Origin of the sequence: Klebsiella sp. LTGPAF-6F (genome assembly GCF_001753185.1) — a bacterium.
In the GTDB taxonomy this organism is placed as follows: domain Bacteria; phylum Pseudomonadota; class Gammaproteobacteria; order Enterobacterales; family Enterobacteriaceae; genus Klebsiella; species Klebsiella michiganensis.
Genome location: NZ_CP017450.1, coordinates 5277669 through 5504799, shown reverse-complemented (window position 1 = coordinate 5504799; position 227131 = coordinate 5277669). Strand labels below are relative to the sequence as shown.

Genomic DNA, 227131 nt, shown 5'->3' with positions numbered 1-227131 from the left:
GTTTGCGCTGCGACGATAGCGTACTTCGACAAAGACGGTGACGCTGCCGTCGCGCATGATGAGGTCTATCTCGCCGCCGCGCTCGCGGACGTTGGCGGCGATAAAGCGCAGACCCTGGCTCTCCAGCCAGCGGCGCGCCTGGGTTTCCCAGGCATCGCCGGTCTGTTTACTTAGTTGGCCGCGACGATTTGCCCACCCTGGTATTTGAGCCATGACAGTTTCCTGTTGATCACGCAATCCTGCGTGGCCGTAAGATCGCCGGTATTGCCGTTCAGCTCAAAGCCGGGAACCTGGCGCATCTGCGAGAAATGGTTGGCAAGGGACCAGGCGTCGGCGCCCATGGCGTACAGGCGCGCCAGCGAGTAGTCGTTACGAACGGCGGCCAGCGCCTGCTGCTGCAGGGCAGGGTTACTTCCCGCCAGCATCGGGATCTCGCTATATTGCAGACCTTCCATCTCCAGACGGAAGTCCGGTCCGGAAGTCCCCTGGGCGCTGCGGGAGCTGGCGTAGAGCGTTACGCCGCTCTGGCTGCCGTTACGCAGGGCGATCATCGGTTTGATGTAAGCGATTTGTTCCGGCGTGGCCAGGATATACGCGGCGTCGACGCCGCCGGTGCTGCTGACCGGCACATCGCTCGGGCTACCCAGGGCGCTGTCCTGCGCTGACGGCAGGGTTGAGACCGGCGTACCGCTTAGCGAAATACCGCTGTTGACGCTGCCGCGCAGCTCGGCGGTGGAGCCCAGGCGCTGTTGCAGGACGGTACCGCCCCCCAGCTTCAGCCACTCGTTGGCGAAGGCGGTAACCACCCGATCGCCCAGGGCGCCGCGAGGCACCAGCAGCAGCGGAGTCTGTTTGCCCTGATCGTGAATGTGATGCGCCGCGTCGCGGGCTTCGTCTTCCGGCGAGAGGGCGAAATAGCAGATATTGGCCCGGCTTTCGACTTTTTCCGGCTGATTGAGCGCCAGCACGTTCAGCGAGGTATTGCTCTTGATGACATCTTCGACATTATCTTTCAGCAGCGGGCCGACGACGATGGTCGCGCCATCCTGCTGTACCTGGGCCAGCAGCTGGCTCATTGGCTGAGTGGTGGTGTCGTAGATTTTCAGTTCTGCGGAAGGGTTGGCTGGCGTTGCGGCGACTGCCTGAGCCTGCGCCGCTTCCGCCGGCTGGCTGGTGGCCTCCGGCGTCGGGGCTTGTACTGCCGCCGGCGCGGTGACCGGCGCCGCGGTTTGCGCCTGGTCGGCCGCTGGCGCCTGTACCGGGGTCTGAGCGTTATTGGTGGTCGTCAGATCGGTGACCTCCGCCTGCGATGGGCTGACTACGGCGCTTTCGGCAACGTTCGCCGCCTGGGCGACCTGGGCGGGTACTGCGCTTCCTGCAACGGCAGGCGCGCCGTTCTTCGCCGCTTCAAAGCCCTGCTGGATCGTGCGGCCAAAAATCGCCGCCTGGCCGTTTAACGGCAGCAGCAGGGCGATTTTATTGATCGATGCGGCCTGGTAGTTCTGCATATTCACTAACTGCGTCGGCAGCATTTTCGCCCCCGGGTTTTGCGGGTAGCGAGTCTGCCAGTCTTTCACTCCCGCCTTGAGCATCGTCGGATCGCTGCGGTTATCAAACCACATGCGCTGCAGATCCAGCCAGCCCTGCAGGACGTTCTCATCGGCGTTAATGACCAGCGCGTTGGCCTGATCTTTGGTCATGGCGGTGAGCGCTTTCCAGGTCGCGTCGATGTTTTTCTGCTTTTGCGCAGGCAGGCTTAACAGCGACTGTTGGGCAATCAGGGCCCGCAGCAGGTTCAGCGAGGGTTGACCCTGGCTGGCGTCAATTTGCGCCTGCCAGTAGCGGGGCAGTTGGTTCTCCTCAAGGCTTGCCAGGTCGAGCTTGCTGAGCAGCGTCTGCGCGCCCTGGAAATCGTTCTGCGCCAGCTTCACTTCCACCGCCAGCAGCGACCTTTCGCGGCTTTGCGCACCGTTGAGATTAGACGGTAGCTGGTTGAACAGGTCGATCGCCTGCGGTTTCTTACCTTCCTTCAGCAGTGCACGAATGGCGAGTAATTGCCAGTTGGTCTTGCTATCATTCGTGCTTTGCTGCATCTGTTGCAGATAGTAACTGGAGTCTGCCTGAGCCGTACCCTGCAAATACGCCGTACTTTGATCCGGAGTATGGGTACCGCAGCCGGCAAAGATCAGCGCGGCCAGCAGTACGGGCAGACAACGCACGGGTTTAGAACGAAGAAATGTTGACGGTACCATATGTGTCCAGTGATATTTTTTTGGCTCAATGCTCAATATTAATTCGGCAATACGGACGAGACAATGAAACAACACGAATCAGCAGATAATTCTCAGGGACAGCTCTATATTGTGCCCACTCCGATAGGGAATCTGTCTGATATCACGCAACGCGCGCTGGAAGTGTTGCAAGCCGTTGATTTAGTTGCAGCGGAAGATACCCGCCATACCGGTTTGCTGCTGCAGCATTTTGCGATCAACGCCCGTTTATTCGCGCTTCATGACCACAACGAGCAGCAAAAGGCGGAAACGCTGGTGGCGAAGCTTAAAGCGGGGCAAAACATCGCGCTGGTTTCCGACGCCGGAACGCCGCTGATTAACGATCCCGGCTATCATCTGGTGCGTACCTGCCGTGAAGCTAATATTCGCGTGGTGCCTCTGCCCGGCCCCTGTGCGGCGATTGCGGCGCTGAGCGCGGCGGGTCTGCCTTCGGATCGCTTCTGCTATGAAGGCTTTTTGCCTGCCAAATCCAAAGGGCGTCGCGATACGCTGAAGGCGCTGGAAGAAGAGCCGCGGACGATTATTTTTTATGAGTCTACCCACCGTCTGCTGGAAAGCCTGGAGGATATCTGCGCTGTGCTGGGGGAGTCCCGCTACGTGGTGCTGGCGCGTGAGCTGACCAAAACCTGGGAATCGATTCACGGAGCGCCGATCGGCGAGCTGCTGGCATGGGTGAAAGAGGACGAAAATCGCCGTAAAGGCGAGATGGTGCTGATCGTAGAAGGTTTTAAAGCGCAGGAAGAGGCGCTGCCGGCGGTAGCGCTGCGTACGCTGGCCCTGCTGCAGGCTGAGCTGCCGCTGAAAAAAGCCGCCGCGCTGGCTGCGGAAATCCACGGCGTGAAGAAAAACGCCCTGTATAAGTATGCCCTGGAGCAGCAGGGAGACTAATCTCATGAGTCATTACCAGCCGCCGTTTAGCATTACTCCTGCCATTCTCAATCTGGTTGTTGAGATTGGTGAGCTGTTAGGGCACTGGTCAGCTCAAACGGGACGAGCCTCCCCCCTTCTGCGAAAAGAGAATCGTATTCGTACGATTCAGGCGTCTTTGGCGATAGAGCATAACAGCCTGAGTACCGATCAGGTCACTGCGCTAGTGGAGGGTAAACGTGTTCTTGCGCCAGCAAAAGATATTCAGGAAGTGAGAAACGCTCTTCTGGCATATGAAAAAATGCCTACATGGAAAAGCCACCGGTTAACCGATCTTTTGACCGCCCACCGGACGCTGATGATAGGGCTGGTTGATAACCCCGGCCAGCTGCGTGACGGTGATGTAGGGATCTTCCGGGATACCAGACTGGTTCATATGGCTCCCCCCGCCTCTCAGGTCGAGCGTTTGATAAACGAGTTGCTGCTATGGCTGAAAGTCACTGACATTCATCCGCTTATCGCTGGAGCTGTCTTCCACTACGAATTTGAGTTTATCCATCCATTTGCCGATGGTAATGGCCGAATGGGACGCTTGTGGCAAACCTTAATTCTTAGCCAATGGCGCGCGGAGCTTGCCTGGCTACCAGTTGAAACGTTGATGCATTATCAGCAGGAGCGCTATTACCAGGTTTTAGGGATGTGTGATAGCCAGAGTGACAGCACGCCGTTTATTGAATTATGCTGGAAAATATGGTTATCGCGTTGAAAGATGGCATAGGACAAACAGCATCTCTGTCGGAAGAAGTGTCGGAAGAAGTGTCGGAAGAAAAAGTGGAAATGCTGGCGGCCGTTGAGGAACGGATCCTCAAGCTTTTGTCTAAAGAACCCACGCGCACCGCGAAAGACATGGCTCAGGAAATAGATGTTTCTGCCAGAACCGTTGAACGGTATCTGAAGACGCTGCAGCAAAAGGGAAGATTACAGCGGACCGGCGCAAAAAAAAGGGGAGCCTGGCGCATTCTTTAGCGGGTTATCAGCGTACAAAACGTGATGGTCAATAGGGCAGATGTCACCGCATCTGCCTTATTTTCTATACGATGTGTAACTCAATCCCGGTACTTTTTAATGCCTTCCGATGTTCTTCATTTATTTCGCTGTCGGTAATCACGCAGTTTATTTTCTCCATCGGTAGAACTTGATTGAACCCGCGGCGATTGAATTTGCTGGCGTCCAGCACGGCAATGACCTTATGTGCCGCGGCGGCCATGACGCCGCTGATGGAGTAACCTTCGTTGAAGGTGGTGATGCCGTTGGTGGTATCGATGCCGTCTGCGCCGACGAACATCAGATCGGCGCTGATGCCCTGAAGAGAACGTTCGGCGATGGTGCCGTGCATGGAGTGTGTTTTGTGGCGTACGGTGCCGCCGCAGACCACCAGGGTGATATCTTTGTTTTCGGATAGCGTAAACGCCGCGGGCAGGCTGTTGGTAATCACCGTGATATTGGTCATACGTACCAGCGCCTCGGCAATCAGTAGGGTAGTGCTGCCGCTATCCAGGATCACCGTCATGCCTTCGCTAATCATCGCCGCCGCGGCCTGGGCTATCCGTTTTTTCGGATCGCTGGCCAACTGATAACGATCTTCAAGTACTACTTCCAGATTATCTCCTTCGGTCAAATTGCTGCCGGGCCTTGCGGCACCGCCGTGAAAGCGGGTGAGTAACCCTTTTTCTTCCAGCAAACGGAGATCGGCCCGGATCGTCACTTCGGAGATGCCAAAGAGATTCGAAAGGTCCAGCACCAATACGCTACCCTGCGCATTGACCATTTCGACAATTTTATTCCTTCGCTCGAATGAGTTCATATTAATTTGCCTGATAATTAACTGATCTTAGTGTAATCGAAGGGTAATGAAAGTTGAACGATAATTTTCGAAAGGTTATGTGAGCCAGCTCTGATTGCTGGCTCAGTTGGTCAGGAGAGTTTAAGCAGGATTTTCCCCTGCATCGGCGCACCGTTGAGCGCCTGGACTTCGCGGGCAAAGCTTTCGGCATCGCCGATGTGGGTGATAAGCGGGGCAAGCTGAATGCGTTTTTCCGTCAGCAGGCGAACCGCCGTTTGCCACTCTTTTCCAGGCCACGGGCCCGAGTAGTTCATCCAGCTGCCGACAATAGTCAGCTCTTTTCGAAGAATCTGGCCAAAGGTGGCGAAAGGCAGCGTTAAGTCATGGTGCAAGGTACCCACCAGCGCCAGCTGCGCGCGCGGTCCGGCGACCTCAATGCCCAGCGCCACGGTTTGCGGCGTACCGGCGGTTTCCAGCACCAGCTGGTCGAACTGAATCTCTTCCAGCGCCGTTTGAATCTGTTTGCCGCTCATCTCCTTGCTGTTAAAGACGTGCGTTGCGCCGAGCATTTTTGCCAGCGCCAGCTTCTGCGGGTTGATATCGATTGCCGTAATGCTTTTGGCGCCCAGTTCGCGGGCGCACTGCAACGCCAGCAAACCAATTGTGCCTGCGCCAATAATAATGACGTTTTTCCCTTCGCAGCCCTGAGCCAGATGGAAGGCGTGCAGGCCGACGGTCATCGGTTCAATAAACGCGCCGTCATCAATCGGCATCTGGTCCGGCAGACGGAACAGGTTGGCGCGTTTGACCACCACGTACTGCGCATTTCCGCCTTCGCTGCGCGAACCGACAAACTGGTACTGTTTGCAGAGAGAGAAGTATTCGCGCTGGCACTGGGGGCAGTTAAAACAGGGGAGCAGAGGCACGCAGGCTACCGCGTCGCCCGGCTGCAGGTCGGTCACCGCTGAGCCATAAGATTCAACATAGCCGCTGAACTCATGACCCAGGGTGATGGGATAGTAGTGGGCGCCTTTGGCGAAGATGCGCGGAATATCGGAACCGCACAATCCGGAGCTGACGACTTTGACCAGGACATCGTTTTCCGTTTGTAGAGTCGGTATCGGGCGTTCTTCAACGCGCACTGTCCCCTCAGCATGGATAACCACTGATTGCATAATATTCTCCAGAAATGTCCGGGGGAGCGGATGCTCCCCCTTGAGATTAAGAAACGCCTGGGCTTTGTTGCGCGACGGCGGCTTTCTCTGCGGCGGCGAAGCTGCGCGCCCGACGCCACGTCAACAGCACGCCGGCAACATAGATGACGCCGATAACCACAAAACCCACCACGTTTTGCCAGGTGAAGAGCTGAATGAGCAGCCAGGTAACCGGTGAACCGCCCTGGTCCATAGAGGCCACAAGGCCGCCCGTCTTCAGAGCCCCGGCGTTAGCCGCCAGCTGGGTATGCAGGCCGATGGTCTGCGTGGCAATCCATAGCGTTATCCCCATCAGGATGATCCCGGAAATCAGCGTGCGGAACAGGTTCCCCTGGTGTACCGCCACCGCCATGGCGACAAAGAATCCAATGGTCGCGAGATCGCCGAACGGCAGGACCTGGTTGCCCGGCACCACAACCGCGATCAGAATAGTTAGCGGAATAAAGATCAGGCTGGCCGATACGACCGAGGTATGACCAAGCAGCAGCGCCGGATCGAGACCAATCAGGAAATCCTGGCCGCCAAACTTCGCCTGCAGACGTTTACGCGCCTGTTTGGCAATCGGGTTCAGGCCATCCATGATAGGTTTGATGACGCGCGGCATCAGCAGCATGACGGCCGCGGTTTTCACCGCCAGCTGGAGGATGCCCTTCAGGTCGTAGCCCGCCAGCGCGCCGATGACCAGACCCATTACAAAACCGACGGTGACCGGTTCGCCAAACGGACCGAAGCGTTTCTGGATGTCGTCAGCGCTGAAGTGGATGCGGTTCAGGCCGGGAATTTTTTCGATAATCGTATCGACCAGCACCGCTATCGGTCCTAAATACGCCGAGCTACCGTGCGGAATAGCAATACCATCGAGGCCGAAAAAGTCGCGGGTATCCTTCGCAAACCAGTCGCCGAGCTTGTAGACGAAAGCCGCATGCACCACTACGCCAAGAATCCCAATCCAGTAAGAACCGGTCGCGATATGCAGCATTGCGCCGGTAAAGGTCATATGCCAGATGTTCCAGATGTCGACGTTCACGACGCGAGTCATTCGGGTGACCAGCATGAAGATGATGACCGCGATGGCGATGGGAATCGCCACCAGCGCGATTTGCGAGGCCCAGGTCATCGGCGACGACCCCGGCCAGCCAATATCAATCACGTGCAGGTTAATCTGGAAATGCTCCGCCATCGCTTTCGCCGCCGGGCCGATGGAGTCGAGCATCAGGCCGATAACCAGGCCGATACCGACGAAACCAATCCCGATGTGCAGGCCTGATTTAAAACAGTCCCCGAGCTTCATCCCCAGTATTTTGGAGAAGATGATGATCACGATCGGCAGCATCACCGTTGGACCAAGGTCGAGGATATAACGCATGATTTCGCTAAACATGGGCGTTACTCCGTCAGGATGTTCAGGATTTTTTGCTGCAGTTCTTCAATGCCTACGCCAGAAATGAAAGGCATACCGTGAACCACCGGAATGTCGCCAAAGGTTCTGTCAACCCGGGCGGTGGTGCAGATGAGGTGCGCGCCGTCCATATAGGTTTCGATTTCATTCACCCGACACTGCACCAGGTCCAGCTCGATGCTGTGGTCCGCGCACAGATCTTTGATCTCTTCTGCGGCCATGGTCGAGGTGGCGACAGCGCCGCCACAGGCGACGATTACTTTACGTTTCATAGGGTACCCCTTTTATTATCAGTCTGTTATAAAGCCTGAGCGCTGGGCTCTGACTCAAGGATAGAGTGCCGAAACAGCTCGGGCAGCTGCTCCTGTGAGGCAGCCAGCAATGCTTCAAGCGTGTTCGGGTTCTGTAGCTCACTAAATAACCGGCGCAGCAGCTGTAGCTGTGCAGTCGGATTTTCTACAATCAGCGCGATGATTAACGAAACGTCGATTTCGCCGTCGTCGTCAGCACGCTGAAAAGGGACCGGGTTGTCCGGGCGAATCAGGTAGATAGCCGGAGACTTCGCATGTACCGCCTCGCAGTGGGGAATCGCGACCGCGTGCTGCTCCAGCGCAATGCCGGTGGGGAAAGTTGCTTCTCGTTCGAGCAGCGCCAGTGGATAGCTGTCGTGCACAACGCCGCGCGCCAGCATCTCTTCGCCAATGTGCTCCAGCGCCTGCCGGCTGGAACTAAAATGAATGCCGGTACGAACAAACAATTGACTCATAAATCCTCTTTACTTCAGGCGATTTCGGATGAACAGCCGTAACGGTAGGCACGCAGCACATCCTGAATTTTGTCGAGGATGAGGTCGTGCGGCACGGCGGCGAGTTCGTTTAACGACAGTCGTTCAAACTGCACGGGCATATACTGGCTGATAAGGCCCAGCGGCAGCTTAGTTTCGGTCAGGTTTGCAATTAACTTTTCCACGCTCTGGCGAATACGCGGATGCGGCCAGTAGTAGCGAATGCGATCGGACAGGCTGAAGTGGATATCCACCATTGCCTGGCTCCAGGTCGGGCGGTAGTACTTCTTCCAGTAGCCCGGCTCGTTAAGCATTACTTCATCAATCACTTCCATCACGCGGCTGCGGGATTCCGGAGCGATCAGCTCATTTTCCATTTGCGCGAGGGCAAAAATGGCTTCGCGCAGCGCGAAGGTTAGCGCCGGGCCAACTTTCAGGATGGCGTAATGGTCGCGCACCAGCGCCCGGTAGGCCTGACGAGACTGGTAATCAGTCGAGTGCGCTTCGTAGACCATCGGCGTGCCTTCGATCCACGCGGAGAGCGCTTTGGCGGCCTCTGGCTGGTAATGAATAATTTGCGTATGGTCGAACTCAACGCCGGGCTGTACCACGATAGCGATGACGCGTTCCAGCGCTGCGTTAAGACCCAGCTTGCGGAAGGCGGCTTCATGGGTTTCCAGCGTTGCCGCCGCATCCTGGGCGCGGGTTACGTGGACGCTGCCGATGGTGCTGGCTTCGCCGCCGGGAACCGGAACTTCGGTGCCGATGACGTAGGTCAGATGGCGTTTCTGCGCGTCGGTTGCCGTCTCTTCCGCGGCCTGGCACAGGCGAGCGGCACGTTCGGCGACGACGGCCGGGTCCAGCGGTACCGGATCGTCAGCGCAGGACATTGAGGCATCGAGATGGATTTTGCTGAAGCCCGCGGCGACGTAGGCTTTAATCAGATCGACCGATTTTTCCATCGCTTCGGCGGCGGGTTCGCCCTGCCAGCAGTTCGGCCCGAGATGATCGCCGCCAAGGATGATGCGATCTGACGGGAAACCGACTTCGCGGGCAATTTTATTCACGAAATCACGGAAGTCCGCAGGCTGCATTCCGGTGTAGCCGCCAAACTGGTTAACCTGATTAGAGGTTGCTTCGATAAGAACCTTGTTGTTGGTATGCAGATCGAAACGTAGCGCGGCTTCGATAACCAGTGGATGCGCGGAACAAACTGAGCAGATGCCGATGTGTTCGCCAGCTTTGTGGCGGGAAATAATATCTTTCATTTAAAACCTCCGTTTTCTTTCGAATATATTCGTTATGTTTTGTTTTGCCCGCAAACTCCTTTGTTTTGATTTGTGATCAATCTCGAAAAAAAGAAAGATAAAACGTAATGTTACGAAAGTTAAAGATAAAAAAACGCTCTGGCGATGACGGCAGAGCGTTTTTAATTTATTGAAATTTAACTAAATATTCGTGAAATCCAGCTCCGTTTAGGCTTTTCTGCTGGCTGAACGACCTGCTGCGGTTGAGCGGCAATTTCGCCTAATCCGGCATTAAAGGCCGTACCGATAGCCTCCAGCGCCTGATGGGCATCTTCCCCGCTGGCCATAAAGTGCAGCCGATGTCCCTGTTTTGCGCCGAGAGACACCACCCGCATCAGATTTTTGGCGTCAACAATAGCGGAACGGGTGTCGAGATTTTCCACCCGAATTTGCGATCGCCACTGCTTCACCGCTTTCACCAGTACAGCGCTTGGCCGCGCGTGCAGTCCGTGGGGATTGCGCAGGGTAAAAGTCGCCTCTTCATCGAACGCCGGGGGCGGTTCCATCTCTTCCCCTTCGGCCGGGAAGATATTGCCGGCCAGAATCTCCAGCACCGCCTGCGGACTCTCAGCGCGCGATAGCGCTGCAGGTACGCGTTCGTCACTCAGGGCGTGGGTAAGCTGGCGAAGAATATCAAGGTGTTCGTTGTCCTGCGCGGCGATCCCCACAATCAGATAAGCCGCTTGTTCTTCTCCCCAATCAACCCCCTGCGGGCAGGCCAGTACTTTGACACCGGTTTTCAGTACCGCATCGCGGCTCTGCGGCGTGCCGTGAGGAATGGCAATACCGTTGCCAAGATACGTGCTGATTTGCCCTTCGCGTTCGCGCATGCCGTTCAGATAAGCGGGCGTGGTATGCCCGGCTTCGGTTAATCTGCCAACGACGCGTTGCAGCGCTTCATCTTTCGTTTTGATCGCGCGATCGAAATGGATATCTGCGCAAGTCAGTTGCATAAATAGCTCCTTATTTAATGGCACCGGCAAGCGTCGCTGCTTCCTGGGTCCGTTTTTGCCATAGCCTCCAGCATCCCAGCATGACCGCGCCGCAGGCGGAACCGGCGAGAATACACAGCACCCACATTAGCGGTTTACTTACCAGCGGCAGGATCAGGAAGCCGCCGTGCGGAGCAGGAACCTGGATTTGCAGGCTATAGCTGAGAATCGCAGAGATGGAAGAGGCGATCATCATCATGGGGATGACGCGTAAAGGATCTTTCGCGGCGAATGGAATAGCGCCTTCAGTAATATGGGTGCAGCCGAGGATATAGTTGACCATCCCGGCGGCGCGCTCTTCTTCACTGAAGCCTTTCGGGAAGAAGGTTGTCGCCAGCGCGATAACCAGCGGCGGCGTAATACAGGCGGCGGAAACCCCGGCCATAAAGAAGTAGTTCCCCTGGCCAAGCAGCAGCGTACCGGTGACGTAGGCGGCTTTATTCACCGGACCGCCGAAGTCGAAGGAGCACATCGCGCCTACCACAATGCCCAGCAGAATCGGGTTTGCTTCCTGTAATGAACTCAGCCAGTTCATCATCGCGTTGTTGATGGCGGCGACAGGTTGACCCAGCAGCACCATCATCACGCCTATTACCAGCACGCCAACGAGCGGCATAATGAAGATCGATTTCAGCCCTTCATACTGACGCGGCAGGCCGTTGAGCATATTGCGGATCAGCAACATAAAATAACCGGCGGCGAAACCAGCGATAATCCCGCCGAGAAAGCCTGCGCCGGTCGCGTTGGCCAGTAAGCCGCCGACGAAGCCCGCAACCATACCGGGGCGGCCGGAAATAGACCAGGCGATATAAGCGGTAAAAATCGGCACCATGATTGAGAAGGCCTGCTGGCCTACTTTCATCAGCGTCGCGGCAATAACGTTATACTGCGGCGAGTTCGGATCGGCTGAGTAGATACCCCACAGGAAGGAGATGGCAATTAAAATCCCCCCGGCAACCACAAACGGCAGCATGTTGGACACGCCGCTCATCAGGTGCTTATAAACCTGGCGTCCGAAAGACTCTTGCGCGTATTTCTCCGGTGACTCCGGCGAGGAAGAAATACCCTGACGGCGCGACGCCTGGCCGCCGATCACTTTATTAATTAAATCGACCGGATGATGAATGGCTTCTTTAACCGGAACCTCAATGACCGGCAGACCATTAAATCGCTCGGCGTTAACGTCTTTATCGGCGGCAATAATTACACCATAAATATCTTCTAAATCCGCGGGGGTAATGGCATTTTCAACGCCGGAAGCTCCGTTGGTTTCCACTTTAATGTCGACATTTAATTTCTTCGCTGCGGTTTTTAAGGCTTCTTCAGCCATAAAAGTATGCGCAATACCCGTAGGGCAGCCGGTAACTGCAATAATTTTTTTCATAATCGGACCTTTATAATTGAACGACCTGAATTTGCTGTAATAATTCTTCTGTGCGTTGTAAATTTCCTAATCCGGCGGAACCGGCGACGTCGGCGCCGGTCGCGCTGGCGAGTGCCAGGGCGTGAGCGACATCGTCTTCGTTAAGCCATTTACTGAGAAAGGCGCCCAGCGCGGCGTCGCCGGCGCAGGCGGAGCTGACCAGTTCAATTTTCGGTGCGGAGCAAAACCACACGCTTGCGCCATCGGAAAAGTAGAGGCCCTCCGCACCCATCGTCAGCAGCACGTTGCGAGCGCCCAACTGATGCAGGGTACGCATAGCTTCGCGTACCTGCTGATGGTCGCTGACGTCGAGACCAAATATTTCCCGCAGCTCGTCATCGTTGGGTTTGATCAACAATGGCCGTAATTCCAGCAGCTGGCGCAGAACCGGATGGCTGATATCGAGGATAACCTCGCAGCCTTTCTGCTGACATAATTCAATGATCTCGCTATAGAACCGGCTTTCAATTCCCGGCGGCAGGCTGCCGCTGATCGCTAAATAATCCCCGGAGGTGACGCATTGCAGATGATGAATAACCTGCTGTTTACACTCGTCATCAATTTTTGCACCGGGGTTAACGAGCTTATATTCCTCTGCACCGTCATTTATAAAAATATTAATTCGGGTTGGCTCAGATACCCATGTCGGCGTCACTTTAATTTTTTTCTGACGTAACTCTTCCACGATATAACGGCCAGTGAAACCACCGAAAATACCCATAATGTGAGTGGGTTGCTGATAGTGATTTAATATCAGCGAAACGTTCACTCCTTTGCCATTCGGGCAATATTCGGTGTGCCGGGTTCGGTTCACTGCCGACGGCTTCAGCGGATCGCAAAAGATATTCATATCGATTGCCGTATTGAGTGTCAGGGTATGGATCACGACATTGCTCCTTCGATCCGAAAATTACAGTTGTCCTTCACAGCCACAAACGTGAATGACTTTGCGTACGATATCCTTCATCGCCGCTTTGGCCGGTTTCATGTAATGACGCGGATCGTTAGCGTCCGGATTTTCCTCGAAGTACTGCTTCAGGGCATCGGAGAACGCGATTTTCAGCTCGGTAGCGACGTTGACTTTGCACACGCCCAGAGAGATTGCCCGGCGGATATCGCTATCGGCCAGCCCGGATGCGCCATGAAGAACCAGAGGGACGTCAACGCGATCGCGAATGGCGGCGAGGCGCTCAAAATCGAGTTTGGGTTCTGCGGCGTACAGGCCGTGCGCCGTACCGATAGCCACCGCCAGCGAGTCGATGCCGGTGCGGGTGACAAATTCGCGCGCCTGTTCCGGGTTGGTATACAGCGCATCTTTTGCATCGACCACCAAATCATCCTCCACGCCGCCCAGACGGCCGAGTTCGGCTTCAACGCTGGCATCATAGCGATGGCTCAGTTCAACCACGCTCTTGACTAACGCGACGTTTTCTTCAAAAGGCGAGTGTGAACCGTCGATCATGACCGAGCGGATACCGGCCTGCACTTTATGCATGATATCGGTCAGATCTTCATGGTGATCGAGGTGGACCGCTAAGGGAAGATCCCAGTATTTAGCCAGATCGCGAGCGATCGCCACCACGTTCCCGGTTCCTGCATAGCTATAAGTTCCCGGGGTGCCGGCAAGGATCAGCGGAGAACGCAGTTCGGCGGCGGTTTCTACCACCACCTGCATCGTTTCCAGGTTGTGGATATTAAAGGCGGGAACGGCATAGCCGTGGCGCTGAGCTTTCAACAGCATGTTTTTACTCGAAATAATGTACATTCGTTCTCCTTTACTTTCACGTTGTAAGTACTTTTGTGTTTTGAATCTTCATTTTGAAAGTAATGTAGCGATCGTCTCGACGTATTGTTGTGATCAATCGCACACAACAGTGATGTAATTTTAAAAATGAAAGTTATATAGTCTTGTTTGTTTTCTTTTTTAAAAGTATCTTAAATGACGATGTTTTATGTAACTTACTGAATTAAATGTTTTTAAATCGACGTGAAACAGGTATGGAAGGCCTTGCGTTTGACAATGCAGCGGGGAAATTTAAAAATGAAAGTTATTCTGGGAGAAAATAAGAAGGCACAACACTGTGGCAAAACCGTCTACAAGTCTGCTGAAAAGGCGCCTGGACATCGCGGAGATCGTGCGCAAGAACGGAGAGATCAAAGTCGACGATCTGGCTGAAATGCTGGCTGTATCTGGGGTAACGATCCGTAATGACCTGAACTACCTTGAACAGCAGGGCTACCTTAAGCGCTCGTTTGGCGGCGCAATTTACACTTCCCAGGCCGGCGCTCCGGTCGCCCTGGCTCAGGAAGCCCCGGTTGCCACGGACAAAGCGCTGGAGACCGAAATGGCGCGCCAGATCGCTGCGCAGATCGAAGATAGCGAAACGCTGTTCCTGGGGCAGGGATCAATCTTACGCAAAGTGATCCCTTTCCTTGCCGGTTATGACGAGCTCTGCCTGCTATTAAACGACCTGGCGCATGTGCCGCTGGCGCAGGAGTTCCTGAATGGAGAAACCGTGCTGCTCGGCGGTGTGTTGGGGAGTAGCGGCAAAATAGTCGAAGGCGATCTGGCGCTGAGCGCGCTGGGTCATTATCGTCCCTCGCGAGCGCTGATCGCTGTCGACCACATTGCTGAAGATGGCACCTTAAGCGTCAGACAGGAAGCCAGCGCCCGCCTGCTGAGCGAAGCGGTGGCGCAAAGTGAGAGGGCGATTGCGGTCGTCGCGCATCGTCCGGTCTATGGCGACAAGCGCTACCCGATTGGCGATTTGCAGCAAATTAGCGGCATCGTGACGCCGCAGATTGTCGCCGCGGAGTATCATGCCCGCCTTCTCGCCGCTGGCCTGACTAACAGCTATACCAATAACGAGTGCCTGACATGGCTCAACCCTGCTTTGCAAAAGGCAAAGTAAAGGAGCGATGATGAATGTGACCATTTGCACCATCGGCGAACTACTGGTGGAGTTTCTGGCAAAAGAAGAGAACCAGGGCTTTTCGCGCCCGGGAGAGTTTTGGGGGCCATATCCCAGCGGCGCGCCGGCAATTTTCGCCGATCAGGTGGCAAAGCTGGGGTTAGGGTCGGTGCTTTTTAGCTGCGTTGGCAACGATGCGTTTGGTGAAATGAATATCGCGCGGCTGGAAAGCGACGGCGTGAATATTAATGGCATCGCCATACTGCAAAAGGCGACCACCGGCAGCGCTTTTGTGAGCTACCGCAGCCAGGCGCAGCGCGATTTTATTTTTAATATGCCGAACAGCGCCTGCGGCCTGCTAACCGCTGACCATATTGACGATACTCTGCTTAGCCAGTGCAACCATTTTCACATTATGGGCTCTTCGCTGTTTTCGTTTCGCATGATCGACGCGATGCGTAAAGCGATTGAAAATATCAAAGCGCGCAACGGCACGGTTTCGTTCGATCCGAATATCCGTAAAGAGATGCTTAATATCCCTGAAATGTCGCAGGCCTTTGAGTATATCCTTGATTACACCGATATCTTTTTGCCCAGCGATGGCGAACTGGATTACTTTGGCCTCAACCCGGGGCGCGATGAACAGGTGCTGGTGGATAAGCTTTTAAAGCGCGGCGTTAAGCACGTGGTGATTAAACGCGGTCCGCGCGGAGCGAGCTATTTCAGCGCCCGGGAAACGCATCATGTTGCCGGTTTTCATGTCCCGGTCGTGGACCCAACGGGAGCTGGCGACTGCTTCGGTGCGACCTTTGTCAGCCTGTTCCTGTCCGGCGCATCGCCGCAGGAGGCACTGAGATGGGCCAACGCCAGCGGTTCTCTGGCGATTTCCCGCCGTGGCCCGATGGAGGGAACGTCCACGAAGGCGCAGATAGAGGCCTTTCTTAACGCGCATCAATAGCAGAGGTATCCCGCCCGAAGCATCACGAGCGGGATAAATTGCTGATTCGATCACGTCACCGGCGCCGGGTTAAACACCGCCAGCTGATTGTGCAATCCCCACTGATCCGAGAAGGTCTTCTTGCGGCCGCTGGCGACGTCAAGAATAAATTCAAACAGCTTCAGCCCAACCTCTTCGATGGTTTCTTCTCCGGTGGCGATGGTTCCCGCGTTGATATCCATTAAGTCATACCAGCGGTTTGCCAGCTCGGTACGCGTCGCCATTTTTATGACCGGCACGGCGACCAGGCCGTACGGCGTACCGCGACCGGTAGTAAAGACCTGCACCGTGATCCCGGAAGCCACCTGCTGAGTACCGCAGACAAAGTCGCTCGCCGGCGTCGCGGCGTAAATCAGCCCGCGTTTGGTCGGGCGCTGCCCCGGAGAGAGCACTTCGGCAATCGCGCTCTTCCCGGATTTAGCGATAGAGCCCAGCGCTTTCTCGACGACGTTCGCCAGGCCGCCTTTCTTGTTGCCCGGGGAGGGGTTGGCGCTGCGGTCGGTTTTGCCCATATCGAGATAGTTATCGTACCAGGCCATCTCCTCCAGCAGGCGTTTTCCGACTTCTTCGTTGATGGCGCGCGGCGTCAGCAAGTGGATCGCATCGCGCACTTCGGTGACTTCCGAGAACATAACGGTCGCCCCGCAGCGCACCAGCAGATCGGATGCGTAGCCCACCGCCGGGTTGGCGGTGACGCCAGAAAACGCATCGCTGCCGCCGCACTGCATACCGACAACCAGCTCGGAGGCCGGGCAGGTTTCACGCTGGCGCTGGTTCAGCTTCTCCAGGTGGCGCTCGGCGACCTGCAGAATGTCATCCACCATTGATTTAAAACCAACGTGCTTCTCATCCTGCAGGCTGACGATGCTGGCGCTATCCACGGGGATACTTTTCACATCGTCGGTGCCTTCCAGCAGGCGCTCCGGCTGCAGTTTTTCGCAGCCAAGGCCAATCACCATCACTTCGCCGCCGAAGTTTGGATTGAGCGCCAGGTTATGAATGGTGCGGATCGGGACGATCGCCGCCGGGGCGTTAATCGCCACGCCGCAGCCATACAGGTGGTTCAGACCCACAACGCCATCGACGTTGGGATACTTCGGCAGCAGATCGCGTTCGATAATTTTCACCACATAATCGACGACGCCCGCCACGCAGTGCACGCTGGTGCTAATGCCGAGCAGGTTTTTGGTGCCCACGCTACCGTCGGCGTTGCGATAGCCTTCGAAGGTATAGCCTTCCAGCGGCGGCAGCGGCGCCGGGACTTTGGTCGCCAGCGGTAGGGTATGCAGCGGCGGCGCTTTCGGTAGTTCGACCAGCGATTCGTCAATCCAGCTGCCCTGCGGAATATCGCGTACCGCATAGCCAATCACTTCGCCATAGCGGATGATTTCACCGTGGACGGGAATATCGACCAGCGCGACTTTGTGGCCTTGCGGGATATGTTCAACGAGCGTGACCCCGTCGGGGAAACGCGTTCCGGCCTTTAAACCTCGATCGTTAACAATAATCGCCACGTTATCCGTTTCGTCTACTTTTATATAAAACGCCGTTGGCGATTCTTGTCTAATTTCAATGTCAGCCATTGTCCAGTATTCTCCAGCAAGGTGCGAATAATAAAATAAAACGTTTATATCCGTCATATTTCAAGCTGCATGTGCGCTGGATTTCCTCGCTCACCCCAGTCACTTACTTTAGTAAGCTCATGGGGATTCCCTGCGTTGCCGCCTTCATGCAACTCGAAATATTTAGGGTATATTCAATTTCTGATGTGCAGATTTGTGAAATAGAGAATGTCAGGTGTTTGAATCTGAAAATGTGATCTAAATCACCCATTGCTGCGCGGGCGAATACGTTAAAGAGGGAAATCGCTGGAACTGTGGAACAGCGCCCACTGATTATTGCATTTGCACAACAATAACGATAATTAAACGCCATTTACAGGTTATATGCACAGTGTTTAACGCTCGCAAGCTGATTATACTGAGTCATGCTTGCAATGCGCCGGATAAGTAAATCGATACCTCCTGATATTGATTTCTGAATAATAAAGAATCACACCAAAATAAATAATGGAAGGTGTGTTGTACCTGAGGAATATTAGATGAGTCTGGATGCAACGATAGAACAGAAAAAGGAAGTGCCAACTCGATATTTAATTTTGTTGATCATTTTCATTGTTACCGCCGTTAACTATGCCGACCGGGCGACGCTCTCGATCGCCGGTACAGAGGTGGCGAAAGAGCTGCAGCTGAGCGCAGTCTCGATGGGCTATATTTTCTCTGCTTTCGGCTGGGCCTACCTGCTGATGCAGATCCCCGGCGGCTGGCTGCTCGATAAATTTGGCTCGAAGAAAGTCTACTCTTACAGCCTGTTCTTCTGGTCGCTGTTTACCTTCCTGCAAGGCTTTGTGGATATGTTTCCACTGGCGTGGGCGGGTATCTCAATGTTTTTTATGCGCTTTATGCTGGGTTTCTCTGAAGCGCCATCTTTCCCGGCAAACGCCCGTATCGTCGCGGCGTGGTTTCCGACGAAAGAGCGCGGGACCGCATCGGCGATCTTTAACTCCGCGCAGTATTTCTCCCTGGCGCTGTTCTCGCCGCTGCTGGGCTGGCTGACCTTCGCCTGGGGTTGGGAGCACGTCTTCACCGTCATGGGCGTGATTGGCTTTGTGCTGACCGGTCTGTGGATAAAACTGATCCACAACCCTACCGACCACCCGCGCATGACGCAGGAGGAGCTGAAGTTTATCTCCGAGAACGGCGCCGTCGTTGATATGGACCATAAAAAGCCCGGCAGCACGGCGGCCAGCGGACCTAAACTGCACTATATCAAGCAGCTGTTGACCAACCGCATGATGCTGGGCGTATTCTTCGGCCAATATTTTATCAATACCATCACCTGGTTCTTCCTCACCTGGTTCCCGATTTATCTGGTGCAGGAAAAGGGCATGTCGATTCTGAAAGTGGGTCTGGTCGCATCGATTCCGGCGCTGTGCGGTTTTGCCGGCGGCGTGCTGGGCGGGGTGTTCTCCGACTATCTGATTAAACGCGGTTTTTCCATCACCGTGGCGCGTAAGCTGCCGATCGTCCTCGGAATGCTGCTGGCTTCCACCATCATTCTGTGTAACTACACCGATAACACCGCGCTGGTGGTGACCCTGATGGCGCTGGCTTTCTTCGGTAAAGGGTTCGGCGCGCTGGGCTGGCCGGTGATTTCCGATACCGCGCCGAAAGAGATTGTCGGCCTGTGCGGCGGCGTCTTTAACGTATTTGGTAACGTCGCTTCCATCGTAACCCCGCTGGTTATCGGTTACCTGGTGAGCGAGCTGCACTCATTCAACGCAGCGCTGGTCTTCGTCGGATGCTCAGCCCTGATGGCGATGGTTTGCTATCTGTTTGTGGTTGGCGACATCAAACGCATGGAACTGCAGAAATAATTAACGGTTAAGTGACAAGGTATAAACGATGAACAACGATATCTTCCCGAACAAATTTAAGGCGGCCCTGGCGGCGCATCAGGTTCAGATTGGCTGCTGGTCCGCGCTGGCGAGCCCAATTAGCACCGAAGTTTTAGGTCTGGCAGGTTTCGACTGGCTGGTACTGGACGGCGAACATGCGCCGAACGACATCTCAACCTTTATCCCGCAGCTGATGGCGCTGAAAGGCAGCGCCAGCGCGCCGGTCGTTCGCGTACCGACCAATGAGCCGGTGATTATTAAGCGTCTGCTGGATATCGGTTTTTATAACTTCCTGATTCCGTTTGTCGAAACGGAAGAGCAGGCGGTTAACGCCGTCGCCTCAACCCGCTATCCGCCAGAAGGCATTCGCGGTGTATCCGTCTCGCACCGCGCCAATATGTTTGGCACCGTGCCGGATTACTTCGCGCAGTCGAACAACAACATCACCATCCTCGTGCAAATCGAGAGCCAGCAGGGCGTGGATAACGTTGATGCGATAGCCGCCACGACGGGCGTTGACGGTATTTTTGTTGGCCCAAGCGATCTGGCCGCTGCGCTGGGCCATCTGGGCAATGCTTCCCATCCGGAAGTGCAGAAAGCTATCCAGCACATTTTTGCCAGCGCGAAAAAGCACGGTAAGCCGAGCGGCATTCTGGCGCCGGTTGAAGCCGACGCGCGCCGCTATCTGGAATGGGGCGCAACCTTTGTTGCCGTCGGCAGCGACCTGGGCGTTTTCCGTTCTGCCACGCAGAAGCTGGCTGACTCCTTTAAGAAATAACCACCACCGAAACTAGAGAGATAAAGACATGACAATGAAAGTTGGTTTTATTGGCCTCGGTATCATGGGTAAACCAATGAGTAAAAACCTCCTCAAGGCAGGTTACTCGTTGGTGGTTGCTGACCGTAACCCGGAAGCGATTGCCGAAGTGATTGCCGCAGGCGCAGAAACCGCCGCGTCAGCGAAAGCGATTGCCGAGCAGTGCGATGTGATCATCACCATGCTGCCGAACTCCCCGCACGTGAAAGAGGTGGCGCTGGGTGAAGGCGGCATTATTGAAGGCGCGAAGCCGGGCACCGTGCTGATCGATATGAGCTCCATCGCGCCGCTGGCGAGCCGCGAAATCAGCGAAGCGCTGAAAGCGAAAGGCGTCGATATGCTGGATGCGCCGGTCAGCGGCGGCGAACCGAAGGCCATCGACGGTACGCTGTCGGTGATGGTGGGCGGTGATAAAGCGATTTTCGACAAATATTACGATCTGCTGAAAGCGATGGCGGGTTCGGTGGTGCATACCGGCGAGATCGGCGCGGGCAACGTGACCAAGCTGGCCAACCAGGTGATCGTGGCGCTGAACATTGCGGCGATGTCCGAAGCGCTGACGCTGGCGACCAAAGCGGGCGTGAACCCGGATCTGGTATATCAGGCCATCCGCGGCGGGCTGGCCGGGAGTACCGTACTGGATGCCAAAGCGCCAATGGTGATGGACCGCAACTTCAAGCCGGGTTTCCGTATCGATCTGCATATCAAAGATCTGGCGAATGCGCTGGACACTTCTCACGGCGTGGGCGCCCAGCTGCCGCTGACCGCCGCGGTGATGGAGATGATGCAGGCGCTGCGCGCCGACGGTTTGGGTACCGCCGACCACAGCGCGCTTGCATGCTACTACGAAAAACTGGCGAAAGTGGAAGTCACTCGCTAACAAGAAGGGCGCGGATGCGCGCCCTGTAATTCTTGCCTCGCGCGGCACTGTCAGGCTACATAACTATGAAAATCGTAATCGCCCCAGACTCTTATAAAGAAAGCCTCTCGGCCACCGAGGTTGCTCAGGCTATAGAAAAAGGTTTTCGGGAAATTTTCCCCGATGCGCTCTACGTGAAGGTTCCTCTCGCCGATGGCGGAGAAGGTACCGTTGAGGCGATGATTGCCGCGACGCAGGGAACCGAAATGAGCGCCTGCGTGACGGGGCCGCTGGGTGTTCCGGTTAATGCCTGCTGGGGGCTCTCCGGCGACGGCAAAACCGCGTTTATCGAAATGGCTGCGGCCAGCGGGCTGGGGCTGGTGCCGCCCGCTCAGCGTAACCCGCTATTGACGACGTCGCGCGGTACCGGCGAGCTGATTTTGCAGGCGCTGGATCATGGGGCGAAAAATATCATCATTGGCATTGGCGGCAGCGCCACCAATGACGGCGGCGCGGGGATGGTTCAGGCGCTGGGCGCGCGTCTCTGCGATGCCAATGGCGTGGAGATTGGCAACGGCGGCGGTAGTCTGTGTAGCCTCAATTCGATAGATCTCTCCGGTCTTGATGCGCGACTGCATGATTGCGCTATTCGGGTCGCCTGCGATGTCACCAATCCGCTGACTGGCGATACTGGCGCATCAAGGATATTTGGTCCGCAGAAAGGGGCTACCGAAGCGATGATCCGCGAGCTGGACAGCAACCTGGCGCACTATGCGGACGTTATTAAGGCCGATCTGCATGTCGATGTGAAGCAGGTTGCCGGCGCGGGCGCGGCGGGCGGTATGGGCGCAGCGCTGATGGCGTTCCTGAACGCTGAATTACGCAGCGGGATTGAAATCGTGACCCAGGCGCTGAATCTGGAAGAGCATATCCTCGATTGTTCGCTGGTGGTGACCGGTGAAGGCCGGCTGGATAGCCAGAGTATTAACGGTAAAGTGCCGGTTGGCGTGGCGAACGTGGCGAAAAAGTATCATAAGCCGGTAATTGGCATTGCCGGTAGTCTGACCCGGGACGTCGGCGTGGTTCACCAGTATGGGATTGATGCGGTGTTTAGCGTACTGACCAGCGTAACGACGCTCGAAGAGGCGTTTCGCGGCGCGGCGGACAATATTTATCATGCGTCGCGTAATATTGCGGCGACATTGCAGGTTGGGATGGCGACGGAAGGATGACAACCGTCGGTAAACCCTCTATACTGCGCGCCGAAGCTGACCAGACAGTCGCCGCTTCGTCGTCGTCCTCTTCGGGGGAGACGGGCGGAGGGGAGGAAAGTCCGGGCTCCATAGGGCAGGGTGCCAGGTAACGCCTGGGGGGCGCAAGCCCACGACCAGTGCAACAGAGAGCAAACCGCCGATGGCCCACGCAAGTGGGATCAGGTAAGGGTGAAAGGGTGCGGTAAGAGCGCACCGCGCGTCTGGTAACAGTTCGCGGCACGGTAAACTCCACCCGGAGCAAGGCCAAATAGGGGTTCATAAGGTACGGCCCGTACTGAACCCGGGTAGGCTGCTTGAGCCAGTGAGCGATTGCTGGCCTAGATGAATGACTGTCCACGACAGAACCCGGCTTAACGGTCAGCTTCCTCATTCAAAGAAAACCCTCGTCAGAAATGGCGGGGGTTTTTGTTTTCGGCTAAAGGTTGAAACAGAGGGCAGATGAATGACTGTCCACGACGCTATACCCCAAAAGAAAGCGGCACAATGGGGGAAACAGGTCTGCCATCAACCGCATTATGACTCATACGGTTATGCGTCCTTCTTGCTTAATTAATATATTTAAAATAAATGAATTCAATTATGGCATTCATGTTTATTATGTATCTCCTGATTTAACTACATTTATGCGAACTATTTTTTACATTTCGTCATCGGCTTATGAAAAATAATAGCCAGCCACATCGGTGATAATTAATCAGGATAAAACAAAAAATGAAATTAATGACTCGCATTGCAGTGACAACCGTCCTCGCTACGGGCTTCTCAATGGCGGCACAGGCTGCGGATGTTAACGCTGCGCCAGCCCCGGCGCAGGATCCGATTGTCCAACACTTAAAACTGACCCAGGATCAGGTAACGAAAATTAAAAGCCTGCACCAGCAGCTGGAAAAAAACGTTCAGCAGATCTCCCAGAAAGATATTAAAGACGGCGTATTATTTGATGTGATTGATTCCGGAAAATGGAATGAAAAAGCGGTCAAAGATCAGCTGGCGGCGTTTAGTAAAGTCGAACAGCAGGTCCGCTATTATCGCGTGAAGTACTATTTTGATGTGAATCAGGTCCTGACGCCAGAACAGCGTAAGCAGGTCCAAAAAGATTTAGCTCAGGCGCTGAGTGAGTAAATCTATCGGCCCCGGCCGGGGCCGATATTGACGTCAGGCGACGCTTTCTTCTTCCTGGAGCCGTATCTCCGCTTCTGCGACGATCGCCTCCAGTTCGCTCAACATCTCTTCATAACCAAAGCTAACCGTTGTCATGGTTTCTGGCTGCGGCTGCGACGCTGCCAGCACCGCTTTTTTTGTTTTCTTCTTGCCCACTGACACACTCCCTTACTGCCGTTGTTACACAGGTAAATCTATCAGCAAAGCGCGCAGCGGCGTATCGGCAACGAGGGTAATGTTAGCTTCGTCACGAATAAACGCGCCATCGCCGCAGGTCAAAGCCTGTTTCTCTTCTTCCTGCACTCGCGCATGTACCGTGCCGTGAATCGACTGCAGGTAGGCGCGCGGGCCGTGGAGCTGCACGTTAAGCTGCTCGCCTTTCGCCAGATTGATATGGTGGATCCATACCTGCTGGCGCAGCTGGAGACTGTTCTGGCTGCCGTCCGGCGAAGCCAGCAGCTGCTGCGCTCCCTCGGCGATAGCGATTTTTTGCACCAGCGGGTTTTCATGCTGCGGGCAGGCGTCCAGCCACAGCTGGATTCGCGTCAGCGAGCTCTCTTTGCTCAGGTTGTGCTCGCTGTAGCTCACGCCAGGCTGGGTGGATATCAGCAGCGCTTCGCCAGCTTTAGCCTGGATATGGTTGCCATCGCTGTCGCGGTATTCCGCTTCACCTTCCAGTATCAGGTTCAGAATGTCGACTTTCGGATAGGTACGCGGCTGGAACGACGCGCCGGGCGCCAGGACTTCCTGGTTGAGCACGCGCAGCGACGCGTAACCTAGCAATTTCGGGTCGAAGTAGTGGCCAAAGGAAAAGGTGTAGCGGGCCTGCAGCCAGCCGAAGTCGGCTTGACCGCACTGTTTGGCTGTTCGGGTTGTAATCATCTTCTTGACCTCTCTTTACACTAAATCAATGGTAAAGGTATGGACGCTGTATTGTTAGCCAGATATTCTGCCCGGTATGTTCAAATTTCCTGAATGAGAGAACGATGGCTAAAGAGAGAGCATTAACGCTGGAAGCGTTACGCGTTATGGATGCGATTGACCGGCGCGGAAGCTTTGCGGCGGCGGCTGATGAGCTTGGTCGAGTGCCTTCAGCGCTCAGCTATACCATGCAAAAGCTGGAAGAAGAGCTGGATGTCGTTCTGTTTGACCGTTCAGGTCATCGAACAAAATTCACCAACGTTGGCCGAATGCTGCTCGAGCGCGGGCGCGTTCTGCTTGAAGCGGCGGATAAGCTGACAACCGATGCCGAAGCGCTATCGCGCGGCTGGGAAACGCACCTGACCATCGTCACCGAGGCGCTGGTACCTACCACCGACCTGTTTCCGCTAATTGAAAAGCTCGCGACCAAATCGAACACCCAGCTGTCGATTATTACCGAAGTGCTGGCCGGGGCATGGGAGCGCCTTGAGCAGGGGCGGGCGGATATTGTCGTTGCGCCGGATATGCATTTCCGTTCCTCCTCGGAAATTAACTCCCGTAAGCTCTACTCGGTTATGAGCGTCTACGTTGCCGCCCCCGACCATCCCATTCACCTCGAGCCTGAGCCGCTTTCTGAAGTCACGCGCGTGAAGTATCGCGGCGTGGCGGTGGCGGACACCGCCCGCGAACGTCCGGTGCTGACGGTGCAGCTGCTTGATAAACAGCCGCGATTAACCGTGAGCTCGATCGAAGATAAACGCCAGGCGCTGCTGGCAGGGTTGGGCGTCGCCACGATGCCCTATCCGCTGGTTGAGCGGGATATTGCCGAAGGGCGCCTGCGGGTGGTCAGCCCGGAGTACAGCAACGAGATCGACATTATTATGGCCTGGCGCCGGGACAGCATGGGTGAGGCAAAATCATGGTGTCTGCGGGAAATCCCGAAGCTATTTATGGCAAGATAAAACAAAATGCGCCCCTTTTTGACGAGGGGCGCATGGTCAGTAAGAGGTCGGTTTCGGGTCCGGCCCGAAGCGGTTATTGCCGGGAGTGCCGTTCTGGCAATTGAAGACCAGGATCACCAGCCAGCCGATCACGGGGATCAGCAGCAATAACAGCCACCATGCCGAGCGGTCGGTGTCGTGCAATCGACGAAACTGCACCGCCCACCACGGTAAGAATATCAGCACGCCATAGATGGTCGTCAGAATGCCTTCCCCTCCGGCGCGCTGCCATCCGAGCATTTTATCAATAATGCTGAGTACGCCGGTCAGGATGATGTTGACCAGAATAAACATCCAGTACTCTTTGCGCCGGGCGCGGCCGCCAAATCCAATGTAGTTTTTTAATACTTTAAGATACCAGTCCATTTTTACGCCTCGATTAACCGTCAATCACTTGTTTTTAAAGCGATCGAAATAAGAATAGACGTGAATGAAATGCTGGTAAATATTTGTTTTGTGAATTATTGGGCGCGGTAAATGGCGCCCAACGGATTAGCGGAAGCGAAGATCGCGGCCGTGCGGTTCGTTAAGATCCTGCTGCGGGCCGACGGAGATAATCCCGGTTGGGTTGATCGTCTTATGGCTACGGTAGTAATGGTTGCGAATATGGGCAAAATCCACCGTTTCCGCGATGCCCGGCATCTGGTAGATATCGCGCAGGAAGCCATAAAGATTGAGATAATCGCTGATGCGGCGTTTGTCGCATTTAAAGTGGGTCACATACACCGGGTCGAAACGAACCAGGGTGGTCCACAGACGAATATCGGCCTCCGTCAGCTGGTTACCGGTCAGGAAGCGGTGTTGACCAAGGATTTGTTCCAGACGCTCCAGAGACGTAAATACCCCATCGACCGCTTCGTCATAGGCCTGCTGGCTGGTGGCGAATCCGGCTTTATAGACCCCGTTGTTGACGTTGTCATAGATCCAGCCGTTCAGCTCATCAATTTGCGCGCGCAGCTCAGGCGGGTAGTAATCTCCAGCGCGGGCACCCAGTCCGTCAAATGCGGTATTCAACATGCGGATGATTTCCGCCGACTCATTGCTGACGATGGTTTGCTGCTTTTTGTCCCACAATACGGGCACCGTGACGCGCCCGCTGTAGTGGGGATCGGCATGCAGATAAAGCTGATAAAGAAATTCGTGCTGGTAGAGGGTATCGCCCGTCGCTGCCGGGAAGCTATCGTCGAAAGTCCAGCCGTTCTCGAACATCAGGGGGTTGACCACGGAGACGGAGATAAACGGCTCCAGTCCTTTCAGGCTGCGCAGGATCAGGGTGCGATGCGCCCATGGGCAGGCCAGAGAAACGTACAGATGGTAACGGTCTTTTTCCGCAGCGAACCCGGCTTCGCCGCTTGGGCCCGGCGCGCCGTCGGCGGTTAGCCAGTTGCGAAAGGCGGACACAGAACGCTTAAATCGCCCTCCGGTGGATTTGGTGTCATACCAGGTATCGTGCCAGACGCCGTCAACTAATTGTCCCATTATTTCCTCCTTCAGATAGCAAAAGCGAGGAGAAGTCCCCTCGCTTTTTTATTTACTAGTATAGTGCGCTTACCACTTTTTATTCAGGACGCGGTCAATACTAAAGGCGCCTGGACCGGTGATAGCCAGCAGCAGGAAGCCGCCTGCGATGCTCAGGTTTTTCATGAACATCAGCGAGTTCACGCCCTCAGCAAAGTTGCTGTGGAACAGAAACGCGGTCAGCACGGTGAAGCCTGCGGTGAACAGCGCGGTGGTGCGGGTCAGGAAACCGAACAGAATCGCCAGACCGCCGCCGAATTCAAGCAGGATAACCAGCGGCAGCATAAACCCAGGGACGCCCATGGCTTCCATATATTGTTGAGTACCCGCATAACCGGTGATTTTTCCCCAACCTGCGGTGATAAACAGAATGGGCATCAGAATGCGCGCTACCAGTACACCAACATCTTCTAATTTTTTCATTTCTTACTCCAGAAAACCCAAAGGGCGGCGATTTTGTTTTTTGGTGCAATCCTGCGTAGTTACGCGGGCTTGCTGTCGATGGAGAGGATATTAGCGAGGATGAGATGTGATTGTTAGCAAGGAAAACTGTAGATCTTCTTCAAAGTTTCTGAGTAATTATTGATAAAGGACATGAATGTAAGTGGGGCTGTAGCGGGTCGTACAGGCGGTGCTGCGCAAAATGACGGCAGACGCTGAAAGGCGAAAGCGGTCTGCTGGTGAGCAAGAAGAGGGGCAAACCTGACGGGGACAGTGGGGCGAGAGGGATGCCGGGCGGCGGCTGGCGCCGGACCCGGTCATTACCCTTAGCGCGATGCGGACTGCTGCAACAGCTTGCGGGCCATCCGCCAGGTGCTCCAGATACCGAGGCTGCGCTTTGCCCAGCGCATCAAAAAGCGCGGATGGCGAACGGACCATATTGCTACGATGCCGCTGCCGACCATCGCCCATGAACGCAGATTGAGGAAGGTGTTCCAGCCGCGATCAATGGGCGCGGTCGCTTCAATCCAGTGGCGGTGGCTGGCGCTAAGGTCCAGCCGCTGCTGTTGGATCAGGCGCAGCAAAAGCGCTTTTTGTCGTTCGCGTTCCTGCTGTTCGCGGCTCATGGCTTATCGTCCTCCAGCAATGCGCGGTCGTTAGCCAGCTCCTGACGCGTGAAGCGCAGGAACGTTGAACGTCGGGCTTTGCGTAAGGTCCAGATACCGCCAATGAGCGCTGCCAGCAGCAGGATAGCGGTGGTGGCGATCATCACGTTGAGCCGATACTGCGCATCGACGGCCCAGATGATGAGCACCAGCATGCTCATCAGCCCGAACGCGGCAAACAGCAGCGTCAGCCCGAGCATCAGGAACAGCTGGAAGAGATTGGCTTTCTCCTCTTCCAGCTCCACGACGACCAGGCGCAGGCGCGTTTCCACCATCTCGACCAGCAAAGTGACTATTCGCTGACCGATGCCGAAAACGCTTTGCCCAGGTCCTTGCGTGCTTTTAGAGTTCGCCATAATTAACGACGCGTCAGCAGGACACCCAGTACCAGCCCGACGGCAGCACCAATTCCCACGCCGGTCCAGGGGTTTTCACGGACGTATTCATCTGCACGCGCAGCGGTTTCTCGCGTTTGCTTCAGGAGAGCATCGCTGGTTTCACCCAGTCGAGCACGGCTTTCCTTCAGCGCGCTTTCGGCTTTACTGCGCAGCTTACCAATCTCTTCTTTCGACTTATCCGTGGAGGAGTTCAGCACTTCTTCCAGGGTATCAGCCAGCGTCTTCAGTTCCGCACGCAGGTCTTCTGCAACGTTATCTTTAGCCATGTTTATCTCCTGTTAAAGTGGTCCATATTGGTCTTGCTTAATCGATTAGTACTCGCGAGACTGCAGCTCTTTCAGTTCCTGCTGCGCTTCATCAAGTTTACGTTGACGCTTGCTGATTTTGTCAGCATCGCCTTTCTGTTCGGCTTCGCGCAGGTCGTTCCGACGTTCGGTAATTTCTTCCTGCTGTTTGGCGATTTTTTTCTGGTGATCGGCTTTGAGCTGGCTGTCGCTGCAGTGCGCTTTTACTTCGCTCAGCGCCTTTTTCAGACCGTCAATACGGTGCTGGTTATGATGCTTTTCTGCGTAGCTGATCTCCCGCTGGATATCCTGCTCTTTTTCCTGGCAAGGGGAGATGGCAAAGGCGCTGGCGCTCAGTGATGACAGAACCAGGATCAAAGCGATGCGGTGTTTCATGGATACGACCTTCCATTGTGTGGGGGAATATCTCAGAATATCCCCTATCCAGTTGAGTAACGTGAGTCTGGTGACGCCCGCAAACTTAATGATAGTAAGTAAACCGGGAAATCACCAAACAGGGTGAATATATTCGGAATTTTCGTGGATTACCCGAATCTGTGCGGCGTATCGCGCAGGCGCGAAATCCAGGCGGTAGGCGAATCATCGTCTTCCACTAAAGCGATAATATAACCATGCGGTAGAGCGCGGCCCAAAACTTCTTTTGCCGCAGCGCCCTGAGCGCTGGAGTCAAACTTGATAAGCAAACCGTCATTCTGCGGCGTAATGCTTTTAAAACGGATACCGTTAGCGTCGAGATGGTGCCAGACGGAAAAACCGTCCGGCATGCTGATACCCTGACTAACGGGACGAATAGCCAGCGTGGATTCCTGCTGTTGCACGGTGAGCCAGAGCCAGAACAGGCCGCACAGGAGTAGCGAACCGCCCAGCACCCAGCTTATCTGACGCAGAGAGGAGCGTGTCATCTCCATTGTTAGCCCCGGCTTCTGTATTTTTTCTTCCACAGGACAATCAGCGAACCTATCAGGCCAAACACCAGCAGCGCGACGGGCAGCAGCATCAGGCAGGACATCAGCTGATCTTCATACTTCAGGAATACCGGCGTTTTCCCCAGCAGGTATCCCAGCGAGGTCAGAATCAGAACCCACAGCAGCCCGCTCATCCAGTTAAAAAACTGGAAGCGTGTGCTGCTCAGGCCTGATAGCCCGGCGATGGTCGGCAGCAGCGTACGAACGAAAGCAATAAAGCGGCCAATCAGCAGTGCGGAAAGCCCGTGCTTATGGAACAGGTGATGCGCGCGCTGATGATAGTGCGAAGGGAGGTGCGATAGCCAGTTTTGTACGATTCGCGTATTGCCCAGCCATCGGCCCTGAATATAGCTCAGCCAGCAGCCGAGACTTGCCGCCGCGGTGAGCAGCAGCAGCGTTTCCGGAAAGCCCATCGCGCCTTTAGCTATCAGGACGCCGACCAGCACAAGCAGGCTATCGCCGGGCAAAAATGCGGCGGGCAGCAAACCGTTCTCAAGGAACAAAATCATAAATAAGACAAAGTACAGCATGCCAATCATGGAGGGATTAGCGAGAGTTTCGTAATCCTGAGCCCACAAGGCGTTCAATAATTGGGTTAATAGTTCCATTCACGATTCCTGGTACATCGGTTAACGGCACGTCTGAACGCGGTATATGCACGGCGACATAGCTTTTTATTAGATTATGGTCGCTACTGCGCTCTGAACGGTTCCCTGTTTAAAAGTGAAGTAAGCCAAAGCTTACTCTCAGAACGACAAAATGCATCTAATTGTAACAAACCCGCTGACTTTACGTCATAGAAATTGCAGTTTGTTGCATTCTGATTTTGCTGATTGCGAAGGAGGGTGGCGAGTGTATTTACACAGGCTGACACTATATATGCTTTGCTTACCCTGAGGCTTTGCGGGCAGCGGAGGAATCGCTGCCCTGCAGAAGGAGAACGTCTATTTTACGCCGTTGGCGGCCGTATCGAGATGAACCACGGGATTATCGGCAAACAGGTAGCGATCGGCATTGAATTCAAAGTCGTCGCTGGTTTCGTTGAACAACATCAGCTTGGTATTTTCCAGATGCTGCCACATCGCCAGCTTAGCCGCATGCGGATCTTTGCGAATCAGCGCTTTAAGAATTTGGTCATGATCGTCGCACCAGTTATCGACGGTACGTGAGTCGATATGGTCGTGCAGTTTTTTCCAGTACGGGTTATGCACGCGCTGGGTCCACATTTTTTCGACGATAGCGGCTAACGCCGTATTTTGCGTCGCCAGCGCGACCTGGACATGGAACTGAAGATCCCATTCGGAATCGCGGAAGCACTTCTCTTTACGCGCTTTTTCCTGGATTTCCATCAGCTTCATGATGTCCTGCTTGGTCACCTGAGTCGCCGCGAATTCGGCAATATTGCTTTCTATCAGCTGACGGGCCTGCAACAGCTCAAAAGGACCGTAATTGGCAAATTCCAGCGATTCGTCGGCAATTTGCTGATGTTTTGGATGATTAGAGATGACGTGGATGCCGGAGCCTTTGCGGACCTCAACGTAGCCTTCAACTTCCAGCATAATGATGGCTTCGCGAACCACGGTACGACTTACGCTTTTTTCATCAGCGATAAACCGCTCTGCGGGTAGCTTATCGCCCACAAGGTAGACACCTTGTTCAATGCGCGTTTTAAGCTCAGCAGCAAGCTGCTGATACAGACGACGCGATTCAGTGATTTCCATATTCGCTCCCGGGAGATGGCGACAATATTGGATTTGTTATACCACTTTTACGCGCTTCTCACCATAAGAAGAGACGAAAAAGCCGCCTTAATCAAGGCGGCTTTCGGAGGGGATAACTCGCGTGCCTCTAGCTTTGCGTGGCGGGTTTACTCGTTTGCAGCGGCGTCTTGTCGTCATCCGCCGGTTTATTTTTCAGCACGGTCCAGATAACCACGGCGCCCAGCACATCGAAAACCGCCAGCACGGCGAACAGCGGGCTAAAGCCGATAGTGTCCGCCAGCGCGCCAACCACCAGGGCAAACATCGTGCTCGCCAGCCAGGCGGCCATACCGGTCATGCCGTTCGCCGTCGCCACTTCGTTACGCCCAAACACGTCGGAAGAGAGGGTAATTAACGCACCGGACAGCGCCTGGTGAGCAAAGCCGCCGACGCACAGCAGGGCGATAGCGACAAACGGGCTGGTGAACAGACCGATCATCCCCGGGCCAATCATCAGCACCGCGCCCAGGGTGACGACCATTTTGCGCGAAACGATGAGGTTAACGCCAAACCAGCGCTGGAACAGCGGCGGCAGATAGCCCCCAACGATACAGCCAAGATCGGCAAACAGCATCGGCATCCACGCAAACATCGCGATCTCTTTCAGGTTAAAGCCGTAGACTTTAAACATGAACAGCGGGATCCAGGCGTTGAAGGTCCCCCACGCCGGCTCGGCAAGGAAACGCGGCAGGGCGATACCCCAGAACTGACGGTTGCGCAGAATCTGCCACGGCGACATTTTCTTGCCGTTGTTGGTCTGATGCTGAGATTCCTGGCCGCCGATAATGTAGTCGCGTTCTTCTTCAGTTAATTTTTTCTGATCGCGCGGGTGTTTGTAGAAAATCAGCCACGCCATCGCCCAGGCAAAGCTCAGAACGCCGGAGATAATAAACGCCATCTGCCAGCTGTGCATCACGATGGCCCAAACCACCAGCGGTGGGGCAATCATGGCGCCGATCGAGGAGCCGACGTTGAAGTAGCCGACGGCGATTGAACGCTCTTTTGCCGGGAACCATTCGGAGCTGGCTTTCAGGCCCGCAGGGATCATTGCCGCTTCGGCGGCACCCACCGCGCCGCGCGCCAGCGCCAGACCGCCCCAGCTTCCCGCCAGCGCCGTAGAGCCGCAGAACACCGCCCATGCGATAGCAAAGAAGGCATAGCCGATTTTAGTGCCTAAAACATCCAGCACGTAGCCGGCAACGGGTTGCATAACGGTGTAGGCAGCGGAATAGGCCGCGATGATATAGGAATACTGTTGGGTGGAGATGTGTAACTCTTCCATCAGAGTCGGCGCAGCTGCCGCCACAGTGTTACGCGTTAGGTACCCCAGCACGGTACCTAACGTCACCAGTGCGATCATGTACCAACGTAACCCTTTAATTTTACGCATGTAAACCTCATCGTTTGTTATATATCCGCAGCGGGTGCGGCTATCTTCCAGCCCTGTAACTGAGGCGAAGAAGGTGAAACGGAGGGTTCAGGAGAGGAAACCTCGTATGGCCCGAACCTTGCCATTAACTGTTGTGTCTAATTCGGTGTCCATACCGGTAAATCCGACGTGATAGTTCGTCGGTAATGCATTCCGTCGGTTTATATGTTTCGACGGCAGCAAGATAACTTGTCATACAACTTCAAAAGTTGAGTGACGTCACAAAAGTGGGAAAGTTTGTGTGGGCATTCGTTCATGCGAAAAAGGCCAGAGCTGGCGCGCTCTGGCGGGGCGTTTACTCCTTTGATGGTACTTTTTTTGTCATCGTTTATTGATCTAACTCACGAAAAATACTTCGGCCTGTGGAAATTGGTGTGATAACTTTGTCAGCATTATAGTCAATCATCTGATGGGCTCCCCAGGGGGCGAAGAGGACACGAAAATGACACCGTTTATGACCGAAGATTTTCTGCTTGATACCGAGTTTTCCCGCCGCCTGTACCACGATTACGCGAAAGACCAGCCGATTTTTGACTATCACTGCCACCTGCCGCCGCAGCAGATCGCGGAGAATTATCGTTTCAAAAATCTGTATGACATCTGGCTGAAAGGCGATCACTATAAATGGCGCGCGATGCGTACTAACGGCGTAGCCGAGCGTTTGTGCACCGGCGATGCTTCCGATCGCGAGAAATTTGACGCCTGGGCGGCCACCGTACCGCATACCATCGGTAACCCGTTATACCACTGGACGCATCTTGAGCTGCGCCGTCCTTTTGGTATTACAGGTAAGGTTCTCTCTCCGGCGACGGCGGATGAAATCTGGAATCAGTGCAACGATCTGCTGGCGCAGGATAGCTTTTCCGCTCGCGGCATCATGCAGCAGATGAACGTGAAAATGGTCGGCACCACCGACGATCCGGTCGATTCGCTGGAGCATCACGCCGCCGTCGCTAAAGACAGTTCATTCTCCGTGAAAGTACTGCCGAGCTGGCGCCCGGACAAAGCCTTCAATATCGAACAGGCCACCTTCAACGACTACATGGCGAAGCTGGGCGAAGTGTCTGACACCGACATTCGCCGCTTTGCCGACCTCCAGTCCGCGCTGACCAAACGTCTGGATCACTTCGCCGCTCACGGTTGTAAAGTGTCTGACCACGCGCTCGACGTGGTGCTGTTCGCCGAAGCCAACGAAAGCGAACTGGATAGCATCCTGGCGCGTCGTCTGGCGGGTGAAGCCCTCAGCGAGCATGAAGTCGCGCAGTTCAAAACGGCGGTTCTGGTCTTCCTCGGCGCGGAATACGCCCGTCGCGGCTGGGTGCAGCAGTACCACATCGGCGCGCTGCGCAACAACAACCTGCGCCAGTTCAAACTGTTAGGGCCGGATGTAGGGTTTGACTCCATTAACGACCGCCCGATGGCGGAAGAGCTGTCCAAACTGCTCAGCAAACAGAACGAAGAAAACCTGCTGCCGAAAACGATCCTCTACTGCCTGAACCCGCGCGACAACGAAGTGCTGGGTACCATGATCGGCAACTTCCAGGGTGAAGGCATGCCGGGCAAGATGCAGTTCGGTTCCGGCTGGTGGTTCAACGATCAGAAAGACGGTATGGAACGTCAGATGACCCAGCTGGCGCAGCTTGGCCTGCTGAGCCGCTTTGTCGGGATGCTGACCGATAGCCGCAGCTTCCTCTCCTACACCCGTCATGAATACTTCCGCCGCATCCTGTGCCAGATGATTGGCCGCTGGGTTGAAGCGGGAGAAGCGCCGGCGGATATTCAGCTGCTGGGCGAGATGGTGAAAAACATTTGCTTTAACAATGCGCGTGACTACTTCGCCATTGAACTGAACTAAGACCAGAGGTCGGTTGATATGCAATACATTAAAATCCATTCGCACGATAACGTCGCGGTAGCGTTGGCGGATATGGCGGCAGGCACGGTAGTCACCATTGACGGCGATACGGTCACGTTGGCGCAGGATATTGCGCGCGGGCATAAGTTTACGCTGCGCGGCATTGCGAAGGGAGACAACGTCATTAAGTATGGTCTGCCGATAGGGCATGCGCTGGCGGATATTGCGCCGGGGGAACATATCCACTCCCATAATACGCGTACTAACCTAAGCGATCTCGACGCGTACAGCTATCAACCGGATCTGATCGAACCCGCCGCGCAGCCGGCGGATCGCGACATCCAGATTTATCGTCGCGCCAACGGCGAAGTCGGGGTGCGCAACGAACTGTGGATCCTGCCGACCGTCGGCTGCGTCAACGCCATGGCGCGCCAGATGCAGAACCGTTTTCTCAAGGAAACCAACGACGCGGAAGGTATCGACGGCGTTCATCTCTTCAGCCATACCTACGGCTGCTCACAGCTCGGTGACGATCACATCAACACCCGTACCATGCTGCAAAATATGGTGCGCCACCCGAACGCCGGGGCGGTACTGGTGGTCGGCCTGGGCTGCGAAAACAATCAGGTTGATGCCTTCCGCGAAACGCTGGGCGAGTTCGACCCTGACCGCGTCCACTTTATGATCTGCCAGCACCAGGATGACGAAGTGGAAGCCGGGCTGGAGCATCTGCGCCAGCTATATGAAGTGATGCGCCACGACAAGCGCGAGCCGGGTAAGCTGAGCGAACTGAAGTTTGGTCTTGAGTGCGGCGGCTCTGACGGTTTGTCCGGCATCACCGCAAACCCGATGCTGGGCCGCTTCTCGGATTATCTGATTGCCAACGGCGGCACCACCGTGCTGACCGAAGTGCCGGAAATGTTCGGCGCCGAGCAGCTGCTGATGAGCCACTGTCGCGATGAAGAGACGTTTGGCAAGCTGGTGACGATGGTTAATGATTTTAAACAGTACTTTATCGCTCATGACCAGCCGATTTATGAGAATCCATCGCCGGGCAACAAAGCGGGCGGTATCACGACGCTGGAGGATAAGTCGCTGGGCTGCACGCAGAAAGCGGGCTCCAGCCAGGTGGTCGACGTCCTGCGCTATGGCGAGCGGCTAAAAGTGCACGGCCTGAACCTGCTGAGCGCCCCGGGCAACGATGCGGTTGCGACCAGTGCCCTGGCCGGCGCGGGCTGCCATATGGTGCTCTTCAGCACCGGTCGCGGCACGCCGTACGGCGGTTTTGTGCCAACGGTGAAAATTGCCACCAACAGTGAACTGGCGGCGAAGAAAAAACACTGGATCGACTTCGATGCCGGTCAACTGATTCACGGTAAAGCGATGCCGCAGCTGCTGGAGGAGTTTGTCGATACCATTGTGGCCTTTGCGAACGGTAAGCAGACCTGCAATGAGCGTAATGATTTCCGCGAACTGGCGATATTCAAAAGCGGCGTCACCCTTTAATTACTCGTCATCTTTCGCACCACCGCTGTGTTGGCAGCATTTATCCACCCCGGTCACTTACTTCAGTAAGCTCCCGGGGATGTCTAAACTTGCCGCCTTGCTGTGGCGCGAAATCTTTAGAGTAATAAAAGGGCGGTATTCCGGAAGCGGCGTTTCAGATAATGATGCGCCGTTTTGTTTTATAAGGATTTTCCATGACCGCATACTGGCTTGCCCAGGGCGTCGGCGTTATCGCCTTTCTGATCGGGATTACGACCTTTTTCAACCGCGATGAGCGTCGCTTTAAGCTACAGCTGGCCGTCTATAGCGCCACCATTGGCGTGCATTTCTTTTTGATGGGCGCCTGGCCGGCGGGAATGAGCGCCGAGCTGAATACCGTCCGCACTCTGATCTCCATGCGCACCCGCAGGCTGTGGGTGATGGCCCTGTTTATCGTGCTCACCCTGGTGCTGGGGCTGGCGAAGCTGCAGCACGTCATGGAGCTGCTGCCGATTATTGGCACCCTGGCCAGTACCTGGGCGCTCTTTCGCTGCTCGGGTCTAACCGTCCGCTGCGTCATGTGGTGTTCGACCGCCTGCTGGGTGATCCACAACTTTTGGCTGGGCTCGATCGGCGGCACCCTGATTGAAGGCAGCTTCCTGTTGATGAACGGTCTGAATATCATCCGATTCCGGCGGATGCAAAAGCGCGGTATCGATCCGTTTAAAGCGGAAAAGGCGGGGCAGAAAGAGAACCCCTCCGCGCGTTAGCGGAGGGGAGAGGTGAGATTAACTGCGCAGGGCGTTTTTCGCCAGCTGTTCGTCTTCAGCGATACAGGCGGCGGCGGTGAACAGCGCATCGGTCGAGGAGTTCAGCGCGGTTTCGCAGGAGTCCTGCAGAACGCCGATGATGAAGCCCACGGCGACCACCTGCATGGCGATATCGTTCGGGATACCAAACATATTACAGGCCAGCGGGATCAGCAGCAGCGACCCGCCCGCCACGCCGGAGGCGCCGCAGGCGCACAGCGAGGCGACCACGCTCAGCAGCAGCGCGGTCGGCAGATCGACCGGAACATTAAGCGTGTGTACGGCCGCCAGGGTCAGAACCGTGATGGTAATCGCCGCGCCGGCCATGTTAATGGTCGCGCCCAGCGGAATAGAGACCGAATAGGTATCGCGATCCAGATTCAGCTTTTCGCACAGCGCCATATTCACCGGAATGTTGGCGGCGGAGCTGCGGGTAAAGAAGGCGTATACGCCGCTTTCGCGCAGGCAGGTCATCACTAGCGGATACGGGTTGCGGCGGATTTTCCAGAACACCAGCAGCGGGTTAATCACCAGCGCCACCAGCAGCATACAGCCAACCAGCACCAGCAGCAGCTGGGCATAGCCCCACAGGGTTTCAAAACCGGTCGTCGCCAGCGTGGAAGCGACCAGGCCGAAGATACCCAGCGGCGCAAAGCGAATCACCACTTTAACGATAAAGGTGACCGCGTGGGACATGTCGTTAATCAGATTTTTGGTGGTTTCATTGCCGTGGCGCAGCGCGAATCCTAAACCGACGGCCCAGACCAGAATCCCGATATAGTTGGCGTTCAGCAGCGCGTCAATGGGGTTAGAAACCATGCTCATCAGCAGCCCGCGCAGGACTTCGACGATACCCGACGGTGGGGTGATGCTCTCTGCCGCCGCGTTCAGGTGCAGCGTTGACGGAAAGAGGAAGCTGAACAGCACCGCGGTTAACGCGGCGGCAAAAGTCCCCAGCAGATAGAGGAACAGAATCGGGCGGATGCTGGTTTTCTGCCCCTGCTGATGGTTGGCGATAGAGGCCATGACCAGCATCAGCACCAGCACCGGCGCCACCGCTTTCAGCGCGCCGACGAACAGCGTACCCAGCAGTCCAACCGCCACGGCGGCCGGTTTTGAGACCGTCGCCAGCAGCACGCCGAGTACCAGACCAATTAAAATTTGTTTGACCAGACTGCCCTGAGCCAGTCGCCGTAGCAGGGTCGATCGGGGTGATGGGGTTGCCATAATTCATTCCTTCCAGTGATGTCGCTGTTCGTCCCGGCTACGTGTTATTTGTAACGTTTATGTCCGGATGTAAATAGATGTTTGCCTGGTTGAGTATACGGAAAGAACGCTTCTGGGGAAGGGTAAAATGCTGTTTATCGCGCTGGGATCTTATTTTTTAACTATGTATTAACTATTTTGTGACATGAGTAAGAATAATGCGCGGCAAACGTTGCCGACCGGGTGAAACGGGTCTTCACCTGGCCGTTTACGTCTTACTGCAGCTGTTTTTTCCGATCGTTCTGCTTATTGACCCAGGCGTTGATCAGCAGCGTCAGCACCAGAATACCGCCGACCACGCCCAGCGAAATGCCGATGGGAATATGGTAAAAATCGACAATCAGCATCTTGATGCCGATAAACACCAGAATCACCGACAGGCCGTACTTCAGCATGGAGAAACGCTCCGCGACGCCCGCCAGCAGGAAATACATCGCGCGCAGGCCGAGAATCGCGAACAGGTTTGAGGTCAGCACGATAAACGGATCGGTGGTCACGGCGAAGATGGCCGGAATGCTGTCGACGGCAAAGATAACGTCGCTCAGCTCGACCAGAATCAGCACCAGCAGCAGCGGCGTGGCATAGATAACACCGTTTTTGCGGGTAAAGAAGTGTTCACCTTCGATTTTATCCGTCATGCGCAGATGATTGCGGATCCAGCGCACCAGCGGTTTATCGCCGATCCCGGAATCGTCCTCTTTCGCCAGCGCCATCTTCACGCCGGTAAACAGCAGAAATGCGCCGAAGACGTAGAGCAGCCATTCAAACTGAGAAATCAGCCAGCTGCCGGCGAAGATCATGATCGTACGCAGCACGATCGCGCCCAGTACGCCGTAAACCAGCACTCTGCGCTGTAGCGCAGGCGGAACGGCAAAGTAGCTGAACAGCATCAGCCAGACGAAGACGTTATCCACGGCCAGCGCTTTCTCGATCAGGTAGCCGGTGAGGAACGCCAGCGCTTGCGGGTCGGCCACGGCGCGACCTTCGGTCTGCACCAGATACCACCAGAAAGCGGCGTTAAACAGCAGCGAGAGGGTAACCCAGAGAATGGACCAGCCAGCGGCCTGCTTCATGGTCATGCTATGCGCACCACGCCGTCCCTGCAGCAGCAGATCGATAGCCAGCATGATGGCCACGACCACTGCGAATCCGCCCCATAACAACGGTGTGCCGACAGTATTCATTACTATTTTCCTTACATAAAAACAAAACGGCTGACGTCGGAAGACGGCAGCCGCTGCGCTTTTATGCATAGACCTCGCCTTCCGGCAAGGTCTCACTTACAACAAGAATCTGTTGCCCGGTGACCGGATGCGGTTTTTCACGCATCGTAATGACGATCGGCCGGCAAGGAAGTTACTCCCCTTTGCGCGTAACAAAGTATTACAGGTTATAAATGGCGTCAATGGAGGCCGACGGACCATTTACACAGCTTTACGCCACCGGTTGACTATCCGCCGGGAAGACCACGCCGGTCTGGCGACGAATTTCGCTCAGCAGCTTCGCCGTGATGCGGCTCACTTCCAGACCCGGATGAGCCACCTCGTTGGCTTCGACCAGACGAGCGAACTCCTCCGCTTCATACAGCATCGTATTGATATGCTGCGGCTGGGTGAGATCCTGAGACTTGCCGCCGCGCGGCACGAAGCACACTTTCTGGCATTCGGAGATTTTTTCGATCACCAGCGCGCCGGCTTCGCCCTGAATTTCGCTGGGGATGGCGGAATCGCTGACCTTCGAGTGGTGCAGGGTGACATCGAAATCCCCGTAGCTGAGAACGACCGTGCCCTGGCCATCGACGCCGCTCTCCAGCAGGCTGGCGGTTGCGTGCACCGCGCGAGGCTCGCCCCACAGCGCCACCGCGGAGGCCAGACAGTAAAAGCCGATATCCATGATCGAGCCGTTAGAGAAGGCCGGATTGAAGGTGTTGGGATTTTCGCCGTCGAGATAGCGCTGATAGCGGGAAGAGTACTGGCAGTAGTTAATAAAGGCTTTGCGCAGCTTGCCGATCTTGTCGAACGATTGTTTAAGCAGCAGGAAATTTGGCAGGCTGGCGGTTTTGAACGCTTCGAAGAGCACCACGTTATTTTCCCGCGCCGTTTTGATTGCGGCTTCAACTTCCTGCAGGTTCGAGGCCAGCGGTTTTTCGCAAATCACGTGCTTTTTATGGCGCAGGAACAGGCGGGTTTGCGGGAAGTGCAGCGAGTTTGGGCTGGCGATATAGACCGCGTCAACGTCAGGGCTTTGCGCTAAATCTTCCAGCGAAGTGAACAGATGTTCGACGGGATAGTCGCTGGCGAAGGCCTGGGCTTGCTCAAGGCTGCGGGAGTAGATGGCGGTGAGTTTATATTTGCCGGTTTCATGGGCGGCATCGACAAACTGCTTGGTTATCCAGTTTGTGCCAACAACTGCGAAACGTATCATAAACGTTGACGAACTCCGTAAAAGGGACCTTTCGTCACTGTAGCACGCCATCATGACAAAACCAGTGCGCTATGGCGCAGAACGCTCTAACGAAAGCTGGGTCAGCCACAGGCGGGTATCAAACTCCAGCTGATGGTACTGCGGCTCCATATGGCAGCACAGCTGATAGAACGCTTTGTTGTGCTCTTTTTCCTTCAGGTGCGCCAGCTCGTGCACCACGATCATCCGCAGAAAATCCTCCGGCGCATCGCGAAAGACGGTGGCGACGCGAATTTCGGCTTTGGCCTTTAGCTTGCCGCCCTGAACGCGGGAGATGGCGGTATGCAGGCCGAGCGCGTTGTTGAGCACGTGGATCTTGTTGTCGTACATCACCTTATTGATCGGCACCGCGCCGCGCAGAAAGCGGGACTTCAGATCCTGGGTATACTGGTACAGCGCTTTATCGTTGTTGATATCGTGACCCTGCGGATAGCGCTTTTTCAGCACCTCGCCGAGACGGTTCTGTTCGATTAACGCGGTGACCTGCGCCAGCAGGGATTCAGGGTAGCCCTGGAGATAGGTTAAAGTGCTCATGCAGCCTGTTTGGGTCATTCAGCGACAACAGCCGGGGATTCTAGCACCCCGCGCGGGCAGGATGCCAGAAAGGCGGCGTTACTCGATTATCGCGTCTTCTACCGCCCGGTAGCTAAAGAAGTCAAACAGCGCCTCTTTACGATGCAGCATGCTATCCACGCAGGCCATGCCGACAAACGCGCCGGTAAACTCGCCGTAGCGGCTGTATTCATCGGAAAAACGCGAGGTGTCGTAGACCGCGCCGATGTTTTGGTATTTTGCGCCATCCGCGGACCACGAGCACCGTATCTCCCGGCCGTTAATCGCCATCGCCAGATAGACTTCTCCCTCCGCAAGGCGGATTTTCTGCGGGTCGTCGTGACGCTCGCCGTTATCCATATAAATGATGGCCAGCTGCGCTGCGCCGGAGGCTTCATCCCAGGTTTTATGCAAAAACAGATAGTTCATGTTGTCGTAATAGAGCGTCAGGCCGGCGCTGTGCTGATAAATCTCCGGGCTGAACTCCATCTTCGTGACGATGGTGGCGTATACCGAGGTGAGCTTTTTCGCCAGCAGACTGACTTTATTGAGCGAGCTCAGCGACTCCTGGCCGCGTAAGGCAAGGTAGCCCGCTTTACGTTCAAGGCTGGTAAAGCGCTGAAAGCGGATCCGCGGCGCATAGAAGGCGTTATCCAGCGTCTGCCCATCAAAATCATCCCTGTCTGGTTTAGCCGGAAACGGCTGAGAAGGCAGATTAGACTCTTCCACCTGGTGCTGAGCGAGGTTCCCCCCGGCCGCCATGCGCAGCCAGCCATCGTCGCTCCATACCATCTTTTGTATCGCCGTCTCGCGGCCCAGCGGGCAGCGCAGCGCCTGGCGGAAGGGTCTGCTGCAAAGATGGGTTAACCAGACTTCGCCCGTCGGGGTCTCGACGTAGCTGCCGTGCCCGGCTTTTTGCAGATAGGTTTGCGGATTGAAGTAGTGTGGTTTGAGATGGTCTGCGTCGTGGCGCGCGTTAAAGTTCTCCGGCCAGGAGGTGACGATGGGGTTTTGCGGATCGCCTTCATAGGGGCCGGCGACCTGCGTTGCGCGCGCCATGGTGACCGCATGGCCGTAGCCGGTGCCGCCTTCGGCGACCATCAGGTAGTAATAGTCGCCGCGGCGCGTCAAATGCGGTGCTTCAATACAGCCGCGATCGGTACCGCCGCGCCAGATCCGCTGCGGATAGCCGACAACGCTTCGCGTTTGCGGCGAATACTCCACCAGGCAAATGGCGCCCGGTTTTTCGTAACCTTCGCGGGTTTCCCACTCCAGGGAAACGATCCATTTTTTTCCGTCGGTGTCGTGCAAAATGGAGGCATCGAACCCGGCAGAGTGGAGATAAACCGGCTCACTCCACGGGCCGGTGATTTCACTGGCGGTAATAAGATAGTTATCTACATCGAAATAACGTGAATTCATGGAATTCATCACGCCATAAATAACGTAGAACAGCCTTTCCTCTTCACACCAGGTCAGGCTCGGTGCCCAAATGCCTTTGGCGGAGGGCAGCTTTTTTAAATCCGGATTATTATCATCGGTAAGAACGTGGGTAAGTAGTTGCCAATGTTTTAAATCCCTCGAATGATAAACCGGCAGACCGGGAAACCATTCAAAGGAAGAGACCGCCACATAATAATCATCGCCGCGCCGACAGATACTGGGGTCAGGATTAAAACCTTTAAACACAGGATTCTGAATCATCGTATTTACCCTTAATGCGCAAAATATAGCGATGATTGTAAATAGGCGATGGCGACGGGGATATATAGACTCTGGCTATTTATATAATAAACGTCTACTTATCCGGTGATGCGGCTCACAAAAACGCGTTATTTCTCCGCCCGACGCCCTACGGCATCGGTGCTTCTGACTTTGTGACGGAAGGCCAGCGGGGTGTCGTTCATCATCTCTTTAAACTTGAGGCAGAAGTAGGCGCTGTCGGTGAAGCCGGCGCTTTGCGAGATATCGCTAATCTTCAGGTCGGTGTTGGTCAGTAGATTGATAGCGATATTCAGTTTGCGCAGCAGCATAAATTTTTTGAAGCTGATGCCGAAGGCGGATTTAAAGGTGCGGGAAAACCAGGATTTCGACCACCGGCAGCGGCGGGCGGCTTCTTCGGTTGTCATCTCAAAATTTTCATTTTCATCAATAGATTGCAGAAGTTCGATCAGCTCGCTCAGATAGCGGTGGTTGGTGCGTTCGGTAATGGGGACGGAATCTTTCAGGCTATTAAAGGCGTGCAGCAGTACGCTCTGCATCAGGGAGCGAAACAGCGAATCGGTAAAGTCGCTGAACTCGCCGCACCAGCTCAGCAGCAGCTCCAGGCGCTCGGCTTCCTCGCCGGAAAGGTAAGCGACCGCGCCGCAGTGGGCGGCGGGGAGCGACAGGTCGTATCCCTCGAGCCACTCTTTTTCGAATTGCATAAGATAACGCTTGTGGCTGGCGGCGGCCGGGAGCGTCATTTCATGGATCAGTAAGGCGGGGACGAAAACCAGGGTATTGTTTTTTATGGTAAATTTCTCATCACCAATCGAATAGCTGCCCTCCGACTCTCGGAACCACATCAGTTCGTCCATCATATGAAAATGCGGGACTACGTTTATGCCATTGAAATCGTTTATGTTATCTACCCGCAGGGTAAATAGCTCGCCGGCGCCCACGGGGATCTTTTCGAAAACGGGAGATTCATCACTCATCGGGTACACTCTTCTTATATTTAACAGGATGATTTATACATAATCGGTAAGCCCTAAGCAATAACGTACAGAGGACAAATATTAACGATCTTTCTGGCGGAGGCGCGATGAACACTGCCCGTATCAGTATTAAAGAAAAATTTAGCTATGGGTTAGGGGATACCGGCTGTAATTTAGTCTGGCAGACGGTGATGCTGTTTATGGCCTGGTTTTATACCGACGTATTTGGTTTAAGTCCGGCGCATATGGGGACCATGTTTCTCGCAGTCAGGGTATTAGACGCGGTCACCGATGTATTAATGGGGGCGGTGGCGGATCGTACCCGGACTAAATATGGGCAATTCCGCCCTTATATTTTATGGTTCGCGATTCCTTTTGGCGTACTTTGCTGCTTAACGTTTTATACGCCGGATTTCGGCTATACCGGCAAGCTGATTTACGCCTATGTTTCTTATACCTTATTATCGCTGGTCTATACGGCGATTAACGTTCCGTATTGCGCGATGATCAATAATATCTCTAACGATTCCCGCGAGCGCGTTTCGCTTCAGTCCTGGCGCTTTGCGCTCAGTACGCTCGGCGGTCTGATTGTCTCGCTGACCGCGCTGCCGCTGGTGGCCTGGCTGGGTCAGGGTAATGTGCAAAACGGCTATTTTTACACCATGATTGTGATGGGGTGCCTTAGCATCATTCTGTTCTTTATCTGCTTCGGCCTGACGAAAGAGCGCTACACCACGGATATCGCGGTCAACAATCAAAGCAGCATTCTTGACGATCTGAAAACCCTGCTCGCCAACAAGGACTGGCGCATTCTCTTCGCGCTCAACGTCGTTAACCTGATTGCGGTGCTGTTTAAAGGCGGGACCACGCTCTATTACGTCAACAACATTATGGGGCGGGCGGATCTGGGCAGCCTGCTGCTGACCACCACCCTGGCTTCCGGCGTGCTGGGGGCGATGCTCTCCCCGTTTATCTTTAAAAATATTGATAAAGTGAAAGGGTTTAAAATCTCGATGGCCATCGAGGCGGCGCTGCTGATAGGCATGTACTTCGTCCCGGCGGGGAACGTGGCCGCTATCTTTGCGCTGGTGATTATCATCAATATTATTCAGCTGGCCGCCACGCCGCTGCAGTGGAGCATGCTGTCCGATATTATCGATGCGGAAGAGAAACGCAGCGGTAAAAAACTCAGCGGGATCGTTTTTTCAACAAACCTGTTTGCCATCAAGCTGGGGATCGCCATCGGCGGCGCGCTGGTGGGCTATATGCTGGCATGGGGCGACTACGTTGGCGGCGCAGCGCAGCAAACCGACTCCGCGCTGCAGATGATCGCGCTGCTGTTCACCGTCTTCCCCGGGGTACTGGTGGCGCTGCTGATTGTTATCATGAGCAAGTACAGCCTGGACGATAAACGCCTGTCGCGCCTGGCGCAGGACGACCTCCCGGCGTAACGGACTGTCGCCCGGCAGATGGAGATAATCGGCGCATCTCTATTCTACTGGGCGAAGTTTGCGTATAAACTCGCGGGTTTTAGAGTTCCGGAGGCACAAAGGCGATGAGCCAGGTAGAGTTAAACGGTGAGTTATTCACATTAGAGCGGTTCCCGCCGAATGCTGAAGAGGAAGCGCTTCAGGCGTGGGAAGCGGCGGATGAATATCTGCTGCAACAGGTGAATGACGTCGACGGCCTGACGCTCATTTTCAATGACAGCTTTGGCGCGCTGGGCTGCGCGCTGGCGGAACGCAACCCGGTAAGCATCAACGATTCCTACGTATCTAAGCTGGCGACCCGCTACAACCTGCGGATGAACGGCATTGATGAAGAGAGCGTACGTTTTCAGGATCCCCTGAGCGAACTGCCTGCCGCGCCGGCGCTGGTGCTCATTAAGGTTCCGAAGCAGCTGGCGCTGCTGGAGCAGCAGCTGCGCGCGCTGCGCGAGGTTGTCACGCCGGAAACCCGTATCATCGCCGCCGCGAAAGCGCGGGATGTCCACAATTCCACCCTGGCGCTGTTTGAGAAGATCCTCGGCACCACCACCACATCGCTGGCATGGAAAAAGGCGCGGCTGATTTTCTGTACCTTTACCGCGCCTGAGGTGGCCGATGCGCCGCAAACCTACAGCTGGCCGCTGGACGGTACGCCGTGGACGATTCACAACCACGCCAACGTGTTCGCCCGCAGCGGCCTTGATATTGGCGCGCGCTTCTTCCTGGAGCATCTGCCGGCAAATATTGAAGGCGAGATCGCCGATCTTGGCTGCGGCAACGGCGTGATTGGCCTGAAAGCGCTGGCTTTAAACCCGGACGCCCGGGTGATGTTTACCGATGAGTCCTATATGGCGGTCGCTTCCAGCCGGCTGAACGTCGAAACCAATATGCCGGATGACCTCGAGCGCTGCGAGTTTGTGGTGAATAACGCGCTGTCCGATATTGAGCCGGACCGCTTCGCCGCCATCCTCTGCAACCCGCCGTTTCATCAGCAGCATGCGATCACCGATCATATTGCCTGGCAGATGTTTAACGACGCCCGCCGCAGCCTGAAGTACGGCGGCGAGCTGTATGTCGTCGGCAACCGCCATCTCGATTATTTCCGCAAGCTGAAGCGCGCGTTCGGTAACTGCACGACGATCGCCACCAATAATAAATTTGTGGTGTTGAAAGCGACAAAGGTGCGCAAACAGCGCTGAGCGTTATCGACTTTCCCGGTTTCCCCGGCTTGCGGCTGACGCCTTAGCCGAGCTACCGGCTGACGCCTTAGCCGGGCTACCGGCTGACGCCTTAGTCGGGCTACCGGCTGATACCTTAGTCGGACTACCGGCCGGGTTTTCTTTCCCTAAATCGACAGCGCCAGCCGGGTGCCCTGAGCGATTGCCCGCCGGGCGTCCAGCTCCATCGCCACGTCGCAGCCGCCAATCAAATGCACCGTTTTACCCGCCGTCTGCAGCGGATCGGCCAGCTCGCGGCGGGGATCCTGACCGGCGCAGATAATCACATGATCAACGTTAAGCACCTGAGATTCGCCGCCGATCGTCACATGTAGGCCGGCATCATCGATCCGTTGATAGCTGACGCCGGGGATCATTTGGACGCCGCGGGCCAGCAGGGTAGCGCGATGGATCCAGCCGGTGGTTTTCCCCAGCCCGTCGCCGGGCTTGCTGGTTTTGCGCTGGAGCATCACGATCTGGCGCGGGCTTTTAGCCAGCTGCATCCCCTCCGGGCGTAATCCGCCCGCGCTCTGCAGGCTGGTATCGATCCCCCATTCCGCACAGAACTCGCCAATATTCTGGCTGGTGGCGATGCCGGACTGGCTGAGGTACATGGCGGTATCAAAGCCGATCCCGCCGCAGCCGATAATCGCCACCTTCTTGCCGACCGGCGCTTTATCACGCAGGACATCGAGGTAGCTCAGCACCTTCGGATGATCGATCCCGGCGATATCCGGCATCCGCGGGGCGATCCCGGTGGCGAGGATAATCTCATCAAATGCCCGCAGATCGTCGGCCGTCACCCGGGTTTTAAGCCGCAGCGCGACGCCGGTAAGATCCAGCATCCGGCGGTAATAACGCAGAGTCTCATGGAACTCCTCTTTGCCGGGGATCTGTTTGGCGATAGTAAACTGGCCGCCAATCTCATGGTGCCCGTCAAAGAGCGTCACCTGATGCCCGCGCGAGGCGGCGTTAACGGCAAAGGCCAGGCCGGCAGGACCGGCGCCGACTACCGCCAGCCGCTTCGGTGCGGTCGCGGGCGCTATCGGCATCAGGGTTTCATGGCAGGCGCGCGGGTTGACCAGACACGAGGTGACTTTACCGGCGAAGATCCGATCGAGGCAGGCCTGGTTGCAGCCAATACAGGTATTGATCTCATCCGCCCGCCCGCTCTGTGCTTTAGAGAGAAATTCGCTGTCGGCGAGGAAAGGGCGGGCCATCGATACCATGTCGGCGTCTCCGCGGGCCAGGATCGCCTCCGCCACGGCGGGATCGTTAATCCGGTTGGTGGTGACCAGCGGGATCGACACCGCGCCTTTCAGCTTGCGGGTGACCCAGCTAAACGCGCCGCGCGGTACCGGAGTGGCGATGGTGGGAATGCGCGCCTCGTGCCAGCCGATGCCGGTATTGATAATCGTGGCCCCGGCGGCTTCAATCGCTTTCGCCAGCTCGGTGACCTCCGCCAGGGTGCTGCCGCCGCTGACCAGGTCGAGCATCGACAGGCGGTAGACAATAATAAAATCGCTGCCCGCGCGCTCCCGCACGGCTCTGACCACCTCTACGGCAAAACGCATGCGTCGGGCGTAGTCGCCGCCCCACTGGTCGTCGCGCAGGTTGGTGCGCGCGGCAAGAAATTCGTTAATCAGATAGCCTTCCGAGCCCATCACTTCGACGCCGTCGTACCCTGCTTCCCGCGCCAGCTGGGCGCAGCGGGCAAAATCATCGATCAGCTGTAAGATCTCTTCGTGGCTCAGTTCGTGAGGCGTAAAGGGGTTGATCGGCGCCTGCAGCGCGGAAGGGGCCACCAGCTGCGGCTGGTAGCTGTAGCGCCCGGTATGCAGGATCTGCAGCGCGATTTTGCCGCCCTCCTCGTGTACCGCATCGGTGATATGGCGGTGATGAGCGAGATGGCTGGCGTCGTTAAGCACCGCGCCGCCCGCCATGGTGACGCCGGAAGGCGCCGGGGCAACCCCGCCGGTGACGATCAGCGCCACCCCGTGGCGGGCGCGCTCGGCGTAAAACGCCGCCAGCCGCTGTGCGCCGTCCGGCAGCTCCTCCAGGCCAGTGTGCATCGAGCCCATCAACACGCGGTTTTTGAGCGTTGTGAACCCCAGGTCAAGCGGGGCGAAAAGCGACGGGTAGCGGCTCATAATCTCTTCCAGTGTAAAATTATTGTTATGTGGTCGGATGAGTTACTAATTTAGCCGCCGCGGGCGAAAAGGGAAAAGGGGAGTGCGGCGATTGTGATGGGATTCAAAGAACGGCGGAAGGTTCTCCCTTACCCCGGCCCTCTCCCTCCGGGAGGGGGAGAAGGGCGGAATGGCGCCGGGGCCAGTTATGCCCGGACGGTTTCTTCTCCTGTAGGGGAGAGGCTTAGGGTGAGGGGGCAACAGGGGCACGGCGCGTCAGCCCCGGCGCCTGCCACATCGAGGTCGTTAATCCGCTGTCCACCAGACCGAGCTGCTCGGCGTACACCGACTGCCATTTGATCATCATCTCGTGATACAGCTCGCGATGCGCCGGATTGGGCGTAAATTCCCGGTGCCAGCTCACCAGCTTCTCGCCCGTCGCCGCCATATCGCCGTACAGCCCGGCACCGGTGCCGGCGGCGATCGCGCAGCCCAGCGCCGTCGCCTCGCGGACCTCCGGCACCCGCACCGGGAGGCCGGTGACATCGCTGAGGATCTGGCTCCACAGCGCGCCTTTTGAGCCCCCGCCCGCAAAGACCAGGCTGTCAAACCGCACGCCGGAAAACTGCGAAATTTGCGCCAGATTACAGGCAGAGACAATCGCCGCGTTCTCTTCCAGCGCGCGGAAGAGGGTGGCCTTATTGCATTTTTCCGGGTCGATGGAGAGGTTAATAAACGACGGCGCGGCGTGGTACCACTGCTTAAAGTGCATGGCGTCAGAGAAGATCGGCATCACCCCGTGGGAACCCGCCGGCACGCGGCTGGCCATCTCTTCGAGCAGGCTGTAGGCGTCGACGCCGAGGCGCCCGGCAATCAGCTTCTCCTCCGCGCAGAACGCGTCGCGGAACCAGCGCATGGTCAGGCCGGTGAAGAAGCTGATGGACTCCGCCTGCGCCATGCCGGGAATGACATGCGGGTTAACGCGAATATTCATCTCCGGGTCAGTTCGGACTTCCGGCAGATTAACCACCTGCTGCCAGAAAGTGCCGCCGAGCACCGCCGTCTGCCCGGCGCGCACCACGCCGAGGCCCAGGCAGCCGAGCTGGACGTCGCCGCCGCCCATCACCACCGGCGTGCCCGCGCGCAGCCCGCTTTGCGCCGCCGCCGCGTCGGTCACCGCTCCCAGTACGCTGCCGGTCTCTTTGACCGGCGAGAGAATATCGGCCCGCAGCCCGGCCATATCCAGCAGCGCCGGGCGCCAGTCGCGGCTGAAGAGATCGAGCATGCCGGTCGTTCCGGCGTTAGAAGGGTCAACCGCCAGTTCGCCGGAAAGCTTTGCCGCCAGCCAGTCGCTGATCATGGTGATGGTCGCCGCTTTGCGGTAGATATCCGGGCGATGATGGGCCAGCCACAGCAGGCGCGGCATGGCGCTCAGCGCCAGGGTCTGCCCGGACACGCCGTACACTTCGGATTCAAAACGGTCGTCGTGGATCTCTTTGAGCTCCGCCACCTCGCGGCTGGCGCGGGCGTCAACGTTGGCGCAGGCCCAGATGGCCTCGCCGTTGCGGTCGTAAAGCACGATGCCTTCACGCATCGAGCAGCAGGCCACGGACTGAATATCGGTCGCAGAGAGATGGGCGGCGGCCAGCGCCTGACGGATACACTGGCAGGCCAGCTGCCAGTTGGTGCCAAGGTCGAACTCCATCGAGCCGGGGACATTGTCCACGCTCAGGTGCTTCCATTCGGCCTGGCCGACCGCCATCTGGCGGCCCTGGAGATCGAATACGACCGCCCGAATGCTGCCGGTCCCGGCATCTAACGCTAACAGGTAACTCATGACATGCGCCTCGCTCGTGTTGCGCGGCGCAGGGCCGTTATGAGGCCAGCGTCAGCACCGCGCGTGCTGTTGTCTCTTCCGTTACCAGGCCATTAATCCGCTTGCCGATAAGGGCCGCGTAAATCGCCTGCGCTTTTTCTGTGCCCCCGGCGACGCCCACGATGGTCGGCAGCTGCGCCAGTTCATCAAGGGTGACGCCGAGCAGTTCCCGATGGATCTCCAGCCCTTCAACCGGTTTGCCGTCGGCCTGCAGGAAATAACCTAAAATGTCGCCGACCGCGCCTTTGCGGGCGTACATTAGCTGTTCGCCTTCGCTGATATAGCCGGAGCGCAGGATGGTGGCGTCCCGGCGCTGGTCAATGGCGCCGATACCTACCACCGCCGCATCCGCCGCCGTCGCGGCCAGGATCACGTCGCGGACGCTCGATTCCCGGCGCAGGATCTCTGCCACATCCGCCGATGACACCCGCAGCGGCGCGGGGATCATACTGACGCTACAGGCGGCATCCAGCTGGCCAATGCCGGTCATATACGGGCCCACGCCGCCGGAAAGCGTCACCAGCCGAACCTGCTGGGAGCCGATAAACCCGCTCAGATGCTGCAGGCAGCTCATGGTGGCTTCGCCAAAGCCCACCGCCAGCAGCTGTCCCGGCTCCAGCACGCCCATTAACGATTGCGCCGCGCCAATCCCCAGGCGGGTGTTCATCGGCGGGGTATTCAGCGCCGGCAGCACGCGGGCAATTTTCAGACCGAAGCGCTGCTGAAGTTCGGTTTCCAGCGCCAGGCAGCCCTCATAACGCGAATTAATCTGGACGCGGATCACCCCCGACTGGCGGCCCTTCTCCAGCAGGCGGGAGATCTTTAACCGCGGCAGCCCTAAACGCTCGCCGATGTCGTTCTGCGTCAGGCCGTCGTGGTAGTAACACCACGCCACCCGCGCCACCAGCTCCTCCTCGGCTAACGCCAGCCCGGCGTAGCGGCTCTCTTCCGTAATGCGTTTTTCGCTCATAAAGTGAACTCTTATAAAAATTTAGATCATATGTTCGTTATTGCGCGGTCGGAAAATGTGAGCCGACTGGCAAAACGGATCTTTCGTTGTCCGCTGGTTTTCTTCAAACGATCGAAAGCATAAAACTGTGATCGTTGCACGGTTGTAAATATAGTTCACCGTCTACGATTTTGAACATTATTAATTTAAAAAATCTTTTGTTCAAAATGAGGCGCGATGATGAAGCCACTGCTTGAAGCTCGCCAAATCGGCAAACAGTTCTCCGGCGTCACCGTGCTGAAGCAGATTGATTTCACGCTGCTTTCCGGCCAGGTGCACGCGCTGATGGGCGGTAACGGCGCCGGAAAATCGACGCTGATGAAGATTATCGCCGGGGTAGAGACCCCCGACAGCGGTGAGCTCATCCTCGGCGAACGTACATTTGCGCGCCTTACTCCCGCCCAGGCCCATCAGCAGGGCGTGTATCTGGTGCCGCAGGAACCGATGTTATTCCCCAATCTGACGGTGCGGGAAAATATTCTTTTTCGTCTGCCAAAGCGGGCGGATACCGAGGCCCGCCTGCAGGAAAAGCTTCAGCAGCTTAGCTGCCAGCTTAACCTCGAGGCGGCGGCCAGCACCCTGGAAGTCGCCGACCAACAAATGGTGGAGATCCTGCGCGGGCTGATGCGCGACGCGCAGATCCTGATCCTCGATGAACCCACTGCCTCATTGACGCCGGGGGAAACCGAGCGCCTGTTTCGCCAGATCCGCTCTTTGCAGGCGCTCGGCGTCGGGATCGTGTTTATCTCGCACAAGCTGCCGGAGATCCGCCAGGTCGCCAGCCACGTCTCGGTGATGCGCGACGGCGCGGTGGTGCTGAGCGGGGAAACCGCGCACTACGGCGACAACCAGCTAATCGGCGCAATGACGCCCGTCAGCCGCGATCGTGCGCTGAGCGACACGCAAAAGCTGTGGCTGGCGCTGCCGGGCAATCGCCGCACTCAGGCGCAGGATTTCCCGGTCCTTAGAGTAGAAGATCTGACCGGAGAAGGTTTTATCGATCTCAACCTGGAGATCCGCGCCGGGGAGATCGTCGGCCTCGCCGGGCTGGTCGGATCCGGGCGCACCGAATTTGCCGAAACGCTCTACGGTCTGCGACCGGCGCGCGCCGGGCGGGTATGGCTGGAAAACCGCGATATCAGCCGCGACAGTACGCGCGCCAGGCTTGCCTGCGGGCTGGTCTATCTGCCGGAGGACAGGCAGGTTTCCGGGCTGTTTCTCGATGCGCCGGTGCGCTGGAACACGGTGATGTTTAACCAGCCGTCGCTGTGGCAGCAGAACAGGCGCGAAGCGGCGGTGGTGGAGCGCTATCACCGGGCGCTGGGGATCAAAATGGCCGATGGCGATCGCCCGGTGCGCACGCTCTCCGGCGGTAACCAGCAGAAGGTACTGCTGGCGCGCTGCCTGGAGGCTAACCCGCTGCTGCTGATCGTCGATGAGCCGACCCGCGGCGTGGACGTTTCCGCCCGCGCCGACATCTATCAGCTGTTGAAAAGCGTCGCCGCGCAGAACGTGGCGGTATTGATGATCTCCAGCGATCTCGACGAGTTCGTTGGCCTGGCCGATCGGGTGCTGGTGATGCATCAGGGCAGGCAGAGCGGCGAGCTGGCGCAGCAGGCGGTCAGCGTTGACCGGATGATGACCCTGGCCTTCGGAGGACAGGCATGAAAACGTTATTAAAGAATCGTGAACTGAGCGCCTTTCTCGCCATCGTGGTGCTGTTTGCCGGGCTGGTGGCGCTCAACCCGGCTTATTTCAGTTTACAAACCCTGGCCATGATCTTTGCCAGCGCGCAGATCCTTTGCCTGCTGGCGCTGGGGGCAACGCTGGTGATGCTCACTCGCAATATCGACGTTTCGGTAGGCTCCACCGTCGGCCTGAGCGCTATCGCGACAGGCGTGGCGCTGAATAGCGGGTATGGCCTGATGACCGCCATCGCCTTCGCGCTGGCGATCGGCGCGCTGGCCGGCGCCTTTAACGGCCTGCTGGTGGTGGGGCTGCGCATCCCGGCGATTGTCGCCACCCTCGGCACCCTCGGGCTTTATCGCGGGGTGATGCTGCTGTGGACCGGCGGTAAGTGGATTGAAGGTTTACCGAACAGCCTGAAGGCGCTGTCGGAGCCGGCGTTCATCGGTATTTCGCCGCTGGGCTGGCTGGTGCTGGCGCTGCTGCTGGCGGGCGGCTGGATACTGTCGCGCACCGCCTTTGGCCGTGATTTTTACGCCGTCGGCGATAACCTCGCCGCGGCCCGCCAGCTCGGGGTGGCGGTGAACCGCACGCGGATGCTGGCATTTACCCTTAACGGCATGCTGGCGGCCTGCGCCGGGATTGTGTTCGCCGCGCAGATTGGCTTTGTGCCCAATCAGACCGGCAGCGGCCTGGAGATGAAGGCCATCGCCGCCTGCGTGCTCGGCGGGATCTCGCTGCTTGGCGGTACCGGCACGCTGCTGGGCGCTTTTCTCGGCGCCTTCTTCCTCACCCAAATTGACACCGTGCTGGTGCTGTTCCGTCTCCCGGCGTGGTGGAATGACTTCATCGCCGGCCTGGTGCTGCTCGGCGTACTGGTGCTCGACGGGCGTCTGCGTCAGGCGCTGGCCCGCCATCAGCGGGCGCTGAAGTACAGCCGCTTTCAGCCCGGTAATAAAGGGGGCAAGCGCGTGGCCCCGTTTCCCGAACGCAAAAACAAAGAGGTGGCGTAAATGAAGCTCAACTGGGAAAGCGCGCTGCTGGCGCTACTGGTGCTGGAGATCCTGCTGTTTGGCGCCCTGAATCCGCGCATGCTGGATCTCAATATGCTGCTGTTCAGCACCAGCGACTTTATCTGCATTGGCATCGTGGCGCTGCCGCTGACGCTGGTAATTATCAGCGGCGGGATTGATATTTCGCTCGGTTCCACCATCGGCCTGTGCGCCATCGCGCTGGGGGTGATGATGCAGGCGGGCTGGCCCATGAGCCTCGCAATCCCCCTGACGCTGCTGCTCGGCCTGCTGTGCGGGTTGCTGAACGCGGCGCTGATTCATTACACCGGTATTAGCCCGCTGGTGATTACGCTCGGCACCCTGTACCTCTACGGCGGCGGCGCGCTGCTGCTTTCTGGTATGGCCGGGGCAACCGGCTACGAAGGCATCGGCGGATTCCCGGATAGCTTTACCGCCTTCGCCAACCTGACCCTGTTCGGCCTGCCGATACCGCTGGTGCTGTTCGCCGTTATCACCTTTTTCTTCTGGCTGCTGGCCCACCGCGGGCGCTTTGGGCGGCACCTTTTTCTGCTCGGGCAGAACCCGCGCGCCGCGCGCTACGCCGCGCTTTCCGTTAACGGGATGCCCTACGCGCTGTATGGCCTGGTGGGCGTGGCGTCGGCGGTAGCGGCGCTGGTGATGGTCTCCTATTTCGGCTCGGCGCGCTCGGACTTAGGCCGCGACCTGCTGATGCCGGCGCTGACCGCCGCGGTGCTCGGCGGGGCCAATATCTACGGCGGTTCCGGCTCGATCGTCGGCACGGCGCTGGCCGCGCTGCTGGTGGGCTATTTACAACAAGGTTTGCAAATGGTCGGCATCCCCAACCAGGTGTCGAGCGCGCTGTCAGGGGCGCTGTTGGTTGTGGTGGTGATGGGGCGTTCGCTGAGCCTGCACCGTGAATGGGTGCGGATGAGCTGGCGGCGTCTTTTCTCGCGTAAAACAATCGGAGCATAAAATGAAAACAAAACTGATCGTGCTGGCGATGGCGCTGGGTATGGCATCGGCCCAGGCGGCGGACCGTATCGCCTTTATTCCTAAGCTGGTTGGCGTCGGCTTCTTTACCAGCGGCGGTAACGGCGCGAAAGAGGCGGGTAAAGCGCTCGGCGTGGACGTCACCTACGACGGCCCGACCGAACCGAGCGTCTCCGGGCAGGTGCAGCTGATCAACAACTTCGTCAACCAGGGCTACAACGCGATTATCGTCTCCGCCGTATCGCCGGACGGGCTGTGCCCGGCGCTGAAGCGGGCGATGCAGCGCGGGGTGAAGGTCCTGACCTGGGACTCCGATACCAAACCAGAGTGCCGCAGCATCTATATCAACCAGGGTACGCCGCAGCAGCTCGGCGGCCTGCTGGTGGAGATGGCGGAAAAGCAGGTGACGAAGCCTGCCGCCAAAGTGGCGTTTTTCTACTCCAGCCCGACGGTGACCGACCAGAACCAGTGGGTAAAAGAGGCGAAGGCCAAAATCGAAAAAGCGCATCCGCAGTGGGAAGTGGTGACCACGCAGTTTGGCTATAACGACGCCACCAAATCGCTGCAAACCGCCGAGGGGATCTTAAAAGCGTACCCGGATCTCGACGCCATTATCGCCCCGGACGCCAACGCGCTTCCGGCGGCTGCCCAGGCGGCAGAGAATCTCAAGCGCCAGGGCGTGGCGATTGTCGGCTTTAGTACCCCGAACGTGATGCGTCCCTACGTGGAGCGCGGCACGGTAAAAGCCTTCGGCCTGTGGGACGTGGTGCAGCAGGGCAAGATCGCGGTTAACGTCGCCGATCGTCTGCTGAAAAAGGGCGATCTTAACGTCGGCGACAGCGTTGATGTGAAAGATCTCGGCGCCCTGAAAGTCGAGCCCAACAGCGTGCAGGGCTATCAGTATGAAGCGAAAGGCAACGGCATCGTGCTGCTGCCGGAGCGGGTGGTGTTCACCAAAGAGAATATCAATAACTACGATTTCTGATGGAGGATGAGATGGCTGATTTAGACGATATCAAAGAGGGAAAAAACTTCGGCTTAGACCGTCCGCAGCAGAATACGCTGTATACGCTGAAGGGCTGCGGGTCGCTGGAGTGGGGGATGCAGTCGCGGCTGGCGCGTATCTTCAACCCGCAGAGCAACCGCACGGTGATGCTGGCGTTCGACCACGGCTATTTTCAGGGGCCGACCACCGGGCTGGAGCGTATCGATCTCTCTATTGCGCCGCTGTTCGAAGAGACCGACGTGCTGATGTGCACCCGTGGCGTGCTGCGCAGTCAGGTGCCGGCGGCGACCAACAAACCGGTGGTGCTGCGCGCTTCCGGCGGCAACTCGATCCTCAGCGAACTTTCCAACGAGTGCGTGGCGGTGGCGATGGAGGACGCGCTGCGCCTGAACGTCTGCGCGGTGGCGGCGCAGGTCTATATCGGCAGCGAGCATGAGCATCAGTCGATCAACAACATCATCAAGCTGGTGGACGCCGGCAACCGCTACGGTATGCCGGTGCTGGCGGTAACCGGCGTGGGCAAAGAGATGACCCGCGACGCCCGCTACTTCTCGCTGGCCAGCCGCATTGCCGCCGAAATGGGGGCGCAGTTCGTGAAAACCTACTTTGTTGAGGAAGGCTTTGAGAAAGTCACCGCCAGCTGCCCGGTGCCGATAGTCATCGCCGGGGGCAAAAAGCTGCCGGAGCAGGAGGCGCTGGAGATGTGCTGGCGGGCGATCGACCAGGGGGCTTCCGGCGTGGATATGGGGCGGAATATCTTCCAGTCCAGCGCGCCGCGCGCGATGCTGAAGGCGGTGAAAAAAGTGGTGCATGAGAACCTGAGCGCCCGCGAGGCGTATCAGTTCTGGCAGGAGGAAAAACAGGGAGAGCTGCAATGAACGTAACGCTGGTGGAAATCAATATCAAACCGGAACGGGTCGACGAGTTTCTTGAGGTGTTCCGCGCCAACCACGAAGGGGCGCTGCAGGAGCCGGGCAATCTGCGCTTTGACGTCCTGCAGGACCCGGAGGTGAAGACGCGCTTTTTTATCTATGAAGCCTATAAAGATGATGAAGCGGTGCTGGCGCACAAGAAAACCCCGCACTATCTGGCCTGCGTGGCGAAGCTGGAGGCGCTGATGTCGCAGCCGCGGCAGAAGCGCAGCTTTATCGGCCTGCTGCCGGAGGTGTAAGACGAGCCCTCACCCCAGCGGGGTGAGGGGACATCGTAGCTACTTACGGAAAAACTCGTTATACAGCATGTACAGATGCGCTGCGCTCCAGGAGAAGTTCGGCGCGCCCTGCTGAGCGCCGGTGAGCGGATTGTAGTTCTCCTGAATCGGGCCATCGGAGGTTAACCCCCGGGCGTGCCTGAAGAAGGCGTCCGCCAGCTGCAGCGCCTCTTCGCGGTGGCCGTAGCGCTCCATCCCTTTCAGGCCGAACCAGAACTGGTCCACCCACACGCGGCCGCGCCAGTAAATATCCGCGCCAAACGCCGGATTCGTTAATGCGGCGGTACCCAGCGGTACGAAAGTATTGAACTCTTTGTTGTCCAGCATCACCGAAATGACGTCATCGGCATGCGCCTGAGTGGCCGCGCCGTTGAACAGCGGCGACCAGCCCTCCGGCCCTTTGCCGCGCTCGACGATCGGCTTACCGGCGCAGCCGTTTGCCAGCGGCTGCGCTTCAATGCGAATGTCGTAATAGAATTTGCTCTGCGGGTCGAACATGCAGGTGTTGATATAGTCGGCGAGCTTTTGCGCCAGCGCCCGGTAGCGTTTTGCCTCCTCCGGCTTGCCGAGAAGGGTCGCCATCTCCGCCAGATAGTGGTTGTCGCTGTACATATAGCTGGCCTGATCGACCGACTCCTGCAGCAGCGAATAGCCGAGCAGATTGCCGCTTTTATCCCGGTTTTCAGCAAATTTCACCGTCCAGTCGCTGCGTTTGCCGCCGTCGGCGATGTATTTATCCAGCTGATCTTTATCGATAAAGCCGAAGACCGCCGCGTCGTCGCGCCCCGATTCCCAGGAGGCGGCCACCTGTGCCGGGATCTCCAGGCTGTCGTAATCGCCCTTCGCCGTTACCTGCTCGTAGGTTTTCAGGCCGGAAAGCGTCCGTTCTTTATCGCCCTTTTTCACGGTAAACAGCATCGCGCCATCGGCGGTGTTGTGCGCTTTATCGCGGGTCGCACCGTACTCCGGCACGCCGTTGCCGTTGTGGTCGCGATTGCGCAGCCACCAGTCATGGTAGGCCACCAGCTTCGGGTACATTTCCGCCAGCCAGGCTTTATCTTTCGTGACGTTATAGACTTCCATCACCGACCAGGCCGCCAGGCTCGGTTTGGTATTCCGCTCGTTCCAGTTGCTGCCGTCGCCGCCGCGCTCCGGGCTCAGGTTCCAGGCGATCAGATCCGGAATGAACCCGGCATCCTGCGGTCGCACTTTATCGTCGGCGGCAATCTGCCAGGAGAAGACGGCGCGGATGTTCTCTTTCGCGATCTCCGGGTTGAAGTGGGCCATGGCGTAGGCCTGCTTCCAGGTATCCCACGGCCAGGTCTGGTTGCCGGAGAACCAGCGCCCGGTTACCGACGGCGTGACGGTGTTGTGCTTAACGGCGCCGCCCGGCGCGCGCCAGTTGCCGTTAAGGGTTTCGATCGCTTTCACCGCCACCCGGGTTTGCTGCGCCGTGGCATCAGGATTGGTCAGCCCCTTTTGCAGATAGCCGTTCCAGCGCGCCTCGGAAGCGCGCAGATAGTGCGCCGGTCGCGCCAGAATATCGCGGATTTGCGCTTTCTCAAGGCGCACCTGCTCGGCGTTCAGCAGGTGCGAGTAGGTGGTATAGAGCGTGGTCGAGCCGTTGATTTGCGCGCTGCTGGTGAATCGATGGCCATCGATTTGGGTGACCGTCGGCAGGGAGCGATGGATCTGATACTGCGATTCGCCGGAGGTCATTAAATCCGATGCGGAACGGACTTTACCGAAGCTGACCGTCAGTCCGTCGTGGGTCGCGCTCAGGCGGCGCTGATAGTCCGGGAAGGCCTGGTCGATGGTTTGCGTTGACTGCGGTTTCCCCTCTTTGGCGGAGAGCGTCTCCAGCAGCTCGCCGTCCCAGACCAGCTTAAGCGGACCGCTGCTGGTGATTTTAGTCTCCAGTAAAGAGGTGTGCGCGCTGGCAAAGCGCAGGGTCATCTCGATCTGTACGCCGGGCGCGGAGAGCGTTTGCACCAGCGCCCCGGGCAGGCTCCAGGCCTGCATGGTGAAGGCCACTTTTTTGCCGTTCTGGTACACCGTCAGGCGATCGAAATGGGTCGCCATAAAGTTGATGTACTCCTCGGTGAGCAGCGCGGGCCCCGGAAAGCTGCCCATGGTGGCTGGACCGTCCGGCAGCAGATGCCCATGCCATGCGCCCAAATCGAAAAACGGGTTGAAACGCTGGTGGTCGTCGCCATCGAAATCCTGCATCGCCTGCGGCGCGCCGCTGCGGTTGATAACATTTTTAAAGTCATCCGCGGTCAGCGCGTGGGCGGAAAAGCTTAGCAGCAGGGCGCAGGCCAGCGGCGTCAGAGTGGTGATGATTTTCACGGTATTGATATCCCTTTTTACCAATAGAAATATTGCATCAGGAAAACCTGGTCGCTCGGGTCTCCGGAGGCGTTTTTCATGTAGAAGCGGCTGTCCGCGGCGGTCGCGAACCGTCCGCCGCCATATTCGTACCAGATGCCGAACTGCATAAACGAGGTGGTTTCCTCGGCGGCGCGATCCGGGCGGTGTTTGGCGTAGCTATAGGCGGTAGAGAGATACACGCCCTTGAGCGCTTCATACATGGCGCTGGCCATAAAGCCGGTCTCCGTTCCCGGCACGTTTTGCCCCCTGGCGCGCCCGGTATGGTGCCAGGCGCGGGCGGCGAGGTTGGGGGTGAGAATACCGGTTAACAAGAGCTGACCGGTACCGTCGGTTAGCTCAAGACCGTTCATCCAGGTGACCTTTTCGGCAATATCGTACTGGACGTAGCCGTTGACCATCGCCGGGTAGGTATATTTATCGTCGTAGCGGTCGTATTTGCCGAAATGGAGCCACGCTTTGCTTTCATCGTGGTGCCCGGCGGGCGTGGCGGTCACGCTGTAGCGAAAATCTCCCGCCAGGTTCTGCACCTTGAGCGCGTACATAATATCGCGCGTATTGGGGATCACGTAGCCGAGGTCGGGTGTGAAATCGCCCCACCACTGCAGATCGTCGAGCGATGAATCCTGGCGCAGGCTGAGCATAATCTCGGTGCTGCTATCGGTTTTATATCCGCCGTAGAGGCGGTTTATTCCACCTTCGAATCCGCCCCAGCCGTGATCCGGTACCCAGGCATTCCCCTGACGATCGGCCTGGACCGTCCAGCCTTCGCCATAAATTAAGCCAAACCAGCTGCCGTGCTTTATTTCCAGCCCGCCTTCAATATAGGTGCCATCGCTATATTTATGTTTATCCTCGCCTTCTAAATCCATATATCCGCCGACCCCCAGTTCACCGTAAAAACGATAGGAAGTGGCGCTCGGTTCAGGCGTTTTCATGTCATCATGTTCCGCCGGGTGAGCAACATCAGCCGCTACGGCAGGTGTGCACAAGGCCAGGGCGGCAAGCGCCCCGTAAATCAAGTTATTCTTTTTCATCGCATTATTAAGAGATATTGTAATTTATTATTTTAGGGAAAATGGCTTATGACGCGTCGGAAGCCGGCGCCGCTTCAATTCTTTTTTGTTCTATCGTTAATCCCTTCACGTATTTGCTGTATTTCCACCACGCAAATCCGAGGAAGATAACAATGCCGCCGACGTTATAGAAAATAATGGTCAGAATATTGCCGCCGGTGGGAAAGGTTGAGGCGACGAAGCCGATAGCGAAAATAACAATCAGCATCGAGACCACCGTAATACCGGTGGTGCGTGAGCCCATTTTAAAATCGCGCGGCAGATGATCGAGCCTGCGGCGCAGGTTGAGATACGCCAGCATGATAAACAGCGGCGGCAGCATCGAGGCGGCGGCGGTCATGTTGATGATGGTGTTCATTAAATCCTGCACGGTACTGGAGCCCATCATCGGGATAATCATCAGCGGAATCACAATCAGGAACTGGATCCACGCCGCGCGCGCCGGTACGCCGTTTTGATTGAGCTCGACGGTTTTTTTACCAAATATGCCGGCCGGGATTTCGGAGAAAAAGATTTTGACCGGCGTCGCGGTCCACATTAATAACGAACCAAACATGGCGGTAAAGGAGACCAGGCCGACAAAACGGTTGACCACGATTTCCGGCAGGCCAAACCAGACCGCCATGCCGTGGAAGACCTGTACCGATCCGCCGGTATATTTCAGCTCTTTACTGCTGATAAACACGTTAATCAGCACCGAGGAAATGGAGTACAGCACGCCAATCACGATCCCGGCGAGGATAATGACCTTAACAAATGATTTCGATCCGCCTTTCACGTCATTGACGTACACCGCGACGGACTCCGCCCCGCCGGCCGCCATAAAGATCCATGTGGTGATGCCGAGGAACGCCCAGTTAAAGTTCGGGATCATTGCATCCACGGTAATCGGATCCGCTGGCTGAATACCGCCCACCAGCGCGCTGCCGGAAAGCAGAATGTAGGAGAGCGTCAGCAGCAGCATTAACGACGAGGTCACCGAGGTAATAGGACCCAGCATTTTTGCGCCGTTGGTGGACACCCAGGTCGACAGGGCGAACAAAGCCATGCTCAACATCGTGGTGGCGACGGGCGTCAGAATGTACTCGTAGCCGAGGAAGGCGTAGGAGGCATACGCGATGACCCTCGGCAGCAGCGAGGTGAAAAAGAACAGATTCACGAACCAGTAGGTGTAGGCGGTAATAAAGGCCCAGCGCCCGCCGAGGGAGCTTTTTACCCACGCATAAACCCCCGCTTCGGAGTTTTTATTCAGCGAAACGAATTCCGCGATGATCAGGCAGAAAGGAACGAAGTAGAGCAGGGTCGCGAGGAAGAACATCGGCGCCGACGCCAGCCCCAGCTCAATATTGTTATTGATCACGTTGTTAAAACTGAAGACGGCGGCGAAGGTCAGCGACAGCAGGCCGAACTTGCCGATGGTATTACGTTTGATATCAGACATAACACATCTCCACACATTGTCCTTCAGAGAATGGCCGAAGGGGATTGTGTTGTTTGTAGGGTAGAGGTAGTTAAGTATTGTGGTTAATTTTAGTAAAAATTTTAGTAAATAAAAGCGGTAAAAATGAATTGCTTTAACTCGATCACGAAAATGGTTGAGCGCGAGATCCCGGCTGGCGGGTAAAAAAATCCCGCCAGGCGATTTAACGCTGGCGGGAGGAACTGTCGCTTATTTCACCGGATTTACCGCTGATTTCAGCACCGATGGTTGGCTCTTGCGCTGTTTTTTCTCAAAGCGGGTTATCCACCACCACGCGAGTCCGGAGAAGACTGCGGTCATAAAGACGTTAATGAAGAAGGCATTCACCAGATCGACCCCCGGCGGGAAAGCCGAGGCGGTCATGCTGACCAGGAAAATCACCATCAGCATCGACACCACGGCCATCCCAACCTTTCGTGACCCCATGCGGAAGTCGCGCGGCGTGTCGTCGTGTTTCCAGCGGAAAACAAAGTAGGCGGCCATGATAAACAGCGGCGGTAGCATCGCGGTACCCGCGGTCAGGTTGATAGCGGTGTTCATCATTTGCTGAACGCTGGCGGAGCCGAAACCGTTCACGATGAGCATCAGAAAGACGAAGACAAATTGCCACCAGGCGGCGCGCACCGGCACGCCGTGGACGTTCAGCTCGGTGGTTTTTTTGCCATAGATGCCGGCAGGAATTTCAGAGAAGTGAATTTTTACCGGTGCGGCGGTCCACATCATCATGCTGCCGAAAATGGCGATAAACAGAATGATGCCGACGAAGCGGCCCGTCAGCGCTTCTGAAATATGGAAATAGGCGCCGAGGCCGGTGAAGATTTCCACCATGCCGGCCGCATAGGTCAGATCTTCACGTGCCACAAAGACGTTGACCAGCAAAGAGCCCAGCGCGTACATGCCGCCAATCAGGATCCCGGCGGTGATGATGACTTTAATAAACGATTTCTGCCCACCTTTGGTGTCGTTCAGGTACGCGGCGACGGTTTCAGCCCCGCCTGCCGCCTGGAAAATCCAGCACATGATCCCCAGCGTCGCCCAGTTGATGGTAGGCGCCATGGCGTGCAGCGTAATCGGCTGCGCGGGGATATGGCCCGCGCCCAGCGCGGTAAAAGCGCCGACCACGTAAATCGCAAATAGCGCGAAGACGCCATACGCCACGCATTCGGAGATTTTCCCCAGCCAGGTCGCACCTTTAGTGGAAATGTGGGTGGCCATGGCGAACAGGACGATAGAGATCAGCGACGTGACCATCGGCGAGAAAGGAATGGCGTAACCCATAATGGCGTACGAGGCGTAGGCCACCACGTTCGGCAGCAGCGACAGGAAAAAGAACAGGTTCACAAACCAGTACAGGAACGAGCCGAGATAGGCCGCGCGGGTACCTAAAGGCTGCTTCAGCCAGGCGTACATACCTGATTCGGAATTCTTATTCGCTGACACGAATTCGGCGATGATAAACACAAATGGAATAAAATAGACCACCGTCGCAAACAGAAAGATAGGGGCGGAGCTGAGCCCTAACTCGATGTTGTTATTAACAATATTTCGTACGTTAAATACGGCGGCAAACGCCATCGACAGCAGGGCGAATTTACCTATTTTGGCACGAACTGATTCGGACATAAGTCCTCCGAAAAATTATCTGGCCCGCATTGAGGGTTAGGGCCGGGAAGGCCAGCGAGTCAACCCGCTGGCCTCATCTTGCTTCACGCGGGCTTACTTATTCAGGAAGTAGCCGTCTTCGATAGTTACTCTGAGCACCACCTTTTTGACCGGCGAGTCGCAGATAAAGCGATAGGCTTCATGGGGGTCGCAAATCACCATTTGTCCTTCGTGAACCTGCACGGTTTCACCAATGCCTTTCAAATATTCACGGTCGGTTTCATCGCGATAGCAGGCCACGGTCTGCAGCTGCTCTTTGGCGGCAAACTCAATTTTTTGCTGACCCTGAAGGTAGTAATGCACCTCGAAATAGCGGCGGTTGCCAACGAACAGCGCATCCGTGGTGCTGTCGCTTGCCACGCGATAGGAGAGCGAATCGCCGATAGAGTGGGCCACCCCGGGCCGAATATTGTCGATGTTATTAATCGCTTCTACGCAGCGCTGCCATTTACGCCCACTGTGATAAATTTGCTTAAACTGTTCTAAGTTATCGAGAATTCTCATTTTTCAGCCTCGCTGTGTGAATCGGAGGAAAAGAAACCGGCGCCAAAGCTATGATTCGCCAGCGTCTGCGAGGAAGCGCTCCCGCCTTCCAGCGGCAGCAGCGTAAAGCCATAGTTGAACGGTTTGAGCCACACCCGCCAGCTATCCAGCACCTCGCTCCCCCAGGAGTTAGAGCCCAGGCCGAGCAGTTGGGCGTCGATATTCAGGGTGATGTCATCGCTGCGACGCAGTTCGTTACAGTGCTGCGCGGCGTGCAGATTCTCCGCCGTATAGTGCCAGGCGCTGATGTTGAGCGGATCGCGCGGGACCACCATCAGACCGCTGCCGTGACGGTCGGTAAACGCGGCCCAGCGGACGTGCTGGCGGTTGCCGTTGTTCTGCGGGAACGGATAGTTCACGAACATGTCGTCCACGGTGGTGCGCCAGAGGTCAATGATGTTGCTCTGCTGGCTGTCGGCGTAGTTTTCGCCGGGACCGCGACCGTAGTAACCCACCTGTTCAAACTGACCGTTAATGCCCAGCATAAAACCGATGCACGGCACGATGTGCGGATAGTCGCCGTAACGTTCGCCCGCAAGCTCAACGTTAATATGGCCCTGCGGGGTAATCTGCCAGCGATAGGTGCAGCGCATGCCGAAATCGAAAACCGGCGGGGCGATGATGCTGCGGGCGGTGATAATCACCGTATCGTCGCGCTGCTCGGCGCTGAATTCGCGCAGATGCTCCTGCATGATTTGCAGATGATTGGGCTGCCACAGCCCTTCGTATTCCTGCTTGTGGTTATCAATCATTGGCTTGAAGAAGTTAATCTTCGGTTCACGGGTCACCTGGTCTACGCCGTTCACCTGCCATTCGCTCAGTTTGCCGCTGACTTTAGAGAAGACCACGCGGAAGTTATGCCCGGTGATGCTGTAGCTCAGACGTTCATCGGCAATGTGCAGCGAGGTGGCGCTGGTGTTAATCAGCGGTGTTTTTGCTGCGGTCTGCTCTTTGAGCTGGAACTGGTAGACGGCGATCGGATGGTTGGCCTCGCTGTACGGCGTACGGGAATCTTTGGTCACTATGATGTTGACGAAGGTTTCGCGGTCGTCGAGCGCCGGCAGGTCGATTTTGATATCGCGGCCGCTGTTTGGCGCAAGATCGCGCACCTTAAGCTGCTGGCTGGCAAGCGTAGCCCCCTCGGCGCGCACTTCCACGCGCAGGGTGTAGTCATCGAGGGTCGAGAACCAGAGCTTATTGTCGATGCGCAGCTCGCCGCGGGCGATGTCGGTCGCCTGAACTTTTACCGGGGCGATAACCTGCTTGTACTCTCTGAGCCCGGGTCCAGGCGTCTGGTCGGAGAAAATCAGCCCGTCGAGGCAGAAGTTGTAGTTATTGGGATAGTCGCCGTAGTCGCCGCCGAATTTGTACCATACCGCGCCGCTGTCGTCGGTGGCCTGGATTCCGTGATCGCACCACTCCCATACGTAGTGGCCCTGAATACTGTCATGCTGATAGAACACGTTCTGGTATTCGCTCAGCCCGCCTGGACCGTTGCCCATCGCATGGGCGTATTCGCAGATAATCCGCGGCTTGGCATGCGGATATTCCCCAAATTCGTTCATCAGCGGCACGCGGGTATACATGGTGGAGATGATATCCACCACCTCCGCGTCGCGATCCTCTTCGTAATGCACCAGCCGGGTATCATCGATCGCCTTAGCGGCGTGATACATCGCGCGAATGTTGCAGCCGTAGCCGGACTCGTTGCCCAGCGACCAGATGACGATCGACGGATGGTTTTTCTGCGCGTGGACGTGGCGCACGATCCGCTCAACGTAAATATGCTCCCATGCCGGGTCATCGGTGATGGCGCTCAGGTTGCCGACGTTGGCGAAGCCGTGGGATTCGACATCGGTTTCCGCCATCACGAACAGGCCGTAAATGTCGCACATCTCATAGAAACGCGGGTCGTTGGGGTAGTGGGCGGTACGTACCGAGTTGATATTGTGCTGCTTCATCAGCAGCAGATCTTTCTCAACGCGATCCATCCCTACGGCGCGGCCCTTCAGATGGTCGTTGTCGTGACGGTTAACGCCGTGCAGCATCACGTAGCGGTTATTGATATAGAACAGGCCGTTGCGCACTTTGATATCGCGAAAACCGACGCGCTGCGGGATAACTTCGATAATCTCCCCGGCGGCGTTTTTCAGCGTCATCACCAGGTGATAGAGCCAGGGATTTTCCGCCGACCACTGCTGCGGCGCCTTCACGTCGATCGCAAAGTCGACGTTCAGCAACTGGCTGACGCTCAGGCGCGGCGTTGCACCTTCATACAGTACCTTTTCGCCGTCGAACAGCGCGTATTCCAGCGTCGCTGCGTCCGGCTGCGCGGCGAGATTTTCCAGCACCAGCTGGCAGGAGAGCGTGGCGTCGACGTAGTCATCGTTAAAATCGGTGCGCAGAGTGAAGTCCTGGACGTGAAGCGGGTTTTTGCCCATCAGATACACGTCGCGGAAGATACCCGCCGACCACCACATATCCTGATCTTCTATATAGGTGGAGTCCGCCCACTGCATGACGCGCACGCAAAGCAGGTTGTCGCCGATTTTTACCGCGTGACTAATATCAAACTCCGCCGTCAGGCGGCTGCCTTTGCTGAAACCGATGTACTGACCGTTAACGTACACTTCAAAATAGGTTTCGACGCCATCAAATTTAATCAGGGTCTGCTGGCCCTGCCAGCCCTCGCTGAGGGTAAAGATGCGCTGATAGGCGCCGGTAGGGTTGTCGGTCGGCACGTAGGGAACGTCAATCGGGAAAGGAAAGCCTTCGTCGGTGTACTGTAGCTGGCCGTGGCCTTCCATCTGCCACATTCCCGGTACGGTAATCGGCCCCCAGTCGCTCATGTATTGCGAGGTGAACGCTTCCGGCACCCGCAGCGGGTTGTTAAAGAAGCAGAAGTTCCACTGTCCGCTAAGGGACAAAAAGCGGCTGCTGGTTTCACGGGCGAAGGTTCGCGCCTGGGCCAGCGAATCGTAAGAGAAGAAATAGGCGCGCGGAGGCAGCCGGTTTTCATGAGTGAGTTGAAGATTTTCCCAGCGATTCATATCGCCTCCCTGAACGGACTAAACGGATAGAGGTTATTTTAGTAAAACTTTTACTAAATAAAATCACCGGGAGCGATTTACTTTAACTCGATCACAAAATGAGCGTTACCGGACGCCTGCGGTTAGCGTCGGGAAGGGGACATTCCCGGAGGCGATGCTGCGCATCTGTCCGGGCTACCGTTTGGCAGACGGCGGTGAACCCGTAGCCCGGGCAAGGCGCGTCAAGCGCCGCCCCCGGGGGCCGGGCGCAGAGAGGGGGGAATTTCCCGGAGGCGATGCTGCGCATCTGTCCGGGCTACCGTTTGGCAGGCGGCGGTGAACCCGTAGCCCGGGCAAGGCGCGATAAGCGCCGCCCCCGGGGGCAGAGCGCAGAGAGGGGGAATTTCCCGGAGGCGATGCTGGCGCATCTGTCCGGGCTACCGTTTGGCAGACGGCGGTGAACCCGTAGCCCGGGCAAGGCGCGATAAGCGCCGCCCCCGGGGGCCGGGCGCAGAGGATTTAGCGCCAGAAACGGGATTAGCGGGTGGTGCCGCGCAGCTTCAGCACGCTGGGGACAAAGACGTTTAGCGGCAGCGCGCGGCCATCGCGGGCTTTCTCAACCAGCAGGTTGACGCCCTGGCTGCCCATCATTTCTGAATGAATGCGCACCGTGGAGAGCGGCGGAAAGGTAAAACGCGCGGTGGGGATATCGTTAACGCTAATGAGCGAAATATCTTCCGGGATCGAGAGACCGCGTTCATGAATGGCGCGCAGCACGCCGATGGCGATAGAGTCTGATGCGACGAACAGCGCGGTGGGGAAATCCGCCTTTGCCAGCATCGTTTTTGCCAGCTCATAGCCGGAGGAACTGGAAAACCCGCCGCGCCAGATATCTTCTTCCGAAACCACTCCCTTCAGGCGGCCATATTCGACGAAGGCCACTTCGCGGATGTCGGCTTTACCCGGCTCATCCTGGCCACCAATAAAGCCGATGCGCCGCGCGCCCTGGGCGATAAAAAAGTCGATAACTTCTTTGGCGATACGCACCAGATCGATGTCGACGGCGTCATAGCCGCTGCCGGGTTCATGGAAATCAATAAAGCAGACGTTGTCGGTTAACGCCGTGGCGGCGTCGCGAATTGCCCGCGAAGGCTGGCCGACAATCAGAACGCCGGTCACTTTTTTCAGCTCGGGTAGCGCGTTGTTAAAGTAGCAGTTGGTCAACTCGATACCGAGCTTTTCGCATTGCGTTTCGATGCCGTGGCGGATCGCCAGATAGTAAGGATCGTTGATTTCCAGATCCTGCTGGTAGCTGTAGATGGCCAGAATATGGTGGTGGCCGACGGTGTGAACCTGAGCCTTACGCGAGCTGGTACTTTTATATTCCAGCTTTTCCGCCACCTCAAGAATGCGATGTTTTGTCTCTTCTTTCACGTTCAGAGTGGGGTCGTCGTTTAAAACGCGGGAAACCGTCGCCAGTGAAACGCCTGCTTCGGTCGCGATATCTTTTAGTGTGGCCATTGTTTTCCTTATCTGACGTTGCCCCATCGACGCAAACCATTGTAAAGCAAGCGCGGGCAGCTGCATCTCTTTTCAGTAAATTTCCGCCGTATTATTCATCCCCACCGCAGCGTTTCCAGCGCGCAAAAGAGTGATGAATCTAACATTCTTCGCACTATTATGCGGAAACCTCGCCGACATTTGTTATCTTTTACTAAAATTTTACTTGAGAGGTGCAAGATGGAAACGGTGCTTTATGCTGATTTTGCCAGACTGGAAATGCGTACGGGAAAAATTGTGGCGATAAAACGACATGAGAATGCCGACAAGCTCTATATTGCCCGGATTGATGTTGGCGATCGCACGCTGCAGACGGTAACCAGCCTCGTGCCGTACTACAGCGAAGAAGAGTTGCTGGGAAAAACGGTCGTGGTCCTGTGTAATCTGGCGAAAGCCAAAATGCGCGGTGAAACCTCGGAGTGCATGCTGCTTTGCGCCGAAACCGACGATGGCAGCGAAAGCGTACTGCTTACGCCGGAAAGGGCGATGCCTGCTGGCGTGCGGGTGGTATAACGCAATGCCCTCTCCCTGTGAGGGAGAGGGCAGGTCACTACGCCTCTTCCACCGAAACCCGCAGCGCCGCCAGCGCCAGGCGGGCCGCTTTTAGCACCTGTTCACACTGCTCAGGGGTCAGCGTCAGCGGCGGTTCAATGCGGATCGTCCTTGCGTTGTTGAGCGTTCCGGCCACCAGTACGCGCTGGCGGAACATCTCGCTGGCAAAGTCATAGCCGATTTCGTTATCGACAAACTCAATGGCCATCAGCATACCTTTGCCGCGCACGTCATTCACCAGATCCGGATATTCGCGGGCCAGCTGGCGGAAGCCGTCCAGCAGCATGTCGCCTTTCTGCTCCGCCTGCGCGGGCAGGTTTTGCGTCAGCAGCACATTGATGGTCGCCAGCGCCGCCGCGCAGGCCAGCGGGTTGCCGCCGAACGTGGTGGTATGCAGGAACGGGTTATCGAACAGCACCGAGAATACCTCTTCGGTGGCGACCGTTGCGCCAATCGGCATGACGCCGCCGCCCAGCGCTTTGGCAAGGCACAGAATGTCCGGCTGGACGTTTTCATGCTCGCAGGCGAACATCTTGCCGGTGCGCCCCATGCCGGTTTGCACTTCATCGAGGATCAGCAGCGCGCCAAACTCGTCGCACAGCTTGCGCACCGCGGGCAGATAGCCCGGCGGCGGCAGAATCACCCCGCCTTCGCCCTGAATAGGCTCAAGGATCACCGCCGCGACGTCATCACCGGTCTTTTTGCACTCGCTCAGCAGGGTGCGCATCGCGTTGATATCGCCAAAAGGCACGTGACGGAATCCCGGCAGCAGCGGCATAAAAGGCTTACGGAAAGTCGATTTCGCGGTGGCCGAAAGCGCGCCCAGCGACTTACCGTGAAACGCGCCGCTGGTGGCGACGAAGGTAAACTTGCCGCGCGGAGACTGATAAGCCTTCGCCAGCTTTAACGCCGCTTCGACCGATTCGGTACCGCTGTTGCTAAAGAAGCTGTATTTCAGTTTGCCCGGCGTTAAGGCCGCCAGGGTTTTAGCCAGCATGGCCCGCAGCGGGTCCAGCAGTTCCTGACTATGAAGGGGTTGTTTAGCGAGCTGATTTTCGACGGCGGAAACGACAACTGGATTACGGTGCCCTACATTAAAAATCCCAAACCCACCCAGGCAGTCGATAAACTCCTGTCCCTGAGTGTCGACAAGCGTATTTAACCCTCCCGCTTGCCACTCTACGGCTCCGTAATCCCCGCCAGCAGTGACCGATTTTCGATACGCTAAAAACCCCGGGTTCACATGCTCTTTAAAGTATTCCCTGACCTCCTGGTTAAGTGATTTCATCTCCTCATGATCGAGCGTTCGCTTCTCAATGAGATTCAGTGCGTGTGCGCTGCAGGCCAGAGCCGATGCGCTGGAAGGTAACCTGTTCAAAATATGCTCCTGGGCGGGGCGTATCACATGATACTGAATTAAGTATTGCAGGGATTACGCCACTTCGGCGCGGGCCAGGAAAATCGGGATAAACGCAACGTGAAATTGCGGTTGAGCAAAATTTAATCTTATCGCGAAATTATTGGCATGTTTTACTCCTGAAGGCGTGAAACCATGCGCAGAAGGGATCCCGCCGCGTGCTTCGCGGCGGTGCAGGCTGCCCGGCGATGGGGCAGAGGGCTAGTCGAGCTGGGAGATTTCCATTGCCGCGCGGTCAATGACGCCGACGATCTGCTTTAGCTGAGCTTCGGTTATTTCCTGCTGGTTAACCCTTAAATCCAGTACCGCCTTAAAATTCTCCAGCGCGCGCTTCATCTGCGGATTTTTACGGAGTTCACAACCCACCATGCGCGCCTGCAGCCTGGTCTGAATATGCTCCAGCTGCTCCAGGTTTTCCGCGTGCAGCTGACTGCCTTCGGCGGTAATGGCGATTTTTTTGCGGCCGTTTTCGTCAGCCACGCTGATTAATCCCTGATCCTGAAGTAAATCGAGCGTCGGGTAGATGACGCCGGGGCTCGGGCTGTAGTTGCCCTGGGTCAGGGTTTCGATCTCTTTAATCAGTTCGTAACCGTGGCTGGCATTGCGGGTGAGGATGTCCAGAATCACCAGGCGCAGCTCGCCGTGACCAAAGAAGCGCTGCCGGCGTCCGCCGCCTCTGCGACCGTGCTCGCCGTGTTCGCTATGTTCCCCGTGGCGTCCGCGTGGGCCACGGCCTTCTTCGTGATGGTGTCTCATGTTTTGCTCCTGTGATTATTTGATATATCTAATTTATATCTAAAAATAATAAAGTAGCAACAAAGTAGTGAATGTATTTTTTATTTAATTGATATTTAACGTTTTAATTTTTGATTTTGGCTTTTGTGGCGTTTTTCTATGACTATATCAAAAAACGCTTGCATTCTTTTTTAATGGCAATCATTATCATTTGCAAGATTTTTAGATATATCTATTCCGTTCACGAAGGCGATGAAAGATGACAACGACCAGACACCCCAAATACCCGCAGCGCGTACGTAATGAACTGCGCTTCCGTGAGTTAACCGTATTGCGCGTCGAGCGTATCGGCAGCGCATTCCAGCGTGTCGTGCTGGGCGGAGAGGCGCTGGAAGGCTTTGTTTCCCAGGGTTTTGACGACCACACCAAGCTCTTTTTCCCGGCCGCGGGCGCTGCGTTCACGCCGCCGGAGGTGACGGATGAAGGCATTAACTGGGGCGATGGCGTGCGTCCGGCGACCCGCGACTATACGCCGCTGTACGACGCCGGGCGTCATGAGCTGGCGTACGACTTTTTTATTCACGATGGCGGTATTGCCAGCAGCTGGGCGCTGGCGGCGAAAACGGGCGATAAGCTGGTGATCGGCGGGCCGCGAGGTTCGCTGGTGGTGCCGGAAGATTACGCCTGGCAGCTGTATGTGACCGATGAGTCAGGCATGCCCGCGCTGCGCCGCCGTCTGCTGGGATTGCAGCAGCTTCCGACGCGCCCGCAGGTCACGGCGATCGTCACCATTGGCGATGAGTCTTATCAAGATTACCTGGCCGATCTCGATGGTTTTCATATCGAGTGGGTGGTGGGACATCACTCCTCTGCCGTGGCCGAGCGCCTGACGCGGATTGCGGTGCCGGCTGAGGATTATTTTATCTGGCTGACCGGGGAAGGCGCGGTGGTGAAATCGCTGCTGGCGCGCTTTGAAGGCCCGGAGATTGATCCGCAGCTGGTGCGTTCGCAGGCCTACTGGCACAGCAAATAAGCGTGGAGAAACCCCGGGTTGCGGCTGGCGCCTTACCCGGGCTACCGGACCGCAGACGGCTGTTAACCCGCAGCCCGGGCAAGGCGCGTTAAGCGCCGCCCCCGGGAGCAGCGCGCAGAGCGGCTGAATTTCCCGGAGGCGATGCAGTGCACCTGTCCGGGCGACCGGTCCGCAGACGAGGGGGAACCCGTAGCCCGGGCAAGGCGCGTTAAGCGCCGCCCCCGGGAGCAGAGCGCAGAGTGGCCGATTTTCCCGGAGGCGATGCTGCGCATCTGTCCGGGCTACCAGACCCGCAGGCGGTGGTGAACCCGTAGCCCGGGCAAGGCGCGTTAAGCGCCGCCCCCGGGAGCAGAGCCCAGAGCGGCAGAATTTCCCGGAGGCGATGCTGCGCATCTGTCCGGGCTACCGGCTTGCAGACGGCCGCGAACCCGCAGCCCGGGCAAGGCGCGTTAAGCGCCGCCCCCGGGAGCAGCGCGCAGAGTGGCTGATTTTCCCGGAGGCGATGCTGCGCATCTGTCCGGGCGACTAGCCCGCAGACGAGGGTGACCTGTAGCCCTGCTAAGCGCAGCGCGAGCAGGGGAGACTATTTCTGCGCCAGCGCTTTAAATACCATGGCCACCGCGTGGGCGCCGGGGTCCATATTGCCGCGCAGGCTATCGCTGTTCAGATACGATGCGCGCCCGGCGCCCGCTTTGCTGGCGTGAAGCGTACGATCCGCGCCCGCCTGGGCCGCGGCGAAAGCCGCCTGCAGGTTATCCGGTTCGGCCAGCAGCGCCGTGAGCGCCGGCTGCAGGGCGTCAATCATGGTCCGGTCGCCTTCATCCGCACCGCCGTAAAACTTCATCTGCGCCAGACCGGCGTTTAATGCTTCGGCGACGCTTGCCCCCTGTTCCAGCTTCTGCCCAGCGGCGGTAAAGAAAATCGACATCAGCACGCCGCTGGAGCCGCCCATCACAACCGTCAGACGCTCGCCAATCAGGGCAAACAGCGTGGCGAGGTTAGCCAGCGGCAGCTGACGACGCTGAAGTAAGTCGGCGATGTCGCGCGCGCCGGCGGCGAAGGTGGAGCCGGTATCGCCGTCGCCGACTTTCGCATCCAGCGCGTTAAGGTCTGCTTCCAGCCCGGACAGCGTGCCGGTCACCCGTTCCACGTAGCCCGCAACTTCGCTGTTCTCCGAGGGCGCAAACTCCACCCGCGTACTGCGCAGCGATGATGGCATCACGCTGACCGCGCGCGGCTGTACCGGCGTCTGCCAGCCGGCGGTTTCTACCGCGGAAAGCAGCGCCTTCTCAATGCTCTCTTCCAGCACGATGGCGGTGAGGGAGAAGCCTTTCATATCCAGCGCGGTGACCAGCGACGCCGGACCTATCAGCCAGTCGATACGCTGATGCAGCGCAGTATTGGCCAGCTCGCGGGTCAAAATCGCCATTTCGGCAATCGACACGCCGCCGAGATTATTGATCATCACCGCCAGGCGGCCGGTTTCCGGCAGGGCGGCGCTGAGCTTCTCTACCATCAGCGTAACGATTTCCGCGCTGTTCTGCGTGGCGATAACCGAAGCGCCCGGTTCGCCGTGGATCCCCATCCCCAGCTCGGCCTGGTCCGGATGATGGCGCGGAGTCGTTTCCGCATCCTGCGGCAGATGACAACTGGAAAGGGCCAGGCCGAGGCTGAAGGTGTGTCTGGCGGCATACTGCGCTTCGCGCAGCACGGTTGCCAGATTGTGGCCGCGTTCGGCGAAGTAGCCGGCCACTTTATGCACCAGAATCGTCCCGGCAATGCCGCGCGGATGTTTGTTATCCGGCAGTGAAATATCATCGCCAACGATCAGCATCTCGACGTTATAGCCCATACGGCGCGCTTTCTCCGCGGCGAGGCCGAAGTTCAGACGATCGCCGGTGTAGTTCTTGACGATCAGCAGGCATCCGGCATCGCCGGTCACGGCCTGGATGGCGGTCAGCACCGCATCGACGCTCGGCGAGGCAAACAGATCGCCGCAGACGGCGGCGGTCAGCATGCCTTTACCGACAAAGCCCGCGTGGGCCGGTTCGTGACCGGAACCGCCGCCGGAGATTACCGCCACGTTGTTTTTGTCGAGATCGCGACGCACCACCACGCGAATGGCGGGATCGCTCTCCAGCCGCGCCAGGTTGTTCCACGGGCTGGCGATAATGGTCCCTTCAATCACTTCGTTGACGAGGTTGGCGCGCTGATTAAAAAAGAATTGAGACATAACGGATCCTGAAAGTTAAGCGAGTTCCCGGAGGGGACAGCCTCCGGGGCGGAAAGGTTAGGGCAGGTTAGCCGCGAATCACGCGTTTGCCGGGAATATCAAGGATGACGTTCTCGCCATCTTGCAGCGTCAGGGCATCGCTCTGCTGGCACAGCATCGCAATACCCGCCTGGCGGGCGATAATGGCGCCGTGAGAGAGCTCGCTGCCGGCCTGCAGGCAGATCCCCTTCACCTGCTCTGCGTTAAGCTGCAGGACGGTAGAAGGGAAGATATCGTCGGCAACGAGGATCGAAGGCGCGCTAAACTGCGGCAGCGCTTCATCGCGCTCGTTAAGGTGACGCAGCGTGCGGTGCAAAATATCTTCAATATCAATATAGCGCGCCTGCAGGTAAGCATCGTCGAGATGGCGATATTGTTGGCTTAAATCGCTCAGCACCTGTTGCCAGGCCCACGCCGCGCTGCACTGCTCGTCGCGTATGATGTCGCACGCCGCTGCGTATAAATCAGGGTCATCGAGCAGGGTATGATGCCCGGAGAAGATCGCCGCGATGTCGGCGGAAAACGTCGCCTCTGCCAGAGTCGTCAGCGCGCTAAGGTCTTCCAGCGTCCGGTCGATGGCCCGTTTCAGCCGCAGCTGCTGCTGGCCGATGGCGGCGCTCGTTTCCCGCGAGATCCTATCCCGCGGCTGGGGATAAAGCACGACCTTACCCTCAACGCGGTCGGCGCTGGCGGGCCGACGCGCGGGCGCCGCCTCCGTTGGCTCGCCGAAGTTCTCCGCCGCCAGTGTCTGGAACGCCGCCAGCGCGGCGTCGGCGTCCGGGCCGCGGGCAAGCAGCCTTAAGGTATCGTTTCGGCGCACCTGAAGCAGGGCGATTTGGTTGAGGCTGTCCGGCGTGACGCATTTACCCCCTTTCTCCAGCACCAGGTCGGCATTGAATCCCGCCAGCGCGGCGACCAGCTTTGACGCCGGGCGAACGTGCAGTCCGTTGTGGTTTTGAATCACCACGGAAACCGAGCGCGCGTCGCGGTCGTCGACCGGCGCGGCGGTCAGCGAAGCGTGTTGCGGTTGCGATGGTAACCCCAGCTGTACGCGTTTTGCCTCCAGCGCGTTCATGGCGTCTTCGATCACCTTGTCGATGCCGGCTCCGGCGGCGGCGCTCACCGTCGCCGCCAGAGTCCCTTCTACCAGCGGCGCCGCGCACAGGCGAACCTTAGCCGCAATGGCCGGATCGAGGAGATCCAGCGCGGTTTCGGCGCTCAGCAGGGCGCTGCCGATATCCATCATCACCAGGATATGATCGGCGTCGGCGACGGACTCGATAGCTTCCATAACCTTAATGGGATCGGTGCCGATCGGACTGGCGGGATCGTCAATTCCGGCGGCGATCGCCAGCTTACAGCCATCGTTCATTAACATCTGCCGGGCCAGTTCTCCGACACCTTCGCCCAGACGGGCGCTATGAGAAACAATAACCAGGTTTACCATCGCGTTTTCCTTACTCTTTGGCCGCTGCGGCCAGCATCTGAACCATCAACATCACCGAGGTCGCGCCCGGATCCTGGTGCCCGATGCTGCGTTCGCCCAGGTAGCTGGCCCGCCCTTTGCGAGCCTGCATGGCGATTGTGGCGTGGACGGCGGCTTGCGCCTGTTCGCAGGCAGCATCAAGGGCGCCTGGTATCGACAGGTGCTGTTCGCTGGACTGGCGCAACGATTCCACCACCGGCAGCCAGACGTCGCACATGGTTTTATCGCCAGGCTCGGCTTTGCCGCGATTCACCACCCCTTCCGCGCCTTCGCGAAAGGTCTGATAGAGCTCCTCCAGGGTCAGGCTCTGGTGGGCCTGGGTCACCTGAGCGGCGCGAATAAAGAAGGTGCCGAACAGCGGGCCGCTGGCCCCGCCGACGTTGGAGAGCAGCGTCATACCGGTATTTTTAAGAATAAAACCAATGTCTTTATCGGCAATCGACGGCAGCTTTTCTACCACCTTGCTAAAACCACGATGCATATTCAGGCCGTGGTCGGCATCGCCGATTTCCCGGTCCAGACCGGTCAAAAAATCGCTCTCTTTGGTGAAGATATCGCCGCAGCGATAGAGCCAGTCTACGATTTGCGTTCTGCTTAATGACATGTCGTTGCTCCTTATTTGCCCCAGTTCAGCGCCGGGGTGTGGACCGGGGCGTCCCATAATGCCAGCGTCTCTTCATCGGCCTTTAGCAGGGTGATGGAAAAGCCCACCATATCCAGAGAGGTACAGTAGCTGCCGATAAGGTTGCGCGCGATAACGATACCGGCCTCCTCGCAGCGCTGCGTCAGACGGTTATAGACGCCGTAGAGTTCGGACAGCGGCGTGGCGCCGAGGTTGTTGACCAGCGCGATAACCCGATCGCCTTTTTGCAGCGCCTGCTTGGTCTGCGTGACCTCCTGCCACGCGCCTTTCACGTTGTCCCAGTGGCGCAGCGTGCGGCTATAGGCGCCGTTTTCCAGCAGGGTATCGAACATTTCGTCAACGGTGCGATCGAGAGAGGTGAAGCGGCGGCGGTCGATGCCCGGTTCGCCGTGAATGCCGACGCCGAACTCCATCTCATCGTCCTGCAGTTCGAATGAGGGTTGCCCGGCGGCCGGAACGGTGCAGGCGCCGAGCGCGATGCCGATAGAGTGGCCGAGGTTGTTGAGCTTGCGCCCCAGTTCGGCGCAGGCTTCCAGCGAGTCGCCGCGTTCGGCGGCCGCGCCCACCAGTTTTTCAATCAGCACGGTATTCGCCACGCCGCGCCGCCCGGCGGTATAGAGGCTGTCCTTCACCGCCACGTCGTCATCGACTACCACGGTGGTAACCTTGACGCCGCTTTCGTGCAGCAGCTCGGTGGCGGTTTCGAAGTTAAGAATATCGCCGGTGTAGTTTTTGATAATCAGCAGCACGCCTTCGCCGCCGTCGATGGTCATGGCGCACTCAAACATTTTATCCGGCGTCGGGGAGGTGAAAATTTCTCCCGGGCAGGCCCCGGAAAGCATGCCCTGGCCAATATAGCCGCAGTGCATCGGCTCGTGGCCGCTGCCGCCGCCGGAGAGCAGCGCCACTTTCCCGGCCACCGGCGCATCGGCGCGGGTGACGTAGACCGGATCCTGGTGCAGCGTCAGTTCAGGGTGGGCTTTTGCCAGGCCAGCCAGTTGTTCACTCAGGACATCTTCGACACGGTTAATCAGTTTTTTCATTGTTTATGCTCCGTCGGAGTTTCGATGCGGCCTCTCTGCTGACGGAGGCGGTCATCGTGTAGGGGTACCGCCTGACGATATGCGATATCGGGCGATGTATTGATTCTGGCTGAGTTGGCGGGAAAAAAAATCGCCATAAAATGAGTTCCATTACGAAACGTAATTATTAATTTTTGTTCCTTAATGAAACATTTTTGCGCAAGGAAAGGGAAAAATGCGAAGTAAGGCGCCTCTTTCACCTCGCTTCATCAGCGTGGAAAGCCCGCTCGGAGAAATAATTTTGCCCTTTCTTGCCGCCCGTGGTGGTGAAAAACGTCGACGATCGTCCGGCTGGTGACCTTCTTTTGCGCCAAAGGGGCGGATCGAGATCGCAATCCCATCGTTTCACATGAATTCATGTTTCAATATGAAACAATAAAATTTATGTCCTGTTTCATATCGGGACAAAAAGGGGAAAGATTTTTTTGCCCGCGGCTCGCCCTACAGTGATGGCATCGCTCAGGTAGCGCTTTCGTCCCCGCCTTTGATGTAAGGCCGGACGGAGAAACACCGGGGCTCATCATGTCAAAACATGCACTTATTTGAGGGTGAACGGAATGCTAAAAGTTATTCAATCTCCAGCCAAATATCTCCAGGGACCAGATGCATCCACGCTGTTTGGGCAATACGCCAAAAACCTGGCGGACAGCTTTTTCGTGATTGCCGATGACTTCGTGATGAAGCTGGCGGGAGAGAAAGTGCTGGAAGGTTTGCACAGCCACAACATCAGCTGCCATGCGGAGCGCTTCAACGGCGAATGCAGCCACGTTGAGATCAATCGCCTGATCGCCATTCTGAAACAGCACGGCTGCCGCGGCGTGGTGGGCATCGGCGGCGGCAAGACGCTCGATACGGCGAAAGCCATTGGCTACTACCAGAAGCTACCAGTGGTGGTGATCCCGACGATCGCCTCCACCGATGCGCCAACCAGCGCGCTGTCGGTTATCTACACCGAAGCCGGCGAGTTTGAAGAGTATCTGATCTACCCGAAAAACCCGGACATGGTGGTGATGGATACGGCGATTATCGCTAAAGCGCCGGTGCGCCTGCTGGTAGCCGGGATGGGGGATGCGCTTTCAACCTGGTTTGAAGCCAGGGCCTGCTATGATGCCAGAGCCACCAGCATGGCGGGCGGTCAGTCGACGGCAGCGGCGCTGAGCCTGGCGCGCCTGTGCTATGATACGCTGCTGGCGGAAGGCGAAAAAGCCCGCCTCGCCGCCCAGGCCGGCGTGGTGACCGATGCGCTGGAACGTATCGTTGAAGCGAATACCTACCTCAGCGGTATCGGCTTTGAAAGTAGCGGTCTGGCCGCCGCGCACGCCATTCACAACGGTTTCACCATCCTCGAAGAGTGCCACCATCTGTACCATGGCGAGAAAGTGGCGTTTGGTACTCTGGCGCAGCTGGTGCTGCAAAATAGCCCGATGGAAGAGATCGAAACGGTGCTGAACTTCTGCCATACCGTCGGGCTGCCGGTTACGCTGGCGCAAATGGGTGTTAAAGAGGGCATCGATGAGAAAATTCAGGCAGTCGCCAAAGCGACCTGCGCGGAAGGTGAAACCATTCATAACATGCCGTTCCCGGTCAGCGCGCAGAGCGTGCATGCGGCGATTCTGACCGCCGACCTGCTCGGACAGCAGTGGCTGGCGCGCTAATTTAGCGTCGACCTGCCCCGTCTCATTTAAGCGATGAGACGTTTTCTCCCCCTCTGGCGGTAGCCGCCGGAGGGGTTGTCGTTTATGAAACAGCGGATAGGGATATGACTGCGCAGACTCAGAGCTTTCCTTTGGTGATAACCCAGTCGTGGCATCGCTGCAGCAAGTTTATGCAGCGGGAAACCTGGCAGACGCCGCATCAGGCGCAGGGGCTGACGTTTGAATCGATTTGTCGGCGCAAGACCGCGCTGTTGACGATTGGTCAGGCGGCGCTGGAGGATGCCTGGGAGTTTATGGATAACCGCCCCTGCGCGCTGTTCATCCTCGATGAGTCCGCCTGTATTCTTAGCCGCTGCGGCGATCCGCAGACCCTCGACCAGCTGGCGGCGCTGGGATTTCGTGACGGCAGCTACTGCGCGGAAAGCATTATCGGCAGCTGCGCGCTTTCGCTGGCCTCCATGCTCGGGCAGCCAGTCAAAACGACGGGCGAGGAGCATTTTAAACATGCGCTGCACGGATGGTCGTTTAGCTCCACGCCGGTGTTTGATAACCACGGGCGTCTGTTCGGTTCCATTTCCCTGTGCTGCCTGACGGAAGAACAGGCTTCGCCTGACCTCTCCCTGACCCTGGCTATCGCCCGGGAAGTCGGCAACTCGCTGCTCACTGATAGCCTGCTGGCCGAGTCGAATCGCCATCTTAACCAGATGTACGGTCTGCTGGAGAGCATGGATGACGGGGTGATGGCGTGGAACGAGCAGGGGATTTTGCAGTTTCTTAACGTGCAGGCCGCGACGCTGCTTCATCTTGATGCCCAGGCCAGCCAGGGGAAAAATATTAATGAGCTGGTGACGCTGCCGGCCCTGCTGCGTCGGGCCATTAAGCACGCGCGCGGGCTGAACCATGTGGAGGTCACCTTCGAAAGCCAGCATCAGTTTGTCGACGCCGTGATTACGCTCAAGCCAATCGTTGAAGAGCAGGGCAACAGTTTCATTCTGCTGCTGCATCCGGTCGAGCAGATGCGCCAGCTGATGACCAGCCAGCTTGGCAAAGTGAGCCATACCTTTGAACAGATGTCGGCGGACGACCCGGAAACCCGGCGGCTGATTCACTTTGGCCGCCAGGCGGCGCGCGGCGCTTTCCCGGTGCTGCTGTGCGGTGAAGAGGGGGTGGGTAAGGAGTTGCTCAGCCAGGCGATTCACAATGAGAGCGAGCGGGGCGGCGGGCCGTATATCGCGGTCAACTGTCAGCTGTATGCCGACAGCGTCCTGGGCCAGGATTTTATGGGCAGCGCGCCGACGGACGATGAAAACGGCCGCCTTAGCCGTCTTGAGCTGGCCAACGGCGGGACGCTGTTTCTGGAAAAAATCGAATACCTGGCGCCGGAGCTGCAGTCCGCGCTGCTGCAGGTGATCAAGCAGGGGGTTTTAACCCGTCTGGATGCCCGCCGCTTGATTCCGGTAGACGTTAAAGTGATCGCCACCACCACCGTCGATCTTGCCAATCTGGTGGAGCAAAACCGCTTTAGCCGCCAGCTTTACTACGCGCTGCACTCCTTTGAAATCGTTATCCCACCGCTGCGCGCGCGGCGTAACAGTATTCCTTCGCTGGTGCACAATCGCCTTAAGAGCCTGGAAAAGCGCTTTTCCTCGCGGCTGAAGATGGATGAAGATGCGCTGGCGCAGCTGGTGGCCTACTCCTGGCCGGGTAACGATTTTGAGCTGAACAGCGTGATTGAAAATATCGCCATTAGCAGCGATAACGGCCATATCCGGCTGAGTAATTTGCCGGAATATCTGTTTGCCGAGCGGCCCGGCGCCGACGCGGGTTCCTCGCTGCTGCCCGCCAGCCTGACCTTTAGCGCCATTGAGAAAGAAGCGATTATCCATGCCGCCCGGGTGACCAGCGGGCGGGTGCAGGAGATGGCGCAGCTGCTGAATATTGGCCGCACCACGCTGTGGCGAAAAATGAAACAGTACGATATCGATGCCGGCCAGTTTAAGCGCGGACGTATGGAGTAGTTTCCTGTGAGGAATGGTACGAAATAGTCGAGCAGAAAAGCACCACGCAAGCGTTTAGCTGCGGTCTGAATCAAAGAAAGGCAACGATCTCTTTGATATCCCGGCGAAGATGGGTCCATAGTGTCATCATGTTCATTACGTGGTTAATTTTAAGGATAAGAGTATGCCAACAGCAATCGATAAAGCCCTGGATTTTATTGGTGGTATGAACACATCGTTGTCGGTGCCGAATACTATGGATGAAAGTACCGCTAAGGGAATTTTGAAGTATTTGCATGAACTGGGCGTACCGGCAAATCCTGCCGACGTCATGGCCCGGGGTGAAAAGGAGGGATGGGATGCCGGGTTCACGGAAAAAGTGGCCGGCTGGGCGGAAAAAATTGCCTCCGGTAACCGGATCGTCATTAAAAACCCGGAATTCTTCACCGTCTATATGCGCGAACAGCTGCAGGCGCTGGTGTAAGCCGCCTGTCGCGAACCTCACGTTAAGCTGCGGCGCCCCGAGGGGGCCGCACAATGCAAAAGGGCTGACGATTTCTCGTCAGCCCTTGCTGTATCTGGTGGCCCCTGCTGGACTTGAACCAGCGACCAAGCGATTATGAGTCGCCTGCTCTAACCACTGAGCTAAGGGGCCGTGGCGAGGGATTATAAAGTAACTGTTCCCCGCAATCCAGCCTAAAAATCACGCCTGCTGTTTTTATAAACAACGCATTTTCAATCCTTTATAATTACCTTTTAGGCATTGAGCTGGGGAAAACATGATCAACGATATTCTGGCGCCGGACCTGCGGGTAGTCTTTTGCGGTATCAATCCGGGGAAGTCTTCCGCCCATACCGGTTTTCATTTCGCCCATCCGGGCAATCGCTTCTGGAAAGTGATTCACCAGGCCGGCTTTACCGACCGTCTTCTGAAACCCGAGGAGGAACTCCAGCTGCTGGATACCCGCTGCGGGATCACGATGCTCGTCGAACGCCCGACGGTGCAGGCCAGCGAGGTTGAGCTGCTGGAGCTCCGCGACGGTGGTCGTGAACTGGTCAGAAAAATGGAAGAGTATCAGCCGCGCGCGCTGGCGATCCTGGGTAAACAGGCCTTCGAGAAAGCGTTTCAGGTGCGCGGCGTAAAATGGGGCAAGCAGCAGGTGACCATTGGGGCGACGGAAGTGTGGGTGCTGCCGAATCCCAGCGGCCTCAACCGGGCGACGCTGGATAAACTGGTGGAGGCCTACCGGGAGCTTGACGAGGCGCTGGCCACGCGAGGGCTTTAATGCATTTCCGACGACAAAGGGGTTACGGCTTTCACCCCGGTCGTCGGCGGCTGGCTTAAGCCTGCGGCTTTAGTCAGCTTTTTCGCAATCGCTAATATTCCCTTTTTCTATCATGAATAAAAGGGCGTCAAAAGCGAAGTCGAGAAAGGCTTTACGGTCTTTCTCAAGGTGACGTAAAAGACGTTCTTCTCTGTACGAGGACTTTTCCACTAGCCCGGTCAGGCAGAGCCAGAACAGCATCATGACGTCCGCGACGGGAGCACTTAATCCAATCTCTTTTTTTTCGGCGGCGTCTGTGATTCGCTTTGCGATAATCTGGTGGATCTGTTCTCCAGTCATAGCGATATTTTTCAACGCTTTATTGTTTTTAGTGATTTTTTCAGAACAGGCAATCTTCCCGGCTATCGCGGAAAAGTAGGCAAGGCTTGTTTCGTGGAGAGCCATCAGCGCATGGCACAGCTCGCGATAAAATTCGCGAAATGAATTTTGCCTATTGGCGATTGGTATGAGCTCCTGATAGAAACGCTCCATTACCTCCAGGATAAGATGATCCAGAATATCCTTTTTATTATCGAAATAGGTATAAAGCGTGGTTTTACTAAAACCGGCTTCATGTGCGATCTCATCCATGGTGGTACTTTCTATTCCACGGCTTAGAAATAATGTATTAGCGGTGGTTAAAATAACCGTTCTATTAAAATCAGCCAGCTGAATTTTACGCTTGCTATTCATTTCATTTCCCTATGATTTGCCTGCGGTTTTAGGCGTAAATACGCTCCATCAACCAATAGTACAATCGTAAAACTATGAGTCCAGCGGTTTAATGGCACATAAATAAATAATAAGAATAAAACCTGGATATATATTGATGGGTTTTATATTGGGCTTTTAATATTTATTAAATAAATAGTTTCTGCTTAGACATAAAAAAAGCCAGTCATGTGACTGGCTTTTCAGGGGACGCGGCGATAATTAATCGTCGAGGAAGCTACGCAGTACTTCAGAACGGCTCGGATGGCGCAGTTTACGCAGCGCCTTCGCTTCGATCTGACGAATACGTTCGCGGGTTACGTCAAACTGTTTACCCACTTCTTCCAGCGTGTGATCGGTATTCATGTCGATACCAAAGCGCATACGCAGGACTTTCGCTTCACGGGCGGTCAGGCCAGCCAGAACGTCGTGGGTGGCGGCGCGCAGGCTCTCGGTGGTGGCAGAGTCCAGCGGCAGCTCGAGGGTGTTATCCTCGATAAAATCTCCCAGATGCGAATCTTCATCGTCGCCAATCGGCGTTTCCATGGAGATAGGCTCTTTGGCGATTTTCAGCACCTTACGAATTTTGTCTTCCGGCATCAGCATGCGTTCGGCCAGCTCTTCCGGCGTCGGCTCACGGCCCATCTCCTGCAGCATCTGGCGGGAAATACGGTTGAGCTTGTTGATAGTCTCAATCATATGCACCGGAATACGGATGGTGCGCGCCTGGTCTGCGATAGAGCGGGTGATCGCCTGACGGATCCACCAGGTTGCGTAGGTGGAGAACTTGTAGCCGCGGCGGTATTCAAACTTATCAACCGCCTTCATCAGACCGATGTTGCCTTCCTGGATCAGATCGAGGAACTGCAGACCGCGGTTGGTGTATTTCTTGGCGATCGAGATAACCAGACGCAGGTTCGCTTCAACCATCTCTTTCTTCGCACGGCGCGCTTTCGCTTCACCGATGGACATACGACGGTTGATATCTTTTACCTGCTCGATGGTCAGGCCGGTCTCTTGTTCAATCTGCTGCAGTTTCATCAGGCCGCGCTGAACGTCTTCTTTCACGTCAAGCAGCTTCTCTGACCACGGCTTGTTCATGGCGATGGCCGCATTGAACCAGGTTTCGCTGGTTTCGTTGCCGGTGAACAGAGTGATGAAGTTTTTCTTCGGCATTTTGCACTGCTCAACGCACAGCTTCATGATGATACGTTCTTGAGTACGAACGCGATCCATCATGATACGCATGCTGTTAACCAGGTAATCGAACTGCTTCGGTACCAGACGGAACTGTTTGAACACTTCGGACAGCTTGAGGATCTCTTCCTGCGCTGCGGCGTGGCTACGACCTTTCGCTTTGATGGTGTCGCGGGTCAGTTCGTACTGCGTACGCAGCTCGGCGAATTTCTCGCGCGCCAGCTCGGGGTCGATGCTGTTGTCGTCATCGCTGCTGTCGTCGTCTTCTTCTTCATCTTCGTCTTCGTCGTCATCCATCTCTTCCTGAGAGAGTTCAGAACCGACGTGCGTCGCCGTTGGCGCCATATCTTCTTCGGCGTTCGGGTCGACAAAACCGGTGATCAGATCGGACAGACGCGCTTCTTCCGCTTCAACGCGATCGTACTGCTCCAGCAGATAGGTGATCGCTTCAGGGTATTCAGCCACCGAGCACTGAACCTGGTTAATACCGTCTTCGATACGTTTAGCGATGTCGATTTCGCCTTCGCGCGTCAGCAGTTCGACGGTACCCATTTCACGCATGTACATGCGCACCGGGTCGGTTGTGCGTCCGATTTCAGACTCAACGCTGGAGAGAACCTGCGCCGCAGCTTCTTCCGCATCTTCGTCAGTATTGTTGTTCGTTTCAGCAAGCAAAAGATCATCGGCATCCGGTGCTTCTTCCATCACCTGAATGCCCATGTCGTTGATCATTTGGATGATGTCTTCGATCTGGTCGGAGTCGACGATATCTTCCGGCAGATGGTCATTGACCTCGGCATAGGTCAGATAGCCTTGCTCCTTACCACGTTGGACAAGAAGCTTCAGCTGTGACTGCGGGTTTTGCTCCATAAGACGGTATCCACACTTAATTCGTTTGATTGGTGTAAGCAGGCGAACTGCCAACATTTAAAGCGAGGGCGTACTTATATTATTGCCGCTGCGCCTCGAGCGGCTGTCGGGGTCTTCCCGAACGATATTCGGCACTTAAGCCGTTCAATGCGTTATCTTTCAAGTTGTCTCTGCGTTAGCTACGTTCTCTCATCCTGGTCATGTGCTTGTGCGCACTCCCGGGGATTCGTTCTCTTGCTGCTTTGATACAACTTGAATGAGTTCGTCTTTCGTTTATTTTTTGGCCAGTTCCTGGCTGATGGTCCAGAGTTCCCGGCGCTCTTCACTGCTTAAGCCGTGCGTGCGGTCGCGAGCTATCAACTCTTCTTGCCGCAGCTCCAGCAGTGAATCAAACATATGGTTGAGCGAGTCGGTGAAGGTTTTTTCAGCAATATCCTTATCTGCTATATCGTCCCACATCGACAGTTTTTCAAGGGTTGCGGCCTCATTTGTGCCGCGATACTGCTCTAACAGCAGCCCGGTGGTCAGGCCCGGCTGTGCCAAACAGGTTTTAACCAGTTCGTTGAACAGCCCAAGCCCCGGCATTTTACGCGGGTCCAGCCCTTCCAGGGGCGGTACCAGCGGCGCCAGATCCGGGTTTTGTACCAGTAACCCTATCAGTATACGCATGGTCGTGCGTTTTAGCTGCGGAGCAGGGCGCTGGATGCCATTTTCAGACTGTTTTGGCATTAAACGTTCAAGCTGCGCATCATCTAAAATCCCCAGCTTATTGCCTAACTCCTGGCGCAGGTAAATGCGCAGCGTTTCACCCGGCACCTGGGTTATCAGCGGCAGCGCTAAGGTACTCAGCTGCGCGCGGCCGTCCGGGGTGCTCAAATCCACCTGCGGTAGCAGGCTGTTGAACAAAAACGTGGAGAGCGGCTGAGCCTGCTCCATCCGCGCTTCAAATGCGGCTTTCCCTTCTTTGCGCACCAGCGTATCCGGGTCTTCGCCATCCGGCAGAAACATAAAGCGCAGCTGGCGCCCGTCGGTCATATACGGCAGCGCCGTTTCCAGCGCGCGCCAGGCGGCATCGCGGCCGGCCCGGTCTCCGTCGTAGCAGCAAACCACCTGATTGGTGACCCGGAACAACAGCTGAATATGGTCAGCGGTCGTCGACGTCCCCAGCGATGCAACGGCATAGTTAATGCCGAACTGCGCCAGAGCCACCACGTCCATATAACCTTCGACCACCAGCAGGCGGGGCGGTTCAGCGTTATCCTGCTGCGCTTCATAAAGACCGTACAGCTGGCGGCCTTTATGGAAAATATCGGTCTCCGGGGAGTTCAGGTACTTCGGCATGGCGTCACCCAGCACGCGACCACCAAAACCAATCACCCGGCCTCGCTTATCGCGGATGGGGAACATCACCCGTTCGCGGAAGCGGTCGTAACTGCGCCCCTGATCGTTAGTGACCAGCATGCCCGCATCAATCAGCGACTGGCGGTTTTCTTGATTACCGCCAAAACGTTTTAAAACGTTGTCCCAACCGGGAGGGGCGTAGCCAATCGCGAAGCGCGTAATCACCTCGCTGCTTAAGCCGCGTTTTTCCAGATACTGGCGCGCGGGGCCGGCGGCGGGTTGCATCAGAGACTGTTGATAAAACGTGTTCAGACCATCCATCAGCTGATAGAGATTTTGCCGCTGATGGCGCTCAATCTGGCTGGGTCCGCTACCTGCTTCATACGGCACGTCTAAATTATGCATGGCAGCCAGCTCTTCGACGGTTTCCACGAACTCGAGCTTGTCGTAGTTCATCAGGAAGTCGATAGCGTTGCCGTGCGCACCGCAGCCGAAGCAGTGGTAAAACTGTTTTTCACCGTTGACGGTGAAAGAGGGGGTTTTTTCGTTATGGAACGGACAGCACGCGTGAAAATTTTTGCCCTGCTTTTTCAGCTTTACCCGGGCATCGATCAGATCGACGATATCGGTGCGCGCCAGCAGGTCATTGATAAATACTCGTGGAATTCGTCCAGCCATATGCCCCGTTTTATACACGTTACCCTTCAAGCTGCCTCTGCGTTGGCTTCGCTCGTTCACCCCTGTCACTTACTTCGGTAAGCTCCGGGGACTCACTCCCTTGCCGCCTTGATGCATCTTGAATGATTGGGTGTATATGCTAATGCATAAACGAAAATAAGCCGCGCATTCCTTTCGGAAGCACGGCCTTACAACTACAACTCGGTCTGAATTGAGAGCGTGGCTCCCAACAGATTAGTACAGACGAGTGCGGCGTGCGTTTTCGCGAGCCAGTTTCTTCGCGTGACGTTTCACTGCGGAAGCTTTAGCGCGTTTACGTTCGGTAGTCGGTTTTTCATAGAACTCACGACGACGAACTTCCGCCAGAACACCTGCTTTTTCGCATGAACGTTTGAAGCGACGCAGCGCTACGTCGAACGGCTCGTTTTCACGTACTTTAATTACCGGCATGTAACTCTCACCTTTGATAAATTCGGTTTGCCGCTGGCATCAGCGCCAGCTTATTTCAAAATGGTGCGGAATTTTACTGCAATTGCTGCTGCTTTGTAAAGCACCGACGCGATTTTTGAAAGGGACTTTTATAAGGACAGGGAGTATACACGAAGTGAACGCCAGGGGTGAGGAAAGTTTTACATCAACCCGCATTGGTCCTACACTGCGCGGTATTGAAACGAGGTAAAACTAGCCATGCGTGTACTGGGAATTGAAACATCCTGCGATGAAACCGGCATCGCCATTTATGACGACGAAAAAGGTCTGTTAGCCAACCAGCTGTATAGTCAGGTGAAATTGCACGCTGACTACGGCGGCGTGGTGCCCGAGCTGGCCTCGCGCGACCACGTACGTAAAACCGTCCCCCTGATTCAGGCGGCGCTCAAGGAAGCCGGGCTGACGGCAAAGGATATCGATGCCGTTGCGTATACGGCGGGCCCCGGCCTGGTTGGCGCGCTGCTGGTCGGCGCGACGGTAGGCCGCTCGCTGGCCTTCGCCTGGAACGTGCCGGCGATCCCGGTACACCATATGGAAGGGCACCTGCTGGCGCCGATGCTGGAAGATAATCCGCCGCAGTATCCTTTTGTCGCGCTGCTGGTTTCCGGCGGCCATACCCAGCTGATCGGCGTCACCGGCATTGGCCAGTATGAACTGCTGGGCGAATCGATTGACGACGCGGCGGGCGAAGCCTTCGATAAGACAGCGAAACTGCTGGGGCTGGATTATCCCGGCGGCCCGATGCTGTCGAAGATGGCCTCCCAGGGCACCGAAGGGCGCTTTGTCTTCCCGCGCCCGATGACCGACCGCCCCGGGCTGGATTTCAGCTTTTCTGGCCTCAAGACCTTTGCCGCGAACACCATTCGCAGCAACGGCGATGACGATCAAATCCGCGCCGATATCGCCCGCGCTTTCGAAGATGCGGTCGTGGATACGCTGATGATTAAGTGCCGCCGCGCGCTGGATCAAACCGGCTTTAAACGGCTGGTGATGGCGGGGGGCGTCAGCGCGAACCGTACGCTGCGCGCAAAGCTGGCGGAAATGATGAAAAAGCGCGGTGGTGAAGTCTTCTACGCTCGTCCTGAATTCTGTACCGATAACGGCGCGATGATTGCCTATGCGGGGATGGTCCGTCTGCGCTCCGGCGCTAAAGCGGAGCTCGGCGTCACCGTTCGTCCGCGCTGGCCGCTGGCCGAGCTTCCGGCGGCATAACGTCTGATATTTCACTGGCCGACGTCCTGTCGGCCTGCCTTCGCGACTTATTCCATACTCTTACACAGCGAGCAAATCGCCCCCTGGTGCTTGTGCGAATGCATCACGTCAGGACGTTCGTACTCTTCCCGGCAGCTCAGGCAGCGGTAAACGGTGATCGACGCGTTACCCTGCGCATCGTAGCGCGGCTCGGCGATACCATCATCGTGCTGTTTAATGTAATAGCGCCCGCGGGTGGCGATCCCCATGACCGGCGTCATCACGAAAGCCACCGCCAGCGCAATCAGCGGCGAGAACGGCGCCAGCGTTTCGCCCAACAGGCCGAAGAAGGCGCTAATCGAAAGTCCTGCCGCGAGGGCAAAAGAGACCACGCCTACCGGGTTGACGTTGTAGATCATCCCGCGGCGATACTCCGGCTGCGCCGGCGCCAGCTTCAGCACCCCTTTGTTGACGGTGATGTCGGTGGCGACCACCACCACCCAGGCGATGGCAAAGTTAGAATAGAAGCCGAGGATCCACGCCAGAGCGCTAAACATGTCGCCTTCCATCAGGGCAAGGGCAATCGTCAGGTTGACGATGACGAAAATAATCCGCCCCGGATAACGTTTGGTGGTGCGCGTCCAGGCGCTGGTCCACGCCAGAGAGCCGGAATAGGCGTTGGTGACGTTAATTTTAATCTGCGAGATAACCACCAGCACCACCGCGAGGGTGAGCGCCAGCCAGCCGGGGACCAGGTTATCGAAGACGCTGACGAACTGTTGCACCGGTTCGGTGTTGTGCACCGTCGGGAAGCGGGTCAGCAGATAGAAGCCGAGGAAAGCGCCGATAATCTGTTTAATCGCGCCTAATACGACCCAGCCCGGGCCGGCGGAGAACACCGCCAGCCACCAGCTTTTGCTGTTTTCCGCGGTCTTCGGCGGCATAAAGCGCAGATAGTCGATCTGCTCGCCAATCTGCATGATCAGCGACAGGCAGACCCCCGCGCCGAGCATAATGGCGGTTAAATCTACCGTTGAGGCGTTGTTTTTACCGGCGAAGTTCATAAAGCCGTCCACCAGATCCGGGTCTTTGGCGATAAGCCACGCCACCGGAACCACCATCAGGACCAGCCACAGCGGCGTCGTCCAGACCTGAAGGCGAGTCAGCGCCTTCATGCCGTAGACCACCAGCGGCAAGACCATCAGCGTGGCGATGAGGTAGCCCATCCACAGCGGGATCCCCAGGCCCACCAGCAGCCCCTGCGCCATGATCGAGCCTTCAAGCGCGAAGAAGATAAAGGTAAATCCGGCGAAGATAATGCTGGTGATCACCGAACCAAAGTAGCCGAAACCGGCGCTGCGGGTGATCAGGTCGAGGTCGATGTTATAGCGCGCGGCGGTAATCGCCAGCGGAATACCGGTAAGAAAAATAACCAGCGCCGCCAGCAGGATCGCGTAAATCGCATTGGTGGTGCCCCAGGCCATGCCGATGCTGGCGCCGATAGAAAAGTCAGCCAGATAGGCGATGCCGCCCAATGCGGTCACCGCGACAACCCCCGGTCCCCAGCGGCGAAAGCTCAGCGGAGCATAGCGAAGGGTATAATCTTCCAGCGTTTCTTTGGAGCCGGAGGCACTGGTTTGCGCAGGTAAATCAGTTTTTATATCCAGTGATGACATAGTCATTCCTTAATGGTTAGGCATGACTGGAATTAGCAAACCTTATGCCACATCGCAGGGCAGGCGCTATCAGGGCTTCATGAAGGGGATGGCTAAAGAGAGGGCAGGGTATGCACCATCCCGACACCTCTGCGCCGGGGTGGTGCAGGGGTTACTTGCCGAGCATGCCTTTGTCTTCGATAAAGGCGATGATATTTTGCAGGCCGTCGCCGCTTTTCAGGTTGGTGAAGCTCCACGGGCGTTCGCCGCGCATGCGCAGGGTATCGCGCTCCATCACTTCCAGAGACGCGCCCACGTACGGTGCAAGATCGGTTTTGTTGATCACCAGGAAGTCGGATTTGGTTATCCCCGGTCCGCCTTTGCGCGGGATTTTTTCCCCTTCCGCCACGTCGATGACGTAGATGGTGAGATCCGCCAGCTCCGGGCTGAAGGTGGCGCTCAGGTTATCGCCGCCGCTTTCTACAAAGATGAGATCGAGATTGCCGAATTTCTCGCTCAGCGCTTCCACCGCGGCAAGGTTCATCGACGCATCTTCCCGAATAGCGGTATGCGGGCAGCCGCCGGTTTCGACGCCGACAATTCGTTCAGGCTCAAGGGCGCCAGCCTCGGTGAGAATGCGCTGATCTTCTTTGGTGTAGATATCGTTGGTCACCACCGCCAGCTGCCAGGTGTCGCGCATGGCTTTGCAGAGGGCTTCCAGCAGCGCGGTTTTTCCGGAGCCGACCGGGCCGCCGACGCCGACGCGCAGCGGTTGCTTAATCATGTTCATACCTTCTCCTAAGAACGGAATAATCGGGAATACTGGGTTTCGTGCCGGGCGGAAGCGATAGCCGCAAGCGGCGTCGCCGAACCGATGGCGTCGTCCGGGGTCGCCAGGGCGCTGTCCATGTCCGCCGCGTAGCGGTCGCACAGGCGAAGAATCAACTGCTGGGCCGCCTGCTGGCCAAAGGGCACCAGCTTGACGCCCGCCATCACCGCGCTTTCAATCCAGCTATAGCCAAGGCTCAGGGCCAGGTCAGGAATGGCGATTTGCCAGCGTACGCCGAGCCACGCCATGCCGGTTAGCTGACTTTGCTGGCACAGCTTGCGCCACTCGGGCGGGCAGTCCGGCTGCCAGTCGGCCAGCAGCCGGGTGAAGGCCGCGCCGCGGTTGCGCTCTTCATCGCGCAGCTCGCGAGTTTCCCGGCAGGCGAGCAGATAAGCGGTCCAGCGCCGGGCGCAGGCCAGATCGCCCGCTTCGCAGGCCCGGTAGAGGCGGGCAAACAGCGGCAGGTCGACGGTAAAAAAGCTCTGCTCCATTTGGCGCAGCTGCCAGCGCTCAAAGGCGGCGGTATCCGCTACCCAGCCCGCTTCCACCGCCCACTCCAGCCCCTGGGACCAGCTGTAGCCGCCAACCGGGAGGCTGCTGCTGGCAAGCTGCATCAAGCGCAGACGTTTTTCCGGCGTCGGCATTTAGTGGCTGTGCTCACGATCGTGATGGTGGTGGTGATGGCCGTGCGATTCGCTGGCGTAGGCGCCGGCTTCCGGTTCAAACGGCAGATGCGCGAAATCCACGGCCAGGCCAAACTGGCGCAGCATATCGTCCAGGACGTGATCGTGATGATAGCGCAGCTCGCCGGGCATAATCTGTAGCGGCACGTGGCGATTGCCAAGGTGATAGCAGGCCTTCGCCAGCATAAAGGGGTCATCGCAGCGTACGACCGAAACGGCTTCATCAGCGGCGATCACTTCAATGAATTCGCTACCGTTTTCGTTACTGAGAATGTCGCCGCCGCGCAGCAGCAGACCGCGCGGCAGCAGCAGGCCCGCCTGACGGCCATCGTTAAGCGTGACTTTAATGCGGCTTTTTACCCGCACGTCAATCGGCAGGGTAACGCTGGCCGTGGCCTGCGCAGGGGTCTCCACCCGTTGGGTCAAATAAAGCATTTGCGCTCCTTAAAACAGGAAATAACGTTGCGCCATCGGTAACACGTCCGCCGGTTCGCTGGTTATCAGTTCGCCGTCGATGCGCACCTCGTAGGTTTGCGAATCCACGGTAATAGTGGGCAGCAGGCCGTTGTGGTGCATATCGCCTTTTTGTACCGTGCGGCAGCCTTTAACCACCGCCGTCGCGCTGTGCAGGTTCAGCCGCTCAGCGACGCCGTTTTCCGCCGCCGCCTGCGACAGAAAGGTCAAACGGCAGCGGTGGCGAGCGCTGCCCAGCGCGCCGAACATCGGGCGATAGTGCACCGGCTGCGGCGTCGGGATAGAGGCGTTGATGTCGCCCATCGGCGCCATCGCGATCATGCCGCCTTTGACGATCGTCGCCGGCTTCACGCCGAAGAACGCCGGGGACCACAGCACCAGATCCGCCAGTTTACCCACTTCAATCGAACCGACTTCATGGGCGATACCGTGGGTTAACGCCGGATTAATGGTGTACTTGGCGATATAGCGCTTCACGCGGAAGTTGTCGTTATCGCCGCTCTCTTCCGCCAGCGGGCCGCGCTGGACCTTCATCCGGTGCGCCACCTGCCAGGTGCGCAACACCACTTCGCCGACGCGCCCCATCGCCTGTGAATCAGACGAGGTGAGGGAGAAGGCGCCCAGATCGTGCAGGACGTCTTCCGCGGCAATGGTTTCCCGCCGAATGCGCGATTCGGCAAACGCCACGTCCTCGGCGATATCCGGGTCGAGATGATGGCAAACCATCAGCATATCCAGATGTTCGTCAATGGTGTTGACGGTATAGGGCAGCGTCGGGTTGGTTGACGAGGGCAGAATATTGGGGTGCGCGCAGGCGGTAATAATATCCGGCGCATGGCCGCCGCCCGCCCCTTCGGTATGGAAAGTATGGATAGTGCGCCCGCCGATGGCCGCCAGGGTATCCTCAACGAATCCGGACTCATTGAGGGTGTCGCTGTGCAGCGCGACCTGCACGTCCATTTCGTCGGCCACCGTCAGCGCGCAGTCGATTGCCGCCGGGGTCGCGCCCCAGTCTTCGTGAATCTTCAGGCCGATAACCCCGGCCGCGACCTGCTCACGCAGCGCATCCGGATTCGAACCATTGCCTTTACCCAGCAGGCCAATATTGACCGGCAGGCTGTCCGCGGCCTGCAGCATCCGCGAGATGTACCACGGCCCGGGCGTGCAGGTCGTGGCGTTGGTGCCCGCCGCCGGGCCGGTCCCGCCGCCGATCATGGTAGTGACGCCGGAGACCAGCGCCTCTTCCGCCTGCTGCGGACAGATCCAGTGAATATGCGTATCGACGCCGCCGGCGGTGACGATCTTGCCTTCCGCCGCAATAATTTCCGTGGCCGCGCCGATCGGGATCGTGACGTTGGGCTGAATATCCGGGTTACCGGCTTTGCCGATCGCGAAGATCCGCCCGTCTTTGACGCCGATGTCGGCTTTGACGATCCCCCAGTAATCGACGATCAGGGCATTTGTCAGCACCAGATCCACACACCCGGCGGAAAGCATCTGTCCCTGGCCCATACCGTCGCGGATCACTTTGCCACCGCCGAATTTGACCTCTTCGCCGTAGGTGGTCAAATCATCTTCGACCTCGATCCACAGCTCGGTGTCCGCCAGGCGAACTTTATCGCCGGTGGTGGGGCCGAACATGTCGGCATAGGCCTGACGTGAAATGTCACTCATCGTTTGCCTCCAGCGCGCCCATAACGTCTCCGCGGAAACCGTACACCGCGCGGGTTCCGGCCAGCGCCACCAGCTCCACCTCGCGCTTTTGGCCAGGTTCGAAGCGCACTGCGGTGCCGGCGGCGATATTCAGGCGATAGCCGGTCGCCTGCTGGCGATCGAACTTCAGCGCCGGGTTGACCTCGGCGAAGTGGTAATGCGAGCCGACCTGAATCGGCCGGTCGCCGTGATTTTCAACGATAATGCAGCAGGTGGCGCGGCCGACGTTAATCGCTATCTGGCCGGGTTTTACCTGATATTCTCCTGGGATCATCGCGCTACCTCAGATTATCGGGTTATGAACGGTAACCAGCTTCGAGCCGTCCGGGAAGGTGGCTTCGACCTGGATATCGGGGATCATTTCCGGCACGCCTTCCATGACCTGGTCGCGGCTCAGGACGTGGCGTCCTTCTTCCATCAGCGCCGCGACGCTTCTGCCATCGCGCGCGCCCTCCATAATAAAGGCGCTAATCAGGGCCACGGATTCGGGATAATTGAGCTTCAGACCGCGGGCCAGGCGACGCTCCGCCACCAGCGCGGCGGTAAACAGCAACAGCTTGTCTTTTTCTCTGGGTGTCAGTTCCATAGCGTTCTCTTAAGTCAGCCAGATTCGGGGGAGTACCGGAGATTTGCCGGTCAGGTGCGGGCGCATAAATTGCCAGATATCGCGCATCGCCCGCTGGCAAAGCAGATTATCGTCACTTAGAAAGCGTACCGTCAGCAGACCGTCGGTGAGCGTCGCGCCGGCGTAGTTTGCCAGCGGCGTAAGTTTTTCGCGTACGCCTTCGAGCAGCGTTTCGTTCGCCGGGTAGAACAGCATCGTTCCCACCCACGGCTGCTGCGCGACGCAGGCCAGCTGTCCATCGGCCAGGCTCAGGCGCTCAATCAGCAGCGGAGAGCCGTCGACCCACACCTCCAGGCGATTGGCGAGCGCGCCGTGGCTAAAGGCTTCGCCGATGACCGGCCGGCCAAGGCACAGCAGGTCCCACGCCAGCAGCGTGCTGGAGGCGGCGAGATGAAAGGCGGTAGACAAAGCGGCGTTGGCGCCGGGAAAGAAGATCGCGTCCTGCGGCAGCCACTCGAGCGTTGAGTTTTCGGCCAGCGTCAGGGTTTGCTGAAGACGCGCCTGCGCGCCGCTGCTGCGATAGAACTTGCTGGCGCCGGGCATGGTGATCAGCGTGTGGCACCCGGGATCCATCGTCGCGCTAATGGTGAGCTCATCGCCGCCGACGATACCGCCGGGCGGATGAAGCAGATAGAGGTGACAGGTCTCTTCTTCGGGATAAAACGGGCGCTGAACGGTGAGGGGACCGACATGACGACGGGAGGCGAGCGTGGTTTTCCCGCCGAGAAATTGAAACTGGAGGTCCAGCGAGGCCTGCCAGCCTTTTTTATTCTGTGGTAACACGGTGCCGTGCAATGTCGCGCCCCTGCAAAATCAAGATAAAACAGCAGCGAAGAGTATTGATCGGGGGCCAATCATCCCGGTCATATGAAAAGCTTATGCCCGTCATACTTCGAGCCGCAGCCGCGTTGGCTACGGGCTACTCGGCCCATCCATGGGCCTCGCCCTGGCGGACCGTCGCAAGCGACGTTCAAATCTGCTCCCGGCAGATTTGTCGTTCGCCCGAATCACTTACTGGAGTAAGCTCATCGGGACTCACTCACTTGCCGCCTTGCCGCAACTCGAATTATTTAGGGCATAGAATTGTCATGCTTCGAGCCGCGGCCGCGTTGGTTCACCTTAATCACCTGGGGCTTACTTGCCGCGAAGTTGCGGCGCAGCAAAGGTTATTTCTGCTCCGGCGTTTTTTTCTTCTTTTTGAGCCGGGTCCAGATGCGGGTTTCCTGACGACGCCACAGACGCTGTATGTTGTCGTGATGGCGCAGCAGAATCAGGCATGACAGCATCGAAACCGGGAAAGTGTACTGCGGTTTGAACCACCAGACATAGAACGGCGCAATCAGCGCGCTCACGATAGCCCCCAGCGAGGAGTAGCCGCTGAGCAGAATCGTCAGCAGCCAGGTTCCGGCCATCACGCCGGTGAGATCCCAGCCGATAGGAGCAATGGCGCCGAAAGCGGTGGCCACGCCTTTACCGCCGCGAAAGTTAAAAAATACCGGCCAGATATGGCCCACGCAGGCGGCGATCGCCACCAGGCCGAGCCAGAACGGCGTCAGGCCTAACGCCCACGCGCCCCAGACCGGCAGCATGCCTTTCAGTACGTCAAAAATAAGCACCGCTACGGCTGCGCCCTTGCCGCCAATTCGCAGGACGTTCGTCGCCCCTGGATTGCCGGAGCCGCTGTCGCGAGGGTCGGGAAGGCCAGCGAGGCGGCAAACGAGAATGGCGCTGGAGATTGAGCCGCAGAGGTAGGCGAGGATAACCAGTCCAGGCGCGATTGCACTCATCAGCTGTTCCATTTTGAAAGTGTCGTTTTATCCCCTGCGCACTGCGCGTTGTCCGCGCATTGGCTCTCCGGGACCCATAGCGACGCTATGCTCCTGGAGCCTTGCCGCGTCGCTGTCTTCCTGCAACGCAAATTATTTAGGGGATGTCTTTGCATCTGTGGATAATACGCATAATTGGCCGGAAGTGGTATCCGGTTTAGCCAAAAAGCAGGCAGGTCGTGATGGATATTGTATTTATAGAGCAACTTTCGGTAATCACCACAATTGGTGTTTACGACTGGGAACAGACCATCGAACAGAAGCTGGTGTTCGATATCGAAATGGCGTGGGATAACCGCAAAGCGGCGGCCAGCGATGATGTCAGCGATTGTCTCAGCTATGCTGATATCAGCGAGCTGGTAATCAGCCACGTCGAAGGCGGGCGTTTTGCGCTGGTGGAACGCGTGGCGGAAGAAATTGCCGACCTGCTGCTGGAAAAGTTTCAATCTCCATGGGTACGTATTAAAGTCAGCAAACCTGGGGCGGTAGCCAGGGCGGCTAACGTCGGCGTCATTATTGAACGTGGCCTTAATCTGAAACAAAACTTTTCAGGTCATACTCGTGAAACAAATTGCGTTTATACCGGTCATAGAATCCGGCCATCAGGCTATTTTCTTTGCCGTTTTGCCCTGTGACAGCGCTCGAAATCCTTGCGTACAACCTGTACGCTCACTTTTCTGCGCGCTGTCTGTGGCCAAATAAGCACGCCTGATAGCTCGGTTCTTCGTTCCTGGTTTTTTTCATTTTACTTTTTAAAGGGTTTAATTGGATGAGCGATATACACTCGCTGCTGATAGCGGCAATATTGGGTGTGGTTGAGGGTTTGACAGAATTTTTACCTGTCTCCAGTACTGGTCATATGATTATTGTCGGTCATCTGCTGGGTTTTGAAGGCGATACCGCGAATACGTTTGAAGTCGTCATTCAGCTTGGTTCCATTCTGGCCGTTGTGGTGATGTTCTGGCGCCGCCTGTTTGGTCTTATCGGCATTCATTTTGGCAAAAAGCCCGAGCATGAAGGCCAGGGCAGCGGTCGCCTGTCGCTTATTCATATTCTTTTGGGGATGATCCCGGCGGTGGTGCTGGGGCTGATTTTCCACGATACCATCAAGTCGCTGTTTAACCCGATAAACGTGATGTATGCGCTGATTGTGGGCGGCGTGCTGCTGATCGCGGCGGAGGTGCTGAAGCCGAAACAGCCGCGCGCGGTGGGCATTGATGATATGACCTATCGTCAGGCGTTCGTCATCGGCTGCTTCCAGTGTCTGGCGCTGTGGCCGGGCTTCTCGCGTTCCGGGGCGACGATTTCCGGCGGGATGCTGATGGGCGTCAGCCGCTATGCGGCCTCTGAGTTCTCGTTCCTGCTGGCGGTGCCGATGATGATGGGCGCAACCGTACTGGATATGTACAAGAGCATTGGCTTCCTGAACGCCGGCGATATTCCGATGTTTGCCGTCGGTTTTATCACGGCGTTTATCGTCGCGCTGATTGCGATTAAAACCTTCCTGCAGCTGATTAAACGTATTTCGTTTATCCCGTTCGCCATCTACCGTTTTATCGTTGCGGCAGCGGTCTACGTGGTCTTCTTCTAAGCGCCCGCCCTCAGTCCCGCGGCTGAGGGCAACGCTTTTCTTTCCAGCGGGCGACGGCCTGAATCCGCCGACGCGTCAGCTCTTCACGAATTTCAACGCCCTGAAAACCTTCCGCCACCACCTCTTTAGTTGAAACCGACCGGGCAACGTCCCAGGCTTCCAGCAGCAGGCGACCCTGCGGATAATCGCAGGCTTCAAAGCCGGTGCGCCCGCGCACGTCGGCCTCGCTGGTTAACGCGATTTGCCTGACACGATGCGGCTTGCGCCAGGCGTCGATATTATCGAACAGCTTGACCAGCGTTTTCGGCTGCAGGATGGGCAGGGTATGAATCAGATCGTGAAATTCGGCGACCAGTTTTGCCAGGTCGCGCAGCTCGTTTGGCACCCGCAAACGGGCGCAGAGCTGCTCGACCAGCTTAACGCCAGCCGGACCGTGACCATGATGGCGCGGCCAGAGCGCTTTCGGCGTCAGCCCTTTCCCGAGGTCGTGGCATAGGGTGGCAAAACGGACATCCACTTCGGGCGAGAGCATCGCCGCCATGGTGACGGTCATCAGCGTGTGCAGGCCAGTGTCGATTTCCGGGTGCCATTTAGCCGGGGCCGGTACGCCATAAAGAGCGTCGACTTCCGGGAACAGCACCTTGAGCGCGCGGCAGTCGCGTAATGTCTGGAAGAAGACCTGCGGATTGCGGGTAGATAGGGCGCTTTCCGTCTCTTTCCACACCCGCTCGGGCGTGAGGTGCGCCAGTTCGCCAGCATCGGCCATCGCCCGCATCAGCGCCATGGTTTCATCGGCGATACGGAACCCCAGATGCGCGTAGCGGGCGGCAAAACGCGCCACGCGCAGGACGCGTAGCGGGTCCTCGCTAAAGGCGGGCGAGACGTGGCGCAGCAGGCGCTGGCGTAAATCAGCCTGGCCGCCGTAGGGATCGATAATCTGGCCGTCGGCGTCCTGGGCCAGCGCGTTGATCGTCAGATCGCGGCGCAGCAGGTCTTGCTCAAGGGTGACGTCAGCGGCGGCATAGCAGGTAAAGCCGGTGTAGCCGGAGCCGGACTTGCGCTCGGTGCGCGCCAGCGCATACTCTTCGCGGCTTTGCGGATGCAGGAACACGGGAAAATCACGGCCTACCTGCTGGTAGCCCGCGTCGAGAAGTTGCTGAGGCGTGGCGCCAACCACGACCCAATCTTTGTCTTTAACCGGTAGCCTTAATAACGCATCTCGTACTGCACCACCGACCAGATAAACCTTCACGCCTCACTCTCCCGTCTTTATTTTCTTACGATGATACGTAAGTCTGGCAGAGAAGACGAATTAGTTCATCCAGCGGTCTTTGCGTTTGCGGCTCGGTACCAGGTGCGGCAACACCAGTCCGAGGATCAGGCCGACGCCCAGCACGCCGCCGCCGTACATAAACCACTGCATGATAATGGTGCGCTGTTTGTCATCAAGCTGCAGATTTGCGGCGTTTACCTTTTTCTGCGCGACAACCAGCTCATTTTTCAGCTTTTGGTTCTCTTCTTTCAGACCGTTTATCACGGCGTCGCTACCGGCGACTTTCTTCTGCATGTCCGCCGTGCGCTGATTCCAGGTGGTGTCGATGTTGTTGAGTTTGTCGGTCAGGGTTTTGACCTGGTTTTCCAGATCCGGCACGCGGGTGCGCAGGCTGGGCTCGTTGCTCAGCTCTTTCAAGGGGATCCAGGCGGTACGGCCGCTGTTGTCGCGTACCTGAGCATAGTTCGTGCTGTCGTTGGTTTGCAGCACCGCGACTTCTTCACCGGCGTTGATGGTGCCCACGAGACGATAGTTATCGCCCGGACCGCTGCGCACCCAGGTATTCAGTTCATCTGAAACGTAACGTTTTTCTTCCGCGTGGACCGCCGTGGCGGCGCTCAGCGCCAGCAAAGTCAATGTAATAAGGCGTAATTTTGGCATCAGGTCATCGTTTGGTCATAAAAAGTTGAACGATAGTAGTGGCATCGCCGAAGCGACGCAAAGTTTTCCGCCACAATCGGAATCATCCAGGAGGTGGCCCGGCAAAATGCGCATTGCATGGCGATTCGCCGCAAAATACTATTTACTGACAAGAAATATCGTTGTTAGTTCGCCGCAATTTCCCGGCACAGCATATAAGCGGAAGAATTCAGTCATGGCTCAAGAAATCGAATTAAAGTTTATCGTCGCTCAGGATGGCGTTGACGCGCTGCGTCAGCACCTCAACGCGCTGGAGGCAAAGCATACGCCAGCGGGTCAATTGCTGAATATTTACTATGAAACGGCGGATAACTGGCTGCGCCGCCACGACATGGGGCTGCGCATTCGCGGCGACCAGGGGCGCTATGAAATGACGCTGAAAATTGCCGGGCGTGTCGTCGGCGGCCTGCATCAGCGTCCGGAATACAACATTCCTCTGGACACGCCGGAGCTGGCGCTGGAGAAACTGCCGGCTGAGGTCTGGCCGCAGGGGGAACTGCCGGCGGCGCTCGCACAGAACGTACAGCCGCTTTTCAGCACCGATTTTGAGCGTGAAAGATGGGTGGTCAAAGAAGGCGACAGCGAAATTGAAATTGCGCTTGACCGCGGCGAAGTTAAAGCCGGCGAGCATCAGGAACCGATTTGTGAACTGGAGCTGGAACTGCTGTCCGGTACTACCCAGGACATTCTGACCCTTGCCCGTCGCCTGCTGGATACCGGCGTACTGCGTCAGGGCAGCCTGAGCAAGGCGGCGCGCGGTTATCATCTGGCGCAGGGCAATGAAGAACGTCCGCTGACCGCGTTAACGATCCTTCGCGTCGCGCCGAAGGCCAGCGTCGAGCAGGGTCTGGAAGCGGCGCTGGAAAGCGCGCTGGCGCACTGGCTGTATCATGATGAACTCCTCAATCGCGGCAATGCAAAAGCGAAAGCAGAGATTTTGCACGCTATTGCCCGCGTGCGGCACGCGCTGGTGCTGTTTGGCGGTATTGTCCCGCGCAAGGCCACCACGCTGCTGCGTGAGCGTCTGAGCGAAGCTGAGGCGGCGCTGGCGGAGGCCGAAACCGCCCAGGCGGCGCTTTTCAGCGTGGCGACCGTCAGAGCCAAGCTGACGCTCACCGATCTGCTGATAAACCGCGGCTGGCGTCCCTTCCTGAACGCAGCCGGAGAGCAGAAAATTGCCGGTTCGTTTAAACGCTTCGCGGATATTCAGCTCTCCAGAGCGGCGGCGGAGCTGAAAAACGCCTTCCGCCAGCCGTCCGCTGACGGTTATGTCGATCAGCTTCCGCGCCTGACCCGTGAAATTGACACCGTTCAGCTGCTATCCGGCGCTTATATCGACGCTGCCGCGCCGTGGCTGGAAAACTGGCAAGAAACCCGCCGGGCGGTTGCGCATAACGACAGCAGCGTTATCGAATATTTTCGTCGCCAGGCGCTGGCCGCGGAGCCGTTCTGGCTGCATAGTGGAAAACGATAATTTCAGGCCAGGGAGCCCCTAAGATGCCGCTTTCTTCGCAATTACAGCAGCACTGGCAGACGGTCGCAGGCCGGCTACCAGCGGATTTTCCCGTATCGACGTTGAGCGATCGGGCGCAATCGGTCATGGCCTTTAGCGATTTCGTCGAACAGAGTCTGATCGCGCAGCCGCAGTGGCTGGCGGAGCTTGAAAGTGCGCCCCCCGAGGCGCAGGAGTGGCATCACTATGCCGACTGGCTGCAGGTTCGCCTGGCCGAGGTCAATGATGAAGCCGCGCTGATGCGCGAGCTGCGCCAGTTTCGCCGTCGGATCATGGTGCGTATCGCCTGGGCCCAGGCGCTATCGCTGGTCAGCGAAGAGAGCAGCCTGCAGCAGCTAAGCGCGCTGGCGGAGACCTTAATCGTCGCCGCGCGCGACTGGCTATACGCCGCCTGCTGCCGTGAATGGGGCACTCCGTGTAATGCTGAAGGTACGCCGCAGCCGCTGCTGATCCTCGGGATGGGCAAGCTCGGCGGCGGCGAGCTGAATTTCTCCTCCGACATCGATCTGATTTTCGCCTGGCCGGAGCATGGCGCCACGCGCGGCGGCCGTCGCGAGCTGGACAACGCCCAGTTTTTTACCCGCCTCGGGCAGCGCCTGATTAAGGTGCTGGATCAGCCCACCCAGGATGGCTTTGTCTACCGCGTTGATATGCGCCTGCGCCCGTTTGGCGACAGCGGCCCGCTGGTGCTGAGCTTTGCCGCGCTGGAGGATTATTACCAGGAGCAGGGGCGCGACTGGGAGCGCTACGCGATGGTGAAAGCGCGAATCATGGGCGATAACGATGGCGTTTACGCCAGCGAGCTGCGCGCCATGCTGCGGCCGTTTGTCTTCCGCCGCTATATTGATTTCAGCGTGATTCAGTCTCTGCGTAACATGAAGGGAATGATCGCCCGTGAGGTGCGCCGTCGGGGACTGAAGGACAATATCAAGCTCGGCGCGGGCGGCATCCGCGAAGTGGAGTTTATCGTCCAGGTCTTCCAGCTGATTCGCGGCGGACGCGAACCGATGCTGCAACAGCGGGCTTTGCTGCCGACGCTGGCCGCCATCGAAGAGCTGCACCTGCTGCCGGAAGGGGATGCGCAGAGGCTGCGCGAAGCCTATCTGTTTTTGCGTCGCTTGGAAAACCTGCTGCAAAGCATCAACGACGAGCAGACGCAAACCCTGCCGCAGGATGAACTTAATCGCGCACGGCTGGCCTGGGGGATGGGGGCTGCCGACTGGGATACGCTCAGCGCGCGGCTGGCGGAGCAGATGGCCAACGTGCGGCGCGTGTTTAATGAATTGATCGGCGACGATGAAACCCAGTCGCCGGATGAACAGCTTGAAGAGTACTGGCGCGAACTGTGGCAGGACGCGCTGCAGGAGGATGATACCAGCCCGGCGCTGGCGCATCTCGCCGACAGCGATCGCCGCAGCGTGCTGGCGCTGATCGTCGATTTTCGTAAAGAGCTGGACCGGCGCACGATTGGCCCGCGCGGCCGTCAGGTGCTCGACCAGCTCATGCCGCATCTGCTCAGCGAAATCTGCTCGCGCGCGGATGCCCCGGTGCCGCTGGCGCGCATTACGCCGCTGCTCACCGGGATTGTCACCCGCACAACCTATCTGGAGCTGCTGAGCGAATTCCCCGGCGCGTTAAAGCACCTGATTAGCCTGTGCGCGGCGTCGCCGATGGTCGCCAGCCAGCTGGCTCGCCATCCGCTGCTGCTGGACGAGCTGCTGGACCCGAATACGCTTTATCAGCCGACGGCCACCGATGCCTATCGCGATGAACTGCGCCAGTATCTGCTGCGCGTACCGGAAGATGATGAAGAGCAGCAGCTGGAGGCGCTGCGCCAGTTTAAGCAGGCGCAGCTGCTGCATATCGCCGCGGCCGATATCGCCGGAACCCTGCCGGTGATGAAAGTGAGCGATCACTTAACCTGGCTGGCGGAGGCGATGATTGACGCGGTGGTCCAGCAGGCCTGGCTGCAGATGGTGGCCCGCTACGGGCAGCCGACGCACCTGCACGATCGCCAGGGGCGCGGTTTTGCGGTGGTTGGCTACGGTAAGCTGGGGGGCTGGGAGCTGGGCTACAGTTCCGATCTCGATCTGGTGTTCCTCCACGATTGTCCGATGGAGGTGATGACCGACGGCGAGCGCGAAATCGACGGTCGTCAGTTTTATCTGCGGCTGGCGCAGCGCATCATGCATCTTTTCAGCACTCGCACCTCGTCGGGCATTCTGTACGAAGTGGACGCTCGCTTACGTCCTTCTGGCGCGGCGGGCATGCTGGTGACCACCGCCGATGCCTTTGCTGATTATCAACAAAATGAGGCATGGACCTGGGAGCATCAGGCGCTGGTTCGCGCCCGCGTCGTGTATGGCGATCCTGAGCTACAGGCGCGCTTTGACGCCATTCGTCGGGATATTCTTACTTCCCCGCGAGAAGGCGCAAAACTGCAGACCGAAGTGCGGGAAATGCGCGAAAAAATGCGCGCTCACCTGGGGAATAAGCATCACGATCGCTTTGATATTAAAGCCGATGCCGGGGGTATCACGGATATTGAATTTATTACCCAGTATCTGGTCCTACGCTATGCCAGTGATAAACCGAAGCTCACGCGCTGGTCCGATAACGTCCGTATTCTGGAACTGCTGGCGCAGAACGACATTATGGACGAGGCAGAGGCGAGGGCGTTAACTCACGCTTACACCACGCTGCGCGATGCGCTCCATCACCTGGCGCTGCAGGAGCAGCCGGGGAACGTGGCGCCAGAAGCGTTTAGCCAGGAGCGTGAACAGGTCAGCGCCAGCTGGCAGAAGTGGTTGATGGCTTAACTAAAAAACCGGGTGTGCTATTATCGCGCGCAAAGTTTGCGTCTCGCAGGAGAGAGGAATGAAAGTAACGCTGCCAGAGTTTGAACGTGCAGGAGTGTTGGTGGTTGGCGATGTGATGCTGGACCGCTACTGGTATGGTCCCACCAGCCGTATTTCGCCGGAAGCGCCGGTGCCGGTGGTGAAGGTGGAAAATATCGAAGAACGTCCTGGCGGCGCGGCAAACGTGGCGATGAATATTGCGTCGCTCGGCGCGACCTCTCGTCTGGTTGGCCTGACCGGGATTGACGATGCCGCCCGCGCGTTAAGCAAGGCGCTGGCCGACGTCAACGTGAAGTGCGACTTTGTGTCCGTCCCGACCCATCCGACGATTACCAAACTGCGCGTGCTGTCGCGCAACCAGCAGCTGATTCGTCTCGATTTTGAAGAGGGTTTCTCCGGCGTCGATCCGCAGCCGATGCACGAGCGTATTCAGCAGGCGCTGAGCTCCATTGGCGCGCTGGTGCTGTCTGATTACGCCAAAGGCGCTCTGACCAGCGTCCAGACCATGATTAAGCTGGCTCGCGACGCGGGCGTTCCGGTGCTTATCGACCCGAAGGGTACGGATTTTGAACGCTATCGCGGCGCCACCCTGCTGACGCCTAATCTCTCAGAGTTTGAGGCGGTCGCGGGTAAATGTAAGGATGAAGAAGAGATCGTTGAGCGCGGGATGAAAATCATCGCCGATTTTGACCTCTCGGCGCTGCTGGTGACCCGTTCCGAGCAGGGGATGACGCTGCTGCAGCCGGGGCGACCGCCGCTGCATATGCCCACTCAGGCCCAGGAAGTCTATGATGTTACCGGCGCGGGCGACACGGTCATCGGCGTGCTGGCGGCGACGCTGGCCTCCGGCAACACTCTGGAAGAGGCCTGCTACTTTGCCAACGCGGCGGCGGGCGTCGTGGTCGGTAAACTCGGTACCTCTACCGTTTCGCCTATCGAACTGGAGAACGCGGTGCGCGGGCGCTCCGAGACCGGTTTTGGCGTGATGAGCGAAGAAGAGCTGAAGCTGGCGGTTGCCGCGGCGCGCAAGCGCGGCGAGAAAGTGGTGATGACCAACGGCGTGTTCGACATTTTACACGCGGGCCATGTTTCCTACCTGGCTAACGCGCGCAAGCTGGGCGATCGGCTGATCGTTGCGGTGAACAGCGACGCGTCAACCCGGCGTCTGAAAGGCGACTCTCGCCCGGTCAACCCGCTGGATCAGCGGATGATCGTGCTGGGCGCGCTGGAAGCTGTCGATTGGGTGGTCTCTTTTGAAGAGGATACCCCGCAGCGGCTGATTGCCGGAATTCTGCCGGATCTGCTGGTAAAAGGCGGCGACTATAAGCCGGAACAGATCGCCGGTAGCGAAGAAGTCTGGGCAAACGGCGGCGAGGTGCTGGTGCTCAACTTTGAAGATGGCTGCTCGACGACCAACATCATCAAGAAGATCCAGAAAGATAACAAACAGTAATGTTTTCTCTTCGCACCGTAGCGGCGGTATGTCCGGAATTACCGCGCTAACCGAGGCGTAACCGGCGATAACGCTGCAAAACAGGACAAAAGAGGCCCGCGATCGCCTAATCGCGGGCCTCTTTTTATTTAATGACGGCATAAATGATTTGGCTCAACAAATCGCCATTTGAGGCGCATTTTTCGTACAAAAAAAGCTAAGGTAAGGATAAATACTGAAGTCAGTAAAAAGCATATGACCAATCAGAACACCAACGGCTGAAGGAGTATGCGTATGAAGAAAAACGATATGTATTTAATGAAGAATTTTGATTTTCTGGCCCAGAGCTTCGCCAGAATGAACGCACAAGGTCAGCCCGTCGATCTTCAGGCCATTGTTGGTAATATGGATGAAGCGCATCGCGAATGGTTTTGTCAACGCTATGAACTTTACTGCCGCCAGGCGAATAAAACCATGACGCCAGAAGCGGAGCTGGAGCACTAATCTACTTACCGCAGTACAGATACGACAACGGGCCTGACGGCCCGTTGCTTGTTTTACGGCTTCTCTTCGACGTCCGGCGCTGCCGGCGCGCTCGGCGAACGGTTTTCCAGATCGTTAAGACGCTGCTCCAGAAGCGCCAGCTTTTCACGCGTGCGCAACAGCACCTGCGTCTGCACGTCGAACTCTTCGCGGCTTACCAGGTCCAGGCGAGTTAACTGCGACTGGAGCACCTGACGGATTTTTTTCTCCACGTCTTCCCCCAGATCGCGGAGCCCCTTCGGCATTGATTCATGAACCTGACGGGCGATTTGTTCAATTTTTTTCGGGTCAATCATGGTGGTTTCCTGCTCTGGTCGGTTATCCGCTCATTGTAGTGCGATCGTCGGCGCCTATAAACCATAAATGTTTGAAGCTTATGCATTGCCGACGATAGTCAATAGCGTTATAGTTGCTTTGCTTATTCTCAGGGCGGGGCGAAATTCCCCACCGGCGGTAAATCAACCATAGCGTTGAAAGCCCGCGAGCGCTTTCTGCAAATGCAGAAAGGTCAGCAGATCCGGTGTAATTCCGGGGCCGACGGTTAGAGTCCGGATGGGAGAGAGTAACGGCTCAGTCGGGTTTGTACCCGCTTGCGTTGACTTTTGCCGCTAAACCGGCGCTCCTAAGACTGCCCTGATTCTGGTAACCATACAATTAATGAGGTTTTTTTACCATGAATCAGACGCTACTTTCCTCTTTTGGTACCGCTTTTGAACGTGTAGAACGTGCTCTGGATGCACTGCGCGAAGGCCGCGGTGTGATGGTGCTTGACGATGAAGACCGTGAAAACGAAGGCGATATGATTTTCGCCGCTGAAACCATGACCGTTGAGCAGATGGCGCTGACCATTCGCCACGGCAGCGGCATTGTCTGCCTGTGCCTGACGGAAGATCGCCGTAAACAGCTCGACCTGCCAATGATGGTTGAGAACAACACCAGCGCCTACGGTACCGGTTTTACCGTGACCATCGAAGCCGCTGAAGGCGTGACCACCGGCGTTTCCGCCGCTGACCGCGTGACCACCGTGCGCGCGGCAATTGCCGATGGCGCGAAGCCGTCCGACCTGAACCGCCCTGGACACGTTTTCCCGCTGCGCGCGCAGCCGGGCGGGGTTCTGACCCGCGGCGGCCATACTGAAGCAACCATCGATCTGGTCACGCTGGCTGGCCTCAAACCGGCGGGCGTACTGTGTGAACTGACCAACGACGACGGCTCTATGGCGCGTGCGCCGCAGTGCATCGAGTTTGCTCAGCAGCACAATATGGAAGTGGTCACGATTGAAGATTTAGTGGCCTACCGTCGCGAACACGAGCGTAAAGCCAGCTGATTGCAGTTGGTTGCTGAATAAAGCCTGCCTTATGGTGGGCTTCATTGTTTTTAGCTTTTGTTTAGCCAATGCCCACCGTTTGCAAAACCACCAGGCTTAATCCCATCACTGACATCCCGCACAGCACGCCATAGCTCGGGTTGCTTTGTGGATCGAGCTCTTTCGCCAGCGGCATAAGCTCATCAACCGACAGCGCAATCATGATACCGGCAACCGCGGCCATAACGGCGCCCATCATCACCGGGGATATCGCGCTGCCCAGCACCAGCCAGGCCAGCACGCCGCCGAAGATTTCCGCCATGCCGGAAAGACCCGCCCAGAACACCGCTTTACTTCTGGAGCCCGTAGCGGCATATACCGGTCCGGCTACCGCCAGTCCTTCCGGGATGTTGTGTAGCGCAACGGCTAACGCGACCCCCATGCCCAGCTCGAGATTATTGCTGGCCGTCACGAAGGTCGCAATGCCCTCGGGGAAGTTATGCAGGCTGATGCCTAAGGTCAGTAAAATCGCCGTACGGCGCAGGTTACGCGGGCGGGAAATGCCGGGAGACATCAGATCCTGCGGGTGGGCGTGAGGCAGCATGCGGTCAAGCGCAAAGTAGCCCAGAAGGCCGATAATAAACATGCCGTAGCCGAGCAGGGGGGACATGCCTTCGGTAGCCAGCGCGGCGGGCAGCATCTCCATCAACGAAATCAGCAGCATGATCCCGGCGGCGAATCCCAGCGAGAACCCCAGTAAGCGATTCGAGGGTTTCTGCCCGATAACGCCGAAAATGGCGCCAATAAAGGTAGCGCTCCCTGCCAGCAGGGTCAAAATGACGGGTGAGGACAACATTCACCTCCTTATGAAAATGATTCTTATTAAGAGTATCGTGATCCATTGACGATCGCGAGCGCGCGGATTCACTCTTTACCGCCGCTTACATTCAAATTTTCTGACGATCATCATCATGCTTATCTGAGTTTATCCTCCATAGAAAGAGCGTAATGTAAATACATCAACTTTCTTAATAAAGGATATCACTATGTCCCGTACCCGCATGCCCGCGCTGTTTTTAGGTCACGGTAGCCCGATGAACGTGCTGGAAGATAACATCTATACTCGCGCCTGGCGGCATCTGGGCGAGACGTTGGCGCGGCCTAAAGCCATTGTGGTGATCTCCGCGCACTGGTTCACTCGCGGTACAGGAGTGACCGCGATGGAGGCGCCGAAAACGATTCATGATTTTGGCGGTTTTCCCCAGGCGCTCTACGATACGCATTATCCGGCGCCGGGTTCGCCTGAGCTGGCCCAGCGTCTGGTCGAGCTGCTGGCGCCGGTGCCGGTGACGCTGGATAAAGAAGCCTGGGGCTTTGACCATGGTTCCTGGGGCGTGTTGATTAAAATGTATCCCGATGCCGATATTCCGATGGTACAGCTGAGTATTGATAGTACGAAGCCCGCGGCATGGCATTTCGAAATGGGGCGTAAGCTGGCTCAGCTGCGCGATGAGGGCATTATGCTGGTGGCAAGCGGCAACGTGGTGCATAACCTGCGTACCGCACGCTGGCACGGCGAAAATACACCTTATCCCTGGGCGGCGTCGTTTAATGACTACGTGAAGGCGAACCTGGACTGGAAAGGTCCCGTAGCGGAACATCCGCTGGTGAATTACCTGGCGCATGAAGGCGGATCGTTATCGAACCCGACGGCCGATCACTTTCTGCCGCTGCTGTACGTGCTGGGCGCCTGGGACGGTGAAGAGCCGATTACGATTCCGGTTGAAGGAATGGAAATGGGCTCCCTGAGCATGCTGTCGGTGGTCATTGGCGCCTGAAAATAGATAAAACCCCGGCAGTAAACAATGCCGCCGGGGTTTGCTGTTACTCGACGAAAATGTGCGGATAAAAACGTGACAGATCCTGAGTGATCAGCGCCCGGTCTTCGCGAATGCCAATTCCGGCAGGCTGGTCGTTAATCAGCCAGCTGCCGATGAGCGTGTAGCTGTCGCCAAACTTCGGCAACGGATAGAACGCCTGGACGATGGTGCCCTCTTCACCGTACGGCCCTTCTACCGCCTCCAGCACTTTGCCATTCTCCACGATAGAGACGTTAGCGCCTTCGCGGGAGAAGATCGGTTTGATAACGTACTTCTCCAGCTCCGGATGCGCATCTTCGCTGAAATAAGCGGCCAGCAGGTTCGGATGGTTGGGGAACATCTCCCACAGCAGCGGCAGCAGCGCTTTGTTGGAGATAATGCTCTTCCACGCCGGCTCCAGCCAGCGCACGCCGGCATCTTCCAGCTTGGTGGAGAACACCTCGCGCAGCATGTACTCCCATGGATAGAGCTTGAACAGATTACCAATCACCTGATCCTGCAGGTCGGTAAACTGGCCTTTTTCGCCGAGACCAATATCTTCGATGTAGAGGAACTCGGTTGCCACGCCCGCTTCTGCGGCGCAGTCCTGCAAATATTGCACGGTACCGCGGTCTTCAACGGTATCGCGACAGCAGGCCATATGCAGCAGCTGGAAGCCGAACTGCTCGCGCAGCTCGCCAAAGCGATCGATCAGCTTCTCCTGCAGGCTGTTGAACTGATCGCTGCCCGCCGGCAGCTGACCGGCGTTCAGCTGATCTTCCATCCAGATCCACTGGAAGAATGCCGCTTCATAGAGAGACGTCGGCGTATCGGCGTTGTTTTCGAGGAGCTTCGGTTCACCCACGCCGTCCCACGCGAGATCGAGACGCGAATACAGCGAGGGCTGATGGGTTTTCCACGACTGGCGTACGAAGCCCCAGGTGTGTTTGGGGATGCGAAATTTGGCCATTAACTCATCGCTGGCGATGACTTTTTCCACCGCCTGCAGACACATCTGATGCAGCTCAGCGGTGACCTCTTCAAGCTTTTCAACCTGCGCCAGCGTCAGTTTGTAATAGGCTTCTTCGCTCCAGTACGGCTCGCCGTACATGGTGTGAAAGTTAAAGCCATATTCTGTCGCCTTTTCGCGCCAGTCCGGGCGCTCGGTAATGCTGATTCTTTCCATGTCGCTTAGCCGCCCATCGAGCGTGAAGAAGAGGAGCTTGCTGAGCTACGCTGCATGGTTGATTGCTTAGCGACCGAGTCGCCAAACCCGCCGCGCGTCACGGTGCTGGTGGTGGCTGGTTTTGGCGCCATCGCAGTTTTCGGCACGGTCATGGTACGGCCCGGCTGCGCTGCTCCGTAGCTCTTACCGCCCGCGTCGGTGTATTTACCATAGGCCGGGCTGGCCGGGTTTTTTGAGCTGAACAGCGGCTGCTGAGCGCCCATTCCGCCGCCCATCATCCGGCCCATCATGTAGCCCGCCATCAGCGGCATCCAGAAGCTGCCGCTGCTTTGCGCCTGGGCCTGGTTTTCCGGAGCCATGCCTGCCTGAGCCGGCGCCTGCTGGCACTGACCTTCACCGAATTCGGCGACGCAATCTTCACGGGAGGCGTATTTCGGCGCGGTGCGCTCCGCTTCTTTGAGCGCGTTGTTGTAAGCGGTGGTGCACTCTGCGGATTTGCTCGGGTTAGCGGCAGAGCAGTCATCGGCGTTTTGATACAGAGAAACCGTTTCATCGCTTTGTTCACAGCCGGCGAGCATAAATACCGCCGTCACGGCGAGCGCAACGGGAGTTAAATGACGAGCGCTCCAGCTTTTGCGGAAGGAGGCGTGTTTAATATTTTTTGTCCGTTTCATGTTTGTCTTCCTGGACCCAGTGGTATGCGTTTTGTTAACGCTCAGGATAGAGGATGAGTGGTGGAAAATGAAGCGAATAGGGGCGGAAAGCGGGGGATCTTTACGTTGCCTTACGTTTAACGCTTCGCTTACCCGCGGGGTAAGCGAAGCGTGGAGTGCGCAAGCTTAATTACTGGCGGAACGGATTGCTGCCGCTGGTGCTGCGTGCGGACGCCGGTTTTGCCGCGACGGTGTTGCTGTAGCCGTCAGCGCTGGCATCCTGCTGCGGATTTTCCGGCGCCACGCTGTCCGGCGAGGTCGGAATCGCTTTACCCAGCGTGTTGTTCAGCGCAACCAGGTCCTGCTCGTTCAGCGTACCGAGCGCGGACTTGATGTTCAGCTCGTTAATCAGGTAGTTATAACGCGCGTTGGACAGCTGCTGTTTTGCGTTATACAGCGTGGTGGTCGCGTCCAGGACATCGACGATGGTACGCGTACCCACTGAATAACCGGCTTCCATGGCATCCAGTGAACTTTGGGCAGACACCACGGCCTGTTTGTAGGCATTGATGCTGCTGATGGACGCGTTCACGTTGTTAAAAGAGGAACGAACGGTCTGCACCACGCTACGATGCGCGCTTTCCAGCTGCTCGCTGGCGCCGACAAAGTTGTACTGCGCCTGTTTAACCTGGGAGTTCACCATCCCGCCCTGATACAGCGGCAGGGAGAAGTTCAGGCCGATTTGGTTCTGCCCGATATCTCTGTCCTGCGTGGTGTTTTTAGAACCACTGTAGCTGTTATTAGATACGCTACTGGACGCGTTTAAATTCAGGGTCGGCAGATGCCCATCCTGCGCCTGGCGAATTTGCTCGCGCGCCAGGTCCTGGCTGAGTCGGGCCTGCAGCAGCGACAGGTTGCGGTTTTCCGCTTCTTTCAACAGCGCGTTCACCGCCGATGGTTTAGTGGTTTTAAAACCATCAACGTTCAGCGAGGCCAGCTCCGGATAGTAGTTGCCGGTCACCTGACGCAGCCCTTCTACGGCGTTATCAAGGTCGTTGCGCGCGGTGACTTCATTCGCCAGCACGGCATCGTACTGCGAACGGGCGTTCTGTACGTCAGTAATCGCCACCAGGCCAACGTTAAAGCGCTGGGTGGTCTGATCTAACTGGCGGTAAATAGCCTGTTTCTGCGCTTCGGTATAGGAGAGCGTATCGATCGCGGCCAGCACTTTAAAATAGGCCGTCGCGGTGTTCAGAATCAGCGTTTGCTGATCCGTCTGATAGGTGACGTCCTGAATGCCGGCGTTCTTTTCCTGCAGCGTCAGCGCACGCCATTTCGACATATCAAACAGAACCTGCGTGAGCTGCAGCGATCCGCTGGTGACGTCGGAATTCTGGTCTTTAGCATCACGGAAGCCGCTGGTATAGGTATAATCTGCACCCAGACCGAGCTGTGGCAATAACGGGCTACGCGCTTCGTTGATCTTCTCGAATGCGGCATCACGATCGGCTGCTGATTTACGCAGATCAGGGTTGCTGACACGCGCCTGCTGATAAACCTGCAGCAGGTTTTCAGCCTGGCTCATGGCGCTGAAGCCAGTCAGGCCCAGGCCGATAAGGATGGGAAAGAGTTTCTTCATTTGCATTCCTTGTTGTGAAGCATTTAGCGCTACTCAAATTCTAAAAATAATCACTGATTGTATAGAGTCTGTTACCGTAAAAAGTTGGCGTTATGTGCCATGGGGCGGTAATTTGCACCAATCTAGCATACGAGCCGTAAAACGGTAGCCACACCGCCTATAAATTCATAACTTCATGTTCTACAGGATATCGAAATGAGCGACGTCAATCAGCAGGGGATTACCTTCTCTAAAAACGATGTAGAAATTATTGCACGCGAAACGCTTTATCGCGGTTTTTTTTCGCTCGATTTATATCGTTTTCGCCATCGCCTGTTCAACGGTGGGATGAGCGGCGAAGTGACCCGCGAAATTTTTGAGCGCGGCCACGCCGCAGTCTTGCTACCCTTTGACCCGGTACGCGATGAAGTTGTGCTCGTCGAGCAGATCCGTATTGCGGCGTATGATACCAGCGCGAGCCCGTGGCTGCTCGAAATGGTCGCCGGTATGATAGAAGAAGGCGAATCTCCTGAAGATGTCGCCCGTCGTGAAGCGGTGGAAGAGGCCGGGCTTATTGTTGGCCGGGTTAAACCGGTCCTGAGCTACCTGGCCAGCCCCGGCGGCACCAGCGAAAGGCTGTCTATTATGGTGGGTGAAGTCGATGCAACGACGGCAAAAGGAATTCATGGACTGGCCGACGAAAACGAGGATATTCGCGTTCATGTGGTGAGCCGGGAACAGGCTTACAGATGGGTGGAAGAGGGGAAAATCGACAACGCAGCCTCTGTCATCGCGCTGCAATGGCTGCAACTGCATTATCACAATTTACGAAACGAGTGGACAAAATGAAGCGTTATACGCCTGACTTTCCTGAAATGATGCGCCTGTGTGAAACCAACTTTGCCCAGCTGCGCCGCCTGTTGCCGCGAACGGATGCAGCGGGAGAAAAGGTGAGTTACCAGGTGGGCAACGCGCAATACCGATTAACCATCGTCGAATCGACCCGCTACACTACGTTAGTGGCGATTGAACAGACGGCGCCGTCGGTGAGCTACTGGAGTCTGCCGTCAATGACGGTACGGCTCTATCACGATGCAATGGTCGCTGAAGTGTGTTCAAGTCAGCAGATCTTTCGCTTTAAAGCGCGGTATGATTATCCTAATAAAAAGTTGCATCAACGCGACGAAAAGCATCAAATTAATCAGTTTCTGGCCGATTGGCTGCGATACTGTTTTGCACATGGAGCGATGGCGATTCCGGTTTGTTAGCGTCGTGAAACCTAAGGACACCATTTGGAAAGCCTGTTAAACCTACCTTTGGCTGGTGAGGCCAGAGTCAGGATATTACAAATTACCGATACTCACCTGTTTGCTGAAAAACATGAAACGCTGTTAGGTATCAATACCTGGGAAAGCTATCAGGCCGTACTGGATGCGATCCACGCCTCACAGCGAGAGTGCGACCTGATCGTTGCTACAGGCGATTTGGCGCAAGATCACTCTGCCGCGGCCTACCAGCATTTTGCTGAAGGCATCGCGAGTTTTACTGCACCCTGCGTCTGGCTACCGGGTAATCATGATTTTCAACCGGCAATGTACAGCACGCTGCAGGAATCCGGCATCTCTCCCGCTAAACGCGTATTGCTGGGCGACCACTGGCAAGTATTGCTGATGGATAGCCAGGTGTTCGGCGTGCCGCACGGCGAGCTGAGCGATTTCCAGCTGGAATGGCTTGAGCAGAAGCTGACCGAAGTTCCGCAGCGGTATACGCTGCTGCTGTTGCACCATCACCCCATGCCGTCAGGCTGTAGCTGGCTGGATCAGCATAGCCTGCGCAATGCCGGGGCGCTTGATTGCGCGCTGGCCGCTTTTCCTCGCGTTAAGCATCTGCTCTGCGGCCATATTCACCAGGAGCTGGATCTTGACTGGAACGGACGGCGCATGATGGCCACGCCATCTACCTGCGTGCAGTTTAAACCGCACTGCGCGAACTTCACGCTCGATACCGTCTCCCCAGGCTGGCGCTGGCTGGAACTGCATCCTGACGGCACATTGACCACTGAAGTTTGCCGCCTCGAAGGCGTGAAATTTCACCCGGATATCGCTTCAGAAGGATACTGATGTCTACGCTTCTCTATCTGCATGGTTTTAACAGCTCGCCTCGGTCGGCAAAAGCGACTGCGCTGAAAGCGTGGCTGGCGCAGACCTATCCTGACATCTCGATGGTGATACCGGAGCTCCCGGTTTATCCCGCGCAGGCGGCTGAGCATCTGGAGTCTATCGTGCTGGAGCATGGCGGTGAACCGCTGGGCGTTGTCGGGTCGTCGCTGGGGGGATATTACGCGACCTGGCTATCGCAGTGCTTTATGCTGCCCGCCGTGGTAGTGAACCCCGCGGTGCGCCCGTTTGAACTGTTGAACAATTTCCTTGGCCCCAATGAGAATCCATACACGGGGCAGCAATATGTGCTAGAGTCTCGCCATATTTACGATCTCAAGGTCATGCAAATTGACCCGCTGGAAGCGCCGGATTTAATCTGGTTATTGCAGCAAACGGGTGATGAAGTGCTTGATTACCGCCAGGCCGTGGATTATTTCGCCTCCTGCCGACAAACGGTAGAGGAGGGCGGTAATCACGCATTTGTTGGCTTTGAAGATCATTTCACTCAGATTATCGATTTTCTGGGCCTGCGCTGAGCGGTTCGGAACGACCTACGAATACACACCATGACGCAATCTTCATATAACGCTGATGCCATTGAGGTACTCACCGGGCTAGAGCCGGTTCGCCGCCGTCCGGGAATGTACACTGATACCACACGTCCAAACCATCTTGGTCAGGAAGTTATTGATAACAGCGTGGATGAGGCCCTGGCCGGTCACGCGAAACGCGTGGAGGTGATTCTCCACGCCGATCAGTCGCTGGAAGTCATCGACGATGGACGCGGAATGCCGGTGGATATCCACCCTGAAGAGGGGGTTCCGGCAGTTGAACTGATTCTTTGCCGCCTGCACGCCGGGGGGAAGTTCTCCAATAAGAACTACCAGTTCTCCGGCGGCCTGCACGGCGTAGGGATTTCGGTGGTCAACGCCTTATCGAAACGCGTTGAGGTGAACGTGCGCCGCGACGGCCAGGTCTACAGCATCGCGTTTGAAAACGGCGATAAAGTGGAAGATCTCCACGTGACCGGTACCTGCGGTAAGCGCAATACCGGGACCAGCGTGCACTTCTGGCCGGACGAAAGCTTTTTCGATAGCCCGCGTTTTTCCGTCTCGCGCCTTTCTCATTTATTAAAGGCCAAGGCCGTTCTCTGCCCGGGCGTAGAGATTGTTTTCCGCGATCTGGTTAACGACAGCGAACAGCGCTGGTGCTACGCCGATGGTCTGACCGACTATCTTAGCGAAGCGGTTAACGGCCTGCCGCTGCTGCCGGAAAAACCGTTCGTCGGCACCTTCTCCGGCGATACCGAAGCGGTTGACTGGGCGCTGCTGTGGCTGCCGGAAGGCGGTGAACTGCTGACCGAAAGCTACGTCAACCTGATCCCGACGATGCAGGGCGGTACCCACGTTAACGGCCTGCGCCAGGGGCTGTTGGACGCCATGCGCGAGTTCTGCGAATACCGCAATATTCTGCCGCGCGGCGTGAAGCTGTCGGCGGAAGATATCTGGGAGCGCTGCGCCTACGTCCTGTCCGTAAAGATGCAGGACCCGCAGTTTGCCGGGCAAACGAAAGAGCGCCTCTCTTCCCGTCAGTGCGCCGCGTTTGTTTCCGGGGTGGTCAAAGACGCCTTCAGCCTGTGGCTGAACCAGAACGTTCAGTCGGCAGAGCTGCTGGCGGAAATGGCGATCTCCAGCGCCCAGCGTCGCCTGCGCGCGGCGAAGAAAGTGGTGCGTAAAAAGCTGACCAGCGGTCCGGCGCTGCCCGGCAAGCTGGCGGACTGTACCGCCCAGGATTTGAACCGAACCGAACTGTTCCTTGTGGAAGGGGATTCGGCGGGCGGATCGGCCAAGCAGGCGCGCGATCGCGAGTATCAGGCGATCATGCCGCTGAAAGGTAAAATCCTGAACACCTGGGAAGTCTCTTCCGATGAGGTGCTGGCTTCCCAGGAAGTGCATGATATTTCCGTCGCCATCGGTATCGACCCGGATAGTGACGACCTGAGCCAGCTGCGCTACGGCAAGATTTGTATTCTGGCGGATGCCGACTCCGACGGCCTGCACATCGCGACGCTGCTGTGCGCGCTGTTTGTCAGGCACTTCCGCACGCTGGTTAAGCAGGGTCACGTCTACGTGGCGCTGCCGCCCCTGTACCGTATCGACCTCGGCAAAGAGGTGTATTACGCGCTTACAGAAGAAGAGAAAACCGGCGTGCTGGAGCAGCTTAAGCGCAAGAAAGGCAAGCCGAACGTGCAGCGCTTTAAAGGGCTGGGCGAGATGAACCCGATGCAGCTGCGCGAGACCACGCTGGATCCGAATACCCGCCGTCTGGTACAGCTGATTATCAACGATGAAGACGAGCAGCAGACGACCGCCATGATGGATATGCTGTTGGCGAAGAAGCGTTCTGAAGATCGGCGTAACTGGCTGCAGGAGAAGGGCGATCTGGCGGAGCTGGACGGATAATAAAAAATCGGCCGGGAAACCGGCCGATGTCGTTTGCTTGCTTAAATACCCGCTTCAAGAATACGAATATTCATTTCCAGCACGTCGCCTTTCACGGCTTCGCCGTAGGCTTTCATGTGCGGCGTCTGCAGGTGCGCTTCAAGATGCGCGACGCTTTCCCACTGCTCGACCATCACGATGGAATCCGGTGAAGTAGTCTGAAAACTGACGCCAGCGGCGTGATCCACCAGCGGCGCATAGCCGTGGCAGCCTTCTTCCTGGAGAACGGTCGGGGTAATTTTTGCGAACTGATCCAGCACCGCCTGACGATGGTGTTGGCCCGGACGAGTGCGAATTTCAGCGATCACTGTCAACATGGTTAACTCAACTCCTTCTGTATATTCTCATCATACTTCAAGCCGCCGCTAAAATGAGCCGCGCTTGTCGTCTTTTCATAACTCACTACAGTTAACCAAAAATTTCCGCCAGATGCTTGCGATATTCTGCCGTATAACGCGGAACATCGGGCATTTTGATCACATCGTTGGCGATGAAGGTGGGCAGGGCGCTCATCCCAAGGAACTGGTTGGCCTTATGGAATGGCAGGTATACCCCGTCGACGCCAACGCCGTGGAAGAACTGATCTTTCTCGGTGAACGCTTCCATCGGCGCGTTCCAGGTCAGGGACAGCATATATTTTTTCCCCTGAATCAGGCCGCCGGAACCATATTTCTTACTGGCGTCGGAGCGGGTGCGGCCATCGCTGGCATACAGCGCGCCGTGACCTTCGGTAAAGACATCATCAATGTACTTTTTCACCGTCCACGGTGCGCCCATCCACCAGCCCGGCATCTGCCAGATAACCACGTCTGCCCAGAGAAAATTCTGCACTTCTTCTTTGATGTCGTAGTCGCTCTCGGCGCGGACGACCTTAACATCATGCCCGGCGTCGCGCAGATAACCATCCGCGACCTCGGTCAGGGTGTCGTTCAGCTGGCCGTTAGAGTGGGCGAATTTTTTCGCACCGTTAATAATCAGGATGTTGCTCATTTTTTATCCTCAACTTTTCAATTTTGAGGCTAATTTTACCCCGCAGGGCAAAGCGGTAAAATGAGCAAAATGTGCAAAGACTTTTGCTTTTTTAGCAATAATGCCGCTACCAGCGAATGCGCGCCTCGAATCCGCCGTCCCGGGCGTTGTCGAAGCTGGCCGTCATCCCGTGCAGCGCGGCGATGCGTTTGACGATGGAGAGCCCAAGGCCGCTGCCGGGCTGTTCCTGGCCGGGAGGGCGATAAAAGCGCTCGCCGATGCGCGTCAGGGCCTCGGCGCTGATGCCCGGGCCGTTATCGCGTACGCGAAATTCACCCGCATCAAGGATGATGTCGACCTGGCTTCCGGCGGCGCTATAGCGCACGGCGTTATCCAGAAGATTGCGCACCAGCAGGCTCAGCAGCAGCGGCTGGCCGGTGCGCGTGATGTTTTTCGCGTTCAGGTGCAGGCGTAGCTCAACGCCGGCCTGCTGGGCGGGGTGGTACATCTCCATGACCGCCGACTGCAGCAGTTCATCAAGGGCGATAGTCTGGAGATCGTCCAGCTGCGCCAGCGAATCCAGACGCGACAGGGTGAGCAGCTGGTCGACCAGGCGAGTGGAGCGATCGATCCCCTGGTGAAGCTGCGCTAGCGCTTTATCCAGCCCTTGCGGATCGTCCGTTGAGAGCTGAGCCACTTCGGTCTGCACCTTCAGCGCCGCCAGCGGGCTGCGCAGCTCGTGGGCGGCATCGGACGTGAAGCGACGCTCGCGGATCATGGTGTCATGCGTCCGGGTAAAGAGCTGATTTAGCGCGTCGACCAGCGGGCGAACTTCGCTGGGCACGTTCTCGCTATTTAGCGTTTCGGCGGAGTCCGGCGCCCGGGCGCGCAGCGTGGTGGCCAGCTTTTTCAGCGGCGCCAGCTCCCGGCTCAACAGCACGATGAGCAGCAAAAACATCAGCGGCAGCGCAACCAGCCAGGGAGTAAGCTGGGAGGTGACAATATCCAGCGCCATCTCGCGGCGGTAATCCCACTCCTGACCGACGGCGATACGATGGCGACCGTCGCGGGTGGTAAGCCACAGGAAGCGCCACTCGTCATCGTCGCCGCGCAGGTAGCCATCGCTGAACCCCTCCCGATGGTTACCCCACGGGATATCCTGGCCATTTTCGCCATCGTTAAGCACCATTTTGCCATCGGCGGTAAAGATAGCGAAAGCCAGCGCATCGTCATCGAGATGGCCATGTTTGACCTTTTTCTGCTCCCGTACCTGCGGAGCGAGGGTATGGAGTTCGTCAACATTCATCGCGCTCAGGCGGCGGGCGAACAGCAGCTGCTGGGTATCGAACAGTTTATCCAGTTTGTCGGCGGTTTGTTGCCAGGCCACAAGGCTGGCAATGCCCCAGGCGGCGCTGGTCAGCAGCAGAAAAAGCAGCGTCAGGCGGACGCGCAGGCTCAGTCTACCCAGTCGTTTCATGCATCCCCCAGGGTATAGCCGATGCCGTGCACGGTGCGAATGAAGCCGCTGCCGAGCTTACGGCGCAGATGATGGACGTGCACTTCTACCGCGTTACTGGAGACATCGTCATCCCAGCTATAGAGCTTTTCCTCAATCAGCTTACGCGGCAGCACGCGTCCGGCGTTGCGCATCAGGAGTTCCAGCAGAGCAAACTCCTTTGGCTTGAGCGGCAGGCTCTCGCCGTTTAGCGTGGTCGTGAGTCGGCCTGGATCGAGAACAACATTGCCGTGCCGCAGCTCGCTGCTGCTGTGGCCGTGGGCGCGACGCATCAGCGCTTCCAGACGCGCGGCGACTTCAACCAGTGCGAAAGGTTTGCAGAGGTAGTCATCGGCGCCGAGACGTAACCCTTCAACGCGCTGGCTGAGCGCGTCGCGGGCGGTGAGGATCAGTACCAGTTCGTGGCGGCCTTTGTCGCGCCATTCGCGCAGAATATCCAGCCCATCGATGCCGGGCAGGGTCAGGTCCAGAATAATGGCGTCGTAAGGGGCGTGGTACAGCGCGGCTTTGCCCTCTTCGCCGCGGGTAAACCAGTCGACGCTGAAGCCCAGCTTGGTCAGTCCGGTTTTAAGGCCGTCGCCGATCAGTTTGTCGTCTTCCACCAGTAAAATGCGCATTTTCTGCTCCTGTGTCCCTCGGATATTCCCGCAGTAAAGCGCGTTGCGGCGCGCGCTGTACAGGAATAAAATTTATTTTTTCCGCTTAAGAACTCGTTAAGTTTTGCCCGGTGTAATAGTGACGATATAAACACAAAGGGAGAACACATCATGAAGAAAATCGCCGCAATGACCGCTATCATCGCCTTAGTTTCCATGCCGGTACTGGCCGCCGGGCAGGGCGGATTTTCCGGACCCGGCTCGACGCAAACCAGCCAGACGACCACGCAAAACGGCGGGTTCATTGGCCCGAACGGGAGCGTAACGACGGTTGCGAATGCGAAAAGCCTGCGTGACGATACCTGGGTGACCCTGCGCGGTAAAATCGTGGAGCGTATTTCCGACGACCTGTATAAATTCCAGGACAGCTCCGGCACCGTGAACGTCGATATCGATCACAAGCGCTGGAACGGCGTGACCGTGACCCCGCAGGATACGGTAGAGATTCAGGGTGAAGTGGATAAAGACTGGAACTCAGTGGAAATCGACGTAAAGCAGATTCGTAAAATCACGCCATAATTTTCTTATCATCTTAAGCAAGATCGGTCAGGAACCGCACTCCTCGCTCTGTCAGAGTATGTTTCCGGGAGGATGCGATGAACGATACTCAGGTAAGCCCGGCCTTTGCCGGGCGTTTTCAGCAAGTGTGCTTGTACATTGAACGCCATCTGGACACGCCGCTGTCGCTGGAGACGCTTAGTGCGATAGCCCACAGCTCGCCGTATCATTTTCACCGGCAATTCAGCGCCTATAGCGGGGTACCGCTCTATCGCTATATCCAGTGGCTACGTCTGCGTCGCGCCTGTTGGCGACTGGCGTTTAATCCACAGGAAAAGATTATCGATATTGCCCTTGATGCGGGGTTCCAGAATCCTGAGTCGTTCAGCCGTGCCTTCCGCAGCGCTTTCGCGCAAAGCCCCAGCCAGTTCCGTCAACAGCCGGACTGGCTGGAATGGCATCGACGCGTGCCGAAACATACGCTACAGGAGCAACACCCGATGGATGTTAAAATAATCCAGCTACCTACCACTCAGATCGCGAGGCTGCGGCATCGCGGCAACCCTGATTTAGTCAATGAGACCGCCGCGAAGTTTATCGCCTGGCGCAAGGTGAGCGGTCTGTCCCCGGTCGCCAGCTGCGCAACCTGGGGAATCTCCTGGGACGACCCCGCGGCCACGCCGGCTGACGATTTTCGTTTCGATATTGGCGGTACGGTCAGCCAGCCGGTGCCGGAAAACAGCTTCGGCGTGGTGAATGGCGAGATCCCCGGCGGACGTTGCGCAGTGGTGCGTCATCACGGATCTCTGGACACGCTCGCGCAGAGCATCTGGTTTCTTTATCGCGACTGGCTGCCCGCATCGGGAGAGTCGCTGCGCGATTTCCCTGTTTTCTTTCGCTACCTCACTTTCGTGCATGAAGTCGGTGAGCATGAGCTGCAGACGGACGTTTATCTTCCGCTGAAATGAAGGATGTCCACTGAATTCCTCAACCAGCCTAACGCCCTGTGACTCAGGGCGTCAGATAGGGTATTATCGCCGGTAGTTTTGCCGTCCGAACGGCCGGTACGCAGATTGAGGATTCACGATTAATGAGCGATATGGCAGAGCGCCTTGCGCTGCATGAATTTACGGAAAACGCCTACCTGAACTACTCCATGTACGTCATCATGGACAGGGCGCTGCCGTTTATTGGCGATGGCCTGAAGCCGGTCCAGCGTCGCATCGTCTATGCGATGTCTGAGCTGGGTCTCAACGCCAGCGCCAAGTTCAAAAAGTCCGCCCGCACCGTCGGCGACGTGCTGGGTAAATACCATCCGCACGGCGATAGCGCCTGCTATGAAGCCATGGTGCTGATGGCGCAACCCTTCTCTTACCGCTATCCGCTTGTTGACGGTCAGGGGAACTGGGGGGCACCGGACGATCCTAAATCCTTCGCCGCGATGCGTTATACCGAATCCCGTTTGTCGAAGTATGCTGAACTGCTGCTGAGCGAACTGGGGCAGGGCACCGTTGACTGGGTACCGAACTTCGACGGCACTTTGCAGGAGCCGAAGATGCTGCCTGCGCGCTTGCCTAATATTCTGCTCAACGGCACTACCGGCATTGCCGTCGGCATGGCGACGGATATTCCGCCGCACAACCTGCGTGAAGTCGCTCAGGCGGCCATTACCCTGATTGAAAAACCGCAGACCTCGCTGGACGATCTGCTGGATATCGTACAGGGGCCGGATTACCCGACCGAAGCGGAAATCATCACCCCCCGCGCCGAGATCCGCAAAATCTACCAGAATGGCCGCGGTTCGGTGCGGATGCGCGCGGTGTGGGCGAAAGAAGACGGCGCGGTGGTGATCAGCGCGCTGCCGCATCAGGTTTCCGGCGCCCGCGTGCTCGAGCAGATCGCCGCCCAGATGCGCAACAAAAAGCTGCCGATGGTGGATGACCTGCGCGACGAATCGGATCACGAAAACCCGACTCGCCTGGTGATCGTCCCGCGCTCTAACCGCGTGGATATGGAGCAGGTGATGAACCACCTGTTCGCGACGACCGATCTGGAAAAGAGCTATCGTATCAACCTGAATATGATCGGGCTCGATAACCGTCCGGCGGTAAAAAATCTGCTGGAAATCCTCTCGGAATGGCTGACTTTCCGCCGCGATACCGTGCGCCGTCGTCTCAGCTACCGTCTGGAAAAAGTCCTTAAGCGCCTGCATATCCTGGAAGGTTTGCTGGTGGCGTTTCTGAATATCGATGAAGTTATCGAAATTATCCGTCACGAAGATGAGCCTAAGCCGGCCCTGATGTCGCGCTTTGGCATCAGCGAAACCCAGGCGGAAGCGATTCTGGAATTAAAACTGCGCCATCTCGCCCGGCTGGAAGAGATGAAGATTCGCGGTGAGCAGAACGAGCTGGAGAAAGAGCGCGACCATCTGCAGGCCATTCTGGCGTCTGAACGCAAAATGAATAACCTGCTGAAGAAAGAGCTGCAGGCCGACGCCGACGCCTTTGGCGACGATCGCCGTTCGCCGCTGCGCGAGCGTGAAGAAGCGAAAGCGATGAGCGAGCACGATATGCTGCCGTCCGAGCCGGTCACCATCGTTCTGTCGCAGAGCGGCTGGGTGCGCAGCGCCAAAGGCCACGATATCGACGCGCCGGGGTTGAACTATAAAGCGGGCGACAGTTTTAAAGCCGCAGTGAAAGGGAAGAGCAATCAGCCGGTGGTCTTTATTGACACCACCGGGCGTAGCTACGCGATTGACCCTATCACCCTGCCGTCCGCACGCGGACAGGGCGAGCCGCTCACCGGTAAGCTGACCCTGCCGCCGGGGGCGACGGTAGAACATATGCTGATGGAGGCCGATGACCAAAAACTGCTGCTGGCTTCCGACGCAGGATACGGGTTTATTTGTACTTTCAACGATCTGGTCGCGCGCAATCGTGCCGGTAAGACGTTGATTAGCCTTCCGGATAACGCGCACGTAATGCCGCCGCTGGTGATTGAGGATGAGTCCGATATGCTGCTGGCCATTACCGCAGCCGGCCGCATGCTGATGTTCCCGGTGAGCGACCTGCCGCAGCTGTCGAAAGGCAAAGGTAACAAGATCATCAGTATTCCGTCGGCGGAAGCGGCTGCGGGCCAGGATGGCCTGGCGCACCTGTTCGTTCTGCCGCCGCAAAGTACGCTGACGATTCACGTCGGCAAACGGAAAATCAAACTACGCCCGGAAGAGCTGCAAAAAGTCACCGGCGAGCGCGGCCGCCGCGGCTCTCTGATGCGCGGACTACAGAAAATTGACCGGGTGGAGATTGATTCACCGCGTCGCGCCTCCGCGGGCGATAGCGAAGAGTAGGAACATCCTCCCCCGCGGTTCGGCGGGGGAGGTTAATATTTACCGCAAAATCGTTGTTTATTCAGGCATTGCGATGAACAATATCCGCCAGCGTCATTCGAGATGCGCAACGCGCTTTGCAATGATGCCCGATGCCTGCAATCTGCGAAACAGCGAGTATAATTCTAAGCGGTTTGGGTTTCAGAGGTAGCTATGCTATTTATTTTTCGACTAATTATCGTTGTCATCTATTGTATTCTGGTCTGCATCTTCGGCTGTATTTATTGTCTGTTCAGCCCGCGTAACCCTAAGCACGTCGCCACCTTCGGCCACCTGTTTGGCAAACTGTCGCCGGTCTTCGGCCTGAAAGTCGAGCTGCGCAAGCCAGCCGACGCGGAAAGCTACGGCAACGCTATCTATATCGCTAACCACCAGAATAACTATGATATGGTGACGGCATCAAATATCGTGCAGCCGCCGACCGTGACCGTGGGTAAAAAGAGCCTGGCGTGGATCCCCTTTTTCGGCCAGCTCTACTGGCTGACGGGGAACCTGCTGATCGATCGCAATAACCGGGCAAAGGCGCATGGCACTATTGCCGAAGTCGTGAACGCATTTAAAAAGCGCAATATCTCTTTTTGGATGTTTCCGGAAGGGACCCGCAGCCGCGGCCGCGGTTTGCTGCCTTTTAAAACCGGCGCTTTTCATGCTGCTGTCGCGGCTGGCGTGCCCATTATTCCGGTGTGCGTGTCTAATACATCGAATAAAATTAATCTCAATCGCCTGAATAACGGTCTGGTGATTGTAGAAATGCTGCCGCCGGTAGATACCAGCCAGTATGGAAAAGAGGGCGTTCGCGCGCTGGCCACGCACTGCCGCGAGCTGATGTCCGCGAAAATCGCTGAGCTGGATAAAGAAGTTGCCGAACGCGAAGCGGCCGCAAAGAAATAACACAGGAAACGCCGCAAACAGCGCGCGGATTGCTGGCGGGAAACGAATTCCCTTATTAATTAGTCAGTATTTCATGGAGTTAATATGTCACTCAGTCGGCGTCAGTTCATTAAGGCTTCGGGCGTAGCGCTGTGCGCGGGCGCCGCGCCGCTGAAGGCACAGGCCGCTGGCCAGCAGCCTGCGCTGCCGATCCCCCCTCTGCTGGAGTCCCGCCGCGGGCAGCCGCTATTCTTGACGCTACAGCGCGCGCACTGGTCGTTTACGCCCGGTACCCGCGCCTCGGTGTGGGGGATTAACGGTCGCTATATGGGGCCAACCATTCGCGTCTGGAACGGCGACGATGTCAAGCTGATCTACAGCAACCGCCTGACGGAAAACGTGGCGATGACCATCCGTGGTCTGCAGGTCCCCGGTCCGCTGATCGGCGGCGCCGCGCGCATGATGTCCGCTAACGCCGACTGGGCGCCGGTACTGCCAATCCGCCAAAGCGCGGCGACCCTGTGGTATCAGGCCAACACCCCAAACCATATGGCAAAACAGGTCTATAACGGCCTGGCCGGCATGTGGCTGGTGGAAGATGATGTCAGTAAGAATCTGCCGATCCCCAATCACTACGGCGTGGATGATTTTCCGGTGATTATTCAGGACAAGCGTCTGGATAACTTCGGTACGCCTGAATACAGCGAGCCCGGTAGCGGTGGTTTCGTGGGCGATACGCTGCTGGTGAACGGCGTACAGGGGCCTTTCGTTGAGGTGTCGCGCGGCTGGGTGCGCCTGCGCCTGCTGAATGCATCCAACTCCCGTCGCTATCAGCTGCAGATGAGCGATGGCCGATTGCTGCACGTGATTTCCGGTGACCAGGGGCTCCTGCCCGCGCCGGTTTCGCTGAAGCAGCTGTCGCTGGCGCCGGGCGAGCGTCGAGAAATTCTGGTCGATATGACCAACGGCGATGAAGTGTCGATCACCTGCGGGGAAGCGGCAAGCATCGTCGATCGTATTCGCGGCTTCTTCGAACCGTCGAGCATTCTGATCTCCACGCTGATTCTGACATTGCGCCCGACGGGCCTGCTGCCGCTGGTGACCGATAGTCTGCCCGTGCGTTTGCTGCCGACGGAAATTCTGGCCGGCGCGGCGATTCGCAGCCGTGAGATCACCCTTGGCGACGATCCGGGGATCAACGGTCAGCTGTGGGATCCGCAGCGTATCGATATTACGGCGCAGCAGGGCACCTGGGAGCGCTGGATTGTGCGCGCCGATCGGCCGCAGTCGTTCCATATTGAAGGCGTCATGTTCCAGGTGCGTAACGTCAACGGCTCCGCGCCGTTCCCGGAAGATCGCGGCTGGAAGGATACCGTCTGGATCGACGGCCAGGTTGAACTGTTGGTCTATTACAATCAGCCCTCCTGGCCGCACTTCCCGTTCCAGTATTTAAGCCAGACGCTGGAGCTTGCCGACCGGGGCTCCATTGGCCAGATTCTGGTGAATCCGGCGCCGTAATTTATTCTGTCCCGGTTCCATGCGGCCGGGATTGGAAAAACCTCCTTCATTTCTTCCATCGTTCCGGCTTATAATCGCCGCCCTTTTTGATTGTTTTTTTATCATTTCCCCGGAAGCAATATGAGCGCAATATCCCTGATCCAACCGGATCGTGACCTTTTCTCCTGGCCGCAGTACTGGGCCGCCTGCTTTGGCCCCGCGCCGTTCTTGCCGATGTCGCGAGAAGAGATGGATCAACTTGGCTGGGATAGCTGCGACATCATTCTGGTTACCGGCGATGCCTATGTCGATCACCCGAGCTTCGGCATGGCGATTTGCGGACGCATGCTGGAAGCGCAAGGGTTTCGCGTGGGGATTATTTCCCAGCCGGACTGGAATAATAAAAACGATTTTATGCGCCTGGGTAAACCGAATCTGTTCTTCGGCGTCACCGCCGGCAACATGGATTCGATGATCAACCGCTACACCGCCGACCGCAAGCTGCGTCATGACGATGCCTACACGGCGGGTAACGTTGCCGGTAAACGCCCGGATCGCGCCACGCTGGTCTATACCCAGCGCTGTAAAGAAGCCTGGAAAGATGTCCCGGTGATCCTCGGCGGTATCGAAGCCAGCCTGCGCCGTACCGCGCACTACGACTACTGGTCTGATACCGTGCGTCGCTCGGTTCTGGTGGACTCCAAAGCCGATATGCTGATGTTCGGCAACGGCGAGCGTCCGCTGGTGGAAGTGGCGCACCGTCTGGCCGCCGGCGAGCCCATCGGGCAAATTCGTGACGTACGCAACACCGCCATCATGGTGAAAGAGGCGCTGCCGGGCTGGAGCGGAGTGGATTCCACGCGTCTGGATACGCCGGGGAAAATCGACCCGATTCCGCATCCGTACGGTGAAGATTTGCCGTGCGCGGATAACAAAACCGTCGCACCGCCAAAACAGGAAGCGAAGCGCGTTACCGTGCAGCCCCCGCGTCCGAAGCCGTGGGAGAAGACCTACGTCCTGCTGCCTTCCTTTGAGAAGGTGAAAGGCGACAAGGTTCTCTACGCGCACGCGTCGCGTATTCTGCACCATGAAACCAACCCCGGCTGCGCTCGCGCGCTGATGCAGAAGCACGGCGAGCGCTATATCTGGGTTAATCCGCCCGCAATCCCGCTCTCCACCGAAGAGATGGATAGCGTGTTTGCCCTGCCGTATAAGCGCGTTCCGCATCCCTCATACGGCGATGCCCGCATTCCGGCCTACGAGATGATCCGCTTCTCGATTAACATTATGCGCGGCTGTTTTGGCGGCTGTTCCTTCTGCTCAATTACCGAGCATGAGGGGCGTATTATTCAGAGCCGTTCCGAAGATTCGATCATCAATGAAATCGAAGCGATTCGCGACACGGTTCCCGGTTTTACCGGCATTATTTCCGATCTTGGCGGCCCAACGGCCAACATGTATATGCTGCGCTGCAAGTCGCCGCGCGCCGAGCAGACCTGCCGCCGCCTGTCATGCGTTTATCCGGATATCTGCCCGCATATGGACACTAACCATGAGCCGACGATTAATCTCTATCGCCGCGCCCGTGACCTGAAAGGCATCAAAAAGATCCTCATCGCTTCCGGCGTACGTTACGACATCGCCGTTGAAGACCCGCGCTATATCAAAGAGCTGGCTACCCACCACGTTGGCGGCTATCTGAAGATTGCCCCGGAGCATACGGAAGAGGGACCGCTGTCGAAAATGATGAAGCCGGGTATGGGCAGCTACGATCGCTTTAAGCAGCTGTTTGATACCTATTCGAAGCAGGCCGGTAAAGAGCAGTATCTGATCCCATACTTTATTTCCGCCCACCCCGGCACGCGGGATGAAGATATGGTGAATCTGGCGCTGTGGCTTAAACAGCATCGTTTCCGCCTGGATCAGGTGCAGAACTTCTATCCGTCGCCGCTGGCGAACTCGACCACCATGTATTACACCGGCAAGAACCCGCTGGGTAAGATTGGCTATAAGAGTGAGGATGTGGTGGTGCCGAAGGGTGACAAACAGCGCCGCCTGCACAAGGCGCTGCTGCGCTATCACGATCCGGCCAACTGGCCGCTGATCCGCCAGGCGCTGGAAACCATGGGTAAAAAGCACCTGATCGGCAGCCGTCGCGATTGCCTGGTACCGGCGCCGACGATCGACGAAATGCGCGAAGCGCGTCGCCAGAACCGCCATACCCGTCCGGCGCTGACCAAGCATACGCCGATTGTGCACCAGCGCTCGAACGGCGGGGCGACGGCGAAGAAGCCCGTAAAACGCGGTAAGGTTGCCGGTCGTTAATTCGGCTGCCTGCCCGCTGGCGCTTCTGTATGACCGGGCCTGATAATTCCGGGCCCGGTCAGCCGCTTGCCAAACGGCAAAGCAAATTCTATGGCTATGCCTCTCTGATTCTGGCCGCCAGCGCCGCCAGCTTTTCATCATCCGCCCGCTCATGATCGTGGGAAGAGAGATAGCCTTCATATTGCGCAAAAAACTTAGTCTGACGCGACTCGATAGGCCGCCATTGGGTCATATCGCCGGTGCCGTGCATCGGACTGAGTTTGCTGTGGACATGGTCAACGCCATAGCCTTCAAAAAACATCCCCGTACGGCCCACGTCATCAAAGGCTTTATCCAGAAGCTTCGCCACCTTCTGCGTAGCCAGCACCAGATCGGCCAATGCCTGCGGCGGCATATCAAACGCATAGCTGGGGTAGTGCTTCTTCGGGATCACGACCGTAAAACCGTCGGTATTAGGGAAAATAGAGAGAAAGGCGAGGTGGTGTTCATCTTCCCACACCTTATGGCAGGGGGCTTTCCCCTCAACAATTTGGCAGAAAATACAGCTCATCAGCACGCATCCATTTGATTGCAATAAACCCTGAATGTACGTGGTTTTAGCCGGATAGCAAAGCGATGCTCCGCCGGAAGCCGACGGAGCAGGAAAGGTTAACCGCCGAACTGATCCGGGTCGGGTCCCAGGCGTTTGTTCTGGTCCAGTTTAGTGATTTCACTCAATTCATCTTTATCAAGACGGAAGTCCCAGACGTTAAAATTCTCGGCAATGCGCGATGGCGTCACCGATTTCGGGATCACCACCAGGCCGCTGTCGAGATGCCAGCGGATAACGATCTGCGCCGGGGTTTTACCGTATTTATCCGCCAGTTGACGAATAATTTTCTGATCGAATACCCCTTCGCCGCCCTGCGCAAGCGGGCTCCAGGACTCGGTCTGGATCTTATGCGTCGCATTCCAGGCGTGAAGCTGGCGCTGCTGCATCAGCGGGTGAAGTTCAATCTGGTTTATCACCGGAGCGACGCCGGTTTCATCGATGATTTTTTGCAGATGATGAACCTGGAAATTACAGACGCCGATGCTTTTTGCCAGCCCCTGCTGCTGCAGCTCAATTAAGCTTTTCCAGGCGTCGACGTAATGGTTAGTTGCCGGAACCGGCCAGTGAATGAGGTATAAGTCGACGTAGTCGAGCTTCAGTTTTTTAAGGCTTTCCTGCAGCGCTTCTTTGGGCTGTTTTTGATCGTCATTCCACAGTTTCGTGGTGACGAACAGCTCATCGCGGGCGACGCCTGCGCTGCTTAACGCATTGCCGACGCCGGTTTCATTCTGGTACACGGCGGCGGTGTCAAACGAGCGATAACCGACTTCCAGCGCCTTATGAATGGCGGAGACGACTTCCTCGTTGCCTGCTTTCCACACGCCGAGCCCCAGCTGCGGCATCAGGTTGCCGTCGTGTAGTTTTATAACGGTTGGATGTGTCATGCCTTCCTCCTGTTAATGAACTCAGCGGAATAAATTCCGCCGAGGGGTAGCATTAAGTCTGGACGAAATAGCTAAAAACGGTAGTTAAACTCCTCTCCTTTGCGCGAGTTTACGCGTCGGAGAGGGCGTTGATTAGCGCGCAGCCTCGTAAATACGGCGGCTGACGTCCAGCGTAATATCCTGATTTTCACCGAGCTGGGTCATGCCGTGCTCTTCCAGTTTCGCCAGCAGCGCCGGGATGGAGCTGCCATCCAGACCGTAGGCGGAAAGGCGCGTCGGGACGCCCATCTGTTCGAAGAAATCACGCGTTGCGGCGATGGCGGCGTCAATGCGCTCTTCCTCGGAACCTTCGGTGATGTTCCAGACGCGGGCGCCGTACTGCAGCAGCTTGGCGCGTTTAGCATCGCGTTTTTCATTCCACAGGGCCGGCAGAACGATAGCCAGCGTCTGGGCGTGATCGAGACCGTGCATGGCGGTTAGCTCGTGGCCGAGCATATGGGTCGCCCAGTCCTGCGGCACGCCTGCGCCAATCAGGCCGTTCAGCGCCTGGGTGGCCGCCCACATAATATTGGCGCGAACGTCGTAGTTTTCCGGCTCTTTCAGCGCTTTCGGGCCGTCTTCCACCAGGGTCAGCAGAATACCTTCGGCAAAGCGGTCCTGGATTTTGCCGTCGACCGGATAGGTGACGTACTGCTCAACGGTATGGACAAATGCGTCAACGACGCCGTTAGCCACCTGGCGCGGCGGCAGGGTGTAGGTGTAAACCGGATCCAGAATAGCGAACACCGGCTGGACGTGGGTGGACATAAACGCGCGTTTGTCGCCGGTGGTTTTACGCGAGATCACCGCGCCTTTATTGGATTCGGAACCGGTCGCCGGCAGCGTCAGCACGGAGCCCATCGGGATAGCGCTGGCCACTTTGCTGCCGTAGGTTTCGAGGATTTCCCACGGATCGCTATCGGCCGCATAGTGGGCCGCCGCGGCGATGAATTTGGTGCCGTCGAGAACGGAGCCGCCGCCCACCGCCAACAGGAAAGTGATCTTTTCATCACGCGCGATTTTCACCGCGTTCATCAGCGTTTCGTAGGACGGGTTTGGCTCGATGCCGCCAAATTCCCGAACGTCAATGCCGTTCAGCGCGCTCAGAACCTGATCAAGCACGCCGGTTTTCTTCACGCTACCGCCGCCGTAGGTGACAAGCACGCGTGCATCCGCCGGGATTTGATCGCGCAGATTTTCAATCGCGCCTTTACCGAACAGAATGCGGGTTGGGGTATGTAGGTCGAAATTGTTCATGGCTGGTGCCCTCAAATAGATAAAACCGCCAGCAGAGACAATACCTCTGCCAGATGACGGACATTGTGTTCCCGCGGGCCGTTCCCCTCAATGCACATTCCTGCCGTTGTCTTGCCCATTTCTCCTTGGGGCTGGAGAAATTCGCCGGAAGTGCGCACAATGCGAAGGTATAAAAACGTTCGGAGAAGCACGATAAATGAACCGCGCTGAGATATGCCAGCTATTAACGCATAAGGTTAATCAGCTGAAAGATAAAGAAGAAATGCTTAATGCTCTGCTGCCGGATATTCGCCTGCTGTACGGCACCCAGCCGGGAACGCGCACGCCGGTTATGTATCAGCCGGGGATCGTTTTTCTCTTTTCCGGGCATAAAATTGGCTACATTAACGAGCGTACTTTTCGCTATGACACCAATGAGTATCTGCTGCTGACGGTACCGCTGCCGTTTGAATGCGAAACCTTCGCCACTCCGGAAGTCCCGCTGGCGGGAATACGGCTGAACGTCGATATTCTTCAGCTGCAAGAACTGCTGATGGATATCGGGGAAGATGAGCAGTTTCAGCCGTCCATGGCGTCGAGCGGGATCAACTCTGCGGTACTGTCCGAAGAGATATTGTGCGCGGCGGAGCGCCTGCTGGATGTCATGGAGCGTCCGCTGGACGCGCGCATTCTTGGCAAACAGATTATCCGCGAAATTCTCTATCACGTGCTGACCGGTCCGTGCGGGGGAGCGCTGCTGGCGCTGGTCAGTCGTCAGACCCACTTCAGCCTGATTAGCCGCGTATTGAAGCGTATTGAAAGCCAGTACACAGAGAACCTCAGCGTCGATCAGCTGGCGGCGGAAGCGAATATGAGCGTTTCGGCGTTCCACCATAACTTTAAATCGGTCACCAGCACCTCCCCGCTACAGTATTTGAAGACTTATCGCCTGCATAAAGCGCGCATGCTGATGATCCACGACGGCATGAAAGCCAGCGCGGCGGCGATGCGGGTGGGATATGAGAGCGCGTCGCAGTTCAGCCGCGAGTTTAAGCGTTATTTCGGCATGACGCCGGGGGAGGATGCGGCGCGTATCAGAACGATTCAGGGGATGTGACGAACGATGTAAGGGCGGCGAATTCGCGCCGCCCCGGTAAACGATCAGGCGTTACAGTATTTCTTTTTAATCACCACGATAACCGTACCGAGCAGCCCGGCGATCAGCAGCGCGATAGGCAGAATCATCAGGCAGGTCATAACCTGATCTTCATGGCGCTTAACGAAGGGAATCATGCTCAGCGCATAGCCCAGACCGGTGACTACGCCAACCCACAGCAGCGCGCTCAGCCAGTTGAAGAACTGGAAGCGGCGGTTTGGCAGCCCGGAAATGCCCGCCATGGTGGGCAGCAGGGTGCGAACAAACGCCAGGAAACGCCCGGCCAGCAGCGCCAGCAGGCCGTGTTTGTCAAACATGCAGGTTGCCCGCTGATGGTACTTATGCGGCAGATGCCCAAGCCAGCGCTTAACCGTAACGGTGTTACCCAGCCAGCGCCCCTGGATATAGCTCAGCCAGCAGCCGAGGCTGGCCGCGGCGGTTAAAATGGCGACCGTAGGTACAAAGTCCATTACGCCTTTGGCGATGAGCGCCCCGGCGAGCAGCAGCAGGCTATCGCCCGGTAAAAATGAGGCGGGCAGCAGACCGTTTTCCAGAAACAGGGTTGCGAACATGACCAGATATACAACGCCCACAACGTGGGGGTTTGCCAACGCGACAAAATCATGCTGCCACAGCGCGGCGACAATTTCTTGAATGACAACCATGGACTTTCCTAAGTGGTACCGTGTTTTTTGTCTAGTGTACTCCTGAAGAGGCTCGGGCACCTTGATCCCGGGCGCAACTAAAGCGGCCGTTTTTCTAAAAAACGTCCGCTATTGTTGCCACTGACTGTCACTTTACACGATACGCGCGAAGCCCGCCGCTAAATCATCCAGCAGATCGGTAACATTTTCTAACCCGACATGAAGGCGGATCAGCGTGCCGCTGAAATCAACTTCAGCATCAGGACGGATTGCGGCAATGTGTTCCGGCTGGTTGGCTAAAATCAGCGATTCAAAGCCGCCCCAGGAGTAGGCCATGCTGAACAAGCTGAAGTGGTCCAGATAAGCGGAGAGTTCGGCGTCGGTCAGGCGTTTATTGAGCACGAAAGAGAACAGACCGCTGCTGCCGGTGAAGTCGCGCTTCCAGTACTCATGGCCTTTGCTGCCGGGCAGGGCGGGATGATTCACGCGCGCCACCTGCGGATGCTGCGCCAGCCATTCGGCAATCTGCAGGCTGCTTTCATGGTGCTGACGCAGGCGTACCGCTAAGGTGCGCAGACCGCGGCTGGTCATATAGGCGGTATCGGCATCCACCATTTGCCCCATCAGATAGGCGTTTTCGCGCAGCTGCGCCCAGCAGCGCTCATTGGACACGGCGGTACCCACCATCGCGTCGGAATGGCCGATCAGATATTTGGTGCCGGCCTGAATGGAGATATCGATACCAAACTCCAGCGCTTTAAACAGCACGCCCGCCGCCCATGTGTTGTCGATCATAATGATGGCTTCGGGAGCGACGCGACGTACCGCCGCGACGATCGCCGGAACATCATGGACTTCCATGGTGATGGAGCCGGGGGATTCGAGGAACACCACGCGGGTGTTCGGCTGCACCAGACGAGCGATATCGCCGCCGATGAGCGGGTCGAACCAGCCGGTGGTGACGCCGAGTTTGGCGAGAATTTTGGTACAGAAATCCTGGGTAGGCTCATAGGCGGTGTTGGTCACCAGAATATGGTCGCCCTGCTCGACGAACGCCAGAATGGTATTCGCGACCGCCGCCGCGCCGCAGGGGAAGAGGGCGCAGCCGGCGCCGCCTTCCAGCTCGCACATTGCTTCCTGCAGGGAGAAATGGGTCAGCGTCCCGCGACGCCCGTAGAACAGCTCGCCTTTGGCGCGGTTGCGCGTCGCGTGCTTTTTCGCTTCGACGGTGTCGAAAACCAGCGATGAGGCGCGCTGAATGACGCTGTTTACCGAGCCCAGGGTGTATTTTTTGCTGCGCCCGGCGTGAACCAGCGCAGTATCAAGATGTTTATCAGCCATGTTCAGATAACCTGTTTTTATACGTCTGGACGTCTAAACTAACATGAATGCCCGTTGATGTACCGGGTCGCGGCGGATACAGGTAAAAATTTTATCAACGGCGGGGTCAGCAACTTTTTTACTGCGTAAGCGCAAGGAAAATAAACGTGATTTGCTGCACAGTGTAAATACTAATGAGAACCACTATCAATTCGATGTCGTTTTGATATTATTGTGCGCAGATTTTGTGATTTACGTCCTGGAGATACAGTGTGGGTAATAATTTGATGCAGGCGGATCTCTCCGTTTGGGGTATGTATCATCATGCCGATATTGTCGTTAAGGTAGTGATGATCGGCCTGATTCTGGCGTCGGTCGTTACATGGGCTATCTTTTTCGGCAAAGGCGCAGAAATCCTGGCCAGCAAGCGCCGCCTCAAGCGCGAACAGCAGCTGGTTGCTGAAGCACGCTCTCTCGACCAGGCCAGCGATATCGCTAACGGTTTCGATGCGAAAAGCCTGACCTCGCGCTTGATCAACGAGGCGCAGAACGAGCTGGAGCTTTCCGCGGGTTCTGAAGATAACGAAGGCATTAAAGAACGTACCGGTTTCCGACTGGAGCGTCGCGTGGCGGCGGTGGGTCGTTACATGGGGCGCGGCAACGGTTATCTGGCGACGATCGGCGCGATTTCCCCGTTCGTTGGTCTGTTTGGTACCGTCTGGGGCATCATGAACAGCTTTATCGGGATTGCCCAGACCCAGACCACTAACCTGGCGGTGGTTGCGCCGGGTATCGCGGAAGCGCTGCTGGCCACGGCAATTGGCCTGTTCGCTGCGATTCCGGCGGTGGTCATCTACAACATTTTTGCCCGCATGATCGCCAGCTACAAAGCGTCCCTTGGCGATGTCGCCGCCCAGGTTCTGCTGCTGCAAAGCCGCGACCTGGACCTGAGCGCCAGCGGCGTTAAGCCGGTACGTACCGCCCAGAAACTACGCGTAGGTTAATGCTTTATGGCGATGCATTTTAACGAAAACCTCGATGATAACGGCGAAATGCACGACATCAACGTGACGCCGTTTATCGACGTCATGCTGGTGCTGTTAATCATCTTTATGGTGGCGGCGCCGCTGGCTACCGTCGACGTGAAGGTGAATCTGCCTGCTTCCTCCAGCCAGCCGCAGCCGCGTCCGGAAAAGCCGATCTATCTGTCGGTGAAGGCGGATAAAACCATGTTCCTCGGCAATGACCCCATTACCGACGAGAGCATGATCGCCTCGCTGGATGCGCTGACCGAAGGCAAGAAAGACACCACCGTCTTCTTCCGCGCGGATAAAACCGTGGACTACGAGACGATGATGAAGGTTATGGATACCCTGCACCAGGCGGGCTATCTGAAGATTGGCCTGGTGGGCGAAGAAACCGTCAAAGCGAAGTAACCTCTCTCCACCCATCTTCTCAGGCTGGCCTTGCGCCAGCCTTTCTTATAGTTGAAGCAAAAACTTGTAAGACCAATCGTGTAGATGTGTGACAACTTTCTCAGTTAACAGAAAACATAAACCCGATGCGAAAAATGACAATAGGATAGTTTTTATCCTCCCTCTAGAGTGAATACCACTTCATCTGAGAGGGATTATATTGTGGATCACGATAATAAACTGTCATTTGCGGAGAAGCTGGGATACGGCATGGGAGATGCAGCCTGCGGTATCGTCTACTCTTCGGTAACCATGTTTCTGACATGGTTTTATACGGATATTTACGGACTCTCCGCTGCCGCAGTCGGAGTGATGTTCCTGGTGACGCGAGTTCTGGATGCGATTACCGATCCGCTAACCGGCATCGTTGCAGACCGTGTGAAGACCCGCTGGGGCCATTTTCGCCCGTGGCTTATCTGGTTTGCCGTCCCTTATGCCGTGCTGGCGGTAATGACCTTCACTACTCCGGAATTTGGCGCATCGGGTAAACTGGTTTACGCCTACCTGACTTACACCTTACTCATGCTGTGTTACACCTTTATCAATATTCCCTACTGCGCGCTGGGCGGAGTCATCACGCGCGATGAGAAGGATCGCCTATCAGCCCAGTCATATCGTTTTACGATCTCTTCTCTGGCCGGTCTGATGGTTTCTGTCGCAACCCTGTTTCTGGTGGATTTTTTAGGTAAAGAAAATAAGCAGTTTGGTTTTCAGGCGACAATGGGAATCATGGGCGCGATCGCTATTGTAATGCTGGCTTTCTGCTTCTTCTCTACTAAAGAACGCGTGGCTCCAGCGATTGAACAGCAGGGGAGCATACGCGAAGATCTCCGTCAGCTTCTGGCGAATGACCAGTGGCGTATTGTGGCGATAATCACTTTTTTCTCGAGTATGGCCGGGGTTATGCGCAGCGCCGCCACGCTCTATTATGCAACCTACCTGATGTTAGGCGGCGTGGAGTCCGCGGCGGGAACAGCCATGAAATCAGCATTTGTTTCCACCAGCGTCGTTGGCACGATTATCGGCAGCATCGCCGCCGGATGGCTGGCCAAGCGCTATCGCGCGGTCTCGCTGTTTAAAAATATCAACCTCCTGCTGGTTCTGGTTGGCGTCGTAATGTTCTTTGTGCCGCCGACCTGGCTGCCGGTGGTGTTCCCTTTATACTTTCTGGTCGGCTTCTTCCATCAGATGTACCAGCCGTTTAAATGGAACATGATGGCCAACGCCGCCGATTATGGCGAATGGAAGTTTGGTCGTCGCATCACGGGATTATCTTATTCCGGTAATCTGTTTGCTTTGAAAATGGGCATGGCGGTTGCTGGTGCCGCCGTAGGTTTTTCGCTTGGGCTATTTGGCTATCAGGCGGGCGTAACGGCGCAGACTCCGCTGGCGACAATGGGAATTGTTGGGCTGTTAACGCTCGGTCCATCACTATCTTACCTGCTCCTGTGGTGGCTGGCGCGTTTCTATAAGCTGGATGACAAAATGATGCAGACAATTCAGCGAGAGCTGTCCATGCGCCAGCAACAGGCGCATTCAGAGACGCAATTGCCGCTAAACGCCGTTCCGGAAAAGGCCTGAGGAGATGCGAAATATGACCCCTTCTGAATACCAGAATCCTATTTTATGCGCCGATTATTCCGACCCGGATATCGTGCGCGTAAGGGATGATTTCTTTATGGTCTCTTCCAGTTTTAACCATGTGCCCGCTTTACCGATCCTGCATTCAACGGACCTGGTTAACTGGACTATTATCAACCACGTTCTGGATGAACTGCCGCTACCGGGTTATGACCGGTATCAGCCGGGTAAGGGCGTATGGGCGCCATCGATTCGCTGGCACGATGGCAAGCTGTGGGTCTGCTTCAGCACCCCAGATGAAGGTATTTTTATCTGCCATACCGAGGACCCGTGGGGGAAATGGAGCGCTCCGCACTGCCTGCGTCAGGCCAGAGGGTGGATAGATCCCTGCCCGTTCTGGGACGACAATGGTCAGGCCTGGTTGGTACATGCTTTCGCCCATAGCCGCAGCGGCATTAAGCATAAACTGCAGTTGTTTGCGATGGCGCCGGACGCCAGCGAATTACTGGGCGAAGGGCAGATTATCTATGACGGCTGCTGCGATTTACCCACCCTTGAGGGGCCAAAGGTTTATCAACGCGCCGGTTGGTACTACATCTTTGCTCCTGCGGGCGGGGTAGAAAATGGCTGGCAGACGGTGCTGCGCGCGCGCCAGATGACGGGGCCCTGGGAAGCCAAAAACGTGCTTTTCCAGGGAAACACATCGATAAATGGACCACATCAGGGCGGCTGGGTGGAGGGCGAGAAGGGCGAATGCTGGTTTGTTCATTTCCAGGACTTACATCTCTATGGCCGCGTGGTTCACCTCCAGCCGATGTTCTGGGGTGACGACGGCTGGCCGCGTATCGGTGAGCAGATTGGCAGTTGCGGCGTCGGACAGCCGGTTTTACGTTGGCCGCGTCCGAAAGGGTTAACGCCTTCACCGGCGTTGGCGCCGCAAACCAGCGACTATTTTGCGCAAGGCCAACCGGGAATACAGTGGCAGTGGCAGGCTAACCCCAGCCCTGAGTGGCTGCTGCCGGCGGAAGGCGAACTCCGATTACGCTGCACCCCATTATCCCAAGTCGATGGACAGAGAGCGTTATACTGGGCGCCGCAGCTGTTGCTGCAGAAATTCCCGGCGCTAACTTTTAGCGCGAAAACAAGCGTAACGTTATATGCCGCTCAGGACGGTGATGCCGGAGGCCTGATCGTATACGGCGAACGCTACGCCGCTTTGCTGGTGGAGTTTGGGCAAGGGAGTTGCCGGCTCGTGTGGCGACACGGTTGGATGAGCGATGCGGGCGTTGTGCGCGAAACTCGTCAGGTTCTTGCTGAGCTTAAGCGCGGCAAGTGTCAGCTGCAGGTTGCCGTAGGCGAAGGCGGCTTGTGTCAATTTTCCTGGCGAGCTGAGGAGGAGGAGTGGCAGGGGGTTCCCCTTTGTTTTGCTGCCGGGAAGGGGAAATGGGTCGGTGCGAAATTTGGCCTGCTGGCTGCTTCAATGGATGGCCTGCAAAGCGAGGGCTACTGCGCTTTGCAGGACTTTGAGGTCATCCTATAAAGAAACCGTTTCTGGCCGTCTGCAGATAATGCGGGCGGCTGGATGTTGCATAAACGTTGCCCTGTTGCGGTATAATGGCGGCCGTTTATGTTAACTGACAGGATCTTATGGAACGCTTTCTGGAAAATGCTATGTACGCCTCGCGCTGGCTGCTGGCGCCGGTTTATTTTGGCCTTTCGCTCGGTTTGATTGCGCTGACGATCAAATTTTTTCAGGAGATCTTCCACATACTGCCGCATATTTTCAGCGTCAGTGAGTCGGATATGATTCTGACCCTGCTGTCGCTGGTGGATATGACCCTGGTGGGCGGTCTGCTGGTGATGGTGATGTTCTCCGGCTATGAAAATTTTGTTTCCCAGCTGGATATCAACGAGGGCAAGGAGAAGCTCAGCTGGCTGGGCAAAATGGACGCCACTTCGCTGAAAAATAAGGTTGCCGCCTCCATCGTGGCGATCTCTTCCATTCATCTGCTGCGGGTGTTTATGGATGCGAAAAACGTCCCGGACAATAAGCTGATGTGGTACGTCATCATCCACCTGACCTTTGTGCTGTCGGCCTTTGTGATGGGCTACCTCGATCGTCTGACCAAAGTGAAACACTGATCCCTCCTCTCCCGGCGGTGTTGGCCGCTGGGCTTTTTACTCCCCGTTTCTGCTTTTCTCCGCTGGCGTATGTCCGGGCTTCTGCTTTGCTTAAAGGGCGCTTAATAACGGAGGCAGGGTGATGACGCGACTAACGGCCAAAGATTTTCCGCAGCAGCTGCTCGAATACTATGACTACTACGCCCACGGCAAAATCAGCAAACGCGAGTTTCTCCAGCTGGCGGGGAAGTATACCGTCGGCGGGATGACTGCGCTGGCGCTGTTTAACCTGCTGAAGCCCGACTATGCTCTGGCGGAGCAGGTGGCGTTTACCGACCCGGATATCCGCCCGGAGTATATTCATTACTCTTCTCCTGACGGCCACGGCGAAGTGCGGGCTTATCAGGTGACGCCGGCGAAAATAGCCGACAAAGCGCCCGCCGTGGTGGTGGTTCATGAGAATCGCGGCCTGAATCCCTATATTGAAGACGTTGCCCGGCGGGTGGCGAAAGCGGGCTATATCGCGCTGGCGCCGGATGGCCTGAGTTCCGTCGGCGGCTATCCCGGTAATGATGATGAAGGCCGCGCGCTACAGCAGAAAGTCGATCCCGTGAAGCTGATGAATGATTTCTTTGCGGCGGTCGCGTTTATGGCGAAGCATCCGCAGGCGACGGGGAAGGTCGGTATCACCGGGTTCTGCTACGGCGGCGGCGTCAGCAACGCGGCGGCGGTGGCGATCCCTGAGCTGGCCTGCGCGGTGCCGTTTTACGGCCGCCAGCCGCCGCTGAATGAGGTCGATAAAATTAAAGCGCCGCTGCTGCTGCATTATGCCGGACTCGATAGCGGCATTAATGAAGGCTGGCCCGCCTATGAAAAAGCGCTGAAGGCACACAATAAAGTCTACGAGGCCTATATTTATCAGGGTGTTAACCACGGCTTTTATAATGACTCCACGCCGCGCTACGACCGGGCCGCGGCTGACCTGGCCTGGCAACGCACGCTGGCGTGGTTTGAGAAGTATTTGCGCTAAAAACCGGAGGCGGAAGCCTCCGGCGGGCATGGGCGCTACGCCTGGCGTTTATCTTCGGTTTGCGTGTCGAAGTCGCTGGCGTCATGGCGCTCGTGAAGCTGCTCGTTGAGCGGGCCTGAGGTGCGGTTAACCATCCGCCCGCGCTGAACGGCGGGGCGCTTACCCACATCCTGCGCCCAGCGCAGCACGTTTTTATAGCTACCGGCATCCAGGAACTCGGCGGCGTTGTAAACATTCCCCAGCACCACGTTGCCGTACCACGGCCAGATGGCCATGTCGGCGATGGTGTACTCCTCTCCTGCCACAAAACGGCCGCGGGCAAGCTGCTTGTCCAGCACGTCAAGCTGGCGCTTGGCTTCCATCGTAAAGCGGTCGATCGCGTATTCGATTTTCACCGGCGCATAGCTGAAGAAGTGGCCAAAGCCGCCGCCGAGGAACGGAGCCGAGCCCTGCAGCCAGAACAGCCAGTTGAGGGTTTCGGCGCGGCCTGCCGGATCTTTGGGCAGGAAGAAGCCGAACTTTTCCGCCAGATAGAGCAGGATGCTGCCGGATTCAAAAACGCGGGTCGGCGGAGTGGTGGAGTGGTCGCGGAGCGCGGGGATTTTTGAGTTCGGATTAACCTCGACAAAGCCGCTGGAGAACTGATCGCCTTCGCCGATGCGAATCAGCCAGGCGTCGTACTCCGCGCCGCTGACGCCTAACGCCAGCAGCTCTTCCAGCATAATGGTCACTTTCTGGCCGTTGGGCGTCCCCAGCGAATAGAGCTGAAGCGGATGCACCCCCACCGGCAGCTCCCGATCGTGCGTTGCGCCGGAGACGGGACGGTTGATATTGGCGAATGCGCCGCCGTTGTTTTGCTTCCATTCCCACACTTTAGGTGGCTGGTAGTTATTCTCTGACATGCTGATCTGCCTTTTTAGTGAGGTGTTGATGTCGTGTCGCTGGCGCTACCGCGCCGGCGCGGGAGAGTTGTACTAAGCCAGAATCCGCGCGGCCCATACGCTGACGTCGTCGCCGCTGCCGAGATCCGCCTGCACCAGGCCGTTAACCATAAAGGTCGGCGACACGTGGATGCCGTTCTGGCGCGCGTACTTGCTATGCCATTTGATCTCGTTTTGCAGCTCCGGGCGGGCAAACGCCGCGGCCAGCGAGACGTGGCTATAGCGTTCGATACGCTCGATAATCTGCTGTGGCGTGGCGTTCATGTTCGGCCCGCTGCAGTGGTCGGTAAACTCAAACTCTTCGCGGTGGTCGGCGACGGCTTTAAGCACCTTATGCGCCTGCTCGCGGCCGTGCGGCAGGGTGGACGCGGCGAGAATGCAGCGGACGATGACGCCGGAAAACAGATGCCACGGTTGAGACTGCAGACGAATTTTGATCGTCACGTTATCCGCGCCAACTTCATCCAGCAGGTCATCAAGCTTATTAAATGCCCGCACGGAGAAAGGACAGGTGGGTTCGAGGAACACCTCAAAGGTGCGGGGGCCATGCCCCCAGACCAGCGGTTGGGCGGTCAGATGCGATGGTGTGCTCATTGTCGACTCCTGATTGTTTTTTTATCTCAAATAACGATATCACTTTTGCCCGGGGGCGCAGGCTTATTTTCCTTAAGGGCACGATTAGCGAATCGAATGAGTGGTATCATCATTCCACCTCTGTCTGGTAAGTGCCTGCGGCAGGATAAGAAGAGGGAGTTTTGTTTCGCCAACTGCCCGGGCTGCATTAATTTGAGGTCAGGCTAAATGAGCAAAGGTTCCACAAGCAGTGACGCCCCGTTTGGTACACTATTAGGCTACGCACCGGGCGGCGTGGCGATTTATTCTTCTAATTACAGTAGCTTAAATCCGCAAGATTATCCGGATGACGCCACGTTCCGCAGCTATATCGGTAATGAGTATATGGGGCACAAATGGCAGTGCGTGGAGTTCGCGCGCCGCTTTCTGTTCCTCACCTACGGTTTTGTTTTCACCGACGTCGGCATGGCCTACGAAATCTTCTCCCTGCGTTTTCTCCGCGAGGTGGTCAACGACAATATTCTGCCGCTGCAGGCGTTCGCCAACGGCTCCCGCCGTCCGCCTCTCGCCGGCTCACTGCTGATCTGGCAGAAAGGCGGCGAGTTTAAGCACACGGGCCACGTGGCGGTGATTACGCAACTGATAGGGAATAAGGTCAGGATCGCCGAACAGAACGTCATTCACTCGCCGCTGCCGCAGGGCCAGCAGTGGACCCGCGAGCTGACGCTGGAAGTGAAAAACGGCCTCTACACGATTAAAGACACCTTTGCCGATACCGAAATCCTCGGCTGGATGATCCAAACCGCCGATACCGAGCACAGCCTGCCGCAGCCGGTGCTGCCGGGTGAGGCGATGGCCATCAAAGGCGCGCGGCTGCCGAATAAAGGCCAATACCGCGGCAACTGGCTCAACGAGAAAGATTCGCTGCAAAAAGCCTACGTGGAAGCCAACGGCCACGTCATCAATAAAGACCCTTACCAGTATTTCACCATCACCGAAAGCGCCGAGCAGGAGCTTATCAAAGCCACCAATGAGCTGCATCTGATGTACCTGCACGCCACCGACAAGGTGATGAAGGATGACAGCCTGCTGGCGCTGTTCGATATTCCGAAAATTCTCTGGCCGCGTCTGCGCCTCTCGTGGCAGCGCCGTCGCCATCATATGATTACCGGCCGCATGGATTTCTGTATGGATGAGCGCGGGCTCAAGGTGTATGAGTACAACGCCGATTCCGCGTCCTGCCATACCGAAGGCGGGCTGATCCTCGAGCAGTGGCTGAAGCAGGGCTACTACGGCACCGGTCACAACCCGGCGGAAAATCTGCTGGATGAGCTGGCCGGAGCGTGGAAGCACAGCCGGGCGCGTCCTTTCGTGCACATCATGCAGGATAAGGATCTGGAGGAGAACTACCACGCGCAGTTTATCCAGCGCTCGCTGACCCAGGCCGGCTTCGAGAGCAAAATTCTGTTTGGCCTGGATGAACTGCGCTGGGATGCCGCCGGGCAGCTGATTGATGCCGACGGTCGTCTGGTCAACTGCGTCTGGAAAACCTGGGCATGGGAGACCGCCATTGAGCAGGTGCGGGAAGTCAGCGCCGATGAGTACGCGGCGGTGCCGATACGTACCGGACACCCGAATAATGAAGTGCGCCTGATAGACGTTCTGCTGCGCCCGGAAGTATTAGTCTTCGAGCCGCTGTGGACGGTCATCCCCGGCAACAAGGCGATTTTGCCGGTGCTGTGGTCGCTGTTCCCCAATCATCGCTATCTTCTGGATACGGATTTTGTGGTCAACGAGCAGCTGGCGGAAAGCGGCTATGCGGTTAAGCCTATCTCGGGCCGCTGCGGCAACAATATCGACCTGATTGGCCCGCAGGACGAAGTGCTGGATAAAACCAGCGGCCAGTTTTTCGACCGCAAAAATATCTACCAGCAGCTGTGGTGCCTGCCAAAAGTGGATGGCAAATACATCCAGGTTTGCACCTTCACCGTCGGCGGTAACTACGGCGGGACCTGCCTGCGCGGAGATGATTCTCTGGTGGTTAAAAAAGAGAGCGATATTGAGCCGTTAATCGTGCTAAAAGACACAGATAGCCGTTAAGTTTGGCCCCGGATTGCGGCGGTGAGCGCCTTATCCGGGCTGCGGTTCTCGTCACCTGCGGCATTTGTAGCCCGGGCAAGGCGCATCGCGCCGCCCCCGGGGGAAGGCCGCAGGATGCTGAAGAATAACCCGGAGGCGATGCTGCGCATCTGTCCGGGCTACCGAACATACGAACCCGTAGCCCCAGTGAGCATAGTGCGACCGGGGGAATGAACGGTAAAAATAGATAAAACATCACAACAACAAGACAGAAAAGGAAAATAGTATGCACGATCGGCGACTCGCCGCCCGCGCGGGTGAACTTAAGCCCTCCGCCGTCCGCGAACTCCTCAAGCACAGTAAGCTGCCCGGCGTTATCTCTCTGGGCGGCGGTATTCCGGCCCCGGAGCTTTTTGATACCGAAGGCCTGAACCTGGCGGTGCAGCAGGTGATGAACGGGCGCTTTAACGATGCGTTCCAGTACGGTTTGACCGAAGGTTATCCGCCGCTGCGTCAGGCCGTTAGCGAACTGTGTCAGGCGCGCGGCGTGGCCTGTTCGGCAAGCCATGTCTATATCACTTCCGGTTCGCAGCAGTCGCTGGATATCGTCGCCCGCACTCTGCTCGATCCGGGTGATGCGATTGTCGTTGAGCGTCCGACCTATCTGGCGGCGCTGCAGGTCTTCCAGCTGGCGCAGGCCAATATTCTCAGCGTGGATACCGACGATGACGGCATGCTGGTGGAACAGCTGGCCGATCTGCTGGAAACCACGCGTGTGAAAGCCGTTTACCTGGTACCGACGTTTGGCAACCCCGGCGGGAAAACCCTGAGCGAAGCGCGTCGCCGCCGCCTGGTTGAGCTGGCGAAAAAGCACGACTTCGTCATTATCGAAGACGATCCGTACGGTGAAATCAGCTTCACTGATGAAGTACGCCGTCCGCTGTATCAGTATGCGGTTGAGCTGGGCTGTGAAGATCAGGTGGTTTATACCTCCACCTTCTCCAAGATCCTCGCGCCGGGGATGCGTATTGGCTGGATCGTGATGCCGGACTGGCTGGCGCAGCAGACGGTGATCGTTAAACAGGCGGCGGATCTGCACACTAATATGCTCTCGCAGGTCATCACCGCGGAATACCTGAGCATGAACCGCCTGGAAAGCCAGATTGCCCTGATCCGCGAAGATTACCGCAAGAAGTGCGTGGCGCTGGCCGACGCGCTGGAATCGCAGCTTGGCGAGCATCTGGCGTTCAGCCGTCCTAAAGGCGGTATGTTCCTGTGGGCTCGCTTCCGTTATCCGTTCGATACCATGGAATGGATGAAGAAAACGCTGGAAAATGGCGTGGTCTACGTACCAGGAGAAGCGTTCTATAACGATAACCCGGATACCCGCACGCTGCGCCTGTCCTACTCGACGGTGTCGACAGAGGGTCTGATGACCGCCGTCGAGCGCCTGGCGAAGTCGCTGTAATCGCCGTGCTCCGCGCCGTCGGCGGCGCGGGGCTCCCTTCTCGTTTTCTTCTTTAAGCCCCTGTTTTTATGCGAATGCATGATCTGCCGGCGGGCGAAAATCATCAGTGCGTAATGTGAAAACGGGATTGGCGGGTTTTTTGAATCGCCCGCAGCCGATGGCTACGGGCGAGAGAAACACAGAGGCGGGCGGTTTTGCGGCTTATCGCCGGCCCCGGTCGTTAATCCTGGTCGGTAATGCGATCGTCAAGCCAGATCAGCATCAACGTGGAAAGAAAAGCAACAGCGACGGTACCAATAGCTAACAGCATAAGAAGAGCCTCAGGGGTTTTTATTATTTTTCTGCTTTGACCGATGAGCGATTATTTCTGTCTGTGATGGTGACTTTTGTTCCTGACTGGGATGTTGCGAGGGTGAAAAAATCGTCAGCATCAATATCGAAATTGAGAACGATTTCTTTGTACTTCCCACAATTCATTAACTCTTTTGCTTCTTTCATACTACTGGCTGTAATAGTAGGCATCAGTTTCATCTCGTTTAAAAACTGAGAAGCAAAATAAGAGCTTGTCGATACCAGATCAACTACTTTTTATGGTAAGGACAATCATGCATCAGATTGATGATTGCCGCTGCCAGTAGCGGATTGAAACATAATTTCTGTTTTACCTTTCCTGCCAGCGTTTCGTTTTGCCCATGGCGGCGAAAAATGCGCCGATCCTCGGCGGTGTATGTTTAACCGCTTTGCAATTTCGTGGCTAAGAGCAAGCCGCCCGCGGCGGCGGCCTGCTGGGGATGTTTAAAAGGCGTAGCCCACGCTAAGGCTGCCGCTGTAGCCGTGGCTGTCGCCGCCGCTGGCGACGTCAGCCTGGCCGCCAAGGTTCAGGCTCAGCGCACCGCGCGTGATGCTCAAACTGGCGCCAGCGTTGACCATGTCACGGCTATCGAAGGCCGCGTTCTGTACGACCTCATAGTGATAAACCTGTCCCTGAGTGCGTACCGAAGGGCCGCTGAAACTGTGTTCATAGCCGATATTTATCGCCGGTGTGAAGCGCCAGCCGCCGCCGTTTTGCGAATGAAATGCGATACTCACATTGGCAATACCGCTGGCGTTATTTTCACTGACGCGGTCGACGTTGAGCGCCAGCTCGCTGCCGCTTTCGCGGAAAGCGTCCATCCGCAGGTGGGTCAGGCGGGTCCCGACGGCGTACTCAACGCTGGCAAAATCGAGCGGACTGACGTAGCCGAGGCGCAGCGTGCCGCCAACCAGCTGGCCATGGGTATCGCCGGTGGCCGTACCCAGCCCGCCATTCAGCCGGCGCGTACTGCTATAATCGATCCAGCCTGCGTTAAGATCGGCGGCGGCAAAGAGGCCATGATTTAAATCCTCAAAAGCATAGCGACCGCCGAACCCCAGCAGGGTGGTGTTGGCATCCGCATCGGCGCTGGCGCTGCCCAGCGAGCCCCAGCTATATCCCAGAGTGCCGTAGCCGCTAAGCTGCGCGTTAAACCGCCAGGTATAGCCCAGCAGCGAGCCGGTGGTATGCTCATTACTGCTGGCGGCGCGGGCGGAACCATCGGTGCCAAGATAGCCGCTAAGCCCGGTCAGCCACAGCTTTCCTTCCCCATCCCGTAGCTGACGGCTATCAATATTCGGCGTTAACGCCCTGTCTAATCGCGAGCCGCTGCGCAGCAGGTAGCTGGCGGCGTCCGCGTAAATCTGCCCGCCGACCTGAGTCTCCACGCCGCCGAGGGTTCCGGCATCAATGGCCGATTGCAGATAATAGTTATAGTCGGTGTAGCGGCCCGATAGCTCGCTGTTTTGCAGGGCGTTAAGCAGCGCAGCGCCCTGCGCCGCATTCCCCCGCAGTTCGCTTTGTCCCGGCAGCTGGCCGTACTGCACCATTTTGCCGCGCAGGACGTAGAGCGTCTCCTGCGACAGCCCCAGGCCCTGCTTCAGATAGTTATCCACCGATCCGTACTCGCGGCTGATTTCATCCAGCCCGGCCTGAAGATAGCTGGCATCGACGCCCAGCAGCGGCTCGTAAATCGCCGCCATGGCGGGGGGCATCATCGCCAGGGTCGTTTCGACGCGCTGGCGGGTATAGTCGTTGGTGGCGAGGTAGTTTTCCATAATGGTCCCCTCATCGACGCCGGCAATGTTCAGCAGCATCGCGGCGGTCCAGCCGGTGCGGTCCTTGCCCGCGGTACAATGGAACAGCGCTGCGCCGTCGGCGCTGGCCAGATCGTTAAATAGCGTGGTGAACCGGGCGCGCATCCCGGCATCGCTGACGAAGGAGACGTTGGTCTGCTGCATCATCGCTTTGGCTTCAGCGGCGCTACTGAACGTTATTGAGGTGATGTTGCTGCCCGAAGCGGTGTTGCCGATGATATCAATATGGGTATATCTCGCCCCGTCGGGCATCACGTCCGGGCTGCTGGCGATTTCGCTGGCCGTGCGCAAATCATAAACATCGCTGATACCGAGCGTGCTCAGCGTCGCCTGGTCCGCGGAGGATAATGCCAGGGCATTAGAACGATAAAAAACGCCGGTGCGCAGGGTGCCGTCGTGGCTGGTGGTATAAACAGACGTCGTGCCAGCGATATCGCGGAAATTATCCATCGTAGCGAGTACGGGCGTATTTATCGGCGCAGCGTAGAGCACGCCGGAAACGGCGGCGGCGACCAGAGAGAGCGAAACGGGAATATAGCGAATCAACATAAGCCTCGATAATTATTGGTTATAATTTACTGTTTATTAAGGCTTGGAAATATAAGAGGAGATTGTGACGGAATTATTTCCAGAACGATTTTTTTAAAATAAATAGGGTGATAATAACGTCAGGATATCGATTAAATATAACTTTTTCGCGCGCTAAATACTGTTATTCATTCGCCATGTTTATGTTTAACATTCCGCTCGTCGCAGCAGAATGTTATTTTCTATTATTGTCAGCGAGTCATTTTGCGCAGTAATACGCCTTAATCCGGGCGCTGCTTTTCGCTCATCAGCTGGCGACAGCGCTGCTGGTCCTGGCTGATACTTTTCTGCTCTTCCGGCGTCAACTGCTGCCAGGTGTCCAGCATCCGTTGGCCCAGAGCGGGCACGTAGTGGGTCTTATGCAGCGCATAATCCGAATTGCCGCCTTCAATCATATTTTCCATATCGCGGAGAAACGCACGGCTGTCCTGATGGTCAATAACGCAGAAGACGGAGCGGTAGTACGCGACGTCCTCTTCGGCGTAGCGGGGCGTGAACCACCAGATAAGTAGAGCGATAAGCGCCAAAAGCGGGGCAATAAAAACGAGTTTCTTCAACATGAGTCATTCAAAAAGGCAAATTGAAGGATCAGTGTAGCTGTTGATGAAACAGGATGTAAGCGCCGTCGCGGGCCGGCAGCGTAATTCCGGCCCGCAGCGGCGCCGGTCAGTAGCCGACCTTATAGATCCGTCCGCTCTGAACGCCTTCTACGCTGCGGCGGTAGGCCTGAGCCACGCTGGCGGCGGGGACGCTGGTAAAACCGGGGAAGAAACCGTCGTAGGCTGCCGCCGATTCCGTTAATACGGTGGGGCTAATCAGGTTAATACGTATTCCGCGCGGCAGTTCGCAGGCGGCGGCGCGAACGAATCCTTCCAGCCCGGCGTTGACGGTGGTTGCATTGACGCCCTGAGCGATGGGCTCATGGGCGACGATCCCGCTAATCAGCGTAATAGATCCGCCGTCGTTCAGATAATGCTGGCCGGTCAGCGCCAGGCGAATCTGCCCCAGGAGTTTATCCTGTAGGCCCTGGTTGAAATCGCCGTCGGTCATGGTCGCCAGCGGGCCAAAGAAGAGATTGCCGGTGGCGGAAACAATCGCGTCTACCCGACCGGTTTTCGCAAACAGGTTCTGCACGCTCTGCTGTGAGGTGATATCGACCTGATAGTCGCCCTGAGTGCGGCCGACGCGAATGACTTCATGACGCTGGTTTAATTCTTGCGCAACCGCGCGGCCAACGGTACCGCTGGCGCCAATAATGATGATTTTCATAGCAGGTTCCTCTCTCGGGTGAGAGGCTATTCTTTAATAAAACAAATATCGGATAAACTGGCTAAAAGTTAAATGATTGCTAACCAGGGGTTTGTAATATGGATAAGCTGCGGGCGATGGAGACCTTTATTGCGGTCGTGGAGTGCGGAAGCTTTACCGGCGCCGCAGCGCGGCTCGAGATGTCGGCGGTGATGGTCGGGAAATATATCGCGCTGATCGAGCGGCAGCTTAATACCCGTCTTCTTGAGCGCAATACCCGCCGCCAGAGCCTGACCGACGCCGGGCGGGTCTATTTTGACGAGGCGAAACGCGTCCTGGAGCAGGTCTCCATCGCCGAAAGTTCAGTGGAGAGACTACGGGCCGCGCCCGCGGGCACGCTGCGGATAAGCGCGCCGACGTCGTTTGGCGCCTGCGTGATTGCCCCGCTGACCGCCACGTTTCTGCAGGCCTGGCCCGACGTGCGCGTGGAGCTGGATCTGACCAACCGGATGGTCGATCTGGTGGATGAGGGCATCGATCTGGCGATCCGCATCGGCGAGATCCGCAATAACGATCTGGTGGCAAAGTATCTCGCGCCCTACCGGATGACGATCTGCGCCGCGCCCGGGTATTTAGCCCGCCACGGTACGCCGACAACGCCTGCGGACCTGGCCGATCATCTCTGTTTGTCGCATACGGTGTGGACCGCGCGCAATGAGTGGAAGCTGCCGGGCGCGGAGGAGGGCGTACGCTGGAAGCGCGACGCTGTTCTGCGCTGTAATGATGGCTACGCGCTGCGAACGGCGGCGATCGCCGGCGCCGGGCTGTTGCTGCAGCCGGAAGTGCTGCTGGCGGATGCGCTCGAGTGCGGCAAACTGGTGCGCGTGCTCGAGGCGTATACCCCGCAGCCGAGGCCGATTCACCTGCTCTGGCGGCAGGATCTGCGGCCGCTGCCGAAGCTGACGCGCTTTGTTGAGCATCTTCTGCAGGGGCAGGGCCAGCCCGGGCAGACTGCTTAATTCTCTGCCGGGCGGCGGGCCTGATGTGATGGGGGATCTTGTCGCCCGGCAAGGCGTTAGCCGCCGCCGGGCAATCTGCTTAGTCGCGCAGCGCGTGGCGCCAGTCGGCGATCAGATCCTGCGGATCCTCAATCCCTACCGACAGACGAATCAGCTGCGGAGTAATGCCGTTGGCTAAACGCTGCTCCAGCGGGATCGACGCGTGAGTCATGCTAAACGGCTGGCTCACCAGGCTTTCCACGCCGCCGAGGCTCTCCGCGAGGGTAAACAGCTTCAGCTTGCGGATGATCCGCTCGGCGTAGCCATCGTCGCCTTTGACCACCACGGAGATCATTCCGCCGGGAAGCGCCATCTGCCTGCGCGCCAGCTGATGATGCGGATGCGAGGCCAGCCACGGGAACCAGACCCTTTCGACCTGCGGCTGCTGCTCCAGCCACTCGGCAAGCAGCAGCGCATTGCTGCTGTGGCGCTCCATACGTAGCGCCAGGGTACGAATACCGCGCAGCGTCAGGAAGCTGCTGAACGGGTCGAGGACGCCGCCGACCGCGTTTTGCAGGTAGCCCAGCTTTTCCGCCAGCGCGGCGTTGTCGCCGACCACCGCCAGCCCGGCGACCACATCGGAGTGGCCGTTAAGGTATTTGGTCGCCGAATGCACCACGATATCAAAGCCCAGCTCCAGCGGACGATGGATAGCCGGCGAGGCGAAGGTGTTGTCGGTGACGCTGATAATATTGTGCCGCCGCGCAATGGCGGCGATGGCGCTGAGGTCGGCCAGCTTAAGCAGCGGGTTGGTCGGCGTTTCAACCCAGATCATGCGCGTGTCGGGCCGAATGGCCGCTTCGATGGCCGCCAGATCGTCGGGCTTCACCCAGCTCACCCGCAGGCCGGCGCTGCGGCGGCGAACGTTTTCAATCAGCCGGTATGTGCCGCCGTAGACGTCGTCGACGGCGACCAGGTGGCTGTCTTTATCCAGCAGCTCCAGCACGGTTGAGATGGCCGCAAGGCCGGAAGCAAAGGCGTAGCCGCGCGTGCCGCTTTCCAGGTCGGCAATCGCCGTCTCCAGCGCGTGACGGGTCGGGTTGCCGCTGCGCGAATATTCGTACCCGGTATGCTGCCCCGGCGCGGGCTGAGCAAAGGTGGAGGTGGCATAAATAGGCGGCATCACCGCGCCGTGTTCATCGGTAAATGTGCCACTATGTACGCTCAGGGTATGCAAATTTGTCATTGAGAAGTCCTTACTGTTCGAGTCGGTTACGCCAGGTGGTCAGCACATCGCTGCGGGTAATGAGGCCAAGAAAACGATCGTTGTCGGCGATAACGGCCACCAGGCCGCGATCGAAAATGGCCTTCAGCGCGCTTTCCGGCGCGTGCTTATCCAGGGTCTCCACGTTACGGGTCATCGCTTCCCTGACCGGCAGAGAAAAGCGCTGACTGTCGCCCTGGACGTGGCTAATCAGATCCCATTCGTCGACGATGCCGACGACGCGGCCGTTTTCCAGCACCGGCAGCTGCGAGATGTCGTAGAGGCGCATACGCGCGAGGATGGCCGCCAGGGTATCGTCCGGCGCGGCGGTGACGGTTGCTCCTTCGTCGTGGCGCAGAGCGATAAAATCGCTGAGATCGCCGCGCGATGGACGGCTTAAAAAGCCCTGCTGGCGCATCCAGTCATCGTTAAACATCTTTGATAAATATTTATTGCCGCTGTCGCAGGCGAAGGTCACCACGCGTTTAGGTGATGTCTGCGCCCGGCAGTAGCGCAGGGCGGCGGTGAGCAGCGTTCCGGTAGAGGAGCCTGCCAGAATGCCTTCAACCTGCAGCAGCTGGCGGGCGGTGGCGAAAGCTTCGCTATCGGTGACGCGGTATGCGCTGCGGACGCCTTCAAGATGGGCCAGCGGCGGAATAAAGTCTTCGCCGATCCCTTCCACCAGCCAGGAGCCGGTTTCGCCGTAGCGCCCGGTTTCGACCTGGTCCGCCAGAATGGAGCCCGCCGGATCGGCGAGGATAAATTCCGTTTCAGGGGAGTGCTCAGCAAACCAGGCCTGAAGCCCGCCGAGCGTTCCGCCGGAGCCGACGCCGACGACGATCGCGTCAATATCGCCATCCAGCTGCTGGAAGATCTCCGGGGCAGTGGTGGTGGCATGCGCCAGCGGGTTAGCCTCGTTATTAAACTGGTCGATATAAAAGGCACCTGGCGTTTCGTCGGCAAGGCGCCGGGCGTAGTCCTGATAGTAGGCGGGATGGCCTTTGTTAACGTCCGATCGGGTAAGCTGCACCTGCGCTCCCAGCGCGCGCAGATGGAAAATCTTCTCGCGGCTCATTTTGTCCGGCACCACCAGAATCAGGCGATAATTTTTCTGCGCGGCGATCAGCGCCAGACCGAGGCCGGTATTGCCGGCGGTGGCTTCGATAATCGTGCCGCCGGGTTTTAATTTCCCTTCGCGCTCTGCCTGCGTAATCATGGATAGCGCGACGCGGTCTTTTATCGAGCCGCCGGGATTTTGATTTTCCAGTTTTAGAAACAGGCTGCAGGGGCCGGTATCAAGCTTATGGAGCTGCAGCAGGGGAGTATGACCAATCAGGTCGCTAACGGAATGAAAAACTGACATAACATTTTGCCCATTCGTATCGAGATGATTTGAATGGTAGGGCTGCAAAATTGGCATTTTAAAGAACTTTTGTCTGCCGCTAAGAGCAAAAAGGAATATAAGATGCTTTTTAGCCGTCCGGAGGGAAAGGTTGTTAGCCGCCTGGGCGTGTCGATTTCCAGAAAATAGCGCTTTTGCCCGGTTTTTCACCGAATTATCAGTTTTTACGCGCTGCTTTATCTCTATTTCAGAAATGGATTGCCGAAAATAATCGATGGTTCTTTGGGGCTATTTTAGGTGTTGGTGAAACTATCAACGCCGCGTATACCGGCGCGGCAGCCAAAGACAGAAATTCAGATGAAGGAAATTAAAGCTAATAAAGTCGGCCTGCTCGCTTCAATAAATCGTCTATATCAGGAACCTCTTTCCGGAAATATCCTGACTTGGGTGTCATTCGGCCGGGAAATTGTCTGGTACGATCCAGTTAACAGAACAGGAACATAATTTATACCTGAAAGACATATACATGTAATGATTCAGTCGTAACCAGTTACAAGGAAGCTACTATGAATAAAAACGACATGAGTCCTTTACCCACCAATACCCATGAGTGGTTTTTTAATCGTAACAGCATCATCATTTTGCTCGATATTGTTTTGTTTATCGTTCTCTACAACACGCTACCCTATGAGCCGAAGGTGGTCATGGGGCTGAGTATGCTCGCTTTTATCGCCGTATTATGGTTAACGGAAGCGCTGCACGTGACCGTTACGGCAATCATGGTTCCCGTCATGGCCGTGCTGCTGGGGGTATTTAATACCCAGGCGGCGCTAAACAGTTTCGCCAACTCAACGATATTCCTTTTCCTCGGCGGTTTTGCTCTGGCGGCGGCGATGCATGTGCAGGGGCTGGATAAAGTCATTGCCGATAAGGTATTAGCGATGGCGAGGGGTAAAATGCGCCTCGCGGTCTTTATGCTATTTGGCGTGACGGCGCTGCTGTCAATGTGGATCAGTAATACGGCGACGGCCGCAATGATGATGCCGCTGGTATTGGGGATCCTGAGTAAAGTCGATGGCAAAAACCGCCATTCGACCTATGTGTTTGTGCTCCTCGGTATTGCCTATAGCGCCAGCATTGGCGGGATGGCGACCATCGTCGGCAGTCCACCGAATGCGATTGCCGCCGCCGAGGTGGGGCTCTCCTTCTTTGACTGGATGAAGTTCGGTTTCCCGGCAATGATCGTCTTACTGCCAGTCGCTATTGCGATTCTTTACCTCGTGTTCAGGCCGGAACTTAAGGGGACCTTCGAAACGAATACTGAGCAGGTCGATTGGGATAAAGGCAAAATAGTCACCCTGGCTATTTTTGGCCTTACCGTATTCTTCTGGATTTTCAGCGGACCCATTAACGATCTGCTGGGCGGTTTTAAATCCTTCGATACCATCGTGGCTTTAGGCGCCATTATATTAGTCAATTTCGCCCGGGTGGTTCACTGGAAGGATATAGAGAAAACGGCTGACTGGGGCGTGCTGTTATTATTCGGCGGTGGTATCTGCTTAAGTAATGTGTTGAAAGAGACGGGCACCAGCCTGTTCCTGGCAAACCAGATTAGCGGGATGGTGGCTCATATGGGGATATTTATTATTATCCTGGTGATTGCAACATTCGTGGTGTTTCTGACCGAGTTTGCCAGTAATACGGCCAGCGCCGCTTTGCTCATTCCCGTATTTGCCTCAGTGGCCGAAGCGTTCGGCATGTCGCCTGTGATTCTGTCGGTATTGATTGCCATTGCGGCTTCATGTGCTTTTATGCTGCCCGTGGCGACGCCGCCAAACGCTATCGTTTTCGCCACCGGCCATATCAAGCAGCAGGAGATGATGCGCGCCGGCCTGTTTTTGAATGTCGCTTGTATCGTCGTTTTGACCGGATTTAGCATGTTGTTTTGGGTATAACTTCTGATAAGCGAGTTTCCACCCAATATCTTGCAAATTAAGACTGCCGTGCGGCGAATAATCGAACGGAGTTCGATGGAGAGTCCGGCCGCAGAAAAGCAAAAACCCGCCTTTTGGGCGGGTTCTTTAGATAGTGGTGCCTGGACTCGGGAACATTCAGTTACTTATCAATTTGATTTTTATCATAAATTCTTTCCCCTTATATTGTCAAGACCCATAGGTTGATCCGTATTTTTGCTTGTAAATCATAATGGTGGATTAAAATAAGTAGAAAACCTTTTGGTTCGATACTCCGATTCCTTATAAATTTATCGTAATGACATCTACGTTACGCGTGCTGTATACTTAATATCCACAGAAACACAAGAGGACAACACTATGCCAGCCGCAAACAGTATGGCGATGAAACGCGAAACTCTGAACCTGCGCATCAGGCCCGCTGAGCGCGATCTTATCGATCGGGCGGCGAAAGCCAGAGGAAAAAACCGCACTGACTTTGTGCTGGAAGCTGCCCGCGCTGCTGCCGAGGAAGCGTTGATCGAGCAGCGCATCATTATGGCCGATCCGCAGGCTTATCAGGAATTTCTTGCCCGTCTGGATCAGGCTCCTGCGCCCAATGCCGCACTGCGTAAAACTATGCAGACCCCTGCGCCGTGGGAGCAGGAAAAATGATCTCCACACCAGAGCCGCTTCATGCCGGGCACATTCTAACCCCGTTCTGCTGCGGCGTGGATTCTATGGATAACTGGCTGAAACAGCGGGCGATGAAGAACCAGCTTTCTGGCGCGTCCCGTACGTTTGTCTGCTGCCACGATGCTAAGGTGATGGCTTACTACTCGCTGGCGTCCAGCGCGGTAACGACAAACACCGCCCCCGGCCGCTTTCGTCGCAATATGCCCGATCCGATCCCGGTTGTAGTGCTGGGACGTCTGGCGGTGGATCGGTCGCTACATGGACAAGGCGTTGGGCGGGCGCTGGTGAGGGATGCCGGACTGCGGGTGATTCAGGTGGCGGAAACTATCGGTATTCGCGGGATGCTGGTTCACGCTCTGTCGAATGAAGCGCGGGAGTTTTACCTGCGCGTGGGGTTCGAGCCATCGCTGATAGATCCGATGATGCTCATGGTGACTTTGGGGGATTTGGTGGAGAGTATTTAGCAGATATATTTGTTCCATTCTGCATTAAATTCTGTGTTTAGATAAAATTACTCAGGGAATAGAAATGCTGTATCGGGTTGATGAAATACTGGGATATTTGAATCGTTGTGAGCGCATTACATCAAATCAGGCCGATCCATTAGAGCTTCTAGCTAAAAGACTTTCTTTACGTGGGTTGATCGTTAGTTCTATTTTCCTACTGCTAATGTTACTCCCTCTTGGAATCTACGCATTTTTTCCTGAGAAGCTATTCATCTTAGTGAGTAAATTTTTATTCATTTTGATGATGTTGAGTGGAATATTTACTTTATTAGTTGAGCCAGCATTGATGTTATTAGGTCTATTTAAATGGAAAACAATGACTTTGACTCGTTTTCTGAAGGAAGTTCAGGAAGATGAAGGGCATGTAGCAGCATTGCGCCGCTATGATGAAAATGAACTCAAGTATGCAGAACTTCAACTGATAAAAAAAATTACCGCCAATGAAAATCGCGTTAAAGCTTTCTTTGGTGAGAAAACAGCAGTATTTGCGTTACTGGCATTTTCGGTTCCGTTTATGAAAGAATTTTTTGGATGGGATGTTAATTTTTCGTTTTTTCTCTGGGGAGACGGTTTTTCTGGCTATGCAGATACCTTGCTAGGGTTTGTCTGGGCATTAATTTTTGGCATGTCTCTTGGCGCAATTGCTTTAAAATTAGTGACTGAACGGTATAAATACCAGTTATCTCTACTAAAGCAGACGCTCTGGATTAGAACTCTTTAGTAAAGAACAGGCTGGCAACATCATGAATCAAAAGATACTTCTAAAAGGTACCAATGGGCTTTAAGATACTGCCCATTGGTGAGTAGTGATATAAAATACAAAAAAGTCAGTTATCACTCTGTTTTTTTTGCATTCCATACCAAAGAACAGAGGGTACAGGTGTTCTAAAATGTCGGCAGGCAATGAAATCGAGTATAGTTAAACCTGCCTGTACCGCACTTGAATTTTTGAAAATATTATATCGTTCATTTTCCCGTAGCTCATCCATTCTGTTTTTATAATCACTCATATTATCAGGGAATGTTATTGGTGCCTCAGTTTCACCAGTGAAGGATTGTGCTGGATGAAAGTAAAGATGTTTATAAAGATCATTCGTTGGATACCATAGCTGAGAGCATACTTTAGTATATGATTCTTTTATACCTGTTAATAATGCGCGATATCCTTCTTCTTTTTCCAGTATTACACACCATCCCATTAAGGTGGGAATCATCCAGGACATGCTTGTTGTTTTTTCTTTTAAATATGTATCGTTGCTATTGCATTCCATACTGATGAGATCGTCAATAGAGTCTGTTGATATTGGATGTTCTCGTCCAATCCTAAGTACATAGTCCAGCCTCGAAATTAGTTCTCTAAGCCAATTTTCAATAGTTTCTTTTCTCCCCATCAGAGAAAGAAATATTAATCCTAGAGTAATTTCAATGACATTCTCATCAAGACGTGGTGAACCAGATGCGGGATTGTTTATGATTAATGCACACAAGCTATCAGCAACGATTTCGGCATTATGAATGTGAAGTACTCCATCATTATTATCTTTTCTAAGTGCGAGGAGAAAATTATTTAATCCGAGAGTTGCAAGTAAACCAATATGTTCAAAGACAGTTATATTGACCAGGGAACTTTCAGTTGAGTATAAAGAAACAAGATATTTTTCATGAAAATATGGCTGAAGGTTGGAAAAATATTCAGCAGAAATGTTAATATAACCTTGCCATATAACTTCAAAAGCAGAGAAGTATTTTTTTGGATCTTTTTCAAGATTGATCCGGTGCCATACCCATAGCAAGCATCGTTCGGATACAAATAAAGCTTGCTTGGTGTTGCCATCCTGTATCGCCCAGTAAGCTAATATATTAGTTGCGAGATAGCAGGTGCGGATTGACTTCTCCAATTCTGCTTTCTTGATTTCTTTAATTTTTTTTCCTTCATTATCAAGCATCAGTGTTCGTAGTAATAATCGATGAAAATCAATCCGTGAATAATCATTTTCACTAATCAATGATAGAGATTTTCTTAAGTCGGTTCTGTCAATGTCGTTAAATATATGTTCATTTAACATGTATTTTTCAATAAAAGTGGAAAGTTTGTCTGCTCCCCAGAAATCAAACTCATAGGATTTATGAACATCCAGATATCCGGCCCAGTTTTGATTTATTTCTTCTTTCATATCACCGCTGGTGGATAATATGATTTTCTTTGGTAACTTTTTGTGTTTTGGTTGTAAATGCTTTCTAAGGTAAACATCAAAAACTTCATTTAAACTCTGTCTTATGGATTGTGGTCCAGAATCCCATTCAGATCTACCTAGATCTTTTTGTTTAATTACAAATATAAATAGTTTTTTTTCTCCATCGTCAGGATCTTTACCTATTGCAGCAATATCGACACCATATTGTCTTGTGCCCGTTTGTGTAGTAAATAGAGGAACGATATCCATTGATAATAATAAATTAGGCAATAGTCTGTCGAGTTCATTTCTCTCTTTCAATGTTCGAATATATTGAGAAATTAATACCTTCATATTGTATCCTTTTTTGCTGTCCTGAACATTACCGTACGTATTTCATAGCCAACATTGTCCATAACATGCCTTCGTGGGAGAGAATAGCTACTCGAAAATGGATGAAGGTACGACGGTTCACTATACCCGGTATTAAAGCGATCATTGTAATGGAAAGAGGCTATTCCTGCTTTTAGTGGAATGCGGGTGGCTATTTTAGATAAAAATGAATCCTCATTGCTGATCTCTTGATTTTTAGCCATGACTTTATCCCGTTCTTTTTGAAAGGACAGTACATACGCTGAAGGCGGTTCGAATTCTTTTCTTCGTGGGTATTTTTTTAGAGAATTCAGATAGTCTTCCGTATGGGTAAGTATATCATCATATATTTTCAATTTATGGTTTTTCTTATTCACGATTTTATTTTTGCATTCGCTTATTACATCAATTACATAATTTGGATAGTCTATGGCAATTTCATTGGATATAACAGATAATACAAGATTATCGGTTCTTTTATTTGCGTTATCAACATTCAGTAATGATAATATCGACGACATTAAATGTTTTTCATTAACGATAAACCCCAGAGTTCTTCGTACCAGAAAAATGAAATCTCTTTCTGTAAAATTGTTAATAATTGGAAGGCTATAACTTAATAAATGGCTGCTATCATTAACCATTAAATGTGTGGATAGTAATCGTGAAAACTCGGCGATTTCTGGAATGTTATCAATAAGTGCTAATGTAAAAATTTTATTTATTAACTCACTGGATTTTGTAGCATTATATAAAAAGCTCTTTATTTCCTGAGATTTTATCACTATAGAACCATTTTTTATCATTACAAACAGACAACTAATCACTAGCTGATGTTTGGTTTCATCTTCAGTGAGTGATGATAAAATATGAAAAACTAGTCCTCTGAGTTCGACATCATCTCCTGAGTTAATACAGATGGTATTTATCCAGTCAGGAAAGTCAGCGTGAGATTGTAAGTTTTTAGCCATGGCTATTCTTTGGCAAAGCAATGTTATTGTTTTTATATGATTATCCTTAAGTAACTTATGGATAATTTGACAAAAATCAGGTATTTTATCTATTGTGTTTACGGTTGCTTGTATAGCAGCATTGGAAATATCTGTAACCGGAGAAGCAATCTTATCTTTGATGATTAATTTTATTTCATCGTTACGATATTCTATATTATTTATTTCTACAAATCTGCCAAGTATGCACAGTGCTTGAGGAGACAAAATGACGTCATTTTTTTCTATATCATCGAGCAAAATATCAATAGCCGATGCATAGTTTTCTTTTTTTAATGAAAATAAGGTAATGTTATAGAGGTGAAGAGTTTCTAGTTTTATATCTGAATGAAATTTATTAATTATCTCATAACATTTTTGAGGGTTATTGGTCAGTCGTTCTCCTAATAATGTAAATGTACCAACGTATTGGTTGTGTTTTTTGTAAATGACGGAGAAGAAATTAAACAGAGTGTTTATATCTATATTTCTGGAATGCTTTATGAATTGATCGGCCAGAGATGTAACCTCATATTGGTTACGTTTAGATGCGAGCAGCACCTGCCATACGTTGATCTTATCTTCATATAAACTGAGAAATAAGCCAGCGGTTGAACAATCGCCGCGCAAAGACTTTTCCCATATGCTAAAAGCAGTTTGTATTATGGTTTTCTCCGCATCGGCGCAATCACTGTCTGTTTCTGAAAAATAATGACGAACAACATAATGATCTCTATCTTCATAAGATGAAAAGATTAATTTATCGCCCTTTAAATAATAGCCTTCTAATTTCTCTTTCAGTAAAAAAGAAAGTTCCTGTTCAGTGAGTTCATGCGCCAGCACATCGGATCTTGCTAAAAAAAGTTTATGAGCGATATTTTGAACAATATTATCCTTCATTATCATTCCTCCGGTAGGGCCGGGTTATGCCTGTAAGTTTTAACTCTATGCTTTATACCAGAAAAATGAGTCTGGCCAGCCTTATCAAATCAATATCTGTGCTTTTTATCATAAGCATGGATATGTTTTGCATACTGTGGAAGAGGATCGATACCTGGTTTAACGAATTGGCTGATACATAGAGAACTATACCTCACCAACAGGATCTTTTATTTTCTGCGACCCACCTTCCACAACCTCACTTGCCGTTAATCCCTAATCGCGGTATCTTTTACCCGCACCTGCAAATTCAGGTACCGGGATTGGAACCCCGAGAAATGTTACAGGCGACATACGACGCGCCCGCGTCTTTTTTTATGTCGTGCGCTCAGCTATACCTCAATGGTGGGCTGGGCGGGGGCACCGTAAGGTGCGCCGGTTGCCTGTAACGCCGGTAGTTCCAACCCCGTTCAGTCCACCACCATGAGATTGGAACCTCTGGTGGTGGGTTTTTAACCCGTTACAGGAGGCTGCCACTATGGCTACTACCCTCATCCAGACACACCCGTTACTTTCCGTTCACTTCAATGCCGCTACGGACTTCACCGTCCTTGCCGATCACTGCGAAAATTTCGCCGAAACCCTGATAGAAAACGACGATCCTACGCTCAAAATGGCGCTTTGCGGCAGGCTCAACGCCGCTCTGACATTGCTCCAGCCTACGCTGTTAGAACCCGTCCCGCCCCATCTTGTTGAAAGCCTGACCGTCGATACTCTCCCGGCGAATTCCCCCGAGTTTGGACCGGAATGCACCGAGCTTTGTCGCTACTGCCTCGCCCTGACGCAGACGCTGGCGGAGCAGGGATTTTCTTCTGAAAAGGAGAAACAGTTGAGTTACTTGCTGTACGACCTGATCAACTACTTCGCGGCGGAAATGAAAGCCCCGCGCTGGCTGCGCACCGTCGACGGCGTGAAGTTTATTGATGGGGAGGCGGCATGAGCATGATGAAACCGGAATGGCATTCCGCAGATATTATCGCGGCGCTGAAAAAGCGTGGAACGTCGCTTTCAGCCGTTTCCCGCAAATCCGGGCTGGCGTCCTCCACGCTGACAAACGCGCTGATAAGGCACTGGCCCAAAGGCGAAAGGCTGATCGCCGAAGCGCTGGGCGTTGCGCCAGAGAAAATCTGGCCTTCCTGTTATAACTAGTCAGGCCAGAGATGGGGACTGCGGATTTCCATTTCCAGAAAAGCAAAAACCCGCCTTTTGGGCGGGTTCTTTAAATAGTGGTGCCCGGACTCGGAATCGAACCAAGGACACGGGGATTTTCAATCCCCTGCTCTACCGACTGAGCTATCCGGGCAACGGGGCGCATTAAACCTGATTCACCGCACCTCGTCAACGAAATTTATCTGTTTCGCAGCAGACTGAACAATCTATCACCACATTGCGTCAAAAGCACGCATCTTCAGGCGAAAAACGCCGTCCAGGCCACTGAAATCGGCATCGCCAGCACCAGGGCCGGCAGCATATTCACCACGGCGAACATTTTAATTCCGCAGATGCGCAGACCGGTCGCGACCAGCAGCATGCCGCCGACGGCGGTGAAATCCGCCATCATCATCGGCGTGGTTAACGGCATAATTAGCGACGCGCAGGCCGCCAGCGCCAGCTGGATGGCCAGCATCGGTACGCAAATGGCCGAGACGGCCAGCCCCAGGGTGCAGGCGAAGATGGTGGCGGTAAAGAAGTCGAGAAACGCTTTGGCAATAAGAATGCTGGCGTCGCCGGTCATTCCTTCGCGCATCGCGCCGAAAATCCCGGTTCCGCTGGCGCAGAACAGCACGATTATCGCGACGTAGCTTTGAATATAGGACTCATGCGCTGAGACCTTTTTCTGCCCCTTTTTGGGCGAAAGCAACTGCTGGAGCTTACTGACCAGCGTATTAATGCCTTTCTCCATGTTGCACACTTCGCCGAGCAGCGCGCCCACCAGCGTTGAAAGCACCATCACCGGCAGGTTGGCGCATTTGATCACCAGCAGAATGCCGATGCCCAGCGACGCGAGGCCAAAAATAGAGGTCATTGATGTACGAATCCGTTCCGGCAATCTTTGACTTAAGAGTGCGCCGAGTACGCCGCCCAAAAGGACCGCGCCGGCGTTAATAAATGGCCCTGTAACCACAGCATGACTCCTGTTAATTATCCCTAATGACTGCATTATTATGACGCTAAACGGGCCAAAAGGCTTGCGCATCCGTGGTATGGCTGCATACGTAATTCATCTTGCGCGGTAGATTTAAAGGTGACATGATTGCGCGAATTTTCTCCTCTCCTGAATGAGGCCGCCGTGATGACGACATCGCCGCTACATCGCCGTTGCCGCTGCGTACAGATGCGCAGGCAGCCTCGTCTTGCTACCCTTACACTGCAACTTCTGCCCACCATGCGGTGAGCGTAACGCAGGCTCACTGCAGGACAACAGTAAGATCGGACGCGGTCTGCTTTTACTGATGTCTGGCGGTCGGAGCTGGGATCCAGTCAGACCCTGACATTTCGTTGGCCAGAGCCCAGACGCCCTGGCCGAAGCCTTTTACTCTCCGGAAACGGGTATTCGCGCTCATGAAATCAATGCACATTGCCGCCAGCCGCGAGCTGGTATCCCGCCTGTCCACCCACCGTTGCGTTGTGGCCCTGGACAGTACAGATTTTACCGATGTGGCGGCAGTCGTCATTACCGTAGCGGACAGCCGCAGCGGCATCCTTGCGTTACTGAAACGCACCGGGTTCAACCTGCCGGTTTATCTGTTCAGTGACGCTGACCACGAAAAACCAGAAGGCGTGACGGCCATCGTTAGCGGCAAAGAGCAGGAGTGGCTCGAACTGGAAGCCGCCGCCTGCGGCTATGAAGAGAATCTGCTGCCGCCGTTCTTCGATACGCTGACCCAATACGTTGAGATGGATAACAGCACCTTCGCGTGCCCGGGCCATCAGCACGGCGCCTTCTTTAAGAAGCATCCGGCGGGACGGCAGTTTTTCGACTTCTTTGGTGAAAACGTCTTTCGCGCCGACATGTGCAATGCCGACGTTAAGCTTGGCGATCTGCTGATTCATGAAGGGTCTGCCAAACACGCGCAGAAGTTCGCGGCGAAGGTCTTCAACGCCGATAAAACCTACTTCGTCCTTAACGGCACCTCTGCGGCGAACAAAGTGGTGACCAACGCGCTGCTGACGCGCGGCGATCTGGTACTGTTTGACCGTAACAACCATAAATCCAATCATCATGGCGCGCTGATTCAGGCCGGGGCAACGCCGGTTTATCTCGAAGCGTCGCGTAATCCGTTTGGTTTTATTGGCGGTATCGACGATCGCTGCTTCGATGAGAAACATCTGCGCGAACTGATACGCGAGACGGCGCCGGAAAAAGCCGATGCGCCGCGCCCGTTCCGCCTGGCGGTGATTCAGCTCGGTACTTATGATGGGACGGTGTACAACGCCCGCCAGGTGGTCGATAAAATCGGCGGTCTGTGCGACTACATCCTGTTTGACTCGGCCTGGGTCGGCTACGAGCAGTTTATCCCGATGATGGCCGACTGTTCGCCGCTGCTGCTGGACCTGACGCCGGACGACCCGGGCATTTTTGTCACTCAGTCGGTGCACAAACAGCAGGCCGGTTTTTCGCAAACGTCGCAGATCCATAAAAAAGATAACCACCTGCGCGGACAGGAACGTTTTTGCCCGCATAAGCGGCTCAACAACGCCTTTATGCTGCACGCCTCGACCAGCCCGTTTTATCCGCTGTTCGCCGCTCTGGACGTGAATGCCAAAATTCACGAAGGAGAGAGCGGGCGCCGCCTGTGGGCGGAGTGCGTGGCGCTGGGTATCGAAGCGCGCAAGGCGATTATCGCCAACTGCAAAATGATCCAGCCGTTTATTCCACCGGTGGTGGCGGGGCGTCCATGGCAGGATCATCCCACTGAAGCCATCGCCCGCGAACGGCGCTTCTTTAGCTTTGAGCCGGGCGCGCGCTGGCACGGCTTCGAAGGCTATGCCAGCGATCAGTATTTCGTTGACCCCTGTAAACTGCTGCTGACGACGCCGGGGATCGATGCGGAGAGCGGAATCTATGGTCACTCCCGTTTTTGCAACACCGATTTTGACGACAAGTTGGCTTGCTTGAATCTATCCGGCGTCTGAATGGGATTTTATTCCCGCGCCTTGATGAGTTCCGCGCCTGATGAACCTCCAGAAAATATACGGCTTCAATGAGCCTTTCCGTTTTACAGGTTCCTCAACAGGCCGGTGGGCCGTTAGTATCATCAATATCAGTATTCGCAAAACCAGATCAGTAATTCTTTAAACCGGTGTATTTCTGCCGTTATGCTACATAAGTTTGCTGTCGTGCCGTTAGGGCCCAGGCTATTCTGGCCAGCTTGTTTGCCAGAGCACAAGTGACGACAAAGTTGCTTTTCCGGCACAGTAAATCCCTGACCCAATCGGCCAATTTGCCAGACTGGTGTTCCAGTTTTTGTATGAATACCCTGGCACATTGAACCAACAAAGTTCGGATCTTTTTATTACCTCGCTTACTAATTCCCAGCAATGTCGTCCTACCTCCCGTACTGTACTGCCGAGGTACAAGCCCTGTTGCCGCCGCAAAGTCACGGCTGCTGGCGTACTGCTTCCCGTCGCCAATCTCAGTTGAAATAGTACTCGCTGTCAGTGTTCCGACGCAGGGAATGCTCAGCAAGCGCTGTCCAACCTCATCTTCGTCCAACTTTCGTTTCAACTGGGATTCCAAATCTTTAATCTGCTCAACAAGATAGTGATAATGCTGTTGTAATTTCAGCAATAACTGGCTGAGGTAAAGAGGCAAACTATTATCCTCAAGAATGGTACTCAGTCGGCTAATAACGGCAGCTCCTCGGGGAACGCTAATGCCAAATTCCAGCAGAAAAGCATGCATTTGATTGGTTGTTTTTACCTTATCCTGAACCAGGGATTCACGGACACGATGCAGAGCCCGCATTGCCTGCTGAGATTCCGTTCTGGGCTGCACAAAACGCATAGACGGACGCGATGCAGCTTCACAAATAGCTTCGGCGTCGACAAAGTCGTTTTTATTGCTTTTAACGAACGGGCGGACAAATTGTGGTGATATCAGCTTTGGGGAATGCCCCAACCCTTCCAACTTGCGTGCCATAAAGTGAGAACCGCCACAGGCTTCCATTGCGATGGTTGTAGCGGGGCATGTCGCCAAAAATTCGATCAACTTTGGCCGGGTAAATTTTTTACGGTAAACAGCCTTCCCGCGACGATCCTGGCAATGAATATGGAAAGAGTTTTTACCCAGATCGATACCAATGAGCGCAATGTTTTCCATGATAGTTCTCCGAATGAAAGCCTGTCCTCAGCATAGTACCGGGAAGGAGGGAGTGACCATCTCATTAAATATACCGATTTTGGTATCCCGGCGACCATTCTGGCCCACTACCTGCGCGAAAACGGCATCGTGCCGGAGAAGTGCGATCTGAACTCCATTCTGTTCCTGCTGACGCCCGCAGAGAGCGCCGAGAAGCTGGCGCAGCTGGTGGCGATGCTCGCCCAGTTTGAGCAGCATATTGAATCCGACACCCCGCTGGCCGATGTTCTGCCGACCATTTTTAATAAATATCCGGTGCGCTATCGGGATTACACCATCCGCGAGCTGTGCCAGGAGATGCATAACCTGTACGTCAGCTTTGACGTGAAGGATTTGCAAAAAGAGATGTTCCGCAAGAGGAGCTTCCCGCGCGCGGTGATGAACCCGCAGGACGCCAACCGCGAGTTTATTCGCGGTAACGTTGAGCTGGTGCGCTTAAGCGAAGCCGAAGGGCGCATTGCGGCGGAGGGCGCGCTGCCGTATCCACCGGGCGTGCTGTGCGTCGTGCCTGGCGAAATCTGGGGCGGGGCGGTGCTGCGCTATTTTCTGGCGCTGGAGGAAGGCGTCAATATGCTGCCGGGCTTCTCGCCGGAGCTCCAGGGGGTCTACAGCGAAACGGACCCTGACGGCATTAAGCGGCTATATGGCTATGTGCTGAAAGCATAAAAAACGCGCCCCGTTGATAACACCGGGGCGCGTTTTTTTATTCGTAAATCTGGGGTAAGCCGTTTATTTAATGTGCGACGGTCTGCGCCCCGGTTGGTACGCGGACGTGCTTGTACTTAAACAGCGCCACAAAGGCAAAAGCCAGAACCAGCGAATAGCCGGCGAAAATCAGCCACACGGTTTGCCAGTCGGTAATCCCTTCGAGGGTGAAGTGCTCCACCACTTTGCCGCTTACCATCCCGCCAAGTATGCAGCCGAAGCCGTTGGTCATCATCAGGAACATCCCCTGCGCGCTGGCACGGATTTCCGGGCGAACCTCTTTTTCCACAAACACCGAACCCGAGATGTTGAAGAAGTCGAAGGCGCAGCCATAAACGATCATCGACAGCACCAGTAGCACGGTGCCGAACGGGGTCGGGTCGCCGTAAGCGAACAGGCCGAAGCGCAGCATCCACGCCACGATACTAATCAGCATCACGTTTTTGATGCCGTAGCGGCTGAGGAAGAACGGGATGGTCAGGATGAACAGGGTTTCCGAGATCTGCGAAATCGACATCATCACCGAGGCGTGCTGCACGATAAAGCTGCTGGCGAACAGCGGATCTTTATCAAAGCTGTGCAGGAAGGTGTTGCCGAACATATTGGTGATTTGCAGTTCGGCGCCCAGCATCATCGAGAAAATAAAGAAGATCGCCATACGTTTGTTTTTAAACAGCGCGAAGGCATCAAGGCCCAGCATGGCGGTCCAGCTCTGGTTTTTCTGCTGATTGGCCACCGGAATATGCGGCAGCGTCAGGGTGAAGAGCACCAGCAGCAAGGAGAGCGCCGCGCCGATATAGAGCTGCATATGGCTCAGTTCAAAGCCGGAGAAGCTGACGCCCCACATGGCGAGGATAAAACCAATGGTGCCCCAGATACGAATCGGCGGGAAATCGGTCACGATATCCATATCCGCAGACTGCAGGCGGTAGTACGAAATGGTGTTAATCAGCCCCAGCGTTGGCATATAGGCCAGCGAGTTGAGCAGGATGACGAGGAACATTTCGCCCGGCGTGGTGACTTGGGCGGCGAGCCACAGGGTTAGCGCGCCGACCAGATGGCAAATGGCATAAACCCACTTGGCGCTGATCCATTTATCGGCAACGATACCGAGCAGCGTCGGCATAAACACCGCGGCGATACCGAGTGAGCTATAGACCGCTCCGATGGCCGCACCGTCGAACTTGAGGGTGACGAACATATACGAGCCGAGCGTGGTCAGCCAGCTTCCCCAGAGGCAGAACTGCAGGAACGACAGTACTTTGAGCTGCAGCTTAAGATTCATGTTTTGATCCTCACGGATATAGAATTGTTTTGTGTTTTAAATAACATTTATGGCGTTATTTTGGTTGGATTCTATCATTTATGCGATGGATGCTTTTGTTAACTGCCGCAGAAAATCGCAAAACAGTTGCGCAACTCTATTGTGTATAGCAGAAGGAAGGCGCCCCGGAGGAAACAGGGGCGCTGAAGGAGGATTACCTGCGGCGGTAGCCTTTCTGCGCAGAGTTAACCTTATACAGATAACGACGCGACTCGGCGGAGGGGTGACGGCTGGTGATGGTCTGATAAACATCTCCCGGCGTCATGTTGTTGATGATATTCGCCGCCTGAACCTTATCGCTGGAGAAGACCCGCAGCACGCTGCCCGCGCCGCCGTTATAGGCGGTGATGACCGCATAGCGACGCGAGGTCGGGTTGGTGATGCCGGACAAATAGACGTTGTTCAGCATCGCCAGATAGGCGGTGCCGGTGTCGATGTTATTGACCGGATCGAACAGATAGCTGCGGCTCGGCAGGCCTGATTTGCCCTGCGAACGGAATACGTCCTTCCCGGCGCTGTGCTGCACCACCTGCATCAGCCCCAGCGCGTCGGCATGGCTGACCGCATAGGGGTTAAAGGAAGATTCGGTTTGCATAATTGCCAGGATCAGCGATTCATCAACGCCGTATTTGCGCGATGCCTGACGGACCATGCCAATGTATTTATGCGCGCGTTTGTCGAGGTGGTTCGGCACCAGGTTAATGGTGATGCTGTAGATCATGCGCGGGCCGTTGCTGCGGCTTTTCAGGCGCGTTTGCAGCAGATAGTCGGCGAAGCGCGAGGCGCGCCACTCCCAGCGAATCGACTCGCCGGTGTTATCCACCACCTGACCGTACAGGAACGGCTCTTTTGAAATCTGAATATCATCGACGTCGGAATAGAGGTCGATGGAGTTCGGGTCGTCGCCCATCAGCAGGGTTTTAATAATCGCCTGGCGCAGGCGCCCGGCCGGGTCGGTGCCGGCGATGGTTTCGACGGTAATCGTCCCCGCATCAAAGTTGATATGGCTACGGGTCTGATACTGGTCGGTGTATTTGACGTAGTCCTTCGGCCCGGCGAGCAGAACTTCGTTATAACCCCAAATATTCTCGATGTTATGGGCGAACTGGCCCATCAGAATGTCAAAGCCGTTGGTGTCCTTCACCCACGCCTCGTTGTACTCGGCGCCTTTTTTGGTTGAGCTGGAACACGAAACGAGCAAAGGCGCAATCAGCGCTAGCGCTAAGTATTTTTTCATCATTCCGGGAGTGCGTGTTGTGTTTATTGTTGTAAAGGGCCGTCAGGCCCTTACTGTTTTTCTGGCGGCGTGTAGCCTTCGATGTGCACGTCTTTACCTTCAAACAGGAACTGAACCATCTCCTGCTCCAGCAGTTTGCGATGCTCCGGGTTCATCATGCTGAGTTTTTTCTCGTTGATCAGCATCGTCTGCTTATGCTGCCACTGGGCCCAGGCTTCTTTGGAGATTTCGTTATAGATGCGTTTGCCCAGCTCGCCCGGGTACAGCTGAAAATCCTGGCCCTCGGCTTCACGCTGCAGGAAAGTACAAAAAATCGTTCTGCTCATTCTTAATCCTCTTTAATCGCCAGAAAGCTAAACCGGTGCTCCGGCTTTTAACTGTTGCAACAAGCGCTCCACGGGAGCCGCCAGACCGACGGACGGCGGCTGCGCTAAGTTATACCAGAGTGCGCCCCCTTCATCCATGCATGCGCCGGATGAGTGCACTGTAAGCCACATCGGCACAATATCCAGATGGAAATGGCTGAAAGTGTGGCGGAACGCGGTTAATTGCGTCAGATTATCGGTTTTAATCTGACGCTGGGCCAGCCACGCCCGCAGCGCATCTTCATCCTCAAACTGCGGGAAGCAGAACAAACCGCCCCATAAACCCACCGGCGGGCGCTGGGAGAGGAACACCTCGTCGCCGTGCTGCATCAGCAGGAAATAGCCGGTACGCTCGGGGATCGTCTGTTTCGGTTTTTTGCCTGGGTATTGAGTCCATGAATGATTTGCGTAGGCCACGCAGCCGTTATTCAGCGGACAGAGCTCGCATTTTGGCTTAGAGCGGGTACACACCATCGCCCCGAGGTCCATCATGGCCTGGTTAAAACGCTCGACGCCTTTGGCCGGCGTGACGTCCTCGGCGATCTCCCACAGGCGTTTCTCAACCTCTTTTTTCCCCGGCCAACCGCTGACAGCATAGCAGCGCGCGAGCACGCGCTTCACGTTACCGTCGAGAATCGGATAATGCTGACCGAGAGAGAGGGATAAAATCGCGCCGGCGGTAGAGCGGCCCACGCCCGGCAGCGCGGCGACTTCATCGAAGGTCTGCGGGAATTTGCCGTCGTGCAGGGTGGCCACCTGCTGCGCCGCTTTATGTAAATTGCGCGCGCGGGCGTAATAGCCCAGGCCGGTCCACAGATGCAGGACTTCATCGAGGGGCGCGTTCGCCAGGTCGGTAATCGTTGGGAAACGCGCCATAAAGCGTTCAAAATAGGGGATGACCGTCGCCACTTGTGTTTGTTGCAACATCACCTCGGAGAGCCATACTTTGTAAGGCGTCTTGCCGATTTGCCAGGGCAGGGTTTTACGCCCGTATTTGTCGTACCAGTCCAGCACCTGGGCTGAAAATTGCGCGGCGGGAAAAGTCAAAGCTACGGCTCCGGGATAGCGATTATAAGGTGGCAGATTGCAGCACAAGGGCGAGAGGCTGTAAACCCTTGCATCCGCCGGGTAACTTTGGATAATGCCCGTTTTCCGAACACTCTCACAAGCAGACTTAACTTTTATGAAAAACGACGTCATATCTCCGGAATTCGATGAAAACGGCCGTCCGCTGCGCCGTATTCGCAGCTTCGTCCGTCGTCAGGGCCGCCTGACCAAAGGTCAGCAGCACGCGCTGGACAATATTTGGCCGGTGATGGGCGTTGAATTTAACGATGCGCCGCTCGATTTCGCCGCGCTGTTTGGCCGTGAGGCGCCGGTCACGCTGGAGATCGGTTTCGGTATGGGCGCTTCGCTGGTGGCGATGGCGAAAGAGAAGCCGCAGCAGAATTTCCTCGGCATTGAAGTGCACTCGCCGGGCGTCGGCGCCTGCCTGGCGTCCGCCGAAGAAGAGGGCGTGCAGAACCTGCGCGTCATGTGCCACGATGCGGTGGAAGTGCTGCATACGATGATTCCGGATAACTCCCTGAGCATGGTGCAGCTGTTTTTCCCTGACCCGTGGCACAAAGCGCGTCATAATAAGCGCCGTATCGTTCAGCCGCCTTTTGCCGAACTGGTGAAAAGTAAACTGAAGCTGGGCGGCGTCTTCCATATGGCGACCGACTGGGAGCAATATGCCGAGCATATGCTGGAAGTGATGTCCTCGCTTGAAGGGTATCGTAACCGGTCTGAAAGCAACGACTATGTGCCGCGCCCGGAATCGCGCCCGGTAACCAAATTTGAACAGCGTGGCCATCGTCTTGGCCACGGCGTATGGGACTTAATGTTCGAGAGGGTGAAATAATGGCAACGAATCGTAGCCGTCGTCTGCGTAAAAAAATGCATATCGACGAGTTTCAGGAAGTGGGTTTTTCCGTCGCGTGGCGTTTCGCGGATGGAACCAGCGAAGAGCAGATCGACCAGACCGTTAACGATCTGATTGATGAAGTGATTGAGCCTAATAAGCTGGCCTTTGACGGCAGCGGTTATCTTTCCTGGGAAGGCCTAATCTGCCTGCAGGAAATCGGCAAATGCACCGAGGAACACCAGGCCATCGTACGTAAATGGCTGGAAGACCGCGGGCTTGCCGATGTACGCACCAGCGAACTTTTTGATATCTGGTGGGACTAAGTTTGACAAGGGTCGGCAACTGCCGGCCCGTTTTGTCTGAAGGGAGTTAAATGATGCGCAAAACGCTGTTGGCATTGGCGCTTTCCGTCACCGCTTTGTCCGCGCATGCGGACTACCAGTGTAGCGTCACGCCGCGTGACGATGTCATCCTCAGCCCGCAGCAGGTGCAGGTAAAAGGCGAAAACGGCGATCTGGTGATTAAGCCGGACGGCAACCTGACCTTTAACGGTAAAGCGTATTCCCTGAACGCCGCTCAGCGCGAGCAGGCTCAGGACTATCAGGCTGGCCTGCGCAGCAGCCTGCCGTGGATTGATGAAGGCGCCCGCACGCGGGTAGAAAAAGGCCGCGCCGCGCTGGATAAAATTATTACCGAACAGGTGGGGGCCAGCAGCAGCATGCATAGCCGCCTGACCAAGCTTGATGCGCAGTTGAAAGCGCAAATGAGCCGCATAATTGAACATCGTAACGATGGCCTGACCTTCCACTATAAAGCCATCGATCAGGTGCGCGCCGACGGCCAGCAGCTGGTAAATCAGGCGATGGGCGGCATTCTGCAGGATAGCATCAACGAGATGGGGGCGAAGGCGGTTCTTAAAGGCGGCGGTAACCCGCTGCAGGGGATCCTCGGCAGCCTTGGCGGCCTGCAAACGGCCATTCAGGATGAATGGAAAAACCAGGAAGCCGATTTCCAGCAGTTTGGTAAGGATGTCTGCAGCCGCGTGGTCTCCCTCGAAGAGAGCCGCAAAGCGCTGGTGGGGTCGTTAAAGTAAGTTTTATTTCGCTACCTGCGCCCGCAGGTAGCGATTATGGTCAGTCGATCACATCAGCCCCAGCAGCTGCGGAATAAACAGCGAGATCTGCGGGATATAGACAATCATCATCAGCGCGATCAGCAGGGCGGCGTAGAACGGCAGCAGCGGTTTGATGAGCTGCTGAATTTTAACGCCGGAAATGGAGCAGCCAACGAACAGCGCGCTGCCTACCGGCGGCGTCAGCAGACCGATGCACAGGTTGGCGACCATCATGATGCCGAAATGCACCGGGTCCATCCCTAAATCCTGCGCGATGGGCAGGAATATCGGCGTGAAAATCAGCACCGCCGGGGTCATGTCCATAAAGATCCCAACGATTAACAGCACGATATTAATTAGCAGCAGTATCACCACCGGGTTTTCTGACACCCCCATTAGCGCATCGCTTATCATGTAGGGAATGTCGGCGTTGGTCATCGCCCACGACATGCCGACGGAAAAGCCGATCAGCAGCAGCACGATAGAGGTCATCACCACCGATTCAAGGATCAGCTTCGGCAGATCGCGCCATTTCACTTCCCGATAAATGAGCACCGACAGGATAAAGGTGTAGACCACGGCGATAGCCGACGCTTCGGTAGCGGTAAAAATGCCGCCGAGGATCCCGCCCATCACAATAATCACCAGCAGCAGGCTGGGCAGGGCGTCGAAAAACGCTTTTGCCGCCTGGGCGCAGGTGGGGCGTTCAGAAACCGGATAGCCGCGACGTTTAGCAATGACGGCACAGACCACCATAATAGCCAGGCCCATCAGAATGCCCGGCAGATAGCCGGCCATAAACAGCGACGCGACCGACACGCCGCCCGCCGTCAGGGAAAAGACGATCAGCACGTTTGACGGCGGAATAAGCAGGCCCGTGATGCACGACGAGACGTTCACCGCCGTGGAGAAAGCCGGATCGTAGCCTTTCTGCGTCTGAATGGGGTTCAGCGTGCCCCCTACCGCGGCGGCGGCGGCGACCGCCGAGCCTGAAATCGAGCCGAACATCATGTTTGCCAGCACGTTGACGTGGCCCAGAGAGCCCGGTACGCGTCCGACCATCACCTGAGCCAGATTGATTAAGCGTATGGCAATCCCGCCGCTGTTCATCAGCGTACCGGCAAAGATAAAGAATGGAATCGCCAGCAGGGCGAAGTTATCGAGGCCGTTCGCGAGGCGCTGAGAAACGGTAATCACCGCGATATCCCACGGGAACATCAGCAGCATTGAACCGACGGTGGCGATGCCGATGGAGAAGGAGATAGGTACGCCAATAAAAACCAGAATAAAGAAAGAGCCAAATAGCATCAGTGCGATATAGCTGTCCATCAATTTGCCCCCGCTTCAGCGTGCTTCATGTTTTTTAGCCCGTTGCTGACAAAACATACTGCGTAAAACATCATAATGAGGCCGGTTAACGGCAGGATCAGATAGACGTAGCCCATGGGGATCTGCATTGCCGCTGAGACCTGGGAGGTCGACAGCGTTTTTTCAATCAGCTTCACGCCGCCGGTCACAATCACCGATCCGGCAAAAATAAAGATCAGCAGATTAATGATGACGCTGAGCAGCGCCTGCCTGCGGGGAGGGAGTGTCATCGCCAGTAAGTCGATAGCCAGATGACGCTGGGCGCCGACGGTATATGCCGCACCCAGTAGCCCGACCCAGATCATCAAAAAGCGCGCCAGCTCGTCGGTCAGGGTGCTGGGCTGGTTGAGTACGTAGCGGCTGAACACCTGCCAGACGACGCAAACAACCAGCGCAATCATAACGGCGACGGAGAATGCGGCGATCGTGCGGTCCACCGCCAGCTTTATGCGGTTAAGTATCATCATTGTTTTCCCGATGAAAGCGGGCCAGCGGCTGGCCCGCTAAGTGTTATTCGGCGGTAGCTTCAAATTTGGCCAGCAGGGCGGCCTGCTTCGGATCTTTTTTGAACTCATCAAACAGCGGCTGCACGGCGGCGCGGAACGGCGCTTTATCCACTTTGATAATTTCGCCGCCCATGGCTTTGGCCTGCGCGCGGGTGTCGGCGTCGATCTTGTCCCACAGTTTTTGCTGATACGCTTCGGAAGCTTTCGCCGCCTTGATCAGGATTTGCTGCTGATCCGGCGTCAGTTTGTCCCAGGTTTTACTGGAGATAACGAGGAAATCCGGGATGGAGGCATGTTCATCTTCTGAGAACACTTTCGCGATTTCGATATGGCGCGTTTGCACCCAGGAAGGCACGTTGTTCTCCGCGCCGTCCACCACGCCCTGCTGCATGGCGGTATAAACTTCACCAAAGGAAATAGGGGTTGGCGAACCGCCCATTAATTCGACCATTTTTAAGGTTGTCGGGCTGGCCTGGACGCGGATCTTCAATCCTTTTAAATCTTCCGGTTTAGTGATGGGCTTTTTGGCGTAAAAACTGCGGGTCCCGGCAACATAGGCGGAAAGCGCAAAGAATCCTTTATCTTTCGTGGACTCCATAATTTCCTTGCCCACGTCACCAAAGACGACTTTATTGAAGTGATTCTGATCTTTAAACAGGAACGGTAAATTATATATCGCGTAGACGTTATCGAATGATTCCAGATCGCTGGCGGAACCTTTGGTCATATCCAGCGCGCCGTTTTGTAATAGCTCCATCGTTTCGCGCGCGCTGCCCATCTGGCTACTGGGATATATACGAATCTTCATATCACCGTTGGAAAGTTGGTTAACCTCTTTGGACATCGCCTCAAAGGCCTGATGGACAACGTGGCTACGTTCGAGGTTATGTGCCAGTTTTAACGTGACTTTTTCAGCTGCGCTGGCGCCGGAAGCGAGCAGGGCAAGCAGAGATACACACGCCAGAGAACGAGAAAAAGAGAGTTTTTTCATGAGTCGGCTCCATGCACTTAGGGTAATTGGTCAATATCTTAAAGGATATTCCTTGTTTCTGTATGACATATTATCCTTGTTGTCGTACATCTTTAAGCTGTCTGACTCACACTTTTTCGCAATCAGGCGATCAAATACGTATTTTTGTGCGGTAGGTTATATTTATTTTTAATAAATGAATGTGAATTTATTTTTATTGGAAATGTTGAATTGAGATGATTCGGAAATAGCGATATTAATATTTCGGGAAAAGCGAATAATTAATTATCCCGTTATTGTTATAACGGGATAAGCATAGCGAGGTTTATTCGCTGAGGAATAATTCGAGAAGGGAGTTCAAAAAGAGCTTACCGTGCTCGGTAATCTGCCAGCAGCGCTCATCTTCCGTCAGATAGCCCTCAGCAATGGCGGCATCGATTTGCGGACGGATTGTATGCTCATCAAGCCCGGTGTAGCGGCTGAATTCATCTCGCGGCGCCGCTTCCAGCAGGCGGAAACGGTTCATAAAGAACTCGAACGGCTTATCCGCATCTTCCACATCATGCTGGCGCTCCAGATAACGACCTTCCATATAGCCGCGCGGGTGGCGGGTTTTCGCCGTCCGCAGAATGCGCCCGTCCGGGAAGGTCACTTTGCCGTGCGCGCCGCAGCCAATGCCCAGGTAGTCGCCAAAGCGCCAGTAGTTCAGGTTATGCTGGCACTGATACCCCGGCTTGGCGTAGGCGGAGGTTTCATATTGTTGATAGCCCGCCGCGCTGAGCAGGCTGTGCCCCTGCTCATAAATATCCCACAGCGCGTCGTCGTCCGGCAGGGTCGGCGGACGCGAGCCAAACAGGGTGTTTGGCTCAATGGTCAACTGGTACCAGGAGAGATGCGGCGGATTGAGCGCAATCGCCTGACGCAGGTCGTCCAGCGCCTCTTCCAGAGACTGATCCGGCAGACCGTGCATTAAATCGAGGTTAAAGCTGCGCAGTCCCAGACCGCTTGCCAGGTTTGCCGCGCGTTTGGCTTCCTGTGGCCCGTGGATGCGCCCGAGACGCTGGAGCTTCTGTTCGCTAAAGCTCTGTACGCCGATGGAGATGCGATTAATACCCGCGCGCTGATACTCGACAAAACGGTCCGCTTCTACGGTGCCGGGGTTGGCTTCCATCGTGATTTCCGCGTTGTCCGCCAGGGGAAGAGCTTCCCGCACGCCGTCGAGCAGAGTTTGCATCGCCGGGCCTGAGAGCAGGCTCGGCGTACCGCCGCCGATGAAAATAGTCCCGATTTCACGTCCCTGCGCATAGTGGGCGTCGGCCCGCAGATCGTTCAGCAGATGCTGAACGTAGTCGTCGTGCGGTACCTCGCCCTTCAACGCATGCGAGTTGAAATCGCAGTACGGGCATTTTTGCACGCACCACGGGATGTGAATATAGAGGCTCAGGGGCGGCAAATTAGCCATTACGTAAGGCTTCCAGTAACAGTTTGAGCGCGCGTCCGCGGTGGGAAATGGCGCTCTTTTCTTCACGGCTCAGCTCCGCTGCGGTTTTACCTTCCGTCGGAACAAAGAATATCGGGTCGTAACCAAAGCCGCCGCTGCCTGCGGCTTCGCGAGCGATGATGCCCGGCCAGCTGCCGTGGCAAACCAGCGGGGTGGGATCTTCCGCATGGCGCAGATAGACCAGCACGCAGTGGAATTGCGCCTGGCGCCGATCGTCAGGCACGTCGCGCAGCGCGTCGAGCAGCTTTTCGAGATTGCGCTGGTCGGTCGCGTCTTCGCCGGAATAGCGGGCGGAATAGATGCCGGGCGCGCCGCCTAACGCATCAACGGCCAGACCTGAGTCATCGGCGATGGCCGGGAGGCCGGTAATCTGCGCGGCATGACGCGCTTTCAGAATGGCGTTTTCGATAAAGGTCAGGCCGGTTTCCTCTGCGGAATCCACGCCCAGTTCGGTTTGCGCCACGATATCGAGGCCAAAATCTGCCAGCAGCGAGGCCAGCTCGCGCACTTTCCCGGGATTGCCGGTGGCGAGAACAACTTTTTGCATATGAGATCCTGTTTATTCTTTCAGGGCGGCGACCCCATCGGGGATCTGCTGCGGATGAATGATTTTTATCTGTTTGTGGCGGCCCAGTTCGCCTTTCTCAATAAGCACCTGGCTTTTCGCTACGCGAAACTGTTTGGCGAGGAATTTTACCAGATGGGCGTTGGCCTGGCCGTCAACGGGAGGCGCGGTAATGGCGACTTTAAGCTCGTCGCCATGTAAACCAACGATGCTGTCGCGGCTGGCCTTAGGCTGAATATACAGCCGTAAGACCAACCCATCAGCGCAGGCTTCGACGGCACTCATAGCGCCATCCACAGCCCCGGAAGCAGAACGTTGCCGGTAGCCTGCAACAGTTCGGCGATACCCATGTTGATCACGTACAGCAGCAGAACCAGCACCATCGGCGAGAAATCAATGCCGCCCATCGATGGCAGCAGTCTGCGGATCGGACGCAGCAGCGGATCGGCCAACTGCATCAGGACATATTCCACCGGGCTGCGTCCCTGGCTTACCCAGCTCATGATTGCCATGAGCAGGAGAACCCAGAAGATCAGCGAGCCGACGGTTTTAATGAGGATCAGCAGCGCGGAGATCCAGATAATCGGCTGGAAGGTGACGACCATAAACAGCACGATAGCTTTCACGACGCAGAGAATAAAGGCGACCAGCAGGGAGGCGCTGTCGAGCGGCCCCATCGCCGGGATAATGCGGCGCAGCGGCCCAACGACAGGCTGCGTAGCCTTGACCACGAACTGCGAAAACGGGTTATAAAAGTCGCAGCGCGCCCACTGCATCCAGACGCGTAACAACACGACCATTGTGTAAAGCTCAATGACCGTTGAGAGCAGGAAAGTCAACGTCTTCATGGCGTTCCTCAGATTCCTTATTTTTTGCTGTAGTCGCGCGCGCCGAAAATTGCGGTTCCGATGCGCACCATAGTGCTTCCCGCCGCGATGGCGGCTTCCATATCATCCGACATTCCCAGCGACAACGTATCGACGGTAGGGTAGTGCGTTTTTAGCCGCGCAAATGCTACCGCCATTTGTTGGGCGACGGCAAACTGCCTTACATATTCTGACTCTGGCGCGGGAATGGCCATTAAACCGCGCAGCTGCAGATTCGGCAGTTTCGCGATCTCTGCCGCCAGCGCGTCCAGCTCGTCAACGGGAATGCCCGACTTGCTCTGCTCATCGCTAATGTTGATTTGAATCAGCACGTTGAGTGGCGGCATGTGAGCAGGGCGCTGTTCACTGAGGCGAGCGGCGATTTTGAGTCGATCGACGGTATGGCACCAGTCAAAATGCTCGGCCACCAGGCGGCTTTTATTGGACTGCAGCGGCCCGATAAAGTGCCACTGTAGCCCGCTTGCCCCGGTCTCTTGAAAGTAGCGGATTTTCTCCACCCCTTCCTGAACATAGTTTTCGCCAAACGCGACCTGGCCTGCGGCCATCGCTTCTTCGATAGCGCTCGCAGGTTTCGTTTTACTGACTGCAAGCAATGTAACTTCTTCTGGAGCACGGCCGCAGCGTGCGGCAGCGGCTGAGATTTTGTCCCGGACCTGTGCCAGGTTATGCGCAATATCGTTCATATACCGAGGATGAGTTATGGAACTGGAAGAAATAGTGGCCCTTAGTGTAAAGCATAACGTCTCCGATCTACACCTGTGCAATGCTTCAACGCCGCGCTGGCGTCGCCAGGGCAAGCTGGAGCCTGCGCCTTTTACCTCTCCGGATATTGGCAAGATACTCGCTGATTGGCTCAACGCCGAGCAGCTCGCCCAGTGGCAGGCCTGCGGGCAGGTTGATTTCGCGCTGGCTCCGGCCGGCGGCCCGCGCCTGCGCGCCAGCGCATTTGTCCACAACCGCGGTCTGTCGCTGGCCCTGCGTCTGCTGGCGGAAACCTGTCCGCAGCTGGCGGATCTCGGCGCGCCGGCCGCCTTAACGGAGCTGCTCAATGAGGAGAGCGGGCTTATCCTGGTCACGGGCGCCACCGGTAGCGGGAAATCCACCACCCTGGCGGCGATGGTGGGCTATCTTAATCAGCGCCTCAATGGCCATATCCTGACGCTGGAAGATCCGGTTGAGTTTATTCATCACAGCGAGCGCAGCCTGATCCAGCAGCGGGAAATCGGTCGTCACTGCCCCTCATTTGCCGCGGCCCTGCGCGCTGCGCTGCGTCAGGACCCGGATGTCATTCTGCTAGGGGAACTGCGTGACAGCGAAACGATCCGCCTGGCATTGACCGCGGCGGAGACCGGACATCTGGTTATGGCGACGCTGCATACGCGCGGCGCGGCACAGGCGGTTGAAAGGCTGGTGGATGTTTTTCCTGCCCAGGAGAAAGAGCAGGTTCGTAGCCAGCTGGCGGGAAGTTTATGCGCGGTGCTGGCACAAAAATTGTTTCCGGATACTGCTGGCGGAAGAGTTGCGCTATACGAGCTTTTGGTTAATACCCCGGCGGTGGCGAATTTGATCCGCGAGGGGAAAACGCATCAGCTGCCCGGCGTGATGCAAACCGGGCAGCAATTCGGGATGCAAACTTTTACGCAAAGCTTTCAGCAACGTACGGCTGCGGGTCTTTTATAGCTGCATCTTTTATATTCAGACATCATACCAATGGCTTGTTATGATAATGTTTTATTAATGTTTGGTATCATTATTTTATATTACAAATAACTACCTAAAATTAAGCCGAATAATGCACGCTATGAAAAACGAATTGACATAAACCTCCCATAACCAGGAAAAAAGTTTGATAATCTTTTGACTCTCTTAAGGCATTCGATTTATGCTGTTTACAGGGATAGGAAAATTCCCATGGAATAATGTTTCAAGGTGTAAGTTTGGTTTGATTTTATAAATACACCGGCGATCGTATTCTTGTTAATTCATTTAACCGCTATGAAGGCGGGAATCAACTAAGGAGAGTTTTAAGTGATTAATTTATCTGAGAATTCGGCTTTTTCTCACCAGGTTACTTTTATTACTCACCCCTCTATTCAAAGCAAAGCATTCGCAACCTGGCTGGCTGAGAAGTTATCTGCGTCAGTCGTTCTGCAAAATATTAACAAACCCCTCGCGCAGCGTCTTTTGAAAGATTCTGTAATATTATTTGATATTGCAGTTTCAAATAAAAAGTTGAATAGCGTATGGCGTGACATTATTCGTCTGCAGGCGGATAACCCCCGTTTATTGATTATCAATAGCGCGCAAAAGTATGAGCTCTACGAAATGGCGCAGTGGCCAGCGCTGTACGGCGTTTTCCGTCATGACGATGATGAATCGCGCTTAATTGAGGGCGTTAAGGCTGTGCTGAACGGCGAACAGACGGCTGAATTGAGCGTGATGCACCCGGCGATGTATGCTGCGGATCATGTATCGGCGCCTGCGGAAAATTCACCGCTCACCGAGCGTGAATGTGAAATCCTGAATGAACTTCGCTGCGGGGCGACCAATCTGGATATTGCCCGCGCGCTGTTTATCAGTGAAAACACGGTGCGTACCCATCTGTACAACGTGTTCCGTAAGCTAAGCGTGAAGAACCGGACTCAGGCGGTCAGCTGGGCGAATGAGCATTTGCGCCACTAAAAATGAAATCAGGGTGATGGCGCCTGCCGCTGCGGTAGGGCGCCATCGTTGATGTTCAGAAACTTTGCTCGAAGTAGCTTTCCAGAATAATGACTGCAGAAGCGGAATCCACGCTGCCTTTATTGAGCGCCCGGAATCCACCGTGTTCGAATAGCCCGGCTCTGGCTTCAACCGTGCTCAGACGTTCATCATGCAGGGTTATTTGCACGCCGAAGCGGCCGTGTATTTTATTCGCGAAGTTGCGCGCGCGCGCGGTGAGGGGCTGTTCCGTGCCGTCCATATTCAGCGGCAGGCCGACAATCACGGCTTCGGGCTGCCACTCTTTCAGCAGCTTTTCGATAATATTCCAGTCGGGCTTACCGTCCTGCGCTTTCAACGCGGGAAGGGGGCGGGCAGTGCCTGTGATGCGCTGCCCTACGGCGACGCCAATGCTTTTGGTGCCAAAATCAAAGCCTAAAAAAGTGCCGCTCATTACGCATGCCCCGCTTCGGCTGGCATCGTCACGATATCGATGCCAATGAGCTTCGCAGCATCGCGCCAGCGGTCAGCTATCGGCGTGCTGAACAAAATATTCCGATCGGCCGGCGCGGTGAGCCAGGCGTTATCCAGAATCTCTTGCTCAAGCTGGCCTTTCTCCCAGGAGGCATAGCCCAGCGCAACCAGCACGTTGTCCGGCTGTTTATCCGTACCCAGCGTTTCGAGCACGTCGCGGGAGGTGGTGATCACCGTGTTATCGGAAATACGAATGCTGGAAGAAAAGTCGGAGGGCGGCGAATGAAGTATAAAACCCCGATCCTCGGCCAGCGGGCCGCCAACCATCACCGGTTTATCCAGGCGAATCTCGGGATTGCGCGGTTCAGGCGTGATTTTTAACTTCTCCAGGATCCCTTCAACCTGCAGATTTTCCATCGGCTTATTGATGATGATGCCCATGGCACCGTCATCGTTATACTCGCAGATATAGACTACGGAGCGACGGAACATCGGGTCCTGGAGAGCAGGCATGGCAATTAGAAAGTGATGCTGTAAATTCATTGTCAGAGGTTCTGTTCCTGGTTCAAAAAAGCAGCACCCAGTATGCGGGTAAAGCAAGGGAGTGTCGATTCACTTTATCTTGCAGGTTCAAGGCGCGTTGCCGGTATGAACCTGAGCGTGAATCTCTGAGCTGGCTCCAGGCTACAGGCGCTGGCCTGCAGCCTGAATAAGCGCTTTATTTATTGAGGCGCTTCTCGATGGCATCCATCAGCATCCCGGTGATGGAAATCGGGAAGGCGGCTTCGATTTCACGTACGCAGGTGGGGCTGGTGACGTTAATTTCCGTCAGGCGATCGCCAATGATATCCAGACCGACGAAGATTAAGCCTTTGGCCTTCAGCGTCGGGCCCACGCGGCGGGCGATGGCCCAGTCGCTTTCGGTCAGCGGGCGCGCTTCGCCACGACCACCGGCCGCAAGATTACCGCGGGTTTCGCCGCCCTGCGGGATACGGGCCAGGCAGTAAGGAACCGGCTCGCCGTCAACCACCAGCACGCGCTTATCGCCATCTTTAATGGCCGGCAGATAGTTCTGCGCCATGCAGTAGCGGCTGCCCAGCTCGGTTAGCGTCTCGGTAATCACGCCGAGGTTGGGGTCACCCTCTTTAACGCGGAAAATGGAGGTGCCGCCCATACCGTCCAGCGGTTTGAGAATGACATCGCCATGTTTTTCCCAGAAGGCTTTCAGCTGGGCTTTATTACGGGTGACCAGCGTTTCCGGGGTCAGCTCGGAGAACCAGGCGGTAAACAGCTTTTCGTTACAGTCGCGCAGGCTCTGCGGCTTATTGACGATCAGCGTGCCTTGCTCTTCGGCGCGTTCGAGGATGTAGGTCGCGTAGATAAACTCGGTATCGAACGGCGGATCTTTACGCATCAGAATGACGTCAAGGTCCGCCAGAGGCAGATCCTGTTCGCCGTTGAACGCGTACCATTTATCGTAGTTCTGCTCGACGCTCAGCTTGCGCGTACGGGCGCGGGCTTCGCCGTTGATTAAGTACAGATCGTTCATCTCCATATAATGGAGTTCATAGCCGCGACGCTGCGCCTCCAGCAACATGGCGAAGCTGGTGTCTTTCTTGATGTTGATGGTTGCGATGGGGTCCATCACGATGCCGAGCTTAATCATTGTTCTTCTCCGTTAACGCTTCAACCTAAGTCGCCAAAACGCACCTGCAGGGCGGTAATGGCAGTGAGCGCAGTTGTCTCTGTACGCAGAACGCGCGGTCCCAACAGGATATCAGTAAACCGGTAGCGAGCGGTCATCGCTATCTCTTCTGCCGAAAGCCCGCCTTCCGGGCCAATCAGCAGCCGGATACGTTCGACCGGCAGCGGCAGCGTATTAATGCTGGCGCTGGCGCGAGGGTGCAAATTAAGCTTCAGACCCTCGTCCTGCTCCGCGCACCAGGCTTCAAGCTGCATGGCGGGGCGGATCTCCGGCACCACGTTGCGGCCGCTTTGCTCGCAGGCGGCAATGGCGATTTTTTGCCACTGCTGGATCTTCTTCTGCAAACGTTCGGCGTCCAGTTTAACGCCACAGCGCTCGGAAAACAGTGGCGTTATGAGGCTTACGCCAAGTTCGATCGATTTCTGGATGGTGAATTCCATTTTTTCGCCGCGGGACATCACCTGGCCTAAATGGATATGCAGCGGGGATTCACGGTTATCCATTTTGCTGCTCTGAACGTCAACCAGAACGCTTTTCTTACCTGCCTCGACAATGACCGCCTCGAAGACCTGATTGCTGCCGTCAAAAAGCTCAATTGTCTGGCCTTTACCCATGCGTAAAACGCGACCGACGTGGTTGGCCGCGTCGTCGGAAAGGGCTATCTGGCTACCCGTGGTAATCGGTTCCGGGTGATGGATGCGAGGAATGCGCATGCTTGATATTCCGTTCTTTGCGCAGATATTCTCCTCCCCCATGGCAGGGGAAGGAGTGAAGCTGCAAATTAACAATTGCCGCTAGTGTAGGTTAGCTCTTTTGCGCCTGGCAAGCCTGCAGGACGTAAGGATTATGGTTGCCCTGAACTTTGGCAATACGCGCGTCGCGTTCGCACTCCCAGGTTGTTACCGGATACAGCTTATCCCAGGCGGTAAACAGCTGGGTTTGCTGGCGGGAAAGATTGAGCTGGTAGCGGTCGCGCATATAGAAGTAGGTTCTGGCGATAGCGCCCCGGGCGCGAGCCGGCGGCTCGGCAACTTTATCTTTAAAATCAACCTTCATCGCGCACTGGCCGTACTGGCCTTCGCCGCCGTTCCACTGGCTGTACATAAAGTTGGCGCGGTCGCCGTTGACCTCGCCGACCGCCGGCTGCAGGTTATGCATGTCGCTTTCCATCTTGCGGTATTCCGGATCTTTAGCGCAGTTTTTGCGCCCGCCGTCCTGCCAGCACTGACGCTGATGGCCAAACTGCCACGCGGGAACCACATGCTCCCACTCGACCCGGCTGGCGCGATTTTCATTTTTACGCACTTTATAGCCACAAGATTCCAGGTCGATAACCCCCTTTTTTCCCTGCCAGTTGATTTTACAGCCGCAGTAGAAATCGCCGGGGGCGTCGGCATTGACCTTGACCCCAGCGGTCTTGGCCTGAGAAAAACTGTTGATTCCTTCCGCTGCAAGCGGGGCGCATACCGCCGCGCTGAGAAACGCGGCAGCAAAAATATGAATACGGGACATCGTTAACTCCGTGTCAAAACGAGTCCGCAACGTATCGAATGTGATTGCCAGACGCAATCAGTCAGATCAGAAAATTTCCAGTTATTTCCGGAGATTACTTTTCCGCCACCAGAACATCTCCGCAGCGCACGCAGCGATAGGTGGCCTCCCCGCGCATCACGCGATTGTGGCGGCGGACGGTAAGCTGGTGCTGCTGGCACTGGCAGCGGTAGGGGAAGGTATTTTTACGCACTGAATCGAGTTCGAAACGATGGGTGCGCAGAGCCGGAACGCCCAGCACGCTTTCCATCATCCATTTCCACTCTTTGCCGTGCGGCGCCACGCGGCCAAAGTGCTTCCATACCAGCAGGTGGGCCAGCTCGTGCGGCACGACTTCATCAATAAACGCCTGCTGGTTTTCCAGCAGCAGCACCGGGTTAAGGCGGATTTCATTTTTCTCCAGCCAGGCGGTACCGGCGGAGGTTCCCCGCTGCTGATAAACCAGCACCGGTTCAGGGTAATGGCGTCCCAGCTTGAAGTTCGCTTTGGCAAGATTTTCCCGCAGGCTGCGCATAACGGCCTGTTGAAGGGCAATGGGAATTCGGGGTGTTTTCATAGCGCCAGAGAATAGTGCGGCGGGATGAGGAGAGCAAGAAGAAGCTTCCTCCCGGGAGGGAGGAAGCGGGTTAGTCTAGTCGCGCGCGCCGATTTCGCGCAGCTTACGGCCTTTCATCAGGTTACGTTCGATATGTTCCAGCGAAACGTTTTTGGTTTCCGGGATCAGCCACAGGGTCAGGAAGATGAACAGGATGTTCAGGCCGCCATAGACCCAGAAGGTGTTGGCGCTGCCCAGCGAGTTCAGCATGGTCAGGAAGGTCGCGCCGACGATCATGTTGGCAATCCAGTTGGTGGCCGTTGAGCAGGTGATACCGAAATCACGCCCTTTCAGCGGCTGGATTTCGGAGCACAGCACCCAAATCAGCGGGCCGGCGCTCATCGCAAAGCCAACGATAAACATCAGCAGCATCAGGACGGCAAAGTACTGCGCCGTGGCGGAGTGGATGCCGATATGCATCATGCTGCCCAGCACGCCCATGCCGAGCGCCATAACGATAAAGCCGAGGATCAGCGTCGGCTTACGGCCCCAGCGGTCAACCAGTCCGATGGCGATAAAGGTCGCCAGAACGTTGGTCAGACCCACGATGACGGTTCCCCACATCTGTTCGGTGGTGTTGGTATAGCCCGCCAGTTCAAAAATCTTCGGCGCGTAGTACATGATGACGTTCATACCGGTGAACTGTTGCATCACCTGCAGCAGGACGCCGAGGAATACCGCACGGCGGAAGTTGCTGTTTTCTTTAAACAGCGACCAGCCGGACTGTTTTACCTTCAGGCTTTCGCGGATCTCATCCAGCTCGCGTTTCGCTTCAGCGCTGGTGTCGCGCAGGCGCAGCAGGACGCGTTCGGCGTCGACAAAGCGGCGCTTAGCGGCAAACCAGCGCGGGCTGTCAGGCAGGAAAACCACGCCAATCAGCAACAGCACCGCCGGGATAATAATCACCCCGAGCATCCAGCGCCAGGCGCCGCTGTAGCTGAATGCCGTATCGGAAAGATAGGCGCCGAGAATACCAATGGTAATCATCAGCTGATACATCGAAATCATGCTGCCGCGGATTTTTTCCGGGGCGATTTCAGACAGATACAGCGGGGCGGTGTAGGAGGCGACGCCTACGGCCAGGCCGAGCAGCACGCGGGAGAGCAGCAGCACTTCCACGTTCGGTGCGGCGGCGGAGAACAGCGAGCCGGCAACGAACAGGATGGCGCCAATCATCAGGCTTTTTTTACGCCCGAGTTTGAAGGAGAGCCAGCCGCTGCCCACCGCGCCGACGGCGGCGCCGAACATCATGGAGCTGACCACCCACTCCTGAGTGTGGGCGCTTATCTGGAACTCGTTGGCAATAAAGGGTAAGGCACCCGCAATAACACCGATATCAAGGCCGAACAGCAGGCCAGCCAGTGCGGCGAGGAAACAGACAAAGAACGTCATCGTCTTGTTGGAACGCCCTTGTTTTTTGTTGTCAGGCATAACGCCCTCCGGTTGAGTTATTGATCTTGTCGATGCGTAGGGTAGGTAAATACGTCGTAAAAAAATGTGATAGTAATCACGGCTGTGTAATCGGTTACACTAGAGTAAAGAAACGTAATGACTATAAACGCATTTAAATCAGTATATTAATTAAGTTTAGCTCAAGAAATTAAAAGCGCTAATCGGACTTTACTGAAATATTGTGTAACAAAGTGAAGTCTTATTACATTTTGCATGCAATAACGGAAAAGGTTTGCTCTGCATATGATGTAATCGCTTCCATAATAGGGATGTTGCAGGCGGTATGCCGGGCGGCTGAGGGGCGTAAAATAAAAAGGCCAGCGCGGGGCTGGCCTTGAAAGTGAGGAGAGCGGCGTCTTATTTCAGACCGGACGCTTCGCGCAGCTGGGCCGCTTTGTCGGTTTTTTCCCACGGGAAATGCTCGCGGCCAAAGTGGCCGTATGCCGCCGTCTCTTTGTAGATCGGGTGCAGCAGATCCAGCATCTGAATCAGGCCATACGGACGCAGATCAAAGAACTCGCGCACCAGCAGGGTCAGCTGCTCAGAAGGCACTTTTTCGGTACCGAAGGTTTCAACCATGATTGAAGTTGGCTCCGCCACGCCGATGGCGTAGGAAACCTGGATTTCGCAACGATCGGCCAGGCCGGCGGCAACGATGTTTTTCGCCACATAGCGCGCCGCGTAGGCCGCAGAACGGTCCACTTTAGACGGATCTTTACCGGAAAACGCGCCGCCGCCGTGACGAGCCATGCCGCCGTAGGTATCAACGATGATTTTACGCCCGGTCAGGCCGCAGTCGCCCATGGGGCCGCCGATAACAAAACGGCCGGTTGGGTTGATAAAGAATTTGGTCGCGCTGTTCAGCCACTCGGTTGGCAGAACCGGTTTGATGATCTCTTCCATCACCGCTTCCTGCAGCGATTTCTGATCGATGCTTTCGGCGTGCTGTGTGGAGAGAACGACCGCATCAATACCGACAACTTTGCCGTCGTCGTACTGGAAGGTGACCTGGCTTTTCGCATCCGGGCGCAGCCACGGCAGGGTGCCGTTTTTACGCACTTCAGCCTGACGCTGCACCAGACGGTGCGCATAGGTGATCGGCGCAGGCATCAGCACGTCGGTTTCGTTAGTGGCGTAACCAAACATCAGGCCCTGGTCGCCCGCGCCCTGTTCCAGCGGATCGGCACGGTCAACGCCCTGGTTGATGTCCGGAGACTGTTTACCGATGGCGCTCAGCACCGCGCAGGAGTTGGCGTCAAAGCCCATATCGGAATGCACGTAGCCAATTTCACGGACCGTGTTGCGGGTGATCTCTTCGATATCAACCCATGCGCTGGTGGTGATTTCACCACCGACCAGAACCATACCGGTTTTGACGTAGGTTTCACATGCCACGCGCGCTTTCGGATCCTGTTCGAGGATCGCATCCAGCACGGCGTCGGAGATTTGGTCAGCAATTTTGTCGGGATGCCCTTCTGATACGGACTCTGACGTAAAGAGGTGTTTTGCCATGTTTTATTTCACCTGTGGACGATTCGGGTAGCTCATACTGTTGTGTAGAATGGCTTTGACGGATGACTCTACCAAAGCTTGCAGGTAGTGACACGAGCAGTCTGAGTGTTAATCAGTATAGATGGATTAACTTCTGGACGGCTATTTTAGGGCAGTTCTTGACCCCATTTCCAGCCTTTTTTGATATTCGTCGCATTTATAGAAAAAGGGCGGTGGCAATTTTTCCTGACAATACCCGGCAACGCGCATATTTTTATTTTGCTTTTTACCCCGCTTCTCGGTATAAAACGCCGCGCGCGGCTCATTAAAACAGCGTACGAGCACTCACCTCGTGACGCCACTTCCAGCCGGGTTAAGCAGTCTCTATTGACAGAGTCCCGCAGCGGCGTTTTCGCTGGCTGTCCGGAACCTATAGCTTTGGCTTGTCGCTGGCCCGACTCGGGGCAGTGTGGAGGTGATACCAGATAATGAACCCACGTTTTTCGCCTGATTCGTCGCGTCGTTCCGTCGCGCGTCACTACTCCTCAATCCGCATCTCTCTCATGCAAACCAGCCGATGTTCTACCCATCTCGGCGCTTCTCAGGATTCCCGGGCCGGCAGGCTGCTGGAAAACTGAACAAGGGCGCTCTTGCGATAGCAAGGGTTTTCTCGTGGTTTCTCCGGACTGTCATACTCCGTTCGGGTACGTGTTTTACGATGATATGAATAAGAAACCGGTCGCTCAGCCGCAAGACCAGCACTATCTACTGGGATTTCGGACTGTTTATGGGTTGTTATCGCTTCTTCGGATTGCGATAGTAGTCAACTGTTTTACACTTGTTACTAAATTTGAGGTTCGCTATGTCTGACGACATGTCTTTATCTTCGCCTTCGTCAGCAGGCGATCACGGTGTACTACGTTCCATGCAGGAGGTTGCGATGAGCTCCCAGGAAGCCAGCAAGATGCTACGTACTTACAATATTGCCTGGTGGGGTAATAACTACTACGACGTTAACGAACTGGGCCATATTAGCGTCTGCCCGGATCCTGACGTCCCGGAAGCGCGCGTTGACCTTGCCGAGCTGGTGAAAGCGCGTGAAGCTCAGGGGCAGCGCCTGCCTGCGCTGTTCTGCTTCCCGCAGATTTTGCAGCACCGCCTGCGTTCGATTAACGCCGCCTTTAAACGCGCGCGCGAATCTTATGGCTATAACGGTGACTACTTCCTGGTTTATCCGATCAAGGTTAACCAGCATCGTCGCGTGATTGAATCGCTGATCCACTCCGGCGAGCCGCTGGGCCTGGAAGCCGGCTCCAAGGCCGAGCTGATGGCGGTACTGGCGCACGCCGGTATGACCCGCAGCGTGATTGTCTGTAACGGTTATAAAGACCGTGAATATATCCGCCTGGCGCTGGTGGGCGAAAAGATGGGCCACAAGGTCTATCTGGTCATCGAGAAAATGTCCGAAATCGCCATCGTGCTGGAAGAGGCCGAGCGGCTGAACGTGGTGCCGCGTCTCGGCGTGCGCGCGCGTCTGGCTTCGCAGGGCTCCGGTAAGTGGCAGTCCTCCGGCGGCGAAAAGTCCAAATTTGGCCTCGCGGCGACCCAGGTTCTGCAGCTGGTTGAAATTCTGCGCTCAGCCGGGCATCTGGACAGCCTGCAGCTGCTGCACTTCCACCTTGGCTCGCAGATGGCCAATATTCGCGATATCGCCACCGGCGTACGTGAATCGGCGCGTTTCTACGTTGAGCTGCACAAGCTGGGCGTGAATATTCAGTGCTTCGACGTTGGCGGCGGTCTCGGCGTCGACTATGAAGGGACCCGTTCGCAGTCCGACTGCTCGGTGAACTACGGCCTGAACGAATACGCCAACAACATCATCTGGGCGATTGGCGATGCCTGTGAAGAGAACGGCCTGCCGCACCCGACGGTGATCACCGAATCCGGCCGCGCGGTCACGGCGCACCACACCGTGCTGGTATCGAATATTATCGGCGTTGAGCGTAACGAATATACCGAGGCGACCCCGCCCGCGGAAGACGCCGCGCGTCCGCTGCAAAGCATGTGGGAAACCTGGCAGGAGATGCAGGAAACCGGCAATCGCCGCTCGCTGCGCGAATGGCTGCACGACAGCCAGATGGATCTGCACGATATTCATATCGGCTACTCCTCCGGCACCTTTAATCTTCAGGAGCGCGCCTGGGCCGAGCAGCTGTATCTCAATATGTGCCATGAAGTGCAGAAACAGCTCGATCCCAGCAACCGCGCGCATCGCCCGATTATCGACGAACTGCAGGAGCGTATGGCGGATAAGATCTACGTCAACTTCTCCCTGTTCCAGTCGATGCCGGACGCCTGGGGTATCGATCAGCTATTCCCGGTGATGCCGCTGGAAGGGCTGAATATGGTGCCGGAACGCCGCGCGGTGCTGCTGGATATCACCTGCGACTCCGACGGCGCGATTGACCACTATGTGGATGGCGACGGTATTGCGACCACCATGCCGATGCCGGAATACGATCCGGATAACCCGCCGATGCTGGGCTTCTTTATGGTAGGCGCCTATCAGGAGATCCTCGGCAATATGCACAACCTGTTCGGCGATACGGAAGCCGTCGACGTGTTTGTCTTCCCTGACGGCAGCGTCGAAGTGGAGCTGTCTGATGAAGGGGATACCGTCGCGGATATGCTGCAGTACGTACAGCTCGATCCGAACACGCTGTTGACCCAGTTCCGCGATCAGGTGAAAAAGACCGATCTCGACGCTGACCTGCAGCAGCAGTTCCTTGAAGAGTTCGAGGCCGGTTTATACGGCTACACTTATCTGGAAGACGAGTGATCTATGCCCTCTCCGTAGCGGAGAGGGAAGAGGGAGAGAGAGGCCTGGTTCACCACTTGCCAGACTCACTTGAACGCGTAGACATTTACGGCGATAATTCGCCCAACTAAGCAGTAAACTCATTCAAACCCTTCCTCGTCGGGCCTAACGACGCGGAAGGGTTTTTTTATATTTGTATTTCAATACAACGACTGTAAAAGAGGTCATACCCATGAGCACCTTAGGTCATCAATACGATAACTCCCTGGTATCCAACGCATTTGGTTTTCTGCGTCTACCGATGAATTTCATGCCGTACGACAGCGATGCGGACTGGGTCATCACCGGCGTACCGTTTGATATGGCGACCTCCGGACGCGCGGGCGGCCGTCATGGCCCGGCGGCGATCCGCCAGGTGTCGACGAACCTTGCGTGGGAGCACAACCGCTTCCCGTGGAATTTTGACATGCGCGAGCGCCTGAACGTCGTGGACTGCGGCGATCTGGTTTACGCCTTCGGCGACGCGCGTGAAATGAGTGAAAAGCTGCAGGCCCACGCGGAAAAACTGCTGGCGGCAGGAAAACGCATGCTCTCTTTTGGCGGCGACCACTTTGTGACGCTGCCGCTGCTGCGCGCTCACGCGAAGCACTTTGGCAAAATGGCGCTGGTGCATTTCGACGCCCATACCGATACCTACGCCAATGGCTGCGAATTTGACCACGGCACCATGTTCTACACCGCGCCGAACGAAGGCCTGATCGATCCGAATCATTCGGTGCAGATCGGTATCCGTACCGAGTTTGATAAAGACAACGGCTTCACGGTGCTGGATGCGGGCCAGGTTAACGATCGCAGCGTTGACGATGTGATTGCGCAGGTGAAACAGATCGTCGGCGATATGCCGGTGTACCTGACCTTTGATATCGACTGCCTGGATCCGGCGTTTGCCCCGGGTACCGGTACGCCGGTGATCGGCGGCCTGACTTCCGATCGTGCGATCAAGCTGGTGCGCGGCCTGAAGGATCTGAACATCGTCGGCATGGACGTGGTGGAAGTCGCTCCGGCCTACGACCAGTCCGAAATCACCGCCCTGGCGGCAGCGACGCTGGCGCTGGAAATGCTCTACATTCAGGCGGCGAAAAAAGGCGAGTAATCAGGTCGCTCACAGCGTGCGTTTTCCTCGAACGACCTGGAGGCGCAGTGCTTGCACCGGCCTAAGAATAAGTGCAGGTTGTGTTGCCGGGTAAGGTGTGAGCCGCTACCCGGCATACCGATAAGCTCCCCCAATTCTGTTTGTTATGCCACTTGGGGAGCCGGGGCTTACTTAATCCCGTCGGCCTTCATGCGATCGCGGATATGCTGAGCGCGGGCTTCCGATGCCGGGTGGTCATCAAACATGGAGCTTTGGCGTCCGGCTTCCAGCTTCGCCAGTTTCTCGAAGCTGGTGGCAAGTCCTGCCGGATTAATGCCGCGCTTGCGCAGCAGATCGTACGAGTAGTCGTCCGCTTCCGATTCCTGACGCTGGGAGAACTGCGAGTTCACCAGCTTCTCGCCCAGATCGCCCAGTTGCGACTGCGACAGGCTGCCGACGATGCCGCCCGCGGAGGCCGCCGCCGCGCGTACCGCGTTGGTGCCCAGCGCTACCTGCATCCCTTTCTTCACGTGGCCCAGCGCGACGTGACCCATTTCGTGGCCGATAACCGCTTCGACTTCATTATCATTCATCAAATCCATCAGTCCGCTGTAAACGCGGATGCAGCCGTTAGCCATGGCGAAGGCGTTAACGTCTTTAGTTTGATACACCTTGTAGTTCACCGGCTGGCCGTTGATGTTGTCCCCCAGCGCGGCGGCGATTTTACTCAGGCGTTTGCTGTATTCACTGCTGGCAGGCGCGATAGTCGCTTTCGCATCCATCTCCTGACAGGCTTTGTCGCTTAAGGTTTTCACCTGCTCGTCGCTGAGCGAATAAGCCTGGAAAGCCTCCGCGCCGGAGCTAAGCAGGCCGTTGGAATCCATGTTCTGGCATCCGGTAAGCGTGGCTGCGATCCCAAGGGCAAGAAGAGCTGAGCGAATTTTCATTTTTTTATCTTCCACAATCTTATGGTTATTTATCCGAAAAAACGGCGATGGCTGCCTGCCGTATCCTGTGCAAATTATAAATACTATATGAGAATGCGGGCGAGAGGATTACGCCGTAGCACAACGTGTTCCAGAGATTTCTTAAACGGCAAAAGGATGCTCCATGTACATGCTTTGCCGCTTAGGTTACATTGTTCACACTTTTTTCCGGCGTAGCCCAAAACGCGCTGTCGTCAAGTCGTTGCGGGCATGGCCTTCATTATCCGATCTGGAGTCAAAATGTCCTCACGTAAAGAGCTTGCTAACGCTATTCGTGCGCTGAGCATGGACGCAGTACAGAAAGCCAAATCCGGTCACCCGGGTGCCCCGATGGGTATGGCTGACATTGCCGAAGTCCTGTGGCGTGATTTCCTGAATCATAACCCGCAGAACCCGTCCTGGGCCGACCGCGACCGTTTTGTCCTGTCCAACGGCCACGGTTCCATGCTGATTTACAGCCTGCTGCACCTCACCGGTTATGATCTGCCGATTGAAGAGCTGAAGAACTTCCGTCAGCTGCACTCTAAAACGCCGGGTCACCCGGAAGTCGGCTACACCGCGGGCGTGGAAACCACCACCGGTCCGCTGGGTCAGGGTATTGCGAATGCGGTTGGTATGGCCATCGCGGAGAAAACTCTGGCGGCGCAGTTCAACCGCCCGGGCCACGACATTGTTGACCACTTCACCTACGCGTTCATGGGCGACGGCTGCATGATGGAAGGTATCTCTCACGAGGTATGCTCCCTGGCCGGTACCCTGAAACTGGGCAAGCTGGTGGCGTTCTATGACGACAACGGCATCTCTATCGACGGTCACGTGGAAGGCTGGTTCACCGATGACACCGCGAAGCGTTTTGAAGCCTACGGCTGGCACGTGGTGCGCGGCGTTGACGGTCACGATGCTGACTCGATTAAACGCGCGGTAGAAGAAGCGCGTGCGGTCACCGACAAACCGTCCCTGCTGATGTGCAAAACCATCATCGGTTTCGGTTCGCCGAACAAAGCCGGTACCCACGACTCCCACGGCGCGCCGCTGGGCGACGCGGAAATCGCGCTGACCCGCGAAGCGCTCGGCTGGAAACACCCGGCGTTTGAAATCCCGTCTGAAATCTATGCCCGGTGGGATGCCAAAGAAGCCGGCCAGGCGAAAGAGTCCGCGTGGAACGAGAAATTCGCCGCCTACGCCAGAGCCTTCCCGCAGGAAGCCGCCGAGTTTACCCGCCGTATGAAAGGCGAGATGCCGGCCGATTTCGACGCGAAAGCGAACGAATTCATCGCGAAGCTGCAGGCTAACCCGGCGAAAATCGCCAGCCGTAAAGCGTCCCAGAACGCCATTGAAGCTTTCGGCCCGCTGCTGCCTGAGTTCCTCGGCGGCTCCGCTGACCTGGCGCCAAGTAACCTGACCCTGTGGTCCGGCTCTAAGGCCATCAACGAAGACGCTGCCGGTAACTATATCCACTACGGCGTGCGTGAATTCGGTATGACCGCGATTGCCAACGGTATCGCCCTGCACGGCGGTTTCCTGCCGTACACCTCCACCTTCCTGATGTTCGTCGAGTACGCGCGTAACGCGGTACGTATGGCGGCGCTGATGAAGCAGCGTCAGGTGATGGTCTACACTCACGACTCCATCGGTCTGGGCGAAGACGGCCCGACGCACCAGCCGGTTGAGCAGGTGGCTTCCCTGCGCGTCACTCCGAACATGTCCACATGGCGTCCGTGCGACCAGGTGGAATCCGCCATTGCGTGGAAATACGGCGTGGAGCGTCAGGACGGCCCGACCGCGCTGATCCTCTCCCGTCAGAACCTGGCGCAGCAGGAGCGTACCGAAGAGCAGCTGGCGAACGTCGCCCGCGGCGGCTACGTGCTGAAAGACTGCGCGGGACAGCCGGAGCTGATCTTCATCGCCACCGGTTCTGAAGTGGAGCTGGCGGTTGGCGCTTACGAAAAACTGACAGCCGAAGGCGTGAAGGCGCGCGTGGTTTCCATGCCGTCCACCGACGCGTTCGACAAGCAGGATGCCGCTTACCGTGAAGCCGTGCTGCCGAAAGCCGTCTCTGCGCGCGTGGCCATCGAAGCGGGTATCGCCGACTACTGGTTCAAATACGTGGGCCTGAATGGCGCGATCGTTGGCATGACCACCTTCGGTGAGTCTGCGCCGGCGGAGCAGCTGTTTGAAGAGTTTGGCTTCACCGTGGACAACGTGGTCGCGAAAGCGAAAGCGCTGCTGTAGTTCTTTTACCGCCTCCGGGTTACGGGCCAGCGCGGTCGGGTAGCCCGGACAGGTGCGCAGCACCGCCTCCGGGTAAAAACTCTGGCTGCCGCCGTAAAAAACGGGTCGCTCTGGCGGCCCGTTTCTTTTTCAGACCACCCTCAGCACCCTGCCTTTTTCCAGAAGCACCCGGCGGGAAAAGTGCCGCCGTGTAAACGCCTCATCGTGGCTGATGGCCACTACGCTGGCCCCTCTTTTGCGGCAAACCGCCAGCCACGCTTCAAATATTGCCAGCCAGTGCTGGTCAAAATCGCGGCTGGGTTCGTCAAGCAGCAGTATTTCTGGCGCCATGGCTTCCAGAGAGGCGACGGCGACCATCCTGCGTTGGGCGGTATGTAAATCCAGCGGATGCGCGTCGGCTACGCTCTCCAGCCGGCATAATTTCAGCGCCGCCGCGGTGCGTTGCGCAACCTCCGCAGGAGGCAGTTTCTGGAGCCGCAGCCCAAAGGCGACCTCTTCCGCGACTTTGCTGTGGAAGAGCTGGTTTTCGGCCTCCTGAAACAGCACGCCGATGATATTGGCGCGTTGACGGTTTTTGTATTGCGCAATCGGCTTATCCAGCAAATTGACGCTACCGGACGTGGCGGGTAGCAGTCCGGCCATCACCCGCAGCAGGGTGGATTTCCCCGCGCCGTTATCGCCGGTGAGCGCCAGCCATTCCCCCTGGCCGAGCGCCAGCGAGATATTTTGCAGACAGTCAGCCGTCGCGCCGGGCCAGCGCCAGGTCACCTGATTCAACGTTAGCATAGCGGGGAAAGCGCTCCATCGTGCAGTCGCCATCCCTGCTGACACCAGGCAAGAAAAGGCGAAGGGGGGCGTTCAAAAAGGATAATCAACGAACGCTGCGCCAGCGCCCAGTGCCCCAGGCGCTCCAGAAGCATAGCGCTTGCCTGCGCCGTCAGGCGGCTAAAGGCTTCGTCAAGGATCAGTAGCGTTGGCCGCATAGCCAGCGCGCAGGCGATCGCCACCCGCTGGGTTTCTCCCCCGGATAGCGTGGAGGGGTGGCGATGTCGTAACGCCTGGCACGCCGTCAGCGTCAGCGCTTCGTCAATACGGCGCATAATCTCCTCTTCGCTGAGGCAGAGATTTTCAGGGCCAAAAGCGACCTCTTCTTCGACGCTGAAGGTACAGCCGGAAAGCTGGAGATAGGGTGATTGCTGGACCAGCTGGATGGCCTGCGCCCGTTCGACCAGCGATTGCTGGCCGATGGGGATACCAAGCAGGGTGCCTTTACCTTCGATATCGCCGGGCAGAAAATCCGGATACCAGCCCGCCATAATCTGCGCCAGAGTGCTTTTCCCGCTGCCGCTATCGCCAAAAATCGCCACCATGCCGGGCTGCGAATAATGGAAATCAAAGCATGCCGCAGATCGCGCCGCCTGGGTCGGGTGGTAGCGGAATTGTTCTAACGTAACCATAGCCAGGCTCCAGCTTCAGCGACCATCGCCAGCAGCATGCCGTAACGCGCCAGACGTTGTAAGGCGCTGTCTTTCGGCGCCCAAAGCGTGGTGCGCCGACGATGTAAACGAAATGCCCGCATATCCAGCGCCGCTCCGCGTATCGCCAGATCGTTAAGCGCGTTGTGGGTCAGAGGGATAATGAGCGCAGGCATAGCGCGCAGCCGCTGATAGCCGTTCTCGTCCAGCGGTACGCCGCGGGCGCGTTGGGCCTCGTGGATAATCGTCAGCTGGCGCTTTAGCTGTTCGACAACCAGCAGCGGGCCAGCGAACAGATAAGCGACGCCCGGCGGCAGGCGTGAAGCAAACAGGGCGCGAATAAAGCGCTGTACCGGTACGTACTCCATCCACAGCTGTGACGTTGAAACAATCGCCAGAATTCTCAGCCACAGCGTGATGGCGCTGGCCCAGCGCTGCGGGTCGCGGGGGTGGCCGCTCAGCCACTGGGTAAACCAGCCGCCGTGGACCAGCCACAGGCCAATGCCCAGCGAGAAGAGGAGCCAGGCGACGTATTTTGCCCGCCGCCGCGTCGCCCTGAACAGCAGCAAGCTGAGAAATGCCGCAGCGCTATACACCGGCAGCGCCGTCTCTGCGGGCAGCAGCAGCGTAGTCGCCGCCGCCAGCGCCCAGAGGGTTAATGACGTAAAAGGGTGCATTAGCGTACGGCAGACATCGCAGGAAACTGACGCAGCGTGCGCAGCGGCAGCTGGCGCAGCAGGATCCAGACGATAATCGCGGTAAGGATTTTATCCACCAGATTAGCGCCTAAGACGGTAATCGCCACCGATTCCAGCAGATTCTGACCTGCCGAATGGATCCAGGCGACAAACAGATCCGCGCCGCTGCCCGTCACGCCGCCGAACAGCGCCGTACGCAGCGGTACGGCGACCGCGGTCACGGCGAGGGTAATGACAACGCCGCTAATGACCACCTTCGGTAAGGTGCGGAACCATCCCGCGCGCGCCAGCCATCCGGCGACCAGACCAATCACCATCGCCACCGGCGCAAAGGCGGCGGCAATCGGATCGGTCAGCAGCCCCCACAGGAGGTTGGTCAGTAACCCGGTCAACATTCCAATGACCGGGCCGAGTAAAACCGCGCTGATTAAGGTGCCGATCGAATCGAGAAAGATGGGAAGCTTTAACAGACTGATGAGCTGTCCGCCGATCATATTGATGGCGACGGCGATCGCAATCAGCACCAGGGACTGGCTGGTAAATTGGCGACGAGCCATATAAACCTCTTTAAGGGGAAAAGTTATCGGGATGAAATGACCAGTTCGTCATAGCCGGAAACCGCGCACGGCTGACGGCTAAACGCCAGGGAGGTCAGTTCGCCTATCACCAGCTCAAGGGTGGTGCGGACGGTACAGCCGGGCATCATATGGCCGCCGAGCATAGCGCCTTGCGGATCGGATATCGCTAAATGGAGATGTTCGCCTTGCCATTCCAGCGTGCCGTTCAGGGAGATAACCTCATAGGTTCCGGTCAAAAAAGTGGTCTCATCCTGGCCGGCAAAACGTAATGCCGCATCGCTTAAGCTGCCGGTACAGCCGGCTATCCAGGCAGCCTGAATCTGTTGCTCTTGTATGAAGGCGCGCAGGCGTGAAAAAACCTCCTCGCCCGGAAGTAAGCGAAGCGCATAGTAACGAGCCGCAGAGGGCTGCAAGTGGGGGATTGTCATTTTTTCGAGGGACTCCGAGACTCGGACGTAACGGTCATCATATCGCCGCTAAACGGTATAGTTTCTGATATAAATCAGTGTTTGCCGCCCGGCAACGAAAAGATTTTGCTACGCTTATTCGTCATTGTGGAATAGGGAATAAATTCCACGGCAGAGAGGGTAAAAGTGTGATGTAAGTCAGATAAATGGTTTCTCCGGCTGGACAATCATTCCTTTTATTCCTTGTTTGGCTTATTCTAGCTGAAGCGTTTCAGTCGTCTAAATGTTCGACAATTAATCAATCAGTCGCAGTTTGCGACAGGTAAGGTTTCCCTTAGAGCGTTGCTGCATTACTCTGTCAGCCACCTCATATCATGGATAGCCTTGCAGGAGACCTATGACCATACGCATTGCGATTAATGGCTTCGGTCGCATCGGGCGTAACGTGGTTCGTGCTTTGTATGAATCCGGGCGTCGTGCGGAAATTACCGTGGTGGCAATCAATGAACTGGCGGATGCTGCCGGCATCGCGCATTTATTGAAATATGACACCAGCCATGGGCGCTTTGCCTGGGATATACGTCAGGAGAGAGAGCAGCTGTTTGTTGGCGACGATGCCATTCGTCTTCTGCATGAATCTTCCCTTGAGGCGTTGCCCTGGCGGGAACTGGCGGTTGATGTGGTGCTTGACTGTACCGGCGTTTACGGCAGCCGCGAGCATGGCGAAGCCCATCTTCAGGCCGGCGCCAGAAAAGTGCTTTTTTCACACCCTGGCGGCAACGACCTCGACGCGACGATCGTTTTTGGCGTAAATCATGCTGAGCTCAGAACCGAGCACCGTATCGTCTCCAACGCCTCCTGCACCACCAACTGCATTATTCCGGTCATTAAGCTGTTAGATGATGCCTACGGCATAGAGTCAGGAACGGTAACCACGATCCACTCATCAATGAACGATCAGCAGGTCATTGATTCCTGGCATCCGGATTTACGCAGGACGCGAGCGGCCAGCCAATCAATCATCCCGGTTGATACTAAGCTTGCTGCGGGGATCACGCGTTTTTTCCCTCAGTTTAACGATCGCTTTGAAGCGATCGCGGTTCGTGTACCGACGATTAATGTGACGGCGATCGACCTTAGCGTAACGGTGAAAAAACCGGTAAAAGCAAGTGAAGTCAACCAGTTGCTGCAAAAAGCAGCACTGGGTGCATTTCATGGTATAGTTGACTATACGGAATTGCCGTTAGTCTCGATAGATTTCAACCACGATCCCCATAGCGCCATTGTCGATGGCACACAAACGCGGGTAAGTGGCGCGCATTTGATCAAAACGCTGGTCTGGTGCGATAACGAATGGGGCTTTGCTAACCGGATGCTCGACACCACGTTAGCGATGGCCGCACAAGGTTTCAGGTAAGGCGCTCAGGCGCCTGCAAAACTTTATCAAGAATCAACGAGAGGATTCACCATGTCTGTAATTAAGATGACCGATCTGGATCTGGCTGGTAAACGCGTTTTTATCCGTGCGGATCTGAACGTACCGGTTAAAGAAGGGAAAGTAACCAGCGACGCGCGTATCCGTGCTTCTCTGCCGACCATCGAACTGGCCCTGAAACAGGGTGCGAAAGTGATGGTCACTTCCCACCTGGGTCGTCCTACCGAAGGCGAGTACAACGAAGAATTCTCTCTGCTGCCGGTTGTTAACTACCTCAAAGACAAACTGTCTAACCCGGTACGTCTGGTTAAAGATTACCTGGACGGCGTTGAAGTCGCTGCCGGTGAGCTGGTGGTTCTGGAAAACGTTCGCTTTAACAAAGGCGAGAAAAAAGATGACGAAGCGCTGGCGAAAAAATACGCTGCGCTGTGCGATGTCTTTGTTATGGATGCGTTCGGTACCGCTCACCGCGCGCAGGCTTCTACTCACGGTATCGGCAAATTCGCTGACGTCGCTTGCGCAGGTCCGCTGCTGGCCGCTGAGCTGGACGCCCTGGGTAAAGCGCTGAAAGAACCGGCTCGTCCGATGGTTGCTATCGTGGGTGGTTCTAAAGTTTCTACCAAACTGACCGTTCTGGACTCCCTGTCTAAAATCGCTGACCAGCTGATCGTCGGCGGCGGCATTGCCAACACCTTCGTTGCCGCTCAGGGCCACAACGTCGGTAAGTCCCTGTACGAAGCCGATCTGGTTGACGAAGCGAAACGCCTGCTGACGACCTGCGATATCCCGGTTCCGACTGACGTTCGCGTGGCAACCGAGTTCTCTGAAACCGCAACCGCTACCCTGAAATCTGTTAACGACATCAAAGATGAAGAGCAGATTCTGGACCTGGGCGATGCTTCCGCAGAGAAACTGGCTGAAATCCTGAAAAATGCCAAAACCATCCTGTGGAACGGCCCGGTCGGCGTGTTCGAATTCCCGAACTTCCGCAAAGGGACTGAAATCGTAGCTAACGCCATCGCAGATAGCGAAGCGTTCTCCATCGCAGGCGGCGGCGACACCCTGGCAGCAATCGACCTGTTCGGCATTGCTGACAAAATCTCCTACATCTCCACCGGCGGCGGCGCATTCCTCGAATTCGTGGAAGGTAAAGTTCTGCCGGCAGTAGCCATGCTCGAAGAGCGCGCTAAGCAGTAATTCAGTTCAGGCGGGGAGACCCGCCTGTTTTTCAGCGCGCGTAAAAGCTCGCGAACCTTCTTCAACGGTCGAAGATACAGATACAGGACTACGTAACATGTCTAAAATTTTTGATTTCGTAAAACCGGGCGTCATCACTGGCGACGACGTTCAGAAAGTGTTCCAGGTAGCTAAAGAAAACAACTTTGCTCTGCCAGCGGTAAACTGCGTGGGTACTGATTCCATCAACGCCGTTCTGGAAGCAGCTGCAAAAGTTCGTTCTCCGGTTATCGTTCAGTTCTCTAACGGCGGCGCAGCGTTCATCGCGGGCAAAGGCGTGAAAACTGACGTTCCTCAGGGCGCAGCCATCCTGGGCGCTATCTCTGGCGCGCATCACGTTCATCAGATGGCTGAACATTACGGTGTTCCGGTTATCCTGCACACTGACCACTGCGCTAAGAAACTGCTGCCGTGGATCGACGGTCTGCTGGACGCGGGTGAAAAACACTTCGCCGCGACCGGTAAACCGCTGTTCTCTTCTCACATGATTGACCTGTCTGAAGAGTCCCTGCACGAAAACATCGAGATCTGTTCTAAGTACCTGGCGCGTATGGCCAAAATGGACATGACTCTGGAAATCGAACTGGGCTGCACCGGCGGCGAAGAAGACGGCGTGGACAACAGCCACATGGACGCTTCTGCTCTGTACACCCAGCCGGAAGACGTTGATTACGCGTACACCGAGCTGAGCAAAATCAGCCCGCGTTTCACCATCGCCGCTTCCTTCGGTAACGTACACGGCGTTTACAAGCCGGGCAACGTGGTACTGACCCCGACTATCCTGCGCGACTCTCAGGAATACGTTTCTAAGAAACACAACCTGCCGCACAACAGCCTGAACTTCGTATTCCACGGTGGTTCCGGTTCTTCCGCTCAGGAAATCAAAGACTCCGTAAGCTACGGCGTGATCAAAATGAACATCGATACCGATACCCAATGGGCAACCTGGGACGGTATCCTGCAGTACTACAAAACTAACGAAGCTTACCTGCAGGGCCAGCTGGGCAACCCGAAAGGCGAAGACCAGCCGAACAAGAAATACTACGATCCGCGCGTATGGCTGCGCGCTGCACAGACGTCCATGGTGACCCGTCTGGAGCAGGCATTTAAAGAGCTGAACGCGATCGACGTCCTGTAAGAAAGATTTGTTGCTTACCCGGAAGCCCGCAGAAATGCGGGCTTTTTTATTATCTGAACAACATGAAATGTTGCTAAATAAATGTGATCAATTTGGCAAAACGCACTCTTATTGTTTACCCTTAACCTGTTTGTAATTATCAGGTTTGGTTATTTTTTCCCCGTCCGGGTATCCATAAGGAAAGTTGAATGGAAGATTTGAACGTTGTCGATAGCATAAATAACGCCGGTTCATGGCTGGTGCGCAATCAGGCATTACTGCTGAGCTATGCCGTCAACATTGTCGCGGCTATCGCGATTATTATTGTCGGTTTGATCGTGGCGCGGATTGTTTCCAACACCGTCAATCGCCTGATGCGGGCGCGGCATATTGATGCCACCGTTGCCGATTTTCTCTCTGCGCTGGTACGCTACGCCGTTATTGCTTTTACCCTGATCGCCGCTCTCGGCCGCGTGGGCGTGCAAACCGCCTCGGTGATCGCGGTGCTCGGCGCCGCGGGCTTAGCCGTCGGTCTGGCGCTGCAGGGCTCGCTGTCTAACCTTGCCGCTGGCGTCCTGCTGGTGGTCTTCCGCCCGTTCCGCGCCGGTGAATACGTTGACCTTGGCGGTATCGCGGGAACCGTGCTGAACGTGCAGATTTTCTCCACGACCCTGCGCAGCGCGGATGGCAAAATCGTGGTGGTGCCGAACGGTAAAATCATTGCCGGGAATATCATCAACTTCTCCCGCGAGCCGGTGCGCCGCAACGAGTTTATCATCGGCGTGGCCTACGACGCTGATATCGATAAAGTGAAGCAGCTGCTCACCAATATCATCGAATCGGATGAACGTATCCTCAAAGATCGTGAAATGACCGTGCGTCTCAATGAACTGGGCGCTTCTTCGGTGAACTACGTGGTGCGCGTATGGAGTAAGAGCAGCGATCTGCAAAGCGTATACTGGGACGTTCTGGAGCGTATTAAGCGCGACTTTGACGCCAACGGCATCGGCTTCCCGTATCCGCAGATGGACGTTCACGTCATTCGTCCGCAGGAAAAAGCAGAGTAATTCTCCTCTTTTATACAGGCCGGTTCGTCCGGCCTTTTTTCTGCGCCCTATTAGTAGTTCTTATTAACGATTAAAATTTTCAATTTCCTCTAATGATTTCCGCGCGCTATATTCCCCGGCATTGACTCTTTCAGTGGAAATCACTTGCGATGTTATCGTATTACTTTCAGGGCCTTGCCCTGGGAGCGGCCATGATTTTGCCGCTCGGTCCGCAAAACGCCTTTGTGATGAATCAGGGCATTCGCCGTCAGTACCACCTGATGATTGCTCTGCTGTGCGCCATCAGCGATCTGCTGCTGATCTGCGCCGGGATTTTTGGCGGCAGCGCGCTGCTGATGCAGTCACCGTGGCTGCTGGCGCTGGTGACCTGGGGCGGCGTCGCTTTTTTATTGTGGTACGGCTTTGGCGCGCTGAAAACGGCCTTGAGCAGCAATCTGGCGCTGGCCAGCGCGGAAGTGATGAAGCAGGGGCGCTGGAAAATTATCGTCACCATGCTGGCGGTCACCTGGCTGAATCCGCACGTGTATCTGGATACGTTTGTGGTTCTCGGCAGCCTTGGCGGGCAGCTGGCGATGGAGCCGAAGCGCTGGTTTGCCTTAGGTACCATCAGCGCCTCATTCTTATGGTTCTTTGGGCTGGCCCTGCTGGCCGCCTGGCTCGCTCCGCGCCTGCGTACGGCGAAGGCGCAGCGCATTATCAACGTGCTGGTCGGTCTGGTGATGTGGGTCATTGCCTTCCAGCTGGCGAAGGACGGCTTCGCTCATGTGCAGGCGCTGCTTAACTAAGCCTTGTCCGATGGACTTTCTCCGCGTACGCGCTAAGCTTGCAGGCATGCGTCTGCGTATAGACGACCAATGTAAGATGGAGAAACGACAGTGAAGTTAAAAGTCATGGCCCTGGCGGCGGCACTCGGATTTAGCGCAATGGCGGTTCAGGCAAACGAGTTGCCAAACGGCCCACATATTGTCACTTCAGGTACCGCCAGCGTCGCTGCGGTTCCTGATATCGCTACGCTGGCGATTGAAGTAAACGTCTCCGCGAAAGACGCGGCATCCGCTAAAAAACAGGCCGATGAGCGCGTGGCCCAGTATCTCTCCTTCCTGGAGAAGAGCGGCATTGCGAAGAAAGACATTAACTCAGCTAACCTGCGTACCCAGCCTGATTACGACTATCAGAACGGTAAAAGCATTCTTAAGGGCTACCGCGCGGTGCGTAGCGTTGAAGTGACGCTGCGCCAGCTGGATAAGCTCAACGGTCTGTTAGATGGGGCGCTTAAAGCCGGCCTGAATGAGATCCGTTCGGTCTCACTGGGCGTGGCGCAGCCGGACGCTTATAAAGATAAAGCGCGTAAAGCGGCGATTGATGATGCCATTCACCAGGCTCAGGAGCTGGCTACCGGGTTCCACGGCAAACTGGGGCCCGTCTACAGCGTTCGCTATCATGTCTCCAACTACCAGCCGAGCCCGATGGTGCGGATGATGAAAGCCGATGCGGCGCCGGTTTCTGCTCAGGAAACCTACGAGCAGGCGACCATTCAGTTTGATGACCAGGTGGACGTGGTGTTTGAGCTGCAGCCGACCCAGCCTGCGCCAGCATCTGCGGAACCGGCGAAACCCGCTGAAGAACCCAAAGCCGCACAGTAATCCTGTCGCCCGGCCTTCGCGCCGGGTTTTTTCTGTCACTATCTGTAAAATTGAGAGCGCGACAAAAGTCTTTTCCCTGAATAAGGTAAGGATATATCCCTGTTCTACGATGAGGTGAGCATGGATATCTTTATTTCGAAAAAGATGCGCAATTTCATTCTGTTGGCGCAGACCAATAATATTGCCAGAGCGGCGGAAAAAATTCATATGACCGCGTCTCCCTTCGGCAAAAGCATCGCTGCGCTGGAGGATCAGATCGGCTATACGCTATTTACCCGTAAAGATAACAGCATCAGCCTCAATAAAGCGGGGCAGGAGCTCTATCAGAAGCTGTTTCCCATTTATCAGCGCTTATCGGCCATCGATAACGAAATTCACTATTCCGCGCACCGCTCGCGCAACATCGTTATCGGCATCGACAATACCTATCCAACGATTATTTTCGATCAGCTCATCAGCCTGGGCGATAAATACGATGGCGTAACCACCCAGGCCGTGGAGTTCAGCGAGAATGGCGTGATTGATAACCTGTTCGATCGCCAGCTGGATTTTATTATCTCGCCGCAGCATGTTTCGCCCCGCGTGCAGGAGCTGGAAAATTTGACCATTAGCGAACTGGCGCCGCTGCGTCTGGGGTTTCTGGTTTCCCGCCGTTATGAAGATAAGCCGCCGCAGGATCTGTTACGTGAGCTGCCCTGGCTGCAGATGCGTTTCCAGAATCGGGCCAATTTTGAGGCGATGCTGGACGCGTATATGCGCCCCAGCGGGATCAACCCGACGATTATCTATCGCCCCTACAGCTTTATGGCCAAAATTAGCGCCGTAGAGCGCGGGCAGTTTTTGACGGTTATCCCTTACTTCGCCTGGCGTCTGGTGAATCCGGCGAAGCTGAAGTACTTCGACGCGCCCGGCAGCGCGATGTATATGCAGGAGTATCTCTATTCGCTGAAAAATCATCGCTATACCGCCACGATGCTTCAGCACATTACTGAAGATCGCGACGGCGCGGAGGGCTAGCCGAGCATTGAACCGTGCTCAAGCAGATTACGATGCAGGTCGAAGGCGTGGGCGAGGTCGTGGTGAATATGTCCGCCGGGAGCGCTCTCCAGATAGCGATGTAAATAGTCCCGGTAGAGCGGATGCGCGCAGTTATCAATGATGGCGCGGGCGCGCTGCAGCGGCGATAGCCCGCGCAGATCGGCGATACCCTGCTCGGTAACGATCGCCTTCACGCTGTGCTCGCTGTGATCGACATGGCTGCACATCGGCACGATGGTGGAGATCTTCCCGTCCTTGGCGATGGACGGCGCCATAAAGATAGAGAGCCAGGCGTTGCGTTCAAAATCGCCGCTACCGCCGATGCCGTTCATCAGATTCACCCCGGCTACGTGCGTCGAGTTGGCGTGACCGTAGATATCAAACTCCAGCCCCACGTTGAGGGCGATAACCCCCAGACGGCGGATAATTTCCGGATGATTGGAGATTTCCTGCGGGCGCAGGACAATACGGCTGGCGAAGAAATCCATATTGTCGTAAATCTTGCGCAACGAACCAGCGGATATCGTCAGGCTGGAGGCGCTGACGCCGGTGATTTTCCCCGTTTCCAGCAGATGAACCACCGACTCCTGTAAAACTTCCGAGTACATCATAAAAGCGGGGATATCCGGATTTTCGCCCAGCCGCGCCATGACCGCGTTGTTGATATTGCCCACGCCGCTTTGCAGCGGCAGAAATTCAGGCGGGATGCGTCCGCGAGCCATCTCTTCCAGTAGAAAGGTGACCACGTTATCGGCAATTTTCTGACAAACCGGATTATTGTTATCCAGAACGTTTCCGGCGTCGGGCAGCTCGGTCTCCACCACAGCGACAATCTTTTTTGGATCGATTTGCACGTACCGGCTGCCCACGCGATCCATCGCATGAAAGATGGCGATGCTGTTGCGCCGCGCCGGGGCGCCGGGGATCACGATATCGGCCAGCTCGGCAACCCGCGGGCTGTGATAGTGATTCAGCTCAATGATCACTTTCTTCGCCCGCAGCAGCCAGGTTGGCGCGTTGCCGATACCGCTGGTGAGCCAGACCCGTCCGTCCGGCGCGATAGCCGAAGCTTCGATCACCGCGACATCAATCTCGCCAAAGAACCCATAGTTGACCATTTGCGCCACTTCGCTCAGGTGCAGATCGACAAACTTCACCTGCCCCTGGTTGATTTTTTGCCGCAGTCCGGAGGCGGTCTGATACGGCGCGCGCCACGAGACGGCATCGGCTGCCGATAGCGCATCATCGGCGGCGGCGCTGATGGAGGCGCCGGTCAGCAAGCGGATCTGAAAAGGCTTCTGCGCCCGATGTAATTCATCAGCGCGGCGAGCGATGGCCGCGGGCAGCGCTTTAGGCGAACCGGCGGGCGTGAATCCGCTGAACGCCACCATCTGGTCGTGCTGGATAATCTCCGCCGCTTCATCGGCGCTCATCCGTTTCATTTTATACTCCTTAATCCGGCGTGATTAATGGCCGACGAACTCAGGTTTACGCTTTTCCATAAACGCGCTCATGCCTTCCTGATAATCCACGCTGTCGTAGACGGCGCGACGCATTCCCTGAATGCGTTCGAACTCATCGGAATTCATGGTGTGGGCTTCGCCAAGCACGCGCAGCTCTTCCTTAATGACCGCGATCGCCAGCGGCGCTTTCTCGGAGATGTGGTGCGCCATCTGCAAGGTAAAATCTTCCAGTTCGTTGGCGTCCACCACGTGATTGAGAATACCGACCGCCAGCGCGCGCTGGGCGGTAATCGGCAGGGCGGTGAAAATCAGCTCTTTCACGATATGAAAGCCGGCGTCGCGGGTCAGATTGTGGATGCCGACCAGGTTGTAGGGCACGCCGAGATTCACCGGCGTCATAGAGAACGTTGACGTGCTGGCGGCGATGATCAGATCGGAGCTCATGATCATCTCAAACGCGCCGCCCCAGACGCTGCCTTCGACCATGGAGATCACCGGTTTCGGATACTTTTGGATCATACGGGTGATCTGACGCAGCGGATCGTCATACGAGAGCGGATCGCGGCGCCCGCCGGGCAATTCGTGGATGTCATGGCCGGCGGAGAAAACCTTTGCTCCCCCGGGCGCGCGTAAAATGACGCAGCGAATTTCCGGCCGGTTGAGGTCGCTCAGCGCCTGCATCAGATCGTCGATAAACACCTTGCTTAAGGCGTTGAGCTTGCGGCTATAGTTGAACTCAATCACCGCAACCTTGCGGATAATTTCGACATTAACATATTGATAAGACATAAATATCCTTTTACGCAAAGTAATGATTCTGGAGGAATTCGCTAATCTGCCGCAGGCCGGTGCGCGGCGAGAGGCCGTTGTTTTTCACCGCCTGTAGCGTTTGCTGGAAGTAGCGTGCAAAGTCGGTTCGGGCAAACAGCAGGTGCAGCGCCTCGGTTTCGGCCTGCTTTTGCAGCCACTCCAGCGCCTGGCGCTGGCGCAGTTTTTCCAGCTCGCCGCTGTCGGTGAGGGTGGTTTTGAAGTCAAGAATTGCGAGCCAGACGGCTTCGATGCCGCGCTGCTCCAGCGCGCTACAGCTCAAAACGCGCGGCTGCCACGCGGCGTGCTTGCGGCGCAGAATATGCAGGGCGGATTCATACATATGACGGGTGATTGCCACGCTGGCGCGGTTCTCGCCATCATCTTTATTGATAACCACGATATCCGCCATCTCCATAATCCCCTTCTTAATGCCCTGCAGATCGTCACCGCCGCCGGCGATCTGCAGCGAGATAAAGCAGTCCACCAGCCGGGAGACCTCCGTTTCCGACTGGCCGACGCCGACGGTTTCGACAATTACCGCGTCATAGCCCGCCGCTTCGCACAGCAGTATCAGCTCCCGCGCGCGCAGGCTGGTGCCGCCCAGATGGCCGCTGGAGGGCACCGGGCGGATAAATGCCGAGTCCGATCGCGCCAGGTCGATCATGCGCGTCTTGTCGCCAAGAATGCTGCCGCCGCTGACCGGGCTGCTCGGATCGACCGCTATCACCGCGACCCGCAGGCCGTGGCGAATCAGCAGCATGCCGAAAGCTTCCAGAAAAGTGCTTTTTCCGGCCCCCGGCGTGCCGGTGACGCCGAGGCGCAGGGCGTTGCCGGTGAAGGGCATAATGGCATCCAGCAGCTGTGCGCTTAGCGCCTGGTGGCGGGGATGCTGGCTCTCCACCAGCGTCATGGCCTGGGCGAGCGTGGCCCGCTCGCCCAGGCGTAGTCGCCGCACGGCGTCCGTCAGCGTGGCGTGGTTAATCATGATATTGGCTAATCCTCATCAGGACGTCGCGTACGCTCTCCAGCATCGGCGTACCGGGGCCGTAAATGGCGGCCACGCCGCGCGCCTGCAGGAAGGCGTAATCCTGCGGCGGGATGACGCCGCCGGCGATGACGCAGATATCTTCCCGCCCCCATTTTTTCAGCGCATCGACCAGCTCGGGGATCAGCGTTTTGTGGCCTGCCGCCAGCGAGGAGGCGCCCACCACGTGCACGTCGTTTTCCACCGCCAGGCGGGCGATCTCTTCTGGCGTGGAAAACATCGGGCTCAGGTCAACGTCGAAGCCGAGATCGGAATAGGCGCTGGCGATCACTTTGGCCCCGCGATCGTGGCCGTCCTGACCCATTTTGGCGATCAGAATGCGCGGGCGGCGGCCGCGTTCCGCGAAGAATTTTTCGGTTTGCGCAACAATAGCGTCGAACTCGCCGGCGGCTTTGTCTGACTGGTGGTAGCTTTGCGCAATCACGCCGGTGACGCACTGGCTGGGTACCAGGTAGCGGTCAAACGCCGCCTCCAGCGCGTCGGAAATTTCGCCCAGCGTGGCGCGAACGCGGGCGGCGTTGATGGCGGCGGCCAGCAGGTTTTCACCATGCTGCGCGGCGTGGGTGAGGGCGTTCAGCGCGGCTTTTACCGTCACGTCGTCCCGACTGGCGCGAATTTTTTTCAGCGAGGCGATCTGTTCGTTGCGCACCTTGACGTTGTCGATCTCCAGTACCGCCGTTTCATCTTCTTTTTCCAGCTTGTACTTATTGACGCCGACGATGACGCGCTTGCCCTGGTCGATCAGCGATTGTTCGCGGGCGGAGGCCTCTTCGATCATCCGTTTCGGCAGTCCGGCCTCGATCGCCTTTGCCATTCCGCCCGCGTCGTCGATCTGCTGCATAATGGCCCGCGCCTGCTTGACGATCCGATCGGTCAGCGATTCGAGGTAGTACGATCCGGCCAGCGGGTCTACGGTGCGGCAGATCTCTGACTCCTCCTGGATGATGATTTGCGTATTACGCGCGATACGGGCGGAAAAGTCGGTGGGCAGGCCAAGCGCCTCGTCGAAAGCGTTGGTGTGCAGCGACTGGGTGCCGCCGAGCGTGGCGCCGAGCGCTTCGATAGTGGTGCGGATCACGTTGTTATACGGATCCTGCTCGGTGAGGCTCCAGCCGGAGGTCTGGCAGTGGGTGCGCAGGGCTAAGGATTTCGGATTGGTAGCGCCGAAGCCGCTTACCGCTTCGCTCCACAGGTAGCGTGCGGCGCGCAGCATGGCGACGTTCATAAACAGATCCATACCGATGCCGAAGAAAAACGACAGGCGCGGAGCGAAGTCATCGATTTTCAGTCCGGCGGAGAGCGCGGTCTTGATGTATTCGATACCGTCAGCCAGGGTAAAGGCCACCTGCTGCACGCAGTTGGCTCCGGCTTCGCCCATGTGGTAGCCGCTGATGCTAATGGTGTTAAAGCGCGGCATGTTGCCCGAACACCAGGCGATGATGTCGGCGATAATGCGCATTGAGGGCTTTGGCGGGTAAATATAGGTATTCCGGCACAGGTACTCTTTCAGAATATCGTTCTGGATCGTGCCGGTGAGCTGTTCAGGCGCAACCCCTTGTTCTTCCGCCGCGACGATATAAAACGCCATTATCGGCAGCACGGCGCCGTTCATGGTCATCGATACGGACATCTTATCCAGCGGGATCCGATCGAATAAAATCTTCATGTCTTCGACGGTATCGATCGCCACGCCGGCTTTCCCCACGTCGCCCGCCACGCGCGGGTTATCGGAGTCATAGCCCCGATGGGTCGCGAGGTCGAAGGCGACGGAAAGCCCTTTCTGCCCGGCGGCGAGGTTGCGGTGATAGAAAGCGTTGGACTCTTTGGCGGTAGAGAAACCGGCGTACTGGCGGATGGTCCACGGCTGTGCGGTGTACATGGTGGCGCGCGGGCCGCGAACGTAAGGCGGCAGGCCGGGTAGGGTGCCGGTCACTTCCAGATTATCAAGATCGGCTTCGGTATACAGCGGCTTAACGTCAATGCCCTCTGCCGTCTGTTTTACCAGGGCATCGACGGTTTTTTCCCGCCGGCTGAGCTCTTTGTTGGCGAGCGTTTGCCACTCCCGTAACTCTGACATGTTGTGCTCCGTATGCGCAATGAAATGGGATATTGCAAATACGGTGAGCTTTTTCATCGCCTCTGTCGCCAGCAAAAAATAGCCATCGATGCGTCGTTTTTTGCCGCATGAAATGTTTTATTTTGTGATGTATTTCAAAGATATGAACAGGAGAAGGTGGGTCATACAGGCCGGACGGCGCCGGCCTGCTTGCGGGGGTTAATCTTGTCTCAACACCTTGTGGCCGTAATCGATCAGCGCATCGGTCACCCGGCGCATCATGCGGCTTTCCGGGGCAAAACGGTGCCAGTAGAGCATCCGGCGCTGGAACAGGCCCGGCGTGAGGTTAATCAGTTCGCCGCTGTTCAGCTCTCTCTCAATTTGCAGATGCGGGATCATACAGCAGGTTGTTCCCTGACGGGCCAGCTGCACAAAGGCTTCCGAGGAGTTCACGATATGGCAGGGCACGCTGCCCGGCGGCAAATCGAAGTTCTGCTGCAAAAAGGCCTGGTGCATATCATCGAGATGATCGAATGCCACCACCGGCGCTTTCAGCAGCGCCGAGCGGGTCACCCCGTTGGGGAAATAGCGCTGGGCAAACTCCTTCGAGGCGACGAACAGGTAGTCGAGGGCGCCGAGCTGATCGACCAGGCAGCTGGGCAGCGCCTGCGGCTGAATACTGACCGCGCCGACCACTTCGCCGCGGCGCAGGCGTTCCTGAGTCCGGGTCTCATCTTCCACCTGCAGGTTCAGCCGAATAGGGGAGTCGGAAAGCACGCTGGAGAGCGCGGGCAGCAGCCAGGTGGCCAGGCTGTCGGCGTTGACCGCCAGCGATAGCAGCAGCGGCGTGGAGCCGGTTTGTTCATCGCCCAGCCACTCCTCTTCCAGCAGTTCGACCTGACGCAGCAGGGCCAGCAGCTTTTGCCCCTGTTCGGTGGGACGCGGCGGTACGGTTCGCACCAGCAGCGGTTGTCCAAACATGTTTTCCAGCTGTTTGATGCGCTGAGAGACGGCGGACTGCGTAATACAAAGCTTCTGCGCGGCGCGCTCAAACCCTCGTTCCCTGATTACCGCGTCCAGCGCCTGTAGTGTTCTGTAGTCCGGTCGTTTCATTGCTCTGGCGTGCCCCCTAATACTTTTCGTTAACTCGCACTATGACATAAATTTGTTTTTGATGAAGATGAAAAATTGGCGACCGCGTTGTGTGATCGCCGTCGCAGGGACAATGACCCCCCTGATGTTCTATAATGCGCCTCAGGAATTCACATCTCGGACCATAATCATGACGCAAGATGAACTGAAAAAAGCGGTAGGCTGGGCGGCACTGCAGTATGTACAACCGGGCACCATCGTTGGGGTCGGTACGGGCTCGACGGCGGCGCACTTTATCGATGCGCTGGGTACCATGAAAGGGCAGATTGAAGGGGCGGTTTCCAGCTCTGATGCCTCTACTGAAAAACTGAAAAGCCTCGGTATTACGGTTTTTGATCTGAACAGCGTTGATCGTCTTGGTATTTACGTGGACGGCGCAGATGAAATCAACGGCCATATGCAGATGATCAAGGGCGGTGGCGCAGCCCTGACGCGTGAGAAAATTATCGCTTCGGTCGCCGACAAATTTATCTGTATCGCCGATGCTTCCAAGCAGGTGGATATTCTGGGTAAATTCCCGCTGCCGGTGGAGGTGATCCCGATGGCGCGCAGCGCCGTGGCGCGTCAGCTGGTTAAGCTGGGCGGCCGTCCGGAGTATCGTCAGGGCGTCGTGACCGATAACGGCAACGTGATCCTCGATGTGTTTGGTCTGGAAATTCTGGACGCTATTGCGCTGGAAAATACCATTAACGGTATTCCGGGCGTCGTGACCGTCGGCCTGTTTGCGAATCGCGGTGCGGACGTCGCGCTGATTGGCACCGCTGATGGTGTAAAAACTATCACTAAATAGTCTGATCCGAGGGAGCGAATCGCTCCCTCGCAAATATTTTTTCTCCAGGCCTATTTTGGTGACTTCTGTCACATTTACGCGCCTTGTCTTAGTAACAATCTACCTTTCTTTTACTTTCTGGTGTTTTGTCCTGCTATTTCCCGCTGATTGATATTTCTTCAGGTTGCCGACGCAAACGTTCATATTGCCGCAATAGTTTTTTTTGATATGTTGCTGAGAAGAACTTTCGTTCCGCACGACATCAGTTAAGACAAAAACAGGACGGGGAAATGGCTAAGGTATCACTGGAAAAAGACAAGATTAAATTTCTGCTGGTTGAAGGTGTGCACCAAAAAGCGGTGGACAGCCTTCGCGCAGCGGGCTACACCAATATCGAATTTCATAAAGGCGCGCTGGATAGCGAAGAGCTGAAAGCGTCCATCCGTGATGCCCATTTCATCGGCCTGCGTTCCCGTACTCATCTGACTGAAGAGATCTTCGCGGCGGCGGAGAAGCTGGTCGCGGTTGGCTGCTTCTGTATCGGTACCAATCAGGTTGATTTAAACGCGGCGGCGAAACGCGGTATCCCGGTGTTTAACGCCCCGTTCTCCAATACCCGTTCCGTTGCTGAACTGGTGATCGGCGAACTGCTGCTTATGCTCCGCGGCGTACCGGCGGCAAATGCCAAAGCGCACCGCGGCGTATGGAACAAGCTGGCGGTCGGCAGCTTTGAAGCGCGCGGCAAAAAGCTGGGTATTATCGGCTATGGTCATATCGGCACGCAGCTGGGTATTCTGGCCGAATCGCTGGGGATGCATGTCTATTTCTACGATATTGAAAGCAAGCTGCCGTTAGGTAACGCGACTCAGGTCCAGCATCTTTCTGATTTGTTGAACATGAGCGATGTGGTGAGCCTGCACGTGCCGGAAAACGCCTCCACGAAGAACATGATTGGCGCGGAAGAGCTGGCGCTGATGAAACCCGGCGCGCTGCTGATCAACGCCTCTCGCGGCACCGTGGTGGATATCCCGGCGCTGTGCGATGCGCTGGCGAGCAAGCACCTGGCGGGCGCGGCGATCGACGTCTTCCCGACCGAGCCGGCGACCAACAGCGATCCGTTCAACTCTCCGCTCTGTGAGTTCGACAACGTTATCCTGACCCCGCACATTGGCGGCTCAACTCAGGAAGCGCAGGAAAACATCGGTCTGGAAGTGGCGGGCAAGCTGGCGAAATACTCTGATAACGGTTCTACGCTCTCCGCGGTTAACTTCCCGGAAGTGTCGCTGCCGCTGCACGGCGGGCGCCGTCTGCTGCATATCCATGAAAACCGTCCGGGCGTTCTGACCGCGATTAACCAGATTTTCGCCGCGCAGGGCATTAACATCGCGGCGCAGTATCTGCAGACCACTCCGCAAATGGGCTACGTGGTCATTGATATCGAAGCCGAAGAAGATGTCGCGCAGAGCGCGCTGCAGGCGATGAAGGCTATTCCTGGTACCATCCGCGCCCGTCTGCTGTTCTAACTCCTTTTATGCCAGCGGGCAGGTCATCGACCTGCCCCTTTTCTCCTGATAGACCCTTCTGCAATTTCCCGTCGCCACCCAAACGCTTAGCGAGGCTTGCCGCAAACGGCGATTAAAACCGTCGGATGTCGTTGTGCCTGAAAGAAAGGGATTTACGATAAAGACTCAGCGTGGGGCTGAAACGGGAAAGCCCCTACAGAGGCAGGGGCTCTAAAAGGAAAGGGACGATGATGAGACTCTTCATCATGCTGCTTATCCTGTTAATCATCGCCTGGCCAGCATATTAAGAGAGAATGCAGGAGGGAGGTTCGCCTCCCTCACCCTTTACCCAGGAATTTAGGTGAAAAAATCAGCAATGTCAATTGTTCGGGCGTTTTACCAGAGCCAGGTTTTTGACGGCGTGATGACCGCTGGCAGCGGGATATCCCACTGCTCCGTCGGCAGCGCGTCGACCTGCTGGCAATCATGCGCGTAGCCGACCGGCTGCAGGCGATGCTGCCGCCAGTTTTGCAGCGTCCGGTCGTAAAATCCGCCGCCCATACCCAGGCGCTGTCCGGCGGCATCAAACGCGACCAGCGGCGTTACCAGTACATCCAGCTGGCTAAGCGGGAGGACATCGCGCACGTCGAGCTTCGGTTCGCGGATGTTCAGACGATTCACCACCAGATCGCTGCTTGGGTGGTAGTGCAGAAACAGAAGATTGCCGGGGCTGAACGGATGAAGCACGGGGAGATAGACCCGTTTGCCTGCCCGCCAGAGCTGATCAATCAGCGGCCGCGTATCCAGCTCGCCATCAAACGAAAGAAATACCGCGACCGTCTGCGCGAGCAGAACCGGCGGATACGCCATCATTCTGTCCGCCGCATGGAGGGCGAACTGGGTTTGCTGCTCCGGCGTTAACGCGCGTCGGCGCTGGCGGATCTGCTGACGAATTTGCTGCCTGGTAAAGGGGATATCTGACAATAGGGTCATACCTGAGTCTCATCGGTGAGCAAACGATACCAACAGGCGTAGTCTAATACACGGCGGCAAAAGCCGAAAATTAACTTAGGGGGGGATGAAACGAAAAAGAAGGGAATCTCCGAGATGCCGCCGCAGGCTGTAACCCTTGAACCCTTGGTTCAAGGTGAATGTGTCGTCACAGTTTTAAGGCTTCTCGGACGGGCCGAGCATGCTCACCAACCGTGGAGCGCCACATTCTTGTGGTATGAAATATCGGCTCAGGGGACTGGCCCGCTTGCAAACATCTCAGAGAAATTTTGTTCTTGCGATTACTCTAACACAGTTAAATGCAAAGTGTTATTCAAACTTCTGCCCGGGTCTTTCGCTTATGCGACCTTGCTCAAGCAATGCTTGTTCGATGGTCTGCTGAAGCATCCGAATACGCTGCTCCATGCTGGCGGCGTAGTCGCGGGTTTTCGCTTTTTCCTGAGTCAACTCATAGCTGATGTTCAACGCGGCGATGAAGACCAGCTGCTCAGTATTTGTGACTCTAGTGCGTTCTTTTAAATCTTGCAACCGCTGATTCAGGTCGTCAGCTGCCTGGTTTAAGGCATCCCTTTGTTCAGGCGGGCAATTCACTCGTAGTGAACGGCCAAAAATTTGGAGATCTACGGGTTGTGCAGACATGCCACCTTCCTGCTGATTGACTGCGCGGCCTTCACGCCCTGGGAGGGTCTGCGAAGGGGCGACACTATAGCTACCCTGGTTTTAAGATACAAGCCCTATTCTGGTTCACCAGGGTCCAAAGTGGTAGCATATCATGAATATTCCTCCCAACGATGACGAATGCGCATGTCTATACAGAACGAAATGCCTGGCTACAACGCTGTAGACCAGTTACTGAACCAACAAGGGGTAGGATTAACCCCTGCCGAAATGCACGGTTTGATTAGCGGGATCCTGTGCGGCGGCAACAAAGACAGCAGCTGGCAGCCGTTGGTGCACGATCTGACTAACGAAGGTCTGGCTTTTGGTCACGAGCTGGCGCAGGCGCTGCGTAACATGCATTCCGCCACCAGCGACTCGCTGGAGGATGACGGTTTCTTATTCCAGCTCTACCTGCCGGATGGCGACGAGGTGAGCGTGTTCGATCGCGCCGATGCGCTCGCGGGTTGGGTGAACCATTTTCTGCTTGGGCTGGGCGTGACGCAGCCTAAGCTGGATAAAGTCAAAGACGAAACGGGTGAAGCCATCGACGATCTGCGCAATATTGCTCAGCTCGGGTATGACGAAGACGAGGATCAGGAAGAGCTCGAGATGTCTCTGGAGGAGATTATCGAATACGTACGCGTTGCTGCGCTGCTGTGCCACGACACCTTCTCTCTTCAGAAACCCACTGCGCCGGAAGTTCAAAAGCCGACGCTACACTAATCATTCATTAAATCGTTCAGGGGGCGTCATGACTCAGCAGGAATTTCTCTCTCGTCGCCAGGCTCTACTGGCGCAGATGCAGCCGGGCAGCGCAGCGCTCATTTTCGCCGCGCCGGAAGCGGTACGCAGCGCAGATTCAGAATATCCCTACCGGCAGAGCAGCGATTTTTGGTACTTCACCGGCTTTAATGAGCCAGAAGCGCTGTTGGTATTGATTAAAAGCGATGAGACGCACAACCACAGCGTGTTGTTTAACCGCGTGCGCGATCTGACCGCTGAAATCTGGTTTGGCCGCCGCCTCGGGCAGGAAGCTGCCCCCGCGAAGCTGGGCGTCGATCGCGCGCTGGCATTTAGTGAAATCAATCAGCAGCTGTTCCAGCTCCTTAACGGCCTCGACGCTATCTACTTTGCCCAGGGCGAATATGCCTACGCCGACGACATCGTGTTTAACGCGCTGGAAAAACTGCGCAAAGGCGTACGGCAGAATCTGCAGGCGCCAGGCTCGGTCATTGACTGGCGGCCGATGGTGCATGAGATGCGCCTGTTTAAATCGGCAGAAGAGCTGGAGGTCATGCGCCGTGCAGGGGAGATCTCCGCGCTGGCCCACACCCGCGCTATGGAAAAATGCCGTCCCGGGATGTTCGAATATCATCTGGAAGGCGAGATCCTTCACGAATTCAACCGTCACGGCGCGCGCTTTCCTTCTTATAACACCATCGTGGGCGGCGGCGAAAATGGCTGCATCCTGCACTACACCGAAAATGAGTGCGAGCTGCGCGACGGCGATCTGGTGCTGATTGACGCAGGCTGCGAATACCGCGGCTACGCGGGCGATATCACCCGAACTTTCCCGGTTAACGGCAAATTTAGCCCGGCCCAGCGCGAGATTTACGATATCGTCCTTGAATCTCTGGAAACCTCGCTGAAGCTCTATCGCCCGGGTACCTCAATTAAAGAGGTTAACCAGCAGGTGGTGCGGATTATGATTACCGGCCTCGTGCGTCTGGGGATCCTGAAAGGTGAAATTGATGAGCTGATTGCCAATAACGCCCATCGTCCTTTCTTTATGCATGGCCTGAGCCACTGGCTGGGGCTCGACGTGCATGATGTCGGCAGCTATGACGTCGACCGCTCGCGTATTCTTGAGCCGGGAATGGTGCTGACCGTTGAACCGGGGCTGTATATTGCGACGGATGCCGACGTGCCGGCCCAGTACCGCGGCATCGGCATTCGTATTGAAGACGACATCGTCATTACCGAAGACGGTAATGAGAACCTCACCGCCGGCGTAGTGAAAAAAGCGGACGATATCGAGGCGCTGATGGCGGCGGCGCGCCAGCTATGAGCGTCCTGATCGTCGGCGGAGGAATGACCGGCGCGACGCTGGCGCTAGCGATATCTCGCCTGACCGGCGGTACGCTGCCGGTGCATCTGGTTGAAGCATCTGCGCCGGATTCCGCGCAGCATCCGGGCTTTGACGCCCGCGCCATCGCTCTGGCTGCCGGCACCTGCCAGCAGCTGGCTCGCGTTGATATCTGGCAAGAGATAGCCGACTGCGCCACGGCCATTCAGCGCGTTCACGTCAGCGATCGCGGCCACGTGGGGTTTGTGACGCTCGAGGCTGAGGAGTATGGGCTGGCGGCGCTGGGCCAGGTGGTCGAGCTGCACGATGTCGGCCAGCGCCTGTTTGCGCAGCTGCGCAAGGCGCCGGGCGTGACGCTGCACTGCCCGGCAAAGGTGGAAAATGTCAGCCGCAGCGAAGAGAGCGTCAGCCTGGTTCTGGACAACGGCGAAACCCTCAGCGGTAAACTGCTGGTCGCCGCCGACGGCTCGCGCTCGACGCTGGGGGCCCGCTGCGGTATCAGCTGGCAGCAGGAACCCTATGAACAGCTGGCGATTATCGCCAACGTCAGTACCGCGCAGCCGCATAGCGGGCGCGCGTTTGAACGCTTTACCCCACACGGCCCGCTGGCGATGCTGCCCATGTCGCAGGGCCGCTGCTCGCTGGTGTGGTGTCATCCGCAGTCGCGGCGTGAAGAGGTGCTGAGCTGGTCGGACGAACGCTTCCGCCATGAGCTTCAGCAGGCATTCGGCTGGCGTCTTGGCCGGATCGTCCATGCCGGAAAGCGCAGCGTGTATCCGCTCTCGCTCACCCGAGCCAGCCGCACGGTTGCGCATCGGCTGGCGCTGGTCGGCAACGCGGCGCAAACGCTGCATCCTATTGCCGGGCAGGGATTTAACCTCGGTCTGCGCGACGTCATGAGCCTGGCGGAAATGCTGGCGCAGGCGCAGGCAGAAGGAGAGGATCCGGGCGGCTATCCGCTTCTGAGCCGCTATCAGACCCGACGCGCCGCAGATAAAGCCGCCACCGTCGGCGTGACCGATGGGCTGGTGCATCTGTTCGCCAATCGCTGGGCGCCGCTGGTGGTGGGGCGCAACGTCGGCCTGATGGCGATGGAATTATTTACCCCGGCGCGCGATGCGCTGGCGCAGCGTACCCTCGGTTGGGTTCCCCGTTAAGGAGTGAAACGTGCAAAGTGTTGATGTCGCTATTGTTGGCGGTGGAATGGTGGGGCTGGCGGTTGCCTGCGGTTTGCAGGGCAGCGGGCTGCGCGTTGCGGTGCTGGAACAGGCCGCGCCTCAGCCGTTAAGCGCGGATGCGCCGCCGGCGCTGCGGGTGTCGGCGGTTAACGCCGCCAGCGAGAAGCTGCTGAGCAAACTGGGCGTCTGGCAGGATATTATCGCCCAGCGCGCCAGCTGCTACCACGGTATGGAAGTGTGGGATAAAGACAGTTTTGGCCGCATCAGCTTTGATGACCAGAGCATGGGCTTTAGCCACCTTGGGCATATTATTGAAAACGCCGTGATTCACCACGCCCTGTGGCAAAAAGCGCAGCGCTGCGCGGACGTCACTCTGCTGGCTCCGGCGCAGCTGCAGCAGGTTGCGTGGGGGGAGAACGAGGCCTTTCTTAGCCTGCAGGACGGCACGATGTTAACCGCCCGGCTGGTGGTTGGCGCCGATGGGGCCAATTCATGGTTGCGCAATAAAGCCGATATCCCGCTGACCTACTGGGATTATCACCATCACGCGCTGGTTGCCACTATTCGCACCGAAGAACCGCACGAAGCGGTGGCGCGTCAGGCGTTCCACGGCGAAGGGATTCTGGCGTTTCTGCCGCTGAGCGATCCGCATCTTTGCTCGATTGTCTGGTCGCTCTCTCCCGAAGAGGCTGAGCGCATGCGGCAGGCGGACGATGCCGCTTTTAACCAGGCGCTGAATATTGCCTTCGATAACCGCCTCGGCTTATGCGCCGTGGAGAGCGAGCGCCAGGTCTTCCCGCTCACCGGCCGCTATGCGCGTCAGTTTGCTGCCCATCGTCTGGCGCTGGTCGGCGATGCCGCCCATACCATTCATCCGCTGGCGGGGCAGGGCGTCAATCTTGGCTTTATGGATGCCGCCGAGCTGATCGACGAACTGAAGCGCCTGCACGCGCAGGGCAAGGATATCGGCCAGCATCTGTATCTGCGTCGCTATGAACGCAGCCGTAAACATAGCGCTGCGCTGATGCTGGCGGGGATGCAGGGCTTTCGCGACATGTTCTCCGGCCACAATCCGGCGAAGAAGCTGCTGCGCGATATCGGTCTTAAGCTGGCGGATACATTGCCCGGCGTGAAGCCGCAGCTTATCCGTCAAGCGATGGGGCTCAACGACCTGCCCGCCTGGTTACGTTAAGTACGTCACACTTCTCTCACCCGGCCGCCGCGCCGGGTTATCCCCTCTCATTTGAAATAATCTAATTTCACCTCGTTTTTCGCATTAGTTTTATTAATGTTACCTTTTTTTTGTTATAGAAATTAGGCTCGTCATTTCGCAGAAAATATCATCATGCGCTGCTTTTTTAACTAATTAGTTTGGTTTTGTGCGGATTGAATCGCTTTTTTGTAGATAAAAACTCTGTAGGCTCTGCGGCTGATTTTGGTCATAAGCTAATGTGATGTCCTGACCAGGCTTATGGTTTAGTGCGGATATCGGTGGTAAGTTCAGGCCAAAGAGAACGTTTGCGTCGGCGTCCTTTAGCGATGCTGGCGGCGTTTTTCGCGGCGCAAAAACGCCAAAAATCGTGGCTGGTTCCGTTTTATTCGATGAGGAAAAGATGGCTCAACAGACTCCGTTGTTTGAACAACACACGCTATGCGGCGCGCGCATGGTGGATTTCCATGGCTGGATGATGCCGCTGCATTACGGATCCCAGATCGATGAGCATCATGCGGTGCGCGGTGATGCCGGAATGTTCGATGTGTCGCACATGACCATCGTCGATTTTCACGGCAGCCGAATCCGCGAGTTCCTGCGCTATCTGCTGGCTAACGACGTGGCGAAGCTCACCGTGCCGGGCAAAGCGCTCTATAGCGGCATGCTGACCGCCTCCGGCGGCGTCATTGATGACCTGATTGTTTATTTCCTTTCTGAAGACTATTTCCGCCTCGTTGTTAACTCCGCCACCCGTGAAAAAGACCTCGCCTGGATCACCCAACAGTCTGAATCCTATGGTCTTGAGATAACCGTGCGTGACGATCTCTCCCTGATCGCCGTACAGGGTCCAAAGGCGAAAGAGAAAGCGGCGACGCTGTTTACCGACGCGCAGCGCCAGGCCGTGGAAGGCATGAAGCCGTTCTTTGGCGTGCAGGCGGGCGATCTGTTTATTGCGACTACCGGCTATACCGGTGAAGCGGGTTATGAAATCGCGCTGCCGAACGAGCAGGCGGTGGATTTCTGGCGCGGCCTGCTGGACGCGGGCGTTAAGCCGTGCGGCCTTGGCGCGCGCGATACGCTGCGCCTGGAAGCGGGCATGAATCTTTATGGCCAGGAGATGGACGAAGGCGTCTCTCCGCTGGCGGCTAACATGGGCTGGACCATTGCCTGGGAACCGGCTGACCGTGATTTTATCGGGCGTGAAGCGCTGGAACTCCAGCGTGAAAAAGGCACCGAACAGCTGGTCGGCCTGGTGATGACCGAGAAAGGCGTTCTGCGCGGCGGCCTGCCGGTGCGCTTCAGCGATGCCGATGGCAATCAGAAAGAAGGCATTATCACCAGCGGCACCTTCTCCCCGACGCTGGGCTACAGTATTGCCTTAGCGCGCGTACCGGAAGGCATCGGTGAAACCGCCGTGGTGCAGATTCGCAATCGCGAAATGCCGGTCAAAGTGACGAAACCCGTTTTTGTACGCAACGGCAAAGCCGTGGTGTGATTTCCCATTTGGAGATGAATTGATGAGCAACGTACCAGCAGAACTGAAATACAGCAAAGAACACGAATGGCTGCGTAAAGAAGCGGACGGCACCTATACCGTCGGTATCACCGAGCACGCGCAGGAGCTGCTTGGCGATATGGTTTTCGTTGACCTGCCGGAAGTGGGCGCCGCCGTAGAAGCGGGCGCCGACTGCGCGGTTGCCGAATCCGTCAAAGCCGCTTCCGATATCTACGCGCCGATTAGCGGCGAAATCGTTGCCGTCAATGAAGAGCTGAACGACTCCCCTGAGCTGGTCAACAGCGAGCCGTACGCCGGCGGCTGGATCTTTAAAATCAAAGCCAGCGATGAAGCTCAGGTTGCCGCGCTGCTGGATGCGACCGCATATGAAGCTCTGTTAGAAGACGAATAAATACGCTTCATCCTTCACGTTGCAGGGGCGTTGGCTTCCTGCAACGCGAATGATTTGCGTCTTCTGGCCCGGTTAGCGACAGTGCTCGCCGGGCAAACCCGTCAGACAATCACGATTCACCGCACGTTCAGGAACCATCGCTCATGACCCAGACTTTAGGCCAGCTTGAAAACCGTGACGCCTTTATTGAACGTCACATCGGCCCGGATGCCCGGCAGCAGCAGGAGATGCTGAAAACCGTTGGCGCCGATTCGCTTAACGCCCTGATTGGCCAGATTGTGCCGCAGGATATCCAGCTGGCAACGCCGCCGCAGGTGGGCGAAGCAACCACGGAATTCGCCGCGCTGGCGGAACTGAAGGCGATCGCCGGTCGTAACAAGCGCTTCAAGTCGTACATTGGCATGGGCTACACCGCCGTGCAGCTGCCGCCGGTGATTCAGCGCAACATGCTGGAAAATCCGGGCTGGTATACCGCCTATACGCCTTATCAGCCGGAGGTTTCCCAGGGTCGCCTGGAATCACTGCTGAATTTCCAGCAGGTGACCCTCGACCTGACCGGGCTCGATATTGCCTCAGCCTCGCTGCTCGACGAAGCCACCGCCGCTGCGGAAGCGATGGCAATGGCCAAACGCGTAAGCAAACTGAAAAACGCCAACCGCTTCTTCGTCGCCGCCGACGTTCACCCGCAGACGCTGGACGTGGTGCGCACCCGCGCGGAAACCTTTGGTTTCGATGTGATTGTCGATGATGCGGAAAAAGCGCTCGACCATCAGGACGTCTTTGGCGTGCTGCTGCAGCAGGTAGGCACCACCGGCGAGGTTCACGATTACAGCAAACTGATAGCTGACCTGAAAGCGCGCAAAGTGATTGTCAGCGTCGCGGCCGATTTTATGGCCCTGGTTCTGCTGACTGCCCCCGGCAAGCAGGGCGCGGACATTGTGTTTGGCTCCGCCCAGCGCTTCGGCGTACCGATGGGCTACGGCGGCCCGCACGCGGCGTTTTTTGCCGCAAAAGATGAATTCAAACGCTCCATGCCGGGCCGTATTATCGGCGTATCGAAAGATGCGGCGGGTAATACCGCGCTGCGCATGGCGATGCAGACGCGCGAGCAGCATATTCGCCGCGAGAAAGCGAACTCCAATATCTGTACCTCCCAGGTGCTGCTGGCCAATATTGCCAGCCTGTACGCCGTGTTCCACGGCCCGGCAGGGCTGAAGCGTATCGCCAGCCGTATTCATCGCCTGACCGATATTCTCGCCGACGGCCTGCAGAAAAAAGGCCTTAAGCTCCGCCATGCGCACTACTTCGATACCCTGTGCGTGGACGTCGCCGATAAAGCCGCTGTGCTGGCGCGGGCGGAAGT

General features: G+C 56.3%; 210 protein-coding genes, 2 tRNA genes, 2 other RNA genes, 6 pseudogenes and 1 riboswitch (2 of these 221 only partly in view). Of the genes and pseudogenes, 95 read left to right on the top strand and 125 right to left on the bottom strand.

All coding sequences use genetic code 11. The features are described from left to right. Together BJF97_RS25735 and BJF97_RS25730 are read right to left on the bottom strand one after the other, a co-directional pair. Positions 1-213: the 5' portion of a YraN family protein gene (locus tag BJF97_RS25735; RefSeq protein WP_014226966.1), read on the bottom strand. 174 nt of this gene lie to the left of the window's left edge; only the first 213 of its 387 coding nucleotides appear in the window; it begins with the start codon at positions 211-213; the stop codon falls past the left edge of the window. Then, complete coding sequence (locus BJF97_RS25730; protein WP_032693253.1) at positions 171-2252, bottom strand: penicillin-binding protein activator; 2082 nt, start codon at positions 2250-2252, stop codon at positions 171-173. The genes BJF97_RS25735 and BJF97_RS25730 overlap by 43 nt, the downstream gene beginning before the upstream one ends. Positions 2253-2315: 63 nt before the next feature. On the opposite strand from BJF97_RS25730, the gene rsmI reads away from it, so the two are divergent. Both rsmI and BJF97_RS25720 read left to right on the top strand, forming a co-directional pair. Continuing rightward, on the top strand, positions 2316-3179 hold the full coding sequence (gene rsmI / locus BJF97_RS25725) for a 16S rRNA (cytidine(1402)-2'-O)-methyltransferase (RefSeq protein WP_014226964.1): 864 nt from the start codon (positions 2316-2318) through the stop codon (positions 3177-3179). A gap of 4 nt (positions 3180-3183) precedes the next feature. Then, positions 3184-4184, top strand: a pseudogene (locus BJF97_RS25720) (Fic family protein). 64 nt (positions 4185-4248) lie between these two features. On the opposite strand, the gene BJF97_RS25715 reads toward BJF97_RS25720, so the two are convergent. From BJF97_RS25715 to BJF97_RS25670, 10 genes are all read right to left on the bottom strand, one after another. After that, positions 4249-5022, bottom strand: a complete 774-nt coding sequence (locus BJF97_RS25715; RefSeq protein ID WP_014226962.1) for a DeoR/GlpR family DNA-binding transcription regulator — start codon at positions 5020-5022, stop codon at positions 4249-4251. Between the two features lie 110 nt (positions 5023-5132). Next, positions 5133-6176 carry a galactitol-1-phosphate 5-dehydrogenase gene (gatD, locus tag BJF97_RS25710; protein ID WP_032693252.1) on the bottom strand — a complete coding sequence of 348 codons (1044 nt, stop codon included), beginning with the start codon at positions 6174-6176 and terminating at the stop codon, positions 5133-5135. Positions 6177-6222: 46 nt separating this feature from the next. Further along, positions 6223-7596 (bottom strand): galactitol-specific PTS transporter subunit IIC, encoded by a 1374-nt coding sequence (locus tag BJF97_RS25705; RefSeq protein ID WP_070083017.1) that lies wholly within the window; start codon positions 7594-7596, stop codon positions 6223-6225. A 5-nt stretch (positions 7597-7601) separates the two neighbouring features. Next, on the bottom strand, positions 7602-7886 hold the full coding sequence (gene gatB, locus BJF97_RS25700; RefSeq protein ID WP_004106023.1) for a PTS galactitol transporter subunit IIB: 285 nt from the start codon (positions 7884-7886) through the stop codon (positions 7602-7604). Between the two features lie 26 nt (positions 7887-7912). Beyond that, positions 7913-8380 (bottom strand): PTS galactitol transporter subunit IIA, encoded by a 468-nt coding sequence (gatA, locus tag BJF97_RS25695; protein ID WP_014226959.1) that lies wholly within the window; start codon positions 8378-8380, stop codon positions 7913-7915. Between the two features lie 14 nt (positions 8381-8394). Continuing rightward, a complete protein-coding gene (gene gatZ / locus BJF97_RS25690) occupies positions 8395-9666 on the bottom strand; it encodes a tagatose-bisphosphate aldolase subunit GatZ (protein ID WP_032693251.1) in 1272 nt (423 codons plus the stop codon). A 176-nt stretch (positions 9667-9842) separates the two neighbouring features. Next, the gene (locus BJF97_RS25685; RefSeq protein WP_014226957.1) at positions 9843-10658 is read right to left on the bottom strand and encodes an HPr family phosphocarrier protein; all 816 of its coding nucleotides are present in this window, start codon (positions 10656-10658) and stop codon (positions 9843-9845) included. A gap of 10 nt (positions 10659-10668) precedes the next feature. Further along, positions 10669-12081, bottom strand: coding sequence for a PTS fructose transporter subunit IIC (locus BJF97_RS25680; RefSeq protein WP_014226956.1), 1413 nt, complete (start codon positions 12079-12081; stop codon positions 10669-10671). A 10-nt stretch (positions 12082-12091) separates the two neighbouring features. After that, positions 12092-13006 carry a 1-phosphofructokinase gene (pfkB, locus tag BJF97_RS25675; protein ID WP_032693249.1) on the bottom strand — a complete coding sequence of 305 codons (915 nt, stop codon included), beginning with the start codon at positions 13004-13006 and terminating at the stop codon, positions 12092-12094. 24 nt (positions 13007-13030) lie between these two features. Next, complete coding sequence (locus tag BJF97_RS25670) at positions 13031-13885, bottom strand: tagatose bisphosphate family class II aldolase (protein ID WP_032693248.1); 855 nt, start codon at positions 13883-13885, stop codon at positions 13031-13033. Between the two features lie 352 nt (positions 13886-14237). Here BJF97_RS25670 and BJF97_RS25665 point away from each other — a divergent pair, with 352 nt between their 5' ends. Together BJF97_RS25665 and BJF97_RS25660 are read left to right on the top strand one after the other, a co-directional pair. After that, positions 14238-15032, top strand: coding sequence for a DeoR/GlpR family DNA-binding transcription regulator (locus BJF97_RS25665; RefSeq protein WP_162097181.1), 795 nt, complete (start codon positions 14238-14240; stop codon positions 15030-15032). Positions 15033-15042: 10 nt separating this feature from the next. Next, positions 15043-15990: a sugar kinase gene (locus tag BJF97_RS25660; RefSeq protein WP_032693247.1), complete on the top strand. Its 948-nt coding sequence runs from the start codon at positions 15043-15045 to the stop codon at positions 15988-15990. A 50-nt stretch (positions 15991-16040) separates the two neighbouring features. On the opposite strand, the gene garD is transcribed toward BJF97_RS25660, so the two are convergent. Further along, positions 16041-17612: a galactarate dehydratase gene (gene garD / locus BJF97_RS25655; RefSeq protein WP_032693246.1), complete on the bottom strand. Its 1572-nt coding sequence runs from the start codon at positions 17610-17612 to the stop codon at positions 16041-16043. Positions 17613-18130: 518 nt separating this feature from the next. Here garD and garP point away from each other — a divergent pair. The 6 genes from garP to BJF97_RS25625 all read left to right on the top strand — a co-directional run bounded on the left by garP (position 18131) and on the right by BJF97_RS25625 (position 23558). Then, complete coding sequence (gene garP, locus BJF97_RS25650; protein WP_014226950.1) at positions 18131-19465, top strand: galactarate/glucarate/glycerate transporter GarP; 1335 nt, start codon at positions 18131-18133, stop codon at positions 19463-19465. Between the two features lie 28 nt (positions 19466-19493). Further along, on the top strand, positions 19494-20264 hold the full coding sequence (garL, locus tag BJF97_RS25645; RefSeq protein ID WP_014226949.1) for a 2-dehydro-3-deoxyglucarate aldolase: 771 nt from the start codon (positions 19494-19496) through the stop codon (positions 20262-20264). A 28-nt stretch (positions 20265-20292) separates the two neighbouring features. Beyond that, on the top strand, positions 20293-21183 hold the full coding sequence (garR, locus tag BJF97_RS25640; RefSeq protein WP_004105999.1) for a 2-hydroxy-3-oxopropionate reductase: 891 nt from the start codon (positions 20293-20295) through the stop codon (positions 21181-21183). A gap of 65 nt (positions 21184-21248) precedes the next feature. Further along, positions 21249-22394: a glycerate 2-kinase gene (garK, locus tag BJF97_RS25635; protein ID WP_014226948.1), complete on the top strand. Its 1146-nt coding sequence runs from the start codon at positions 21249-21251 to the stop codon at positions 22392-22394. 32 nt (positions 22395-22426) lie between these two features. Beyond that, positions 22427-22805, top strand: an RNA gene (gene rnpB / locus BJF97_RS25630) — RNase P RNA component class A. A gap of 342 nt (positions 22806-23147) precedes the next feature. Beyond that, positions 23148-23558 carry a Spy/CpxP family protein refolding chaperone gene (locus BJF97_RS25625; RefSeq protein ID WP_014226947.1) on the top strand — a complete coding sequence of 137 codons (411 nt, stop codon included), beginning with the start codon at positions 23148-23150 and terminating at the stop codon, positions 23556-23558. Positions 23559-23591: 33 nt separating this feature from the next. Here BJF97_RS25625 and BJF97_RS34840 read toward each other — a convergent pair whose 3' ends face one another. Together BJF97_RS34840 and BJF97_RS25620 are read right to left on the bottom strand one after the other, a co-directional pair. Continuing rightward, positions 23592-23753 carry a hypothetical protein gene (locus BJF97_RS34840; RefSeq protein ID WP_014226946.1) on the bottom strand — a complete coding sequence of 54 codons (162 nt, stop codon included), beginning with the start codon at positions 23751-23753 and terminating at the stop codon, positions 23592-23594. Positions 23754-23777: 24 nt separating this feature from the next. Continuing rightward, positions 23778-24479 (bottom strand): pirin family protein, encoded by a 702-nt coding sequence (locus BJF97_RS25620; RefSeq protein WP_014226945.1) that lies wholly within the window; start codon positions 24477-24479, stop codon positions 23778-23780. A 104-nt stretch (positions 24480-24583) separates the two neighbouring features. On the opposite strand from BJF97_RS25620, the gene BJF97_RS25615 reads away from it, so the two are divergent. Then, positions 24584-25480, top strand: a complete 897-nt coding sequence (locus BJF97_RS25615; protein ID WP_014226944.1) for a LysR family transcriptional regulator — start codon at positions 24584-24586, stop codon at positions 25478-25480. A gap of 36 nt (positions 25481-25516) precedes the next feature. Here the strand turns inward: BJF97_RS25615 and BJF97_RS25610 are convergent, their stop codons facing one another. The 11 genes from BJF97_RS25610 to BJF97_RS25560 all read right to left on the bottom strand — a co-directional run bounded on the left by BJF97_RS25610 (position 25517) and on the right by BJF97_RS25560 (position 32961). After that, positions 25517-25885, bottom strand: a complete 369-nt coding sequence (locus BJF97_RS25610; protein ID WP_004105984.1) for a DUF805 domain-containing protein — start codon at positions 25883-25885, stop codon at positions 25517-25519. Positions 25886-26011: 126 nt separating this feature from the next. Next, entirely contained in the window at positions 26012-26998 is a 987-nt protein-coding gene (locus BJF97_RS25605; protein ID WP_032693245.1) for a glutathione S-transferase family protein, read from the bottom strand. A gap of 69 nt (positions 26999-27067) precedes the next feature. Further along, positions 27068-27460 carry a DoxX family protein gene (locus tag BJF97_RS25600; protein WP_004125512.1) on the bottom strand — a complete coding sequence of 131 codons (393 nt, stop codon included), beginning with the start codon at positions 27458-27460 and terminating at the stop codon, positions 27068-27070. Between the two features lie 344 nt (positions 27461-27804). Then, a complete protein-coding gene (locus BJF97_RS25595; RefSeq protein WP_032693244.1) occupies positions 27805-28104 on the bottom strand; it encodes a YqjK-like family protein in 300 nt (99 codons plus the stop codon). Continuing rightward, positions 28101-28499 (bottom strand): phage holin family protein, encoded by a 399-nt coding sequence (locus tag BJF97_RS25590; RefSeq protein WP_004854455.1) that lies wholly within the window; start codon positions 28497-28499, stop codon positions 28101-28103. The genes BJF97_RS25595 and BJF97_RS25590 overlap by 4 nt, the downstream gene beginning before the upstream one ends. 2 nt (positions 28500-28501) lie before the next feature. Then, complete coding sequence (locus tag BJF97_RS25585) at positions 28502-28807, bottom strand: DUF883 family protein (RefSeq protein WP_014226940.1); 306 nt, start codon at positions 28805-28807, stop codon at positions 28502-28504. 45 nt (positions 28808-28852) lie between these two features. Beyond that, positions 28853-29221, bottom strand: a complete 369-nt coding sequence (locus tag BJF97_RS25580; RefSeq protein WP_014226939.1) for a DUF1090 domain-containing protein — start codon at positions 29219-29221, stop codon at positions 28853-28855. A gap of 149 nt (positions 29222-29370) precedes the next feature. Beyond that, on the bottom strand, positions 29371-29748 hold the full coding sequence (mzrA, locus tag BJF97_RS25575) for an EnvZ/OmpR regulon moderator MzrA (protein ID WP_161506366.1): 378 nt from the start codon (positions 29746-29748) through the stop codon (positions 29371-29373). Between the two features lie 8 nt (positions 29749-29756). After that, positions 29757-30419, bottom strand: a complete 663-nt coding sequence (gene yqjA, locus BJF97_RS25570) for a DedA family general envelope maintenance protein YqjA (protein WP_014226938.1) — start codon at positions 30417-30419, stop codon at positions 29757-29759. A gap of 336 nt (positions 30420-30755) precedes the next feature. After that, a complete protein-coding gene (exuR, locus tag BJF97_RS25565; RefSeq protein ID WP_004854448.1) occupies positions 30756-31532 on the bottom strand; it encodes a transcriptional regulator ExuR in 777 nt (258 codons plus the stop codon). A 127-nt stretch (positions 31533-31659) separates the two neighbouring features. Further along, positions 31660-32961: an MFS transporter gene (locus BJF97_RS25560; RefSeq protein ID WP_032693243.1), complete on the bottom strand. Its 1302-nt coding sequence runs from the start codon at positions 32959-32961 to the stop codon at positions 31660-31662. A 481-nt stretch (positions 32962-33442) separates the two neighbouring features. Here BJF97_RS25560 and uxaC point away from each other — a divergent pair, with 481 nt between their 5' ends. The 3 genes from uxaC (at position 33443) to BJF97_RS25545 (ending at position 37110) form a co-directional block, all read left to right on the top strand. Next, a complete protein-coding gene (gene uxaC / locus BJF97_RS25555) occupies positions 33443-34855 on the top strand; it encodes a glucuronate isomerase (RefSeq protein ID WP_025108313.1) in 1413 nt (470 codons plus the stop codon). An 18-nt stretch (positions 34856-34873) separates the two neighbouring features. Then, positions 34874-36361 (top strand): UxaA family hydrolase, encoded by a 1488-nt coding sequence (locus BJF97_RS25550; protein ID WP_014226935.1) that lies wholly within the window; start codon positions 34874-34876, stop codon positions 36359-36361. 194 nt (positions 36362-36555) lie between these two features. Continuing rightward, a complete protein-coding gene (locus BJF97_RS25545) occupies positions 36556-37110 on the top strand; it encodes a YgjV family protein (protein ID WP_032693242.1) in 555 nt (184 codons plus the stop codon). Between the two features lie 18 nt (positions 37111-37128). Here BJF97_RS25545 and sstT read toward each other — a convergent pair whose 3' ends face one another. The 6 genes from sstT to BJF97_RS25515 all read right to left on the bottom strand — a co-directional run bounded on the left by sstT (position 37129) and on the right by BJF97_RS25515 (position 44129). Then, on the bottom strand, positions 37129-38376 hold the full coding sequence (sstT, locus tag BJF97_RS25540; protein ID WP_004105963.1) for a serine/threonine transporter SstT: 1248 nt from the start codon (positions 38374-38376) through the stop codon (positions 37129-37131). Positions 38377-38630: 254 nt separating this feature from the next. Next, positions 38631-39599 (bottom strand): TerC family protein, encoded by a 969-nt coding sequence (locus BJF97_RS25535; protein WP_032693241.1) that lies wholly within the window; start codon positions 39597-39599, stop codon positions 38631-38633. Between the two features lie 250 nt (positions 39600-39849). Next, positions 39850-40839, bottom strand: a complete 990-nt coding sequence (locus BJF97_RS25530) for a Gfo/Idh/MocA family protein (protein WP_032693240.1) — start codon at positions 40837-40839, stop codon at positions 39850-39852. 69 nt (positions 40840-40908) lie between these two features. Next, on the bottom strand, positions 40909-41412 hold the full coding sequence (locus BJF97_RS25525; RefSeq protein ID WP_032693239.1) for a M48 metallopeptidase family protein: 504 nt from the start codon (positions 41410-41412) through the stop codon (positions 40909-40911). A 78-nt stretch (positions 41413-41490) separates the two neighbouring features. After that, a complete protein-coding gene (locus tag BJF97_RS25520) occupies positions 41491-43134 on the bottom strand; it encodes a glycoside hydrolase family 43 protein (RefSeq protein WP_032693238.1) in 1644 nt (547 codons plus the stop codon). A gap of 128 nt (positions 43135-43262) precedes the next feature. After that, positions 43263-44129, bottom strand: a complete 867-nt coding sequence (locus BJF97_RS25515) for a helix-turn-helix domain-containing protein (protein ID WP_032693237.1) — start codon at positions 44127-44129, stop codon at positions 43263-43265. Between the two features lie 107 nt (positions 44130-44236). Here BJF97_RS25515 and BJF97_RS25510 point away from each other — a divergent pair, with 107 nt between their 5' ends. Together BJF97_RS25510 and rlmG are read left to right on the top strand one after the other, a co-directional pair. Next, positions 44237-45580: a glycoside-pentoside-hexuronide (GPH):cation symporter gene (locus tag BJF97_RS25510; RefSeq protein ID WP_004854424.1), complete on the top strand. Its 1344-nt coding sequence runs from the start codon at positions 44237-44239 to the stop codon at positions 45578-45580. A 104-nt stretch (positions 45581-45684) separates the two neighbouring features. Further along, the gene (gene rlmG, locus BJF97_RS25505; RefSeq protein WP_032693236.1) at positions 45685-46815 is read left to right on the top strand and encodes a 23S rRNA (guanine(1835)-N(2))-methyltransferase RlmG; all 1131 of its coding nucleotides are present in this window, start codon (positions 45685-45687) and stop codon (positions 46813-46815) included. 146 nt (positions 46816-46961) lie between these two features. Here the strand turns inward: rlmG and BJF97_RS25500 are convergent, their stop codons facing one another. From BJF97_RS25500 to lsrR, 3 genes are all read right to left on the bottom strand, one after another. Continuing rightward, a complete protein-coding gene (locus tag BJF97_RS25500; RefSeq protein WP_032693235.1) occupies positions 46962-48983 on the bottom strand; it encodes an NADPH-dependent 2,4-dienoyl-CoA reductase in 2022 nt (673 codons plus the stop codon). Positions 48984-49206: 223 nt separating this feature from the next. After that, positions 49207-50799 (bottom strand): autoinducer-2 kinase, encoded by a 1593-nt coding sequence (lsrK, locus tag BJF97_RS25495; protein ID WP_032693234.1) that lies wholly within the window; start codon positions 50797-50799, stop codon positions 49207-49209. 37 nt (positions 50800-50836) lie between these two features. Next, on the bottom strand, positions 50837-51808 hold the full coding sequence (gene lsrR, locus BJF97_RS25490; RefSeq protein WP_004105944.1) for a transcriptional regulator LsrR: 972 nt from the start codon (positions 51806-51808) through the stop codon (positions 50837-50839). 219 nt (positions 51809-52027) lie between these two features. On the opposite strand from lsrR, the gene lsrA reads away from it, so the two are divergent. From lsrA to lsrG, 6 genes are read left to right on the top strand one after another with little or no spacing between them, the layout of a single operon-like run. Continuing rightward, the gene (lsrA, locus tag BJF97_RS25485) at positions 52028-53515 is read left to right on the top strand and encodes an autoinducer 2 ABC transporter ATP-binding protein LsrA (RefSeq protein ID WP_014226925.1); all 1488 of its coding nucleotides are present in this window, start codon (positions 52028-52030) and stop codon (positions 53513-53515) included. Further along, the gene (gene lsrC, locus BJF97_RS25480; RefSeq protein ID WP_014226924.1) at positions 53512-54546 is read left to right on the top strand and encodes an autoinducer 2 ABC transporter permease LsrC; all 1035 of its coding nucleotides are present in this window, start codon (positions 53512-53514) and stop codon (positions 54544-54546) included. Before lsrA ends, lsrC begins: the two co-directional genes overlap by 4 nt. Further along, positions 54547-55539 (top strand): autoinducer 2 ABC transporter permease LsrD, encoded by a 993-nt coding sequence (lsrD, locus tag BJF97_RS25475; protein WP_014226923.1) that lies wholly within the window; start codon positions 54547-54549, stop codon positions 55537-55539. 1 nt (position 55540) lies between these two features. After that, on the top strand, positions 55541-56542 hold the full coding sequence (gene lsrB / locus BJF97_RS25470; RefSeq protein ID WP_032693233.1) for an autoinducer 2 ABC transporter substrate-binding protein LsrB: 1002 nt from the start codon (positions 55541-55543) through the stop codon (positions 56540-56542). A gap of 11 nt (positions 56543-56553) precedes the next feature. Beyond that, entirely contained in the window at positions 56554-57441 is an 888-nt protein-coding gene (gene lsrF / locus BJF97_RS25465; RefSeq protein ID WP_004125444.1) for a 3-hydroxy-5-phosphonooxypentane-2,4-dione thiolase, read from the top strand. Then, positions 57438-57734, top strand: coding sequence for a (4S)-4-hydroxy-5-phosphonooxypentane-2,3-dione isomerase (gene lsrG, locus BJF97_RS25460; RefSeq protein ID WP_032693232.1), 297 nt, complete (start codon positions 57438-57440; stop codon positions 57732-57734). The genes lsrF and lsrG overlap by 4 nt, the downstream gene beginning before the upstream one ends. 39 nt (positions 57735-57773) lie before the next feature. On the opposite strand, the gene ygjK is transcribed toward lsrG, so the two are convergent. The 7 genes from ygjK to ebgR all read right to left on the bottom strand — a co-directional run bounded on the left by ygjK (position 57774) and on the right by ebgR (position 69472). Further along, the gene (gene ygjK, locus BJF97_RS25455; RefSeq protein ID WP_032693230.1) at positions 57774-60122 is read right to left on the bottom strand and encodes an alpha-glucosidase; all 2349 of its coding nucleotides are present in this window, start codon (positions 60120-60122) and stop codon (positions 57774-57776) included. A gap of 17 nt (positions 60123-60139) precedes the next feature. Next, a complete protein-coding gene (gene ygjJ / locus BJF97_RS25450) occupies positions 60140-61198 on the bottom strand; it encodes a protein YgjJ (protein ID WP_032693229.1) in 1059 nt (352 codons plus the stop codon). 46 nt (positions 61199-61244) lie between these two features. Next, positions 61245-62678 (bottom strand): amino acid permease, encoded by a 1434-nt coding sequence (locus BJF97_RS25445; RefSeq protein WP_032693228.1) that lies wholly within the window; start codon positions 62676-62678, stop codon positions 61245-61247. 228 nt (positions 62679-62906) lie between these two features. After that, positions 62907-64340, bottom strand: coding sequence for an amino acid permease (locus BJF97_RS25440; protein ID WP_032693227.1), 1434 nt, complete (start codon positions 64338-64340; stop codon positions 62907-62909). Between the two features lie 93 nt (positions 64341-64433). Further along, positions 64434-64883, bottom strand: a complete 450-nt coding sequence (locus BJF97_RS25435) for a beta-galactosidase subunit beta (protein ID WP_032693226.1) — start codon at positions 64881-64883, stop codon at positions 64434-64436. Next, positions 64880-67972 carry a beta-galactosidase subunit alpha gene (gene ebgA, locus BJF97_RS25430; protein WP_032693225.1) on the bottom strand — a complete coding sequence of 1031 codons (3093 nt, stop codon included), beginning with the start codon at positions 67970-67972 and terminating at the stop codon, positions 64880-64882. Before ebgA ends, BJF97_RS25435 begins: the two co-directional genes overlap by 4 nt. Positions 67973-68488: 516 nt before the next feature. Next, positions 68489-69472, bottom strand: a complete 984-nt coding sequence (ebgR, locus tag BJF97_RS25425) for a transcriptional regulator EbgR (RefSeq protein WP_014226910.1) — start codon at positions 69470-69472, stop codon at positions 68489-68491. A gap of 219 nt (positions 69473-69691) precedes the next feature. On the opposite strand from ebgR, the gene BJF97_RS25420 reads away from it, so the two are divergent. Continuing rightward, positions 69692-70024 carry a tRNA-binding protein gene (locus BJF97_RS25420; RefSeq protein WP_014226909.1) on the top strand — a complete coding sequence of 111 codons (333 nt, stop codon included), beginning with the start codon at positions 69692-69694 and terminating at the stop codon, positions 70022-70024. Between the two features lie 37 nt (positions 70025-70061). On the opposite strand, the gene ygjG is transcribed toward BJF97_RS25420, so the two are convergent. Both ygjG and BJF97_RS25410 read right to left on the bottom strand, forming a co-directional pair. Beyond that, positions 70062-71441 carry a putrescine aminotransferase gene (ygjG, locus tag BJF97_RS25415; RefSeq protein WP_004854393.1) on the bottom strand — a complete coding sequence of 460 codons (1380 nt, stop codon included), beginning with the start codon at positions 71439-71441 and terminating at the stop codon, positions 70062-70064. A 240-nt stretch (positions 71442-71681) separates the two neighbouring features. Next, positions 71682-72236, bottom strand: a complete 555-nt coding sequence (locus tag BJF97_RS25410; RefSeq protein WP_004854392.1) for a PadR family transcriptional regulator — start codon at positions 72234-72236, stop codon at positions 71682-71684. A gap of 238 nt (positions 72237-72474) precedes the next feature. On the opposite strand from BJF97_RS25410, the gene BJF97_RS25405 reads away from it, so the two are divergent. Then, positions 72475-73248, top strand: coding sequence for a siderophore-interacting protein (locus BJF97_RS25405; RefSeq protein ID WP_032692893.1), 774 nt, complete (start codon positions 72475-72477; stop codon positions 73246-73248). A gap of 583 nt (positions 73249-73831) precedes the next feature. Here the strand turns inward: BJF97_RS25405 and BJF97_RS25400 are convergent. From BJF97_RS25400 to dhaK, 4 genes are all read right to left on the bottom strand, one after another. Beyond that, positions 73832-75481: a glycerone kinase gene (locus BJF97_RS25400; protein ID WP_014839591.1), complete on the bottom strand. Its 1650-nt coding sequence runs from the start codon at positions 75479-75481 to the stop codon at positions 73832-73834. A gap of 67 nt (positions 75482-75548) precedes the next feature. Further along, a complete protein-coding gene (gene dhaM / locus BJF97_RS25395; protein WP_014839590.1) occupies positions 75549-76967 on the bottom strand; it encodes a dihydroxyacetone kinase phosphoryl donor subunit DhaM in 1419 nt (472 codons plus the stop codon). Positions 76968-76977: 10 nt separating this feature from the next. Further along, positions 76978-77610, bottom strand: a complete 633-nt coding sequence (gene dhaL, locus BJF97_RS25390; RefSeq protein ID WP_014226902.1) for a dihydroxyacetone kinase subunit DhaL — start codon at positions 77608-77610, stop codon at positions 76978-76980. 11 nt (positions 77611-77621) lie between these two features. Beyond that, positions 77622-78692 carry a dihydroxyacetone kinase subunit DhaK gene (dhaK, locus tag BJF97_RS25385; RefSeq protein WP_009651831.1) on the bottom strand — a complete coding sequence of 357 codons (1071 nt, stop codon included), beginning with the start codon at positions 78690-78692 and terminating at the stop codon, positions 77622-77624. A gap of 596 nt (positions 78693-79288) precedes the next feature. On the opposite strand from dhaK, the gene BJF97_RS25375 reads away from it, so the two are divergent. The 3 genes from BJF97_RS25375 (at position 79289) to BJF97_RS25365 (ending at position 82867) form a co-directional block, all read left to right on the top strand. After that, positions 79289-80386, top strand: coding sequence for a glycerol dehydrogenase (locus BJF97_RS25375; protein ID WP_009651847.1), 1098 nt, complete (start codon positions 79289-79291; stop codon positions 80384-80386). Between the two features lie 104 nt (positions 80387-80490). After that, the gene (gene dhaR, locus BJF97_RS25370; RefSeq protein ID WP_032692891.1) at positions 80491-82404 is read left to right on the top strand and encodes a dihydroxyacetone kinase operon transcriptional regulator DhaR; all 1914 of its coding nucleotides are present in this window, start codon (positions 80491-80493) and stop codon (positions 82402-82404) included. 139 nt (positions 82405-82543) lie between these two features. Continuing rightward, positions 82544-82867, top strand: coding sequence for a DUF1889 family protein (locus tag BJF97_RS25365; RefSeq protein WP_071532228.1), 324 nt, complete (start codon positions 82544-82546; stop codon positions 82865-82867). 95 nt (positions 82868-82962) lie between these two features. On the opposite strand, the gene BJF97_RS25360 is transcribed toward BJF97_RS25365, so the two are convergent. Then, positions 82963-83038: transfer RNA gene (locus BJF97_RS25360), tRNA-Ile, on the bottom strand. Between the two features lie 124 nt (positions 83039-83162). Between BJF97_RS25360 and mug the strand changes: the two genes are divergently transcribed. After that, complete coding sequence (mug, locus tag BJF97_RS25355) at positions 83163-83669, top strand: G/U mismatch-specific DNA glycosylase (protein WP_009651862.1); 507 nt, start codon at positions 83163-83165, stop codon at positions 83667-83669. 69 nt (positions 83670-83738) lie between these two features. On the opposite strand, the gene BJF97_RS25350 is transcribed toward mug, so the two are convergent. The 4 genes from BJF97_RS25350 to rpsU all read right to left on the bottom strand — a co-directional run bounded on the left by BJF97_RS25350 (position 83739) and on the right by rpsU (position 88955). Beyond that, entirely contained in the window at positions 83739-84401 is a 663-nt protein-coding gene (locus tag BJF97_RS25350; RefSeq protein ID WP_032692890.1) for a TetR/AcrR family transcriptional regulator, read from the bottom strand. Between the two features lie 240 nt (positions 84402-84641). After that, positions 84642-86486, bottom strand: a complete 1845-nt coding sequence (rpoD, locus tag BJF97_RS25345) for an RNA polymerase sigma factor RpoD (protein ID WP_004105908.1) — start codon at positions 86484-86486, stop codon at positions 84642-84644. A gap of 273 nt (positions 86487-86759) precedes the next feature. After that, positions 86760-88505, bottom strand: coding sequence for a DNA primase (gene dnaG / locus BJF97_RS25340; RefSeq protein WP_014226898.1), 1746 nt, complete (start codon positions 88503-88505; stop codon positions 86760-86762). 234 nt (positions 88506-88739) lie between these two features. Then, positions 88740-88955 (bottom strand): 30S ribosomal protein S21, encoded by a 216-nt coding sequence (gene rpsU / locus BJF97_RS25335; RefSeq protein WP_001144069.1) that lies wholly within the window; start codon positions 88953-88955, stop codon positions 88740-88742. A gap of 237 nt (positions 88956-89192) precedes the next feature. Between rpsU and tsaD the strand changes: the two genes are divergently transcribed. Continuing rightward, positions 89193-90206: a tRNA (adenosine(37)-N6)-threonylcarbamoyltransferase complex transferase subunit TsaD gene (gene tsaD / locus BJF97_RS25330; protein ID WP_032692889.1), complete on the top strand. Its 1014-nt coding sequence runs from the start codon at positions 89193-89195 to the stop codon at positions 90204-90206. A gap of 47 nt (positions 90207-90253) precedes the next feature. Here the strand turns inward: tsaD and BJF97_RS25325 are convergent, their stop codons facing one another. The 8 genes from BJF97_RS25325 to BJF97_RS25290 form a co-directional block, all read right to left on the bottom strand. Next, the gene (locus tag BJF97_RS25325; protein WP_032692887.1) at positions 90254-91861 is read right to left on the bottom strand and encodes a purine-cytosine permease family protein; all 1608 of its coding nucleotides are present in this window, start codon (positions 91859-91861) and stop codon (positions 90254-90256) included. A 151-nt stretch (positions 91862-92012) separates the two neighbouring features. After that, positions 92013-92630, bottom strand: coding sequence for an urease accessory protein UreG (ureG, locus tag BJF97_RS25320; protein WP_004105899.1), 618 nt, complete (start codon positions 92628-92630; stop codon positions 92013-92015). An 8-nt stretch (positions 92631-92638) separates the two neighbouring features. Beyond that, a complete protein-coding gene (locus tag BJF97_RS25315) occupies positions 92639-93313 on the bottom strand; it encodes an urease accessory protein UreF (RefSeq protein WP_014226895.1) in 675 nt (224 codons plus the stop codon). Continuing rightward, the gene (gene ureE / locus BJF97_RS25310) at positions 93314-93787 is read right to left on the bottom strand and encodes an urease accessory protein UreE (RefSeq protein WP_032692886.1); all 474 of its coding nucleotides are present in this window, start codon (positions 93785-93787) and stop codon (positions 93314-93316) included. Positions 93788-93796: 9 nt separating this feature from the next. Then, entirely contained in the window at positions 93797-95500 is a 1704-nt protein-coding gene (ureC, locus tag BJF97_RS25305; RefSeq protein ID WP_014839580.1) for an urease subunit alpha, read from the bottom strand. Beyond that, entirely contained in the window at positions 95493-95813 is a 321-nt protein-coding gene (locus BJF97_RS25300; RefSeq protein ID WP_014226892.1) for an urease subunit beta, read from the bottom strand. Before BJF97_RS25300 ends, ureC begins: the two co-directional genes overlap by 8 nt. A 9-nt stretch (positions 95814-95822) precedes the next feature. After that, positions 95823-96125, bottom strand: coding sequence for an urease subunit gamma (locus BJF97_RS25295; RefSeq protein WP_025105909.1), 303 nt, complete (start codon positions 96123-96125; stop codon positions 95823-95825). 9 nt (positions 96126-96134) lie between these two features. Next, positions 96135-96959, bottom strand: coding sequence for an urease accessory protein UreD (locus BJF97_RS25290; protein WP_032692884.1), 825 nt, complete (start codon positions 96957-96959; stop codon positions 96135-96137). On the opposite strand from BJF97_RS25290, the pseudogene BJF97_RS35240 reads away from it, so the two are divergent. After that, a pseudogene (locus BJF97_RS35240) lies at positions 96949-97032 on the top strand (short-chain dehydrogenase); the annotation flags it as partial. The gene BJF97_RS25290 and the pseudogene BJF97_RS35240 sit on opposite strands and share 11 nt — an antisense overlap. Positions 97033-97330: 298 nt before the next feature. Here BJF97_RS35240 and plsY read toward each other — a convergent pair. Further along, positions 97331-97951 (bottom strand): glycerol-3-phosphate 1-O-acyltransferase PlsY, encoded by a 621-nt coding sequence (gene plsY / locus BJF97_RS25285; RefSeq protein WP_004854283.1) that lies wholly within the window; start codon positions 97949-97951, stop codon positions 97331-97333. Positions 97952-98172: 221 nt separating this feature from the next. Between plsY and folB the strand changes: the two are divergent. Continuing rightward, positions 98173-98535, top strand: a pseudogene (folB, locus tag BJF97_RS25280) (bifunctional dihydroneopterin aldolase/7,8-dihydroneopterin epimerase); the annotation flags it as partial. Between the two features lie 224 nt (positions 98536-98759). Then, on the top strand, positions 98760-99581 hold the full coding sequence (bacA, locus tag BJF97_RS25275) for an undecaprenyl-diphosphate phosphatase (protein WP_004854277.1): 822 nt from the start codon (positions 98760-98762) through the stop codon (positions 99579-99581). Positions 99582-99591: 10 nt separating this feature from the next. On the opposite strand, the gene BJF97_RS25270 is transcribed toward bacA, so the two are convergent. Both BJF97_RS25270 and BJF97_RS25265 read right to left on the bottom strand, forming a co-directional pair. Further along, a complete protein-coding gene (locus BJF97_RS25270) occupies positions 99592-100833 on the bottom strand; it encodes a multifunctional CCA addition/repair protein (RefSeq protein WP_014226887.1) in 1242 nt (413 codons plus the stop codon). Positions 100834-100893: 60 nt separating this feature from the next. Further along, entirely contained in the window at positions 100894-101514 is a 621-nt protein-coding gene (locus tag BJF97_RS25265) for a TIGR04211 family SH3 domain-containing protein (protein WP_014226886.1), read from the bottom strand. Positions 101515-101728: 214 nt separating this feature from the next. Between BJF97_RS25265 and BJF97_RS25260 the strand changes: the two genes are divergently transcribed. The 4 genes from BJF97_RS25260 (at position 101729) to glgS (ending at position 107860) form a co-directional block, all read left to right on the top strand. After that, on the top strand, positions 101729-103027 hold the full coding sequence (locus BJF97_RS25260) for a CYTH domain-containing protein (RefSeq protein ID WP_032692883.1): 1299 nt from the start codon (positions 101729-101731) through the stop codon (positions 103025-103027). Positions 103028-103050: 23 nt separating this feature from the next. Continuing rightward, a complete protein-coding gene (gene glnE, locus BJF97_RS25255; protein ID WP_032692882.1) occupies positions 103051-105885 on the top strand; it encodes a bifunctional [glutamate--ammonia ligase]-adenylyl-L-tyrosine phosphorylase/[glutamate--ammonia-ligase] adenylyltransferase in 2835 nt (944 codons plus the stop codon). A gap of 58 nt (positions 105886-105943) precedes the next feature. Then, the gene (hldE, locus tag BJF97_RS25250) at positions 105944-107377 is read left to right on the top strand and encodes a bifunctional D-glycero-beta-D-manno-heptose-7-phosphate kinase/D-glycero-beta-D-manno-heptose 1-phosphate adenylyltransferase HldE (RefSeq protein ID WP_014226884.1); all 1434 of its coding nucleotides are present in this window, start codon (positions 105944-105946) and stop codon (positions 107375-107377) included. 273 nt (positions 107378-107650) lie between these two features. Then, a complete protein-coding gene (gene glgS / locus BJF97_RS25245) occupies positions 107651-107860 on the top strand; it encodes a cell surface composition regulator GlgS (RefSeq protein WP_004854266.1) in 210 nt (69 codons plus the stop codon). Positions 107861-107913: 53 nt separating this feature from the next. Here glgS and ubiK read toward each other — a convergent pair whose 3' ends face one another. Further along, complete coding sequence (gene ubiK / locus BJF97_RS25240; protein ID WP_004854265.1) at positions 107914-108195, bottom strand: ubiquinone biosynthesis accessory factor UbiK; 282 nt, start codon at positions 108193-108195, stop codon at positions 107914-107916. Between the two features lie 120 nt (positions 108196-108315). After that, positions 108316-108467, top strand: a riboswitch (FMN riboswitch). A 105-nt stretch (positions 108468-108572) separates the two neighbouring features. Here ubiK and ribB point away from each other — a divergent pair. Beyond that, positions 108573-109226, top strand: a complete 654-nt coding sequence (ribB, locus tag BJF97_RS25235; protein WP_004854262.1) for a 3,4-dihydroxy-2-butanone-4-phosphate synthase — start codon at positions 108573-108575, stop codon at positions 109224-109226. Between the two features lie 61 nt (positions 109227-109287). Here ribB and zupT read toward each other — a convergent pair whose 3' ends face one another. Further along, complete coding sequence (gene zupT, locus BJF97_RS25230) at positions 109288-110058, bottom strand: zinc transporter ZupT (RefSeq protein ID WP_025105919.1); 771 nt, start codon at positions 110056-110058, stop codon at positions 109288-109290. A gap of 193 nt (positions 110059-110251) precedes the next feature. On the opposite strand from zupT, the gene ygiD reads away from it, so the two are divergent. Continuing rightward, positions 110252-111043 carry a 4,5-DOPA dioxygenase extradiol gene (ygiD, locus tag BJF97_RS25225; protein WP_014226877.1) on the top strand — a complete coding sequence of 264 codons (792 nt, stop codon included), beginning with the start codon at positions 110252-110254 and terminating at the stop codon, positions 111041-111043. A 46-nt stretch (positions 111044-111089) separates the two neighbouring features. Here the strand turns inward: ygiD and BJF97_RS25220 are convergent, their stop codons facing one another. From BJF97_RS25220 to tolC, 3 genes are all read right to left on the bottom strand, one after another. Next, a complete protein-coding gene (locus BJF97_RS25220) occupies positions 111090-112250 on the bottom strand; it encodes a glutathionylspermidine synthase family protein (protein WP_025105920.1) in 1161 nt (386 codons plus the stop codon). A 5-nt stretch (positions 112251-112255) separates the two neighbouring features. Then, positions 112256-112924: a DUF1190 family protein gene (locus BJF97_RS25215; RefSeq protein WP_004125303.1), complete on the bottom strand. Its 669-nt coding sequence runs from the start codon at positions 112922-112924 to the stop codon at positions 112256-112258. 169 nt (positions 112925-113093) lie between these two features. Next, a complete protein-coding gene (tolC, locus tag BJF97_RS25210) occupies positions 113094-114542 on the bottom strand; it encodes an outer membrane channel protein TolC (protein ID WP_032692881.1) in 1449 nt (482 codons plus the stop codon). 195 nt (positions 114543-114737) lie between these two features. Here tolC and nudF point away from each other — a divergent pair, with 195 nt between their 5' ends. From nudF to parE, 5 genes are read left to right on the top strand one after another with little or no spacing between them, the layout of a single operon-like run. Further along, positions 114738-115370 (top strand): ADP-ribose diphosphatase, encoded by a 633-nt coding sequence (gene nudF / locus BJF97_RS25205; RefSeq protein WP_004854249.1) that lies wholly within the window; start codon positions 114738-114740, stop codon positions 115368-115370. Then, entirely contained in the window at positions 115367-115789 is a 423-nt protein-coding gene (locus BJF97_RS25200; RefSeq protein WP_004854247.1) for a DUF1249 family protein, read from the top strand. The genes nudF and BJF97_RS25200 overlap by 4 nt, the downstream gene beginning before the upstream one ends. A gap of 24 nt (positions 115790-115813) precedes the next feature. Then, positions 115814-116641: a 3',5'-cyclic-AMP phosphodiesterase gene (cpdA, locus tag BJF97_RS25195; RefSeq protein ID WP_004854245.1), complete on the top strand. Its 828-nt coding sequence runs from the start codon at positions 115814-115816 to the stop codon at positions 116639-116641. Then, positions 116641-117216, top strand: a complete 576-nt coding sequence (gene yqiA / locus BJF97_RS25190; RefSeq protein ID WP_004854243.1) for an esterase YqiA — start codon at positions 116641-116643, stop codon at positions 117214-117216. Before cpdA ends, yqiA begins: the two co-directional genes overlap by 1 nt. A gap of 30 nt (positions 117217-117246) precedes the next feature. Then, complete coding sequence (gene parE, locus BJF97_RS25185; RefSeq protein ID WP_004854242.1) at positions 117247-119142, top strand: DNA topoisomerase IV subunit B; 1896 nt, start codon at positions 117247-117249, stop codon at positions 119140-119142. Positions 119143-119183: 41 nt separating this feature from the next. On the opposite strand, the gene BJF97_RS25180 is transcribed toward parE, so the two are convergent. From BJF97_RS25180 to qseB, 4 genes are all read right to left on the bottom strand, one after another. After that, entirely contained in the window at positions 119184-119498 is a 315-nt protein-coding gene (locus BJF97_RS25180) for a putative quinol monooxygenase (RefSeq protein ID WP_004125281.1), read from the bottom strand. A gap of 91 nt (positions 119499-119589) precedes the next feature. Further along, a complete protein-coding gene (locus BJF97_RS25175; protein WP_014226872.1) occupies positions 119590-120171 on the bottom strand; it encodes an NAD(P)H-dependent oxidoreductase in 582 nt (193 codons plus the stop codon). Positions 120172-120277: 106 nt separating this feature from the next. Continuing rightward, positions 120278-121627 (bottom strand): quorum sensing histidine kinase QseC, encoded by a 1350-nt coding sequence (qseC, locus tag BJF97_RS25170; RefSeq protein WP_032692880.1) that lies wholly within the window; start codon positions 121625-121627, stop codon positions 120278-120280. Continuing rightward, entirely contained in the window at positions 121624-122283 is a 660-nt protein-coding gene (gene qseB, locus BJF97_RS25165; RefSeq protein ID WP_032692878.1) for a quorum sensing response regulator transcription factor QseB, read from the bottom strand. Before qseB ends, qseC begins: the two co-directional genes overlap by 4 nt. Positions 122284-122433: 150 nt before the next feature. Here qseB and BJF97_RS25160 point away from each other — a divergent pair, with 150 nt between their 5' ends. The 6 genes and pseudogenes from BJF97_RS25160 to BJF97_RS25135 form a co-directional block, all read left to right on the top strand. Then, entirely contained in the window at positions 122434-122841 is a 408-nt protein-coding gene (locus tag BJF97_RS25160; protein ID WP_014839568.1) for a YgiW/YdeI family stress tolerance OB fold protein, read from the top strand. Positions 122842-122918: 77 nt separating this feature from the next. After that, positions 122919-123788, top strand: coding sequence for an AraC family transcriptional regulator (locus tag BJF97_RS25155; protein WP_009651841.1), 870 nt, complete (start codon positions 122919-122921; stop codon positions 123786-123788). A 122-nt stretch (positions 123789-123910) separates the two neighbouring features. Next, a complete protein-coding gene (gene parC / locus BJF97_RS25150) occupies positions 123911-126169 on the top strand; it encodes a DNA topoisomerase IV subunit A (RefSeq protein WP_014226868.1) in 2259 nt (752 codons plus the stop codon). A 192-nt stretch (positions 126170-126361) separates the two neighbouring features. Then, complete coding sequence (gene plsC / locus BJF97_RS25145) at positions 126362-127099, top strand: 1-acylglycerol-3-phosphate O-acyltransferase (protein WP_004125254.1); 738 nt, start codon at positions 126362-126364, stop codon at positions 127097-127099. An 84-nt stretch (positions 127100-127183) separates the two neighbouring features. Further along, a complete protein-coding gene (gene ftsP, locus BJF97_RS25140) occupies positions 127184-128596 on the top strand; it encodes a cell division protein FtsP (protein WP_004854230.1) in 1413 nt (470 codons plus the stop codon). Positions 128597-128686: 90 nt separating this feature from the next. Beyond that, positions 128687-130867: pseudogene (locus BJF97_RS25135) on the top strand (YgiQ family radical SAM protein); the annotation flags it as partial. Between the two features lie 127 nt (positions 130868-130994). Here the strand turns inward: BJF97_RS25135 and BJF97_RS25130 are convergent. The 3 genes from BJF97_RS25130 to yqhD all read right to left on the bottom strand — a co-directional run bounded on the left by BJF97_RS25130 (position 130995) and on the right by yqhD (position 133672). Further along, positions 130995-131450, bottom strand: coding sequence for an HIT family protein (locus BJF97_RS25130; RefSeq protein ID WP_025105926.1), 456 nt, complete (start codon positions 131448-131450; stop codon positions 130995-130997). A gap of 98 nt (positions 131451-131548) precedes the next feature. Beyond that, positions 131549-132376, bottom strand: coding sequence for a 2,5-didehydrogluconate reductase DkgA (dkgA, locus tag BJF97_RS25125; RefSeq protein ID WP_025105927.1), 828 nt, complete (start codon positions 132374-132376; stop codon positions 131549-131551). Between the two features lie 132 nt (positions 132377-132508). Continuing rightward, positions 132509-133672, bottom strand: a complete 1164-nt coding sequence (gene yqhD, locus BJF97_RS25120; protein ID WP_032692877.1) for an alcohol dehydrogenase — start codon at positions 133670-133672, stop codon at positions 132509-132511. 196 nt (positions 133673-133868) lie between these two features. Between yqhD and BJF97_RS25115 the strand changes: the two genes are divergently transcribed. Further along, the gene (locus tag BJF97_RS25115) at positions 133869-134768 is read left to right on the top strand and encodes an AraC family transcriptional regulator (RefSeq protein ID WP_014226863.1); all 900 of its coding nucleotides are present in this window, start codon (positions 133869-133871) and stop codon (positions 134766-134768) included. A 44-nt stretch (positions 134769-134812) separates the two neighbouring features. Here BJF97_RS25115 and yghB read toward each other — a convergent pair whose 3' ends face one another. Both yghB and metC read right to left on the bottom strand, forming a co-directional pair. Then, positions 134813-135472: a DedA family general envelope maintenance protein YghB gene (yghB, locus tag BJF97_RS25110; RefSeq protein WP_032692875.1), complete on the bottom strand. Its 660-nt coding sequence runs from the start codon at positions 135470-135472 to the stop codon at positions 134813-134815. Positions 135473-135604: 132 nt separating this feature from the next. After that, positions 135605-136792, bottom strand: coding sequence for a cystathionine beta-lyase (metC, locus tag BJF97_RS25105; RefSeq protein WP_032692874.1), 1188 nt, complete (start codon positions 136790-136792; stop codon positions 135605-135607). A gap of 251 nt (positions 136793-137043) precedes the next feature. On the opposite strand from metC, the gene exbB reads away from it, so the two are divergent. From exbB to yghX, 6 genes are all read left to right on the top strand, one after another. Then, entirely contained in the window at positions 137044-137775 is a 732-nt protein-coding gene (gene exbB / locus BJF97_RS25100; RefSeq protein ID WP_032692873.1) for a tol-pal system-associated acyl-CoA thioesterase, read from the top strand. Between the two features lie 6 nt (positions 137776-137781). Then, positions 137782-138207 carry a TonB system transport protein ExbD gene (gene exbD, locus BJF97_RS25095; RefSeq protein ID WP_014226862.1) on the top strand — a complete coding sequence of 142 codons (426 nt, stop codon included), beginning with the start codon at positions 137782-137784 and terminating at the stop codon, positions 138205-138207. Positions 138208-138408: 201 nt separating this feature from the next. Continuing rightward, a complete protein-coding gene (locus BJF97_RS25090) occupies positions 138409-139827 on the top strand; it encodes a glycoside-pentoside-hexuronide (GPH):cation symporter (RefSeq protein ID WP_032692872.1) in 1419 nt (472 codons plus the stop codon). A gap of 13 nt (positions 139828-139840) precedes the next feature. Beyond that, positions 139841-141367 carry a glycoside hydrolase family 43 protein gene (locus BJF97_RS25085; protein ID WP_032692871.1) on the top strand — a complete coding sequence of 509 codons (1527 nt, stop codon included), beginning with the start codon at positions 139841-139843 and terminating at the stop codon, positions 141365-141367. 107 nt (positions 141368-141474) lie between these two features. After that, positions 141475-141969, top strand: coding sequence for a TIGR00645 family protein (locus BJF97_RS25080; protein ID WP_004105804.1), 495 nt, complete (start codon positions 141475-141477; stop codon positions 141967-141969). A gap of 121 nt (positions 141970-142090) precedes the next feature. Then, positions 142091-142978, top strand: coding sequence for a YghX family hydrolase (gene yghX, locus BJF97_RS25075; protein WP_032692870.1), 888 nt, complete (start codon positions 142091-142093; stop codon positions 142976-142978). Positions 142979-143013: 35 nt separating this feature from the next. On the opposite strand, the gene yghU is transcribed toward yghX, so the two are convergent. Together yghU and BJF97_RS25065 are read right to left on the bottom strand one after the other, a co-directional pair. Further along, entirely contained in the window at positions 143014-143880 is an 867-nt protein-coding gene (yghU, locus tag BJF97_RS25070) for a glutathione-dependent disulfide-bond oxidoreductase (RefSeq protein ID WP_032692869.1), read from the bottom strand. Between the two features lie 72 nt (positions 143881-143952). Continuing rightward, the gene (locus tag BJF97_RS25065; protein ID WP_014839560.1) at positions 143953-144513 is read right to left on the bottom strand and encodes a DsbA family protein; all 561 of its coding nucleotides are present in this window, start codon (positions 144511-144513) and stop codon (positions 143953-143955) included. Between BJF97_RS25065 and BJF97_RS35555 the strand changes: the two genes are divergently transcribed. The 3 genes from BJF97_RS35555 (at position 144501) to BJF97_RS25055 (ending at position 148039) form a co-directional block, all read left to right on the top strand. Continuing rightward, positions 144501-144644, top strand: a complete 144-nt coding sequence (locus BJF97_RS35555) for a hypothetical protein (protein WP_305955792.1) — start codon at positions 144501-144503, stop codon at positions 144642-144644. The two genes, BJF97_RS25065 and BJF97_RS35555, sit on opposite strands and share 13 nt — an antisense overlap. 76 nt (positions 144645-144720) lie before the next feature. Beyond that, entirely contained in the window at positions 144721-146592 is a 1872-nt protein-coding gene (gene gss, locus BJF97_RS25060; RefSeq protein ID WP_009654105.1) for a bifunctional glutathionylspermidine amidase/synthase, read from the top strand. 265 nt (positions 146593-146857) lie between these two features. Then, on the top strand, positions 146858-148039 hold the full coding sequence (locus BJF97_RS25055) for an aminotransferase-like domain-containing protein (RefSeq protein ID WP_014226856.1): 1182 nt from the start codon (positions 146858-146860) through the stop codon (positions 148037-148039). Between the two features lie 333 nt (positions 148040-148372). Here BJF97_RS25055 and BJF97_RS25050 read toward each other — a convergent pair whose 3' ends face one another. The 4 genes from BJF97_RS25050 to BJF97_RS25035 all read right to left on the bottom strand — a co-directional run bounded on the left by BJF97_RS25050 (position 148373) and on the right by BJF97_RS25035 (position 152065). Continuing rightward, positions 148373-148561, bottom strand: a complete 189-nt coding sequence (locus tag BJF97_RS25050) for a hypothetical protein (RefSeq protein ID WP_014226855.1) — start codon at positions 148559-148561, stop codon at positions 148373-148375. Positions 148562-148834: 273 nt separating this feature from the next. Then, positions 148835-150757, bottom strand: coding sequence for a tyrosine-protein phosphatase (locus tag BJF97_RS25045; RefSeq protein ID WP_032692868.1), 1923 nt, complete (start codon positions 150755-150757; stop codon positions 148835-148837). Between the two features lie 260 nt (positions 150758-151017). Beyond that, the gene (locus tag BJF97_RS25040; RefSeq protein WP_032692867.1) at positions 151018-151356 is read right to left on the bottom strand and encodes a hypothetical protein; all 339 of its coding nucleotides are present in this window, start codon (positions 151354-151356) and stop codon (positions 151018-151020) included. A gap of 106 nt (positions 151357-151462) precedes the next feature. Beyond that, complete coding sequence (locus BJF97_RS25035) at positions 151463-152065, bottom strand: short chain dehydrogenase (protein WP_025105932.1); 603 nt, start codon at positions 152063-152065, stop codon at positions 151463-151465. Positions 152066-152163: 98 nt separating this feature from the next. On the opposite strand from BJF97_RS25035, the gene BJF97_RS25030 reads away from it, so the two are divergent. Next, the gene (locus BJF97_RS25030) at positions 152164-153063 is read left to right on the top strand and encodes a LysR family transcriptional regulator (protein ID WP_032692866.1); all 900 of its coding nucleotides are present in this window, start codon (positions 152164-152166) and stop codon (positions 153061-153063) included. 79 nt (positions 153064-153142) lie between these two features. Here the strand turns inward: BJF97_RS25030 and BJF97_RS25025 are convergent, their stop codons facing one another. Together BJF97_RS25025 and BJF97_RS25020 are read right to left on the bottom strand one after the other, a co-directional pair. Continuing rightward, complete coding sequence (locus tag BJF97_RS25025; protein ID WP_004854188.1) at positions 153143-154288, bottom strand: trans-sulfuration enzyme family protein; 1146 nt, start codon at positions 154286-154288, stop codon at positions 153143-153145. Positions 154289-154298: 10 nt separating this feature from the next. Further along, positions 154299-155669, bottom strand: a complete 1371-nt coding sequence (locus BJF97_RS25020; protein ID WP_025105933.1) for a pyridoxal-phosphate dependent enzyme — start codon at positions 155667-155669, stop codon at positions 154299-154301. Positions 155670-155842: 173 nt separating this feature from the next. Here BJF97_RS25020 and BJF97_RS34835 point away from each other — a divergent pair, with 173 nt between their 5' ends. The 5 genes from BJF97_RS34835 to BJF97_RS25000 all read left to right on the top strand — a co-directional run bounded on the left by BJF97_RS34835 (position 155843) and on the right by BJF97_RS25000 (position 159523). Further along, positions 155843-156019, top strand: coding sequence for a hypothetical protein (locus tag BJF97_RS34835; protein WP_177341169.1), 177 nt, complete (start codon positions 155843-155845; stop codon positions 156017-156019). Between the two features lie 195 nt (positions 156020-156214). Then, positions 156215-157603 carry an SLC13 family permease gene (locus tag BJF97_RS25015; protein ID WP_032692865.1) on the top strand — a complete coding sequence of 463 codons (1389 nt, stop codon included), beginning with the start codon at positions 156215-156217 and terminating at the stop codon, positions 157601-157603. 378 nt (positions 157604-157981) lie between these two features. After that, a complete protein-coding gene (locus BJF97_RS25010; RefSeq protein ID WP_032692864.1) occupies positions 157982-158275 on the top strand; it encodes a type II toxin-antitoxin system TacA family antitoxin in 294 nt (97 codons plus the stop codon). After that, the gene (locus BJF97_RS25005) at positions 158272-158760 is read left to right on the top strand and encodes a GNAT family N-acetyltransferase (RefSeq protein WP_032692863.1); all 489 of its coding nucleotides are present in this window, start codon (positions 158272-158274) and stop codon (positions 158758-158760) included. Before BJF97_RS25010 ends, BJF97_RS25005 begins: the two co-directional genes overlap by 4 nt. 64 nt (positions 158761-158824) lie before the next feature. After that, entirely contained in the window at positions 158825-159523 is a 699-nt protein-coding gene (locus BJF97_RS25000) for a hypothetical protein (RefSeq protein WP_032692862.1), read from the top strand. A gap of 106 nt (positions 159524-159629) precedes the next feature. On the opposite strand, the gene BJF97_RS24995 is transcribed toward BJF97_RS25000, so the two are convergent. Both BJF97_RS24995 and BJF97_RS24990 read right to left on the bottom strand, forming a co-directional pair. After that, a complete protein-coding gene (locus BJF97_RS24995; RefSeq protein WP_032692861.1) occupies positions 159630-161330 on the bottom strand; it encodes a hypothetical protein in 1701 nt (566 codons plus the stop codon). Next, on the bottom strand, positions 161327-163237 hold the full coding sequence (locus BJF97_RS24990; RefSeq protein ID WP_032692860.1) for a hypothetical protein: 1911 nt from the start codon (positions 163235-163237) through the stop codon (positions 161327-161329). Before BJF97_RS24990 ends, BJF97_RS24995 begins: the two co-directional genes overlap by 4 nt. 517 nt (positions 163238-163754) lie before the next feature. Here BJF97_RS24990 and BJF97_RS24985 point away from each other — a divergent pair. After that, positions 163755-164216 (top strand): hypothetical protein, encoded by a 462-nt coding sequence (locus tag BJF97_RS24985; protein ID WP_032692859.1) that lies wholly within the window; start codon positions 163755-163757, stop codon positions 164214-164216. 2 nt (positions 164217-164218) lie between these two features. After that, positions 164219-164425, top strand: a complete 207-nt coding sequence (locus BJF97_RS24980) for a helix-turn-helix domain-containing protein (RefSeq protein WP_032692858.1) — start codon at positions 164219-164221, stop codon at positions 164423-164425. Between the two features lie 78 nt (positions 164426-164503). On the opposite strand, the gene BJF97_RS24975 is transcribed toward BJF97_RS24980, so the two are convergent. Both BJF97_RS24975 and BJF97_RS24970 read right to left on the bottom strand, forming a co-directional pair. Then, positions 164504-164579: transfer RNA gene (locus BJF97_RS24975), tRNA-Phe, on the bottom strand. A 105-nt stretch (positions 164580-164684) separates the two neighbouring features. Then, positions 164685-165401 carry a DUF554 domain-containing protein gene (locus BJF97_RS24970; RefSeq protein ID WP_004135818.1) on the bottom strand — a complete coding sequence of 239 codons (717 nt, stop codon included), beginning with the start codon at positions 165399-165401 and terminating at the stop codon, positions 164685-164687. A gap of 437 nt (positions 165402-165838) precedes the next feature. Between BJF97_RS24970 and speC the strand changes: the two are divergent. Continuing rightward, a pseudogene (gene speC, locus BJF97_RS24965) lies at positions 165839-167344 on the top strand (ornithine decarboxylase); the annotation flags it as partial. A gap of 250 nt (positions 167345-167594) precedes the next feature. Here the strand turns inward: speC and BJF97_RS24960 are convergent. Next, entirely contained in the window at positions 167595-168599 is a 1005-nt protein-coding gene (locus tag BJF97_RS24960; protein ID WP_001567384.1) for an IS110-like element IS4321 family transposase, read from the bottom strand. Positions 168600-168665: 66 nt separating this feature from the next. Here BJF97_RS24960 and BJF97_RS24955 point away from each other — a divergent pair. After that, positions 168666-169304, top strand: a pseudogene (locus BJF97_RS24955) (ornithine decarboxylase); the annotation flags it as partial. 67 nt (positions 169305-169371) lie between these two features. On the opposite strand, the gene BJF97_RS24950 reads toward BJF97_RS24955, so the two are convergent. The 4 genes from BJF97_RS24950 to mutY form a co-directional block, all read right to left on the bottom strand. Further along, the gene (locus BJF97_RS24950) at positions 169372-170628 is read right to left on the bottom strand and encodes a nucleoside permease (RefSeq protein ID WP_049101233.1); all 1257 of its coding nucleotides are present in this window, start codon (positions 170626-170628) and stop codon (positions 169372-169374) included. A 193-nt stretch (positions 170629-170821) separates the two neighbouring features. Beyond that, positions 170822-171904 carry a membrane-bound lytic murein transglycosylase MltC gene (mltC, locus tag BJF97_RS24945; protein WP_014226844.1) on the bottom strand — a complete coding sequence of 361 codons (1083 nt, stop codon included), beginning with the start codon at positions 171902-171904 and terminating at the stop codon, positions 170822-170824. A 50-nt stretch (positions 171905-171954) separates the two neighbouring features. After that, positions 171955-172230: an oxidative damage protection protein gene (locus BJF97_RS24940; protein ID WP_004854175.1), complete on the bottom strand. Its 276-nt coding sequence runs from the start codon at positions 172228-172230 to the stop codon at positions 171955-171957. 27 nt (positions 172231-172257) lie between these two features. Further along, a complete protein-coding gene (mutY, locus tag BJF97_RS24935; protein WP_032692855.1) occupies positions 172258-173316 on the bottom strand; it encodes an A/G-specific adenine glycosylase in 1059 nt (352 codons plus the stop codon). A gap of 136 nt (positions 173317-173452) precedes the next feature. Between mutY and trmB the strand changes: the two genes are divergently transcribed. Genes trmB through BJF97_RS24920 form a run of 3 tightly spaced genes read left to right on the top strand, consistent with a single transcriptional unit; the run spans position 173453 to position 175268 of the window. Beyond that, the gene (trmB, locus tag BJF97_RS24930; RefSeq protein ID WP_004854170.1) at positions 173453-174172 is read left to right on the top strand and encodes a tRNA (guanosine(46)-N7)-methyltransferase TrmB; all 720 of its coding nucleotides are present in this window, start codon (positions 173453-173455) and stop codon (positions 174170-174172) included. Further along, positions 174172-174498 carry a YggL family protein gene (locus BJF97_RS24925; RefSeq protein ID WP_004854168.1) on the top strand — a complete coding sequence of 109 codons (327 nt, stop codon included), beginning with the start codon at positions 174172-174174 and terminating at the stop codon, positions 174496-174498. The genes trmB and BJF97_RS24925 overlap by 1 nt, the downstream gene beginning before the upstream one ends. A gap of 50 nt (positions 174499-174548) precedes the next feature. Continuing rightward, positions 174549-175268: a DUF2884 domain-containing protein gene (locus BJF97_RS24920; RefSeq protein ID WP_009651812.1), complete on the top strand. Its 720-nt coding sequence runs from the start codon at positions 174549-174551 to the stop codon at positions 175266-175268. A gap of 48 nt (positions 175269-175316) precedes the next feature. Here BJF97_RS24920 and BJF97_RS24915 read toward each other — a convergent pair whose 3' ends face one another. The 8 genes from BJF97_RS24915 to BJF97_RS24880 all read right to left on the bottom strand — a co-directional run bounded on the left by BJF97_RS24915 (position 175317) and on the right by BJF97_RS24880 (position 181769). Next, positions 175317-176618: a TRAP transporter large permease gene (locus tag BJF97_RS24915; RefSeq protein ID WP_004105725.1), complete on the bottom strand. Its 1302-nt coding sequence runs from the start codon at positions 176616-176618 to the stop codon at positions 175317-175319. Further along, positions 176618-177121 carry a TRAP transporter small permease gene (locus BJF97_RS24910; protein WP_014226842.1) on the bottom strand — a complete coding sequence of 168 codons (504 nt, stop codon included), beginning with the start codon at positions 177119-177121 and terminating at the stop codon, positions 176618-176620. Before BJF97_RS24910 ends, BJF97_RS24915 begins: the two co-directional genes overlap by 1 nt. A 46-nt stretch (positions 177122-177167) precedes the next feature. Further along, positions 177168-178154, bottom strand: coding sequence for a TRAP transporter substrate-binding protein (locus BJF97_RS24905; protein WP_032692853.1), 987 nt, complete (start codon positions 178152-178154; stop codon positions 177168-177170). A 304-nt stretch (positions 178155-178458) separates the two neighbouring features. Continuing rightward, positions 178459-179595: a radical SAM family heme chaperone HemW gene (gene hemW / locus BJF97_RS24900; RefSeq protein ID WP_014839536.1), complete on the bottom strand. Its 1137-nt coding sequence runs from the start codon at positions 179593-179595 to the stop codon at positions 178459-178461. Further along, positions 179588-180181, bottom strand: coding sequence for an XTP/dITP diphosphatase (locus tag BJF97_RS24895; RefSeq protein ID WP_004854157.1), 594 nt, complete (start codon positions 180179-180181; stop codon positions 179588-179590). Before BJF97_RS24895 ends, hemW begins: the two co-directional genes overlap by 8 nt. Positions 180182-180193: 12 nt before the next feature. Then, the gene (yggU, locus tag BJF97_RS24890) at positions 180194-180484 is read right to left on the bottom strand and encodes a DUF167 family protein YggU (protein WP_004854155.1); all 291 of its coding nucleotides are present in this window, start codon (positions 180482-180484) and stop codon (positions 180194-180196) included. After that, entirely contained in the window at positions 180481-181047 is a 567-nt protein-coding gene (locus BJF97_RS24885; protein ID WP_004105714.1) for a YggT family protein, read from the bottom strand. Before BJF97_RS24885 ends, yggU begins: the two co-directional genes overlap by 4 nt. Before the next feature lie 17 nt (positions 181048-181064). Next, on the bottom strand, positions 181065-181769 hold the full coding sequence (locus BJF97_RS24880) for a YggS family pyridoxal phosphate-dependent enzyme (RefSeq protein WP_014226839.1): 705 nt from the start codon (positions 181767-181769) through the stop codon (positions 181065-181067). Positions 181770-181785: 16 nt separating this feature from the next. Here BJF97_RS24880 and BJF97_RS24875 point away from each other — a divergent pair, with 16 nt between their 5' ends. Further along, the gene (locus BJF97_RS24875; protein WP_032692851.1) at positions 181786-182766 is read left to right on the top strand and encodes a type IV pilus twitching motility protein PilT; all 981 of its coding nucleotides are present in this window, start codon (positions 181786-181788) and stop codon (positions 182764-182766) included. A gap of 348 nt (positions 182767-183114) precedes the next feature. Then, the gene (locus BJF97_RS24870) at positions 183115-183768 is read left to right on the top strand and encodes a LuxR C-terminal-related transcriptional regulator (protein ID WP_014226837.1); all 654 of its coding nucleotides are present in this window, start codon (positions 183115-183117) and stop codon (positions 183766-183768) included. Between the two features lie 55 nt (positions 183769-183823). Here BJF97_RS24870 and ruvX read toward each other — a convergent pair whose 3' ends face one another. The 8 genes from ruvX to metK all read right to left on the bottom strand — a co-directional run bounded on the left by ruvX (position 183824) and on the right by metK (position 191075). After that, on the bottom strand, positions 183824-184240 hold the full coding sequence (gene ruvX / locus BJF97_RS24865; RefSeq protein ID WP_014226836.1) for a Holliday junction resolvase RuvX: 417 nt from the start codon (positions 184238-184240) through the stop codon (positions 183824-183826). Then, complete coding sequence (locus tag BJF97_RS24860; protein WP_014226835.1) at positions 184240-184803, bottom strand: YqgE/AlgH family protein; 564 nt, start codon at positions 184801-184803, stop codon at positions 184240-184242. The genes ruvX and BJF97_RS24860 overlap by 1 nt, the downstream gene beginning before the upstream one ends. Before the next feature lie 175 nt (positions 184804-184978). Then, positions 184979-185926 carry a glutathione synthase gene (gene gshB, locus BJF97_RS24855; protein ID WP_014226834.1) on the bottom strand — a complete coding sequence of 316 codons (948 nt, stop codon included), beginning with the start codon at positions 185924-185926 and terminating at the stop codon, positions 184979-184981. 20 nt (positions 185927-185946) lie between these two features. Continuing rightward, a complete protein-coding gene (gene rsmE / locus BJF97_RS24850) occupies positions 185947-186678 on the bottom strand; it encodes a 16S rRNA (uracil(1498)-N(3))-methyltransferase (protein ID WP_032692850.1) in 732 nt (243 codons plus the stop codon). A gap of 91 nt (positions 186679-186769) precedes the next feature. Further along, positions 186770-187477, bottom strand: a complete 708-nt coding sequence (endA, locus tag BJF97_RS24845) for a deoxyribonuclease I (protein WP_014226832.1) — start codon at positions 187475-187477, stop codon at positions 186770-186772. Between the two features lie 94 nt (positions 187478-187571). Next, on the bottom strand, positions 187572-188072 hold the full coding sequence (locus tag BJF97_RS24840; RefSeq protein ID WP_032692849.1) for a SprT family zinc-dependent metalloprotease: 501 nt from the start codon (positions 188070-188072) through the stop codon (positions 187572-187574). A gap of 75 nt (positions 188073-188147) precedes the next feature. Next, entirely contained in the window at positions 188148-189542 is a 1395-nt protein-coding gene (locus BJF97_RS24835) for a sugar porter family MFS transporter (RefSeq protein ID WP_004854145.1), read from the bottom strand. A gap of 378 nt (positions 189543-189920) precedes the next feature. Next, the gene (metK, locus tag BJF97_RS24830) at positions 189921-191075 is read right to left on the bottom strand and encodes a methionine adenosyltransferase (RefSeq protein WP_014226830.1); all 1155 of its coding nucleotides are present in this window, start codon (positions 191073-191075) and stop codon (positions 189921-189923) included. Between the two features lie 467 nt (positions 191076-191542). Between metK and BJF97_RS34825 the strand changes: the two genes are divergently transcribed. The 4 genes from BJF97_RS34825 (at position 191543) to speB (ending at position 195025) form a co-directional block, all read left to right on the top strand. Beyond that, positions 191543-191692 (top strand): hypothetical protein, encoded by a 150-nt coding sequence (locus BJF97_RS34825; protein ID WP_155774231.1) that lies wholly within the window; start codon positions 191543-191545, stop codon positions 191690-191692. An 85-nt stretch (positions 191693-191777) separates the two neighbouring features. After that, positions 191778-191924, top strand: coding sequence for an acid stress response protein YqgB (yqgB, locus tag BJF97_RS33040; protein ID WP_014226828.1), 147 nt, complete (start codon positions 191778-191780; stop codon positions 191922-191924). After that, positions 191917-193893, top strand: a complete 1977-nt coding sequence (speA, locus tag BJF97_RS24825; RefSeq protein ID WP_071957372.1) for a biosynthetic arginine decarboxylase — start codon at positions 191917-191919, stop codon at positions 193891-193893. Before yqgB ends, speA begins: the two co-directional genes overlap by 8 nt. Positions 193894-194104: 211 nt before the next feature. Continuing rightward, on the top strand, positions 194105-195025 hold the full coding sequence (gene speB, locus BJF97_RS24820) for an agmatinase (protein WP_004205166.1): 921 nt from the start codon (positions 194105-194107) through the stop codon (positions 195023-195025). A 167-nt stretch (positions 195026-195192) separates the two neighbouring features. Here the strand turns inward: speB and BJF97_RS24815 are convergent, their stop codons facing one another. After that, positions 195193-195951 (bottom strand): M48 family metallopeptidase, encoded by a 759-nt coding sequence (locus BJF97_RS24815; protein WP_032692845.1) that lies wholly within the window; start codon positions 195949-195951, stop codon positions 195193-195195. Positions 195952-196230: 279 nt separating this feature from the next. Here BJF97_RS24815 and tkt point away from each other — a divergent pair, with 279 nt between their 5' ends. Continuing rightward, the gene (gene tkt, locus BJF97_RS24810; protein WP_070083015.1) at positions 196231-198222 is read left to right on the top strand and encodes a transketolase; all 1992 of its coding nucleotides are present in this window, start codon (positions 196231-196233) and stop codon (positions 198220-198222) included. Between the two features lie 129 nt (positions 198223-198351). Here tkt and BJF97_RS24805 read toward each other — a convergent pair whose 3' ends face one another. The 5 genes from BJF97_RS24805 to BJF97_RS24785 are packed head-to-tail and all read right to left on the bottom strand — an operon-like array spanning position 198352 to position 201401. Then, a complete protein-coding gene (locus BJF97_RS24805; protein ID WP_032693819.1) occupies positions 198352-199008 on the bottom strand; it encodes an ABC transporter ATP-binding protein in 657 nt (218 codons plus the stop codon). Continuing rightward, positions 199002-199679 carry an ABC transporter ATP-binding protein gene (locus tag BJF97_RS24800; RefSeq protein ID WP_014226823.1) on the bottom strand — a complete coding sequence of 226 codons (678 nt, stop codon included), beginning with the start codon at positions 199677-199679 and terminating at the stop codon, positions 199002-199004. Before BJF97_RS24800 ends, BJF97_RS24805 begins: the two co-directional genes overlap by 7 nt. Continuing rightward, positions 199667-200374 (bottom strand): energy-coupling factor transporter transmembrane component T, encoded by a 708-nt coding sequence (locus tag BJF97_RS24795; RefSeq protein WP_014226822.1) that lies wholly within the window; start codon positions 200372-200374, stop codon positions 199667-199669. The genes BJF97_RS24800 and BJF97_RS24795 overlap by 13 nt, the downstream gene beginning before the upstream one ends. Next, entirely contained in the window at positions 200374-200952 is a 579-nt protein-coding gene (locus tag BJF97_RS24790) for an ECF transporter S component (RefSeq protein WP_014226821.1), read from the bottom strand. The genes BJF97_RS24795 and BJF97_RS24790 overlap by 1 nt, the downstream gene beginning before the upstream one ends. Positions 200953-200975: 23 nt before the next feature. Continuing rightward, positions 200976-201401, bottom strand: a complete 426-nt coding sequence (locus tag BJF97_RS24785; protein ID WP_032693818.1) for a PPC domain-containing DNA-binding protein — start codon at positions 201399-201401, stop codon at positions 200976-200978. Positions 201402-201777: 376 nt separating this feature from the next. Here BJF97_RS24785 and epd point away from each other — a divergent pair, with 376 nt between their 5' ends. The 7 genes from epd to srsR all read left to right on the top strand — a co-directional run bounded on the left by epd (position 201778) and on the right by srsR (position 208895). Next, positions 201778-202797 carry an erythrose-4-phosphate dehydrogenase gene (gene epd, locus BJF97_RS24780; protein WP_014839523.1) on the top strand — a complete coding sequence of 340 codons (1020 nt, stop codon included), beginning with the start codon at positions 201778-201780 and terminating at the stop codon, positions 202795-202797. A gap of 51 nt (positions 202798-202848) precedes the next feature. Further along, on the top strand, positions 202849-204012 hold the full coding sequence (pgk, locus tag BJF97_RS24775; protein WP_014226818.1) for a phosphoglycerate kinase: 1164 nt from the start codon (positions 202849-202851) through the stop codon (positions 204010-204012). A 97-nt stretch (positions 204013-204109) separates the two neighbouring features. Then, positions 204110-205189: a class II fructose-bisphosphate aldolase gene (gene fbaA / locus BJF97_RS24770; RefSeq protein WP_009654956.1), complete on the top strand. Its 1080-nt coding sequence runs from the start codon at positions 204110-204112 to the stop codon at positions 205187-205189. A gap of 188 nt (positions 205190-205377) precedes the next feature. Beyond that, positions 205378-206235: a small-conductance mechanosensitive channel MscS gene (locus BJF97_RS24765; RefSeq protein WP_014839522.1), complete on the top strand. Its 858-nt coding sequence runs from the start codon at positions 205378-205380 to the stop codon at positions 206233-206235. 149 nt (positions 206236-206384) lie between these two features. After that, complete coding sequence (argO, locus tag BJF97_RS24760) at positions 206385-207020, top strand: arginine exporter ArgO (protein WP_032693817.1); 636 nt, start codon at positions 206385-206387, stop codon at positions 207018-207020. A gap of 90 nt (positions 207021-207110) precedes the next feature. After that, entirely contained in the window at positions 207111-207878 is a 768-nt protein-coding gene (locus tag BJF97_RS24755) for an oxidative stress defense protein (protein ID WP_014226815.1), read from the top strand. A gap of 120 nt (positions 207879-207998) precedes the next feature. Further along, entirely contained in the window at positions 207999-208895 is an 897-nt protein-coding gene (srsR, locus tag BJF97_RS24750) for a LysR family transcriptional regulator SrsR (RefSeq protein WP_014226814.1), read from the top strand. On the opposite strand, the gene BJF97_RS24745 is transcribed toward srsR, so the two are convergent. From BJF97_RS24745 to argP, 5 genes are all read right to left on the bottom strand, one after another. Further along, entirely contained in the window at positions 208892-210358 is a 1467-nt protein-coding gene (locus tag BJF97_RS24745; protein WP_071993376.1) for a succinate CoA transferase, read from the bottom strand. The genes srsR and BJF97_RS24745 overlap by 4 nt on opposite strands. Before the next feature lie 24 nt (positions 210359-210382). Then, positions 210383-211168 (bottom strand): methylmalonyl-CoA decarboxylase, encoded by a 786-nt coding sequence (gene scpB, locus BJF97_RS24740; protein ID WP_032693816.1) that lies wholly within the window; start codon positions 211166-211168, stop codon positions 210383-210385. A gap of 10 nt (positions 211169-211178) precedes the next feature. After that, positions 211179-212174: a methylmalonyl Co-A mutase-associated GTPase MeaB gene (gene meaB, locus BJF97_RS24735; RefSeq protein WP_032693815.1), complete on the bottom strand. Its 996-nt coding sequence runs from the start codon at positions 212172-212174 to the stop codon at positions 211179-211181. Next, positions 212167-214311: a methylmalonyl-CoA mutase gene (scpA, locus tag BJF97_RS24730; RefSeq protein WP_032693821.1), complete on the bottom strand. Its 2145-nt coding sequence runs from the start codon at positions 214309-214311 to the stop codon at positions 212167-212169. Before scpA ends, meaB begins: the two co-directional genes overlap by 8 nt. 198 nt (positions 214312-214509) lie before the next feature. Next, positions 214510-215403 (bottom strand): DNA-binding transcriptional regulator ArgP, encoded by an 894-nt coding sequence (argP, locus tag BJF97_RS24725; protein WP_004105608.1) that lies wholly within the window; start codon positions 215401-215403, stop codon positions 214510-214512. Positions 215404-215572: 169 nt separating this feature from the next. On the opposite strand from argP, the gene rpiA reads away from it, so the two are divergent. Together rpiA and serA are read left to right on the top strand one after the other, a co-directional pair. Further along, complete coding sequence (gene rpiA, locus BJF97_RS24720; RefSeq protein WP_004125006.1) at positions 215573-216232, top strand: ribose-5-phosphate isomerase RpiA; 660 nt, start codon at positions 215573-215575, stop codon at positions 216230-216232. Between the two features lie 269 nt (positions 216233-216501). Next, positions 216502-217734 carry a phosphoglycerate dehydrogenase gene (gene serA, locus BJF97_RS24715; RefSeq protein WP_004115297.1) on the top strand — a complete coding sequence of 411 codons (1233 nt, stop codon included), beginning with the start codon at positions 216502-216504 and terminating at the stop codon, positions 217732-217734. Between the two features lie 375 nt (positions 217735-218109). On the opposite strand, the gene BJF97_RS24710 is transcribed toward serA, so the two are convergent. From BJF97_RS24710 to zapA, 3 genes are all read right to left on the bottom strand, one after another. Next, positions 218110-218706: a 5-formyltetrahydrofolate cyclo-ligase gene (locus tag BJF97_RS24710; protein WP_014226809.1), complete on the bottom strand. Its 597-nt coding sequence runs from the start codon at positions 218704-218706 to the stop codon at positions 218110-218112. A gap of 102 nt (positions 218707-218808) precedes the next feature. Continuing rightward, a non-coding RNA gene (ssrS, locus tag BJF97_RS24705) (6S RNA) lies at positions 218809-218992 on the bottom strand. A gap of 41 nt (positions 218993-219033) precedes the next feature. Further along, positions 219034-219363, bottom strand: coding sequence for a cell division protein ZapA (gene zapA, locus BJF97_RS24700; protein ID WP_004105598.1), 330 nt, complete (start codon positions 219361-219363; stop codon positions 219034-219036). A gap of 165 nt (positions 219364-219528) precedes the next feature. Between zapA and BJF97_RS24695 the strand changes: the two genes are divergently transcribed. The 7 genes from BJF97_RS24695 to gcvP all read left to right on the top strand — a co-directional run. Next, positions 219529-220107, top strand: a complete 579-nt coding sequence (locus BJF97_RS24695) for a YecA/YgfB family protein (protein WP_004133578.1) — start codon at positions 219529-219531, stop codon at positions 220105-220107. Positions 220108-220135: 28 nt separating this feature from the next. Continuing rightward, the gene (pepP, locus tag BJF97_RS24690; protein ID WP_014226807.1) at positions 220136-221452 is read left to right on the top strand and encodes a Xaa-Pro aminopeptidase; all 1317 of its coding nucleotides are present in this window, start codon (positions 220136-220138) and stop codon (positions 221450-221452) included. Further along, positions 221449-222627, top strand: a complete 1179-nt coding sequence (gene ubiH / locus BJF97_RS24685; RefSeq protein WP_032693814.1) for a 2-octaprenyl-6-methoxyphenyl hydroxylase — start codon at positions 221449-221451, stop codon at positions 222625-222627. Before pepP ends, ubiH begins: the two co-directional genes overlap by 4 nt. Positions 222628-222637: 10 nt before the next feature. Next, positions 222638-223840, top strand: coding sequence for an FAD-dependent 2-octaprenylphenol hydroxylase (gene ubiI / locus BJF97_RS24680; protein ID WP_004854091.1), 1203 nt, complete (start codon positions 222638-222640; stop codon positions 223838-223840). 421 nt (positions 223841-224261) lie between these two features. Next, on the top strand, positions 224262-225356 hold the full coding sequence (gene gcvT / locus BJF97_RS24675; RefSeq protein ID WP_009654955.1) for a glycine cleavage system aminomethyltransferase GcvT: 1095 nt from the start codon (positions 224262-224264) through the stop codon (positions 225354-225356). A 22-nt stretch (positions 225357-225378) separates the two neighbouring features. After that, complete coding sequence (gcvH, locus tag BJF97_RS24670; protein ID WP_004854088.1) at positions 225379-225768, top strand: glycine cleavage system protein GcvH; 390 nt, start codon at positions 225379-225381, stop codon at positions 225766-225768. Positions 225769-225911: 143 nt separating this feature from the next. Then, positions 225912-227131: the 5' portion of an aminomethyl-transferring glycine dehydrogenase gene (gcvP, locus tag BJF97_RS24665; RefSeq protein ID WP_032693813.1), read on the top strand. It continues 1654 nt past the right edge of the window; only the first 1220 of its 2874 coding nucleotides appear in the window; the start codon lies at positions 225912-225914; the stop codon falls past the right edge of the window.

Bases quoted from the DNA above. Each gene is read 5' to 3' on its own strand.
- BJF97_RS24905 (WP_032692853.1), bottom strand. From the start codon at position 178,154: ATGAAAAAACTCTCTTTTTCTCGTTCTCTGGCGTGTGTATCTCTGCTT.
- BJF97_RS25580 (WP_014226939.1), bottom strand. From the start codon at position 29,221: ATGAAACACCGCATCGCTTTGATCCTGGTTCTGTCATCACTGAGCGCC.
- dhaK (WP_009651831.1), bottom strand. From the start codon at position 78,692: ATGAAAAAACTGATTAACCGTGTCGAAGATGTCCTGAGTGAACAACTG.
- BJF97_RS25715 (WP_014226962.1), bottom strand. From the start codon at position 5,022: ATGAACTCATTCGAGCGAAGGAATAAAATTGTCGAAATGGTCAATGCG.
- yggU (WP_004854155.1), bottom strand. From the start codon at position 180,484: ATGAGTGCCGTCGAAGCCTGCGCTGATGGGTTGGTCTTACGGCTGTAT.
- BJF97_RS25535 (WP_032693241.1), bottom strand. From the start codon at position 39,599: ATGAATACTGTCGGCACACCGTTGTTATGGGGCGGATTCGCAGTGGTC.
- garD (WP_032693246.1), bottom strand. From the start codon at position 17,612: ATGGCTGACATTGAAATTAGACAAGAATCGCCAACGGCGTTTTATATA.
- ebgA (WP_032693225.1), bottom strand. From the start codon at position 67,972: ATGAATCGCTGGGAAAATCTTCAACTCACTCATGAAAACCGGCTGCCT.
- BJF97_RS25180 (WP_004125281.1), bottom strand. From the start codon at position 119,498: ATGTTGACAGTGATCGCTGAAATTCGCACTCGTCCGGGCCAACACCAT.
- BJF97_RS25085 (WP_032692871.1), top strand. From the start codon at position 139,841: ATGACCCCTTCTGAATACCAGAATCCTATTTTATGCGCCGATTATTCC.
- serA (WP_004115297.1), top strand. From the start codon at position 216,502: ATGGCTAAGGTATCACTGGAAAAAGACAAGATTAAATTTCTGCTGGTT.
- yqgB (WP_014226828.1), top strand. From the start codon at position 191,778: ATGAATAAGAAACCGGTCGCTCAGCCGCAAGACCAGCACTATCTACTG.
- fbaA (WP_009654956.1), top strand. From the start codon at position 204,110: ATGTCTAAAATTTTTGATTTCGTAAAACCGGGCGTCATCACTGGCGAC.
- BJF97_RS25265 (WP_014226886.1), bottom strand. From the start codon at position 101,514: ATGCCAAAATTACGCCTTATTACATTGACTTTGCTGGCGCTGAGCGCC.
- tsaD (WP_032692889.1), top strand. From the start codon at position 89,193: ATGCGTGTACTGGGAATTGAAACATCCTGCGATGAAACCGGCATCGCC.
- dnaG (WP_014226898.1), bottom strand. From the start codon at position 88,505: ATGGCTGGACGAATTCCACGAGTATTTATCAATGACCTGCTGGCGCGC.
- uxaC (WP_025108313.1), top strand. From the start codon at position 33,443: ATGACACCGTTTATGACCGAAGATTTTCTGCTTGATACCGAGTTTTCC.
- plsY (WP_004854283.1), bottom strand. From the start codon at position 97,951: ATGAGTGCAATCGCGCCTGGACTGGTTATCCTCGCCTACCTCTGCGGC.
- BJF97_RS24950 (WP_049101233.1), bottom strand. From the start codon at position 170,628: ATGAATCTTAAGCTGCAGCTCAAAGTACTGTCGTTCCTGCAGTTCTGC.
- BJF97_RS25295 (WP_025105909.1), bottom strand. From the start codon at position 96,125: ATGGAACTGACACCCAGAGAAAAAGACAAGCTGTTGCTGTTTACCGCC.
- endA (WP_014226832.1), bottom strand. From the start codon at position 187,477: ATGTCCCGTATTCATATTTTTGCTGCCGCGTTTCTCAGCGCGGCGGTA.
- BJF97_RS24880 (WP_014226839.1), bottom strand. From the start codon at position 181,769: ATGAACGATATTGCGCATAACCTGGCACAGGTCCGGGACAAAATCTCA.
- BJF97_RS25000 (WP_032692862.1), top strand. From the start codon at position 158,825: ATGCTGTATCGGGTTGATGAAATACTGGGATATTTGAATCGTTGTGAG.
- dhaM (WP_014839590.1), bottom strand. From the start codon at position 76,967: ATGGTAAACCTGGTTATTGTTTCTCATAGCGCCCGTCTGGGCGAAGGT.
- ruvX (WP_014226836.1), bottom strand. From the start codon at position 184,240: ATGAGCGGCACTTTTTTAGGCTTTGATTTTGGCACCAAAAGCATTGGC.
- BJF97_RS25660 (WP_032693247.1), top strand. From the start codon at position 15,043: ATGAATGTGACCATTTGCACCATCGGCGAACTACTGGTGGAGTTTCTG.
- BJF97_RS25685 (WP_014226957.1), bottom strand. From the start codon at position 10,658: ATGCAACTGACTTGCGCAGATATCCATTTCGATCGCGCGATCAAAACG.
- lsrR (WP_004105944.1), bottom strand. From the start codon at position 51,808: ATGAGCGAAAAACGCATTACGGAAGAGAGCCGCTACGCCGGGCTGGCG.
- BJF97_RS24885 (WP_004105714.1), bottom strand. From the start codon at position 181,047: ATGAAGACGTTGACTTTCCTGCTCTCAACGGTCATTGAGCTTTACACA.
- qseB (WP_032692878.1), bottom strand. From the start codon at position 122,283: ATGCGCATTTTACTGGTGGAAGACGACAAACTGATCGGCGACGGCCTT.
- garK (WP_014226948.1), top strand. From the start codon at position 21,249: ATGAAAATCGTAATCGCCCCAGACTCTTATAAAGAAAGCCTCTCGGCC.
- yghX (WP_032692870.1), top strand. From the start codon at position 142,091: ATGACGCGACTAACGGCCAAAGATTTTCCGCAGCAGCTGCTCGAATAC.
- nudF (WP_004854249.1), top strand. From the start codon at position 114,738: ATGAGCGACGTCAATCAGCAGGGGATTACCTTCTCTAAAAACGATGTA.
- BJF97_RS24915 (WP_004105725.1), bottom strand. From the start codon at position 176,618: ATGGACAGCTATATCGCACTGATGCTATTTGGCTCTTTCTTTATTCTG.
- lsrF (WP_004125444.1), top strand. From the start codon at position 56,554: ATGGCTGATTTAGACGATATCAAAGAGGGAAAAAACTTCGGCTTAGAC.
- BJF97_RS24925 (WP_004854168.1), top strand. From the start codon at position 174,172: ATGGCAACGAATCGTAGCCGTCGTCTGCGTAAAAAAATGCATATCGAC.
- BJF97_RS25045 (WP_032692868.1), bottom strand. From the start codon at position 150,757: ATGTTGATTCGCTATATTCCCGTTTCGCTCTCTCTGGTCGCCGCCGCC.
- BJF97_RS25525 (WP_032693239.1), bottom strand. From the start codon at position 41,412: ATGAGCACTTTAACCTATCTCCAGGGCTACCCTGAATCCCTGCTGGCG.
- gcvH (WP_004854088.1), top strand. From the start codon at position 225,379: ATGAGCAACGTACCAGCAGAACTGAAATACAGCAAAGAACACGAATGG.
- BJF97_RS24910 (WP_014226842.1), bottom strand. From the start codon at position 177,121: ATGATACTTAACCGCATAAAGCTGGCGGTGGACCGCACGATCGCCGCA.
- BJF97_RS25025 (WP_004854188.1), bottom strand. From the start codon at position 154,288: ATGACAAATTTGCATACCCTGAGCGTACATAGTGGCACATTTACCGAT.
- BJF97_RS25730 (WP_032693253.1), bottom strand. From the start codon at position 2,252: ATGGTACCGTCAACATTTCTTCGTTCTAAACCCGTGCGTTGTCTGCCC.
- BJF97_RS24995 (WP_032692861.1), bottom strand. From the start codon at position 161,330: ATGAAGGTATTAATTTCTCAATATATTCGAACATTGAAAGAGAGAAAT.
- ureG (WP_004105899.1), bottom strand. From the start codon at position 92,630: ATGAACATGATTAAGCAACCGCTGCGCGTCGGCGTCGGCGGCCCGGTC.
- BJF97_RS25670 (WP_032693248.1), bottom strand. From the start codon at position 13,885: ATGTACATTATTTCGAGTAAAAACATGCTGTTGAAAGCTCAGCGCCAC.
- BJF97_RS24875 (WP_032692851.1), top strand. From the start codon at position 181,786: ATGGAACTGGAAGAAATAGTGGCCCTTAGTGTAAAGCATAACGTCTCC.
- mzrA (WP_161506366.1), bottom strand. From the start codon at position 29,748: ATGACACGCTCCTCTCTGCGTCAGATAAGCTGGGTGCTGGGCGGTTCG.
- BJF97_RS25405 (WP_032692893.1), top strand. From the start codon at position 72,475: ATGACAACGACCAGACACCCCAAATACCCGCAGCGCGTACGTAATGAA.
- BJF97_RS25410 (WP_004854392.1), bottom strand. From the start codon at position 72,236: ATGAGACACCATCACGAAGAAGGCCGTGGCCCACGCGGACGCCACGGG.
- yqjA (WP_014226938.1), bottom strand. From the start codon at position 30,419: ATGGAACTATTAACCCAATTATTGAACGCCTTGTGGGCTCAGGATTAC.
- scpB (WP_032693816.1), bottom strand. From the start codon at position 211,168: ATGTCTTATCAATATGTTAATGTCGAAATTATCCGCAAGGTTGCGGTG.
- ygiD (WP_014226877.1), top strand. From the start codon at position 110,252: ATGTCCCGTACCCGCATGCCCGCGCTGTTTTTAGGTCACGGTAGCCCG.
- metK (WP_014226830.1), bottom strand. From the start codon at position 191,075: ATGGCAAAACACCTCTTTACGTCAGAGTCCGTATCAGAAGGGCATCCC.
- BJF97_RS24895 (WP_004854157.1), bottom strand. From the start codon at position 180,181: ATGCAAAAAGTTGTTCTCGCCACCGGCAATCCCGGGAAAGTGCGCGAG.
- pgk (WP_014226818.1), top strand. From the start codon at position 202,849: ATGTCTGTAATTAAGATGACCGATCTGGATCTGGCTGGTAAACGCGTT.
- epd (WP_014839523.1), top strand. From the start codon at position 201,778: ATGACCATACGCATTGCGATTAATGGCTTCGGTCGCATCGGGCGTAAC.
- BJF97_RS25705 (WP_070083017.1), bottom strand. From the start codon at position 7,596: ATGTTTAGCGAAATCATGCGTTATATCCTCGACCTTGGTCCAACGGTG.
- garL (WP_014226949.1), top strand. From the start codon at position 19,494: ATGAACAACGATATCTTCCCGAACAAATTTAAGGCGGCCCTGGCGGCG.
- BJF97_RS25585 (WP_014226940.1), bottom strand. From the start codon at position 28,807: ATGGCTAAAGATAACGTTGCAGAAGACCTGCGTGCGGAACTGAAGACG.
- speB (WP_004205166.1), top strand. From the start codon at position 194,105: ATGAGCACCTTAGGTCATCAATACGATAACTCCCTGGTATCCAACGCA.
- BJF97_RS25595 (WP_032693244.1), bottom strand. From the start codon at position 28,104: ATGAGCCGCGAACAGCAGGAACGCGAACGACAAAAAGCGCTTTTGCTG.
- BJF97_RS25400 (WP_014839591.1), bottom strand. From the start codon at position 75,481: ATGTCTCAATTCTTTTTTAATCAGCGCGCCAACCTCGTCAACGAAGTG.
- gss (WP_009654105.1), top strand. From the start codon at position 144,721: ATGAGCAAAGGTTCCACAAGCAGTGACGCCCCGTTTGGTACACTATTA.
- dhaL (WP_014226902.1), bottom strand. From the start codon at position 77,610: ATGTCATTAAGCAGAACGCAAATCGTAGACTGGCTCTATCGCTGCGGC.
- BJF97_RS24860 (WP_014226835.1), bottom strand. From the start codon at position 184,803: ATGAATTTACAGCATCACTTTCTAATTGCCATGCCTGCTCTCCAGGAC.
- BJF97_RS25080 (WP_004105804.1), top strand. From the start codon at position 141,475: ATGGAACGCTTTCTGGAAAATGCTATGTACGCCTCGCGCTGGCTGCTG.
- BJF97_RS25680 (WP_014226956.1), bottom strand. From the start codon at position 12,081: ATGAAAAAAATTATTGCAGTTACCGGCTGCCCTACGGGTATTGCGCAT.
- BJF97_RS25515 (WP_032693237.1), bottom strand. From the start codon at position 44,129: ATGAGTGATGAATCTCCCGTTTTCGAAAAGATCCCCGTGGGCGCCGGC.
- BJF97_RS24835 (WP_004854145.1), bottom strand. From the start codon at position 189,542: ATGCCTGACAACAAAAAACAAGGGCGTTCCAACAAGACGATGACGTTC.
- BJF97_RS24800 (WP_014226823.1), bottom strand. From the start codon at position 199,679: ATGGTTACGTTAGAACAATTCCGCTACCACCCGACCCAGGCGGCGCGA.
- ureC (WP_014839580.1), bottom strand. From the start codon at position 95,500: ATGAGTGACATTTCACGTCAGGCCTATGCCGACATGTTCGGCCCCACC.
- BJF97_RS25220 (WP_025105920.1), bottom strand. From the start codon at position 112,250: ATGGAAAGAATCAGCATTACCGAGCGCCCGGACTGGCGCGAAAAGGCG.
- BJF97_RS24745 (WP_071993376.1), bottom strand. From the start codon at position 210,358: ATGAAACGGATGAGCGCCGATGAAGCGGCGGAGATTATCCAGCACGAC.
- argO (WP_032693817.1), top strand. From the start codon at position 206,385: ATGTTATCGTATTACTTTCAGGGCCTTGCCCTGGGAGCGGCCATGATT.
- ygjJ (WP_032693229.1), bottom strand. From the start codon at position 61,198: ATGAAAAAGAATAACTTGATTTACGGGGCGCTTGCCGCCCTGGCCTTG.
- BJF97_RS25610 (WP_004105984.1), bottom strand. From the start codon at position 25,885: ATGGACTGGTATCTTAAAGTATTAAAAAACTACATTGGATTTGGCGGC.
- BJF97_RS25050 (WP_014226855.1), bottom strand. From the start codon at position 148,561: ATGCCTACTATTACAGCCAGTAGTATGAAAGAAGCAAAAGAGTTAATG.
- BJF97_RS25130 (WP_025105926.1), bottom strand. From the start codon at position 131,450: ATGAGCTGTATTTTCTGCCAAATTGTTGAGGGGAAAGCCCCCTGCCAT.
- rlmG (WP_032693236.1), top strand. From the start codon at position 45,685: ATGAGCCAGGTAGAGTTAAACGGTGAGTTATTCACATTAGAGCGGTTC.
- ureE (WP_032692886.1), bottom strand. From the start codon at position 93,787: ATGCTTTATTTGACCCAACGGGTGGAGACCCCTGCGCAGGCCACGGCC.
- BJF97_RS25615 (WP_014226944.1), top strand. From the start codon at position 24,584: ATGGCTAAAGAGAGAGCATTAACGCTGGAAGCGTTACGCGTTATGGAT.
- rpsU (WP_001144069.1), bottom strand. From the start codon at position 88,955: ATGCCGGTAATTAAAGTACGTGAAAACGAGCCGTTCGACGTAGCGCTG.
- BJF97_RS25175 (WP_014226872.1), bottom strand. From the start codon at position 120,171: ATGAGCAACATCCTGATTATTAACGGTGCGAAAAAATTCGCCCACTCT.
- pepP (WP_014226807.1), top strand. From the start codon at position 220,136: ATGACTCAGCAGGAATTTCTCTCTCGTCGCCAGGCTCTACTGGCGCAG.
- glgS (WP_004854266.1), top strand. From the start codon at position 107,651: ATGAAGAAAAACGATATGTATTTAATGAAGAATTTTGATTTTCTGGCC.
- BJF97_RS25520 (WP_032693238.1), bottom strand. From the start codon at position 43,134: ATGATTCAGAATCCTGTGTTTAAAGGTTTTAATCCTGACCCCAGTATC.
- lsrB (WP_032693233.1), top strand. From the start codon at position 55,541: ATGAAAACAAAACTGATCGTGCTGGCGATGGCGCTGGGTATGGCATCG.
- BJF97_RS24790 (WP_014226821.1), bottom strand. From the start codon at position 200,952: ATGGCTCGTCGCCAATTTACCAGCCAGTCCCTGGTGCTGATTGCGATC.
- BJF97_RS24980 (WP_032692858.1), top strand. From the start codon at position 164,219: ATGATGAAACCGGAATGGCATTCCGCAGATATTATCGCGGCGCTGAAA.
- BJF97_RS25065 (WP_014839560.1), bottom strand. From the start codon at position 144,513: ATGAGCACACCATCGCATCTGACCGCCCAACCGCTGGTCTGGGGGCAT.
- ftsP (WP_004854230.1), top strand. From the start codon at position 127,184: ATGTCACTCAGTCGGCGTCAGTTCATTAAGGCTTCGGGCGTAGCGCTG.
- gatB (WP_004106023.1), bottom strand. From the start codon at position 7,886: ATGAAACGTAAAGTAATCGTCGCCTGTGGCGGCGCTGTCGCCACCTCG.
- BJF97_RS24785 (WP_032693818.1), bottom strand. From the start codon at position 201,401: ATGACAATCCCCCACTTGCAGCCCTCTGCGGCTCGTTACTATGCGCTT.
- hldE (WP_014226884.1), top strand. From the start codon at position 105,944: ATGAAAGTAACGCTGCCAGAGTTTGAACGTGCAGGAGTGTTGGTGGTT.
- exuR (WP_004854448.1), bottom strand. From the start codon at position 31,532: ATGGAAATCACTGAATCGCGTCGTCTGTATCAGCAGCTTGCTGCTGAG.
- BJF97_RS25590 (WP_004854455.1), bottom strand. From the start codon at position 28,499: ATGGCGAACTCTAAAAGCACGCAAGGACCTGGGCAAAGCGTTTTCGGC.
- BJF97_RS25605 (WP_032693245.1), bottom strand. From the start codon at position 26,998: ATGGGACAATTAGTTGACGGCGTCTGGCACGATACCTGGTATGACACC.
- BJF97_RS24805 (WP_032693819.1), bottom strand. From the start codon at position 199,008: ATGCTAACGTTGAATCAGGTGACCTGGCGCTGGCCCGGCGCGACGGCT.
- BJF97_RS25625 (WP_014226947.1), top strand. From the start codon at position 23,148: ATGAAATTAATGACTCGCATTGCAGTGACAACCGTCCTCGCTACGGGC.
- BJF97_RS25040 (WP_032692867.1), bottom strand. From the start codon at position 151,356: ATGTTGAAGAAACTCGTTTTTATTGCCCCGCTTTTGGCGCTTATCGCT.
- BJF97_RS25005 (WP_032692863.1), top strand. From the start codon at position 158,272: ATGATCTCCACACCAGAGCCGCTTCATGCCGGGCACATTCTAACCCCG.
- BJF97_RS24960 (WP_001567384.1), bottom strand. From the start codon at position 168,599: ATGGAAAACATTGCGCTCATTGGTATCGATCTGGGTAAAAACTCTTTC.
- trmB (WP_004854170.1), top strand. From the start codon at position 173,453: ATGAAAAACGACGTCATATCTCCGGAATTCGATGAAAACGGCCGTCCG.
- ebgR (WP_014226910.1), bottom strand. From the start codon at position 69,472: ATGGCCACACTAAAAGATATCGCGACCGAAGCAGGCGTTTCACTGGCG.
- gatD (WP_032693252.1), bottom strand. From the start codon at position 6,176: ATGCAATCAGTGGTTATCCATGCTGAGGGGACAGTGCGCGTTGAAGAA.
- BJF97_RS24795 (WP_014226822.1), bottom strand. From the start codon at position 200,374: ATGCACCCTTTTACGTCATTAACCCTCTGGGCGCTGGCGGCGGCGACT.
- BJF97_RS25420 (WP_014226909.1), top strand. From the start codon at position 69,692: ATGGAAACGGTGCTTTATGCTGATTTTGCCAGACTGGAAATGCGTACG.
- BJF97_RS24920 (WP_009651812.1), top strand. From the start codon at position 174,549: ATGATGCGCAAAACGCTGTTGGCATTGGCGCTTTCCGTCACCGCTTTG.
- BJF97_RS25600 (WP_004125512.1), bottom strand. From the start codon at position 27,460: ATGAAAAAATTAGAAGATGTTGGTGTACTGGTAGCGCGCATTCTGATG.
- lsrA (WP_014226925.1), top strand. From the start codon at position 52,028: ATGAAGCCACTGCTTGAAGCTCGCCAAATCGGCAAACAGTTCTCCGGC.
- speA (WP_071957372.1), top strand. From the start codon at position 191,917: ATGTCTGACGACATGTCTTTATCTTCGCCTTCGTCAGCAGGCGATCAC.
- BJF97_RS25300 (WP_014226892.1), bottom strand. From the start codon at position 95,813: ATGATCCCAGGAGAATATCAGGTAAAACCCGGCCAGATAGCGATTAAC.
- hemW (WP_014839536.1), bottom strand. From the start codon at position 179,595: ATGGCTAATTTGCCGCCCCTGAGCCTCTATATTCACATCCCGTGGTGC.
- BJF97_RS25550 (WP_014226935.1), top strand. From the start codon at position 34,874: ATGCAATACATTAAAATCCATTCGCACGATAACGTCGCGGTAGCGTTG.
- BJF97_RS35555 (WP_305955792.1), top strand. From the start codon at position 144,501: ATGGTGTGCTCATTGTCGACTCCTGATTGTTTTTTTATCTCAAATAAC.
- yghB (WP_032692875.1), bottom strand. From the start codon at position 135,472: ATGGTTGTCATTCAAGAAATTGTCGCCGCGCTGTGGCAGCATGATTTT.
- meaB (WP_032693815.1), bottom strand. From the start codon at position 212,174: ATGATTAACCACGCCACGCTGACGGACGCCGTGCGGCGACTACGCCTG.
- BJF97_RS25530 (WP_032693240.1), bottom strand. From the start codon at position 40,839: ATGATACGTTTCGCAGTTGTTGGCACAAACTGGATAACCAAGCAGTTT.
- BJF97_RS25200 (WP_004854247.1), top strand. From the start codon at position 115,367: ATGAAGCGTTATACGCCTGACTTTCCTGAAATGATGCGCCTGTGTGAA.
- BJF97_RS25435 (WP_032693226.1), bottom strand. From the start codon at position 64,883: ATGAGAATTCTCGATAACTTAGAACAGTTTAAGCAAATTTATCACAGT.
- rsmI (WP_014226964.1), top strand. From the start codon at position 2,316: ATGAAACAACACGAATCAGCAGATAATTCTCAGGGACAGCTCTATATT.
- rpoD (WP_004105908.1), bottom strand. From the start codon at position 86,486: ATGGAGCAAAACCCGCAGTCACAGCTGAAGCTTCTTGTCCAACGTGGT.
- gatZ (WP_032693251.1), bottom strand. From the start codon at position 9,666: ATGAAAGATATTATTTCCCGCCACAAAGCTGGCGAACACATCGGCATC.
- plsC (WP_004125254.1), top strand. From the start codon at position 126,362: ATGCTATTTATTTTTCGACTAATTATCGTTGTCATCTATTGTATTCTG.
- parE (WP_004854242.1), top strand. From the start codon at position 117,247: ATGACGCAATCTTCATATAACGCTGATGCCATTGAGGTACTCACCGGG.
- BJF97_RS25510 (WP_004854424.1), top strand. From the start codon at position 44,237: ATGAACACTGCCCGTATCAGTATTAAAGAAAAATTTAGCTATGGGTTA.
- bacA (WP_004854277.1), top strand. From the start codon at position 98,760: ATGAGCGATATACACTCGCTGCTGATAGCGGCAATATTGGGTGTGGTT.
- scpA (WP_032693821.1), bottom strand. From the start codon at position 214,311: ATGTCAGAGTTACGGGAGTGGCAAACGCTCGCCAACAAAGAGCTCAGC.
- mltC (WP_014226844.1), bottom strand. From the start codon at position 171,904: ATGAAAAAATACTTAGCGCTAGCGCTGATTGCGCCTTTGCTCGTTTCG.
- tolC (WP_032692881.1), bottom strand. From the start codon at position 114,542: ATGAAGAAACTCTTTCCCATCCTTATCGGCCTGGGCCTGACTGGCTTC.
- BJF97_RS24985 (WP_032692859.1), top strand. From the start codon at position 163,755: ATGGCTACTACCCTCATCCAGACACACCCGTTACTTTCCGTTCACTTC.
- BJF97_RS25325 (WP_032692887.1), bottom strand. From the start codon at position 91,861: ATGTCATCACTGGATATAAAAACTGATTTACCTGCGCAAACCAGTGCC.
- BJF97_RS25440 (WP_032693227.1), bottom strand. From the start codon at position 64,340: ATGTCCGAATCAGTTCGTGCCAAAATAGGTAAATTCGCCCTGCTGTCG.
- BJF97_RS25560 (WP_032693243.1), bottom strand. From the start codon at position 32,961: ATGCGTAAAATTAAAGGGTTACGTTGGTACATGATCGCACTGGTGACG.
- BJF97_RS24695 (WP_004133578.1), top strand. From the start codon at position 219,529: ATGTCTATACAGAACGAAATGCCTGGCTACAACGCTGTAGACCAGTTA.
- lsrG (WP_032693232.1), top strand. From the start codon at position 57,438: ATGAACGTAACGCTGGTGGAAATCAATATCAAACCGGAACGGGTCGAC.
- lsrK (WP_032693234.1), bottom strand. From the start codon at position 50,799: ATGAGTTACCTGTTAGCGTTAGATGCCGGGACCGGCAGCATTCGGGCG.
- gshB (WP_014226834.1), bottom strand. From the start codon at position 185,926: ATGATTAAGCTCGGCATCGTGATGGACCCCATCGCAACCATCAACATC.
- BJF97_RS24815 (WP_032692845.1), bottom strand. From the start codon at position 195,951: ATGAAAATTCGCTCAGCTCTTCTTGCCCTTGGGATCGCAGCCACGCTT.
- dkgA (WP_025105927.1), bottom strand. From the start codon at position 132,376: ATGACACATCCAACCGTTATAAAACTACACGACGGCAACCTGATGCCG.
- BJF97_RS25375 (WP_009651847.1), top strand. From the start codon at position 79,289: ATGCTAAAAGTTATTCAATCTCCAGCCAAATATCTCCAGGGACCAGAT.
- BJF97_RS24840 (WP_032692849.1), bottom strand. From the start codon at position 188,072: ATGAAAACACCCCGAATTCCCATTGCCCTTCAACAGGCCGTTATGCGC.
- BJF97_RS24765 (WP_014839522.1), top strand. From the start codon at position 205,378: ATGGAAGATTTGAACGTTGTCGATAGCATAAATAACGCCGGTTCATGG.
- parC (WP_014226868.1), top strand. From the start codon at position 123,911: ATGAGCGATATGGCAGAGCGCCTTGCGCTGCATGAATTTACGGAAAAC.
- yqhD (WP_032692877.1), bottom strand. From the start codon at position 133,672: ATGAACAATTTCGACCTACATACCCCAACCCGCATTCTGTTCGGTAAA.
- BJF97_RS24940 (WP_004854175.1), bottom strand. From the start codon at position 172,230: ATGAGCAGAACGATTTTTTGTACTTTCCTGCAGCGTGAAGCCGAGGGC.
- BJF97_RS25030 (WP_032692866.1), top strand. From the start codon at position 152,164: ATGGATAAGCTGCGGGCGATGGAGACCTTTATTGCGGTCGTGGAGTGC.
- gatA (WP_014226959.1), bottom strand. From the start codon at position 8,380: ATGAGTCAATTGTTTGTTCGTACCGGCATTCATTTTAGTTCCAGCCGG.
- lsrC (WP_014226924.1), top strand. From the start codon at position 53,512: ATGAAAACGTTATTAAAGAATCGTGAACTGAGCGCCTTTCTCGCCATC.
- BJF97_RS25445 (WP_032693228.1), bottom strand. From the start codon at position 62,678: ATGTCTGATATCAAACGTAATACCATCGGCAAGTTCGGCCTGCTGTCG.
- BJF97_RS25215 (WP_004125303.1), bottom strand. From the start codon at position 112,924: ATGAAACGGACAAAAAATATTAAACACGCCTCCTTCCGCAAAAGCTGG.
- BJF97_RS34825 (WP_155774231.1), top strand. From the start codon at position 191,543: ATGAACCCACGTTTTTCGCCTGATTCGTCGCGTCGTTCCGTCGCGCGT.
- BJF97_RS25260 (WP_032692883.1), top strand. From the start codon at position 101,729: ATGGCTCAAGAAATCGAATTAAAGTTTATCGTCGCTCAGGATGGCGTT.
- rsmE (WP_032692850.1), bottom strand. From the start codon at position 186,678: ATGCGCATTCCTCGCATCCATCACCCGGAACCGATTACCACGGGTAGC.
- ribB (WP_004854262.1), top strand. From the start codon at position 108,573: ATGAATCAGACGCTACTTTCCTCTTTTGGTACCGCTTTTGAACGTGTA.
- lsrD (WP_014226923.1), top strand. From the start codon at position 54,547: ATGAAGCTCAACTGGGAAAGCGCGCTGCTGGCGCTACTGGTGCTGGAG.
- BJF97_RS25160 (WP_014839568.1), top strand. From the start codon at position 122,434: ATGAAGAAAATCGCCGCAATGACCGCTATCATCGCCTTAGTTTCCATG.
- BJF97_RS25015 (WP_032692865.1), top strand. From the start codon at position 156,215: ATGAATAAAAACGACATGAGTCCTTTACCCACCAATACCCATGAGTGG.
- yqiA (WP_004854243.1), top strand. From the start codon at position 116,641: ATGTCTACGCTTCTCTATCTGCATGGTTTTAACAGCTCGCCTCGGTCG.
- sstT (WP_004105963.1), bottom strand. From the start codon at position 38,376: ATGGCAACCCCATCACCCCGATCGACCCTGCTACGGCGACTGGCTCAG.
- garR (WP_004105999.1), top strand. From the start codon at position 20,293: ATGACAATGAAAGTTGGTTTTATTGGCCTCGGTATCATGGGTAAACCA.
- exbD (WP_014226862.1), top strand. From the start codon at position 137,782: ATGGCGATGCATTTTAACGAAAACCTCGATGATAACGGCGAAATGCAC.
- BJF97_RS25545 (WP_032693242.1), top strand. From the start codon at position 36,556: ATGACCGCATACTGGCTTGCCCAGGGCGTCGGCGTTATCGCCTTTCTG.
- mug (WP_009651862.1), top strand. From the start codon at position 83,163: ATGATCAACGATATTCTGGCGCCGGACCTGCGGGTAGTCTTTTGCGGT.
- BJF97_RS24710 (WP_014226809.1), bottom strand. From the start codon at position 218,706: ATGACCCTATTGTCAGATATCCCCTTTACCAGGCAGCAAATTCGTCAG.
- rpiA (WP_004125006.1), top strand. From the start codon at position 215,573: ATGACGCAAGATGAACTGAAAAAAGCGGTAGGCTGGGCGGCACTGCAG.
- ubiK (WP_004854265.1), bottom strand. From the start codon at position 108,195: ATGATTGACCCGAAAAAAATTGAACAAATCGCCCGTCAGGTTCATGAA.
- argP (WP_004105608.1), bottom strand. From the start codon at position 215,403: ATGAAACGACCGGACTACAGAACACTACAGGCGCTGGACGCGGTAATC.
- BJF97_RS25035 (WP_025105932.1), bottom strand. From the start codon at position 152,065: ATGAAAATCATCATTATTGGCGCCAGCGGTACCGTTGGCCGCGCGGTT.
- metC (WP_032692874.1), bottom strand. From the start codon at position 136,792: ATGGCTGATAAACATCTTGATACTGCGCTGGTTCACGCCGGGCGCAGC.
- glnE (WP_032692882.1), top strand. From the start codon at position 103,051: ATGCCGCTTTCTTCGCAATTACAGCAGCACTGGCAGACGGTCGCAGGC.
- BJF97_RS25055 (WP_014226856.1), top strand. From the start codon at position 146,858: ATGCACGATCGGCGACTCGCCGCCCGCGCGGGTGAACTTAAGCCCTCC.
- BJF97_RS25620 (WP_014226945.1), bottom strand. From the start codon at position 24,479: ATGATTACAACCCGAACAGCCAAACAGTGCGGTCAAGCCGACTTCGGC.
- BJF97_RS25010 (WP_032692864.1), top strand. From the start codon at position 157,982: ATGCCAGCCGCAAACAGTATGGCGATGAAACGCGAAACTCTGAACCTG.
- garP (WP_014226950.1), top strand. From the start codon at position 18,131: ATGAGTCTGGATGCAACGATAGAACAGAAAAAGGAAGTGCCAACTCGA.
- dhaR (WP_032692891.1), top strand. From the start codon at position 80,491: ATGACTGCGCAGACTCAGAGCTTTCCTTTGGTGATAACCCAGTCGTGG.
- gcvT (WP_009654955.1), top strand. From the start codon at position 224,262: ATGGCTCAACAGACTCCGTTGTTTGAACAACACACGCTATGCGGCGCG.
- tkt (WP_070083015.1), top strand. From the start codon at position 196,231: ATGTCCTCACGTAAAGAGCTTGCTAACGCTATTCGTGCGCTGAGCATG.
- BJF97_RS25315 (WP_014226895.1), bottom strand. From the start codon at position 93,313: ATGCCGACGCCGGAAAAACGTCTGCGCTTGATGCAGCTTGCCAGCAGC.
- qseC (WP_032692880.1), bottom strand. From the start codon at position 121,627: ATGAAACGACTGGGTAGACTGAGCCTGCGCGTCCGCCTGACGCTGCTT.
- BJF97_RS24990 (WP_032692860.1), bottom strand. From the start codon at position 163,237: ATGAAGGATAATATTGTTCAAAATATCGCTCATAAACTTTTTTTAGCA.
- zapA (WP_004105598.1), bottom strand. From the start codon at position 219,363: ATGTCTGCACAACCCGTAGATCTCCAAATTTTTGGCCGTTCACTACGA.
- BJF97_RS25115 (WP_014226863.1), top strand. From the start codon at position 133,869: ATGAACCGCGCTGAGATATGCCAGCTATTAACGCATAAGGTTAATCAG.
- BJF97_RS25500 (WP_032693235.1), bottom strand. From the start codon at position 48,983: ATGAGCCGCTACCCGTCGCTTTTCGCCCCGCTTGACCTGGGGTTCACA.
- srsR (WP_014226814.1), top strand. From the start codon at position 207,999: ATGGATATCTTTATTTCGAAAAAGATGCGCAATTTCATTCTGTTGGCG.
- yghU (WP_032692869.1), bottom strand. From the start codon at position 143,880: ATGTCAGAGAATAACTACCAGCCACCTAAAGTGTGGGAATGGAAGCAA.
- ubiH (WP_032693814.1), top strand. From the start codon at position 221,449: ATGAGCGTCCTGATCGTCGGCGGAGGAATGACCGGCGCGACGCTGGCG.
- BJF97_RS25155 (WP_009651841.1), top strand. From the start codon at position 122,919: ATGAACGATACTCAGGTAAGCCCGGCCTTTGCCGGGCGTTTTCAGCAA.
- BJF97_RS25350 (WP_032692890.1), bottom strand. From the start codon at position 84,401: ATGAATAGCAAGCGTAAAATTCAGCTGGCTGATTTTAATAGAACGGTT.
- BJF97_RS25020 (WP_025105933.1), bottom strand. From the start codon at position 155,669: ATGTCAGTTTTTCATTCCGTTAGCGACCTGATTGGTCATACTCCCCTG.